Origin of the sequence: Streptomyces sp. NPDC099050 (assembly GCF_044759865.1) — a bacterium.
Lineage (GTDB): Bacteria > Actinomycetota > Actinomycetes > Streptomycetales > Streptomycetaceae > Streptomyces.
In genome coordinates this window covers 507,837-692,412 of record NZ_JBIWAE010000001.1, presented here as the reverse complement: position 1 = coordinate 692,412, position 184,576 = coordinate 507,837, and the positions used below count along the sequence as shown (strand labels likewise).

General features: G+C 73.1%; 154 protein-coding genes and 11 pseudogenes (1 of these 165 running past the window's edge). 87 read left to right on the top strand and 78 right to left on the bottom strand.

Features of this window, described 5'->3' with window-relative positions; translation table 11 throughout:
- Positions 1-90 precede the first annotated feature (90 nt).
- The gene (locus tag ACIQV3_RS03025; protein ID WP_403709096.1) at positions 91-1,620 is read right to left on the bottom strand and encodes a hypothetical protein; all 1,530 of its coding nucleotides are present in this window, start codon (positions 1,618-1,620) and stop codon (positions 91-93) included.
- Positions 1,621-1,886: 266 nt separating this feature from the next.
- Here ACIQV3_RS03025 and ACIQV3_RS03020 point away from each other — a divergent pair, with 266 nt between their 5' ends.
- Positions 1,887-3,587 carry a DUF6056 family protein gene (locus ACIQV3_RS03020; protein WP_403709094.1) on the top strand — a complete coding sequence of 567 codons (1,701 nt, stop codon included), beginning with the start codon at positions 1,887-1,889 and terminating at the stop codon, positions 3,585-3,587.
- A 382-nt stretch (positions 3,588-3,969) separates the two neighbouring features.
- A pseudogene (locus ACIQV3_RS03015) lies at positions 3,970-4,417 on the top strand (aspartate/glutamate racemase family protein); the annotation flags it as partial.
- On the opposite strand, the gene ACIQV3_RS03010 reads toward ACIQV3_RS03015, so the two are convergent.
- The 3 genes and pseudogenes from ACIQV3_RS03010 to ACIQV3_RS03000 all read right to left on the bottom strand — a co-directional run bounded on the left by ACIQV3_RS03010 (position 4,321) and on the right by ACIQV3_RS03000 (position 6,333).
- Positions 4,321-4,713, bottom strand: a complete 393-nt coding sequence (locus ACIQV3_RS03010) for a hypothetical protein (protein WP_403709092.1) — start codon at positions 4,711-4,713, stop codon at positions 4,321-4,323. The pseudogene ACIQV3_RS03015 and the gene ACIQV3_RS03010 sit on opposite strands and share 97 nt — an antisense overlap.
- Positions 4,714-4,764: 51 nt before the next feature.
- Positions 4,765-4,968: pseudogene (locus ACIQV3_RS03005) on the bottom strand (winged helix-turn-helix domain-containing protein); the annotation flags it as partial.
- Between the two features lie 3 nt (positions 4,969-4,971).
- The gene (locus ACIQV3_RS03000) at positions 4,972-6,333 is read right to left on the bottom strand and encodes a M64 family metallopeptidase (RefSeq protein WP_403709090.1); all 1,362 of its coding nucleotides are present in this window, start codon (positions 6,331-6,333) and stop codon (positions 4,972-4,974) included.
- 139 nt (positions 6,334-6,472) lie between these two features.
- On the opposite strand from ACIQV3_RS03000, the gene ACIQV3_RS02995 reads away from it, so the two are divergent.
- Both ACIQV3_RS02995 and ACIQV3_RS02990 read left to right on the top strand, forming a co-directional pair.
- Positions 6,473-7,834: a tetratricopeptide repeat protein gene (locus ACIQV3_RS02995; protein ID WP_403709088.1), complete on the top strand. Its 1,362-nt coding sequence runs from the start codon at positions 6,473-6,475 to the stop codon at positions 7,832-7,834.
- Between the two features lie 106 nt (positions 7,835-7,940).
- The gene (locus ACIQV3_RS02990; RefSeq protein WP_403709086.1) at positions 7,941-8,348 is read left to right on the top strand and encodes a RidA family protein; all 408 of its coding nucleotides are present in this window, start codon (positions 7,941-7,943) and stop codon (positions 8,346-8,348) included.
- Here the strand turns inward: ACIQV3_RS02990 and ACIQV3_RS02985 are convergent.
- Positions 8,345-8,869, bottom strand: a complete 525-nt coding sequence (locus ACIQV3_RS02985) for a GNAT family N-acetyltransferase (RefSeq protein ID WP_403709084.1) — start codon at positions 8,867-8,869, stop codon at positions 8,345-8,347. The genes ACIQV3_RS02990 and ACIQV3_RS02985 overlap by 4 nt on opposite strands.
- Positions 8,870-8,979: 110 nt before the next feature.
- Between ACIQV3_RS02985 and ACIQV3_RS02980 the strand changes: the two genes are divergently transcribed.
- Entirely contained in the window at positions 8,980-9,630 is a 651-nt protein-coding gene (locus ACIQV3_RS02980; protein ID WP_403709082.1) for a helix-turn-helix transcriptional regulator, read from the top strand.
- Positions 9,631-9,697: 67 nt separating this feature from the next.
- Here ACIQV3_RS02980 and ACIQV3_RS02975 read toward each other — a convergent pair whose 3' ends face one another.
- A complete protein-coding gene (locus ACIQV3_RS02975) occupies positions 9,698-9,910 on the bottom strand; it encodes a 4-oxalocrotonate tautomerase family protein (RefSeq protein WP_327308822.1) in 213 nt (70 codons plus the stop codon).
- 60 nt (positions 9,911-9,970) lie between these two features.
- Entirely contained in the window at positions 9,971-10,777 is an 807-nt protein-coding gene (locus ACIQV3_RS02970) for an SDR family NAD(P)-dependent oxidoreductase (protein WP_403709080.1), read from the bottom strand.
- 117 nt (positions 10,778-10,894) lie between these two features.
- On the opposite strand from ACIQV3_RS02970, the gene ACIQV3_RS02965 reads away from it, so the two are divergent.
- The 3 genes from ACIQV3_RS02965 to ACIQV3_RS02955 all read left to right on the top strand — a co-directional run bounded on the left by ACIQV3_RS02965 (position 10,895) and on the right by ACIQV3_RS02955 (position 15,472).
- Complete coding sequence (locus ACIQV3_RS02965) at positions 10,895-11,803, top strand: LysR family transcriptional regulator (protein WP_403709078.1); 909 nt, start codon at positions 10,895-10,897, stop codon at positions 11,801-11,803.
- Between the two features lie 287 nt (positions 11,804-12,090).
- Positions 12,091-13,656, top strand: coding sequence for a cellulase family glycosylhydrolase (locus ACIQV3_RS02960; RefSeq protein ID WP_403709076.1), 1,566 nt, complete (start codon positions 12,091-12,093; stop codon positions 13,654-13,656).
- 16 nt (positions 13,657-13,672) lie between these two features.
- Positions 13,673-15,472, top strand: coding sequence for a glycoside hydrolase family 6 protein (locus ACIQV3_RS02955; protein WP_403709074.1), 1,800 nt, complete (start codon positions 13,673-13,675; stop codon positions 15,470-15,472).
- A gap of 102 nt (positions 15,473-15,574) precedes the next feature.
- Here ACIQV3_RS02955 and ACIQV3_RS02950 read toward each other — a convergent pair.
- Positions 15,575-16,762, bottom strand: a pseudogene (locus ACIQV3_RS02950) (MFS transporter); the annotation flags it as partial.
- A 289-nt stretch (positions 16,763-17,051) separates the two neighbouring features.
- Positions 17,052-18,104 carry a LacI family DNA-binding transcriptional regulator gene (locus ACIQV3_RS02945; protein WP_403709072.1) on the bottom strand — a complete coding sequence of 351 codons (1,053 nt, stop codon included), beginning with the start codon at positions 18,102-18,104 and terminating at the stop codon, positions 17,052-17,054.
- 447 nt (positions 18,105-18,551) lie between these two features.
- Here ACIQV3_RS02945 and ACIQV3_RS02940 point away from each other — a divergent pair, with 447 nt between their 5' ends.
- From ACIQV3_RS02940 to ACIQV3_RS02925, 4 genes are all read left to right on the top strand, one after another.
- Entirely contained in the window at positions 18,552-19,919 is a 1,368-nt protein-coding gene (locus ACIQV3_RS02940; RefSeq protein WP_403709070.1) for an ABC transporter substrate-binding protein, read from the top strand.
- A 215-nt stretch (positions 19,920-20,134) separates the two neighbouring features.
- Positions 20,135-21,097, top strand: a complete 963-nt coding sequence (locus ACIQV3_RS02935) for a carbohydrate ABC transporter permease (RefSeq protein WP_403709068.1) — start codon at positions 20,135-20,137, stop codon at positions 21,095-21,097.
- A gap of 4 nt (positions 21,098-21,101) precedes the next feature.
- Positions 21,102-22,037, top strand: a complete 936-nt coding sequence (locus ACIQV3_RS02930; RefSeq protein ID WP_403709066.1) for a carbohydrate ABC transporter permease — start codon at positions 21,102-21,104, stop codon at positions 22,035-22,037.
- A gap of 36 nt (positions 22,038-22,073) precedes the next feature.
- The gene (locus ACIQV3_RS02925) at positions 22,074-23,510 is read left to right on the top strand and encodes a GH1 family beta-glucosidase (protein ID WP_403709064.1); all 1,437 of its coding nucleotides are present in this window, start codon (positions 22,074-22,076) and stop codon (positions 23,508-23,510) included.
- A 70-nt stretch (positions 23,511-23,580) separates the two neighbouring features.
- Here ACIQV3_RS02925 and ACIQV3_RS02920 read toward each other — a convergent pair.
- Positions 23,581-24,783: pseudogene (locus ACIQV3_RS02920) on the bottom strand (purine-cytosine permease family protein); the annotation flags it as partial.
- Between the two features lie 459 nt (positions 24,784-25,242).
- Between ACIQV3_RS02920 and ACIQV3_RS02915 the strand changes: the two are divergent.
- The 9 genes from ACIQV3_RS02915 (at position 25,243) to ACIQV3_RS02875 (ending at position 36,435) form a co-directional block, all read left to right on the top strand.
- Positions 25,243-26,301, top strand: coding sequence for an oxidoreductase (locus ACIQV3_RS02915; protein WP_403709062.1), 1,059 nt, complete (start codon positions 25,243-25,245; stop codon positions 26,299-26,301).
- A gap of 41 nt (positions 26,302-26,342) precedes the next feature.
- Positions 26,343-26,666, top strand: a complete 324-nt coding sequence (locus ACIQV3_RS02910; protein ID WP_403709060.1) for a putative quinol monooxygenase — start codon at positions 26,343-26,345, stop codon at positions 26,664-26,666.
- A gap of 431 nt (positions 26,667-27,097) precedes the next feature.
- On the top strand, positions 27,098-28,147 hold the full coding sequence (locus ACIQV3_RS02905; RefSeq protein WP_403709058.1) for a beta-ketoacyl-ACP synthase 3: 1,050 nt from the start codon (positions 27,098-27,100) through the stop codon (positions 28,145-28,147).
- A 301-nt stretch (positions 28,148-28,448) separates the two neighbouring features.
- Positions 28,449-28,697, top strand: coding sequence for a phosphopantetheine-binding protein (locus ACIQV3_RS02900; protein ID WP_403709056.1), 249 nt, complete (start codon positions 28,449-28,451; stop codon positions 28,695-28,697).
- Positions 28,694-29,956: a beta-ketoacyl-[acyl-carrier-protein] synthase family protein gene (locus ACIQV3_RS02895; protein WP_403709054.1), complete on the top strand. Its 1,263-nt coding sequence runs from the start codon at positions 28,694-28,696 to the stop codon at positions 29,954-29,956. The genes ACIQV3_RS02900 and ACIQV3_RS02895 overlap by 4 nt, the downstream gene beginning before the upstream one ends.
- Positions 29,957-29,993: 37 nt before the next feature.
- Entirely contained in the window at positions 29,994-30,989 is a 996-nt protein-coding gene (locus ACIQV3_RS02890; protein ID WP_403709052.1) for a 3-oxoacyl-ACP synthase III family protein, read from the top strand.
- A gap of 5 nt (positions 30,990-30,994) precedes the next feature.
- On the top strand, positions 30,995-31,561 hold the full coding sequence (locus ACIQV3_RS02885) for a carboxymuconolactone decarboxylase family protein (RefSeq protein ID WP_403709050.1): 567 nt from the start codon (positions 30,995-30,997) through the stop codon (positions 31,559-31,561).
- Positions 31,562-31,572: 11 nt separating this feature from the next.
- Positions 31,573-32,931: a cytochrome P450 gene (locus tag ACIQV3_RS02880; RefSeq protein ID WP_403709048.1), complete on the top strand. Its 1,359-nt coding sequence runs from the start codon at positions 31,573-31,575 to the stop codon at positions 32,929-32,931.
- Positions 32,932-33,069: 138 nt separating this feature from the next.
- Positions 33,070-36,435: a S8 family peptidase gene (locus ACIQV3_RS02875; RefSeq protein ID WP_403709046.1), complete on the top strand. Its 3,366-nt coding sequence runs from the start codon at positions 33,070-33,072 to the stop codon at positions 36,433-36,435.
- 104 nt (positions 36,436-36,539) lie between these two features.
- Here the strand turns inward: ACIQV3_RS02875 and ACIQV3_RS02870 are convergent, their stop codons facing one another.
- Positions 36,540-39,077: a discoidin domain-containing protein gene (locus tag ACIQV3_RS02870; RefSeq protein WP_403709044.1), complete on the bottom strand. Its 2,538-nt coding sequence runs from the start codon at positions 39,075-39,077 to the stop codon at positions 36,540-36,542.
- A gap of 123 nt (positions 39,078-39,200) precedes the next feature.
- Positions 39,201-39,854, bottom strand: coding sequence for an MBL fold metallo-hydrolase (locus tag ACIQV3_RS02865; protein WP_403709042.1), 654 nt, complete (start codon positions 39,852-39,854; stop codon positions 39,201-39,203).
- A 139-nt stretch (positions 39,855-39,993) separates the two neighbouring features.
- Here ACIQV3_RS02865 and ACIQV3_RS02860 point away from each other — a divergent pair, with 139 nt between their 5' ends.
- The 3 genes from ACIQV3_RS02860 (at position 39,994) to thpR (ending at position 42,153) form a co-directional block, all read left to right on the top strand.
- Positions 39,994-40,902 (top strand): GlxA family transcriptional regulator, encoded by a 909-nt coding sequence (locus tag ACIQV3_RS02860; protein ID WP_403709172.1) that lies wholly within the window; start codon positions 39,994-39,996, stop codon positions 40,900-40,902.
- Positions 40,903-40,996: 94 nt separating this feature from the next.
- On the top strand, positions 40,997-41,500 hold the full coding sequence (locus ACIQV3_RS02855; RefSeq protein ID WP_403709040.1) for an isochorismatase family protein: 504 nt from the start codon (positions 40,997-40,999) through the stop codon (positions 41,498-41,500).
- Positions 41,501-41,523: 23 nt separating this feature from the next.
- The gene (gene thpR / locus ACIQV3_RS02850) at positions 41,524-42,153 is read left to right on the top strand and encodes an RNA 2',3'-cyclic phosphodiesterase (protein WP_403709170.1); all 630 of its coding nucleotides are present in this window, start codon (positions 41,524-41,526) and stop codon (positions 42,151-42,153) included.
- Positions 42,154-42,169: 16 nt separating this feature from the next.
- On the opposite strand, the gene ACIQV3_RS02845 is transcribed toward thpR, so the two are convergent.
- The 3 genes from ACIQV3_RS02845 to ACIQV3_RS02835 form a co-directional block, all read right to left on the bottom strand.
- Entirely contained in the window at positions 42,170-42,523 is a 354-nt protein-coding gene (locus ACIQV3_RS02845) for a VOC family protein (RefSeq protein WP_403709038.1), read from the bottom strand.
- A gap of 234 nt (positions 42,524-42,757) precedes the next feature.
- Positions 42,758-44,206: an argininosuccinate synthase gene (gene argG, locus ACIQV3_RS02840; protein WP_403709036.1), complete on the bottom strand. Its 1,449-nt coding sequence runs from the start codon at positions 44,204-44,206 to the stop codon at positions 42,758-42,760.
- 194 nt (positions 44,207-44,400) lie between these two features.
- Entirely contained in the window at positions 44,401-44,970 is a 570-nt protein-coding gene (locus ACIQV3_RS02835; protein ID WP_403709168.1) for a TetR/AcrR family transcriptional regulator, read from the bottom strand.
- A 71-nt stretch (positions 44,971-45,041) separates the two neighbouring features.
- Here ACIQV3_RS02835 and ACIQV3_RS02830 point away from each other — a divergent pair, with 71 nt between their 5' ends.
- The 3 genes and pseudogenes from ACIQV3_RS02830 to ACIQV3_RS02820 form a co-directional block, all read left to right on the top strand.
- A complete protein-coding gene (locus ACIQV3_RS02830; RefSeq protein WP_403709034.1) occupies positions 45,042-45,563 on the top strand; it encodes an FBP domain-containing protein in 522 nt (173 codons plus the stop codon).
- Between the two features lie 222 nt (positions 45,564-45,785).
- Positions 45,786-47,186 carry an Ig-like domain-containing protein gene (locus tag ACIQV3_RS02825; RefSeq protein ID WP_403709032.1) on the top strand — a complete coding sequence of 467 codons (1,401 nt, stop codon included), beginning with the start codon at positions 45,786-45,788 and terminating at the stop codon, positions 47,184-47,186.
- An 86-nt stretch (positions 47,187-47,272) separates the two neighbouring features.
- Positions 47,273-47,377, top strand: a pseudogene (locus ACIQV3_RS02820) (glycosyltransferase family 2 protein); the annotation flags it as partial.
- Positions 47,378-47,418: 41 nt separating this feature from the next.
- Here the strand turns inward: ACIQV3_RS02820 and ACIQV3_RS02815 are convergent.
- Positions 47,419-47,946, bottom strand: coding sequence for a PucR family transcriptional regulator (locus tag ACIQV3_RS02815; protein WP_403709030.1), 528 nt, complete (start codon positions 47,944-47,946; stop codon positions 47,419-47,421).
- A gap of 54 nt (positions 47,947-48,000) precedes the next feature.
- Between ACIQV3_RS02815 and ACIQV3_RS02810 the strand changes: the two genes are divergently transcribed.
- Positions 48,001-48,891 carry an esterase/lipase family protein gene (locus tag ACIQV3_RS02810; RefSeq protein ID WP_403709028.1) on the top strand — a complete coding sequence of 297 codons (891 nt, stop codon included), beginning with the start codon at positions 48,001-48,003 and terminating at the stop codon, positions 48,889-48,891.
- Between the two features lie 26 nt (positions 48,892-48,917).
- Here ACIQV3_RS02810 and ACIQV3_RS02805 read toward each other — a convergent pair whose 3' ends face one another.
- From ACIQV3_RS02805 to ACIQV3_RS02795, 3 genes are all read right to left on the bottom strand, one after another.
- The gene (locus ACIQV3_RS02805; protein WP_403709026.1) at positions 48,918-49,877 is read right to left on the bottom strand and encodes an aldo/keto reductase family oxidoreductase; all 960 of its coding nucleotides are present in this window, start codon (positions 49,875-49,877) and stop codon (positions 48,918-48,920) included.
- 9 nt (positions 49,878-49,886) lie between these two features.
- The gene (locus ACIQV3_RS02800; RefSeq protein ID WP_403709024.1) at positions 49,887-51,896 is read right to left on the bottom strand and encodes a peroxidase; all 2,010 of its coding nucleotides are present in this window, start codon (positions 51,894-51,896) and stop codon (positions 49,887-49,889) included.
- Positions 51,897-52,752: 856 nt separating this feature from the next.
- On the bottom strand, positions 52,753-53,244 hold the full coding sequence (locus ACIQV3_RS02795) for a GNAT family N-acetyltransferase (protein ID WP_403709023.1): 492 nt from the start codon (positions 53,242-53,244) through the stop codon (positions 52,753-52,755).
- A 182-nt stretch (positions 53,245-53,426) separates the two neighbouring features.
- On the opposite strand from ACIQV3_RS02795, the gene ACIQV3_RS02790 reads away from it, so the two are divergent.
- Positions 53,427-54,248 (top strand): hypothetical protein, encoded by an 822-nt coding sequence (locus ACIQV3_RS02790; protein WP_403709021.1) that lies wholly within the window; start codon positions 53,427-53,429, stop codon positions 54,246-54,248.
- Between the two features lie 161 nt (positions 54,249-54,409).
- A complete protein-coding gene (locus ACIQV3_RS02785) occupies positions 54,410-55,081 on the top strand; it encodes a TetR/AcrR family transcriptional regulator (protein ID WP_403709019.1) in 672 nt (223 codons plus the stop codon).
- 49 nt (positions 55,082-55,130) lie between these two features.
- Here ACIQV3_RS02785 and ACIQV3_RS02780 read toward each other — a convergent pair whose 3' ends face one another.
- From ACIQV3_RS02780 to ACIQV3_RS02770, 3 genes are all read right to left on the bottom strand, one after another.
- Entirely contained in the window at positions 55,131-57,032 is a 1,902-nt protein-coding gene (locus tag ACIQV3_RS02780; protein ID WP_403709017.1) for an ATP-binding cassette domain-containing protein, read from the bottom strand.
- Between the two features lie 523 nt (positions 57,033-57,555).
- Entirely contained in the window at positions 57,556-59,007 is a 1,452-nt protein-coding gene (locus ACIQV3_RS02775; RefSeq protein ID WP_403709015.1) for a sensor histidine kinase, read from the bottom strand.
- A complete protein-coding gene (locus ACIQV3_RS02770) occupies positions 59,000-59,677 on the bottom strand; it encodes a response regulator transcription factor (RefSeq protein ID WP_403709013.1) in 678 nt (225 codons plus the stop codon). The genes ACIQV3_RS02775 and ACIQV3_RS02770 overlap by 8 nt, the downstream gene beginning before the upstream one ends.
- 134 nt (positions 59,678-59,811) lie before the next feature.
- Here ACIQV3_RS02770 and ACIQV3_RS02765 point away from each other — a divergent pair, with 134 nt between their 5' ends.
- Positions 59,812-60,540 (top strand): PepSY domain-containing protein, encoded by a 729-nt coding sequence (locus ACIQV3_RS02765; RefSeq protein WP_403709011.1) that lies wholly within the window; start codon positions 59,812-59,814, stop codon positions 60,538-60,540.
- Between the two features lie 117 nt (positions 60,541-60,657).
- On the opposite strand, the pseudogene ACIQV3_RS02760 reads toward ACIQV3_RS02765, so the two are convergent.
- The 3 genes and pseudogenes from ACIQV3_RS02760 to sigK all read right to left on the bottom strand — a co-directional run.
- Positions 60,658-60,873, bottom strand: a pseudogene (locus tag ACIQV3_RS02760) (hypothetical protein); the annotation flags it as partial.
- 52 nt (positions 60,874-60,925) lie between these two features.
- A complete protein-coding gene (locus tag ACIQV3_RS02755) occupies positions 60,926-61,672 on the bottom strand; it encodes an anti-sigma factor domain-containing protein (protein ID WP_403709009.1) in 747 nt (248 codons plus the stop codon).
- On the bottom strand, positions 61,669-62,193 hold the full coding sequence (gene sigK, locus ACIQV3_RS02750; RefSeq protein ID WP_403709166.1) for an ECF RNA polymerase sigma factor SigK: 525 nt from the start codon (positions 62,191-62,193) through the stop codon (positions 61,669-61,671). Before sigK ends, ACIQV3_RS02755 begins: the two co-directional genes overlap by 4 nt.
- 466 nt (positions 62,194-62,659) lie before the next feature.
- Here sigK and ACIQV3_RS02745 point away from each other — a divergent pair, with 466 nt between their 5' ends.
- The 3 genes from ACIQV3_RS02745 to ACIQV3_RS02735 all read left to right on the top strand — a co-directional run bounded on the left by ACIQV3_RS02745 (position 62,660) and on the right by ACIQV3_RS02735 (position 64,991).
- Positions 62,660-62,899 (top strand): chaplin, encoded by a 240-nt coding sequence (locus ACIQV3_RS02745; RefSeq protein WP_267815317.1) that lies wholly within the window; start codon positions 62,660-62,662, stop codon positions 62,897-62,899.
- A 537-nt stretch (positions 62,900-63,436) separates the two neighbouring features.
- Positions 63,437-64,090, top strand: coding sequence for a fasciclin domain-containing protein (locus ACIQV3_RS02740; RefSeq protein WP_403709007.1), 654 nt, complete (start codon positions 63,437-63,439; stop codon positions 64,088-64,090).
- 283 nt (positions 64,091-64,373) lie between these two features.
- Positions 64,374-64,991, top strand: a complete 618-nt coding sequence (locus ACIQV3_RS02735) for an RDD family protein (RefSeq protein ID WP_403709005.1) — start codon at positions 64,374-64,376, stop codon at positions 64,989-64,991.
- A 243-nt stretch (positions 64,992-65,234) separates the two neighbouring features.
- On the opposite strand, the gene ACIQV3_RS02730 is transcribed toward ACIQV3_RS02735, so the two are convergent.
- The 7 genes from ACIQV3_RS02730 to ACIQV3_RS02700 all read right to left on the bottom strand — a co-directional run bounded on the left by ACIQV3_RS02730 (position 65,235) and on the right by ACIQV3_RS02700 (position 70,558).
- The gene (locus ACIQV3_RS02730) at positions 65,235-65,576 is read right to left on the bottom strand and encodes a TcmI family type II polyketide cyclase (RefSeq protein WP_403709003.1); all 342 of its coding nucleotides are present in this window, start codon (positions 65,574-65,576) and stop codon (positions 65,235-65,237) included.
- Positions 65,577-65,596: 20 nt separating this feature from the next.
- A complete protein-coding gene (locus ACIQV3_RS02725; protein WP_403709001.1) occupies positions 65,597-66,076 on the bottom strand; it encodes an SRPBCC family protein in 480 nt (159 codons plus the stop codon).
- A gap of 1 nt (position 66,077) precedes the next feature.
- Entirely contained in the window at positions 66,078-66,335 is a 258-nt protein-coding gene (locus ACIQV3_RS02720) for a phosphopantetheine-binding protein (protein WP_403708999.1), read from the bottom strand.
- An 18-nt stretch (positions 66,336-66,353) separates the two neighbouring features.
- Positions 66,354-67,589, bottom strand: a complete 1,236-nt coding sequence (locus tag ACIQV3_RS02715; protein WP_403708997.1) for a ketosynthase chain-length factor — start codon at positions 67,587-67,589, stop codon at positions 66,354-66,356.
- The gene (locus ACIQV3_RS02710) at positions 67,586-68,869 is read right to left on the bottom strand and encodes a beta-ketoacyl-[acyl-carrier-protein] synthase family protein (protein ID WP_403708995.1); all 1,284 of its coding nucleotides are present in this window, start codon (positions 68,867-68,869) and stop codon (positions 67,586-67,588) included. Before ACIQV3_RS02710 ends, ACIQV3_RS02715 begins: the two co-directional genes overlap by 4 nt.
- Complete coding sequence (locus ACIQV3_RS02705) at positions 68,866-69,312, bottom strand: cupin domain-containing protein (RefSeq protein ID WP_243333070.1); 447 nt, start codon at positions 69,310-69,312, stop codon at positions 68,866-68,868. Before ACIQV3_RS02705 ends, ACIQV3_RS02710 begins: the two co-directional genes overlap by 4 nt.
- Before the next feature lie 124 nt (positions 69,313-69,436).
- Positions 69,437-70,558: a SchA/CurD-like domain-containing protein gene (locus ACIQV3_RS02700; RefSeq protein ID WP_403708993.1), complete on the bottom strand. Its 1,122-nt coding sequence runs from the start codon at positions 70,556-70,558 to the stop codon at positions 69,437-69,439.
- Positions 70,559-70,843: 285 nt separating this feature from the next.
- Here ACIQV3_RS02700 and ACIQV3_RS02695 point away from each other — a divergent pair, with 285 nt between their 5' ends.
- Positions 70,844-72,484, top strand: coding sequence for an FAD-dependent oxidoreductase (locus ACIQV3_RS02695; RefSeq protein ID WP_403708991.1), 1,641 nt, complete (start codon positions 70,844-70,846; stop codon positions 72,482-72,484).
- Positions 72,485-72,579: 95 nt separating this feature from the next.
- Here ACIQV3_RS02695 and ACIQV3_RS02690 read toward each other — a convergent pair whose 3' ends face one another.
- Both ACIQV3_RS02690 and ACIQV3_RS02685 read right to left on the bottom strand, forming a co-directional pair.
- Positions 72,580-72,837 carry an acyl-CoA carboxylase epsilon subunit gene (locus tag ACIQV3_RS02690; protein WP_403708989.1) on the bottom strand — a complete coding sequence of 86 codons (258 nt, stop codon included), beginning with the start codon at positions 72,835-72,837 and terminating at the stop codon, positions 72,580-72,582.
- Positions 72,838-73,159: 322 nt separating this feature from the next.
- Positions 73,160-73,831, bottom strand: a complete 672-nt coding sequence (locus ACIQV3_RS02685; protein WP_403708987.1) for a DUF4360 domain-containing protein — start codon at positions 73,829-73,831, stop codon at positions 73,160-73,162.
- Between the two features lie 215 nt (positions 73,832-74,046).
- On the opposite strand from ACIQV3_RS02685, the gene ACIQV3_RS02680 reads away from it, so the two are divergent.
- Complete coding sequence (locus ACIQV3_RS02680) at positions 74,047-75,879, top strand: galactose oxidase-like domain-containing protein (RefSeq protein ID WP_403708985.1); 1,833 nt, start codon at positions 74,047-74,049, stop codon at positions 75,877-75,879.
- Between the two features lie 12 nt (positions 75,880-75,891).
- Here ACIQV3_RS02680 and ACIQV3_RS02675 read toward each other — a convergent pair whose 3' ends face one another.
- Complete coding sequence (locus tag ACIQV3_RS02675) at positions 75,892-79,284, bottom strand: CARDB domain-containing protein (RefSeq protein WP_403708983.1); 3,393 nt, start codon at positions 79,282-79,284, stop codon at positions 75,892-75,894.
- Between the two features lie 347 nt (positions 79,285-79,631).
- Between ACIQV3_RS02675 and ACIQV3_RS02670 the strand changes: the two are divergent.
- Positions 79,632-80,267 (top strand): annotated as a pseudogene (locus tag ACIQV3_RS02670) (FAD-dependent oxidoreductase); the annotation flags it as partial.
- On the opposite strand, the gene ACIQV3_RS02665 reads toward ACIQV3_RS02670, so the two are convergent.
- Both ACIQV3_RS02665 and ACIQV3_RS02660 read right to left on the bottom strand, forming a co-directional pair.
- Entirely contained in the window at positions 80,255-80,857 is a 603-nt protein-coding gene (locus ACIQV3_RS02665; protein WP_403708981.1) for a HutD family protein, read from the bottom strand. The pseudogene ACIQV3_RS02670 and the gene ACIQV3_RS02665 sit on opposite strands and share 13 nt — an antisense overlap.
- 557 nt (positions 80,858-81,414) lie before the next feature.
- Positions 81,415-82,968: an MFS transporter gene (locus tag ACIQV3_RS02660; RefSeq protein ID WP_403708979.1), complete on the bottom strand. Its 1,554-nt coding sequence runs from the start codon at positions 82,966-82,968 to the stop codon at positions 81,415-81,417.
- A 143-nt stretch (positions 82,969-83,111) separates the two neighbouring features.
- On the opposite strand from ACIQV3_RS02660, the gene ACIQV3_RS02655 reads away from it, so the two are divergent.
- The 4 genes from ACIQV3_RS02655 to ACIQV3_RS02640 all read left to right on the top strand — a co-directional run bounded on the left by ACIQV3_RS02655 (position 83,112) and on the right by ACIQV3_RS02640 (position 85,690).
- Positions 83,112-83,555 carry a MarR family winged helix-turn-helix transcriptional regulator gene (locus ACIQV3_RS02655; RefSeq protein WP_403708977.1) on the top strand — a complete coding sequence of 148 codons (444 nt, stop codon included), beginning with the start codon at positions 83,112-83,114 and terminating at the stop codon, positions 83,553-83,555.
- A gap of 92 nt (positions 83,556-83,647) precedes the next feature.
- Positions 83,648-83,839, top strand: coding sequence for a DUF5302 domain-containing protein (locus tag ACIQV3_RS02650; RefSeq protein ID WP_243333056.1), 192 nt, complete (start codon positions 83,648-83,650; stop codon positions 83,837-83,839).
- Positions 83,840-84,178: 339 nt separating this feature from the next.
- Positions 84,179-84,589 (top strand): rodlin, encoded by a 411-nt coding sequence (locus ACIQV3_RS02645; protein ID WP_403708975.1) that lies wholly within the window; start codon positions 84,179-84,181, stop codon positions 84,587-84,589.
- 189 nt (positions 84,590-84,778) lie between these two features.
- Positions 84,779-85,690: a glycoside hydrolase family 19 protein gene (locus ACIQV3_RS02640; protein WP_403709164.1), complete on the top strand. Its 912-nt coding sequence runs from the start codon at positions 84,779-84,781 to the stop codon at positions 85,688-85,690.
- A 45-nt stretch (positions 85,691-85,735) separates the two neighbouring features.
- Here ACIQV3_RS02640 and ACIQV3_RS02635 read toward each other — a convergent pair whose 3' ends face one another.
- Both ACIQV3_RS02635 and ACIQV3_RS02630 read right to left on the bottom strand, forming a co-directional pair.
- Entirely contained in the window at positions 85,736-88,525 is a 2,790-nt protein-coding gene (locus tag ACIQV3_RS02635) for an AAA family ATPase (RefSeq protein ID WP_403708973.1), read from the bottom strand.
- A gap of 225 nt (positions 88,526-88,750) precedes the next feature.
- Complete coding sequence (locus ACIQV3_RS02630) at positions 88,751-90,517, bottom strand: S8 family peptidase (RefSeq protein WP_403709162.1); 1,767 nt, start codon at positions 90,515-90,517, stop codon at positions 88,751-88,753.
- A gap of 439 nt (positions 90,518-90,956) precedes the next feature.
- Here ACIQV3_RS02630 and pip point away from each other — a divergent pair, with 439 nt between their 5' ends.
- Positions 90,957-91,919: a prolyl aminopeptidase gene (gene pip / locus ACIQV3_RS02625; RefSeq protein ID WP_403708971.1), complete on the top strand. Its 963-nt coding sequence runs from the start codon at positions 90,957-90,959 to the stop codon at positions 91,917-91,919.
- An 85-nt stretch (positions 91,920-92,004) separates the two neighbouring features.
- Here pip and ACIQV3_RS02620 read toward each other — a convergent pair whose 3' ends face one another.
- Entirely contained in the window at positions 92,005-92,757 is a 753-nt protein-coding gene (locus ACIQV3_RS02620; RefSeq protein WP_403708969.1) for a DUF1838 family protein, read from the bottom strand.
- 171 nt (positions 92,758-92,928) lie between these two features.
- Here ACIQV3_RS02620 and ACIQV3_RS02615 point away from each other — a divergent pair, with 171 nt between their 5' ends.
- Positions 92,929-93,105, top strand: a complete 177-nt coding sequence (locus tag ACIQV3_RS02615; RefSeq protein WP_403708967.1) for a putative quinol monooxygenase — start codon at positions 92,929-92,931, stop codon at positions 93,103-93,105.
- A 243-nt stretch (positions 93,106-93,348) separates the two neighbouring features.
- Here the strand turns inward: ACIQV3_RS02615 and ACIQV3_RS02610 are convergent, their stop codons facing one another.
- Positions 93,349-94,767: a tetratricopeptide repeat protein gene (locus ACIQV3_RS02610; RefSeq protein WP_403708965.1), complete on the bottom strand. Its 1,419-nt coding sequence runs from the start codon at positions 94,765-94,767 to the stop codon at positions 93,349-93,351.
- Positions 94,768-94,980: 213 nt separating this feature from the next.
- Between ACIQV3_RS02610 and ACIQV3_RS02605 the strand changes: the two genes are divergently transcribed.
- The 3 genes from ACIQV3_RS02605 (at position 94,981) to ACIQV3_RS02595 (ending at position 97,388) form a co-directional block, all read left to right on the top strand.
- The gene (locus ACIQV3_RS02605) at positions 94,981-95,979 is read left to right on the top strand and encodes a DUF1996 domain-containing protein (RefSeq protein ID WP_403708964.1); all 999 of its coding nucleotides are present in this window, start codon (positions 94,981-94,983) and stop codon (positions 95,977-95,979) included.
- Positions 95,980-96,087: 108 nt separating this feature from the next.
- On the top strand, positions 96,088-96,669 hold the full coding sequence (locus ACIQV3_RS02600) for a sigma-70 family RNA polymerase sigma factor (protein ID WP_403708962.1): 582 nt from the start codon (positions 96,088-96,090) through the stop codon (positions 96,667-96,669).
- Positions 96,666-97,388, top strand: coding sequence for a zf-HC2 domain-containing protein (locus ACIQV3_RS02595; RefSeq protein ID WP_403708960.1), 723 nt, complete (start codon positions 96,666-96,668; stop codon positions 97,386-97,388). The genes ACIQV3_RS02600 and ACIQV3_RS02595 overlap by 4 nt, the downstream gene beginning before the upstream one ends.
- 303 nt (positions 97,389-97,691) lie before the next feature.
- On the opposite strand, the pseudogene ACIQV3_RS02590 reads toward ACIQV3_RS02595, so the two are convergent.
- From ACIQV3_RS02590 to ACIQV3_RS02555, 8 genes and pseudogenes are all read right to left on the bottom strand, one after another.
- Positions 97,692-97,779 (bottom strand): annotated as a pseudogene (locus ACIQV3_RS02590).
- Between the two features lie 25 nt (positions 97,780-97,804).
- Positions 97,805-98,536, bottom strand: coding sequence for a hypothetical protein (locus ACIQV3_RS02585; RefSeq protein WP_403708958.1), 732 nt, complete (start codon positions 98,534-98,536; stop codon positions 97,805-97,807).
- Positions 98,537-98,629: 93 nt separating this feature from the next.
- On the bottom strand, positions 98,630-99,865 hold the full coding sequence (locus ACIQV3_RS02580; RefSeq protein WP_403708956.1) for a cytochrome P450: 1,236 nt from the start codon (positions 99,863-99,865) through the stop codon (positions 98,630-98,632).
- Positions 99,862-101,100 carry a cytochrome P450 gene (locus tag ACIQV3_RS02575; RefSeq protein WP_403708954.1) on the bottom strand — a complete coding sequence of 413 codons (1,239 nt, stop codon included), beginning with the start codon at positions 101,098-101,100 and terminating at the stop codon, positions 99,862-99,864. Before ACIQV3_RS02575 ends, ACIQV3_RS02580 begins: the two co-directional genes overlap by 4 nt.
- Positions 101,097-101,822 carry a GTP-binding protein gene (locus ACIQV3_RS02570; protein WP_403708952.1) on the bottom strand — a complete coding sequence of 242 codons (726 nt, stop codon included), beginning with the start codon at positions 101,820-101,822 and terminating at the stop codon, positions 101,097-101,099. Before ACIQV3_RS02570 ends, ACIQV3_RS02575 begins: the two co-directional genes overlap by 4 nt.
- On the bottom strand, positions 101,803-102,165 hold the full coding sequence (locus tag ACIQV3_RS02565) for a DUF742 domain-containing protein (RefSeq protein ID WP_266875153.1): 363 nt from the start codon (positions 102,163-102,165) through the stop codon (positions 101,803-101,805). Before ACIQV3_RS02565 ends, ACIQV3_RS02570 begins: the two co-directional genes overlap by 20 nt.
- Positions 102,162-102,563 carry a roadblock/LC7 domain-containing protein gene (locus ACIQV3_RS02560; protein ID WP_112451677.1) on the bottom strand — a complete coding sequence of 134 codons (402 nt, stop codon included), beginning with the start codon at positions 102,561-102,563 and terminating at the stop codon, positions 102,162-102,164. Before ACIQV3_RS02560 ends, ACIQV3_RS02565 begins: the two co-directional genes overlap by 4 nt.
- Entirely contained in the window at positions 102,560-104,251 is a 1,692-nt protein-coding gene (locus ACIQV3_RS02555) for a sensor histidine kinase (protein ID WP_403708949.1), read from the bottom strand. Before ACIQV3_RS02555 ends, ACIQV3_RS02560 begins: the two co-directional genes overlap by 4 nt.
- Before the next feature lie 422 nt (positions 104,252-104,673).
- Between ACIQV3_RS02555 and ACIQV3_RS02550 the strand changes: the two genes are divergently transcribed.
- The 3 genes from ACIQV3_RS02550 to ACIQV3_RS02540 all read left to right on the top strand — a co-directional run bounded on the left by ACIQV3_RS02550 (position 104,674) and on the right by ACIQV3_RS02540 (position 107,770).
- Complete coding sequence (locus ACIQV3_RS02550) at positions 104,674-105,666, top strand: RimK family alpha-L-glutamate ligase (RefSeq protein ID WP_403708948.1); 993 nt, start codon at positions 104,674-104,676, stop codon at positions 105,664-105,666.
- The gene (locus tag ACIQV3_RS02545) at positions 105,663-106,451 is read left to right on the top strand and encodes a RimK family alpha-L-glutamate ligase (protein WP_403708946.1); all 789 of its coding nucleotides are present in this window, start codon (positions 105,663-105,665) and stop codon (positions 106,449-106,451) included. Before ACIQV3_RS02550 ends, ACIQV3_RS02545 begins: the two co-directional genes overlap by 4 nt.
- 77 nt (positions 106,452-106,528) lie before the next feature.
- A complete protein-coding gene (locus ACIQV3_RS02540) occupies positions 106,529-107,770 on the top strand; it encodes a hypothetical protein (RefSeq protein WP_403708944.1) in 1,242 nt (413 codons plus the stop codon).
- Positions 107,771-107,775: 5 nt separating this feature from the next.
- Here the strand turns inward: ACIQV3_RS02540 and ACIQV3_RS02535 are convergent, their stop codons facing one another.
- From ACIQV3_RS02535 to ACIQV3_RS02525, 3 genes are all read right to left on the bottom strand, one after another.
- Positions 107,776-107,988: a hypothetical protein gene (locus ACIQV3_RS02535; RefSeq protein WP_403708942.1), complete on the bottom strand. Its 213-nt coding sequence runs from the start codon at positions 107,986-107,988 to the stop codon at positions 107,776-107,778.
- A gap of 512 nt (positions 107,989-108,500) precedes the next feature.
- On the bottom strand, positions 108,501-109,223 hold the full coding sequence (locus tag ACIQV3_RS02530; protein WP_403708940.1) for a hypothetical protein: 723 nt from the start codon (positions 109,221-109,223) through the stop codon (positions 108,501-108,503).
- A gap of 322 nt (positions 109,224-109,545) precedes the next feature.
- On the bottom strand, positions 109,546-109,947 hold the full coding sequence (locus tag ACIQV3_RS02525) for a hypothetical protein (protein ID WP_403709160.1): 402 nt from the start codon (positions 109,945-109,947) through the stop codon (positions 109,546-109,548).
- Positions 109,948-110,199: 252 nt separating this feature from the next.
- Here ACIQV3_RS02525 and ACIQV3_RS02520 point away from each other — a divergent pair, with 252 nt between their 5' ends.
- Positions 110,200-110,913, top strand: a complete 714-nt coding sequence (locus ACIQV3_RS02520) for a DUF4232 domain-containing protein (RefSeq protein ID WP_403708938.1) — start codon at positions 110,200-110,202, stop codon at positions 110,911-110,913.
- Here the strand turns inward: ACIQV3_RS02520 and ACIQV3_RS02515 are convergent.
- The gene (locus ACIQV3_RS02515; protein ID WP_403708937.1) at positions 110,910-111,296 is read right to left on the bottom strand and encodes a VOC family protein; all 387 of its coding nucleotides are present in this window, start codon (positions 111,294-111,296) and stop codon (positions 110,910-110,912) included. The genes ACIQV3_RS02520 and ACIQV3_RS02515 overlap by 4 nt on opposite strands.
- A gap of 48 nt (positions 111,297-111,344) precedes the next feature.
- A complete protein-coding gene (locus ACIQV3_RS02510; protein WP_403708935.1) occupies positions 111,345-111,518 on the bottom strand; it encodes a hypothetical protein in 174 nt (57 codons plus the stop codon).
- A 108-nt stretch (positions 111,519-111,626) separates the two neighbouring features.
- Between ACIQV3_RS02510 and ACIQV3_RS02505 the strand changes: the two genes are divergently transcribed.
- Together ACIQV3_RS02505 and ACIQV3_RS02500 are read left to right on the top strand one after the other, a co-directional pair.
- Entirely contained in the window at positions 111,627-112,679 is a 1,053-nt protein-coding gene (locus ACIQV3_RS02505) for a zinc-dependent alcohol dehydrogenase family protein (protein ID WP_403708933.1), read from the top strand.
- A 261-nt stretch (positions 112,680-112,940) separates the two neighbouring features.
- Positions 112,941-113,660 (top strand): phosphatase PAP2 family protein, encoded by a 720-nt coding sequence (locus ACIQV3_RS02500; protein ID WP_403708931.1) that lies wholly within the window; start codon positions 112,941-112,943, stop codon positions 113,658-113,660.
- Here ACIQV3_RS02500 and ACIQV3_RS02495 read toward each other — a convergent pair.
- On the bottom strand, positions 113,657-114,169 hold the full coding sequence (locus ACIQV3_RS02495) for a hypothetical protein (protein WP_403708929.1): 513 nt from the start codon (positions 114,167-114,169) through the stop codon (positions 113,657-113,659). The two genes, ACIQV3_RS02500 and ACIQV3_RS02495, sit on opposite strands and share 4 nt — an antisense overlap.
- A 194-nt stretch (positions 114,170-114,363) precedes the next feature.
- Here ACIQV3_RS02495 and ACIQV3_RS02490 point away from each other — a divergent pair, with 194 nt between their 5' ends.
- Together ACIQV3_RS02490 and ACIQV3_RS02485 are read left to right on the top strand one after the other, a co-directional pair.
- A complete protein-coding gene (locus tag ACIQV3_RS02490) occupies positions 114,364-115,473 on the top strand; it encodes a TauD/TfdA family dioxygenase (RefSeq protein WP_403708927.1) in 1,110 nt (369 codons plus the stop codon).
- Complete coding sequence (locus ACIQV3_RS02485) at positions 115,470-116,042, top strand: phosphonate degradation HD-domain oxygenase (RefSeq protein ID WP_403708925.1); 573 nt, start codon at positions 115,470-115,472, stop codon at positions 116,040-116,042. Before ACIQV3_RS02490 ends, ACIQV3_RS02485 begins: the two co-directional genes overlap by 4 nt.
- Before the next feature lie 50 nt (positions 116,043-116,092).
- On the opposite strand, the gene ACIQV3_RS02480 is transcribed toward ACIQV3_RS02485, so the two are convergent.
- Entirely contained in the window at positions 116,093-116,869 is a 777-nt protein-coding gene (locus tag ACIQV3_RS02480; RefSeq protein ID WP_403708923.1) for a GntR family transcriptional regulator, read from the bottom strand.
- A 172-nt stretch (positions 116,870-117,041) separates the two neighbouring features.
- Between ACIQV3_RS02480 and ACIQV3_RS02475 the strand changes: the two genes are divergently transcribed.
- A complete protein-coding gene (locus tag ACIQV3_RS02475) occupies positions 117,042-117,428 on the top strand; it encodes a cupin domain-containing protein (protein WP_403708921.1) in 387 nt (128 codons plus the stop codon).
- Positions 117,429-117,493: 65 nt separating this feature from the next.
- Positions 117,494-117,976 (top strand): hypothetical protein, encoded by a 483-nt coding sequence (locus ACIQV3_RS02470; RefSeq protein ID WP_403708919.1) that lies wholly within the window; start codon positions 117,494-117,496, stop codon positions 117,974-117,976.
- Between the two features lie 157 nt (positions 117,977-118,133).
- On the opposite strand, the gene ACIQV3_RS02465 is transcribed toward ACIQV3_RS02470, so the two are convergent.
- Genes ACIQV3_RS02465 through ACIQV3_RS02445 form a run of 5 tightly spaced genes read right to left on the bottom strand, consistent with a single transcriptional unit; the run spans position 118,134 to position 123,067 of the window.
- Positions 118,134-118,799: an HAD family hydrolase gene (locus tag ACIQV3_RS02465; protein ID WP_403708917.1), complete on the bottom strand. Its 666-nt coding sequence runs from the start codon at positions 118,797-118,799 to the stop codon at positions 118,134-118,136.
- Positions 118,796-119,971 carry an ABC transporter ATP-binding protein gene (locus ACIQV3_RS02460; protein ID WP_403708915.1) on the bottom strand — a complete coding sequence of 392 codons (1,176 nt, stop codon included), beginning with the start codon at positions 119,969-119,971 and terminating at the stop codon, positions 118,796-118,798. Before ACIQV3_RS02460 ends, ACIQV3_RS02465 begins: the two co-directional genes overlap by 4 nt.
- 5 nt (positions 119,972-119,976) lie before the next feature.
- Positions 119,977-121,005 carry an ABC transporter permease gene (locus tag ACIQV3_RS02455; RefSeq protein WP_403708913.1) on the bottom strand — a complete coding sequence of 343 codons (1,029 nt, stop codon included), beginning with the start codon at positions 121,003-121,005 and terminating at the stop codon, positions 119,977-119,979.
- Complete coding sequence (locus ACIQV3_RS02450) at positions 120,993-121,901, bottom strand: ABC transporter permease subunit (protein WP_266875171.1); 909 nt, start codon at positions 121,899-121,901, stop codon at positions 120,993-120,995. The genes ACIQV3_RS02455 and ACIQV3_RS02450 overlap by 13 nt, the downstream gene beginning before the upstream one ends.
- Positions 121,901-123,067, bottom strand: a complete 1,167-nt coding sequence (locus tag ACIQV3_RS02445) for an ABC transporter substrate-binding protein (RefSeq protein ID WP_403708911.1) — start codon at positions 123,065-123,067, stop codon at positions 121,901-121,903. The genes ACIQV3_RS02450 and ACIQV3_RS02445 overlap by 1 nt, the downstream gene beginning before the upstream one ends.
- Before the next feature lie 266 nt (positions 123,068-123,333).
- Here ACIQV3_RS02445 and ACIQV3_RS02440 point away from each other — a divergent pair, with 266 nt between their 5' ends.
- Positions 123,334-124,080: a GntR family transcriptional regulator gene (locus ACIQV3_RS02440; RefSeq protein ID WP_403708909.1), complete on the top strand. Its 747-nt coding sequence runs from the start codon at positions 123,334-123,336 to the stop codon at positions 124,078-124,080.
- 526 nt (positions 124,081-124,606) lie between these two features.
- Here the strand turns inward: ACIQV3_RS02440 and ACIQV3_RS02435 are convergent.
- Both ACIQV3_RS02435 and ACIQV3_RS02430 read right to left on the bottom strand, forming a co-directional pair.
- Positions 124,607-125,072 (bottom strand): annotated as a pseudogene (locus tag ACIQV3_RS02435) (hypothetical protein).
- 144 nt (positions 125,073-125,216) lie between these two features.
- Positions 125,217-125,498 (bottom strand): putative T7SS-secreted protein, encoded by a 282-nt coding sequence (locus ACIQV3_RS02430; protein ID WP_403708907.1) that lies wholly within the window; start codon positions 125,496-125,498, stop codon positions 125,217-125,219.
- Between the two features lie 47 nt (positions 125,499-125,545).
- On the opposite strand from ACIQV3_RS02430, the gene ACIQV3_RS02425 reads away from it, so the two are divergent.
- Positions 125,546-128,806 carry a DEAD/DEAH box helicase gene (locus ACIQV3_RS02425; protein WP_403708905.1) on the top strand — a complete coding sequence of 1,087 codons (3,261 nt, stop codon included), beginning with the start codon at positions 125,546-125,548 and terminating at the stop codon, positions 128,804-128,806.
- A 92-nt stretch (positions 128,807-128,898) separates the two neighbouring features.
- Here the strand turns inward: ACIQV3_RS02425 and ACIQV3_RS02420 are convergent, their stop codons facing one another.
- Complete coding sequence (locus tag ACIQV3_RS02420) at positions 128,899-129,621, bottom strand: hypothetical protein (RefSeq protein WP_403708903.1); 723 nt, start codon at positions 129,619-129,621, stop codon at positions 128,899-128,901.
- 226 nt (positions 129,622-129,847) lie between these two features.
- Between ACIQV3_RS02420 and ACIQV3_RS02415 the strand changes: the two genes are divergently transcribed.
- From ACIQV3_RS02415 to ACIQV3_RS02385, 7 genes and pseudogenes are all read left to right on the top strand, one after another.
- Positions 129,848-130,645 carry a CoA transferase subunit A gene (locus ACIQV3_RS02415; protein WP_403708901.1) on the top strand — a complete coding sequence of 266 codons (798 nt, stop codon included), beginning with the start codon at positions 129,848-129,850 and terminating at the stop codon, positions 130,643-130,645.
- Between the two features lies 1 nt (position 130,646).
- A pseudogene (locus ACIQV3_RS02410) lies at positions 130,647-131,365 on the top strand (CoA transferase subunit B).
- Positions 131,366-131,571: 206 nt separating this feature from the next.
- Positions 131,572-132,918: an alpha/beta hydrolase family esterase gene (locus ACIQV3_RS02405; RefSeq protein WP_403708900.1), complete on the top strand. Its 1,347-nt coding sequence runs from the start codon at positions 131,572-131,574 to the stop codon at positions 132,916-132,918.
- Positions 132,919-132,996: 78 nt separating this feature from the next.
- Positions 132,997-134,415, top strand: coding sequence for a tannase/feruloyl esterase family alpha/beta hydrolase (locus ACIQV3_RS02400; RefSeq protein ID WP_403708898.1), 1,419 nt, complete (start codon positions 132,997-132,999; stop codon positions 134,413-134,415).
- A gap of 127 nt (positions 134,416-134,542) precedes the next feature.
- Positions 134,543-135,310: a 3-hydroxybutyrate dehydrogenase gene (locus ACIQV3_RS02395; protein ID WP_403708896.1), complete on the top strand. Its 768-nt coding sequence runs from the start codon at positions 134,543-134,545 to the stop codon at positions 135,308-135,310.
- A 212-nt stretch (positions 135,311-135,522) separates the two neighbouring features.
- Complete coding sequence (locus tag ACIQV3_RS02390; protein ID WP_403709158.1) at positions 135,523-136,182, top strand: NADPH-dependent FMN reductase; 660 nt, start codon at positions 135,523-135,525, stop codon at positions 136,180-136,182.
- A gap of 117 nt (positions 136,183-136,299) precedes the next feature.
- Positions 136,300-137,745, top strand: coding sequence for a glyceraldehyde-3-phosphate dehydrogenase (locus ACIQV3_RS02385; RefSeq protein ID WP_403708894.1), 1,446 nt, complete (start codon positions 136,300-136,302; stop codon positions 137,743-137,745).
- 55 nt (positions 137,746-137,800) lie between these two features.
- On the opposite strand, the gene ACIQV3_RS02380 is transcribed toward ACIQV3_RS02385, so the two are convergent.
- Positions 137,801-140,719, bottom strand: a complete 2,919-nt coding sequence (locus ACIQV3_RS02380; RefSeq protein WP_403708892.1) for a LuxR C-terminal-related transcriptional regulator — start codon at positions 140,717-140,719, stop codon at positions 137,801-137,803.
- A 598-nt stretch (positions 140,720-141,317) separates the two neighbouring features.
- Between ACIQV3_RS02380 and ACIQV3_RS02375 the strand changes: the two genes are divergently transcribed.
- On the top strand, positions 141,318-143,342 hold the full coding sequence (locus ACIQV3_RS02375) for a putative Ig domain-containing protein (protein ID WP_403708890.1): 2,025 nt from the start codon (positions 141,318-141,320) through the stop codon (positions 143,340-143,342).
- Positions 143,343-143,569: 227 nt separating this feature from the next.
- Here the strand turns inward: ACIQV3_RS02375 and ACIQV3_RS02370 are convergent, their stop codons facing one another.
- A complete protein-coding gene (locus tag ACIQV3_RS02370) occupies positions 143,570-144,895 on the bottom strand; it encodes a CoA transferase (protein WP_403708888.1) in 1,326 nt (441 codons plus the stop codon).
- 233 nt (positions 144,896-145,128) lie between these two features.
- Here ACIQV3_RS02370 and ACIQV3_RS02365 point away from each other — a divergent pair, with 233 nt between their 5' ends.
- Complete coding sequence (locus ACIQV3_RS02365; RefSeq protein ID WP_403708886.1) at positions 145,129-146,067, top strand: ion transporter; 939 nt, start codon at positions 145,129-145,131, stop codon at positions 146,065-146,067.
- A gap of 254 nt (positions 146,068-146,321) precedes the next feature.
- Here the strand turns inward: ACIQV3_RS02365 and ACIQV3_RS02360 are convergent, their stop codons facing one another.
- Positions 146,322-146,585 (bottom strand): acyl carrier protein, encoded by a 264-nt coding sequence (locus ACIQV3_RS02360; protein ID WP_403708884.1) that lies wholly within the window; start codon positions 146,583-146,585, stop codon positions 146,322-146,324.
- Between the two features lie 39 nt (positions 146,586-146,624).
- Here ACIQV3_RS02360 and ACIQV3_RS02355 point away from each other — a divergent pair, with 39 nt between their 5' ends.
- Positions 146,625-147,443: a lysophospholipid acyltransferase family protein gene (locus ACIQV3_RS02355; RefSeq protein WP_403708882.1), complete on the top strand. Its 819-nt coding sequence runs from the start codon at positions 146,625-146,627 to the stop codon at positions 147,441-147,443.
- 68 nt (positions 147,444-147,511) lie between these two features.
- On the opposite strand, the gene ACIQV3_RS02350 is transcribed toward ACIQV3_RS02355, so the two are convergent.
- From ACIQV3_RS02350 to ACIQV3_RS02330, 5 genes are all read right to left on the bottom strand, one after another.
- Positions 147,512-149,044 carry a hypothetical protein gene (locus ACIQV3_RS02350; RefSeq protein WP_403708880.1) on the bottom strand — a complete coding sequence of 511 codons (1,533 nt, stop codon included), beginning with the start codon at positions 149,042-149,044 and terminating at the stop codon, positions 147,512-147,514.
- Positions 149,045-149,061: 17 nt separating this feature from the next.
- Entirely contained in the window at positions 149,062-150,585 is a 1,524-nt protein-coding gene (locus tag ACIQV3_RS02345) for a hypothetical protein (protein ID WP_403708878.1), read from the bottom strand.
- A gap of 478 nt (positions 150,586-151,063) precedes the next feature.
- Positions 151,064-152,668 (bottom strand): carboxylesterase/lipase family protein, encoded by a 1,605-nt coding sequence (locus tag ACIQV3_RS02340; RefSeq protein WP_403708876.1) that lies wholly within the window; start codon positions 152,666-152,668, stop codon positions 151,064-151,066.
- A gap of 167 nt (positions 152,669-152,835) precedes the next feature.
- A complete protein-coding gene (gene surE, locus ACIQV3_RS02335; RefSeq protein ID WP_403708874.1) occupies positions 152,836-153,765 on the bottom strand; it encodes a 5'/3'-nucleotidase SurE in 930 nt (309 codons plus the stop codon).
- Between the two features lie 244 nt (positions 153,766-154,009).
- On the bottom strand, positions 154,010-155,269 hold the full coding sequence (locus tag ACIQV3_RS02330; protein WP_403708872.1) for an MFS transporter: 1,260 nt from the start codon (positions 155,267-155,269) through the stop codon (positions 154,010-154,012).
- Between the two features lie 1,305 nt (positions 155,270-156,574).
- Between ACIQV3_RS02330 and ACIQV3_RS02325 the strand changes: the two genes are divergently transcribed.
- From ACIQV3_RS02325 to ACIQV3_RS02315, 3 genes are all read left to right on the top strand, one after another.
- Entirely contained in the window at positions 156,575-157,297 is a 723-nt protein-coding gene (locus ACIQV3_RS02325) for a phosphatase PAP2 family protein (protein WP_403708870.1), read from the top strand.
- Between the two features lie 334 nt (positions 157,298-157,631).
- A complete protein-coding gene (locus tag ACIQV3_RS02320) occupies positions 157,632-159,182 on the top strand; it encodes a carboxylesterase/lipase family protein (RefSeq protein ID WP_403708868.1) in 1,551 nt (516 codons plus the stop codon).
- A gap of 101 nt (positions 159,183-159,283) precedes the next feature.
- Positions 159,284-160,291, top strand: a complete 1,008-nt coding sequence (locus ACIQV3_RS02315) for a LacI family DNA-binding transcriptional regulator (protein WP_403708866.1) — start codon at positions 159,284-159,286, stop codon at positions 160,289-160,291.
- Positions 160,292-160,390: 99 nt separating this feature from the next.
- On the opposite strand, the gene ACIQV3_RS02310 is transcribed toward ACIQV3_RS02315, so the two are convergent.
- The 3 genes from ACIQV3_RS02310 to ACIQV3_RS02300 form a co-directional block, all read right to left on the bottom strand.
- Positions 160,391-161,059: a hypothetical protein gene (locus ACIQV3_RS02310; RefSeq protein ID WP_403708864.1), complete on the bottom strand. Its 669-nt coding sequence runs from the start codon at positions 161,057-161,059 to the stop codon at positions 160,391-160,393.
- Between the two features lie 576 nt (positions 161,060-161,635).
- Positions 161,636-161,803 carry a hypothetical protein gene (locus ACIQV3_RS02305; protein ID WP_403708862.1) on the bottom strand — a complete coding sequence of 56 codons (168 nt, stop codon included), beginning with the start codon at positions 161,801-161,803 and terminating at the stop codon, positions 161,636-161,638.
- Positions 161,804-161,863: 60 nt separating this feature from the next.
- On the bottom strand, positions 161,864-162,646 hold the full coding sequence (locus ACIQV3_RS02300; RefSeq protein WP_403708860.1) for a hypothetical protein: 783 nt from the start codon (positions 162,644-162,646) through the stop codon (positions 161,864-161,866).
- 918 nt (positions 162,647-163,564) lie between these two features.
- On the opposite strand from ACIQV3_RS02300, the gene ACIQV3_RS02295 reads away from it, so the two are divergent.
- Positions 163,565-164,098, top strand: coding sequence for a hypothetical protein (locus ACIQV3_RS02295; protein WP_403708858.1), 534 nt, complete (start codon positions 163,565-163,567; stop codon positions 164,096-164,098).
- A gap of 77 nt (positions 164,099-164,175) precedes the next feature.
- Here ACIQV3_RS02295 and ACIQV3_RS02290 read toward each other — a convergent pair whose 3' ends face one another.
- The gene (locus tag ACIQV3_RS02290; protein WP_403708856.1) at positions 164,176-165,135 is read right to left on the bottom strand and encodes an alpha/beta hydrolase fold domain-containing protein; all 960 of its coding nucleotides are present in this window, start codon (positions 165,133-165,135) and stop codon (positions 164,176-164,178) included.
- Positions 165,136-165,410: 275 nt separating this feature from the next.
- Here ACIQV3_RS02290 and ACIQV3_RS02285 point away from each other — a divergent pair, with 275 nt between their 5' ends.
- From ACIQV3_RS02285 to ACIQV3_RS02245, 9 genes and pseudogenes are all read left to right on the top strand, one after another.
- A complete protein-coding gene (locus ACIQV3_RS02285; protein WP_403708855.1) occupies positions 165,411-165,923 on the top strand; it encodes an ATP-binding protein in 513 nt (170 codons plus the stop codon).
- Positions 165,924-166,092: 169 nt separating this feature from the next.
- Positions 166,093-167,760: pseudogene (locus ACIQV3_RS02280) on the top strand (AMP-binding protein); the annotation flags it as partial.
- Between the two features lie 60 nt (positions 167,761-167,820).
- Positions 167,821-168,270, top strand: coding sequence for an acyl-CoA thioesterase (locus ACIQV3_RS02275; protein WP_403709156.1), 450 nt, complete (start codon positions 167,821-167,823; stop codon positions 168,268-168,270).
- A gap of 159 nt (positions 168,271-168,429) precedes the next feature.
- Positions 168,430-169,506, top strand: a complete 1,077-nt coding sequence (locus tag ACIQV3_RS02270) for a hypothetical protein (protein WP_403708854.1) — start codon at positions 168,430-168,432, stop codon at positions 169,504-169,506.
- 18 nt (positions 169,507-169,524) lie between these two features.
- Positions 169,525-170,640, top strand: coding sequence for a carbon-nitrogen hydrolase family protein (locus ACIQV3_RS02265; RefSeq protein WP_403708852.1), 1,116 nt, complete (start codon positions 169,525-169,527; stop codon positions 170,638-170,640).
- Positions 170,637-171,749 (top strand): cupin domain-containing protein, encoded by a 1,113-nt coding sequence (locus ACIQV3_RS02260; RefSeq protein WP_403708850.1) that lies wholly within the window; start codon positions 170,637-170,639, stop codon positions 171,747-171,749. The genes ACIQV3_RS02265 and ACIQV3_RS02260 overlap by 4 nt, the downstream gene beginning before the upstream one ends.
- A 98-nt stretch (positions 171,750-171,847) precedes the next feature.
- Positions 171,848-172,762, top strand: a complete 915-nt coding sequence (locus tag ACIQV3_RS02255; RefSeq protein WP_403708848.1) for a fumarylacetoacetate hydrolase family protein — start codon at positions 171,848-171,850, stop codon at positions 172,760-172,762.
- A gap of 162 nt (positions 172,763-172,924) precedes the next feature.
- On the top strand, positions 172,925-173,668 hold the full coding sequence (locus ACIQV3_RS02250) for an Asp/Glu racemase (RefSeq protein WP_403709154.1): 744 nt from the start codon (positions 172,925-172,927) through the stop codon (positions 173,666-173,668).
- Positions 173,669-173,730: 62 nt separating this feature from the next.
- The gene (locus ACIQV3_RS02245) at positions 173,731-174,570 is read left to right on the top strand and encodes a PaaX family transcriptional regulator C-terminal domain-containing protein (protein ID WP_403708846.1); all 840 of its coding nucleotides are present in this window, start codon (positions 173,731-173,733) and stop codon (positions 174,568-174,570) included.
- Between the two features lie 35 nt (positions 174,571-174,605).
- Here ACIQV3_RS02245 and ACIQV3_RS02240 read toward each other — a convergent pair whose 3' ends face one another.
- Positions 174,606-175,598: a LacI family DNA-binding transcriptional regulator gene (locus ACIQV3_RS02240; protein WP_403708844.1), complete on the bottom strand. Its 993-nt coding sequence runs from the start codon at positions 175,596-175,598 to the stop codon at positions 174,606-174,608.
- A gap of 408 nt (positions 175,599-176,006) precedes the next feature.
- Here ACIQV3_RS02240 and ACIQV3_RS02235 point away from each other — a divergent pair, with 408 nt between their 5' ends.
- From ACIQV3_RS02235 to ACIQV3_RS02210, 6 genes are all read left to right on the top strand, one after another.
- Positions 176,007-177,725, top strand: a complete 1,719-nt coding sequence (locus ACIQV3_RS02235; RefSeq protein ID WP_403708843.1) for a discoidin domain-containing protein — start codon at positions 176,007-176,009, stop codon at positions 177,723-177,725.
- A gap of 94 nt (positions 177,726-177,819) precedes the next feature.
- Entirely contained in the window at positions 177,820-179,187 is a 1,368-nt protein-coding gene (locus ACIQV3_RS02230) for a DUF1996 domain-containing protein (protein WP_403708841.1), read from the top strand.
- Positions 179,163-179,729, top strand: coding sequence for a DUF305 domain-containing protein (locus ACIQV3_RS02225; RefSeq protein ID WP_403708839.1), 567 nt, complete (start codon positions 179,163-179,165; stop codon positions 179,727-179,729). The genes ACIQV3_RS02230 and ACIQV3_RS02225 overlap by 25 nt, the downstream gene beginning before the upstream one ends.
- A 79-nt stretch (positions 179,730-179,808) precedes the next feature.
- Entirely contained in the window at positions 179,809-181,215 is a 1,407-nt protein-coding gene (locus ACIQV3_RS02220) for a GH1 family beta-glucosidase (protein ID WP_403708837.1), read from the top strand.
- Positions 181,212-182,459, top strand: a complete 1,248-nt coding sequence (locus tag ACIQV3_RS02215; protein ID WP_403708835.1) for an MFS transporter — start codon at positions 181,212-181,214, stop codon at positions 182,457-182,459. The genes ACIQV3_RS02220 and ACIQV3_RS02215 overlap by 4 nt, the downstream gene beginning before the upstream one ends.
- 95 nt (positions 182,460-182,554) lie before the next feature.
- Entirely contained in the window at positions 182,555-183,646 is a 1,092-nt protein-coding gene (locus ACIQV3_RS02210) for a VanW family protein (protein ID WP_403708833.1), read from the top strand.
- Here ACIQV3_RS02210 and ACIQV3_RS02205 read toward each other — a convergent pair.
- Positions 183,636-184,576: the 3' portion of an NAD(P)-dependent alcohol dehydrogenase gene (locus ACIQV3_RS02205; RefSeq protein WP_403708831.1), read on the bottom strand. The gene runs 31 nt beyond the window's last position; 941 of the gene's 972 nt are visible here — the last part of the coding sequence; the start codon falls outside the window, past its right edge; the stop codon is at positions 183,636-183,638. The two genes, ACIQV3_RS02210 and ACIQV3_RS02205, sit on opposite strands and share 11 nt — an antisense overlap.

Sequence of the window (184,576 nt, the reverse complement as noted above, 5' to 3'; positions counted from 1 at the left end):
CTCCCCGACCCACTCCCCTTGAACCACAACAACCAGTCTGGCCCCGCCGCTGACGCGGCGGAGCCAGAACCCAACATCTTCATCAGTCTTCTAGGCGCGCAGGGGCGGGGTCGGGAGCCCCGGGCCGTCCAGTGCCACGAGGGCCAGGACGGCGAGGGAGCCCGTCCACGCGAGGGGGGCGACCGAGCAGGGCCGGCCGGACCCGTCCACCTTCTCCGGCAGTTCGCCGAGCGCGTTGCGCTTCGAGAGGACCCAGTCCATGACCCGTCCGGCCCTCTCGGGCCGGCCCGTCCCGGCCCACGCGAGCGCGAAGAAGGACGTACTGGGTGTCCAGGCGTACGCGCCCCAGCGCGCCCCGGGGTCGTTCCCTGGGGTCAGCCCGCCGTTGGGCAGCAGCAGTTCCCGGTACGTGGTGTCCAGCGCCCCGGCCAGACCGGCGGGGGCCTCGTTGAAGGGAGGCGCCATGAAGGCCACCGCACTGTCGTGCCCGTGGCGTCCGTCGACGGTCCGCCGGTACCCCAGGGGAAGGAAGCGTACGGAGATCCCGGCGGACAGCCGCCGCGCGGCCCGGGCCCAGCGGGCCGCGTCCCCGGGCCGGTTCGCCTCCCGGGCGAGGTCGGCGGAGGCGTTGAGCCCGGCGAGGAGCGGTGCGGCCGTACCGATGTTCGCGGTGGCCGTGGTCAGCTCCCAGTAGTCGGGGGACGCCGGGGGCAGTCCGTCCGCCCGCAGGGAGGCCGCCGCGTGATCGGCGGCCTTGCGGATCATCGGGTAGAGGGTGGCCAGCCTGGCCCGGCGGGTGGCCCGGGGAGCCGCCTGGTACCACTGCCAGGTGGCCCAGGGGACCCAGCCGTTGGCGTCGAGCTGCCGGGCCCTGGCGTCGGGCGGCCCGGATCCGTCGAGCTTCGTACGCGCTTCCCAGGCGCCGTCCGCGCGCTGGGTCGCGGCGCTGTAGCGCAGGATCCGGTGGGCCTCGGCGTCGTGTCCGGTGTGCGCGAAGGCCGCGGCGGCGAAGCTGGAGTCGCGCGGCCAGGAGTACTTCCAGCCGTGGCTCCAGCCCGCCGCCACCGCGCCGTTCGGCCGGAGCAGGGCGCGCATGGCCAGCAGGGCCCGCTCCGCCGCCGCGCGCCGCTCGGGCGAGGCGCCGGGGACCCGGCCGGAGGCCAGCCAGGCGCGGCTGGCCTCGATCTGCCGTAGGGCCGCCGGATGGCCGGCGGCGACCACGGCCGAGGCCGTCCTGGCGTCGGGGAGGTACATCCACCGGCCCGAGGCCAGCCGCAGGACGTGGCTCCCCCGGACGTAGCGCGCGTCCGCGGCGAGGGAAGGCGGAACGCCTTCGGCGGTGGTCGTGTTGGACAGGAGGCCCGCCGTGGGGACCGCGAGGGCCGCCAGGCGCGCGTGGCCGGGCTCCGCCTCACCCCGGCCCCGGTGACCCGTGAGCACGGCGAGCGGCGCCGGGCCGCTGTCGCGGGTGGGGTGCACGGCCTCATACCGGGTGGGGAGCGCGGGGTGCCGGGCGGTGGGGTGTCCCGGGGTGGGGTGTCCCGGGGTGCACACGGGCACGGCGACGCTCGCCAAGGCCGCCGTGACGACCGCCCAACGACCGGGCCGGACACCGGGCATCGCCGCTCCCTCCGCCGGGCCCGCGTGCGCGCGGACCCTGGCCCCCCATCCTGGGCGAGCCGTGCGGAGGCTGCCACGGAGCGCGCGCCGCGCGGGTGACCGGGGAGTACAGGGGCCCCGCGGCCGCGTAACCGGCCTGGCGCTCCCGGGATGCCGGGGGTCGCGGGCCGTGCACATCATGGGTGTCCGCGGGCCGGCCGGTCACCGTGGGGGGCGGGTGCGTCGGCCGCCCCTCCCGTCCGGGTTCCGCTGCGAAGGGCGGGTACATGAGCACTGCTGCGGGCGAAGGCGAGGGCAAGGGCGGCGGCGACGACGGCGCCGAACGCGCTCCGCACGAGCACGCCGGGCCCGGGGCCACCAGGCTCCATGGTGCGCGGCAGCAAGAGAGCGCACCGGAAGGCAGCGCACCGGAAGGCAGCGCACCGGAAGGCGGCGGACCGGAAGGCAGCGGACCAGATGCCGGCCGCCACGGGGGCGGCCGCCCCCGCACGCTCCTGCGCGGGGTGCTCCCCGGCGCCGGTGCCGTCCTCGTCGCCGCGGCCGGTGCGCTGATCGCCGTGGGCTGCTTCCTCGGCCTGTACGTGCGGCCCACGTCCGACGACTGGTGCGCCGGCTGGAAGGCCCGCGACATGGGCGTCTTCGGCATCACCTCCGACTTCTACATGACGCAGAACGGCCGGATCACCAACGCCTTCCTGAGCGGTCTCGTCTACGGCGACGGACTGGCCGGGGCCCAGATCCTGCCGACGGTCATCGCCGTCTGCTTCACCCTCGGACTGGTCCTGCTGGGGCGCGAGTTCGTGCGCTTCCTCGGCGGCGGGCCCCGGGTGCTGGTCCTGACCGCGTGCGCCCTGGTCGTCCAGGCGCTGGTCTATTTCGCGGGACCCCGCAGCTATCAGGTGCTGTTGTGGGCGCCCGCCTCGATCTCCCACACCGTGCCGAGCGCCGTCGGCGTGTGGGTGCTGTTGCTGGCCCTGCGGACCGCCGGCCATCCCCGTACCGCCGTCCGGGTGGCCGGACTGGCCGGCTCGTTCCTCGTCGGCTTCGCGATGGGCACCCTGAGCGAGCCGTTCACGCTCGTCAGTGGCCTCCTCGCGGCGCTCGTCGGGCTGCTCTGCCTGCCCCGGCTCGGACTGGCGCGGGACTGGCGGCCGTTCACCTGGTGCCTCGTCTGGTGCTCGGGCCTGGTCTGCGGTCTGGTCGTCCTCTACACCTCCCCGGGTGCCCGGTGGCGCCGGGCGCAGCAGCCGGCGAAGGAGTCGATGCTGTCCCCGGCCGAGCTCCGGGCCACCTTCGGGGACTGGCTGCGCATGTGGGACTTCGTCGCCGGCCGGCCGGCCTACCTCGGAGCCGCGGCCGTCGGCGTCCTGCTGGGGCTGGCGGCGGTCCTGGGGAGGGGCCGGCGGTGCGGGCCCGTGCCGGGGAGGCGGGAGGCGCGCAGGACCGTACCGCGCGGAACGCTCGTCGCCCTGCTCCTGCTCCCGGTGCCGGTGGTACTGCTGGGCTCGTTCGCCGTGGTGGTGGGCCTGCGCAGTGGTTACGGGCCGGACGGGTGGACGTACGCCCGGACCTGGACGAGCTACCTGGTTCCGATGGAGCTGGCCCTCTGCGGCTACGGCGCCCTGCTGGGGGCCTGGGGCGGGCGGCGGCTCCGGGCGCACCGGAGCGCCGGCACGGCGTTCCTTGCCTGCGTCGTGGCGGCGGGCTGCCTGGCGCTGGCCTCGGTGGCCGTACTGCTCCCCGAGCTCCGGCGGCTGACGACGGCCACGGTCACCCGCTCGGTGGCCTGGGACGCGCAGGACGCGCGCATCCGGGCCGAGATCGAGCGGGGCGCCACGGACGTGGCGTACCGGCCCCTGCACATCGGCGGTCTCGCCGAGCCCTTCTACACGCAGACCTACGAGCGGGACTGGGCCGCCGCCTGCGTGTCGAAGTGGTACGGCGTCGACCGGATCCATCCCGGCTGAGCGGGCCGAGTACGGATGACCGACCTCAGCGCCTCCACGGCGCACCGGGCCGGGCGGGCCCGGGAGCTCCTGCGCACCGAGGGTCCGGCCGCCGCCCGCATCGTGGTCACCGTGGCCGCCGCCTGGCAGGCCGCGCTGTGGCTGGGCGCCGACCAGCCGCCGGTGTTCACGGCGATGGTGCCCCTGGTGGCGCTGCGCGGTGATCCGATGACGGCCCTGGGCACCACGCTGCAGCGGATCCTGGGGGTCGTGGCGGGCGTGCTGCTCGCGATCGGCGTCCTCAACGTGTGGCAGCCCTCCACCCTCACCCTGGCCCTGGTCGTGGCCCTCGGCCTGGGCGCCGGCATGGTCCTGCGGGCCGGCGCCGCCCTCAACATCCAGGTCCGATGCCGCCCGGTCGCTGGAAGCGGCGGGCGCGGAGCTCCTGCTGATCTGCACCAACACCATGCACAAGGTCGCGGACCCGGTCCAGGCCGCCGTCTCCGTCCCGCTCCTGCACCTGGCGGACACCACGGCCGCCGCCGTCCGCGGCGCCGGACCGCGCGGGGTGGGGCTGCTGGGCACCGCGTTCACGATGGAACAGGACTTCTACCGGGGCCGCCTGGATCGTCCTGGGGTGCACGGAGATCGAGCTGCTCATCGGCCCCGCGGACAGCCCCGTACCGCTCTTCCCCACCGCCCGCCTGCACGCCGAGGCGGCGGTGGACGCGGCCCCTGGCCCCGTAAGGGCCCGTCAGGCGGGGTGGAAGACGTCCTCGCGCGCGTCGTCGAGGATGAATCCGTTGTCGAAGCGCACCCGGACGGTCACCCGCAGCGGGTCGGCCCGGTAGGCGGTCCATGCGGGCTCCAGCCCGGCGACCTTCTCCTCCAGCTGCTTCTTGCTCTCCGCCGGCATCCCCGCGCCGTAGGCGTCGAGGAGCGACTTCAGCCGTTCGTACTCGCGGGATTCCGCGGTCTGCCGGTCGTGCTCGACCACCCGTACGACGGTGCCCTCGGTGCCCGCCGCCAGGGACAGCGAACCGACGACGGCCCCCGCCGACCCCGAAGGGTCCTCCGTCATCGCGACCCAGTCGGTCAGCCGGGTGTCGGCGGCCAGCCTCACCCGCAGGCCCTCTTGCAGCGTCATCGTCTCTTCAACTCTCCGCTCGGTACGTGCCGTGCCATTATCCGCCCACCTCTACGCCATCCCGCCGGTCCCGGGCGCGGTGATGCGGTAGCCCACGCCGGGGGTCGTCGTGATGATCTGCGGGGCGCCCAGTTCGCGGCGCGGGCGGCCCATGGTGACCGCGACCGTGTCGGTGAACGGGTCGGCGTTCTGGTCACAGACCCGTTCGAGCAGGGCCTCGGCGCTCAGGACCGTCGCGCCGCCCGCCCCGGCCACCGCCTACCGGCGGACGTTCCAGTCGACGGTGGAGCGCAGCGTGCGGGCGATCTCCGGGTCGCGGACCGAGGGGGTCCGGTCCTCGGCGGTGACCGACAGGGTGTGGATGCGCGCGTCGGGGAGCCTCAGCTCCGCGACCGTGACCTCGGTCCGGCCCGCCAGTCGCCTGACCTCCCGCCCGTCCAGGTACCAGCGGACCAGGAGTTGCCGGCCGTCGGCGCCGGTGAGCCGGGGTACGGCCGCCTTCGCGGTGTGCCGCGTCCGCAGGGTGCGGTCCGTCGGAGTGAGCGGGGTGACGGTGCTCGCGTGCTGGTGGAAGCCGGCGATCATCGCCTCCACACCGGGCAGGTTGAAGGGTTTGCCCAGGACCCGCATCAGCGAGTTGTCGGTGGGCCGCCGGAGCCCGGTGACGAAGTAGCCGCCGCCCTCGTAGGCGCCGACGGCGCCGCCGTCCGGGGAGGGCTCGCCGAGCCAGCGGTGCCACTTGGTGCGCCGGGCGGCCATCTGGTCGGCGGACAGCGTGGAGCTGTTGGACTCGGCGGGCTCCGGCCCGGTGTACCTCTCGTAGTCCGGGACACCGGGGTAGAAGTACTCGTCCGCGAGCTTGCCGAGGGAGTGGCCCGTCTCGTGGATGGCGACCTGGCCGGACTTGGCGTTGTCCGCAGAGGCGGTGGAGATGCCCTCGTAGCCGAGGGTGGCGCTGGGCTCGTTGTAGCCGGCGCCGCCGTACTTGGCGCTGTTGGCTAGGACGAACACCAGGTCGGCCTCGGGCGCCTTGGCCACGTAGGAGTCCACCCTGAGCTGGTCTATGCACAGGAGCCGCTCGATCTCCTCGCACCAGAAGTACGCGCCGAGGGCCGTGTCCCGAACGGCCGCCCGGTCGGGGTCTCCGGAGACGCCCGACTCCCGGGACACGGCGTCGACCGTCCAGACGTTGAAGAGGTTCCGGTACGTGGCGTACGGCTCCACGGCACTGACCTCGGCCCACTTGGCCCGGGCGTCGGCGTGGAACTTCGCCAGCTCGTCCGCCGTGTAGCCGTCGCCGATGACGACCACGTCCAGCCGGTCGGCGGTGGGGCCGTTGTCGACGATCTTGGCCACCTCGCCGTCCGCCGCGCGCTCCGCTTCGGAGAGCCGGGCGCCCGTTCCGGTCGGTCGGTCGGCGCGTGCGGGGACACGAATGTGGCCCGATCCGGCGTCACCGCCCTGCTCCGGGCCCGGAATCTCCACCACCAGCCGGGGCGCGACCGGGGCGTCGGCGGCGCGGACGGGTCCGGCGGCCAGCAGCGCGGCGGTCGCGCAAGCCGCCGCGACGGCTGCCCGCAGGACCGCCCGGGCGGCGGCCGGGCGTCTGACGTGGTGCATGAAGTCCTCCTGCGATGAAGGGAGTTAAGCGGGTGTGTAAGTAGAGTGAATCGGTTGCTTAAATTAGGTGGCGCGTGACGGGTGCGCAATCCCCTGCTCCCCCTGAATACTGGGCAGTTCGAGCAACCAGGGGGATCCCATGGACGAACCGGCCCAGATCGGCCGCAGGGTTCAGCGCATGCGCACCGAACTCGGCCTGACCCAGCGCAAGTTGGCGGAACCCTCGTACACCCCGGCTTACGTCTCCACGCTGGAGTCGGGCAAGGTGCGCCCCTCCGAGGCCGCGCTGCGCTTCCTGGCCGAACGGCTCGGCACCTCCTACGAGGAACTGGCCACCGGGCGCCCCGCCGCCCTGGCCACCGAGCTACGCCTGGCGCTCATCGACGCCCAGCAGCTCCTGGCCTCGGGCGCGGCGGTCGAGGCCGCCGTCCACTACCGGCGGCTGCTCGCCGAGGCGGAGGAGCTCGGGCTCACCGAGGAACAGGCCGGGGCGCTGCTCGGACTGGGCGACTGCGCTCTCGAGACGGGCGAATTGCCCACCGCGATCGGCTACTTCGAGTCGGCCGAACGCCTCCTGGCCGACGAGCCGCTCCCCCGCCGCGCCCGCCCCATCCGGGGCCGCGCCGTGGCGCACCTGCTCGCCGGGGAACTGCGCTACGCCTGCTACCTGCTCGAATCGACCATCGACGAGCTGGGGGCGAGCGGGCTGGCCGACCCCGAGGCACTGCTCCTGCTCTACGCCGCGGTCATCGGACCGTACATCGACATGGGCGCCCACGCCCGGGCCGCCCACGCCGCCGAACTCGCCCTGGCCCTGGCCCCCCAGGTCACCGACCCGGCCCTGGTGGCGGGCATGCACCGGCAGGTCGCGCGGACGTTCCTGACCGAGGGGCGGGTGGCCGACGCCGACGCCTCCCTGGCCAAGGCCCAGGCGATCTACGGGCAGCTACAGCTGCGGACCGACCTCGCGCACTGCCACTGGATGCGCGGCTACGTACAGGCACAGAACGGCGACCTCACCTCCGCCGAGCGGGAACTGCGCACGGCCCGGGACATGCTCTCGGCCGGCCGGGCGGCCCTGTACACCGCGCAGGTCGAGGTCGAGCTGGCCGACGTACTGCGCCGGCTCGGCCGGTACGAGGAGGCCGCCGGGCTGCTCTCGGCGCTGCTGGCACTCGGAGACAGCCACGGAGCCGTCCACGCGGGCGGTGCCCACCGGCTCCTCGGCCTCATGGCCGAGGAACGGGGCGAACCCGAGTCGGCCGAGGAGCACTACGTACAGGCCCTGGCTCTGCTGGAACGCAGCGGGGCGACGGGCGACCTCGCGGACCTGTGCCGCCTCCTGGGCGATCTGCTGCGCCGGGCCGGCCGCACCGAGGCGGCACTGGACGCCTACCGCACGGGCCTGGGCCACCGCGCGGCCCCGGGCACCACCACCCTGGGCCCGGCACCCGCGGCTCCGGCGTTCCCGCCACACCCGCAGCGTCCGGCGTCGCGGTAGGCGGTACGCGCACCTGGCTTGTTCTTCAACCTGAGGTTGCCGCGGAGTGCTTGCCGGCGGGGAAATTGCGGTGCGCGTCGGCGCCACGCTGGGCAGACTCGCGGACATGACTGAGAAGATCACCCGCATCAACCCCGAGCAGCTGCACGCGACGCCCGGCTATCACCACATCACGGTGGTGGAGGCAGGGCGTACGGCCTACCTGGCGGGACAGTGCCCGCTCGATCGGAACGGTGACCTCGTCGGTGCCGGTTCCCTCGAGACGCAGGTCGACCAGGTGGTCGCGAACGCGCTCATCGCCCTGGCCGCGTCGAGTGCACAGCCGCGACACGTGGTTCGGTCAGTGATCTACGTGCGGAGCGACGAGAGGGACATGCTCGCAGTCGCATGGCGTCGGCTCACCGAGTCCGCCCTGGGGCCGGCGTTCACCACCGCCAGCACGCTCTTGGGCGTTGCCCAGCTGGGCTTTCCCGGACAGCTCGTCGAGGTGGATCTCACCGTGGCGCTGCCCTAGAGGTCGATCCAGTAACGCCGCTTGGGGCCGATGAGGGTCTCGCGGACGTCCTCCAGTACGCCGCCCTGGCCCTCGATCGTGCGGATCGAGGCCTGGTTCCCGGGGTCGCAGGTGAGGAGGACGCGATCGATCCCCAGCAGGCGTGCCTCGTACTTGACCTCGCCCAGGGCCCAGGTGGCCAGGCCGCGGCGGCGCGCCGAGGGGCGCACGCTGTAGCCGATGTGGCCTCCGGCGTCGAGCAGGAACCCGTTCAGGTGGTGGCGCAGGTCGATGGCGCCCAGGTACTCGTCCCCCTCGGCCATCCACCAGTAGGTGGCATGCACACGTCCGGACGCGGGCGGGATCGCATGGTCCCCGTACGCCCGCAGCCGCTCCGTCCACGCGGCGAAACCCTCCGGACTGTCCACGTCGTCGTCGGAGGAGAGCCCGGCGCCGTCCATGTGGGAGTCGGACCCCCATTCCTCCTGCGCGGCGAGCCAGGAGGCGTGCAGACGGGGGGTGGGCGTGATCAGTTCGGGCATGGACGGACGATAACAGCCCGCAGAAACCACCCCCGGGCGGGCACCGGAGAGGAGGCGGAGATCGCGGCTTCCTCCGCTTTTAAGCCATGGGCATCGTTTATATTGGGGCCATGCCCGACCAGCCCCGCGATGTGGATGTTCAGCGCGTCCACCACGCCTTGGCCGTACCGTCGCGTCGCCGACTGATGACACTGCTGCGGGAGGCGGACGGACTGCTGGGGGTGGCTGACATGGCCGCCGCCACGGGGCTCTCCGTCGCCACCGTCCGCCACCATCTGGCCGCCCTTGCCGAGGCTGGCCTGGTCACGGCCACCGCCTCGGCCGGGCCGGGCCGGGGCCGGCCCAGACTCCGGTACGCGGCCGCCCGGCCCGATCCTCAGGAGGAGCCGGCGGACGGCCCCTTCCGGGAGTTGGCCCGGGCCCTGGCCGAGGCGGTCGGGGGCGGTCCGGGCGCGTCCCGGGAGGCGGGCCTCGACTGGGGACGGCGGCTGGCCGGGAGCGGGCCCGCGGCGGAGCGGGTGTTCGCCGCGGCCGCCCGGATGGGCTTCGCACCCCGGGACGCGCCGGGACCCGACCCCGGCACCCGGCGGGTACTACTGGACGCGTGCCCGTACCGGGAGCTGGCCCGGGCCCGGCCCGAGGTCGTGTGCGCCGTCCACCAAGGCGTCCTGGACGGCCTCCTGGAGGCCGACGGGGCCAGGGTGCGGTTGCTGCCCTTCATCGGACCGGATCTGTGCGCGCTGGACCTGCGCAGCACCTGACCCGCACGCCGACCGCCCCCGCGCACCGCCTGGCGGGGGCAGGTCCGGCCTCCGCACGGGGCCGGCCTCAGTCGCGGGCGCGGTTGCGGCGGCGGTACTCGTCCGTCGGGACGCCACCCACGCCCCAGTCCTCCAGGGCGACCTCCTCGATGAGGACGAACGTGGTGGCCGGGTCCTTGTCGAGGACCTTGACCAGCAGGTCGGTGACTCCCGCGATGATCTCGGCCTTCTGCGACGCGGTGGCGCCTTCACGGGTGATCTTGACGTTGACGTACGGCACGGGGATTCCTCTTCTCGTGGCGGTGGCGGTGGCGGGGCGGTGGCGGCAGGGGCAGCGGTGTCAGATGCGGCGGCCGGTGACGTGGCCGCCGTCCACCCGCAGGGCGTGGCCGGTCACGAACCCGGCGCCCGCGAGGTAGAGCACGGCGTCGGAGATCTCGGCGACCTCGCCGACCCGGTCCTGGAGGGCGAGACCGCCGTAGGAGTCGACCTCGGAGGCCTCGTGAAGGGGCGTGCGGATGATGCCCGGCGCGACCAGGTTCACGCTGATCCCGTCGGCGGCGAGCTCCGCGGCGAGGCTCGTCGTCAGCGCGTGCACACCGGCCTTGCTGACCACGGGCGCGGTGGCCGGGAAGCCCGCCAGCGCGTGGTCCACCAGCACGGTCCCGATGTTGACGATGCTGCCGCCCCGTCCCTGGGCGCGCAGGGCCCGTACGACCGCCTGCGTGGTGAGGTAGGTGCCCTTGAGGTTGCCCGTCAGATAGCCGTCGAGCTCCTCCTCCGTCACCTCGGCGAAGGGCTTCGGCTCGAAGGTGCCGGCGTTGTTGACGAGGACGTCGATCCGCCCGAAGCGATCGAGTGCCGTGCGGACGAGGGCTTCGCCGGTCTCCCGGTCAGCGATGCTGCCCGCGACGCACGCGGTGCGCTCGGGGTGGCCCAGGCCGGCGGCGGCCTTGGCGAGGCGGCCGGCGTCCCTGCCGTTGAGTACGACGTTCGCGCCGGCCGCCAGGAAGGCGCGGGCGATGTCGCGGCCCATGCCGCTGGAGGATCCGGTGACGATGGCCGTGGTCGCGGTCACGGTCTCGGTCTCGGTCTCGGTCTCGGTAGTGGTCGTCGCAGTGGTCGCGGTGGTCTGGGTGGCCGTCATGTGGCTCGTGCCTTTCGTGGGTGGGGCCGGGGAGTCCCGGCGGCCGTCTCCAGAAAGCTAGGGGCCCTCAATCCATAACACCACGACGGAAATTGGAGCATGTGATAATCCAGCGTTATGGATGTGGATCTGCGTGACCTGGAACTCCTGGACGCCACCGCGGAAGCGGGCTCCCTGACCGCCGCCGCCGAGCGGCTCTACGTCAGCCAGCCGGCACTGAGCCAGCGGCTCACCCGGCTGGAGGCCCGTCTCGGCATGCAGCTCTTCGACCGCAAGGGCCGCCGCCTGATCCCCAACGCCGCCGGCCGGCGGCTCCTGGTCGCCGCCCGCCACGTCCTCGGCGAACTCGAATCGGCCTCGCGGGACCTGCGGGAGCTCCGCGACGGGCGGGACCGGCGCGTGCGGTTCGCCGCACAGTGCAGCACCACCTTCCCGTGGCTGCCGCCGGTCCTGCGCGCCTTCCGCGTGCGCGAGCCGGACATCGAGGTACGGATCGAGACCGTCGTCGACGATGCGCCGATTCCGGCGCTGCTGGCCGATCTGGTCGACGTGGCCCTGGTCACGAAGCCGGACCTGCAGATGGACCGGGTGTCCCTGACCAGGCTGTTCGACGACGAGATGATGGCGGTGGTGCCCGCCGGGCACCGGTGGGCATCCCGCGCACACCTGACCGCCCGCGACTTCGACGGCGCGGACCTGGTCCTCTACGACTTCTACGACCAGAAGCGCATCCCGTCGATGCCCCTGCCGATCCCCGCCGGCGCCCGTCCCGCCCGCATCACCACCATGCCGGTGGTGACCGACCTGGTGGTCGAGATGGTGGCGGGCGGCCAGGGCGTGACGGTGCTGCCGAACTGGGTCGCCGCCCCGTACGTCGCCTCGCACGGTCTCGCCCTGGTCAGGATCGGCGCGAAGCCGCTGACCCGTACCTGGTTCTGTGCGACACGGACCGGCCCGCGCCCGCCCCACCTGGAGGCGTTCGTCGAGGAACTCGTCGCCCGCCTCGAAACTCCCCGCGTGGACTGAGGGGGCGCGGCGCCGGACCGGCACGGCCATGGTTCTCCTTTCGGCTCGGTGATGACGGCTTACGGGGAGGGTGGGCACAAGCCCTGAACCAGTGGGAGCGCTCCCACTGTGCAGACGGGACTCAACGCCGTCAAGGTCCGTGAAGAGTCGAAGCCATTCCCACGGAAATTTCCTCAACTCCTCTGTTGCTTGGCTTCAGTTGCCGCTACGGTCTGGCCCCAACCAGTGGGAGCGAATCCGTCAGTCGGCGCGCCGTCACAGCGCGCCCTCGCTGCAAGGACTCGCTCATGCGACACCCCCCACGCACGTCCGCGCTGCTCACAGCGGCAGCGCTAGCGATGGTGAGCTGCGCGCTCGCCGTCACGGGTACGGCCGCAGGAGCCGCGGCCGCACCCTCGTGCACGGTGACGTACTCGGTCGTCGGCCAATGGGCCGGCGGGTTCCAGGGTTCGGTCACCGTCACCAACAACGCCTCCGCACTGAACGGCTGGAGCCTCGGCTTCGGCTTCCCGGCGGGCCAGGCCCTCAGTCAGGGCTGGGGCGCCAAGTGGTCCCAGGCCGGGTCGGCCGTCACGGCGGTCAACGAGAGCTGGAACGGCACGCTCGGCACCGGTGCGAGCGTGACCACCGGCTTCATCGCCTCGTGGTCGGGCGCCAATACGGCGCCCGGCGCGTTCACGCTCAACGGAGCCGCCTGCACCTCCGACTCCGGACCCGGACCCGGACCCGGACCGAATCCGACGCCCACACCCACACCCACGCCCACACCCACACCCACACCCACACCCACGCCCACTCCGACGGGCCCGACACCCACACCCACACCCACCGACCCGATCTCCGGGGCGCCCGAACTGAGCGTCACCGGCAATCGCCTCACCGACCGGTCCGGTGCCACCCGCCGCCTCCTCGGAGTCAACCGCTCCGGGGGCGAGTTCATGTGCGTCCAGGGCCACGGCATCTTCGACGGTCCCGTCGACGACGCCTCGGTGCGCGCCATCGCCGACTGGAAGGCCAACACCGTCCGCATTCCCCTCAACGAGGAGTGCTGGCTCGGCGTGGACACCATCAAGCCCGAGTACCGGGGCGCGAACTACGCCGACGCCGTCAAGGGACTGGTCGACCGCGTCCTGGCGCACGGCATGACCCCGGTCGTCGAACTGCACTGGACCTACGGCCAGTACACCGGCAACTCCTCGGGGTGCGCCGACGTGCACGCCTCCTGCCAGAAGCCGATGCCGGACGCCCGGTACGGCCCGGCGTTCTGGACCTCGGTGGCCAACACCTTCAAGAACGACCGGCGGGTCGTCTTCGACCTGTTCAACGAGCCCTATCCGGACCGGGCCACCCCCACCACCGCCCAGGCATGGACCTGCTGGCGCGACGGCGGCACGTGTCCGGGCATCGGCTACGAGGTCGCCGGCATGCAGGACCTCGTGGACGCCGTCCGCGCGACCGGCGCCCGCAATCTCGTCCTCGTCCCCGGCATCGCCTACTCCAACGACCTGAGCCAGTGGCTCGCCCACTCCCCCACCGACCCGACGGGCAATCTCGCCGCGGCATGGCACGTCTACAACTTCAACACCTGTTCCAACGAAGCCTGTTGGGACTCCACTCTCGCCCCGGTCGCCGCCCGGGTCCCGCTCGTGGCGGGAGAGATCGGCGAGAACACCTGCGCGCACGCGTTCGTCGACCGCGTCATGAAGTGGTTCGACGACCGCTCCCTCTCGTACCTCGGCTGGACCTGGAACACCTGGAGCTGCGGCTCCGGTCCGGCCCTGATCACCTCCTACGACGGCACCCCCACCGCATTCGGCATCGGGCTGCGCAACCACCTGCGCGCCCTGAACTGAAAGGCAATCCACGAAAATGAGCCGCACATCAGCACTCGGCACGACTCCCCGCACCACGTCCCGTACGACCAGGCGCACCGCCCTGCTGGCGGCCCTCAGCCTGGTCACCGCCGCCGGCGCGACCGCCACCGTGTTCGGCACCTCCGCCGGCGCAGCCGCCGCGGGCTGCAAGGTCGAGTACCAGATCACCAACCAGTGGAACACCGGGTTCGGTGCGAACGTGATCGTCACCAACACCGGTGACCCGGTGGCCTCCTGGACCCTGGAGTGGTCCTACGCGAACGGCCAGCAGGTCACGCAGGGCTGGAACGCCACGATCACCCAGTCGGGGGCGGCCGTGACGGCCAGGAGCCTCTCGTACAACGGGAGCCTGGCCACGGGCGGTTCGACCTCCTTCGGCTTCAACGGCGCGCACAGCGGTACCAACGCCGTTCCCGCGACCTTCAAGCTCAACGGCGTCACCTGCAACGGCGCGACGGACCCGACCCAGCCGCCGACCACTCCCCCGACGACACCGCCCACCACGCCGCCCACGACCCCGCCGACCACCCCGCCGCCGTCGGGCGGCAAGGCCGACAACCCGTACGCGGGCGCCAAGGTGTACGTGAACCCCGAGTGGTCCGCCAAGGCCGCCGCCGAGCCGGGCGGCACCAAGGTGTCGAACCAGCCCACCGGCGTCTGGCTGGACCGTACCGCCGCCATCGCGGGGGCGAGCGGCTCGATGGGGCTGCGCGCCCACCTGGACGCGGCGCTGGCGCAGAAGGGCAGCGGCGAGCTCGTCGTCCAGCTGGTGATCTACAACCTGCCCGGACGGGACTGCGCCGCGCTCGCCTCCAACGGCGAGCTGGGCCCGACGGAGATCGACAAGTACAAGACGCAGTACATCGACCCGATCGCCGCCATCCTCGCCGACGCCAAGTACGCGGGTCTGCGGATCGTCACCACCGTCGAGATCGACTCGCTGCCGAACCTGGTCACCAACGTCACCGGACGCCCGACGGCCACGGCCAACTGCGACGTGATGAAGGCCAACGGCAACTACGTCAAGGGGGTCGGCTACGCACTGAACAAGCTCGGCTCCATCGCCAACGTCTACAACTACGTGGACGCGGGCCACCACGGCTGGCTCGGCTGGGACGACAACTTCGGCGCCTCCGCGGAGATGTTCAAGCAGGCGGCGACCGCCGAGGGCTCCTCGCTCGCCAAGGTGCACGGCTTCATCGTGAACACGGCCAACTACAGCGCACTGAAGGAGGACCACTTCAAGATCGAGGACTCCGTCAACGGCACCTCCGTACGCCAGTCGAAGTGGGTCGACTGGAACCGGTACACGGACGAGCTCTCCTACGCCCAGGCCATGCGGACCAAGCTGGTGTCCCTGGGCTTCGACGCGAACCTCGGCATGCTGATCGACACCTCCCGCAACGGCTGGGGCGGCACGGCGCGGCCGACCGGACCCGGCGCGCTCACCAGCGTGGACACCTATGTCAACGGCGGCCGCTACGACCGCCGCATCCACCTCGGCAACTGGTGCAACCAGTCCGGCGCCGGCCTCGGCGAGCGGCCGCAGGCCGCCCCGGCCGCAGGCATCGACGCGTACGTGTGGATCAAGCCGCCGGGCGAGTCGGACGGGGCGAGCAAGGAGATCCCGAACGACGAGGGCAAGGGCTTCGACCGCATGTGCGACCCGACGTACACGGGCAACGCCCGCAACGGCAACAGCATGTCGGGGTCCCTCCCGAACGCGCCGCTGTCGGGCCGGTGGTTCTCGGCGCAGTTCCAGGAGCTCATGAAGAACGCCCACCCGGCGCTGTGACGCACCACCCGTAAGAAGTCCGGGGCGGTACGGAATCCGGTTTCCGTACCGCCCCGGGCTCGTCGGCCGGAGCCCGTCCGTCCCGGGTCTCACACGGTGAGGCCGCTCCGCGCCCGGGGCGCCGGCCACTGCCTCGGGGCTGACGCCGTGATGCTGCTGCTCCTCGGGGCGGCCCTTCTTGGGCAGCAGGAAGGTGATCGCGAGGAAGGCCACCAGCAGACCTGCCTGGACGATCAGCGCGTGGCGGAAACCGCCGGTGAAGTCACCGGTCTCGGCCCGGGCGAAGAACACCGAGCCGAAGACCGCGACGCCGATGGAGCCGCCGACGGCCTGGACCGCCGACAGCACACCGGAGGCGGAGCCGATCTCGTCGTCGTCGACCGCGGCGAGGATGAAGCTGAACAGGGCGGCGATCACCATGCCGGCGCCCACGCCCGCGACGGCCACGCCGGGAACGATGTCCCAGATCGAGAACGAGGCGGCGTCGAGGCCGTCGAGTTCGAACCACAGCAGGGCCGCGCCCGCCAACTGGACCAACGGTCCGATCTGCAGCACCTTGCGGCCGATCCTGTCCGCGAGGAACGCGCCGCTGACAGCGCCGCCGATCGCGGTTCCCACCGCGAGGGGCAGGTTGCCGAGTCCCGCCTCTCCGGCGGTGAAGTGCCGGCCGAGCTGGAGGAACAGGGTCAGTACGAGTTGCGTGCCGATCAGCCCGCCGAAGAACAGGGCGATGCCGCCGAGCCCGACGGTGAAGGCCGGCTTGCGCAGCAGGCCCGGGGTCACCAGCGGGTCACGGCCCGCGGCGGCCCTGCGGCGCTGCTGGACGGCGAACAGGGCGAAACCGGCCAGCGAGCCGGCCATGCACAGCCACGTCCACAGCGGCCAGCCGTCCTCCTGCCCCTGGTTCAGCGGCAGCACCAGCAGGGCGCACGCCGCCATCACCAGGACCGCGCCCGTCAGGTCCACCCGTACGGTGCGGTCACCCGCCTTCTTGGGCACGAACTTCGCCGCGACGATCAGCGCCGCGATCCCGATGGGCAGGTTGATCAGGAACACCGACCGCCAGCCCAGACCGAAGAAGTCGCCCTCGATGAGGAAGCCGCCCAGGACCGGGCCGATGATGCCGCCCAGGCCGAGGACGGGGCCGAAGATCGCGAAGACCTTGGTCAGCTCGGGGCCGGAGAAGTTCTCCCTCAGCAGGCCGAGACCCTGGGGCAGCAGGATCGCCCCGGCGGTTCCCTGCAACAGGCGGAACGCGATCAGCGATTCGATGGTGGGCGCGAGCCCGCACCCGCGAACACTCCGACCGGCGCGTCATCACCCTGCGCAGCGGTGCGCACATCCAGGAACGGGCGGACGAGTTCTTCGGCCCGCTCGCCCGCCGCCTCGACACCGCGATGTCGCACCACCCGCCCCGGCTTCTGGAACAGTTCGAAGCGTTCATGGCCGACCTGAACACCGCCATGGACACCCACCTCGCCGAACGAGACACGCCGGCATCGAACTCTCCCCACCCTCCTGGCGGCGGGACCGCCTGACCAGGGGGCTTCTCGGAGAGCCCGGCTTCACGGCGAACCGCTCAGGAGGAATCCCGCACGACCAGTTCCGTCGGGAGCACCCGGCGCGACCCCTCGCCCTCCCCCTGCCCCGTGGCCCCCTCGCCCGCGGGCCCTTCCGCGATCTTCCGGAGCAGCAGTCGGGTCATCGTGCGGCCCATCTCCTCGATGGGCTGGCGCACGCTCGTCAGGGGCGGATCCATCAGGCGGGCCACGGCGGAATCGTCGACCCCCACGAGGGCCACGTCCTCGGGGATGCGCCGTCCGGCCTCGCGCAGCACCCCGCGCGCACCGGCCGCCATCACGTCGGAGGCGGCGAAGACGGCGTCCAGGCGGGGAGCGCGCTCCAGGAGTTCGCGCATCGCCAGCCGGCCGCCCTCCTCGGTGAAGTCCGCGGTCGCCACCAGGGACTCGTCGGGCTGGATCCCGGCCTCGGCGAGCCCCGCGCGGTACCCGCCCAGACGCGCCCGGGCCACGTACATGTCCAGCGGCCCGCTGATGGTGGCGATCCGGCTCCGGCCGCGCCCCACCAGGTGGGCGACGGCCGCCCGTCCCGCGCCGATGTTGTCGGAGTCCACGTAGGCGACGGGTTCGGCCTCCGAGCGCCGCCCGTTCATGACGACCGGCAGCCCCAGCCGCGCGATCCGGTCCGGCAGCGGGTCGTCGCCGTGGACGGATGCCAGCAGTACGCCGTCGACCCGCTGGGCGGCCAGGTAGTCCTCGAACCGCCTACGCTCGGCCTCGGTCCGCACCAGGGTGAGCAGCAACTGCTTGTCGGCCTCGGCCAGTTCGGCGCTGACCCCGCGGATCAGGTCGAGGAAGTACGGTTCCGAGAACAGCCTGGCCTCGGTCTCCGGGATGACAAGGGCGACCGCGTCGGTCCTGCTCCCGGCCAGGGCCCTGGCCGCCTGGTTGGGTACGTACCCCAGCTCGGCCACGGCGCGGGCGACGGCGTCCTTGGCCTGCTCGCTCACCCGCGGCGAGCCGTTGATCACCCGGGAGACCGTGCCCCGGCCGACACCGGCCAGGGCCGCGACCTCTTCCAGGGTGGGCCTGCCGTTCTGCCGTCCGCTCACGGTGCTCGAACTCCCCTCGTGCGCTGTCGCGCTCCGGGCCGGTGCGTGCCGGCCGGGCGCGGCTGATCAGGTAAGAAGCGGATCCCGCCCCCAGTCTCGCGCGGAACACGTTACGCCGCTCCGGCGCAGGGCAGGCCCGAATGGGAGCGCTCCCACACTACTCATGATCCCGCCTTGGCGCCATGGCCGCATTCAGAACCCGACGAGGCCGCACCGGAAAGTGGGGCCCGGCGTGCACCGAACGCCCCTGCGCCACCAATTCGCGTTCATCTCTTGACACCCGCACCCGCCAAGCAGCAACCTTCCGGCAACGACGTGGGAGCGCTCCCATCCTTGGATGCGAGAGCGAGCTCCACATCAGGTCCCGGCAGGGCCCTCGCCGAGCCGCGAACAGCCCGCCGGACCTTCTGGCGCACAACGAGCACCACCTTGGACGAGGAGAGTGGAATGCGCACTTCCAGCAGCAGACACGGTCGCGGACGCCGCATCGCGGTCCACGCGGTCGCCGCGATCGCCGCCGTGGCGACCGGCACGGCCCTGCTCACCGGCTGCGGCAGCGACGGTGACGGCGACAGCGGCAAGGGCGACGGCGCGGCGGGCGGCGAGCAGATCACGCTGCGGATCGGAACCTTCGGCTCCTTCGGCTACGACGACGCGACCGGAGCCAAGCTCTACGCCGAGTACACGAAGACGCACCCGAACATCAAGATCGAAGAATCGAACGTCGCCGACGGCCAGAAGTACTGGGACACCCTCAAGCTGCGGCTCTCCCGCGACAGCGGTCTCGCGGACATCCAGGCCCTGGAGGTGGGCTACATCGCGGAGGCGACCGGTCCCGCCATGGCGGACAAGTGGACCGACCTCGGCAAGACGGGCGGCGCCGACCTCGGCGCGTTCCTCGACTGGAAGGTCAAGCAGGCCACCACGGGCGACGGCAAGGTCATCGGCCTCGGCACCGACATCGGCCCGATGGCCATCTGCTACAACAAGGACCTCTTCGCCCAGGCCAAGCTCCCGACGGACCGCACCGAGGTCGGCAAGCTCTGGGCGGGCGACTGGGCGAAGTTCATCGAGACCGGCGAGACGTTCAAGAAGAACGCCCCGGCCGGCACGGCCTTCCACGACTCCGCGAGCGGCCTGTTCAATGCGGTGATCTCCAGCCAGCCCGTGCAGTACGCCAACACCAAGGGCGAGCTGGACTACGAGAACAGCCCGGGCGTGAAGAAGGCGTGGGACACCGCCGTGGCGGCGACCAAGGGCGAACTGACGGGCAAGCTGCGCCAGTTCGACGAGAAGGGCACCTGGAACGCGGCCTTCAAGAACGCGAAGTTCGCCACCGTCGCCTGCCCCAGCTGGATGACGGGCATCATCAAGGACCAGGCGGGCCCGGAGAACCAGGGGAAGTGGGACATCGCCGCGCCGCCCGTGGCCGGCAACTGGGGCGGCTCGTTCCTCGCCGTGCCGAAGTCCGGCAAGCACGTCAAGGAGGCGGCCGAGCTCGCCGCCTGGCTCACCGCTCCGGCGCAGCACGCCAAGGTCTTCGGTGTGAACGGCAACATCCCCTCGACCAAGGACACGCTCACGTCCGCGACCGTCCAGGACGCCAAGCTGCCGTACTTCGGTGACACCCCGGTCGGCAAGATCTACTCGGAGGCCGCGGCCGGCATCACGCCCGCCCCGATCAGCCGCTGGGACGGTCAGGTGAAGACCTTCCTCACCGACAACGGCATCCTCGACATCGAGCAGCGCGGCACCGACCCGGCGAAGGCCTGGGAGAACGTCAGGAAGCTGGTCGCCGACAAGATCGATCAGTAGCGGGGCCGCCCGCGGCCCGTCGCCGCCCAGCGGGGGCGACGGGCCGCCACCGTCCGGGCCGCCACCACCCGGACCGCCGCCGTCCGGACCGCCGCCCGCCTTCCCGCCCGCACACCCGGTCCGCTCCCCCGTGGACGCCGACCCGTACGCATCTCCCGTACGCATCTCCCCGTACGCATCTCCTCCCGTACGCACCGACCCGGAAGGACGCCCCCGTGGCCACCTCCGTACGGGCGACGCGTGGCGGCTCCCCGCCGCCCGCCGGCCTGCGCAGCACGCTCTACCGCCTGGACCTGAAGGCCGTCCCCTACGTCTTCGTCGCCCCCTTCTTCCTCACCTTCGCCGCTTTCGGCCTCTTCCCCCTCATCTACACGGGCTGGCTCTCGCTCCACCGGGTCGAACTCGGCGGCAGCGCCCAGTGGAAGGGGCTGGAGAACTACAGCTCCTTGGCGACCAGCGAGTTCTTCTGGAACGCGCTCGCGAACACCTTCACCATCGGCGTGATCTCCACCGTTCCCCAGCTGCTGATGGCCCTCGGCCTCGCGCACCTGCTCAACTACAAGCTGCGTGGCCGCGGTTTCTTCCGAGTCGCGGTCCTGGCCCCGTACGCCACCTCCATCGCGGCGGCGACGCTCGTCTTCGCCCAGCTCTTCAACACCGACTACGGGCTGATCAACACGGTCCTGGGCTGGGCCGGCTTCGAGCCCGTCTCCTGGGAGTCCTCCAAGTGGCCCGCGCAGATAGCGATTTCCACGATCGTGACCTGGCGCTGGACGGGCTACAACGCGCTCATCTACCTGGCCGCGATGCAGGCCGTGCCGCAGGACCTCTACGAGGCGGCCGCGCTGGACGGGGCCTCGCGCCTGCGCCAGTTCCTCAGCGTCACCATCCCCTCCATCCGTCCGACGATCCTCTTCACCGTCATCGTCTCCACCATCGGTGCCACCCAGTTGTTCGGCGAGCCCATGCTCTTCGGCGGCAGCGTCGGCATCAGCGGGGGCAGCGGGAACCAGTTCCAGACGCTCAGCCTGCTCATGTACGAGAAGGGGTGGGTGACCGGCGCGCTGGGCCAGGCCTCCGCCATCGCCTGGGTCATGCTCCTGCTCCTGCTGCTCATCGGCGGCGTCCAGACGCTGATCACCCGCTCGCACCACAAGCGCAAGAAGTCGGGGAGCTGAGCTCATGGCGCGCACGCTCGACACGTCCACACCCACACCCACCCGTACGCCCGCACCAGCGGCCGCTCCCACCCCGGCGGCGCCCCGCCGCAGGCTGCTGCGCCAGTCGGCCGGCCGTCAGCACCACGCGGGACCGCTGACGTACGTCCTGCTCGGCCTGGCCGCCCTCGTCTCCCTCTTCCCGCTGTACTGGAACCTCGTGGCCGCCTCCCACACGGGCGAGCGCGTGGTCGAGGCCCCGGCCCCGCTCCTGCCCGGCCCCCGGCTCTTCGACAACCTCGCCTTCGCCTGGAACCAGGTGGACATGGGCGAGGCACTGGTCAACACGACCGTCGTGGCCGGGCTCGTGGCCCTGTCCACCGTCCTGTTCTCCACCCTGGCCGGCTTCGCCTTCGCCAAGCTGCCCTTCAGGGGCCGGGGCGCCCTGCTGGCCCTGGTGGTGGCGACCATGACGATTCCGCCGCAGCTCAGTGTGATCCCGCTCTATCAGATCATCACCGATCTCGGCTGGGTCGATCAGCTCCAGTCGGTCGTCCTGCCCTCGCTGGTCGCCGCCTTCGGCGTGTTCTTCATGCGCCAGTACCTCATCGAGGCGCTGCCGGTGGAGCTGGTGGAGGCGGCCAGGATGGACGGCGCGCACAGCCTGCGCATCATCTGGCACGTGGTGTTCCCCGTGGCCCGGCCCGCGATGGCGGTCCTCGGGATGCTCGTCTTCGTCCAGGCCTGGAACGACTTCTTCTGGCCGTTCATCGCGCTGACCCCGGACGGGAATCCGACCCTCCAGGTCGCCCTGGCCGGTCTCGGCGCGGGAGCCCATACGGTCGACCAGGCCGTCGTGCTGACCGGCGCGCTCATCTCCACGCTGCCGCTGCTGCTGGTCTTCGCCGTGCTCGGCAAGCACATCGTGGGCGGGATCACGTCCGGCGCCGTCAAGAACTGACCACTTCATCCACACTCGCGTTGGGAGCGCTCTCCTATGACCGCGTCCGAGACCCGGCCGCTCACCGCCGTCCGCTCTTTCCCGTCCGGCTTCCTCTGGGGCACGGCCACCGCCGCTTACCAGATCGAGGGCGCCGCCCGTGAAGGCGGCCGGACCCCGTCCATCTGGGACACCTTCTCGCACACCCCCGGCAAGGTCTTCGGGGGCCACACCGGTGACGTGGCGGTGGACCACTACCACCGCTTCCCCGAGGACGTCCGGCTGATGTCCGAACTCGGCCTGGGCGCCTACCGGTTCTCCGTCTCCTGGTCGCGCGTCCAGCCGACCGGACGCGGGCCGGCCGTCCAGAAGGGCCTGGACTTCTACCGCCGGCTCGTCGACGAGCTGCTCGCCGCCGGTGTCACCCCCGCCCTCACCCTCTATCACTGGGACCTCCCCCAGGAGCTGGAGGACGCGGGCGGCTGGCCGGAGCGCGCGACCGCCGAGCGCTTCGCCGAGTACGCGGGGCTCGTCGCCGATGCCCTCGGAGACCGGGTGAAGCACTGGATCACGCTCAACGAGCCCTGGTGCAGCGCGTTCCTCGGCTACGCCTCCGGCGTGCACGCCCCGGGCCGGACCGACCCGGTCGCCGCGCTCCGCGCGGCCCACCACCTCAACCTCGGTCACGGCCTCGCCGTCCAGGCCCTGCGGGCGGCGCTGCCCCGGGACGGTCAGGTCGCGGTCTCCCTGAACCTCCACGAGGTGCGCCCCCTGACGTCCTCGGCCGGTGACCGGGAGGCGGCCCGGCGCATCGACGCCGTCGGCAACCGGATCTGGCTGGGCCCGATGCTGGAGGGCGCCTATCCCGAGGATCTGCTCGCGGACACCGCGCGGCTGACCGACTGGTCCTTCGTCCGCGACGGAGACACCGCCACGGCGCACCAGCCCCTGGACCTGCTCGCCGTGAACTACTACACGCCGACGGTCGTCTCGCGGGCGGCGGAGGGCGAGAGCGTGCCGCAGGACGACGGCCACGGAAACAGCGAGCACTCGCCGTGGCCCGGCGCGCAGGACGTGGCGTTCCACCGGGCGCCGGGGGAACGTACGGCGATGGGCTGGCCGGTCGACGCGAGCGCCCTGTACGAGCTGCTGACCCGCACCGCCGCCAGGTACCCCGGGCTGCCGCTCGTGGTGAGCGAGAACGGAGCGGCGTACGAGGACGAGGTCGGTCCGGACGGGACGGTGCACGATCCGCTCCGCACCGCCTACATCCACGCCCACCTCGACGCCGTGCACCGGGCGATCGCCGACGGGGTGGACGTGCGCGGCTACTTCCTCTGGTCGCTGCTCGACAACTTCGAGTGGTCCTACGGGTACGCCAAGCGGTTCGGGGCGGTCCACGTCGACTACGAGACGCTGGAGCGCACGCCCAAATCGAGTGCGCGCTGGTACGCCCGCGTGGCGCGGACCGGGGAGCTGCACGCCCCGTCGTAGTCGTAGGGGAGTACGGGCCGTCCGGCGCCGGGTGCCGGGTGCCGGGTGCCGAGGTCAGGCGGTCAGGCGGTCAGGCGGGCGGCGCGGCGGGCCGGCCTCTCGGGGAGCGGCGCATCAAGAGCCCGTAGAGGGAGGCCGACACGATGATGCCGACGGGCAGGGAGAGGTCCACGCCTCCGAGGGCCCGGGCGACGGGGCCCGTGTACAGGGTGTCCACGCAGAGGGCGGAGGCCGCGATGCCCGCCGTCAGGGCCAGTGCGCCCGCCGGGTTGACGCCCCGGGTGTACCAGAAGGGGCTGTCCGGGGTCTCGTCGGTGAGCGCGGGGCCGTCGTAGCGGCAGCGGCGCAGCAGGATGTCGGTCGCGTAGACGGCCGTGCTCGGCCCGAGCACGACGACGGTCAGCTGGAGGAGGTTGCCGACCGTGTCGAGGAAGTTGGAGACGAGGAGCGCGTACAGGGTGAGCGCGACTCCGAGCGCCCCGTCGACGACGACCCCCAGGGAGCGGCGGACCCGGACGCCGGCGGCCTGGAGGGCGAGGCCCGAGCTGTAGGCGGTCATGGCGTTGTTGGCGATCGTGCCGAGCACGATCGCCAGCAGGAACACGGGCGAGAACCAGGCGGGCAGGATGCCCTCCAGTCCGGCCTGTGGTTCGGCCATGTCCACGACGGTCGCGGCGAGGGCGCCCAGCGAGGTGAGGAGGACGCCGGGCAGGAACCCGCCGAGCGCGGTCCAGCCCGCGACGGCCCGCGGGGAGGTCTCCCGCGACAGGTAGCGGGAGAAGTCCGCGCTGTTGGTGTAGGAGAGGGGGCCCGAGGCGACGAGGGTGAGGCCGGCCGCGAGGGTGGCCCACAGGGCGACCCCCGTCAGTGGTTCCGTGGGCTGGTGGCCGAGGTCGGCGCGGGTGCACACGAAGACCGCGACGACGGCGAAGGTGACCGTGAGGGCGATGGCGATCGGGGGGTAGACCTTCACCATGGTGGCGTGTCCGTAGACGCCGATGGCCAGGGTGAGGGCGGCGATGACGACCACGACGGCGACCTTGACGGCACTGTTCGTGTCGATGCCCGCCTTCTGCACGAGGACGAAGGCGGCGACCGCGGCGGCGGCGAGGTTGAGGGCGATGTAACAGATGCAGAGCGCCCAGCCGTTGACGGCGATGTTCACCCGGTTGCCGCGAATGCCGTACATCGCCCGCGCGATCACCTCGCTCGGCGTGCCCGAGGCGGGTCCCGAGACGGCCAGCAGGCCGATCGGCGCCCAGAACAGGCTGCCCGGTCGATGCCGTGTGCCTCGATACGGCCGGGCCGGTCCGTAGCCGTGCCCGTATCCGTGCCCCTACCGGTGCCCGTACCCCTGGATGCCATGGAGCCCTCCGTCCGCGGTCGTACCCACCTGCGATCTTCACGCACCCGGGGAGGGGCGGCGTGCGACGACATCAGCGCACTCGGTCGCGCAGGACCGCGGTACGTCATCGAGCGCGGGCTCGAGCCGTGGAGCGGCTCGATCCCGCGCTCGTGATCCCCCGAACGGGGACGCCGCTTGAGATGAGGAGCGTCCGACCGGGCGCCGGGGGGCCGTGGGGCCGTGGGGCCGGGCAGGGGTCCCCGGCGGGCGTTCTTCACGGGCGGGTTACCGTGTCCCTTCATTCGAGGGGGAACAGCCATGTCGCACCACGCTGGGTGGAATCCGCACCCGGACCGGCCCGTGCCGCCGCAGTGGGGAGGTGGCTGGATGCCGCCTCCCGCACCGCAGCCGGGCGTCATACCCCTGCGCCCGCTCACCACCGGCGAGGTGCTGAGCGGAGCCTTCGGCACCTTCGGGCGGTACTGGAAGCCCCTCATCGGGGTCATGGCCGCGGCACAGGGCATCGGGATCCTGATCGTCGCCGCAACGCTCGCGATCACCTTCGGGGCCACCTACGACCGGTTCTCCGCCCTCTTCGATCCCGCCCCGGGAGAACACCCCGACGGATCGGACGTGGCGGCCCTCTTCCTGTCCTTCGTACCGGCGGGCATGGTCCTGCTCGTCGTGATGACCCTGGGCGCCGCGATGTTCAGCGCGCTGTGCCCCGCGGTGGTCCAGGAGGCGGTGCTCGGCCGCACCGTGACCTTCGGCACGCTGTGGCGCCGCAGTTGGTCACGGCTGCCGGCGGTGCTCGGCACCCTGCTGCTCACCGCGCTCGCCGCGGGCGGGCCGGCGATCCTGCTGTACGCGATCTGCGTCCCGCTGATCATCAGGTCCGCGGACCTGGACGGCTCCGGCCCGCCCGCCGTCTTCCTCCTGCTCCTCCTGGGCACGCTCCTGTGCGCCCCCTTCTCGATCTGGCTCACGGCCCGGTTCAGCCTCGCTCCCGCCGCGGCGGTGTGCGAAGGGCTCGGCCCCGTCGCGGCCCTGCGGCGCTCTTCGCACCTGGTCCGTGACGGCTGGTGGAGGGTGTTCGGCACCTGGCTGCTCGGACACATCGTGGCGATGGCCGTGGGGTACGTCATCCAGCTGCCGTTCGGCTTCGTCGGCATGTTCGGCTTCTTCCCGAACATGTCGGGGCCCGACGATCCGTCGCTCGATCCCGGCACGCTGGTCTTCTCGTTCCTGTTCTACGCGGCGACCCTGACGCTCGGCGGCCTCATCAGCTCACTGTTCCAGTTCAGCTTCCCGCAACTGGTCATCGCCCTGATCTACGTCGACCAGCGGATGCGCAAGGAGAACCTCGCAGCGGCACTCATCGCCACTGCCTTCCCCGCGCCGGCGCCGGCGGCGGCGGCGGCGGCGCCGGCGCCCGAGCAGGGCTGAGGGCACCGAAGCCCGCGGGGGCTCGCGCCTACAATGCTCGAATGATCTTCATTGTGGTCAAATTCCCCGTCAAGCCCGAGTACGTCGAGCAGTGGCCCGAGCTGGTCGCGGAGTTCACGCGCGCCACTCGCGCCGAGCCGGGCAACCTGTGGTTCGAGTGGTCCCGCAGCCTGGAGGAGCCGGACACCTACGTACTGGTCGAGGCCTTCCGGGACGACGCCGCGGAAGCGCACGTCACCTCCGCGCACTTCCGCGCGGCCCTGGAGACCATGCGGCCCCTGGTCACCCGGACGCCGGAGATCGTCAGCACCACCATCGAGGGCGCGACCGGCTGGAGCCGGATGGGCGAACTCCAGGTCGACTGACGACCGTCCGGCCGGGAGGGGTGCGCGTGCAACACGTTCAACAGCCGCACCCCTCCCGCACCGTTGCCCCCGGCCGGTGGAGCCGGTTGATGGATCCGAGAGTGGCACCACCAGCACCACCCCGGCACACATCCCAGCTCCCGCCCCACCCCGGCACGCACCCGGCACCCGTCCCGGCGTCAGCAAGACGCCTGGACAGCCGTACCTGGTTCACCCTTTGGGGCGACACCCCGATGGCCCATCGGCCGTAACGTTTCTTCCTGCACGCCCCTGAGCTGCGGCGATGACGTCGCACCGGCCGTCCAGCACATCCGTTCCCCTTCGCCTCCGCACCCGCCGTGATCTTGACCCGCCCTACAGTCGTGCCGCTCCCCCGAGATCCCTCCTGAGAGACGTGCGTGACTTCCCTCCTGCCTTGCCCAGAAGACCAGTTGGCACCCCCCGCCACCCGCTCCGCCCCGCCCGCGGCGGTGCTGGAGGGGATCGCCGGATACGTTCCGCCCCGGGTGGTCGCCAACTCCGGACTCCCCTCGGCATGGGGCATCGACGACGCCTGGGTGCACCGCCGCACCGGAATCCGCGAGCGGCGCCGGGCCGGGGCCGGCGTGTCCACCAGCGAGCTCGCCCTCGAAGCCGGGCGCCGGGCGCTGGCCGTGGCGGGCGGCGCTCCGGTGGACACCGTACTCGTGGCCACCTCGACCCCTGACCGGCCCATGCCCGCGATGGCCCCGCAGCTGGCGACCCGTCTGGGCTTGGGCGGCGCGGCGGCCTGGGACGTGAACGCCGCCTGCAGCGGCTTCCTGTACGGGCTCGCCACCGCCGCCGGCGCCCTGCTCTCCGGCTGCGCCGACCGGGTCCTGCTCGTGGCGGCCGACCTGTACTCGACCCTCCTGGACCCCGAGGACCGTTCGGCCGGCATCGTCTTCGGCGACGGCGCGGGCGCCGTGGTGCTCCGCCGGGGCCGTTCCGGGGAACCGGGGAGCATCCTGGCCTTCGACCTCGGCAGCGACGGCTCGGGCGACGAGCTGATCGAGGTGCGCGGCGGCGGAGCCAGGGAACGGTCCGCCCCGGAGGCCTACGGCCCCGCCGACCGGCACTTCCGCATGCAGGGGCGCGAGGTGTTCCAGCACGCGGTGACCCGGATGACCCAGTCCTCGCAGACCGTACTGAAGCACGCGGGCTGGTCGCCCGAGGACGTGGACCGGTTCTGCGCCCACCAGGCCAACGCCCGCATCGTGAAGGCCGTCGGGGAGCGCCTGCCCGTGCCCGGTCCGCGCCGGGTGACCAACATCGAGCGGGTCGGCAACACCGGCGCCGCGTCCATCCCGCTCGCCCTGGCCGACGCGGCCTCGCGCGGCGAACTGCACGCCGGGGACAGGGTGTTGCTCACCGCCTTCGGCGCCGGGCTCACCTGGGGGTCGGCGGCCGTGCTCTGGCCCCGGCTGGAGCGTGCGGTGCCCGGGATCGAACCGGCGCCCTGAGGCCCGTCTCCGCACCACCGGGCCCGCCGGCACCCCGTTGCGACCAACCGCGCCGGCACCCTCCGCCGGTGGGGGGCCCGCGGGCTCCCACTGAGCTCCGGCCGGCCCTCGGCGCCCCCACCCCCACCACGTTCACCGGTCGCCTCTTCGGCCCGGTCGCGCCGGAACCCCGCCGCCGTCCGATCCGCGAGACCTGATCCCCCCGCTTCCCCTCACGAGCCCGGCTCCCGGCTGCCCGCAGGCCGCCGCCCCCTGCCCTCCTTCAGCTCACTCACCAACCGTCCCGGAAGGACACCTCGCCATGCCCCCGGTCCAGACCGTCCTCACCACCGTGCTCACCGAGAAGTTCGAAGTCTCCCCCGAGAGCGTCCTGCCCGACGCCACCCTGGAAAGCCTGGACCTCGATTCGCTCGCCCTCGCCGAACTGGCGCTCGCCCTCCAGGAGGAGCTCGGCGTGAAGGTCGAGGAGCACGAGGCCGCCCGGCGCACCACCATCGGCGAGCTCGTCGCCGTACTCCACTCCAAGCGCACCGAACGGGACGCCCGGTGACGGGCTCCCCGCTCCGCGGCGCCGTCGCCGTCACCGGCCTGGGGATGATCACTCCGGCCGGGTTCGGCCGCGAGGAGACCTGGGCCGGTGTGCTCCGGGGCCGTTCCACCGCGGAGACCGATCCCGAGCTGAAGGACTGCCCGGTCCCCTTCTCCTGCCGGATCCCCGCCATGACCCCCGAGCAGGGGCGCATCGGCGGCCGCAAGGCCTGGCGGATGGGCCGCTTCACGCAGCTCGCGGTCCTCGCGGCCCGCGAGGCCGTGGCGGACGCCGGGCTCGACCCCGCCTCCTGGGACGGGGCGCGCGTGGCCGTGGTGATCGGCTCCGGACTGGCCGGCGCCGCCGATCTGGAAACCCAGACCCTGCGCCTCCACCAGGGGGGACCCGACCTGGTCGCGCCCTCCCTCATCCCGATGCTCATCCCCAACATGGCCGCCGGCGAAGTGTCGGCGGACCTCGGCGCCCACGGCCCCTCCCTGGCCACCGAGACGGCCTGCTCCTCGGGGGCCACCGCCCTGGCCGTCGCCCGTGACCTGCTGCTCTCCGGCGCCTGCGACATCGCGATCGCCGGCGGCTCGGAGGCCGCCGTGACCCCGGTGATCACCACCGGGTTCGCCCGGATGGGCGCCCTGTCCGGGCGCTCGGACCAGCCGGCCATGGCCTCCCGGCCCTTCGCGGCGGACCGGGACGGCTTCGTCATCGCCGAGGGGGCCGCAGTGCTCGTACTGGAGCGGCCGCAGGACGCGGCGGCCCGCGGGCGGCGCGGGTACGCACACCTCGCCGGAGCCGGCCTCACCTCCGACGCGCACCATCCGACGGCGCCGTCCCCCGGCGGGGCGTACGCCGAGGCGGCCCTGCGGACGGCGCTCGCCGAAGCCGGGCTGTCCGCGACCGACGTCGACCACGTCAACGCCCACGGAACCTCCACCCCCCTCAACGACCGCACCGAGGCCGAACTCATCGCCCGCGTCCTGCCGCACGGCCCCAGCGTGACCGCCGCCAAGGGGGTGCTCGGCCACAGCCTCGGCGCCGCCGGCGCGGTGGAGGCCGCGCTGACCGCACTCACCATCCGGGACTCCCGGGTGGCGCCGATCGCCAACCTCGCTGCGGGCGGCGCCGGCCCGGGCTCCGGCTCCGGCTCTCCGTACGACATCGACTGCGTGACCGGCACGGCGCGTGAGCAACGGGTCGCCGCGGCCGTCAGCCACTCCTTCGGCTTCGGCGGGCACAACGTGGTGCTCCTCCTCACCGCGCCCTGACCGCCGCCGTCCCCCACCAGCAGAAGGCTTCGTACCCTTGGCCCTTCACAGTGCCGTCGTCCACGCCACCGTCCACGTACCGGAGGGGCGCCAGAGCGTGTCCGCGGTCGAGGACCGCTTCCGGGCCGGGAGCCCGGGGATCCCCATGTCCCGGGGCGTGCTCCAGCACATGTACGGGCTCTCCCAGCGCACGGTGGCCCCGCACGAGGAGCAGCCCTCGGACCTGGCCGTGCACGCCGCCCGCAGTCTCCTCGAGGAGAGCGGTACCCCGGCCCGGAAGGTGGACCTGCTGGTGTACGCCGGGATCCTCGCCGATATGGAGGAACCGGCCACCGCCCATGTGGTGGCCGCCAAACTCGGCCTGGACTGCCCGGTGTTCGACCTGAAGAACGCCTGCAACGGCGTACTGAACGCCCTGGAGGTGGCCGACTCCTTCATCCGGACCGGACAGTACCGGCGGGTGCTGATCTCCAGCGCCGAGGTCAGCACCCGGGAGAGCCGCTGGAGCGTCACCGACCCGGACGAGGTGATGGCCGCCCTGCCGAGCCTGAGCACCGGCGACATGGGCTCGGCGGTCCTGGTCTGCGCGAGCACCCGGCCCGGGATCCTCGGGAGCCGGTTCTTCGCCAACTCCTGGGGCTGGCAGGCGGCGACGCTGCCCAATCCGTACGCGAACCACCGCACGATGGGCCGCCTGGAGATCGACTCGGCCCGGCTCGTGGCCTCCTTCGACGGGATGCCCGCCAAGGTGCGCGGAGCCGTGCGCGAACTCGGTGTGGACGGCGAGGACTTCGACCTAGTCTGCGTGCACCAGCCGTCCGTGCCCTTCACCCGGGTGGCGTGCGGCTGGGTGGGCGTGGACCCGTCGCGGATCCTGTCCACCTTCCCCGCGCACGGCAACGTCGCGACCAACACCATCCCGCTACAGCTCGCCACCGCCCTGAACTCGGACCGGCTCCACCCGGGCGACCTGGTGGGCATGTTCGGGTTCGCGAGCGGCGCGAGCGCCGGCGTCGTCATCTGCCGGTGGTGAGCCCGATGAGCACCGAACCCCCCGGACGTCCCGTACGCATCCCCCCGCTGCCGCCCGAGCGGTGGACGCCCGCGCTGCGCGGCCTGCTGGCCGGATCCGCCCAGGACGGACCGGGCCGGGTGAACCTCTTCGGAACCCTCGCCCACCATCCGGCCCTCGCCCACGCCTGGCTCTCCCTGGCCCGGGTCCTGACCCACGAGGGGACCTTGTCCAGCCGTCAGCGGGAGCTGGTCGTCCTGCGCACCGCGCACCGCCGAGGCGGGTCCTTCGTGTTCGACCGTCACCGCGCGGTCGCCGCGGACGCCGGGCTGGACTCCCGGGAGGTGGCGGCCACGGCCGCACCGCTCGCCGAACACCCCTGGTGCGCAGCCGATCTGGCGCTGCTGGAGACGTCCGACGCGCTCGCGTCCGGTGAGCCGCTGCCGCAGCCGCTGTGGGACCGGCTGGCGGCCGGACTGCGCCCCGACCAGCTGATCGAACTGCTGATCCTCGCCGGGCAGTGCGCCACCATGTGCGCCACGCTCGGCGCCCTCCACACCCCGCCCGACGGCGGCCGACCCCCCTCCGGATGAGATCCGCCACCATGACCGTCACCACCACCGTCATCGCCGCCGCCGCCACCACCGCCACCGCCGCCACGCAGACCGCTGCCGCTCCCGGCACCGCCACCGCGAGCCCCCCGGTCACGGCCCCTCTCACCCTCCCCGCCCCCTACGGCTCCTGCCCCTACGACCCGCCGCCCGGCTACACGCAGGCCGCGGCCGGGGCTCCGGTCAGCCGTGCCGAGCTCCCCGACGGCACCCCCTGCTGGCTCGTGACGGGCCACCAGGAGGTGCGGGCGGTGCTCGCGGACGCCCGCTTCAGCGCCGACGCACGCACCCCCGGATTCCCCTTCCTGTCCCCCGGCCAGCGTCAACTGGCCACCGCTCAGCCCAGTTTCATCAGGATGGACGACCCGGAGCACGCCCGACTGCGCCGCATGGTCGCCAAGGACTTCCTGACCCGCCGGGTCCAGGAACTGCGCCCGGCCATCGCGGAGGTGGTGGAGGCCGCCGTCGAGGCCATGACCGCCGACGGCCGCCGGAGCGCCGACCTCGTAGCGGACTTCGCGCTGCCCGTCCCGTCCCTGGTCATCTGCCTGATGCTCGGGGTCCCGTACGAGGACCACGCACTGTTCCAGTCGCTGAGCCGGACCCTGCTCGACAACACCACCGACCCAGGCCGGGCCTCCGAGGCCCACCGCGAGCTGATGGGCTACCTGGCCGGGCTGGCCGAGCGGAAGCGGCGGGACCCCGGGGACGACATCCTCAGCCGCCTCGCCGTCCGGCCCGACCTGACCGCGCGGGAGACGGCCTCGCTCGGCTTCATGCTCCTGATCACCGGCCACGAGAGCACCAGCAACATGGCGGCGCTCAGTGTCCTGGCCCTGCTGCGCCACCCCGGGCAGGCCGCCCGGCTGCGGGCCGAACCGGCCCTGATCCCCGGGGCGGTGGAGGAACTGCTGCGCTACCTCACGATCATCCACCTCGGGCTCGGCCGTGCCGCCACCGAGGACGTCTCGGTCGGCGGGGCGCCGATCCGGGCCGGGGACGGGGTGATCTGCATGCTGTCCACCGCCAACCGGCAGCCGGAAGTCTTCGCCGCCCCGGACGCCCCCGCGGACACCGCCCCGGACACTGCCCCGGACGGTGTCCCGGACCGCCCCGCGGCCTGCCCCGCCGAGCTGGACGTGACCCGGGACGCCGCACGCCGGCACGTGGCCTTCGGCCACGGTCCGCACCAGTGTCTCGGCCACACCCTGGCGCGGGTCGAGCTCCAGATCATGCTGGAGGCCGTCCTGCGCAAGCTGCCGGGCCTGCGCCTGGCCGTACCCGAGGACCGGCTCGTGTTCCAGCGGGACACCATCGTCTACGGCGTGCGGGAGCTCCCCGTGACCTGGTGACGGATCGGGCCGGACCGCCCCGATCCGGCCAACTCCTCCCCCGGTCCGCAGATTTGCCGTGCCCCGGAGAACCGAACGGATCCATCACGCGTGGTAAGCGACACGCATGGGGATCCGCACGAACTCGGGGGAACACGGGTGGCATTCGCAGGACGAGCCAGAACGGCGGCGCTCGCCGCAGCGGTGGCCGGGGCACTGATCACGGGGGCGGCCAGCGTGCAGCCGGCCCAGGCCGCGGGCACCACCGCACAGGACGGAACGGAGGCCCCGGCCACGGCCAGGGCGAAGGCGAAGGCGGGCACGAAGCCGCCGGCGACCGTCACCCTGATCACCGGCGACCGGGTCGTCGTCAAGGGCGACGGCAGCGTCGAACAGCTCATCCGGGGCGCGGGCCGTGAGGGCATCGCCTTCTCGGTGCGGCGCGAGGCGGATCACACGTACGTGGTCCCGCAGGACGCCTTGCGCCTGGTCGGCGACGGGGTACTCGACCGGCGGCTGTTCGACGTCGCCCAGCTGGTCAGGGACGGGTACGACGACGCGCACCGTACGGCGCTGCCGCTGATCGCCGGCTACCGGCGGGACGCCTCGGGGGCCATGACCTTCGGTGCCTCCGGCGACACCCTCGCCGGGGTCGCGCGCGACCGCCGGCCGCTGCCGGCGGTGGCCGGCGAGGCGTTCAACGCGCCGAAGGCCGACGCCGCGGCCCTGTGGTCGGCGCTCACCGGCCGCAGGGACGCCCGCACCGCGGGCGCCGCCCCGGTACCGCCCGTGGCCCACCTGTGGCTGGACGCCAAGGTGAGCGCCAGCCTGGACAAGAGCGTGCCGCAGATAGGCGCGCCCGCCATGTGGAAGGCGGGCTACACCGGCAAGGGCGTCAAGGTGGCCGTGCTGGACACGGGGGTCGACGAGACGCACCCCGACCTCAAGGGCGTCGAGACGGCGCAGAAGAACTTCAGCACCTCGCCCGACTCCAAGGACCGGTACGGGCACGGCACGCACGTGGCGTCCACCCTCGCCGGGTCGGGCGCGAAATCGGGCGGCCTGTACAAGGGCGTGGCGCCGGGCGTGCAGCTCCTGGACGCCAAGGTCCTGGGCGATGACGGTTTCGGCGACTTCTCAGGCATCGTCAGCGGCATGCAGTGGGCCGTGGACCAGGGTGCGGCGGTGGTCAGCATGAGCCTGGGTTCCGCCGACACGCCCGGCGTCGACCCCATGGAGGAAGCGGTCGCCCAGCTCTCCGGCAAGGCGCTGTTCGTGGTGGCCGCGGGGAACGAGGGCCCCAAGGCCGGCACGCTGCGCACGCCCGGCAGCGCCCCCGCGGCGCTCACGGTCGGCGCGGTGGACAAGCAGGACGGGCTCGCGGAGTTCTCCAGCCGCGGCCCGAGCGCCGACGGGGTGGCCAAGCCGGACATCACCGCCCCGGGCGTGGACATCACCGCTGCCGCCAGCACTCAGGGCGAGTTCCCCTCGCCCGACGGATACGTCGGCATGTCGGGCACCTCGATGGCCACCCCGCACGTCGCGGGCGCCGCGGCCCTGGTGCGCCAGCAGCACCCGGACTGGAGCCCGGCCCGGATCAAGGCGCTGCTGACCGGATCGGCCAAGCCCAACCCGGCGAACAACGCCTATGAGCAGGGCGCCGGCCGCACCGACCTGGCCCGCGCGGTCAAGGCCGTCGTCACCGCCGCACCCGGGTCGCTGGCCTTCGGCACGCAGCTGTGGCCGCACGCCGACGACAAGCCGGTCTCCAAGACCCTCACGTACCGCAACAACGGCACCAAGCCCGTCACTCTGAAGCTGAGCACGGCGGGCACCGATTCCTCGGGCCGACCTGCCCCGGCCGGGATGTTCACGGTCAAGGACGCGCAGCTCACGATCCCGGCCGGCGGCACCGCGAAGACCACCGTGACCGCCGACACCCGCAAGGGCACGAAGGACGGCGCCTTCGGAGGCAGCGTGCTGGCCGCCGGTGACGGCCAGGAAGTGCGCACCGGCCTCATGGTCGAACGCGAGGTGGAGTCCTACGACGTCACCCTGCGGCACCTGGACGTCAACGGCGCGAACCCGTCGACCTACTACACCACCGTGACCAAGCTCGGCACGGGCCTGGAGGGCCGCTTCGAGGTCCCGTACGACCCGAGCGGCACGGTCGTCCAGCGGCTGCCCAAGGGCGACTACCTGCTGGAGGGCGTCGTCTGGGGCCCGAACGCCACCCTGGGCTTCTTCGTCCAGCCGGTGCTGAAGCTCACCGGGAAGACCACGGTCACCTTCGACTCCCGCAAGGCCAAGCCGTTCGCCGTGACCCCGCCGGATCCCGGCGCGAAGCTGACGAGCGCCTTCGCCGGGTTCCACGACGAGGCCGCGATGGTGTCCGACATGTGGGCCACCGACGGGATCACGAAGATCCTCACCCAGCACCTGGGCCCGGCCGCGCCCACCCTGCGGGCGCAGTACACCGGCCTGTGGAAGACGCCCGGGGCGGCGGGCAAGAACATCGACTACCGGCTGGCCTTCAACCGTACGGGCACCTTCTTCAGCGGGCTCGACCGCAAGCTGACCCGGGCCGACGTCGCCCAGGTCAAGCTCGGCTTCGGGGCCTCGGTCACCGGGGCGAAGGCCCAGATCTCGGCTATGCCGACGGACGACCACGGGTTCTCCCTCGGGGTGCAGGACCCGCCGGTGCAGAGTCTGCCGCTGGCGAGTACCCAGTACGTCAACACGGAGGGCGTGCGCTGGTCCTGGGTGGCCTCGCAGCTCGACTCCGGAGGGGAGGTGCGCATCATCTACACGCACAACCGGGTGTCGTACAAGCCGGGCAAGGACTACACGCTGAACTTCAACACCGGCGTGGTCGGACCCGATCTGGAGGCCGGCGACGAGCAGGGCGGTTGGCGCAGCGGCGACTACCTCGACGCCAACGTCGGGCTGTTCAACGACGGTAGCGGTCACGAGGGCTACTCCGCCTTCACCGGGGGCTTCACCCGGCTGGAGTCCGGCGGCCGGGTCATCGCCGAGACCGAGCCCAACGGCTGGATCAGCGCCGAGGTCCCGGCCGGCTCCGCCGTGTACCGCCTGACGAAGGAGGCGACCCGGTCCGCCAAGGACACCGCCACCAGCACGAAGGTGCGGGCGAGCTGGACGTTCACCTCGGCCCGCCCGTCCACGGACCAGCCGGTGAAGCTGCCGCTGTCCTCGGTACGGCTCTCGCCCAAGCTGAGCCTGAGCGGAACGGCGCCCGCGGGCGGCACGCTGAAGGTCCCGCTGCGGATCGGCGGGGCGGCCGCCGCGGAGGGGCAGGTCGCCGCGCTGACGGTCCGGGTCTCCTACAACGGGGGTGAGACCTGGAGCCTCCTCGCGGTGGCGACGGACCCGAGCGGCGCGCGGTCGGCGACCGTGCGGCACCCGGCTTCGGCCAAGGCCGTGTCATTCCGGGTGGACCTGAGGGACAAGGCCGGCAACACGGTGCGCGAGACGATCACGAACGCCTACCTGCTCGCCCCCTGAGCCGACCGTACGACCCTCCGGCCCGGCCCCGCATCCGCGGGTGCCGGGCCGGGGTGCGCCGTCCCCGCCGGGGAGGTGCGGGCGGCGGGGACGGCGGGGACGGGTCAGGAGATGGTCATGAAGCGGGCCGGGCTCGGTACTCCCTGGGTGTCCAGGGCGAAGAGCATGTAGGTCCCGGGCAGGACCACGCCGGGGTCGGCGGGTATCGACACCGTGTAGGTGCCGGTGCCGGTGCCCGTGGCCGTGGAGGTCAGGGGCACCCTTCGCTGGTCGTTGTCGGTGGAGTGGGTCGCGGCCGCCGTCCGCATCAGGACGAAGGATGCGGCCGGGGTGGAGGTGGACAGGGTGAGGGTGGTGCCGGGGGCCGTTCTGGAAGGGACGTTCCCCGTGATCTCGGGGCGCGGTTTCGGGGATCCGTCCGCGTTGAGCAGGTACGGCGGGGTGAAGACGGCCCCGTCGGCGTGGTTGGTGGCGCAGTCCCCGCACAGGCCCCCGCCGCCGGAGAAGACCCGGCCGTCCGGCAACAGATTGGCCACGCTGTGGTAGTTGCGCGGGACGGCCATGGTGGCGAGCGGGGTGAAGGCGCCGGTCGCCGGATCCCACAGCTCGGGCGTCAGGACCGAGGTGGCGTCGCTGAAGGGGACCGGGTGGCTCTGCCCGCCGAAGACGATGACCTTGCCGTCGGGCAGGACCACGCTGTTGGCGAAGGCCCTGGCGTACTCCATGTCCCCGGTCCGGGCGGTCTCGACCTGGCTGCCCGTGATGCCCACGGTGTAGGCGCGGCGCGTGGCGGGGGTGTCCTGGTAGGCGGGCGAGCCGCCCAGGGTGAGGAGTTTGCCGATGTCGTAGGCGACGGCGTTGCCCGTCATGGCGTCGGCGCTGTCGGCCCGGGGGCCGGCGGGGGTGATGCCGCCCGTGCCGGTGGTCGAGATCCAGTTCATCTGCCTGCTCGGGCCCAGTTGGAGCACCTTGCCGGCCGAAGTGGCGTGCAGCCACATGTGGTTGTCGGCGCGGTAGGGCCCGGCCGGGTCGGCCGTGGAGGCCTGGAGGGCGGGGACTCCCGGGAGCCCGCGCCAGGTCCGGGTGTCCGGCGACCAGACCTCGGCGGCCTTGTCGCCCGCGGGTCCGCTCCAGGATCCGCCCAGGACGAAGGCTTCTCCGGTGGAGAGCAGCGTCATGGACTGGTAACCGCGGGGGATGTTCATGCTGCCGGTGGCGGACCAGTCGTCGGTGGCGGGGTCGTAGATGCTGGCCTTCTCCGCGTTGCTGCCCCCGGTGACGAGCACGCGGCCGTCGGCCAGCATGGCTATGCCGGGGCAGAACATGTCGTGCCCGGTGTTGTCGATGCGGCGCTGGGTGACCTTGCCCGTCTTCAGGTCGAGGATCGCCGTCTGGGTGTAGCCGTTGCTGCCGCCGAAGCGGTCCACCGCGTACGCGGACCAGGCCAGGAGCTTGTCTCCCGGGAGGACGGCGGTGGCCACGGGGACCAGGGGGAATCCGGTGATCCGGCCCCAGGATCCGTGGACGGCGGGGGCGGCCGGCCCGCTCAGGCGGATCTCGGCGGCGGAGGTCCAGGGGCCCCGGGCGCCGGCCTCGGTGGTCACGGTCAGCCGTACGAACCGGGCTTGCGCGGTGCGGGTGAAGGTGGCGGTCTTGACGGTGTCGTCGTCGCGCCAGGTGCCCGCGGCCACCGGTGCGCCGAAGGCGGTCCCGTCGGTGCTGGTGGTGACGGTGTAGGCGCCCGCCCGGCCGTTGGGGCCGTTCGTGCGCGGGTGGTAGACGAGCGCGGAGACCGCGGCCGTGCGGTGCATGTCGAGGGTGATGCTGTGCGGGAGCGGGGCCGGGGTGCCGGACCACTTGCTGTGCCAGAGCGTGCCGGTGTCACCGTCGAGGACGTTGGCGGCGCGGCCGTTCTCGCCGGCCGTCTCCTGGTCGCTCGCGGCGGCCGTCCAGCCGGTCCGGGCCAGGTCCACGGTGGCTTCCGGGGTGCCGGGGTCGCCCAGCAGGTTGATCTCCGCGGCGGAGGTCCACGGACCGCGCCCGCCGGCCTCGGTGAGCGCCGTGAGTCGTACGAACCGGGCCCCCTGCGGGGCGAATCCGAGCGTCTTGGCGCTGCCGTCGTCCGCGAGGGTGCCGCTGGCGACCGGGGCCGGCCAGGTCACTCCGTCAGCGCTCACGCTGAGGGTGTACTCGCCGACGCGTCCGTTGGCCCCGTTGGTGCGGGGGGTGTAGACGAGCGCCGAGACGACCGCCGTGCGGTGCATGTCGAGGGTGATGCTGTGCGGGAGCGGGGCCGGGGTGCCGGACCACTTGCTGTGCCAGAGCGTGCCGGTGTCACCGTCGAGGACGTTGGCGGCGCGGCCGTTCTCGCCGGCCGTCTCCTGGTCGCTCGCCGCGGCCGTCCAGCCGGTCCGGTCGAGCACGGGGGCCGTCGGCTCCATGGCGTTCGCCGGTGCCACGCCGTGGTGCGGTGACTGCTGCGCCGCCTCCTCGCCGGGTGGCGCCGGGGTCGGGGTGGGCGTCGGGCTCGCGACCCCGAGCCACGGCGTGAAGCCGATCAGCAGCGCGCCGAGACTGAAGGCGATGAGCAGCCGGGATCTGCGGAGTGCGCGGGGTAAGGCGAGGAAGCGCCTGGACTGCAATCTGACCTCCTGGGACGAACCGGTATGCCCCATGGAAGATAGGTCAGCACGGCAGGAACTCACCCAAATGAGAGAGGAGTTGACGCAAAACCGCAGCCACCGGCGCGATCCGGCGGGGCGGGGTCAGACCGGCACCTCGCCGTCGGCGGCGAAGGGGCCGCCGTGGCCCGGGACGATCAGGTCCGCCGCGGCGAGCACCCGCAGCCGGGAGGCGCGCAGCACCTCGCGGTCCGGGGCAACCGGATCGTCGGCGGGGCCCTGCGCGTGCCACCACAGGTCGCCGGCGAACGCCACGACGCCCGTGTCCGTTCCGGCCAGCAGGGTGATGTCCTCGTGACTGTGTCCCGGCGTACGGATCAGGCGCAGGGAGGGGGTGAGTTCGTAGCCCTCGGCGTCACGGTTCGTCCACTGGTCGCCCCGGTACTCGACCTTGTGGTCGTGCACCCGCGCCCCGCCGAACAGGCCCACGTTCATGGTGTTGTCCGGGTGGTGGTGACTGAGCACCACGTCGGTGATGTCCTCGGGGCCGAGGCCCAGTTCCGCGAGCGGGCCCAGGATGTCGGCGTGGCTCGCCACCATGCCCGGGTCGAAGATGAAGTGCCGGCCGGCGTCCGACACGTAGGAGACGGTGGCGGCGACCCCGGGGCCGGTGGAGCCGACGTAGCCGGTGGTGAGGATCTTGTATACGGCGCTGCGGCCGAGCGGTGCGTCGGCGCGGAGGCCCTGTGCGGTGTCCGTCTTCGTGTTCGTCTGCGTGTCCGTCTTCGTGTTCGTCATGGCTGTCATCCTTCCGCGTCGGCGGGGAGCCTACGAGTGGCACACCTGCCAGTGATCGCAGGATTCGTGCCACGGGTGGCAGACTGCTCCCGTGCCCCCTTTCACGACCGTCGCCGCGTACGTCCCGCCCGGTGTCGGCATGCTCGCCGTCGGGATCGTCAGCGAGGTCTTCGGCCCGCACGGACAGGGACTGCCCGGCTTCGAGTTCGCCCTGTGCGCCGAGCGGCCCGGGCCGGTCCCCACCGACATCGGCGTGCCGCTCGCGATCGAGCACGGCCTCGACCGGCTGGCCGCCGCCGACCTGGTGATCGCCCTGCCGGGGGCCGGCTTCCGTACACCGCCCGGTCCGGCGGTGCTCGACGCGCTGGTCGCCGCGTACGGGGGCGGCTCGGTGCTCGCGGCCCACTGCGTCGGCACGTTCGCGCTCGCCGAGGCCGGGCTGCTCGACGGGCTACGGGCCACCACGCACTGGCGGTTCGCCGAGCTGCTGGCCCACCGCCATCCGGGCGTCGCCGTCGAACCGGACGCCCTGTACATCGACGAGGGCAGGATCGTCACGGGCGCCGGGGCAGCGGCCGGCTTCGATCTGTGCCTGCACCTGCTGAGGCGGGAGCACGGGGCGGCGATGGCCAACGGAGTCGCCCGGGACATGGTGCTGCCCTCCCACCGCGATGGCGGGCAGGCCCAGTACCTCGCCGCGCCCGTCCCCGAGGACTGCCTCGACGAGCGCCTCTCCGAAGTCCTCGCCTGGGCCCGCGAGCACCTCCACGAGCCGCTCCCCGTCGCGGAGCTGGCCCGTCGTGCCGTGATGAGCAAGCGCTCCTTCGCCCGCCGGTTCACCGCCGCGACCGGCACCACCCCGCACGCCTGGCTGCGGAACCTGCGGCTGAGCAGCGCGGAGGAACTCCTGGAGAGCACGGACCTGCCCGTCGAGGAGATCGCCCGCCGGGTCGGCTACGGCAGCGCGGCGGTCCTGCGCGAACAGTTCGTACGGCGCAGGGGAGTTCCGCCCCGGTCCTACCGCCGCTCCTTCACGAGCACACCGTAGCCTGCTTCGAGCCCGCTTCGAGCCCGCTTCGGACCCGCTTCGAGCCCGCTTCGGACCCGCTTCCGGTGCCCGGGCGCCGGTGCACCCCTGTCCTATGATCACTCCCGTGACCTCCGCGCTGATCCTCATCGACCTGATGCCCCGCATCATCGCCATGCCCGTCGCCCCGCACTCCGGTGAGGAGGTACTGGCCCGCTGCCTGCGGCTGGCCGAGGCCTTCAGGGCGGACGGGCGCCCGGTGGTGCTCGTCCGGGTGGACCGGCCGGGCGTCGCGGAGCAGCCTCCGGGCAGCGGCTTCGCCGACGGGCTGGTGCGGGCGGGCGACGTCCAGATCGTCAAGCGGACCGTCGGGGCCTTCCACGGCACCGAGCTGGACGAGCGGCTGCGCGCCCTGGGCGTGGACACGGTGGTGCTCGCCGGGCTGGTCACCACGATGGGGGTCGAGTCCACGGCGCGAGCCGCGAGCGACCACGGCTACGAGCTGGAGTTCGTGGCCGACGCGATGTCCGGTTTCACCGCCGACGAGCACGAGTTCACCGTGGAGCGGATCTTCCCCCGGTTCGGGGACGTGCACGACACGGCCGACTACACCTCCTGATCGCCGTGAACGACGTGAACGACATGGCCGACTCGAACGGCTCGAACGGCTCGAACCAAGGGTCCCGGCCCGCGACCGTCCGCGTGTTCATCGCCCTGGCCCCGCCCGACGACGCGAAGGAGGAACTCGCGCGCGAGCTGGGCCCCGCGTACGCCGCGTACCCGGACATGCGGTGGAACCGCATCGAGGACTGGCACATCACCCTGGCGTTCCTCGGCGAGCTGCCGGTCGAGGTCGTCCCGCCCCTGCGGCCGCGGCTCGCGGAGCTCGCGGCGGCGCGCGGTCCCGTACGCCTGGCCCTGCGCGGGGGCGGCCACTTCGGTGAGCGGGTGCTGTGGAGCGGGATCGACGGGGACCTCGACGGGCTGCACCGGCTCGCCGCCGGTGTCCGCGCCGCGGTCGAGGAGTGCGGCATCCCCTTCGAAGACCGGCCGCTGCGACCTCACCTGACGCTGGCCCGCGCCCGCCGCAACGACGCCTCGTCGGCGGTGGAGGCCGCCGCCGGACTCGCCGGGTTCGCCGGCCGGCGCTGGCGGACGGAGCGCCTGCACCTGGTCGGAAGCAACATCGGCCGCGGACCGGGGCCGATCCACTACCGCGACATCGAGGCGTGGAACCTCGGCGGCGGGCTCGTCGGTCAGCAGGGCAGCTGACGGTCTTGGGGTGTGATCAGGCGGGCTGCCACAGCTCGATCCGGTTGCCCTCCGGGTCGGTGACCCAGCCGAACCGGCCTACGCCGTCCATGTCCTGGGTTTCGGGCGCCACGTCCGCTCCCTTGGCGCGCAGCTGCGCGAGCATCGCGTTCAGGTCGCGGACCCGGAAGTTGAGCATGGTGCGCTGGGCGGGCGACCCGAAGTAGTCGGTATCCGACTCGAACGGTGCGAACACCGTGGGCCCGGCTCCCTGACGCCACAGGCCGTGCTCGTCCGAGTCCAGCCCCAGGCAGTCCCGGTACCACGCGCCCAGGGCCGCCGGATCCGCGGCCCGCATGAAGTAACCACCGATTCCCAGCACACGTTCCATGCCGCGATCCTGCCAGGACGCCGTCAGAATCCCTTGCCGAGCGCGCCCAGCAGCAGGTCGTAGGCGAGCTGCTCGATGTGCAGGACGGGCGCACCCTCGGGCAGGTCGAGCAGGGTCCGCGGCGGCGCGATCACCCCTGGCCGACCACGGCTTCGTGACCAGTACGGACGCCGCCCGCGGTCCCCACGGGGACCACGGGCGGCGCGTCACGTCACGTCCTGCCGCCGGCATCGACTAGTCGGTGCCGAACTCCATCGCGGCACGGTCCAGCAGCTCGTCGTCGCCGGAGACCTCGCCGCGCGAGGCGATGGCCTCGGCGCCACCCTCGGGCATGGCGCCGATCAGGCCGGAGCCGGGCGCCTCGACGGCGCCGATCAGCGCGGGGTGCGTGGTGCCGACGATGCCGAGGCCGGCGTACTGCTCCAGCTTCGCGCGGGAGTCGGCGATGTCGAGGTTGCGCATGGTGAGCTGGCCGATGCGGTCCACCGGGCCGAACGCCGAGTCCTCGGTGCGCTCCATGGACAGCTTGTCCGGGTGGTAGCTGAACGCCGGGCCCGTGGTGTTCATGATCGAGTAGTCCTCGCCGCGCCGCAGGCGCAGCGTCACCTCTCCGGTGATCGCCGTACCGACCCAGCGCTGCAGGGACTCGCGGATCATCAGCGCCTGCGGGTCGAGCCAGCGGCCCTCGTACATGAGGCGGCCGAGGCGCCGGCCCTCGTTGTGGTACTGGGCGACCGTGTCCTCGTTGTGGATCGCGTTGACGAGGCGCTCGTAAGCGGCGTGCAGCAGGGCCAGACCCGGAGCCTCGTAGATGCCGCGGCTCTTCGCCTCGATGATCCGGTTCTCGATCTGGTCCGACATGCCCAGGCCGTGGCGGCCGCCGATGGCGTTCGCCTCCATGACCAGGTCGACGGCGGAGGCGAACTCCTTGCCGTTGATCGTGACCGGGCGCCCCTGCACGAAGCCGATGGTCACGTCCTCGGTGGCGATCTCCACCGAGGGGTCCCAGAACCGGACGCCCATGATCGGGTCGACGCTCTCCACACCGGTGTCGAGGTGCTCCAGGGTCTTCGCCTCGTGGGTGGCGCCCCAGATGTTGGCGTCGGTGGAGTACGCCTTCTCGGTGCTGTCGCGGTAGGGCAGCTCGTGGGCGAGCAGCCACTCCGACATCTCCTTGCGGCCACCGAGCTCGGTGACGAAGTCGGCGTCGAGCCACGGCTTGTAGATGCGCAGGTGCGGGTTGGCGAGCAGGCCGTAGCGGTAGAACCGCTCGATGTCATTGCCCTTGAAGGTCGACCCGTCGCCCCAGATCTGGACGTCGTCCTCCAGCATCGCGCGGACCAGCAGCGTGCCGGTGACGGCGCGGCCTAGCGGCGTCGTGTTGAAGTAGGCGCGGCCGCCGGAGCGGATGTGGAACGCGCCGCAGGCGAGAGCCGCCAGGCCCTCCTCCACGAGCGCCGCGCGGCAGTCGACCAGGCGCGCGATCTCGGCGCCGTACGCCGTGGCGCGCGCGGGCACCGACTCGATGTCGGGCTCGTCGTACTGGCCGATGTCGGCGGTGTAGGTGCAGGGGACGGCACCCTTGTCGCGCATCCAGGCGACGGCGACGGAGGTGTCGAGGCCGCCGGAGAAGGCGATTCCGACGCGCTCGCCGGTGGGCAGGGAGGTGAGAACCTTTGACATGGGATGAGTATGCGCGATGATGCATTTTCATGCAAAATCCGGGCCGCGGAACTTTCGGCCACCGGACGGCGTGCCGTCATTCTGACGCCCGGCCGGGTCCACGGCGAGTCCGGCGGAGCCCCCTGGGGGCACCCCGTCGACCGTCGGAACGCGGTTACGCGGTTACGCGGTTACGCGGTTACGCGGTTACGCGGTTACGCGGTTACGCGGTTACGCAGCATCACGTCGAGGGAGTCCACCATCCAGTCCCAGGACTCCTGTGGGTCGACGGCGGTGTGACTGAAGCCGCCGCCCAGCTCCAGGCTGACGTAGCCGTGGAAGACGCTGCCGAGCATCCGGACCGCGTGGGTCTGGTCGGGTTCCGTCAGGTCGTAGCCGCGCAGGATCGCCCGGGTCATCTGGGCGTGCCGGACGCCCGCACTGCCGGCGGCCGTTTCCGGGTCGAGCCGGAGCCGGGCGGCGTCGTAGCGGCCGGGGTGCTCCCGGGCGTAGTCCCGGTAGGCGTCGGCGAAGGCCGCCAGGGCGTCCCTTCCGGCCCGCCCCGCCAGGGCGGCCGCGACCCGGTCGGCCAGTTCCTCCAGGGCGAACAGGGCGATCCGGGTCCTGAGGTCCTGGGAGTTCTTCAGGTGCGAGTAAAGGCTCGCGACCTTGACGTCGAACCGCCGGGCGAGCGCCGAGACGGTCACCTGCTCGAAGCCGACCTCGTCGGCGAGTTCCGCGCCGGCCCGGGTCAGCCGCTCGGCGGTCAGTCCTGCTCGAACCATCATGTGCCTCCTAGCTGGCGATAGACATTATGCGTTTGCCTAAAACCTTTAGGCAAATTAGCCTGCCGCTCATGAAGCCGTTGACCGAGCAAGAGATCCGTGCCGCCTTCGTGAACTGCACCAAGGGCGAGGCCAAGCGCCTGTCCGTCCCCCGCGATCTGGCCGAGCGCCCCTGGGACGACCTCGATTTCCTCGGCTGGTGGGACCCCAAGGCCCCCGAGCGCGCCTACCTCGCCACCGAACTGGACGGCCGCACGGTCGCCCTCGCGCTGCGCTCCTCCGGCGCCGGCCCCTCCCAGGCGCGGCGCAGCATGTGCTCGCTGTGCCTGACCACCCACACCGGAGGCGTCTCCCTGATGGTCGCGCCGAAGGCGGGCAAGGCCGGACAGCAGGGCAACTCCGTGGGCGCCTACATCTGCGCCGACCTCGCCTGCTCGCTCTACGTACGGGGCAAGAAGAACGCCGGCCCGGACGGACGGCTCCACGAGTCGCTCACCCTGGAGGAGAAGATCCAGCGGACGGTCGCGAACCTCGCCGGCTTCATCTCCAACGTCACAGCCGTCGACAGCCCCACCGCCACCGCCACCGCCTGAGCGCGACCGCCCGATACGCCCCTCCCCTACTCCGTACGAGCCCTCTTCGGTGCCCATTCGGCCCCACGAGCCGAGTTCATGATCATCATGCTGCCCGGAAATCGTTTTGATGCTGCCATCCGGCCGAAGGCGATCTGGGAGGGCTGCGTGGCGCGCATGCTGTCATCGACACACCGTAGGGGACTCGGGCGACGGGGCAGGACGTGGACCGCGGCAGGGGCGGTGGCCGGCCTGGTCTTCGTCGTCGCCGCCGCCCCGCAGTCCGCGTCACCGTCCGGGGAGACGCCACGGAACCCCGGCGCGCACGCCGGATCCGTCGAGCTGCTGGTCGGCCGGGTGCTGGAGGACGGAGGCCGGCGCTGCGCGATGGACGCCTTCCGCGCCGGGCGGTGCGGCGGGCTGGAACAGCAGCTGGTCCGGGCCACCGCCAGCGGGGCCGGTGCCGTGGTGCGCGATCCCTCGTCCCGCGGCGCGGCCCGGGCGGCGGCGCACACGGTCGTCCTGCCCACGGACGCGGCCAGCCCCCTGGAGATCACCCTCGCCGGCCCCGGGCTGCTCACCTACGTCACCGTCCACGACGGTCACGGCCGCTACGTGGGCGGCGCCCTGGGCGCCCGCGGACACCACTGGGGGAACACCGAACCGCTGCGGGCCGGGGAGACCTACACCGTCCGGGTCGGCGCCCAGGACGCGACGGGCACCCCCGTCGGCGTGACCATGGCGTTCCGGACCGCGGAGGCGGCGCAGGACGACCGGCTCACCGCGGAGTTCGGGCCGCGGCCGGGCACGTACGGGGCGGGGCAGATCGTGACGGCCTCCCTGAGCCGCCCCGTCCCCGCCGCCGATCCCGCCGCGCGGGTCCGGGTGGAGCGGGCCTTGCAGGTCACCTCGGAACCGGCGGTCGAGGGGGCCTGGCACTGGGTCGACGACTCGACCCTGCACTACCGCCCCCGTACCTACTGGCCCGCCCACGCCGTGGTGCACGCGGTCAGCGGTCTCGACGGGGTCGAGGTCGGGGACCGGGGGTACGGCGGCCCCTCGGAGCCCCTGCGGCTCACCATCGGCGACCGGATCGAAGCGGTCACCGACGCGGCCGCGCACGAGATGACCGTACGGCGCAACGGCCGGACCGTCCGGACCATCCCGGTGACCACCGGCAAGGCGGGGTTCCTGACGCGCAGCGGCATCAAGGTCGTGCTCGGCAAGGAGCGCAAGGTGCGGATGCGCGGGGACACGGTGGGCATCAAGCGCGGTACCAGCGAGTTCTACGACCTGCCCGTCTTCTACGCGACCCGGGTGACCTGGAGCGGGGAGTACGTGCACGCCGCGCCCTGGTCGGTGGACGCGCAGGGCGAGGAGAACGTCAGCCACGGCTGCACGGGCATGAGCACGGCCGACGCGGCCTGGTTCTTCGACACGGTGCGGGAGGGGGACGTGGTGTCGGTGGTGAACAGCGGCGGTGAGCCGATGGCCCCGTTCGCCAACGGCTTCGGGGACTGGAACCTCGACTGGAACGCCTGGCTGGCCGGCAGCGCGCTGGGCGCCGCCACCGACGCCCCGCTCGCCTCCGCCGCCGCGCTCGCGTCGGCGCACGGACCGTCCCGGCTGCTCCCCCTCACCTGAGCGGGCCCGCTTCCCGGCGGGGCGGGCACGGCGGTTCCGCTAGGACCTGTCGCCAAACCCCCGCCGTCGCCCGCAGCGCGCTCCAGGGGCTGCGCGAAGGGTGGGCGGCCCGGCACGGCCAGGTGCGGCGGCCCATGCGCTGGCGCACCGTGGTCCGCCTCACGGCCGCGGGCCGGCCGCCGGTGCTTTGAGCGAGCGGGCCGGTTACGGGGATCCGGGCCGCCGGGTCTTCTCAGGCACCGGTGCGGCGGGCCGCTCCGTACGCCGTCAGGGCGGCCGCGAGGTGGCGGGCGCCCGTGGGGTCGGTGGCGTCGTGGCCGGTGAGCAGGCGGATGCGGCCCAGGCGGTAGGTCAGCGTGTTGCGGTGGACGGTGAGGGCGTCGGCGGCATCGGCGCGCCGGTAGCCGGCCGCGATGAACTCCCGCAGCGTGGCGATCAGATGGGGCTGGTCTTCGAGGGGCGCCAGGACCCGGGCCAGCGCGTCGCGGGCGGGACCGGGCTGTACGAGCTGGTACTCGACGGCGAGGTCGGCCAGCCGGTAGAGACCCGCGGGGCGACCCAAGTCCTCTGCCAGAGACAGCACTTCGGAGGCCTCTGCCTGGGCCCGCGGGATCGATGCGTGGTCCTCGGCCACGGCGGCCGCCGCCGTGCACCGCAGTTCGGCCGCCGTGTCGAGGCGGGCGAGCAGGCGCCGGGTCGCGCCGCCGGGGCCGGCCCGGAAGCATTCTGCGCGTACCGCCAGGGGACAGGGGCCGCGCACCGGAGCATTCTGTGCAGTCCGCCCCGTGCATGACCCCCCGTCAGGAGATGTCGTATGGCCCGCCGTACCCGTGCGTCGCGCACCCGCACCCTGCTCGCCAGGGCCGCCCTCCCGCTGGCCCTCCTGCTCGGCGCCGCCTTCCCGGCGCACGCCGCCGGCGAGGGCGTCACGGGAGGCGGGGTCAACGACTTCTCCTGCCGGCCGAGCGCCGCGCACCCCGAGCCCGTGGTGCTGCTCCACGGCACCTTCGCCACCTGGTACGAGGACCTCAACTTCCTCCAGCTGGACCTCGCCGCCCGCGGCTACTGCACCTTCGCCCTGACCTACGGCGCCTACGACGGCTTCCCGCTGGTCGGAGGCCTCAAGCCGGTGGCCGTCTCCAACCTGGAGATCAAGGAGTACGTGGAGAAGGTGCGCGGCGCGACCGGCGCGGCCAAGGTCTCGGTCGTCGGCCACTCCGAGGGCGGGCTCCAGGCCCTCTACCTCGCCAAGATGCAGGGGATCCAGCCCCACATCAAGGCGGTCGTGGCCATCGCTCCCCCGACCCACGGCACGAACGCCGCCGGGCTGCTCGACCTGGGCGACAAGCTGATCGGCCGGGCGACCATGGAGAAGATCGTGACCACCATCGGCATCCCGGTGCTCGCCGACGAGGTGCCCGGCGGTCCCGCGATCCTGGCGCTGAACGACGGTCCGGTGGCCCAGCCCGGGATCGCGTACACCATCATCACCTCGCGCTACGACGAGCTGGTGACCCCGACCGACACGGCGTTCGTGCGCGAGCCGGGGGTCAAGAACCAGTACGTGCAGGACTTCTGCCCCTTCGACCCGGTGGGCCACATCGGCGAGGCCTACGACCTGAACGTCTGGCACCTGGTCCGCAACGCCCTCGACCCGCGCCGCGCCACCCCGATCCTGGTGTGCGCGGTCGGCTCGCCCGGCTAGGCCGAGAGGGCCCGGGCCGTCTCCGGTTAGGGGAGCGGCCCGCCCCGGGCCGTGAGCCACAGGGAGTACCACTCCTCGTGGCCCAGGTCCGGGGTCCGCAGCGCGGCGTCGCGGCAGGCCCGGATCCGCTCGGGGCGGCCGGTGCCGATGACGGGGGCGATCCGGGCCGGGTGGCGCTGCAGCCACCACAGCAGGATCGTCTCCGGTGTCGTGTCCTTCGCCTTGGCCAGGGCGCGCAGGTGCTCGGCGGTCGCGTGCTCCCCCACGCTCGACTCCCGTCCGGTGAAGCGTCCCTGGGCCAGAGGACCGTAGGCCTGGAGGCGGACTCCGTTCGCGGTGCAGTACTCGACGGTGCCGGCCGGGAAGCCGACGGCCGCCGCGGCCGGGGTGTTCACGAGGACCCCGTCCTCCAGCCAGTCCCGCCGGTCCAGGCTCATTTCCAGCTGGTTCGCGACGAGCGGGAGGTCCAGGTGCCGTTGCAGGTGCGCGATCTGCGCGGCGTTCATGTTGGAGACGCCGAACCGCTTCACGAGGCCCTGGCGGTGCAGGGAGGTGAGCGCCTCGGCGATCTCCGCCGGGTCCGCCAGGGGGTCGGGCCGGTGCAGGAGCAGGACGTCGATGACGTCGGTGCGCAGCCGCGTGAGGCTCTCCTCGACGCGGCTGACGATGCTCGCGCCCCGCAGGTCGTAGATGCCGGGGCGGTCGCCTTCGGCGAGCCGGATGCCGCACTTGGTCTGCAGCGTGATGCGCTCGCGCAGGCCGGGGGTGCGGGCCAGCACCTCGCCGAAGACGGCTTCCGCCTTTCCGTGCCGGTAGATGTCGGCGTGGTCGAACATCGTGATGCCGCTGTCGAGGGCGGCCTCGATCACCGCCTCGGCCTCGTCGATGTCCTCGGCCCGGTACGGGCCGCGCTCCCAGCTCCCGCCGAGAGCCATGCAGCCGTAGATCAACCGGGTGTCGTCCGTCACTGGTTCCGTGATCGCCATGCGGTCACCCTACGAGGCGGACGCCTTCCACAGAACCCGGGTCCCGTCCAGGATCACCAGCTCTCCGGACGGGCGCAGCAGGAGGCGCGCGCCGGGGTGACCGCCGGTCCCGCTGGACCAGACCGCGGCGCCTTCGGCGTCGCGCACGAGCAGTTCACCGTCCTGGGTGAGCAGGGCGTCGTGGCCGACGCCCCCCGTGTACGAGTGCCACGCGCGGGTGCCCCGGGCGTCGAGCAGGGCGAGGTCCCCCGAGGCGTCGAGGGTCAGCCGGGCCTTGCCCGCGTCGAGGACGTCGCCGGGGCGCAGGACCGAACCGGTGTGGAACTCGATGGAGACGTCGAGTTCGCCCTTGGCCAGGGCGCGCAGGACGGGGAGGGAGGGGCTGAAGGCGTAGACCGATCCCTCGGTGCGGACGAACCGGCCGAAGTGGAGGGTGTTGGCCCGGCTGCCGGTGCCGTCCGCCGATGGGGTTTCGAAGGCGATGGCCGAGTCTGGGCCGAGCACCGGGTCGCAGCCGGCGCGCGGGTTGCGGCCGGCCGGGAAGTCGGGTTCGTTGACCCACTTGCGCATCACCAGCTCGAACTGCCCCACCAGGTCCGACTGGTGGCAGACGAAAACCAGCCCGCGCGCGGCCTGCGGACCGTGCTCCTCGCCCCGTTCGGGCTGGTAGACGGAGCCGTACGGGATTCCGCGCCGCATCAGGCGCCGCGCGTCGAGCTCCGCCTGGGCGACGGGGGGACGGCCCGGGGTGAGGACGAGGCCGCCGCGCGGGTTCCCCTTGCGGATGTGCGCGAACAGCGGCATCCCCCAGCCCTGCGGGTCCTGGCCGTAGTCGAGTCCGGCGTCGGGGTGCTCGCCCGGCACGGGCAGTTGCTCCGCCGCGGGGCACAGGGAGACCGGCATGCCGCCCGGCCAGCGGCCCATCAGGCGGGCTCCGAGCCATTCGCGGCCGGCGTCGGCGGGCGCGGCGCCGGCGCGCTGGAGTTCGGCGAGGCGCAGGGCGACCTGGGTCCACCAGCCGGGCACGTCCTGCGCGAGGCGGCGCACCACCTGGAAGGCGCCGCCGGTGGCCCAGGCGGGCAGGCCCGTGGGACGCTTGTTCACCCGATCGGCGCCGACGACGAACTCGCCCGCGGGGATCAGCCGCGTTCCGGGCTTCCCGAGGACGCCGGAGGCGTCGGCCGGGTCCGGCTCGTCGAAGCCCCGTACGCCGGGCTGGCTGATGCAGTCGAGGAAGCCGAAGTGCTCGTGCCCGCGCAACTCCCCGGGGAGGGTGGCCCCGTCCTGGCGGAACAGGACCACCGCGCCGTCCGCGGCGGCACCCACGCTGTGTTCGGCGACCGCGGCGGCGAGGCGTTCGGGCTGGTCGGCGGCGAGGGTGAGGACCACGTGCACCGCGCGGTCGGGCTCCTCGGCGCCGAACAGCCAGGACTGCGGGGCGCTGGTTCCGGTGTCGCCGAGCTGCTGCGCGCGGGCGGCGGAGCCCTGGGTGAAGGCCTCGGCGCTGGAGCCGGCCGGGGCGGCGGGGAAGGGCTCCTTGCCCGACAGCAGGCGCAGCCCCGGATGGGTCAGTCCGATCCCCGTCCACAGGGTGGCCATGGATTCGGGGTCGACGCCGCCCCTGAGCCGGCGGGCCCGGCTGAAGGCCCGGTTGAAGCGGGCCACTTCCTCGGTGCTGGAGACCGACGGCAGCAGGCGGGTCAGCCAGCGCCGGGCCTTCGCGGCGTCACCGAAGTGGAGGAACAGGAAGCAGGCGTGGTCCTTGCGGAACCCGGCGAGGATGTCGCCCTGGGAGTCCCGGTCGGTGCGCAGCGGGAGGGGAGCGGGGGCGGTGTCCCGCCGCGCGGGCTCCGCGCCCGGGCCGGCCGCTGCCGGGAGCGCCGGGGGCCCGGCCGCCCACGCCGTGGGCGCGATGCCCGCGGTGAGACCGGCGGCGGCGAGGGCCGCCGCCTGGACCACGGTCCTGCGGGCGGGTCCGGTGTGGGGGCAGCCCGGGGGCGGCGACGGGGCGAGGACCATCGGCTGGCTCCAAGTGGCGTGGGGGCGGGAAGGGGGATCACGCCCGGGAGGGCGGGGAGGTACGAGCCCCGCGGGACACCGGGCCGGGCCGCGGCACGGTCACGGGTCACGGGTCACGGCGGCACGCACGGCACGGCACGGCACGGCACGGCACGGCACCGCACGGCACCCGACAGGACCGCACCGCACGGGGAGCGGGGCCGGTTCAGATGCCGCGCGCGGTCACGAACGCCGTCCGGCGCGGCTCGGCCCCGTGCGGGGGGACGGGTCCCCTTGCACGCGCGGGGCTTTGGCGCGGCTGAGCCGGAGGGGCCTCCGGCCTGCGCACCCGCGGGCGCCGCCGGGCCCGGCGGTGGCGAGGACCCGGCGCGGCGCCGGCGGCCGGCCGGCCGCGTTCCGCACGTCGACGACGGGCTTCGGCGGAGCCACGGCGTGGCCGGGCTTCGCGGCATCCCCCGAGATCGGGGCGGCGGACGAGACGGAGAGAACGGCGGCGACAGCCATGGGGCCGGGGACTCCTCAGTGCGGGGGCCGACGGACAGCACGCGCTGCCGGTGATCCACACACTCGGTGATCAACGCCGTGCGCGCGCCGGGGACCCCGATGGGGTGATGCGCCGCTGTCGGTCCGTCACCCGTACGCACCAGGACCGGGTCTGTCGCCCCGTCCGGGCGTGCCGGGGGCCGGGCGCGACGCCGGGTTGGGTCGGACGCGACGCCGCGTTGGGCGGGGACGGCGCCGCGTTGGGCGGGCGCGACGCCGGACCGGGCGGGCACGGCGCCGGGGTAGGCACGCCGCCGGACCGGTCCGGGACGGCGCCGGGCGGGCACGCCGCCGGACCGGGCACGGCGGCCGGTCAGCCCTCGGCCGTGAGCGCCCGCCGGTAGGTCAGCCCGGGGCAGCCGGCCAGGACGGTCTCCCCCACCACCGTGAATCCGGTCCGCCGGAGCACCGCCGCCGATGCCGGGTTGTCCAGGGCCGCGGACGCGGTGAGGGCGCCGAGCCCGTACTCCGTTACGGCCAGTCGGCAGACCTCGCGGACGGCCGCGGTGGCCGCGCCGCGGCCCGTCGCCCGTTCGCCGATCCGGTAGCCGAGGTCGGCGGCGCCGTCCGCGACGTCCACCAGGTTGACGCGCCCGATCAGCTCTCCGGAGGTGTCCAGCACCAGGTGGAACCGGCACGCGCCGGTGTCCTGTTCGGCGAGCAGGGCGCGGTGGCGGGCGGCGAACTCCGCGAAGTACGCGTCCCCTCGGTCCGGTACCGAGCGGGCGAAGTACGCCCGGTTGTCCCGCTCGAAGGCCAGCAGGGCAGCTTCGTGATCGGCCCGCAGGCGCTCGAGTCGCAGCATGCCGGGCAGGATATACAGGCTGCTCGGACGCGCGCCCGCGGATTTCCGGGGGCTCCTCGGGGAACGCCCCGGGGGTCGGCGGTGGAGCCCTGATCCTGCCTCCCCGTCGCCGAATTGTGCGAGCGTGTGACGATCGGGTCCTGTCCGGGGGCTGGGACGACAACCGACCAAAGGGTGGGGAAATGAAGGCAGGAACAGTCACCACGGTCATCGCGGCCGCCGTGATCGTGACGGCGGGCCTGAGCGGCTGTACGACCGGCGCCGCCGTGGGCAAGAAGGCGGCCGACTCGGCGGAGACGCTCGTCTCGACGCTCGCCAAGGCCTCCGACGAGGCCTCCAAGGCGGGCTCGGCCGAGGTCGAGATGAGCGTGACGATGCCCGACACGGGCGGCAAGCCGGTGCAGCTGAACGGCGTCTACTCCTGGGGCAACGGCCTCGCGATGGAGGCGGAGATGCCGGCCAAGGACATCCAGATGGAGAATCTGGTCGCCGACGGCACGGTCACCTACCGGATCGTCCAGGGCGCGTACTACTACGGCATCGACCCGGCGCCGAGCGGCCCCTTCGCGGGCAAGACCTGGCTGAAGATAGAGGCCTCCGCCGTGCTCGGCGAGAAGGGCGCCGCCGGGATGACCACGGGCAACAACGACCCGACGGCCGGACTGAAGTCGCTCAAGTGGGCCACCGACGTCACCGAAGTCGGCCGGGAGGACGTCAACGGGAAGAGTTCCGTCCACTACCGGGCCACGGTGCCGGCGGACAAGCTGGGCGACGCCCAAGCGGTGTTCGGCGCGGTGGGCGCAGGCGGCGCGACCGAGCTCGTCTCGGACATCTGGGTCGACGACAAGGGCATGCCCTCGCGGCTGAACCAGACCTTCGGGAACGTGGTCGTCGACATCGACTTCCTCTCCTTCGGCCTGGCGAAGGACATCGCGGTCCCGCCGGCCTCGGACACGGCTGACATCACCGAGGCCGTCAAGAACGGCCGCTCGGCACAGGGCTGACGCGCGCGGGACGAAGCAGACGAGGCAGAGGAGACAGACGAGGCAGGCGGCGCGTTCGGTACGTACGTACGTACCGAACGGTTCGGTTCCTACACTGGCCCCGGTACGCACCTCCCCCGCAGGCCGACCGCAGGCCACCCGCACGTACGAAGGACTCCCCCATGGAAGCCGAGACGGCGAACGCCACCGACGCGTACGGCATCCCGGTCGTCCCCGCTTCCTCCGACGCCGTCCGGCGCAAGCGCCGGGCGATCGTCGACGCGGCGGCCGCGGAGTTCCTCGCCGAGGGGTACGCGGCCGCCTCGATGGACGCGATCACCAGTCGATCCGGGGCCTCCAAGGCGACGGTGTACAAGCATTTCGGCACCAAGGAGCGACTGTTCCTCGCCGCCATCGGCGGCATCCTGCGCGAGACCTGTGCGGGTCGCGAACCGGGCGGATCCGCCCTCGTGGAAGCCCCGGATCTGCGCTCCGCCCTGATCGCCCTCACCGGTGACTGGGCCGCCCTCCTGCTCCGCCCCGACGTCATGACGCTGCGCCGCCTGGTGATCGGGGAGATCGGCCGTTTCCCCCAGCTGGGCCGACTCTGGTACCGGGTCACGTACGACATGTTCAACGGGCCCCTCGTCGAGGCCTTCGCCGAACTCGGCCGGCGCGGAAGGCTCGACGTCCCCGATCCCGTGCTCGCCGTCCGGCAGCTCGTCGCCGCCACCGTCGGCGTCCCTCAGCTGGAGCACACCTTCGCCCCCGGCACCGAGACCGACCCGGCGGAGCTGATCCGCCTCGTCACCTCGGGAGTCGACCTCTTCCTGGCCCGCTACGCGGCTCCGTAGCCGCCCGGGGACGCGCCCCGCTCCGTGCGCGCGGAGCGGGGCGCGCGGGTCAGCGGTCCTGCGAGAGCCCGTACAGCTCCGCGAAGGTGCCGCCGAGGGCGGTCAGTTCGGCGAAGGTGCCGGTCTCGGTGACCCGGCCCTTGTCCAGGACGATGATCCGGTCGGCCAGCCGGCAGTTCTCCATCCGGTGGGTGACGATCATGGTGATCCGGTCCTCCTTCATCTCCTGCAGGCCGGTGAAGATCCGGTGCTCCCCGCGGGCGTCCATCGCCGAGGTGGGCTCGTCCATGATCAGCAGCCGGGGCCTGCGGTGGAAGGCACGGGCGCACGCCAGGCGCTGCCACTGGCCCCCGGACAGTTCGTGGCCGCCCCACAGGGAGCGGGCCAGGAGCGTGTCCAGGGCCTGCGGGTAGCCCTGGACCGCCTGGCGCATGCCGACCGCGTCGAGCGCCTCCCACACCGCGTCGTCACCGCGGGCGTCGGGCTGGCCGAGGGTGACGTTGTCCCGCACCGTGAACGGCCACTGCGCGTAGGACTGGGCGACCAGCCCGACGTGGGTCCACAGCGTGCGCTGGTCGTGCGCGCGGGTCGGGGTGCCGTCCCAGTACGCTTCCCCGTCGCTGGGGACCGTAAGGCCGGTCAGCAGGCGGATCAGGGTGGACTTCCCGGCTCCGTTCTCGCCGACCACCGCGATGATCTCGCCCCGGGACAGGGACAGGCTGACCGGGCCGAGCGCCGGCGTGTCCTTGCCCGGGTAGGTGTACGAGGCGTTCTCCAGGCTGACCTTCTCCGGCGGCCCCGCCTCCACCGCGCCCCGGGTGACGGCCCGTTCACGGGCCTGCTCCAGGAAGAGGCGGTAGTCCTCCAGGTAGAGGGCGTGCTGGAACATGGCGGCGCCGTAGACCACCAGGCTGGAGAGGGCCGAGGCGGAGGTCCGCATGGCGACGATGGCGGTGCCCGCCGCCGCCAGGGCCATGGAGCCGGACAGGACCAGCGCGCCCAGCGCGGCCCAGGTACCGAGCTGGAAGAGGCCGCCGAGGGCCGCGGCGAGGAGCGAGACCCTGAGGTAGCGCGGTGCGGAGCCGACGAGTTTGGCGTCGATGCGGGCGCAGACGGCGGCGTACCAGGCGTGCGCGTGGGGGCGCATGGAGTTGCAGCGCAGCTCGTCGCCGAGCTTGTGCGTGGTGAGGTACCAGCGCATCATCCCGCGGATGTTGCGGGAGGCGATCGTCTCGTTGTGGAGGGCGTAGTCCAGGCGGGCGGCGATGACGGCGCCCACGCCGCGCGGGACGACGGAGAGCAGGAGGAGCGGCATCAGGACGGGGTGGACGACGGCGAGGACCCCGGCCACCGCCACGAGGTTGACCAGGCCGTTCAGGAAGGCCATCGCGTCCTTCACGAGCATGGAGGAACGGGCCGCGCCGATCTCGGCGGCCTCCGAACGGTCGGAGAACGCGGGCTCGTCGTAGGCGGACACCTCCACGTCCATGTGGGCGTCGACCATGTCGAGGTCGGCCGTGGTGGCCAGGCGCGGGGTGAGCCTGCGTGCCGCGCTCCCGGACACGATCTGGCCGGTCGTACCGGCTCCGGCCGCGACGGCGGCCACGGCCAGCGGCCAAGCGGCGTCGGCGAGGCGCTCATGGGCGCCACCGCCGGTCAGCAGCGGGCCCATCGCTTCGGCGACGGCCCCGAGGGAGACGGCCGTACAGACCCCGGCGAGGATCTGGCCCGCCAGCAGCCCGGCCGCGGAGGCGCGGTCGAGCCGCCAGGCCATCCGCGCGGTCTGCGCCAGGGCGGCGGGCAGCCGCGCGGCCATCGCGCGGAGCGAGAGCTGCTCCATGACCTTCTGGTGCGCACCGAAGGCGAACGTGAACTCGGGTGGGTCGGCGGGCGCCGGGGCGCTCGGCGCCGCCGGTCCGCCCTGGGCGCTGCGTGCCGTCTTCTCAGCCACGTGCGGCTCCTTCACGTCGTCGTCGAACAGCGGCGGTTCCCGCGGACCGGACCGGACCGGGCCTCGCCGGACCGTTGAGGGCACGGCGAAGCGGGGCCGCGATGCGTCCCGGGGAACCCCCCGCGTTCGGTCGGGGTGGTCGAGTGAGGGAGTACATCCGAGCCCGGAGCCCGGAGTAGCGAGAACCGGCCTTCGTCGCGGACCCGCGGGAACGGGCGCGCGAGGCACGCGGGGACGGGGGTCCGGAGCGGGCCCGGGAGCCAGAACGGCCTGTTCCTGACGGAGCGCGGGGGAAATGCCTTGCACGCCCCCGGCTCACGCCGGGAGGCTCTGCGGACGGGGTGCCCTCCGGCACATGATGCTCCCGGATCCCCAAGGGCGGCCGCGGCCCCTCGTCGCGGCCGGCTGCCGCGGGTGCCCGCGCCGGTAGCGGCGGAGGAGGAAGCCGCGCGGGACGCGGGACGCTGGCCGGTGTGCTGCCGGGCGCCTCGGGGAGCCGGGCGGCGTCACCGGCCGGACGTCGTCAGGGGCCGAGCGGGAGCGTGGCGACCAGGTGCGCACCCTTCTGGGAGTCCCGGACGGCCAGGGTGCCGCCGAGGCGCAGGGCGATGTCGCGGGCAATGGCGAGGCCCAGACCGGTGCCGCCCTCGTCACGGGCGCGGGCGTCGTCGAGGCGGGTGAAGCGTTCGAAGACCCGTTCGCGGTCGGCGGGCGCGATGCCCGCTCCGTCGTCGGTCACCTCGAGTACGGCCTCGCCCCGGGGTTCGTCCACGCGCAGGACGAGGGTGACGCGCCGCTCGGCGTGCCGGTGGGCGTTGTCCAGCAGGTTGGTGACGAGCCGCGACAGCCAGATCGTGCTGCCGCGGACCGCGATCCCGGAGGCGATGTCCGCCCGGACGGGGACGCGCTCCCGGGTGCGCGTACGGGCCGCTTCGCGGACCACCTCGGTGAGGTCGACGGCGGTGGCGGGCGGCGGCTCCGAGGTGTCGAGGCGGGCGAGCAGGAGCAGGTCGGCCGCCAGGTCCTGGAGCCGTACGGTGTCCTCCAGGGCGCCGCTGACCAGTTCGCCCCACAGCTCGGGGTCCGGGTGGGCCTGTGCGACCTCCAACTGGGTACGCAGCACCGTGATCGGGCTGCGCAGTTCGTGCGAGGCGTCGGCGATGAAGCGGCGCTGGCGGATGCCGGCGGCCTCCAGCCGGTCCAGGGTCGCGTTCATCGTGACGGCGAGCCGGGCCACCTCGTCGCGGGTGGAGGGAACGGGCACCCGGCGGTGGAGTTCGCGGTCGCCGATCTCGGCGACCTCGGCGCGGATCGCCTCGACGGGCCGCAGGGCCCATCCGGTCACCCGCCAGGTGATCATGGCCACGACCAGGACGAGCAGCGGGACCACGACGGCCAGCACCGCCATGATCGTCGCGTCGGCGGTGTCGGCGTCCCGGAGCGAGGTGCCGGCGTAGACCGTGACCAGGCCCTTCGCGGTGACGGTGGTGACCTGCACGACGCGCTGGCGGTGTTCCTGGCGGACCCTGCCGCCCTTCCAGGTGTCGCGGACCGTGCCGGGTGCGACGGGCGGTTCGGGGACCAGGGCGGGACGGCCGGAGAGGTTGGGGCTGGATGCGAGCACACGGCCCTGCCCGTCCACCACCTGGATGAAGTCCGATTCGTGCCCCGGGGCCGGTACGGGCTCCAGTTGCCCGGTGGCCGCCAGCGCGGCCACCTTGACGGCCCGCCGTTCGGCGTCGGCCTGGGCGCTCCTGGTCATGTTGGTCTCCAGGGCCCCGAGCAGGGCGACGGAGGCGACGCCGAGGGCCAGGGCCACCACGGCGGACGCGCCGAGGGTGGCCTGGGCGCGGACGGACCGCGGACGGAGCCGGGACGCGGCCCGGCGCAGCCGGGGCGTGAACGCGCGGGGGCGGTGGGCCCGGTCGGTCTCGTTGTCATGGCCGGTCTCGTGGGCCCGGCCGGTCTCAGCCACCGTCGGCCGCCAGCCGGTATCCCGCGCCGCGGACGGTTTCCACCGCGGACCGGCCGAAGGGCGCGTCTATCTTCCGGCGCAGGGCGCTGACGTGGACCTCGACGACATTGAGGTCCCCTTCGTAGGCGGCGTCCCAGACGTGGTCGAGGATGTCCCGCTTGGGTACGACCTCGCCGGCCCGGCGCGCCAGGTGCACGAGCACTGCGAACTCGCGCGCGGTCAGCCGGGCTTCGACGCCGCCGCGCGTGCAGCGCTGCCGGGCCGGGTCGACGAGGAGGTCGCCGAACTCCATGACCTGGGGGCTGCGGCGGCCGGTGCGCCGGATCAGGGCCCGCAGGCGGGCCACGAGGACCACATAGGAGAAGGGCTTGGAGAGGAAGTCGTCCGCTCCCGTGTCCAGCGCCTCGGCCTCGTCGTACTCGCCGTCCTTGGCGGTGAGCATGAGGATGCCGGACTCGCAGCCGGCCGCCCGCAGCCGGGCGCAGACCCGGTAGCCGTTGAGGCCGGGCAGCATGATGTCGAGCACGATCGCGTCGTAGTCGTGCTCGCCGGCCATCCACAGGCCTTGCGGGCCGTCGTGTGCCGTGTCCACAGTGAAGCCCTCGGCCCGCAGACCACGTTGCAGGGCGGCGGCCAGCCGCCGCTCGTCCTCGACCACCAGTACGCGCATGGTGCAAGGTTCTCAGGTCGCGCCGCGGGCTTGCTGAAGGGTTCTTCAGCTCGCTTCAGCGGGGCTTCAGCATCCTGCTCGCAGGATCGGCCGAGCCGGGCGAACTCCGCCCGGAGAACCCGAGGAGCATCCAGATGACCCAGTCCAGTCCGCAGCCGCCCGAGTTCCCACCGGCCGCTGTTCCCGCCGAGGGCGGCGGCGAGGGCGCCGGCGACCCGGCCGGCAAGGCGGCGGGGCGCGGCGCCCGGATAGCCCGTTTCACCCGGTTCGCCCGTCAGGGCCGGGGCCGCTGGGTGGCCCTCGGGCTCGTGGTGGTGGCGTCCGCCGGAGCGGGCGGCGCGGTGGTGGCCGTGGCGGACCACGAGCACGACGTCCGCCGCACGCGGGCGGAGCGGATGTGGGACCGGTTCGACGTAGAGCGGGAGGGCGGGGGGAGCATGGCGGCGCCGGTGCCCGGGCACCCCGTAAAGCCCGGCGTGCCCGGCGAACCCGGAAAGCCCGGCCTGCGGGGTCAGAAGGGCGAGCGGTTCGCCTTCCCGCCGGCCGGACCCGACGGAGTGCCCGGCGGGACGACCGACGGGATGCCCGACGGCAAGGAGAAGTTCCTCCGGGACGGGCCCGACCGGGCCCCCGTACCCCTGCCGGCGCTTCCGGCGGCCCAGGCCCTGGAGAAGGCGGAGGCCGCCGTGCCCGGCGGCAAGGCGGAGGCGCTGCGCGTGGTGGCCCAGGAGGGCGGCGGCAGTGCCTGGCGCGTGGTGGTCCTCGGCTCCGACGGGGTACGGCACGCCGTGACCCTGGCCGGCGCCGACGGCACGGTCACGAGCAACACGGTCGCGGGCAAGGGCGCCGGAGCGGCCCGCTGAGCGGACGCGAACACCCGCCCGGTGTCCCGTACGGCCGCGCCGGCGGTACGGAGCACCGGGCGGACGGCGTCGGGCCGCCGGCGAACCCCCGCCCTCGCCGTACGCGCGCACGGCCTCGGCGCCCAGCGGCTCGGCGCCCTCGCGCATCCGCACCCACGCCATGAGCTCCTCCCCGTACTTCGGGTCGGGTACCCCGATCACCTGGACGTCCATGACGTCGGGGTGGGCGTGCGGGAACTCCTCGACGGACGACACGAACGACGCAGACGGCACATGGACCCCCCAGGGCTCGGTGGCGGGCGCCGGAGCGCCGTCGCTCCGGTGCCCCCTCATGATCCACGCGGCCCGCGGCGGGGGCCGGACCCGCCCGGGCACTCCGTTCGGCCTACGCCGGCAGGGCGAGCAGGACCAGCGGGCTGGTCGTCGGCTGCGGGGATCCCCCGGCGGGCTCCAGCGTCAGGCCGACCGCCGTGGCCGCACCGAGGTCGCCCTCCAGCACGGCGGCCCCGTCGCCGGTGAGGAAGCCGGCCGGGCGCATCGTGTCGCCGTCGGCCAGCCAGAGCTGGTACCTACGGCCCTCCCCGGCGGCCGGCAGCCGGTCGGCGAGGAACACGGCCCGGTCCCGTGCGGCGGAGGTGATCACCGTGGCGGCGGCTCCGCCGCTGGTGCGGCCGTGGACGGTACGGGCGTCCGGGGCGGTGACCACGGCCCGCAGCTCCTGGCTGCGCGCCTCGGCCTGCCGGGCCTCGGTCCGGGCCCGGTCCGCCTGCACGCCCTCGTACAGTGCGGCGCCGCCGAAGAGCGCCGCCCCGACGAGGGAAGCGGCGACCACGAAGGCACCGGTCTTGCGCGGCAGCCGGTCCAGGAATCCGGCCGCCCGGCGGACGCCGACCCGCGGGGGCACCTGGCGGACCGTCTCGATACGGGCGAGCACCGCCGCCTTCAGCTGCGGCGGGGGCACGAGGGCCACGGCGGCGGCCAGCCGGCCGGCCGTGGCGGAGAATTCCGCGACGTCCCCGGAGCACGGCGCGCAGCGGGCCAAGTGCCGGGAGAAGGACTCCTGTTCGCCCGGGCCGAGCGCGTCCAGTACGTAGGCCGCGGTGAGGGTGTGCAGTTCTTCGTCGTGCTTCACGTGGTCACCCCCATGCAGTCGCGCAGGCGGATCAGTCCGTCGCGCATCCGGGTCTTGATCGTGGGAAGAGGAGTCTGGAGGGTCTCGGCGACCTCACGGTAGGTGAGCCCCTGGTAGTAGGCGAGGGTGACGGCCTGGCGCTGCAGCTCGGTCAGCCGGCGCAGGCAGCGTTTGACCTGATCCCGTTCCAGCCGGGTCTCCACCTGTTCGCTCACCTCGTCGAAGGGCCGTTCCTGGCCCCGTACGCCCATGTCGTGCTCGCGGTTGGCCGAGGCCTGGGCCGAGCGGACCCGGTCGACCGCCCGGCGGTGGGCGATCGTGGCCACCCAGGCCATGACGCTCCCCTGGTCGGGGCGGTAGCGGGCGGCCTGGCGCCACACGTCGATCATCACCTCCTGGGCGACCTCCTCCGACTGCGCGCGGTCGCGCACCACCTTGACCGCGATGCCGAAGACGGTTCCGGCCACGGCGTCGTACAGAGCGGAGAAGGCGTCCTGGTCGCCCTGCGCGACGCGCGCCATCAGCTCCGCGAGTTCGGCCGCGGCCGATCCGGGCCCGGCGGCCGGGCCCGGTCCGCTGCCCGGGCCCGGTCCGGGGAAGCGCATCCTCTCGGGGTTCACCTGAGCGGCCTCCGTGTACGGCCGGGCACGGGCGGGCACGCCGGTGCCGCGAGTGGTTCTCGCCGGTCCATCCATCGCATGAACGATCCTTCGTGGCAGGCGCACCTGTTTCCCCGTCCGCCGGGGCCGCGGTGCGCGCCGGGTCCTTGCTGTCTCACCCTGTCTTCGGAGCCGGTGCGCGAACGGATTGGCCGACATACACGCGAAAGGGCATCCATTCGGGGGAACCGTCCCCGCGGGACCAAACCGCGCCGTGGGTCCGGGCCGAAGGAGGGCTGCGGGCCCGGTTCAGGGGCCGCCGCGCGGCGGGTCACGGGGGGAAGAGACCCCGGAGTCCGCCGCCGCACAGCCAGCAAGGAGATCTGTCGTGTCGCGTGTCCTCAAGAGTGCCGTACTCGCCCTCGCTTCGGGCGCCCTTCTCGTGGGCGGGGCCTCGGCGGCCTCGGCCGACGCCGGAGCGCAGGGCGTCGCCGCCTACTCCCCGGGGGTCGGCTCGGGCAACCTGATCCAGATCCCGATCCACATCCCGATCAACGCGTGCGGCAACTCGATCAGCGTGATCGGGCTGCTCAACCCCGCGTTCGGCAACACCTGCGTCAACGCCTGACGCAGGACCCGGGCCGCAGTCTCCGGCCCGCCGCCGGCAACGGGGCGGCGGCGGGCCGGTGGTCGTGCGGACCGGCGGGGAGCGGGTCGCCGCTCCTGAGCGCCGCCGGGACCCGTAGGACCCGCGCGGGCGGCGGCCGTCGGCGCCGCCGCCCGCGTGCGGGGCCCTACGGGGTGGATCCGTAGGGAGCCGTGCCGGACGGAGCAGTGCCGTCCAGCGCGATGTCGTCAAGAGCGATGCCGTCGCATGCGATGCCGGACGACCCTCGCACAAAGGTCAACACACCAGCAGATCTTCACTTGATCGGATGACCGGCCCATCCGGAAGCGATCCCGCGCCGAAGGAGAGTCGTGAGCGTCAGCCGAAGGACAGTCGCCCGGATCACGGCCCGGGCCGTGACCCTCCGCCGGGGTCGCGCGCGCCCCAGCCGTGTCCGGCGCCCACCGGCCGACCGAACCGAGCCCGTTTCTTGACCACTTCACATACTTTCGCCCTTCCCTTCCGTGTGTACCGATTCCTTCTCTGGAGAACAACATCATGAGCACCCTGCGTTTCCGCCGCACCGCCCTCGCCGTCGCGACCGCGGCCGTCCTGCCCTTCGCGCTGGCCGCCTGCTCCGACGCCGACTCGGGCAAGGACTCGGCCGCCGGTGCGTCCGCCGCGGCGAGCGCCGACGCCTCTTCACCCGCCGCGGACGCCTCGGCGCCGATGACGGCGGACGGCCCCTTCGGCGCCGCGTGCGCCGGCGTCCCGAAGGAGGGCGCGGGCAGCTTCGACGGCATGGCCAAGGACCCGGTCGCGACCGCGGCGTCCAACAACCCGGCGCTGTCCACCCTGGTGGCGGCCGTCAAGCAGGCCGGGCTCGTCGACACGCTCAACAACGCCCAGGGCATCACGGTGTTCGCGCCGACCAACGACGCCTTCGCCAAGATCCCGAAGGCCGACCTCGACAAGGTCCTCGCCGACAAGGCCACCCTCACCAAGATCCTCACGTACCACGTCGTCGGCGAGAAGCTGACCCCGAAGCAGCTGGAGAACGGCTCCTTCTCCACCCTGGAGACCGGAAAGGTGACCACCGCCGGCTCCGGCGAGTCCTACAAGGTCAACGGCACGTCCAACGTGGTCTGCGGCAACGTCCCGACCGCGAACGCCACCGTGTACATCGTGGACACGGTCCTGATGCCGAAGTAGCGGTGGCGCCGAACCGGTGACCCGCGGGGCCGCCGGTCGTTGTAGAAGCGGTCAGCGAAGTGGCCCCATGGAGTCCCGGACCCGTCCTCAGGGTCCGGGACTCCATGCCGTGTCCACCGAAACGTCACTTGGTCGGCACATGGGGCGGCGGATTGGACAAGTGGCCGATGTTACTAACACCATGGCCCCCGCAAGTTCGCGGCTGCGCAGGGGGCAACCCGCTCGTCCCACGTCCCTCCGCACGTGCCGCTCGTCCCCGCCACACCCCTGGAGAGACTTCGCCATGAGCTTCGGCGACCCGAACAACCCCTACGGCCAGCAGCAGCCCCCGCAGGGTCAGCCCGGCTACCCGCAGCAGGCCCCGCAGGGTGTCCCCCCGCAGTACGGTTACCCGCAGCAGCCCATGGGTGTCCCCCCGCAGCAGCCGTACGGCGCGTACCCGCCGGCCGGCATGCCGCCCATGCCGGGCACCGGAATGCCGCCGCTGGCGCACTGGGGCCTGCGCGTCGGTGCGTTCTTGCTGGACTTCCTGATCACCGTCGTCCCGATGTACGCCATCGGCTTCATCGACCTCGCCCTGAGCGATGACGGGGGCGCCTCCGGGCCGGGCGTCTTCTTCCTGATCGGCTTGCTCTACACCATCGGCATGGGCATCTTCCAGCTCTACAAGGAAGGCACGACCGGCCAGTCGATCGGCAAGAAGGTCGTCGGGATCAGCGTGCGCCGCGAGGCCGACGGCAACGTCCTCGGCTTCGGCATGGCCTTCGTCCGCAAGCTCGCGCACTTCCTCGACAGCCTCGCCTGCTACGTCGGCTGGCTGTGGCCGCTGTGGGACGAGAAGAAGCAGACCTTCGCCGACAAGGTGTGCAGCACCGTCGTCATCGTGGTTCCCAAGGGCTGACCCGGCCCGACGTCGTCGGGGCCCGTCCGGATTCCGGGCGGGCCCCGACGCGTTCGCCACGGCTCGGGGAGCCTGCGGCCGGGGCGGCCCCGGTCGATGGGCGGGACGGCGGGCCGGTCATCGCCGGCGGTTCTCTCACGAGGACCGTCCGCGCTCACCCGTGCCGATACGCCCGGCGGGCCCCGCACCCTGGTGGGTGCGGGGCCCGAGGCCTGCCGTTCGCGCGCGGGGTGGTCCGTACGGTCAAGCCGTACGGGTGGCGCCGGGGCGCTCCCAGCGGTAGAACTCCTGGGCCATGGCGTCCTTCGGGCCGCGCCAGGTCTCCGGGTTGTGCGGGCTGACGTAGGCGGTGAGCCGGTCGCTGAGGTCCCTGAACTCCGGGTGGCCGGTGACTTCGGCGATGGCCGGACCGGGGGGCCGGTCCGATTCGATGAAGTGCATGTACACGTCGCCGAACTGGAAGAGGCTGCGGCGGGTGACCCCGACGAGGTGCGGCAGCTCGCCCGCGTCCGAGGCCGCGAAGAGCTCGGCGATGTCGGGTGCTGACTGCGGCGCCATGCGGGCCACGATGAGAGCGCGGTGCATCCGGTGTGCTGCCTTTCGTCTCAGACGCGGCTGGCCGCGGGCGTGCGGCTCTCGCGTTCGCGCTGTTCGATCTTCTCCCTGATCAGTTCGAGCTGGATCTTGGAGTTCCGGTTGATGTTCGCGGTCATCCAGGCATCGTCGACGGGTGCCTGCGGCTTCATCGCGAAGTCCTGGGTCCACACCATCCGGGTGCCGCCGGGGACCTCGAAGTACTGCCAGTGGATGTCCATGTGCTCGAACGGGCCGGTCTCGACCCGGCGGGCGCGCACGGTGCGGCTGACGGGGTCGGGGGTGCGCTCGGAGACCCAGCTCCACACGGTGCCGTTCTCGTCCGGGTGCATCGTCAGGCGGAAGCGGGTGGTGGGCCCGTCCTCCTCCAGGACCTCCAGCGAGGCGTACTCGCTGAACAGCTGAGGCCAGCTGGGGAGATGGTTGGTCATCTCCCAGACGGTGTCGATGGGCGCCTTGACGACGATCTCGTTCTCGGTGTGTCCTGCCATCTCAAGCTCCGTTCATCAGGCTGGTGTTGACGAGTTCGAGGAACTCCTTGGGGGTCTTGCAGCGGTCCGCGTCGGTGGGCAGGGCCCGGCCGCGCTGGTTCTCCAGCAGCCCGACGATGCCGAGCAGGCCCAGCGAGTCGAGGCCGTAGTCGTCGAACAGGGAGTCCGGGCGGTTCTTCATGTCGGCCGGGTCCACGGTGATGCCGGCCCCGGACTTCATCAGGGCGGCCAGCTCCTCGACGGTCAGTCGTTCGGACATGAGCGGCTCCTTCTGTCTCTAGGAGGGGATCTTGAGGACGAGCGCGGCGTTGGAGCCCATCAGGCCCCTGCTCAGCACGAGCGCGGTGCGCAGCTGCGCCGGGCGGGCGCTGCCGGTCACCACGTCGAGGTCGTGGCACACGTCGAACACGTTCGGCGTGGGCGGGACGATGCCGTGCTCCAGGGCGAGCACCGCGGCCGCGGTGTCCAGGGCGGGTGCCGCGCAGTAGGCGCGGCCCGTCCCGGTCTTGGGCGCCGTGACCGGCACCTTGCGCCCGTGGGCGCCGAGGGCGGAGAGTATCGCGGCGGCCTCGGCGCGGTCGGCTTCCGGGGTGCCGAGCGCGTCGGCGAAGACCACGTCGACCTCCTCGGGAGCGCAGCCCGCTTCCCGCAGGGCGCCCTTGATCGCGTGGGCCAGGCCCTCGGCGGAGGCCTCGGCCCGTTCGGGGTGGTGCGGGCCGGTGAAGGTCGCCGCGTGCCCGGCCAGCAGGGCCCGGACGGACGCGCCGCGGCGCAGGGCCGCCTGTTCCTCCTCGACGAGGAACATCGCGCCGCCCTCGGCGGGTACGAAGCCGCAGGCCTTCTCGGTGAAGGGCCGGTAGGCCCGCTCCGGGTCCTCGTGGGTGCTCAGTGCCTCGTAGCCGAGCTGGCAGACGATGGAGTACGGGGCCAGGGGCGCCTCGGTGGCTCCGACCAGCATGGCCTTGCTGCCCTGGTGGATGGCCCGGGCGGCGTGCGCGAAGGCGTCGAGCCCGCCCGCCTCGTCCGCCGCGACCACCCCGCAGGGGCCCTTGAGGCCCCGGCGGATGGAGATCTGGCCGGTGCTGGCCGCGTAGAACCAGGCGATCGACTGGTAGGGGCCGACGTAGCGCGGTCCCTGGCCCCACAGGTGCTGCAGCTCGCGCTGGCCGAACTCGCCGCCGCCCGATCCGGCGGCGGTGACCACGCCGACGGAGAAGGGGTCGTCCTCGTAGTCGGCCCGGCCGAGCCGGCCGTCCTCCAGGGCGAGGTCGGCCGCGGCGAGGGCGTGGTGGGTGTAGCGGTCGGTCTGGACGAGAAAGCGCTCCTCGACCATCGAGGCCGGGTCGAAGCCCCGTACCTCGCCCGCCACGCGCAGCGGGAGGTGTTCGCAGCCCTCCCGGGTGACCCGGCCCAGGACCGAGGCACCCGACTGGGTGGCCTTCCAGAAGGCCTCGGCGCCGATGCCGTTGGGTGCGACGACTCCGATGCCGGTGATGACCGTACGGACGCTCACGAGACCACCTCCTCCTTGCGCTCGTCGGGGCGGGTCATGACGACCGCGGACTGGAAGCCGCCGAAGCCGCTGCCGACGGAGAGCACGTTGCGCAGGGTGCGCTCCCGGGCGACGCGCGGGACGTAGTCCAGGTCGCATTCGGGGTCGGGGGTCTCGTAGTTGGCCGTGGGAGGGACGACCTGGTGGGTCATCGCCAGGACGCAGGCGGCCAGTTCGATCGCCCCGATGGCACCGAGGGAGTGCCCCACCATGGACTTGATGGAGGTCATCGGCGTCTTGTAGGCGTGGTCTCCCAGGACCTTCTTGACGGCCGCGGTCTCGTGGCGGTCGTTCTGCTTGGTCCCGGAGCCGTGCGCGTTGACGTAGTCGATCTCGCGGGCGTCGGTCCGTGCCTGGGCGAGGGCCGTTTCGATGGCGCGGGCCATCTCCAGGCCCTCGGTGGTGAGCCCCGTCATGTGGTGGGCGTTGCCGAAGGTGGCGTAGCCGCCGATCTCGCAGTAGACGGTCGCGCCGCGCGCCCGCGCGTGTTCCAGCTCTTCCAGGACGAGGACGGCTCCGCCTTCGCCCAGGACGAAGCCGTCGCGGTCGGCGTCGAAGGGCCGGGAGGCGTGGGCGGGGTCGTCGTTGTTGGGAGAGGTGGCCTTGATGGCGTCGAAGCAGGCCACGGTGATCGGCGAGACGGGCGAGTCGGAGGCGCCGGCGATGCAGACGTCCATCTTGCCCTCGGCGATGGAGTGGAAGGCGTAGCCGATGGCGTCGAGTCCGGAGGTGCAGCCGGTGGAGACCGTCTGGACCGGTCCGCGCGCCCCCGTCTTCTCCGCCACGGCGGAGGCCAGGGTGGCCGGGGTGAAGGCGCGGTGCAGGTGGGCCCCGGCGAGCCGGTGGTCCACGTCCCACCAGTCACCCGACTGGCTGACGGCCACGTAGTCGTTCTCCAGGCGGGTGGTGCCGCCCACGGCGGTGCCGAGGGAGACTCCGGTGCGCCAGGCCTGGTCCGTGGTGAGGTCGAGCCCGGCGTCGCGCACGGCTTCGGCGGCGGCGACGAGGGCGAACTGGATGTACCGGTCCGCGCGGGCCGCCTCCTCGGCGCCCAGGCCGTGTGCGGCGGGATCGAAGTCGACCTCCGCGGCTATCCGGGAGCGGAAGCCGGTCGGGTCGAAGAGGGTGATGCCGCGGGTCGCCGTACGGCCGTTGGAGAGCAGCTCCCAGAAGGCGGGGGCGCCGATCCCACCGGGGGCGACGACGCCGACCCCGGTGACGGCCACGCGTCGGCGGGTCACGAGACCGCTCCCGCGCGGTCCGGGGGCCGCTCCCAGGCGGAGCCCTCCGGGTGGACGGCCTCCTCCGTGTCCACGTGCCCGAGCTTCGGGTCGGGGGCGAGCGGTCCGAGGTGGAAGACCATGCGGGCCTCGGTGCCGCCCACGTTGCGGAACCGGTGGCGCACGTTCATCGGGACGAGGAGTCCCTGGTCGGTGAGGAGCGGGTGGGCCTCGCCGTCGAGGTCGACCTCCAGCTCGCCGGCGACCACGTACACGAACTCCTCGGAGTACGGGTGGTAGTGCTCGGCGATGTGCTCGCCCGGCGCCATGACGGCCAGCCCCATGAAGCCGCTGGTGCAGCCCACCGAGGTCGGTGTGAGGACGGCCCTCAGGTCGCCGCCGCGCCGCGTGTTGGGCTGCGTCTCGCTGAGGTCCACGATGTGCGGTGGGCGTTGTCTGGTCATGGCGGGGGTTCCTCCTGGCAGTGGGGAGCCTGGACGGGGCTGGTGGGTGGGGGCCGGGGATGTGTGGTCCGGGGATGTGCGGTCCGGGTGCCGGGGGGGGCCGGCTGCGGGATGCCGTCGCGCGTCAGCCTTCGGCGGGTGCCCGGCGGTCGGTGATCAGGCTCATGGTGTGGCGGACCGCGGACGCGGCGGCCCCGTCGGACCCGCCGGCGGGTCCGGCCATCAGGCGGGCGAGGACGGCCGCCTTGCGCGGTCCCCGGACGCCGAAGGCGGTTTCCACCCCGGCGCCGTGCGGGCTGCGCACGTCGATGAGGCGTACGACGATGTCGTCGCGCTGGAAGATGCTGCTGCTCACGGTCGGGGCGTCGGGCCGGTGGGCCGCGTCCTCGTCCTGCCGGGCGAGGAACCGGGCCAGTGCCGGTCCGCAGCCGGGCTTGGCCGGGTAGAACAGTGCGTGGCGCTGTACGTCGGGCCGGTCCGCGGCGCCGGCCTCGCGGGCGGCGACGTGGTGGACGGCCGGGAGCGCGGCCTTCATGAAGAACATCCGGGCGGACTCGGGGTTGCCGAGGTCGCGGTCCTGCTCGAGGTGGGGGTTGATGGCCTCCTCGACGGCCCGTACCTCGGGCTGCTCGGAGACGTGCCGGAGCGCGGACATCAGGTCCCCGCGGACCTCCACCGTACGCACGACCCGGTTGCCATGCATGAACAGGGTGGTGCGGCAGAGCCGGGTGTGGCCGTCGACGTCGGCCGCCGGGGAGGCGTAGCTGGAGAGGAGGGCGGCGACCTCCTTCTCGCTGCCGGGCTTGACCGTGAAGGTCAGGGCGTGGCGGACGATGTCGGCGCCGAGCCGGGGCGCTTCCTGCAGCCGGGCGCCCCTGGGCCGCTGGGCGTCCTGGTAGCCGCGGCCGGTCTCGCGCAGGACGGTGTACTTGAGCGGGCGCATGGCGCGGGCGCAGGCGCCGAGCGGGCGGACCTGCTCGGCGTGGTGCTCGCTGTTCACCCAGGCGAGGTACTGCGGCGCGCTCTCCCACTCGCTGGTGATGAGCCACTGCGAGGGGTTCTCGAAGGACTGGCAGAGCTGGTCGCTGATGTGGCCCGGTTCGGACGCGATGTCGTGGCGGAGTTGCTCGTACGCCTCGAAGAACCGCTGCTGGGCTCCTTCGTGGAGGTCCATCAGCAGGACGACCCGGAGCATGGATCCGTCGAAGGCGGACTGTGACACCCGTTCGGACAGGGTGGTCGTCATCTGCTCACTCCTTCGTGAGGGCCCTGGGGGAGGGCGGGGATGGTCATCGCGTACGGACCCTCGTCCGTCATCGGCGGTGGCCGCCCCGGGCCGGCGGCCGTCACGGGGACGGCAGGCCGGCGTGTCTTCGGGGGAACCGCTGTCGCTCATCGTCATCCGGGTGCGGACGTAGCGCTACATCTCCGGATCAAGCGGGTGACAACCGGCGTATCTCCTGGGCTTGGCCGGCGATCGGGGGCATAAGAGAGTGCACTCCCCCCACACAGATTCAGGAGCTCGCAGCTGATGGAAGACACGGCAGATGTTCGCGTACCGGTTCTCGTCGTGGGCGGCTCCCTCGTGGGTCTGTCCACCTCGCTGTTCCTGAGCCGTCACGGCATCAGGCACCTGGTAGTGGAGAAGCACGCCGGTACCTCCGACCACCCGCGCGGGCGCGGCATCAACGCCCGGACCATGGAGCTGTTCCGGGTGGCCGGGGCGGAGGGGGCCATCCGGCAGGCGGCGTCCGCCCTGGAGAACAACATGGGCATCCTCCAGACGGAGTCCCTGCTCGGCGGCGAGCACAAGTGGCTGGTCAAGGCCATCGACCCGGCCGGGGCGCTCAGCAAGTTCAGCCCGACCGGCTGGTGCGTGTGCAGCCAGAACAACATCGAGCCGATCCTCGCCGCGCAGAGCCGCTCGCAGGGTGCCGACGTACGGTTCTCGACCGAGCTGATGAGCTTCGATCAGGACGAGACCGGGGTGAACGCGCTGGTCAAGGACCGGGAGACCGGGGAGCACATCACCGTGCGCGCCGACTTCCTGATCGCGGCGGACGGCCCGCGCAGCCCCGTGCGCGAGCAGTTGCGCATCAGCCAGACGGGCAGCGGCGAGCTGTTCCACAACGTCAGCGTCACCTTCCGCTCGCGCCGGCTCGCCGAGGTGCTGGGCGACCTGCGCTTCATCGTCTGCTACCTGATGAAGCCGGGTGCGGACGGGGCGCTGCTGCCGGTGGACAACGACACCCAGTGGGTCTTCCACCTGCCGTGGCACCCGGACCGGGGGGAAACCCTGGAGGACTTCACCGAGGAGCGGTGCCGGGAGCAGATCCGGGCCGCGATCGGCGTGCCGGACCTGGACGTGGAGATCGGCGGCAAGGCCCCCTGGCACGCGGCGGAACGGATCGCCGAGCAGTACTCCTCCGGTCGGGTGTTCCTGGCCGGTGACGCGGCTCACGAGATGTCCCCCACCGGCGCCTTCGGTTCCAACACCGGCATCCAGGACGCGCACAACCTGGCCTGGAAGATCGCGGCGGTCCTGAACGGATCGGCGGGCCCGGGACTGCTGGAGACCTACGGGGAGGAGCGGCACCCGGTGGCCGTGGCGACCGCCCAGCGCGCCTCGGCCCGTTCGGCGGAGCACAGCCACCCCGGGTACGCGCCCCCGCCCACGATGGGCGGCGGACCGGGCAGCGGGGTCCTGACGACGGCGATGGCCTACGCGTACCCGAGCGGCGCCTTCGTCGGCGGAGCTCCGGACCGGCCCGTCATCCCGGAGGGGATGCGCATGAAGGGCGACCCCGGCACGCGGGCCCCGCACATGTGGCTGACGCGGGCCGACGGCGAGCGGGTCTCCACGGTGGACCTGTACGAGAGCGCGTTCGTGCTGCTCTGCGGCGCGGGCTCGCCGTGGCGGGCTGCGGCCGAACGGGTGGCCGAGCGGCTGTCGGTGAAGCTGGACGCCTACGCCATCGGGTCCGCGAGCGCTCCCGGCACGGATCTGGTGCAGGAGGAGGGCGCCGACTGGAGCGAGGTGCACGCCATGTCCCCGGAGGGCGCCGTACTGGTGCGCCCCGACGGGTTCGTCGCGTGGCGCTCGCAGGGTCCGGCGTCCGATGCGCGGGCCGCGCTGACCGAGGCGCTGTCCACGGTGCTGCGCCGGGCCTGAGCGGCCCGTACGCCCAGTGGTCCCCCTGCCGCCGGCCCGTAAGCGGGCCGGGGGCAGGGGCGTTCGTAGGGGCTGCGGATCCGCGCAGATCCGCGTCAGCCGCAGGCCCAGCAGCCCGCCCAGCAGCCGGAGTGGTGTGCGGGGCGCGGGCGGCGGGCGGCGGCCCGGGCGGGGGCCGTCCCGGAGCCGGCGCCCGCGCCGGCGGAGTTGCGGCGGGCGAAGCAGGCGACGACCACCGCGATCGCGGCGAGTTCCTCGGGGGCTGCCACGCCCTTCTCCACACGGAGCAGGCTGGCTATCGGGGCCATCTGGGCTATCGGAGCGTCCTTCAGCATCGGCTCGGCCTCTCGCACAGGCGGATAGCAGGACCCCCCTCGCGGAATCCAAGGACTCCGGACGCTGCCGACGCTAGCTGGGCGCGACACGCCCGGCACGCCGGGCAGTTGCGCGAAAGCCCAGGTCGCGGCCGCGCCGCCCGGGTGACACCGGGGTGCGCGCGGGCGCGCGGCGATTGGGCCGTCGGAGTGGCGGGCCCCGGAAATCCCGGTGCGGATCGCTCGGGGGCTGGACCTCACGCCGGCCCCCTTGAGCAAGCTGCGGCGGCAGGCGGCCGCGCGGGGGGACTCCTGAGCGCAGGTCCCGCGCGGACGCCCCAGGGGAGCGCTCAGGGCCGGCTCAGCGGGCCTGGCACTTCTTCCAGGCGAAGTGGTAGACGCTGTTGATGCTGCCGTCGGTGGAGTCGAGCGCCATGTAGCTGGTCGTCGCCGGGTCCGAGGTGCCGACCTCGGCGCGCAGCTCGGTGTTGATGTTGAAGTTGCGCTGTTCTCCGCAGGGAGCGAAGACCAGGGCCTCGATGCCCGTGCTGTCGGAGGCCTGCCAGTTGTCGTCGAGCTTGCCCAGGAACTTGTGGGTGCGGTAGTCGGTCTGCTTCATGCCCTGGAAGTAGTAGCTGGCCTTCTGGGTGCCGATCGCGCCCTTCTGAAGGCTGCCGAACCCGCGGTAGTCGACCTGGGCGACGGCGTAGGTGTACCCCTGCGGGACGTGGACGAGCAGGGAGAGCAGACAGTTCTTGCGGCCGTCGGTCGGGGCGCTGTTGCCGCCCGCCATGGCCAGGTACTCGCTGTAGGTGACGGTGAAGGCCGAGTTGTCCTCGGCCACGGCGACGGTGGCGCTGCCCGGGCGGCATCCCGAGCCGTTGACCGTGGCGACGTCGACGGTCACCCGGTCCTCCGGCGCGGCGGGCGCGCCGGGGCTGCCCGCCGCCCCGGCGGCTGAGGCGGGCAGGAGGGCGAGGAGGCCGCCGGTCGCGAGGACGGTGCCGAGCGCGGTGCGCAGTGTTGTGATCACCCGGCCATGGAAGCGCCCCGTAGCGAGCCGATCGGTGAACGGATGCGCGGCCTCACTCCGATGGCCGGGCCCTTTCACCGCAGAAACGTTCGGGCAGTGCTCCGGGGAGGGCCGAACGGCCCATCGGAGGGAGGTGGAACACGTCGGAGCACCCTGCTCCTCCCGATATTTCCTATGATGAGCGCCCTACGGAACCGCCCGCGCCGAGGAGCCCCATGCGCCGCCTGTACCGGTCCGCCCTGCTCTGCGCGACCTCGGTCGTCTCCGCCCTGGTCCTCGCGACCGCACCGCCCGCCGCGGGGGCGCCGGGCCATGGCGCGGACCGGGCGGACGGCGGGACCGACCCGGCCGAGGCCGCCGTGATCGGCCCCGGGCACGCGCGCGCCCACTCCGAGCTCCGCCGGGCGGCCAAGGGCGCCGTGGAGTACCCCCAGTCCCGGCGCAGCGCGAGCCTGGCCTCGCTCGCCGCCTCGCAGCGCGAGGCCAACTCCGGTTTCGAGGCCTCGGTTTCGGGCCGGTTCGCCGAGTACTTCCCCTCCCCCGACTTCGGCGTGCACCTCGCCCTGCTGCCCACCGGCAAGGTGCTGCTCTTCTCCTTCTCCCGGGTGGAGACCGACCCCACCAAGGAGACGGGTCCCACGGACCGGATCGGACCGGCGAACGCGGGTCGCGCTTACCTGTGGGATCCGGCGAAGGGCACCGGGGCGCGGGCGTTCAAGAAGGTCACCCCGCCCGTCGTGCTGATGCCCGACGGTACGCACGCCCCGCGCCCGGCGCCGTTCTTCTGCGCCGGGCACTCCTTCCTGCCCAACGGGATGCTGGGCGTGTTCGGCGGCAACACGGGCGGCAAGGGCGGCAGCGGAGCGAAGCTGTCGTTCGTCTTCGACCCGTGGACCGAGGGCTGGTACCGCAACCGCGATATGGCGGTCGGCCGGTGGTACCCGTCGGTGGTGACCGGCGCGGACGGCCGCCAGATCATCGTGTCGGGCCAGTCGGAGCGCGGCACGGGAACGCCCACCCCGGTGGTGGAGCGATTCCCCGCGCGCGGAGAGCCGGTGCCCTGGCGGCCGTACGACATTCCGCTGGACGTCCCCGTGGAGCGGATGCGCTTCGACGCGCCGTTCCGCAACGACTATCCGCACCTGTTCTCGCTGCGCGACGGCATGATCTACGGCCTGGGGCGCGACGCGGACCAGCAGTGGCTCTTCGACCCGCGCGCGCAGACCCGTACGGACCTGCCCAGGCGGCCCGCCGACTTCCGGGGGTACGGCTCCGCCGTACCGCTGCCGGCCGGGTTCCGCGGGCCCGACTCGGTCCTCGTCCTGGGCGGAGATCCGCTGGACCCGAACACCTACCGGCTGTCGGACGGCGCCTGGACCACGGAGGAACCGCGCGCCTTCGGCCGGACCCAGGACGACACGCTGATCCTGCCGGACGGCACGCTGCTGACGGTCAACGGGGCCAAGGACACCCGGGATTACGGGTTCGGGCCGTTCAACCCGAAGGCCGACCTGAAGTTCCGCCGGACCGAGCTGCGGGGCGCCGACGGCAGGTGGAGACTGGGGCCGGCCCAGCGGCTGCCGCGCGGCTACCACTCCAACGCCCTGGTGCTGCCGGACGGCCGGGTCATGGTCACCGGAGACGAGCTCCAGCAGATCGCCAACGACCCGGACATCAAGGACGGCATGGACGGCTCGATCGAGATCTACGAGCCCGCCTACCTGCACCGGGGCGCCCGGCCCGTACTGGACCGGGTCCCGGCGGGCGAGATCGCCCACGGCGCGGAGTTCTCGGTGGAGAGCTCGACGGCCGCCGGTGTACGGCGGGCCGTGCTGCTGGCGCCGACCACCGTCACCCATGCGGTGAACACCAGTCAGCGCCATCTCGAGCTGCGGATGACCGGAGTCCGCGGACACACCATCGGGCTGCGGGCGCCGGCCACTTCGGCCGACGCCCCGCCCGGGTACTACCTGCTGTTCCTCCTCGACGCGAAGGGTGTCCCCGGTACGGCGAGGTGGGTCAAGCTCGGGACGCTCGACGGGAGCTGAACCAGCCTGCGGTCAGCCGCCGTTGATCAGGAACTGCGATCCGGGTTCGATCAGGATGTTGCCCTGGGCGGATCCGGTGATGGTGACGTTGGACAGGGTGGCGTTGCCGCGCGCTCCGCCCATGGCCAGGATTCCGGACCCGTTGTTGGACTTGCTGATGGTGACATTCGTGATCTTGACGTCGGCCATCACCCCGCCACCGGTCTTGAACTGGATCCCGTCGTAGGTGGAGTCGTGGATGTCGGTGTCGCGGATGACGACACCCGGGATGGGCAGGTTCGACGGGAACAGGGTGATCGCGCCGAACTCCTGGTCCTCGTTCCAGAACGCGCCGCCGGTGCGGAAGAGCCCGTTGTTCGCGATCAGGGTCTGCCCGGAGAAGGGCAGCGGGTCGTGGTCGGTCGCCAGCATGATGGCGGGGTAGTTCATGGTGTCGTAGATGAGGTTGTTCTCGATGGTGTTGCCGTAACCGCCGTAGATGGCGATGCCGTTGGCGCGCCACGGCAGCTGGATGGTGTTGTTGCGGAAGTGGTTGTCGTGGCCGATGTCGACGGACTGGTCCTTCACGTACTTGCTGGACCACACCGCGAGGGCGTCGTCACCGGTCGTGCGGAAGGAGGAGTTGAAGACGGTGGAGTTGCGGGTGCCGTTGGCGAAGTTGATGCCGTCGGCGTAGGTGTCGCGGATCCGCATGCCGTTGAACTCGATGCCGTCGCCGGGACCCCACAGGGCCGGGATGTTGTCGTAGTCGCGGCCGACCCAGACACCGACGTTGGCGTGCTCGATCCACACGTTGGTGATCTTCGTGTTCTTGCCGAAGCGCCCGTTCAGGCCCACGCCGCCCTCGGCGTTGCCGTCGCCGCCTCGGATCCGGCCCGATCCGAAGATGGCGATGTCGGAGATCTGCGTGTTGTCGTCGATCTCGAAGCCGAAGTTGCCCTCGTGCGGGTGGTTGATGCCGCCCGCGTTCTGCGGCTCGGTCAGGGTGTAGAGCTGGGAGTGCCACATGCCCGCGCCGCGGATGGAGACGTTGCTGATGCCCACCTGGTTGAACTGGCCCCGGTTCAGCGGGTCGTCGGTGAGGATCTTCTGCTCCTGGCGCCACTGGCCCTGCGGAATCCAGACGCAGGCGATCTGCCCGTTCTGGTCCGCCGTCACGGCCTTCTGGATGGCGAGCGTGTCGTCGATGCCGTCGTTCGGGATCGCGCCGTAGTCGGTGATCGAGGTGCACTCGGCGGGCTTGGGCGCCGCCGGGGCCACCTGCTCCAGGTCGATCAGGTCGATGACGTAGTACGAGGCCGTGTCGCCCGCGTCGCGCTGGAGGCGGAAGGTGGTGCCGGGCGGGTAGCTCTGCGCGAGCAGGGCGTGGGACTCGTCGAAGAGCCTGCGGGCGTCGCCGCCGGGGGTGTTGGTCAGGCCCTCGGGGCTGTCGGTGCTGCCGTAGAGCCAGCTGTGCCGGGAGGAGAGGTTCAGCTTCTGGGCGAAGCTGCCGTTGACGTACAGGCTGATCGTGGCGTCCGCGCCGCCGCCGTTCGCGGCGTCCGGGATCGAGTTGCGCACGACGATGGAGTTGGCCTGGTTGGTGGAGGTGAACTGCACGTACTGGCCGGCCGAAGAGAGGCGTACGGACTCGCGGCCCGAGGACTCGGTGGCGAAGTTGGTGTGCCCGAAGGTGCGCTTGGCGTCGCTCTGCAGCAGGGTGCCGGTGTAACTGCCGGCCTCCGCCTCGTACTCGGTGTACGGGAGCGCCGCCCCGCGGCCGACGACCACGGCGCGGGAGGTGCTGTTGTTGTTCTCGTTGGTCTCGGCGACGAGGCCGGTCCCGTCGGCGGTGGCGGTGAGGGTGGCTCCGCCGCTGACCGCCGTCCAGGTGCCGTTGATCGGCACGTTGACGGTTGCGCCGGCGGCGATCGCCGGGGTGGGCCCGTTCAGCGTGGTGGAGCCCGCGACCAGCCGGGTGATGCTGCCCGCGCTCACCGCGTCGGTGCCGCGGTTGCGGACGGCCACGGTGAAGGAGACCGGGGCGCCCACGGCCGGGTTGGCCGGGTTGGTGGAGATGGAGAGGGCTTCCAGGTCGGGGCCCGGTGCCTGGCCGACGACGAGCTTCGCGGTGGCCGTGCGGCTGTTGTTGGCGTCGTTCTGCTCGGGGACGGTCCCGGCCGGGTCGACGACGGCGGAGACGGTGTAGCTGCCCATCGGGCGCTTGCCGACGGCGACCGGGACGGTGGCCGAGGCTCCGGCGGCGAGGGCGCCGACCGGGGCGCTGCCCGCGACCGCTCCTTCGAGGCTGACGTTGACGGTGGTGGCCGGGGCAGCGACCGTACCGGCGTTGCGGACGGTCGCGTTGACCGTGACGGCGTCGCTCTCGGAGGGGGCGGCCGGGGACCAGGCGAGGTCCGTGACCGTCAGGTCCGGATTCGGGGCGGCGGCCCCGATGACCTGGAACTCGGCGGCCTGGCCGCCTCCGGCCCCGGTGTTGCCGGAGAACTTCAGCTGGACGTCGGCGAGCCGGCCGGTGACGGGCACGGTCACGGTGTTCTGGTTGCCGGCCGGGCTGAACGCGTAGTCGGCGCGGGCCTTCAGGGTGGTGAACCCGCTCGCCGACTGCTCCCGGCCGAGGACCTCGAAACTCTGGGTGCGGTTGCCCCAGGCGGGGTCGGGATTGAGCTTGAGCACCACGCCGGTGACGTCGGCGTTGGAGCCGAGCTTCACGGTCAGCGTGGACTGCTGGCCGCCGGCCTCCCAGTAGCTGGCGACGCTGTCGTCGTTGGCGTTGGCCGCGACGTACGACTGGGTGGTCGAGGAGGCCTCGATGGGCTTGCCCTTGGCGAGGTTCACGCCGACGGGGGGCGTACCCGGGTCTCCCGGATCGCCGGGGTCACCGCTGCCGTCGGCGGAGTACACCTCCAGCTCGGATATCTGCGCGGCCTGCCAGCCCGTGTTGGCGGTGACGCTGACCCGCACGTAGCGGACCGTCGCCGCGGTGAACCCGACGGTCACCGTGTTGGACTGGGCGGGGTTGAACACCCGCCCCGCCGAGGCGGACAGGGTGGTGAAGGCGTTCCCGTCCGTGCTCCCCTGCACGGTCAGGGTCTCGGTGCGCGTCTCCCAGCCGGCCGGCAGCTTCAGCACCACCTGGTCGACGGCGACGCTGCTGCCGAGGTCCACCTGCACCCACGTCGGGAAGGTGCCCGAGGGCCCTTCCCAGTACGAGCCCTGGTTGCCGTCGGTGACTCCCGGCGCCCCGTATCCGCCGAGCGATCCGCTCGCGCTGACCGACTTGCCCAGCGCGAGGTTGGGTCCGCCGGCGGCGGCCGCGAAGGTGACGGGCAGGAGTCCGACCGACACCAGTCCCGCGACCACCGAGCCGGCCACCATCAGCCGGCCGCTTTGCTTCCATCTCATGCTGTCCTCTGTTCCATGAGGGGACCCCGGCCCGACGCAGCCGCGCCTGCCGCAAACTTGCGTAGCGTTATTAATTTTTTGAGTGATCTGATCGCAGTTATGCGGCCATGGCGCCACAGGTTTCTAGCAGATGACGACTTTGTCAACGCTTTGCGCACAGCGGGGAGTTCGGAGGTCGGGTCGGAGGGGGGTCGGAGGGGGGTCCGACGGATCCGGCAGCCCCGCCAGGGCCAGGGGTTCCTCCCGCTCGGCGCCGTCCTCCCGGATCAGCGCCTCCTTCCCTCCGGGAAAGGGTGCGAACAGGGTCGTCAGCGCCGTGTCGGCGACCTCGGCGGCCTTGAACGGGTCGACCCCTTCTCCTGGTCTCGGCCGCGCTCCCCCGGTACTGCGGCCTGCCCTTCGCCGAGGCGCACCTGTCCGACGCGAATGTCCGCCACCCCGCGAGCTCGGCCTGGTCGGCGGCGGGCTGATGTTCGCGCTCGACGAGGGCCCGGGGCTGCTCGCCCACCGGTAGCCGGGAGGCACTTTGCACGTGCACGCCGCCCTGCGGACGGCCGAGGAACGGGCCGCCGGCCGCGCGCCGGCGATGGAAACCGTCCTGGAGCGGTTCGCCGGATGGGACCCGGCTTCGCGCGCTCGTCGCCGCCCGCGATGTCCCGCTCGTGGGCCGGCCGATCCACGCGCTGCCGGTGGGACACCGCTGGGATCGCACCCCCGGGGTGACCCTGCTCGGTGACGCGGCGCACCTGATGTCCCCCTTAGCCGGGGAGGGCGCCGACCTGGCCGTGCTCGACGGCGCCGAGCTCGCCGCGGCCATGGCGGCCCGTCCCGGGGACCCGGAGGGCGCCCCGGCCGCCTACGAGGAGGCACTGTTCCCCCGCTCCGAGGCCGCCGCGGCCGAGTCCGCGGACAACCTCGAGCCGCGCTTCGGAGCCGGGGCGCCGAAGCCCCTGGTGGAGCGGACGGCCTCCTACACCGGCTGAGCCCGGTCCCGCGACGGCGGAGCCGGGGCCAGGCGGACCACTGCCGCACTCCCGGAGCTCCGTAGCACGACCTCCTGCGTGCCGGTCACCAAGACGGCGTCGTACGGGGCCAGTTCGGCGGTGCCGTCGACCTCGGCCGCCCCGTCCAGGACGACGACCAGGAGGCTCTCGCCGGGCCCGACGGCGAGCGCGAGCTCGCCCCGTACGACGGCGGTGTCGGCGCTCACCACGCCCCGGCGGTACATCACGTTGAAGTTCACCACCGGACCGCCCAGCAGACGGCAGTCGGTCGGCTCGTCCCCGGGGAACCGCTGGGGCTCGTACCGCCGGTCCACGAGGCGTCGTACGCCGCCGATCGCGAGGTCCATGCCGGCGCCCTCCGCGAGGGTGAGCGTGCGGTCCACTCCGGGGAACACCGAGAACGCACCGTCGGCGGTGACCTCGGCGAGGCTCACCCGCCAGCCGAAATCGTCCATCCCGGAGCCCTCGGGCCCGGCGGCGATCTCGCGGGTCACTCCCCCGCCGTTCTTCCACCGGGTGGCCGGACGGTCGGCCGCCCGCAGGATCCGGATCGTTTCTGCGCTGGTCATGACACCCTTCCGGCCCAGGGAGATCCTTTCCGGGCCCGGTCGAGCCTATCCATCCGGCGGCGGGGCGGAGGGGCGCAGGGGTCAGCCCACCGCGAGGCCGCCGCCGTAGACCGGGCCCTGGCCGTACCAGCCGTGCAGGTGGACGGTGGCCGTGCCGGAGGGGCCGGTGGTGAACGGGACCGTGAGCTCGGTCCGGCCGGTGGAGCCGGCCCAGGCGCTGCACCGCTCGCGTGGGCGCGAACGCCGAGGTAGGCGTAACTGCCCTCGACCCAGCCGCTCAGCATGTACGTGGCGTGCGGGGCGAGGGTGGCGGTCCAGGTGCATTCGCCGGACTGCCCGGGGGTGGGCGAGGGCCGCCGTTGGCCAGGCCGGCCCCGCCGGGGCCGGGGACGGTGAAGGTCGCGGAGCGGCTCAGCGCGCCGGCGGCTCCGGTGACGGCGAGCGGCCTCTTGAACGGGCAAAGCCGCCCCCGGGTCCTGCCGCGCGTGCGGCGGGGCCAGGGGGCGGCTCGGTGGTGGAGCCTCACCCGCGGTGCGGTGCGGTGCGGCGCGCAGTGATCAGGCTTCGGCCTTCTCGGCCGACGGCGCGGCCGCCTTCGCGGCGGACTCGGGGGCGGCCTGCGCCACCCGGCTTCCCGCGGCCACCGGCGCGGCGGCGTCCGTGGCGGCCGTGCGCGGGCCGTGTGCCCCGCGCAGGCCGATCCCGCTGATCACCGCGACCAGGCCGAAGGCCACGGCGCCGATGGCGAAGGTGAGGGTGAAACCGGATTCGGCCGGCAGCGGGGGCACTCCCGCCGGGAGGTGTTCGATCGTCTTCGAGGCCAGGATGGTGGTCACGATGGCGCTGCCGATCGCGCTGCCCGTGGAGCGGGAGATCGAGTTGATGCCGTTGGCGATGCCGCTCTGGTGGTGCGGCACGCTCGCCATGATCACGGCGGGCATGGCCGCGTAGCCGAAGCTGACCGCCGCGCCGACGACGAGGCCGGCGCCGATCACGGAGGCGGTGTGGCCGTGGTCCAGGGCCAGCCAGCCGAAGCCGGCGGCGCCGAGGGCCGCGGCCACGGCCAGTGCGGCGCGCGGCCCGCGGTGGCGGACCAGCTGTCCGCCGATCGGCGAGGCGAGGAGCGAGACGATCGCGCCGGGCAGCAGGAACTGCACGGAGGCGCGCAGGATGGACGCGTCGAAGCCGTAGCCGGTCAGGGCCTCGGGCATCTGGACGAGGTAGGAGACGCCCAGGAAGTTCGCGAACATGCCGAAGCCGACGAGGATGCCGGCCAGGTTGGCCATCAGGACCGGACGGTGGACGAACATCTTCATGTCGACGAGGGGCTCGCGGACCTTGAGCTCGGTGAACACCCAGACGGCGGTCATGACGACGGCGCCGGCGAAGCTGCCCAGCGTACGGCCGGAGGCCCAGCCCCACTCGTGGCCCTGCGAGATCGGCAGCAGGAGGAGCAGCAGGGCGATGCCCAGGGTGAGCGCGCCGAGGAAGTCCGTGCGTCCGCCGGTCTTGTGCTTGGTCGCCGGGACCAGGAACACGACGGCGAGCAGAGCGATCACGGCGAAGCCGGTGGCCATCCAGAAGGCGTTGCGGTAGTCGGCGTCGGCGCCGGAGGTCAGCAGGCCGGTGGCGACGAGCGCGAGGCCGCTGCCGAACGCGAGGGTGCCGCTGACCAGGGCCATCGCGCCGGGGAGCTTCTGCGGGCGGACCTCTTCGCGCAGGACGGAGAGGGCGAGCGGGAAGATCGCGGTGGCGGCGCCCTGCAGGACGCGGCCGAGGAGGAGCAGCGGCAGCGAGGACGCCAGCGCCGCGATGACGGAGCCCACGACCATGACGCCGAGTACGGCCACCAGCGTCGGCTTCTTGCCGTGCTGGTCGCCGAAGCGGCCGAGCAGCGGGGTGAAGACGGCGGCGGACAGCAGGGTGGCGGTGGTCACCCAGCTGACGTTGGCGGTGGTGGTGCCGAGATCGCTGCGGATCAGTCCCAGGATCGGGACCGGCAGCGTCTGCATCATCGACACGACCATGGCGGCCAGGCTCAGGGCGAAGACGATGACCGTCTCGTTCCGGTGGCCGCCGGCCTGGGTGGTGGCGGAGGGGGTGGGGCTCATGGCAGGGAGGACCTTCTCAGTGCTTCAGATCGCAGATGTTTGACGTCATCAAGTACTTCGACTCCAGCAGACGGTAGACCTCAATAGTTAAGGTGGTCAAGTAAAAGGTTGCCCATGTAAAGCACCTTGAGTACGCTCCGGTCATGAGCGTCACCACCCCCCACCCCGTCCCGGCCAAGCTGGAGCTGCTGGAGCTGCTCGCCGCGATCGGCACCGCCCAGTGGCGCGATTTCGCGGCGGCCGCCGCCCACCACGGCCTCACCTCCACCCAGGCGAAGGTCCTCGCCCAGCTGAACGGCCCGCTGCCGATGCGCGGCCTCGCCACCCTGCTGGTCTGCGACGCCTCGAACGTGACCGGCATCGTGGACCGGCTGGAGGCCCGCGAGCTGGTGCGCCGCGAGCCCGACCCCGCGGACCGGCGCGTGAAGAACGTCGTGGCCACGGACGCGGGCCGCGAGGTGATCCGCCGGGTGCGCGAGGAGATGCAGGCCACGCACGGCGCCCTCGACGTCCTGGACGACACCGAGCGCACGACGCTCCACGCCCTGCTGGAGCGGCTGCGCCCGACCTTGGAGAAGGACGCCTGAGGCCGGTCCGAAGCCGCCTCGCGCGAACGCGTTGGCCAGGGGAAACACCACCTGACAGACTGCAACGGCTTTAGAACATTCCAGGAGGACGCATGTCAGAAGAATCAGACACCCCGCAGAACGAATCGCCGGCCGAGGAGGCCAAGCGCAAGTTCAAGGAGGCCCTGGAGCGGAACGCCGCCAATGCCCAGTCGCAGCAGGCACACCAGAGCCGGGCGAAGATCCAGGGCGCCGGCGGAAACCCCGGGGGCAAGAACAAGAAGGTCCGCCGCAAGACCGGCTGACCGCCGCGGCGTCGCGTTGCCGCGCCGCCGCCCCGCCGTCCCCGACGGGGTCCGGGACCCGCACACGGTCCGGATCCGGTCGGGGCGGCACCCCCACCGGCGCACGGGGCGCGAACCCGGGGCGCACGCGCACGGCCGCACCCGGGGCAGGGGATCCGCCCGCCCGCCACACCTGTCGGCGTTGGGTCAATCAGCCGACGCCGGACCGCACCTGCGGAGTGCAAGGTTGGGCCACTCGGGTGATGGGTGATAACCCCCGGTGTCCACGGCAGTTGAGCAGCTCGTCCCGCCGAGGGCAGCTATCTCATGCGACAGTGCGACAGAAGAAGGATCCCCCACATGCTCAAGAAGTTCATGGCCACCGCAGCCGCCACCGCCGCCGTTCTGGGTGCCGGTGCCGCCGTAGCCTCCCCGGCGATGGCGATCGGCAACGACAACGGCGTCAACACGGTCAACGGCAACGGCTCCTCGCAGGTCTTCGGCAACCAGGAGACCAAGGGCGCCATGAGCCCGCAGCTGTCCGCCGTCCAGGGCTCCCTGAACAAGCTCTGCATCGGCCTGCCCGCGAAGGTCAACGCCCAGTCGATCCTGGCGCTGATCAACGTCGGCGTCCAGGACATCCCGATCGCGTCCAACCCGCAGAACCAGCAGTGTGCCGAGAACTCCACCCAGGCCAAGGGTGACGAGACGGCTTCGCACATCCTGGACAACATCCCGGTCCTCTCCGGCAACCTCTCCGCCGGCAGCTGACCCACACCCCCCGCGACACAGCGCCGGTGCACCGCCCTTCGGGGTGGCGCACCGGCGCTTCGTTTTGGTCTAGACCTTGACAGGTCCAGACCATCCTCGCTTCAGTGGGCGCAGTCGTCCGTTGCCCGTCGCCCCCCACGGCGACACGGCAACTCCCCCCACCGAAGGAGAACTTCCGTGATCCGCACCCTGCGCCGCCGCGCACTCTCGCTGGCCGCCACCGCTGCCGTCACCCTCGGCCTCGCGATCGCCCTCCCCTCCTCCCCCGCCGCCGCGGCTCCCGCCTGCGCCGGCGCGTGGGCGACCTCCGCCGTCTACACCGGCGGCGCGACCGCCTCGTACGGCGGCCACAACTGGCTGGCCAAGTGGTGGACCCAGGGCGAGACCCCCGGCACCACCGGCCAGTGGGGCGTCTGGTCGGACCAGGGCGTCTGCGGAGGGGGCGGGACCCCGAACCCGGACCCGACCACCCCCAACCCGTCCGGATTCGTGGTCAGCGAAGCCCAGTTCAAGCAGATGTTCCCGAACCGGAACCCCTTCTACACCTACAACGGGCTGGTCTCGGCCCTGTCGGCCTACCCGGCCTTCGCCACCACCGGTGACGACACCGTCAGGCGGCGCGAAGCGGCGGCGTTCCTGGCCAACGTCTCGCACGAGACCGGCGGGCTGGTGCACATCGTCGAGCAGAACACCGCCAACTACCCGCACTACTGCGACGCGAACCAGCCCTACGGCTGTCCCGCCGGGCAGGCCGCGTACTACGGCCGCGGGCCCATCCAGCTGAGCTGGAACTACAACTACAAGGCGGCCGGCGACGCCCTGGGCATCAACCTCCTGGCCAACCCGTACCTGGTGGAGCAGGACCCGGCCGTCGCGATGAAGACGGCCCTCTGGTACTGGAACACGCAGAACGGCCCGGGCACGATGACCGCCCACGCCGCCATGGTGAACGGCGCGGGCTTCGGCGAGACCATCCGCTCCATCAACGGCGCCCTGGAGTGCAACGGCGGCAACCCGGCGCAGGTCCAGAGCCGGATCAACTCCTACCAGGGCTTCGCCCAGATCCTCGGCGTGACCCCGGGGAACAACCTGAGCTGCTAGGGCCTGTCGTCGCGCGGCAGGCGGGAGTTCGACGACAGGCCCTGGTCAGCGCGGTCGCAGCGTGGTGGCCAGCTGGGCCCGGGAGCGGACGTCGAGCTTCTGGTAGATCCGGGTCAGCCGGGCCTCCACGGTCTTCACGCTGACGAAGAGCTTCGCGGCCGCCTCCTGGTTGCTGGCTCCCTGGGCCACCAGCACCGCGAGGCGGGTCTCCGCCTCCGTGAGGGCGGCCAGCGGCCGGGCCCCGCCGCCACCGCCCTCGTTCCCGGACGGGGAAGGCTCCCGCGCGAGCTCCGCCCACGGGGTCGCGCCGGCCCGGGCGAAGGCCTCGGCGGCCGCCGCCAGGGCGGCGCGGGCAGGCGCGCGCCGGCGGCGGCGGCGCTCCACTCGGGCCAGGGCGAGCAGCGTACGGGCCCGCTCCAGGGGCAGTTCGAGACCCGCGAAGCGCTCGGCGGTGTCCTCCAGGAGGGCGACGGCCGCCTCGGCCTCGCCGTGCGCGGACAGGCACAGCCCCCGGGCCCGGTCCAGGGCGGCGATCACGCTGGTGCGGCCGAGCCCGAGGGCAGTCGTACGGACCCGGGCCTGCAGTTCGGCGGCCTCGTCGGGCGCGTCCGCGGCGACCAGGGCTTCGGCCAGCTCTCCGTGCCAGCGCAGGATCGAGGGGTCGACCACCTGCTGGGCCGCCTCCAGTTCGGCCACCCGGCGCAGGGTGGCGACGGCCTTCGCGGCCTCGCCCGTGGCCAGCTCGACCAGGCCGAGCACGTACAGGCCGCGGGAGAGGAAGATCTGGTCGTGCTCCTCCTCCGAGGCCTGGATCCCGCGCCGGGCGTATCCGGCGGCGCGCGGGAAGCCGCCGCCCATGGCCTCGGCCATCGCGGCGACGTACCAGGCGGGGCCGGGCGAGAGCCCCGCCTCCACGGTCAGCCGCAGGGCGTCGCGGGCGTGCGCCGTGGCGGCCGCGCACCTGCCCCGGCGCAGTTCCACTTCGGTGAGGCTGCGCAGCACTTCGAAGACGTCCTCGGCGGATCCGGTGCGGCGCACGGCGGGCAGCAGGACGAGGAGCTGGCGTCCGGCGTCGGCGAGCCGGTCGTCGAAGAGGGCGTGGCGGACGGCGAGGTACTGCGGCGCGTTGCGCATGCCGAGCGGCACGTCGGGGGCGGGCAGGGCGAGGGCCTCGGCGAGGATCTCCTCGGCGTCCGGATCCCCGAGGATGCGGCCCATCCGGGCCCGTACGGTCAGCGCCATCGCCTCGGCGACCTGGTCGCCCCCGCTGCGGGCCAGTACGCCGGCCTGCGCGGCGGCGTCCCGGGACAGGACGGGGTCGCCATCACTGAGGTTGTGCTTCCAGGCGACCCTCAGCCGGATGGCGGCCTGCAGCGCGGGGTCGCCCTCGGCGTCGGCCGCGGCGTGCGCGAAGGTCTCGTCGAGGGAGCCCAGGGCCTGCCCCTCCGCGTCGATGACGGCGAGGCGCGCCCGCACCCGGTCCGCGGGCGAGGCGTCGCGGGCGAGCACGGCGCGGGTGGCGCGGCGGGCCAGGTCGGCGCGGCCGGCCCAGCCCGCGTCCTCGGCGGCGCCGACGAGCCGCGCGAGCTCCTCGGCGGGCAGGTGGCCCGGGGTCCGGTCGGCGGCGAGCAGCCCGAGTTCGGCGGCCTGGGCCCGCTGGCCCCGTCGTCTGCAGGAGGCTGCGGCCACGGTGATCTCGGCGGCGAGCGCCTCGTCGGGGGCGTCCACGGCCAGCGCGCGGTGGCGTACGGCCTGGACCGGGTCGTCGACGGCGGCGGCCAGCGCGGCGTGTGCGGCGGCGCGTTCGGGCCAGCCCGCGTCGGCGGCCAGCGCCGTCGGCAGGGCACCGGCGGTGAACCGGATGGTGCCGTCCTCCTCCACGGTGAGCAGCGCGGCCCGTTCGGCCACGGCGAGCTCGGCCTCCGCGTCGGGCCGGCCCGCCCGCCGCAGCAGCGCGGTGGTGGGACGGGCGGCGAGGGCGGCGAACAGCAGGGTGCGCCGGGCCTGGGCGGGGACGACGCCGAGCAGCCGGCGGGCCACCTCGCGGGCCTGGCCGGAGACGGGCAGCGGATCGGCGTGGTGGGCGCCGCCCTCGCGGGAGCCGGCGGCTTCGGCGAGGGAGTGGCCCAGCGCCAGGGCGAGGCGCGGGTTGCCTCCGCTGGCCTGGTGGATCCGGCCGGCGAGGCGGGCCGGGAGCCCGCGGCGCACCAGCAGTTCGGCGACCTCGTCGGTGCCGAGCGGGGGGACCCGTATCTGCGGGGTGTCCGGTCCGCAGAGGGGCTCGCAGAGCGGGGCTCCGCCCTGGACGCACTCGGCGGCGAGGACCCGGACCCGGGGCGGGGTCAGGCGCAGGGCGAAGCGGAGCAGGTCGGTGCTCTCCGCGTCGAGCCACTGGGCGTTGTCGAGGGCGAGCAGGACGGGTCCGCGGGCGGCGAGGGTGCGCAGCACCTCGACGACGGCGAGGCGCAGGGCGACGTGGTCCCGCCCGGCCCGTGGCGCGTCGGCCTCGCGGCGCAGGAGGGCGATGGCGGTGCGCTGCGGTCCGGAGAGGCTGTCCAGCGCGGTGGCGGGCACGGAGGCCAGGAGGGCGGCGGCGGAGGCTTCGGGTATCCACCGGTCGGTCGCTCCGGGGGCGAGGCCGAGCACGGTCTCGTGGCGCAGGGCGGCGGCTTCGGTGAGGGCGCGCAGCACCTCGGTCTTGCCGGAGCCCGCGGGTCCGGTGAGCAGGACGCGCCCGTGCGTGGTCAGCGCGCGGTCGACCGCCTTGATCAGTTCGCCGTGTCCGACGGGCGGGTGTCCGCCCGTCGTGTCAGCGTGCCCCGTCGCCACCGCCACGCACAGCCACCAGCCTCTCGCTCGCCCGCTCCTGTGGCCTTCCTGTGAGACGCGACAATACGAGGTCGGATGCCCGGCGGGCCCGGATTGTGACGCAGATTCCAGTCACGTGACAGGAAAACCCGCCGGACCTGCCGATACGTGGGGTATCGGCAGGTCCGGCGGGCTCGTTTGGTCCGTACTATCGCACCGTCAGGGGTGGTTCGGGTGCGGCCGGGACCGGGCTCAGAAGCCGAGGCTCCAGGAGTCGATCTTGCCGGTGTCGTTGGCGGCGTTGTCGTTGACGCGCAGCTTCCAGGCGCCGTTCGCGACCTCGGAGGAGGCGTTGACGGTGTAGGTCTGGTTGATGTTGTCGGCGCTGCCGCCGGTGCGGTTGTGGAGCGTGTACACGGTGCCGTCGGGGGCGATCAGATCGACCTTGAGGTCACCGATGTAGGTGTGCACGATGTTCACGCCGACCTTCAGGGCGGCCGGGGCGTTACCGGTGACCCCGCTGACGGTGATGGGGCTCTCCACCGTGGCGTTGTCGGCGATGGTGACGTCCGCGGTGTTCTCGAAGGACGGGGTGGTGGGCGTGGAGGTCACGGCCGTCACGGTCGCGGCCGCGTCGGCGAGACCGGTGCCGCAGCCGCCGGTGCAGGTGCCGGCGAGCGGACGGGCGTTCGTCTTGATGGCCGACTCGACCTGCGCCGGGGTGAGCGAGGGCTTGGCGGAGACGAGGAGCGCGGCGAGACCCGCGATGTGCGGGGCGGCCATGCTGGTGCCCTGGTACGGCTTGTAGATCTCGGCGCCGGGGGTGGTGGTGCCGTCGTTCAGGGTGGAGAGGATGCCGTTCTCCGGGGTGGTGACGGTGCCGGGCGTGTCGGTGGCGCGGCGGGTCTCACCGCCCGGGGCGGACACGTCGATGATCGTGCCGTAGTTGGAGTAGAAGGAGCGGTCTCCGGTGCGGTTGGTGGAGGCCACGTTGATCACGTTGTTGCAGCTGGCGGGCGAGAACCCGGACGCGTTCGCGTTGCTGTTGCCCGCGGCCACCACGACGGTGGAGCCACGGCCGACGGCGGCGTTGATCGCGTTCTGGTAGGTGGCGGTGCAGGCGCCCGAGCCGCCGAGCGACATGTTGATGACCTTGGCGGGGGTGGCGTTCGCCGGGATGCCCGATACGGAGCCCCCGGAGGCCCAGGTGATGGCGTCGACGATGTCCGAGGTGGCACCGCCGCACTTGCCGAGCACGCGGACGGGCTGGATCTTCGCACCGTACGCGATGCCCGCGACGCCCTTGGTGTTGCCGGTGGCGGCCGCGATGGTGCCCGCCACGTGGGTGCCGTGCCAGGAGGAGTTGCTGGCCGTGGAGCCGGTGCCGCATTCGCCGGCGGCGCTCCAGTCGCCCTGGTCGGCCGGGTTGTTGTCACGGCCGTTTCCGTCGCGGGCGGCGGTGGAGCTGGCGATGAAGTCGTAGCCGGCCACGACGTTCGGGGCCAGGTCGGAGTGGGCCACGTAGCCGGTGTCGATCACGGCGACCGTGACGCCGGAACCGGTGGTCTTGTCCCAGGCCGCCGGAACGTTCATGCCGGCGGTGGGCTCGAAGAGGTCCCACTGCTTGGCGTACTCGGTGTCATTGGGGGTGACGGCGAGGGCGTAGGCGCGGGAGTCGGGCTCGACGTAGGCGACGTCGGGGTCGGCGCGGAACTGGGCCATGACAGCGGCCGCGTCGGCCGGGGTACCGAGGGTGACGAGGGCGGCTCCGGTGCCGAGGCGGCGCTCGAACTTCGCCTTCTTCGAGGCCTTCTTGCCCTTGGCCGCCACGTCGGCGGCGGCGGCGGTGTTCGATCCGGCCTCGGCGGCCGTGCTCTTGTACCCGACGATGAGGTTCTCGGCGGGGGCCGCGGCGGTGGGGGCGCCGGCGGCGGGGAGGGTCCGCGCGGCGGGGGCGGGATCCGCGGCGGACAGCGCCAGGGAGGTGGTGGCGGTGCCGGCGAGCAGGGTGACGGACATCGCCACCACGGATATGAGCCTGCTTCGTCTGGATGCGTGCACGGTGTTCCCTTTCGCGGGCCGCCACAGAACGCGCCGGGACGGCCGGTTGGTGCAGTGTGGGAGGTTGACCGGCGGCGGCGGGGCCGGGACGGGCTGGTCAAACCCGCCCGGCCACCGCAGCTGCACACCACGTCGTCGCCCGCCGCGGCGTCGGGGCCGGGCAACGGTGGCACCGGCGAAGGACCGACCTCCAGCTTCACGCCATGTGGGGTGGGCGCGGGGGCTGTTCGGAGCGGGGAGGATCGCCGGTGGGCAGACAGTAGGCAAAGCGGCGGTGAACGCGATACGGGGAAAACCCTTGTCCGCACCCTGCGGGGGCCGTCGTAGGGTGGCCGGAGCTCCCGGCGGGCCGCCGGCGAACGGCTGTCCGGAGCGGGGAAATGAGGAGGTCAGAACCGTGGCAGAGCTCTATCCGCCGGCCGAGCCCTACGACAAGGGGATGCTCGATGTCGGCGACGGCAACGCCGTCTACTGGGAGGTCTGCGGCAATCCGGACGGGAAGCCCGCGCTCGTGGTCCACGGCGGTCCGGGGTCGGGGTGCACCGAGAACGCCCGCCGGCTCTTCGATCCGGCCCGCTACCGGGTGGTCCTGTTCGACCAGCGGGGCTGCGGCCGCAGCACCCCCCACGCGAGCGATCCGGCGACCGACATGCGGCACAACACCACCGGCCACCTGGTCGCCGACATGGAGCGGCTCCGCGAGCACCTCGGCATCGACCGCTGGCTGCTGTACGGCGGCTCGTGGGGCTCCACCCTGATCCTGGCCTACGCCGAGCGGCACCCGGAGCGAGTCTGCGAGATCGTCATCGCGGCCGTCACCACCACCCGGCGCGCGGAGATCGACTGGCTCTACCGCGGCGTCGGGCGGTACTTCCCCGAGGAGTGGGAGCGCTTCGTCGCCGGATCGGGCGGCGTCGCGCGCGACGGAGACCTCGTCGGGGCGTACGCGCGTCTGGCGGCCGATCCCGACGAGGAGGTGCGGGCGAAGGCCACGGCGGACTGGTGCGCCTGGGAGGACGCCGTGCTGTCCGGCGAGACGAAAGGCGCCTCCTCGCCGTACACCGGCCGGCCGCCCGCGGCCCGGATAGCCCTCGTCCGCATCTGCTCGCACTACTTCTCGCACGGTGCGTGGCTGGAGGAGGGCGAACTGCTGCGCGGGGCCCACCGGCTGGCCGGGATCCCGGGCGTCTTGATCCACGGCAGGCTCGACATGGGCAGCCCCCTCGACACGGCCTGGGAGCTGGCCCGTGCCTGGCCCGGCGCGGAGTTGACCGTGGTGGAGGAGGCGGGACACCTGGGCGGATCGGCCACCCTCGACCACGTGCTCGGCTCCCTCGACCGGTTCGCGGCCGGCGGCTGAGCGGTCGGGGGCTGAGCGGCCGGCGGCTGAGCGGTCGGGGGCCGAGCGGCCGGGGGCCGAGACGCGCCCCCCGGGGCCGGGTGCCTCAGGCGTCCGGGCGGTCCGCCGGCGGGTTGAGCCGCCGGAAGTACGTCCAGCTGGTCTCGTTCGGCTCCGTCCACTTCTCGGGGGCGTGGGCGAACTCCGGGTGGCGGGCCGCGATGTACGCGCGGGTCCGCTCCGGGACCTCCGCGTAGGAGGCGAGTTTGCGGCCGCGGCAGTGGAAGGCGAGACCGCCGGGACGCGGGCCCTGTTCCATCCAGGGCAGCCAGGGCGACATCCGGGTCCAGGACATGGTGGACGGCATGCTGGGCTCGTCGGTGGCGAGGACCGAGGCGGGAGCGAAGAACTGGAAGAGTTCCAAGGCCCGGTAGGTGTCGTCGCCCGAGTTCGCCGGGTACTGCGCCACGGGCAGCGGGGAGGGGTAGGCGAGCGGGATCTCCAGGCTGAAGCAGACCTGGTCGCCCAGTTCGGTCAGGGGGACCGGGAAGGGACGCCACTTCTGGTTCGCGGGGTCGTTCCAGACGTGGACCACCGGCTTGTCCTCCCAGGTCTCCAGGATCTCGCGGGTCAGCGGATCCAGGTAGAACGCGGCCTCGCGGGTGAGCAGCTGGTAGGTCCCCGGCGTCTCGTCCTCCACCAGCCGGGCCACGTTGAGGCCTTCGAATCCGAAGAGCCGCCGGTAGGGCTCGCCGGGAGCCCAGGCGTGGACGTCGCCGGTCCACCAGAAGGTGACCTCGGATCCGTCGAGGGAGGCGCGGGTACGGGCGAGGGCACGCAGGAGCTGTTCGGATGTCATACGGGACAACTCTGCGCGGTCGGCCCGGACCGGGCAAGAACCGCACCGGCCATGCGGGGCCGGGCGGTGGCCATGCGGGGGCCTGCCGGTTGCCCGGCGGTGGCCCGGCCGCGGCCCGGCCGCGGGAAATGCCTTTCCGCCGCCCGGTCCGGTCGATCTAGTCTTCGGCCCATGCCTTCGACAGTTCGACTCCTGATCCTCATCACCACCCTCCCGGGCCGCGGCCGGGAGCAGCGGGAGGCCTACGAGCGCCTCGCGCCGGTCGTCCGCGCCGAGGAGGGTTGCCTCCGCTACGACATGCACCCGGTGAGCGGCGATCCGGACCGGTTCGCGCTCCTCGAGGAGTAGTCCTCGCGAGCGGCTCTCGCCGCGCACGACGTCACCCCGCACATGATCGCGGCGGACGCGGCGAGTCCCGCGTTCCGCGCGGGACCCGCCGATGTGATCGAGCTCGACGCGGCGCTGCCGGCCTGAGCGGCGGCCCCGCCGGGGGCCTGCCGGCCTGAACGGGTTCCGGCCGGCCTGAACGCGGCTCCCGCCGGGCCGGGCCGGGGCCCCGCCGGAAGGTTTCGTCCCGTGCGGGCCCCGGTCTCAGCTGGGGTGTGCGCCCGCGCCCAGGAGCTGGATCTCGCGGGCGGCGCGCGGGGAATGGACGCCCCGGTTGAGGGCTTCGGCGTAGCGCAGTTCGGCCGCGGCCTCCCGCTCCCGGCCGCCGAGCCGGTACAGCCGGGCCCGTTCCACGTGGGTGAGCATGATCGCGCGTTCCTGCTGGACGGGGCGCGAGGCCAGCGAGGCGTCCAGGGCGGCGTGGGCCGCGGGATGGTCCCCGAGCAGGCCGAGGACCACCGCGCGCTTGAACTCCAGGGCGGCCGGGCGGTAGGTGTGGAAGGGGTCGGGCTCGCCCACGGCCGCTCCCTGCGCCCGGTCGGCGGCGTCGAGCCAGGCCAGGGCCTGCGCCCGGTCCCCCCGGGCCGCGTGCACTTGGGCCGCCTGGGCGGCGACGAAGACCCGTACGGCGTCGGGGGCGCGCGGGGCGATCTCCAGTGCCTGGCGCACGTAGGAGAGCGCGACGGCCGGCTGGTTCTGGTCGAGGGCGTCCTGGCTGAGCATGCGCAGGGCGATGGCCTGGGTGGAGGGCTCCTCCGCGAGCTCGGCGAGGGAGACGGCCCGGCTCAGGGTCCGCCGCGCCTCGGTGAAGGAGCACTGGTCGGCGTAGCTGCGGGCCAGGAGGAGCACCGTGCGCGCCGCGTGGCCGATCTCCAGGGCGGACAGGCGGCCTTCGTCCCCGGGGGCGGTCAGGGCCGTACGGAAGGTGCTCCGGAGGTACGCGAGGAGCACGGGCGCGGTGGCGTCCCCGCCGAGGGCGTCGACCTGGCCGGTGAAGAAGCTCTCGGCGGCCCGGCGCAGTTCGGTGTGGGACAGGGCGGGGATGGCGGGGACCTGTCCGGCGTCGGCCCCCGACGGGGCTCCGGCGCGCTCGCGCTGTCCGGGGACCCGGTGCACCTCGCCGCCCCCGCGGGGCCTGCGGTGCGGGTACAGACCGGGCACGGTGGCGAGGAGCTCCGCCGCCAGGGCGTGCGGTCCGGGAGCCGCATCGCGGCCGGCCGGATCGGTGTCCGCACGCTCCGGGGCGGTGCGGTCGGCGCCGTCGGTACCGGCTCCGTTGGCACCGGCGCCTTTGGTGCCGGTGCCGTTCGCGCCGGGGCGGCTCGTGGCGGTGCGGCTCGTGGCGGTGCGGCTCGTGGCGGTGTGGTGCAGACCCGCCTGGTGCATGCCGATGTCGGCCGGGCCCACGGGCCGGTCCAGCCGGGCGGCGAGGATCTCGCAGAGGAGACCGGGGACGGGATCGCGCGGGGTGCTGCCGCGCAGCCAGTGGGCGACCGAGGTCCGGTCGTACCCGGTGGTGAGCCCGGTCGCCCGCGCGCTCGTGTTGAGCCGCCGGGCCAGGGCTTCGTAAGTCCAGCCGGTTTCCCTGATCAGGCGGTGCAGGAGGTGGTTGGCAGCGGGCACGGCGGTGTTCCCTCCTTGCGATGCGGGTCGCGCGAGAAGGCTGCTTCGCCGTAGGAACGGCCAAACGGGGGCAAAGGTTGCGGCCCCCGGGCCGCGGGGCCCGCGCGTGCGACACCTTCAACGGATCCCGGCGCTCCGGCCCGGCGGCGGCGGCCGACCGCCCTGCGGACGCCCGGTTGACGGGGGCGGGGGTCGGCGGCAACCGTGACCCGCATGGGGAACGAACGCCGACTGCTCACGCTGCTGATCTGCCTGGTCCTGGGCGGCGGACTGACCGCCGCCGTCTTGGGCGCCGCGCGCGCGGGCGGTCCGCGCCCGCCGGCGGCCGGATCCGGTCCCGTGCCCGCCGACTTCGTGAACTTCCGGGAGGTTCCGCCCGGGCCCGCCGAGCCCCCCGCGGCCGGTCAGCAGGCCGCCGCGGGCCGGGTGTCGGTGGATTGCGGCCGCAACGCGGAGGGCCACTACAACGAGGACAACCTCGTCGTCTCCCCGGGCCTGCGCTCCGGCGCCCACCACACGCACGGCTACGTCGGCAACCTGTCCACCGACGCCTTCTCCACCGAGGCCTCCCTGGACGCGGCCGCCACCAGCTGCGCGGGCGGAGACCGTTCCACCTACTACTGGCCGGTGCTGCGCCGCACGGACCGGCCGGGCGAGCGGCCGCACGAGGGCACCGCGGGCCACGGAAACGCGGGCGCGATCCTGCCGGAGGCGGCGGTGTCCGTGGAGTTCCTCGGCAGTCCGGTGGGCAAAGTGGTGGCGATGCCCCGGTTCCTGCGCGCGCTGACCGGTGACGCGGTGGCCCTCACCGCCGACTCCGACGAGGACGTACGGGCGAGCTGGGGCTGTTCCGGCGCCCCCGACCGCTCCACCACCCGCTATCCGCGCTGCCCTCGGGGTGAGCGCCTCACCCGTACGCTCACCTTCCCGAGCTGCTGGAACGGCCTGGACACCGCCAGCCCCGGGCACCGCGCCCACCTGCGCTTCCCTGCCGCGAACGGGGTCTGCCCGCAGGACACCTTCCCCGTACCGCGCCTGCGGATCTCCCTCGCCTACGAGGTGCCCGCCGGTGCGCCCATCGCCCTGGACTCCTTCCCCGAGCAGCGGCACAGCCCCAAGACCGACCACGGGATGTTCGTGAACGTGATGACCGGCCCGCGGATGGACGAGATCGTGGACTGCCTCAACCAGGGCCGCACCTGCCGTACCTGACCGCTCCGCGCCCCACCGGCCCCGGGTGACGCAGGTCACGTGAACCCGGTGCCCGTGCGCGGCGTGTTGTGACCGCACCACGTAAGCGAGGAAGACGGAGAGGGTGAGATGGCCGGACCACTGTGGCCCCGCACTCGGCGGGGCTCGACCGACGAGGCATTGATCAAGTCCGTGTACGAGGAGCACGGCCACGCCCTGCTCGCGTACGCGACCCGGCTGACCGGGGACCGGGCCACGGCCGAGGACGTCGTACAGGAGACCCTGATCAGGGCCTGGCGCCACTCCGAGGTCCTGGTGAACGGGAAGGGTTCCGTACGCGGCTGGCTGCTCACGGTGGCCCGCAACATCATCACCGACCGGTACCGGGCCAAGGCGGCCCGGCCGCCGGAGGTGTCGGGGTCCCCGGCCCATCCACCGGTGGAGGCGGACCACGCCGACGCGGTCGTGGACACGATGACCGTACTGGGCGCCCTGGACCGGCTGTCGCCGGAACACCGCGACGTGCTGACGGAGTTGTACTACCGCCAGCAGAGCGTCGCCGAGGCGGCGGACACCCTCGGCATCCCGGCCGGCACGGTGAAATCGCGCTCGCACTACGCGCTCAAGGCGCTCAGAGAAGTCTTCGGGGACAGCACACGCACGGGCGGCCCGTCTCCGCGGCCCGGCGGACTGCAGGAGGTGGTGGCATGAACGGGCAGCGGCACGAGGAGGAACTGCTCGGCCCGTACGTACTCGGCGTCCTGGACGACGCGGAGGTGCGCCGGGTCGAGGAACACGTGGACGGCTGCGTGCAGTGCCGTCAGGAGGTGACGGCTTTGCGCGAGATGGAGGCGGCGCTGGGCGAGGTGCCCCCCGAGGCGTTCCTCGACGGTCCGCCACAGGGCGGGGACCTGCTGCTCCAGCGCACCCTGCGCCAGATGCGCCAGGAGGTCGACGGGGCGCGCCGGCGCCGGACGGCCCTCACGGGACTGGCCGTCGCGGCCTCACTGACGGCCGTCTTCTGGGCCGGTACGCAGCTGGGCGGGGAGAACGTCACGGTCGAGGCCCGGCCGCTGCCGACGGTCTCGGCCGAGCCCTCGCCGCCCGCGGCGGGGACCAAGGTGGCCTCCGCGACGGATGCGGGCACGGGCGCGCGGATGACCGTACGGGTGACGCCGGCGGCCAAGTGGGTAAGGGTCCACGCCGCGGTGACGGGGATCCCGGCGGGCGAGCGCTGCCGCATCGTCGTGGTCTCCCGGGACGGTACGCGCACCACGGCCGGCGGCTGGGTGGTGGGCTCCGCGGAGCACGGCGAGGGCAAGGGCGCGGCGCTGGACGGCTCGGCGGCGGTGGACCCGGCGGACGTCCGGGCGGTCCTGGTGGAGAACGAGTCGGGCACGTCGTTCGTCTCGGTACCGATGCCCGCGTAGCGGCGCGCACACAGGGCGCCGAACGTGACGGAACCCGGGAGCATGTCCAGCTCCCGGGCTCCAGCTTGCCACCCATTTGCGCACACCGGCGGCGTTTAAGAACCGCGGGTCATCTTGAGATCGACGTGTTCTGCCGTTGAACTACAGCGCCACGAGAGAGGCGCCGAAGGGACTTGAACCCCTATCCGTCGATGTTCGCCCGCGCTCGGTCGATCCGGTGTTCGGCGGCGAATACTGAGACTGGAGCGAGAATCTGAGTTTGACGGGGCCGCCTCTACCGGACTTGGGCCACCCCCGCACGTGTGCGGGGGGAGGGATTCGAACCCCCAACTGACACCCCTGGATCAGCTTCAACATCAGTTTCAGCTTGCGCTCATCGCGCACCCCCCGCTCGCGACGGGGGGCGAATGTGGGGGCTACCCGAAGAGGTAGCCGAATACCGCGTCACCGATCCGCTGGTCGGTGACCTCGGTGTTGTTCGCCTCCTCGCGGGCGAACTTGACGGACTGCTGGAGCCTCTCGACCCGGTCGAGGAGCTCGTTGACCCGCCGGGCGGGCAGCGCGCCGGAGAACTTCACGGTGGTCCAGTAGCCGACGGCCACGTCCTCGTAGTACACCTCGACCTGCGCCGGGTGCTTCTCCGTGGCCTCGGCCTTCACGTGGTTGCGCGGGACCTTCTTCGTGCGGATGGTCCGCACGGCGTCCGTCTTCCAGGCGTCCGTCGAAGGGTCCAGGTTCCAGGACTCGGAGGCGTCGAGCACCGGCAGCTTGCGCACGAAGGTGTGCAGGTCGGTGAGCTGCTTCTCCAGGAACAGCAGGTACGGGACGGGCACCTGCGCCAGCAGGACCGTGCCGTCGACCACCACGTCCGCGACCGCGGACCGGTTCGCCCAGTCCTTCGTCGCGGTCACGTCGAAGAGCCGGGTGAGCGTCGAGGCGGTCGCCCGCAGGGCGTCCTCCGCCTTGATCTGGACCCGGGTGGACTCGGGCGGGAGCTGCTCGCCCTCCTCGTCCTTGGGCTGGTAGGTCCGGGAGATGCCGGCCAGCAGGGCGGGCTTCTGCACGTCCTGGTGAGCCTGGGTGAGCTCCTGGAGGGCCTTGGACTTGACGCCCTTTTCGACTGCGATGATCTGATTCAGCTTCGGCACACGGTGAACCTAACAACCGTGCCCCGTCAGCACATCCGATTAAAACGACTGCCCCCGCCCCCTCCTGCACCGAGGGGGCGGGGCACCCGGCGGTCAGGCCAGGCGGACCGGGAGGTCGAAGAGGTCGTTCTGGGTGAGGATCGGCTTGTTGCGGAGCTCCGCCGGCGGGACGGCCAGGGTGAGGTCCGGGAAGCGGGCGTAGAGGGCCGGGAGGGCCACCAAGGCCTCCAGGCGGGAGAGGGCCGCGCCGGGGCAGACGTGCGGGCCGTGACCGAAGGAGATGTGCCGGTTCGGGGTGCGGGCGGCGTCGAACTCCCCCGCCGTCTCGCCGAACTGGGCCTCGTCGCGGCCGAGCGCGCCGAAGGAGACGATCAGGCCCTCGCCCTTGGGCAGGATCCGGTCGCCGACCTCCACGTCCTCGGTGGCGAAGCGGATCAGGACGTGCGAGGTGGGGCTGGACCAGCGCAGGGTCTCCTCGATCACGTTCTCCCAGGAGACCTCGCCCTTGAGGACCAGGTCGCGCTGGACCGGGTGGGTCTCCAGGGCGACGACCGCGTTGACGATCAGGCTGATGGTGGTCTCGTGACCGGCGGCGACGATCAGCTGGAGGGTGTTGGTGATCTCCTCGGTGGTGAGGTGGTCACCGTCCTCCGAGGCCTCGATGAGGGCGCTGGTGAGGTCGTCGCCCGGGTTCTCGCGCTTGGCCTCGACGATGCGGGAGAACAGCGCGCCGAGGTCCGCCATCATCTGCGGCACCTCCTCGGGCAGCGTCTGCGTCGAGAAGAACTTCTCGAACAGCGCCTTCAGCCGCGGGTGTTCCTCGGCGTCGACGCCCATCAGGTCGCTGATGACGTTCATCGGCAGCGGGTACGCGAACTGCGCCTTGAGGTCGACGGTCTCGCCGGCCGGCAGCGCGGCCAGCTTGTCCAGCATCCCGGTGGTGAGCGCCTCGATGCCGGCGCGCAGCTTCTCGACCCGGCGTACGGTCAGGGCCTGCGCGACCAGGGTGCGCAGCCGGCGGTGGTCCTCGCCGTCCACGGTGAGCATCGAGCGGCCGGGGTTGGCGAGGCCGATCAGCGGCCAGTCCATCGGGATCTCGCCGCGCTGCCAGGCGCCCCACACGTCGATGTCCTTGACGATCCGGGGATCGGTGAGCAGCTTGCGGGCCTCGGCGTGGTGCGTGACGGCGTACACCGACACGTCACCGGGGAGGACGACCTGGACCAGGGGACCCGCGGCGCGCAGTGCGGCGCTCTCGGCCTCGAGGTCGGCGACGAAGGGGTCCAGGACGATGGCCGCGGGGCCGGAGTGGTCGATCGGGCAGGTCATCGGGTGGCTCCAAGGGCGGGGGTCGGGGTGTAGGTCACGGGAAGCGTGGTGAGGCCGCGCAGCCAGGGCGAGGGGCGGCGGGACAGGTCCCCGGCGGGTACGGCGAGGTCCACGTCGGGCAGCCGGTCGAGGAGCACCTCGATGCCGGTGCGCGCGATGACCTCGGCGACCTCCTGCGCGGGGAAGGGGCAGCGGTGTTCGCCGTGCCCGAAGGAGAAGAAGGCGTTGTTGCCGCCGGTCAGTTCGCCGGCGTCGGTGCGTACGTGCGGGTCGGTGTTGGCGGCGCCGATGCCGAGCAGGACGAGGTCCCCGCCGGCGATGCGCTGTCCGCCCAGGTGGGTGTCGCGCGAGGTCCAGCGGCCGGCCACGTTCTGGGTGGGGGTGTCCTCCCACAGCACCTCGTTCATGGCCTCGCCGACGCTGTGCCGGCCACCCGCGAGGGAGGCGGCGAAGCGGTCGTCGGTGAGCATGAGGCGCAGGGAGTTGCCGATCCAGTCGGCGGTGGGCTGGTGGCCCGCGGCCATCATGACCATGAGGTCCTGGGCGACCTCCTCCACGGTGAAGCCGGACCGGTTGGCGAGCATCCGCGAGACCACGTCGGGGCCGGGCTCGGAGAGTTTGGCGGAGAGCAGGGCGAACATCGACTCGGCGAGGTGCTGCTGGCCTTCCAGGGCGCCCTCCCGCCCGTTGATCATGTCGTTCATGGCGCGCACGAGTCCGGGGCCCTGCGCGTCGGAGAACCCGTAGAGGCGGGCGAGGACGCGCAGCGGGAGCAGCATCGCGTACTCCCCCACGATGTCGCAGGAACCCTTGCCGCACAGTTCGTCGATCAGCTCGTCGGCGAACCGCTCGGCGTGCCCCTTGAGTTCGAAGGGGTCGACGGCTTCGAGGGCCTCGGAGATGACCGCGGCCCGCTCGCGGTGGCGTTCGCCGACGGTGTAGAGGATCGACGGCTGGCGCCGGCCGATCATCGGGAGCAGCGGCCAGTCGGCGGGGATGCGCTCCCACTGGTTCCACAGCTCGGAGTCCCGGGAGAACAGCACGGGGTCGCTGGTGACCTGGTGCAGTTCGCGGTAGCCGAGGACCAGCCAGGCCGGTACGTCCCCGTCGAGGACGACCGGGGCGACGGCGCCGTGGTCGCGCCGCATCTCGCGGTACAGCTCGGCGGGGTCGGTCTGGAACCGGGGGCCGCCGAGGTAGACGGGCTGGTGCTCGGGGGCGGCGGGGCAGGTCACGGGGTGGGCTCCGGGGTCTGGGACAGGGGGCTCTGCTGGAGACTCGGTCGGTTGCTCGACAGCGCGGCCGTCTGGAGGTGCTGGACGAGGGAGATCAGGACCTGCTTGCTGGACTCCCGGGAGCGGGCGTCGCAGAACACCAGCGGGATGGCGTCGGGCAGGTCCAGGGCGGCGCGGATCTGCTCCGGGGTGTGCTCGGGGCCGCCGAAGTCGTTGCAGGCCACGACGAAGGGCGTGCCGTGGTGTTCGAGCCGGTCGATGGCGTACCAGGAATCCGCCAGGCGCCGGGTGTCGACGAGGACGACCGCGCCGAGGGTGCCGGAGAAGAGCCGGTCCCACAGGAACCAGAACCGCTCCTGGCCGGGGGCGCCGAACAGGTAGAGCACGTTGCGGGCGTCGAGGGTGATGCGCCCGAAGTCGAAGGCCACGGTGGTGGCGCTCTTCCCGGCGATCCCGTGGGTGTCGTCCACGGCCTCGCCGGCCTTGGTCATGGTCTCTTCGGTGTTCAGCGGGCGGATCTCGCTGACCGAGCGGACCATCGTGGTCTTGCCGACGCCGAAACCGCCCACGATGACGATCTTCAGCCCGTTGTCGGCCGTGCTGCGCAGTGCCTGGCGGGGCCGGGCCGGTTCGGTGGCCCGGTACTCGGAGGCCCGGTACTCGCCGGCCGGGGTCGGCGACGCGGATTCGGGGATCGTCGCGTCAGAGATTGCGGAGTCCAACGAGCACCTGCTCCAGGATGTCGGGGTCGGTAAAGCTGTACGCCGAGTTCGCCGTACGCGGGTGCCGGGCGCGGATCCGTCCGGTGGCGAGCAGGTCGGCCAGCAGGATCCGTACGATCGACACCGGCAGTCCGAGCTCGGCCGCGATCTCCACGACGGCCGTCGGGAACTGGCACATGCGCAGGATCGCAGCGTGCTCGGACTGCATGCCGGGCACCGGATCGCTTTCGGCGACGACCAGGGTGACCAGGTCGAAGACATCGGATCCGGAGCGGCTGCGGCCACCGGTGAGGGTGTAGAGCCGGTCCGGCGAATCGTCCCGGCCCGGCCGGGTCCGGCTCATCCCCGGGGCCTGGCGATGAGGTGTTCGCCGAGCTGCTCGACCAGTTCGGACATGTTGTGGCCGACCAGTCCGGCGTCGGCGTCCTCGTTGGCCACGAGCGCCAGGTGCGCGCCCTCGCCGGCCTCGACGATGAACAGGATCCCGCCGTAGAACTCGGCCATGGCCGAGCGGACTCCGCCGGTGCCGTCGCCGAACTCGATGGACGCCCCGTGGGACAGGCTCTGGATGCCGGCGGCGATCGCGGCGAGCTGGTCGGCCTGGTCGACGGAGAGCTCGGGCGTGCGGCACAGCTTGAGGCCGTCGCGGGAGAGCACGAGGGCGTGGCGGGCGCCCGGTGTGCGCTCCAGGAGGCCTTCCAGGAGCCAGTTGAGCGTCTCGTCGGTGGTGAAGCCGGTCATGATCGCGTGTTGCCTTCCGGGTCTGTGGTGTGCGCGGGCTGCTGCTCTTCGCCGGGGCCGCCCGGGGCTCCGGCGTCTGCCGCGCCCGGTGTCCCGGTGCCCCGTACGGCCTGGCGGAAGCTGCCGAACCGCGCGGCCGACCGGGACGCGCCGCCGGGGGCGGAGCCGGTGGCCGGGGCCGTGCGGGGATCGGTGGCCGCGCCGTCGGCGCCCTCGGGGTGGGCGGCGGCCAGGGTCCGGCCGCGACGGCGCTGGGGCAGGCCGCTGTCGCCGAAGTGCGGGTGCTCGCCGGTGGATTCGGAGTCGGCGCCTTCTCCGGTGCCGGTGCCCGGGCCGGCCGCGCCGGGGACCGCGGTCCCGTCGTCCATCGCCGTACGGTCCTGCGCGCGGACGGTGTCTTCCTGACCGGCGGCGGTGTCGTGCACGGCCTCGGGCTCGGACCCGGCGGGAGCGGCGGACGCGGCGGGTGCCCGCGGCGCGGCCGGGGCGGACGGCTGCGCCGGGATGGCGAGCGGCGCGGCGGGGGTCTCGCCGGGCGTGCGGCTGATCAGCTCCTGCGGGAGCATCATCAGGGCGCCCGTACCGCCGCGGGCGGAGGGCCGGAAGGAGACGGTCAGTCCGTGCTTGCGGGCGAGCCGGCCGACGACGGCGAGGCCGAGCCGGGTCCCGGACAGTCCGGCCAGGTCCAGGGAGGCGGCGGTCACGGCCTGTTCGGCGCGGCGCAGCTGGACCTCGCTCATGACGAGGCCGCTGTCCTCGACGGTGATGACGATCCCCGACGGCACCTCCTCGACGTAGACGTGGACTTCGGCGGTGGGCGGGGAGAAGTTGGCCGCGTTGTCGAGGAGTTCGGCGAGTGCGTGCATGACACCCTCGGCCGCGTGCCCGGCGACGGCGGCGTCGCTGGTGGAGTGGAGCCTGACCCGCTGGTAGCCGCCGATGCGGCCCATCGCGCCGCGCAGGATCGACTCCATGACGATCGGCTTGGCCCAGCGGCGCCCCGAACGGGCCCCGGTCAGCACGGCGATGGAGTCGGCGAGGCGGCCGGCCTGGGCGGTGCGGTGGTCGAGGTGGAGCAGGTCGCCGAGGACGTTCTCGTCGGCGTGCCGGTGCTCCATGTCGCGCAGGTCGGCGAGCATCCCCGTGGCCAGGGCCTGCATCCGGCCGGCGGCGTTGGCGGCCGCGGCCATGGCGGCGGCCCGGCCCGACTCGGCTCGGCGCAGCTCCGCGCCGAGCCGTTCGCGGGAGGCGTTCTGGGCGGCGGCCAGTCCGTCGAGTTCGGCGGAGTGCGTGCCCGTCAGGTGCTCCAGCACGGCGGCGTGCTCGGCCGTCAGCCGGTCGAGTACGGCGGCGTGTTCGCCGGTGAGGCGGGAGCGTTCGGCGGTGTGCGCGGCCGCGTCACGGGTCGCGTCGGCGATCAGCCGGGCGATGTGCCCGTCACGGGCGGCCAGTTCGGCGGCCAGCGCGGTGATCCGGCCGCGCTGGACCCGGGAGGTGCGCATGCACCAGGTCACGGCGAAGGCCGATACCGCGAGCAACAGAACGCCCGCGCCGGCGAACCAGCCGAGGGCGGTGGCGATGGACGACGGGGCCGCGGCCACCGCCGCCGTGGTGAGCGCGCCGCCGGCGACTGCGGTGATCAGCAGGGCCAGCGCGGAGGGGCGAAGGGGGGAGGGCGACGCCGTCATCAATCAAAGCCTCATACCGGGCGTAAATGGAGGAGAAGGTTCCTGGCAACGAGGCCTCACTATAGGAGAGTTGTTGATCGCTTTGGGCAGCCCCTGACAAGTTTTCCACTCAACCGCGACCGGTAAGGGTCCTTCTGTAGCACTTTGGCCGGAAGGGAAATCGCGAGCTCGCGCCACCCGGTCCACCCGCGTCTCGGTGGTCGGACGGCGGGCGGACTGCGGACGGGCGGCGGACGGACGACCGGCGGGCCGCAACCGGACGACGACCGGACGACGACGGGACGCGAAACCCGCCCCCTCGCGGCGTCCTTGCGGGTTGCCGCGCACAGGGACCGATCATCACATTGCGGACCATGACATCCTGTGACGTCACAACTCGCCGGACGGGATCGGCGGACGTCCGGGGAATATGGGGAAGGTCCATGAGGCTCTGCTTCCTGGTGGAGGAGCACTATCGGCACGACGGCATGCCGAACGAGGTGGTCCGGCAACTGAAGGCCTGGGGCCACCGGGTGGACGTGCTGCGGCCCGGGGGTTCGCTGCTGAGGATGAGCGAGGCCGTGGATGCCGGAACCCATGACGCCTGGGTCCTCAAGACGGTGTCCGGCGGCCCCGGTCTGACCCTGCTCGAAGCCGCCGCCGCGGCCGGGGCGACCACCGTCAACGACGCCCGCGCGATCCGGGGCGTACGGGACAAGGCGCTGGCCGCCGCCATCGGGCGCGGCCGCGGACTGCCGCTGCCGCCGACCTACGCGGCGGCCCGGCCGGAGCTGCTGGCGCAGATCCCGGCGACGGAGTACCCGCTGGTCGTCAAACCCGCCGACGGCAGCTCCGGGCGCGCCGTCCACCTGGTCCCCTCGCCGGAGCGGCTGGCCGCGATGCTCCCCGAACTGGCCGGCGAGGGCATGCTCGTCGCCCAGCCGTACGTCCCGAACTCGGGCACCGACCTCAAGGTGTACGCCGTCGGCGGGGAGCTCTTCGCCACGGAACGCCGCTCTCCCCTGCATCCGGACACCTCCGTCCCGGAGCGCCTCGTCCCGCTGTCCGCGGAGATCGCGGAGATCGGCGCGCGGGTCGGGGAGGTCTACGGCCTCGACCTGTACGGGGTGGACGTGCTGCTGGGGCCCGACGGGCCGGTGGTCGTGGACGTGAACGACTTCCCGAGCTTCCGTCAGGTCCCCGACGCGGCGGCCCGGGTGGCCCGCGCGGTACTGGGCCTCGCGCGGGGCGCCGGTTCACGGCCCTGCCCCGAAGCCGGGTCCGCCCTCGCGCACTGGCCCGGTCGGACCATGTCGATCCCCGTCCAGGCCACGGCGGCCGTGGCTCCGGTGGCGGTGGCACCGGCGGCGGTGGCACCGGTGGCGGTGGCACCGGTGGCGGTGGCACCGGCGGCCCCCACGGGAGAGCCCGTATGAGGATCGGTGTGATCACGGACAACCCCGGGCACCCGCTGCTCTCGGCGACGGCCGGACTCCTCCGGGCCGCCGGGCACGGAGTGGAGCTGCTGGATCCCGGCGCACCGGACGCGGCCCCCGAAGCCCCGGCGGACGCGTACCTCCTCAAGGCACACACCCCGGCCGGCCTGGAACTGGCCCGGCGCCTGGAGCGGCTCGGGGCGCCGGTGGTGAACTCCGCCGCGGCGACCACGCTCTGCCAGGACCGCACCCTGATGGCGGAGCTGGCGGTCCGGGCCGGGCTGCCGTTCGCGGGAACCCGTACCGTCGGCGCGCTCGGGCCGTGGGCCGCCGGGGTCTCGCTGGGCTCCCCCGTCGTCGTCAAGAGCCGCCACAGCCGCCGCGAGGACCTCGTGGCGCGTGTCGACGACAGCGTCCGCCTCGGGGAGTTGGCGGAGTGCTGGCCCGACGAGCCGGTGGTGGTCCAGGACTTCGCCCCGAACAACGGCTGGGACCACAAACTCTGGGCGATCGGAGACCGTGTCTTCGCGGCCCTGCGCCGTTCGGAACTCTCCCCGGAAGGCCGCGGCCCGACCCTGACCCTGACCCGCCTCCCGGAGGGATGGGCCGATCTGACCCGCCGGGTCGGCGAGCTCTACGCACTGGACGTCTACGGCGTCGACATCATCGCCACGGCCGACGGTTCCCCCCTCATCGTGGACGTCAACGCCTTCCCCGGCATCCGCGACCAGCCGGGCGCGCCCGAGGCCCTGGCGGACCTGACCCTGAGCCGCGCCAAGGGCTGAAGGGCCAGAGGTGTTGTGAAGCTGGGCGGCGATATCGCGTGGACGGCCGCCTCCCTGGTCGGGCAGGGTGCGGGGTGATGAGCCATGACGACGAGACCCGTACACCGCTCCGTGCCGCCCCCGACTGCCTTGAAGGGCTGCTGCAGCGCGGCCGCGGCCTGGGCGCGGTACGCGCCGCGCAGACCCCGGCGGCCGCCGCACCGTTCGTGTACGACGGGATCCGGCGGGACTGGAAGTGGGACCAGTCGGACTCCCGCTCCCTTTACCAGGCCCGGCTGATCCGGGACTTGGGACTGTCGCCGACGCCGGTCGTCGATCAGCTCGCGGGGAGCGAGGAGGAGTGGTCGCGTGCCTCCTCGGTGCTCGAGCTGCTGGCCCTGGCCGGCTCGGAGGAAGCCCGTGAGGGGCTTCGGGCGTACGTCCGGGAGGGCGAGCACTGGGTCCGCGTACTGGAATCGGTTTCGACGGAGTGGCCGACCGAGTGGTGGGACGATCTGGGCGACGTCGCGCGGAGCCGGATCGGCGGGGAGGAACACCTTCCGTCGTCTTCCGAGGTCTGGACCCGGTTCGGAATCGAGGTGCGGGATTCCCCGTTCGCTCCGCGGCCGTCACTGGAGGCTCTGAGCGAAGAGGAACTGCTCGCCCTGCTGGCCGCCGACGGCACCGACGGCACCGACAGCCACACGAAGATCGACGCACTGCGGGCGCTCAACGTCCGGGAGCCCACCGAGGCCCTGATCCCCCTGGTTCCCTCACTCGGCACCGCGGACGGCCGCAGACCGCTCCCCCGGCTCCGGCGGGCCGTCGAACGCCTCGGACCCCGCGCGGTGCCGGCCGCCCGGGAGTGGGCATCGGACGAACGCGAGTGGTTGTCCTCGATGGGAAAGGACGTCCTGGCCGATCATCCCGGCCCCGAGGCACTGCCGGGGCTCCTGGCGGAACTCTCCGAGCAGTGGCGGAACGAGGATTGGTGCGGCCCCGACGTGACGGCGAACCGGCTGGCCCTCTTCGGCACCGCCGCCGCCGAAGCGGCCCCGGTGCTGCGCCGGCTGTGGCTGCACACCCCGCACTCCTACGAGCGGGCCGACTACCTGCGGGCGCTCGCCGCCATCGACCCCTCCAACCTGGACACCACCCGTACCGAGTCCCTCTGGGACTGCGAGGAACGGACCCGGCTGCTGGGCATCGCCCACGCACCGGACCACCCGGAGACCCGGGAGCGGATCGCGACACTGCGCGACGACCCGATGGAGACCACGGAGGTCAGGGCCGCCGCCCGCGCGAGACTGGCCGACGCCGCCACCTCTCGTTCGGCCTGAATCGATCAGGGCATCCGGTCCGACTCCGGGACGGCCGGCCGGGCCGCCGCCTCCTGCGGGGGCGGAGCAGCACCGGGCAGCGGTTCGAGACCGGTGAAGCCGAGCACGGCATCCGGAACCTTCGCCAGCCGACCCGCCGCCCATCGCGCGGCGAGGTCACCGTCGGCGAGGACCGCGTGGAGGATCTGCTCGACCTCGCGGAGCACGGGCTCGCTCACGGTCTGGCCGACCTCGGCGGCCAGGGAGCGCGGCTGTGGCCGCGAGGCCGCCGATCACCGCATGCTGATCGTGCGACAGTTTCCGCAGCTGTTCGCCGTCCAGCGTCCGATGCGCGCCGCGCAGTGCCTCGCCGAGCCGGAGGAACTGCTGGGCCTCCTCGGGCCGGAAGTGGGCCGGCAGCCCGGCGGTCCACACCGCGACGGTCGGCTTGCGCGGTCCGGAGATCGCGGCGGCGAGGTCCCGGTCACCGGCCTCGCGGGCCCGGGACACGTATGCGTTCCGTGCCGCGGTGAAATCCGCCGGGCGTACCGCGTTCAGCTCCGCCCTCACCGAGTCCAGGCCCATGGGCGGCAGTCTCCCGCTCACGGCCCCGGGGACAGGCTGCCAGCGGGCCGGACACCGCGCGTCGCCGACCCCGTGCGGCGCAGCGCGCGGTGCGACGAACGGGACGCGGCCGCGCGGGCCGTGCAGGACCGGCGGCGGCCGGCGCCGTCCTACCCTCACCCTCCAGTCACGGCCGGCGCCCAGAGCCCGGCACCGACGGACCTGCGGGCGGCTGGGTGAGGCGCAGCCAGGCCGTGAGCGCGGCCTGTAGTTCGAGTACGGCCGGACGGTCGAGGGATTCGGCCGTCCGGCCGGCGCGCAGGGTGACGCCCTGTGGTGTGACGCTCCAGCCCACGGGGAGGCGCTCGGGCGATGTGATCGCCGTGCCGTGGGCGAGGGTGCGCAGCATGGCGTCGGTCCGGAGCGGGACGGGGGCCCGGCGGGGCTGCCGGGTGGCGGTCCCCTGCCGGATGGGCAGGCCGAGTGCCGTACGGAACTCGTCGACGGCAGCGTCGAGGGTCCGTGGAGTTCCGGGCGCGGTCCCGACGAAGGCGTGGGTCAGCTCCGGGTGCGGCCGCCCCCGCGGGATGCCGGTCGGAGGCGGCGGGTGCTCCTCCACGTCGATGCGCACGCACGCGGGCGCGATGAGCACCTCGGTGTAGCCCCTGTCCGTGGCTGTTCCGTGGTGCTCCCGCAGAGCGCTGATCGGTCCGGCCAGGATGTGTTCGCCGTCCCTCCACGACTGGCCGGAACGCGGGCGACGCAGCGGTAGTTTCGGCGGTTCGAGCTCGGGCGGCTGCCCGTACGCGCCGTGGGAGCGGTGCAGCACACCGGACTCCGTGAGAAGAACCGTCACCTGCCGGCCGGTGACGGCACGGCCCAGGCGGAACCCCACCGCGATCATCGGCATCCGCCCCTCCCTCGACAGCCCCAGAACTGCGCTCCGACGGTATCCGGGAGGCCTGGTGCGGGATCGCTGAATCCACGAACGGACCACGAGCGCACGCCCGTCGGACTACGCTGGTGTGCTCTCCGCGAACCGTCGGCGCCACTCCACTCGCGGCCTCAGCCCGACGCCCGGATTGACGCACCACGCACATGAACGTGAATCAGCGCTCGTCGCCTCAGACCCTGCTCATCGGCGGCGGAGCCGGTTCGGGGAAGAGCGCCCTCTCGGGCGCCCTCGCCGATCTGGTGCCCGTAGAACGTCTGGGGTACGTCCCGGTGGCCGCTCAAGCCGGTTCGGCCGACCCTCGGTTGTCCTCGACGTGGACGACGCGGAGTTCGGTGCCGTCCCGATGGCGCTTGGAACGTCCGAAGAGCCCGACAGCGATCTCCGACGGATCTTGCGGCTCATCGGGGCCGACGTAGGTGAGGACGTCGTTGTGGTGCCCGGTGACGACCCAGCCCTCGGCGTCCTTGCGGTCGATCACCCCGAAGTCTCCTGCCGGAGATCCGGCACGCACCGGGCCGAACTCCTTCAGGATTTCGGTGGCCTGTCCGGCAAGCTCTCCCTCCGGAGCGGTCAGCACGACACAAGTGCCCTGTTCGAAAAGGACCCAGGACTTGCGAGGGTCGGCGAGGAGCCGCTTCCAGACGTCTATGAGCATCGTGGTGTTCACGGCGGTCATCATGCCGCAGAGGACTGACAGGGGGTGGTGGCCGACCACACGGTGCAGGGGGGCGGATACCCGGGGCGGCGACGCGGCGGAAGTCACGGGCGCACCGTGTGCGGCCTGTACGGCGGCGGGGTGATCTGACTTCGTCATGGGCGCGTCACGGAAGCGCCACAGCGGCGTGCGGCGGGAACCTGCTCGGGTCAGGGGCCCGTGTACGTGCACGTGAGTGCCGGTGTGGGACCGGTCGTGAACCTCGGGGAGCACCCAATGCAGCACACAGCAGGCATCGGCCGGACCGCGGCGGCCCTGGCGACGGTCCTGGCCGCCGCCGCTCTGATGACGGGCTGTACGCCGACCGGCGACGGCGGCGAGGCCGCGCCCGCCGCCCCGTCGGCGCCGGGCGCGGCCTCGCGGCCGGCCGAGGCCACACCCGGCGGCGGCGACAAGGGCGGCACGACCAGCGGGGGCGGGAGCGGGGGTTCCACGGCGGGTGGGTCGTCCTCGGGCGGGACCGGAGGGACCGGCGGCGGGACGCAGAAGCCCTGCGTGGTCGACGACATCAAGGTCTCCGAGGCGCACCAGGCCGACGTCCGCCCGTCGGGCACGGGAACCGGGGCGGCCGTCGTCTCCGTCACCAACACCTCCGCCGCCCCCTGCAAGGTGTACGGGTACCCGACGGTCGCGGCGGCCGGCAACGGCTCGCCGGAGAAGAACAAGCCGCTGGCCACCACCCAAACCGGCCCGGCCGCGGCCAGCGTGATGCTGGCCCCGGGCGCCCGCGCGTGGACGAAGCTCACCTTCGTCCAGGTCCAGGGCGAGGCGGACGGCTACTGCGCGTCCGGCGCGACTCCGGGCTCCTACCCGACGCTCGTCATCGGCGTGCTCGGCGCCGGAAAGCACCAGATCGCCATGGACGACGGCGTGTTCGCCTTCTGCGACGACAAGGTGACCGTCACCGCCTGGTCCTCCGTCAGGCCCTAGGGCAGGGGCTTCAGGCGGGTGCGCAGCAGGCAGAACTCGTTGCCTTCGGGGTCGGCCAGGGTGTGCCAGCTCTCGGCGCCGCTCTGGCCGACGTCCGCCGGACGGGCGCCCAGGGCGAGCAGGCGCTCCAACTCCGCGTCCTGGTCCCGGTCGACCGGGCTGACGTCGATGTGCAGGCGGAGCTTGCCCCTGCGCGGGTCGCTGCTCGGGCTGAGCACGAGGGTGGGCTGCGGACCGCCGAAGCCGGCGCCGGGCGGCCCGATCTCGATGCTCCCGTCGTCCTCCCGGGAGAGCTCCACGTAGCCGAGGGCCTCGCTCCAGAACACCGCGAGGCGCTCCGGTTCGGCGCAGTCGATGACCAGCTCACTGATGCGGCTTACCATGCCCGCCAGTGTACGAACCGCCCCGGAGCCGGACCGGACGCTCTCCCGCTACTTGATGACCTCGACCTTCTTGTCGCCCGCGGCCGCGTACGCCGACGCGCTCGCGCCGAGGGCCGTGACGGTGAGGGCGAGCAGGACGGATACGGCGGCGGCCGCGGCGCGCTTGCGGGTCGTCCTGCCGATCGTCCTACCGGTCGTCCCGCCGGTCGTCTTGCGGGTCACGGTGTCCCCCTGATGGTGTGTGGTGGTCGTCCCGGCAGCTTCGCATCCGTGCCCGGGGCCGACCAGTGAGGCAGGGTCGGACGGATCAGGCGAGTGGAGGCGGTCGGCGTGCGCGCGGTGGTGTTCGAGCGGTACGGGGAGCCCGGCGAGGTACGGAACGTGGCCGATCCGGTGCCGGCCGCCGGTGGCGTGGTCGTACGGGTCGAGGCGACGGGACTGTGCCGCAGCGACTGGCACGGGTGGATGGGACACGACCCCGACATCACGCTCCCGCACGTGCCCGGCCACGAACTGGCCGGTGTGGTCGCGGCCGTGGGGGCGGGGGTCGCCAACTGGCGTACCGGGGACCGGGTGACGGTGCCGTTCGTCTGCGCCTGCGGCAGTTGTCCCGAGTGCGCCGCCGGGCAGCACCAGGTGTGCGCCCGGCAGACGCAGCCGGGATTCACGCACTGGGGGTCCTTCGCCGAGTACGTGGCCCTGGACCATGCCGACGTCAACCTGGTGGAGGTGCCCGAGGGGCTCTCGTACGACACGGCGGCCGGGCTGGGCTGCCGGTTCGCGACGGCCTTCCGGGCCGTCGTCGCGCAGGGGCGGGTGGCGCCGGGCGAGTGGGTCGCCGTACACGGCTGCGGCGGGGTGGGGCTGTCGGCGGTGATGATCGCGGTGGCGGCGGGAGCCCGGGTGGTGGCCGTGGACACCGCGCCGGCGGCGCTGGAGCTGGCGCGGTCCTTCGGGGCGGCGCACTGCGTGGATCCCGGGCGGGTGGACGCGGCCGGGGCCGTACGGGAGGTCACGCGCGGCGGTGCGCACCTGTCGCTCGACGCGCTGGGTTCCCCTGCCACGGCGGCGGCGTCGGTGGCCGGGCTGCGCCGACGCGGACGGCACGTACAGGTCGGGCTGCTTCCGGCGGCGCAGGGGGCCGCGGCATTCCCGATGGACCGGGTCATCGGCTGGGAGCTGGAGATCCTCGGCAGCCACGGGATGGCCGCGCACGCGTACCCGCCGATGCTGGAACTGGTCCGCTCCGGGGCGCTGCGGCCGGACCTGCTGGTCACCTCCACGATCCCGCTGGACGGGGCACCGGCCGCGCTGGCGGAAATGGGGACGGCGCCGGGACGCGGAATCACGATCATCCGGCCGGGGGTCGACGCGCGGAACTGAGCCGCCCGAGCGCACGAACGCCCGATCACCTGAATGCCCGATCACCTGGATGCCTGCCTGAGTGCCCGAGCGGCCCGGTTACTGGTCGCGAGGGGCTTGTGGTGCGAGGAGGGCATGGCTACATTCCTTGATTACACGTGTAAGCACTAGATATAGCCACGTCGGCCGACCATTAGTGACACGTGTCAACGCTCCCGTTCCTCTGCACTTCTCATACCCCTCACCCCTCCCTTTCCACCCTCCGCGAGAGGCAGCACCACCATGTCCACGATCCCCGTCGGCCCACCCCTCGAAGCCGCCGCACCCGCACCCGCGACCGCGACCGACGGGGGCCGCAGGCGCACCGGCACCCTCGCCCTCGGAGTCGCACTGCTCGGATCCGCCACCGCGCTCGCGCTCGTCGTCCGCAGGGACGTGACGCGGCCGCCCTTCCAGGGGCTCGACGACCGCTGGCTCACCTGGATGGGCGGACCGCACGACGGGTTCCCCTCCGTGGTGGCCGCGCTGCTGAACTGGTTCGGGGGGCCGGCGGGCGCCGTCGTCCCGCTCGCCCTGCTGCTCTTCCTGCTCGTCCGACGGCGCTGGGTTTCGGCGGGATTCCTCCTCGTCGTCTACATGGCCGGAAACATGCTCGTCGTACAGGGCCTCAAGCACCTGGTGGACCGGCCGCGCCCGGAGAACCCGCTGGTCCGGGTCGACCACGGTTCCTTCCCCTCCGGCCACGTGGCCGGTGCGGCGCTCCTCGTCGTCATCGTCGGCGCGCTCCTCGTCCCCGCCGCCCGGCGCCGGGCGTGGTGGATCGGCGGCGCGGTCTTCATCGCGGCGATGATGTGGAGCCGCACCTGGCTGCACGCCCACTGGCTCAGCGACACCGCCGCCGGGGCGGTGGCCGGCGTCGGCGCCGGGCTGGTCGCCTGGTGGCTCTGCGCCCCCGCACTGGCCCGGGAGGCCGGTCGGCACGCGGAGCGCGGGATCCGTTAGGCCGCCTCGCCGTCGGGCCGGCCCCGCACGGCTGCCGTACGGCCGCGGCGCAGCCGCAGCCGCAGCCGCAGCCGCAGCCGGGCCAGGGTGGCCGCCTGAGCGGCGATCACCAGCACGCCCCCGAGCCTGAGGATCCAGACCGGGACGCCCCCGGCCGTGAGCAGCTCGTCGGTGTACTCGACCCGGCGGTACGGGGCGTCCCCGGCGGCGGCGCGCAGGTCGTGGTCGCCGTCGATCCGGGACGGGACGGGGAAGCCGCCTCGGGTGCGGTGCTCGGGTGCAGTGCTCAGGTCGGGCCGACCAGGGACCCCAACTGGGTCGCGAGCAGGGCGAACAGCAGGAGTCCGGCCCTCCCTCCGCCTGATCCACACGGCCGTCCGCGCCGTCAGCACCGCACGCTTGCCGCCCTCGCCCTTGCTCCCCTGGTCCTTGCCGCCCTCGTCCTCGCCGCCCTCACGCTTGCCATCGACACCGTCGCCCCCACGCTCCTCGCCCAGCCCCGCCCTCACAGTCGCCGTCGCAGGCAACCGCCCACGGGCCCGTCCCGCACGGCCCGTGCGGACCCGTCCGCCCGGTCTCGGACGGGCGGCGCCGCGATCCGGTTCCGGCCACCCGCGCGCCACCTACCGGCCACCTCACCCTGGCAGGCTGCGGGCACCCGAGAGTTGTATATACAACTTTTCCCAGGATGGCAGGAGCCACCATGTCCGTACCGGCGATCACCCGCCCGCCCGCGCTCTGGCTGCGCGACAACTGCCCCTGCGCCGAGTGCAGTGACCCGCGCACCGGCCAGAAGCTGTTCCAGATCACTGAACTGCCCGACGCTCTGGCCGTCGGCGCGGTGCGCCAGGCGCCGGCCCCCGACGGCGGGCCCGGCTGGGAGGTGACGTGGCAGCCGGACGGCCACCGCTCCGTGTACCCGGCCCGGTGGCTCGAAGCCCACGGCCCGGACGGGGCGGCGTACCGCGCGGCCGGGGACGGGCGGACCGAGGCGGACAAGGAGCTGTGGGCGGCGGCGAACCTGGACGGTCGGGTCCCGCAGGCCGGATGGGACGCGTACATCAGCTCCCGGGCGGTCCGCGAGCAGGTCCTCGACGGCGTGGTCCGGCTGGGCTTCGTCCTCCTGCGGGAGGTTCCGTGCCGGGACCGGATGGTGCTGGACGTGGCGCGCACCTTCGGCTTCGTCCGCGAGACCAACTACGGGGAGCTCTTCGAGGTCCGCGTGGAGGCCGATCCCAACAACCTGGCCTTCACAGGCGCGTTGATCACCCCGCACACCGACAACCCCTACCGGGATCCCGTCCCGACCCTCCAACTGCTGCACTGCCTGCGCAACGAGGCCGCGGGCGGGGACTCCGGGCTGGTCGACGGCTTCCACGCCGCCGCGCTGCTGCGCGAGCGGGACCCGGAGGCCTTCGAGGTGCTGACCCGCGTGCCGGTGGAGTTCGCGTTCGCCGACGCGCACTGCGAACTGCGGGCCCACCGGCCGCTGATCGGCGTGGACCCGCTCGGGCGTATCCGCGAGGTCCGCTTCAACAACCGCTCCATCTCCACACTGCACCAGCCCGCCACCGTGCTGGAGGAGTTCTACGCGGCCTACCGCCTCTTCGGTGAGCTGCTGGAAAGGCCGGAGCTCCGGCTCGACTTCAGGCTCGCGCCCGGCGACTGCGTGGTCTTCGACAACACCCGTCTGCTGCACGCCCGTACGGCCTTCGCCGAATCGGGGGAACGCCACCTCCAGGGGACGTACTCCGATCTCGACGGGCTGCTCTCCACCCTCGCCGTCCTGCGCCGCGAAGGAGCCGCCGCGTGAACGCCCGACACACCACTGGCGCCATCGACGCCCTCGCCCGGCTCTTCGAGGGCGAGGGCAGCGCCGAGTACTTCGGCGAGGCCGTCACCCAGGCCGGGCACATGCTCCAGGCCGGGGCCCTCGCCGAGGCTGCCGGGGCCCCCGCCCACCTGGTGGCGGCGGCGCTGCTGCACGACATCGGGCACTTCCACGGAACCGTGACCGGCCGCGATCTGATGGAGGGCGGGCAGGACAACCGGCACAGCCACACCGGGGCCGACTGGCTGGCCCGCTGGTTCGGGCCGGAGGTCACCGAGCCGGTCCGGCTGCACGTGGCCGCCAAGCGCTACCTGTGCACGGCCGAGCCGGGCTACTTCGACCTGCTCTCCGAGGCCTCGGTGCACACCCTGCGCGTCCAGGGCGGCCCGATGACCGCCGAGCAGGCGCGGGCGTTCGAGGCGCTCCCCGGGGCGGCCGACGCGGTGGCCGTGCGGCGCTGGGACGAGCAGGCGAAGGACCCCGAGCCGGCCACCCCGGACTTCGACCACTTCCGGCCGCTGCTGGAGGCCCTGCTGATCAAGAACGCCTGATCTGCGGAGCCTGATCAAAAACCTGATCGAAGACCTGATCAAACGCCTGATCAGGGAAGGCGCGGGCCCAGCAGGCGGCCCAGCGCGCTGGCGGCGGTGGTGTGCACGGTGAAGGCCACCGTCCCCGGCAGGTAGCGGTCCTGCGACCACTCCACCGGGACGCCGGCCGGGTCGGTGGACCGGCGCCGTTCGCGCAGCAGGGCCTCGCCCGCCGGGCAGCCGAGCAGCCGGGCGTCGTCCGCGTCGGCCGCCGCGATGTCGATGGTGTGGTGGGCGTCGGCGAACAGGACTCCGTGCCGGGCGAGCCGCTCGGAGTACGAGACCGTGTCCGGCGGCATGTCCGCGACCAGCGCGCCGACCGGCTCCGGGTACGTCGTGCGCTCCACCATCACCGGGGCGCCGGACAAGGTGCGCAGCCGCAGCACGCGGTACACGGGGGCGCCCGCTTCGAGCCGCAGGTGCTCCGTCTCCTCGGCGTCGGCCTCGCCCCGGTCCACGGCCACGGTCCGCCCTCCGGGTTCCTCCCCGAGCGAGCGGGCCCACCGGGTGAAGCTACGGAGCTCCGCGACTCCCCCGGCCTCCCCCGCGCCGCCGAGGACGACCCGGCGGGTGCCCCGGCGCGAGGTGATCAGGCCGTCGGTGCGCAGAGCGGTGAGGGCCTGGCGCACCGTACCCCTGGAGACTCCGTAGCGGCGGGCGAGCTCGTCCTCGGCGGGCAGGCGCGCGCCGGATCCGTACTCGCCGGCGGTGATGGCGGTCCGCAGGTCCCCGGCGACCTTCAGGTAGAGCGGTGTCCTGGGTGCTGGGTCACGCGGTGCCTCGTTCACGGGGCCAGCCTGCCATGGCCCGGGCGGGGCGAAAGGCCCGGGAGGTCGGGACGTTCCACCCGGCATTGAGCTGATGCCCGTCATCTGAATTCGAAGCGTGACCGGAATGACCGGTGGCCGTGGCCCGGCCCGCGCGGCGGGAGCCGCACACCAACGCGTAGAGGAACCACCCATGTTCGGCATGATCATCGACAGCACCCCCGACACGACGGCCTCCGGCCCGGCCCTGCGCCTCGACCCCGAGGGCGGTCCGTTCCGCGAGCTCGCGGCCGTCCGGATCCAGGTGCCGGCCGGCGGGACCATCCCGGCCCACGCGCACGGGTCGTCCGAACTGCTGCTCACGGGCGTCGTCGGGACGGTGGAGGCCTCGTGCGGGTGCGGCGCCAAGACGGTGGCGCCGGGCAGCTTCGCGATGCTGCCGGCGGGCAAGGAGATCACCCTGGTCAACCACGGCACGGAGCCGGCGACGGTCCTGGCGGTGCTCTCGCAGAGCGAGTACACGCGGGGGCTGCCGCGCGCCGCGGCGAAGGGCTGCGGCTGCCAGGGGCACGGCGGCTGACGCCCCCGGCCCACTTCGGGCGGGCCGCCCTTTACTGGCCACCGGCCTGATCCCATACTTCTGGCGTGAGAGCGACGGATAAGCAGCCCCGCACCAGTCCGCTGGTGCCCGACGTGGTGGCCCGGGAGATCGCCCGGCACGACTGGAACTCCATCGACTGCGGCTGCGGCCGCCCGGCGGGGCATCTCGTGGACACGTTGTGGGACGCGGCCGAGGGACACCCGGCCGCGTTCCGCGCCCTGGAGGGCCATGCCTTCCACACCGGCGTGCTGCGGCCGCCCGCCCCGGCGGTGTGCGGGGTCCTGATGGCCGTCTGGGCCGCCGGCCCGCCCCGCCGATTGACGCGCGAGGCCCTGCTGTGGGCGCTGCTCCGCCTGCTCGGCGCCGAGGACGACGGGTCCTCGTACGAGGCCGGGCTGTACGGCCAGTGCGCCGCGCACATCCGCGCCGGCGCGCCCGGGCTGCGCGAAACGGCGGCCCGGTGCCCGGGCTCCGAATCGGCCGCCTACGCGGAGGGAATCCTGAGCCTGCTCGACCTGGCGGTCTAGGGCGGGTCCTTCGGATCGGGCCCGGGGTTCCACGACGGGCCGGGTGGCCCCGGTGGCCAATGCGGCCCGGATGCCCGATGTGGCCCAGGAAGCCGATGTGGCCCAAGTGCCCGATGTGGCCCGGGTGGGCCGGGTAGCCCCGTGCGCCCGGGCTCCGTCAGACCCCGAGCGGCGTGATCAGACAGGCCCTCAGGGTGTCCGGGGTGACCTCGGTGAGGGAGGGCGCGAAGACGCGTACCGGCGACGCGGGGACCTCCAGCAGGGACGGGACCACCAGCACTGCGCAGCCGGCCGCCTCCGCCGAGGCCGCGCCGTCCGGGGAGTCCTCGACCGCCACGCAACTCCACGGCTCCGTGCCGAGGCGTGCGGCGGCGGCCCGGTAGGGGTCCGGGTGCGGCTTCGTCAGGGACGTGTCGTCCGCGGACAGGGTCAGGGCGAAGGGCACGTGGGCCAGCGAGCCGCCCACCACCGAGTCCACGACCACTCGCGGCGAGGCGCTGACCAGCGCGAACGGTATGCCTTCCGCCTCCAGGGCGGTGAGCAGCAGCTGCGCGCCCGGCCGCATCGGGGCACCCTCCTCGACCCGGCCGAAGAAGCTCTCGGTGAGGACCCGCGCCACCTCCCGCACGTCCCCGGCGCCGGCGACCCGTACGAGGTGCGCGGCGGTGTCCTCCACCGCCCGGCCGACCACCTCGGGCGCGTCGGCGTCGGTCAGTACGTGCCCCAGGTCCGCGGCGATCTCCACGGTGGTCTGCCACCACAGGACCTCGGTGTCGACGAGGGTTCCGTCCATGTCGAAGAGGACGGCGGCCAGTGCGGTCATGAGGCATCCTCTGGGGCCGAGGTCGGGTCCGAGGCCTTCGCGGCAGGGGCGGCGGCATCGGGCCCTGCCGTGCCGGTGGTCGCCGTGGCGACGACGAGGACGGGGCGTTCGGCCAGTCCCACGGTCGCCCGCGCGCCCGGTACGAGCGCTCCGGCCTCGCGCGAGGGCAGGTCGGCCTTGACCCGGATGCCGTCGGGCAGGTCCAGGTGGAGCCGGGTCACGGACCCGAAGAACGAGGCCGAGACGACGGTTGCCGTGCCCCGCGCGTCCGCCGTCACCGTGACGTTCTCGGGGCGTACGAGGACCTCGACGTCCGGGGTGGAGGGCACCGGGCCGTCCACCGGGAGCCGGGAACCGGCCACCTCCACGGTTCCGGAGCCGGCCAGCCGTCCGGGGAGCCGGTTCATGGTGCCGACGAACTCGGCGACGAAGGGGGTCGCCGGCCGCTCGTACAGCTCGGCCGGGGCGGCGCACTGCTCCAGGCGGCCCGCGTTGAGCACGGCGACCCGGTCGGCCATGGACAGCGCCTCCTCCTGGTCGTGCGTGACGAACACGGTGGTGATGCCGAGGGAGAGCTGGAGCCGGCGGATCTCCTCGCGCAGACCGGCCCGCACCTTCGCGTCGAGCGCGGAGAGCGGCTCGTCCAGCAGCAGGACGCGCGGGCGCAGGGCGAGGGCGCGGGCGAGCGCGACGCGCTGCTGCTGCCCGCCGGACATCTGGTGCGGGTACCGGTCGCCGTGGTCGGGCAGGCCGACCAGGTCGAGCAGTTCGGCGGCACGCTCGCGGCGGGCGGCCGCGGCGACCTTGCGGACGCGCAGGCCGAAGGCCACGTTGTCGCGGGCGCTGAGGTTGGGGAAGAGGCTGTACGACTGGAACACCATGCCGGCGTCACGGCGGTTGGCCGGGATCCGCGTGATGTCCTGCCCGTCGAGGAGGACTTCGCCGGAGTCGGGCTGCTCGAAGCCGGCGACGACGCGCAGCGCGGTGGTCTTTCCGCAGCCCGACGGGCCGAGCAGGGCGACGAGTTCGCCGGGCTCGATGGTGAGGTCGAGTCCGTCGAGGGCGACGGTGGAGCCGAACGCCCGGCGCAGGCCGATGAATTGGACGCGCGCTCCGCCGGGTGCCGCTTCGCTTTCCGCGGACTTCCTGGCCTCGGGAAGGGTGAGGGACATGCGGGTCAGGACTCCTTGCCGGAGGTGCGTGAGGTACGGGAGGTAAGGGGGTTTAGGGGGTTTCGGGGGCTTCGCGAGGGGCCGGGAGACACGGTAGCCGGGGCGGTCCCGGCCCGGGAGAGGAGGAGCAGCAGCAACCAGGTGATGAGGAGGCTGAGGACGGACACGGCCACCGACATCCGGGCGTGCGCCCCGGAGATGGACACGATCCACACGGCGAAGGGCTGGAAGCCGAGCAGCGAGGCGATCGTGAACTCGCCGAGGACCAGGGCCAGCGTGAGGAAGGCGGCTCCGGCGAGGGCCGTCCGCAGGTTCGGCAGGATCACGCGCAGGACCACGTAGAGCCAGCCCGCACCGCAGCTGCGGGCCGCCTCGACCAGGGTCGGGACGTCGACCGCACGCAGACCCGCGTCGAGGGAGCGGTACACGAAGGGCAGTGCGAGCACCGTGTACGCGAGGACCAGGACGACGGGGAAGTCCGGGTTCTGCACGGCCAGGAAGGTCTGGTAGAGCGGGGTCCTGGAGAGGTGTTCGGGACCCCAGCGCAGCACCGTGGTGATGCCCGTGACCAGGGCGATCGGCGGCACGACCAGCGGCATCATGCACATCACCTCGACGACCGGGCGCAGCCGCGGCGAGCCGATGCGTACCGCCACCAGGGCCGGCACGGCGAGGAGCAGCGACGCGGTGATGGTCGCGGCGGCGAGGCCCAGGGAGAGCAGCAGGCTCCGGGTGAATCCTTCGGCGCCGAGCAGCTGGGTGTACGCCTCGAAGCTGATGCCCTGGCCGGGGACGTGCACGGTGAACACGAAGGAGGCGAGGAGCGGGAGCAGGAAGTACGCGCCCGCGAGCGCGAGCACGGCTCCGCGCCAGACCCGGGGCCGGGAGCCGGACCGGAACCGGCGCGGCGCGCGGGCCGGGGCCTGCGCCCAGGTCTCCTGCCGGCCGCGCTGCCCGTCCCGGCCCGCCGGGGCCGGAGCGGCGGCCGTGGCCGCCCCGTCGTTCGGGGCGGGCGTCGGGGTCATCGCAGCCATCGGGCGCTCCGTCGCTGGAGGGGCAGGTAGACCGCCATGACCAGGCCGGCGATCACGATCATGTCGAGGCCGAGGGCCAGGGCCACGTTCTCCTGGCCGGTCAGCACGTTCCCGGACAGGGCGTCCGCGATCTTGAGCGTGACCAGCGGGACGGAGCCGCCGACGAGGGCGGCGGCCGTGGCGTGCGCGGCGAAGGCCGTGCCGAAGAGCAGCACGAACCCGCCGAGCAGGGAGGGTGCGAGGACGGGCAGGCCGACGTGGCGCCAGAACTGCCATCCGCTCGCCCCGTTGTTCTGGGCGGCCTCGCGCCACTGCGGGCGCAGTCCGTCCAGCGCGGGGACGGTCACCAGCACCATGAGCGGGGTCAGGAAGTAGAGGTAGACCACGGTGAGGCCGGTGAAGGAGTAGAGGTTCCAGCCGAGGCCGGTCAGGTCGGCGAGCTGGGTGACGACCCCGGAGATCCCGACGGTGGCGATGAACGCGAAGGCCAGCGGGACGCCGCCGAAGTTGGCGAGGACGCCCGAGGCGGTCAGCGTCGCTCCGCGCAGGGCGCGGGACGGGGAGGTGACGACGGCCTGCGCGATGAGGACGCCGAGTACGCCGGCCACGAGTGCGGTGAGGCCGGACAGCTGGACGCTGCCGATGAGGGAGCCGAGGTAGGGCCCCTGGAGGGAGCGGGCCAGGTGCTCGCCGGTCGCTTCGGTGGCGCCGCTCACCGGGTCCGTACGGGTGACCGCGCCGAAGGCGATGGCGCCCAGCGGGACGCCGAAGCACAGTCCGGTGAAGACGAGGAGCGGGAGGGCGGCGAGCCAGGTGCGCGGGCCGCGCCGCCGGCGGCGGGTGGTGCTGCCGCCGGCGGTCCCCGTCGTTGGGGGGATGGTGGTGGAGGCGGACATCAGCTGAGGGCCTTGTCCCACTTCTCGGCGAGGGTGGCCTTGGCCTTGTCCAGCTCCGTGGAGGCCGGGAAGGCCGGGGTGCCCTGGACCTGCGGAAGCTTGGTGACGGCTTCCTTGTCGACGGTGCCGGCCTGGGTCATGGCGGGCAGCAGCACGGGGCGGGCGAAGCCCTTCAGCCAGAGGTTCTGGCCCTCGGTGCTGTACAGGAACTCCATCCACAGGCGGGAGGCCGCCGGGTGGGGGGCGTCCTTGTTGATGGCCTGCGAGTAGTACTGGGCGTAGACGCCGTCGGTGGGGATGGCCACCTTCCAGTCGACGCCCTTGCCCTTGAACTGCTCGGCGTAGCCGGCGTTCAGGTAGTCCCAGTCGATCGAGATGGGGGTCTCGCCCTTCTCGACGGTGGCCGGGGTGGACTCGACGGGGATGAAGTTGCCGCTCTTCTTCAGCCGGCCGAAGAAGTCGATGCCGGGCTGGATGTCCGCGAAGGAGCCCTTGTTGGCGAGGGCCGCCGCGTAGACGCCGCCGAAGGCGGAGCCGGACTTGGTCGGGTTGCCGTTGAGGGCGACCTTGCCCTTGTACTCGGGCTTGGCCAGGTCGGCGAAGGACTGCGGGCAGTTCGGGATGCGGGCGGCGTCGCAGCCGATGGAGACGTAGCCGCCGTAGTCGTTGTACCAGCGGGCGTCCGCGTCCTTCTGGGCGGCGGGGATCTGGTCCCAGGCGGTGACCTTGTACGGGGCGAAGAGGTTCTCGGCGGCGCCGCTGCGGGCGAAGGCGATGCCGAGGTCCAGGACGTCGGGGGCGCGGGTCTGGCCCTTGCGGGACTTGACCGCGGCGATCTCGTCGGCACTGGAGGCGTCCGGGTTCTCGGCGTTGATCTTGACCTTGGGGTACTTGGCCGCGAACGCCTTCTGGATCTCGCCGTAGTTCGCCCAGTCGGCGGGCAGCGCGATGACGTTCAGCTCGCCCTCCTTCTCGGCGGCCGCGACGAGGCCCTCCAGGCCGCCGAAGTCGGCGATCGAGGTGGCGGCGCCGGGCTGGATCTTGTTCTTGCCGTCTGCGCCGGCGGTGGTCTTGTCGGGTGCGGCGCCGCACGCGCTGAGCACGGTGAGGACGGCGGCGCTGAGCAGGACGGCGGCCGTACCGCGACGGGCGGTGGAACTGAGCACGGTCTCTCCCGGAGACTGGGTCCAAGGCAGGGGTTCACTTGTCTGAACAAGTTGGCTCCAGTTCGCCCTGGATCCCTGTACGGCCGGTGAACGGCGGCTGTCTCGCGGTGCACGTCTCGACGAAGACCGGGAATGGCCGGATCCGAACGTGACGTACGACCCTCATGATGATCTTCACGCCCGGTGCCTAGGCTGACCGGGAAGCGGGCGGCCGGCGCACGGCGCGCCCGTCCACGGCACATCCACACGAGGGGGAACAGGACAGCATGGCTGCGGTGCGGTATCTGGAGATCGCCGAGGCACTGCGCCGGTCGATCCTCTCCGGCCAGTACCCGGTGGGCGCCCAACTGCCCTCGGAGAGCGATCTGGCGGCGCGCTGGTCGGCCTCCCGCGGCACCGTCCGCCAGGCCGTGGCGACGCTCGCCGCCGAGGGACTGATCGGCTCGCGGCAGGGGGCCCGCAGGATCGTCCTGCGCCACGAACGCAAGCACAGCTTCGGCGAACTCAACAGCTTCGCCCAGTGGGCCGAGGGAGTCGGCCACCAGGCCGCGAGCCGCTTCCTGTCGCGCACCCGCCGCCCGGCGACCGCCGAGGAGGCGGACCGGCTGGCCCTGCCGCCCGGCACGGAGATCCTCGCCGTCCTGCGGCTCCGACTGCTCGACGGGGAGCCGACGATGGTCGAACGCACCGCCTACGCCGACTGGGTGGCGGCGGCGGTCGAGCAGATGCCCGAGGACTGCCGCTCGGTGATGGACGGGCTGGCGAACGACTCCGGGATCGTCGCCCACTACGGCGAACACCTCATCGACGCGCTTCCCGCCGGCAGCGAGGACGCCAGGCTGCTGGAAATCCGCCGCGGGAGCCCGCTTTTGCGCCAGCGGCACGTCTCCGCGACCCGTACGGGCCGCCCCATCGAGTGGTCCGACGACCGTTACCGGGCGGGCAGCGTCACCTTCAGTGTGAACAACTCGGCAGTAGCAACACCCCTGGAGCGCCGGGCCGGGGACCGCTAGGAGGTGGGACCGATAGGAGGTGGGACCGCTAGGGTGTCCTCACCGCCGGGCGGCCGCGACGAGCACGGCCTCGGCGGTGGCCCGGACCGGGGTGCCGGTGGCGTCCACGACGAAGTCCTCGACCCCGGCCCGCTCCGACACGCGCCCAACCTGCCCCGAGCGGTTCGGGCCAGGCGGTTTCGCGGCGGCCGCGGGCCCAGGGGCCCGCCAGACGGGCGCGGTCCCGTAGTTGTAGAACGGACCGGCGAAAGGCTCCGCCCTCCGCGGGGCGAGCACCTCCGCGGCACTCGCCATGGTGCTCGTCCTCGGCCTCGGCCTCGGCGGCGCGGCCGGCGCCGCCCCCGCACCGCCCCAGGCGACGGCCGACATCGCGCAAGCCACAAGGCCGCCTCGGTGCGGTGGTACTACAGGGGCAACTACCAGTGGCACCTGTGCCACGCGTACCGCCTCCACTGGGTGAGGACCGGCCAGATACGCGGCTACCAGTGCGCCATGCACAAAGGGAGTCCGTCGCATGGCACCGCGCCTACTGGCTGGGGGCGCCGCCGATGAGGTAGTCCACCCGGCGCCGCAGGCCGTTCCAGCGCCGGTCGTGGTGGTAGGCCCGCTTGAGGGCCCGGGCGCGGGTCTTGGCCCGGCCGCCGTAGAGGCGGCGGGCCCACGGGGACGCCGGCCGGGCGAGCCGTACCGCGGCGACCATCGCGATGAGCGGAACGACCCCGCCGAGAACGGCCATCCGGGGCTTTCCCTTGAACAGAGCCACGACCGCGAACAGCAGGTTCGCCGCCGCCGACGGTCATCAGGATCACCCCCGGAACGGCGTGGTGGACGTGCAGCCCGCCCGGAGTGACGTTGCGGAACGGCCCCTTGCCCGCACGGATCATCCGGGTGATCACCCGGGTCACGGCAAAGGCTACGACGAACGCCGACAGTGCGAGGAGCAGCGGCAGCTTCCCCGGCTCCAGGACGTTGCGGTACCACCAGTGGCCCATGCCGTCACCCTCCCGGCCAGGGCCGCACCCCGCACGACGGGAACCGCCGTTCGGGGTGGGGTGGCGCCCGGGAACGGCCGTCGGGAACGGCCGTCGGGAATGGCCGCCGGGGACGGCCGTCGGGGATGGCCGCCTGCTCCGGCGTCAGCGCGGTGTGCGCGGCTCGGGCCGGGCGGGGCCCCGGCGCGGCCGGGCGGGGGCTGCCGTGAGGGCGCGCTCGTCGGAAGCGTGGAACCAGCCGGCCGGGTGCGTCGCGAACCTCTCTCGGAAGGCATCGGCCGCGGCCCCCCGCCCATGGCCGGGGTCCCAGACCGGCCGGGCGCCCGCGGAGACGCGTTCGGGCGCGCGGCCGCCTCCGTACGCAACAAGGACGGGCCACCGGCCACCGGCTGCCCGGGACCGGCCAACCGCCTGACCGGCCGTCATGATCCCCGTAAGGTGCGCAGTGGTGACCACCGACGACGGGAGCGGGCGTGACGCGGCTGGGGGACGAGCGTCGGCGGCGGAGCGGGGTCGTCGGGTACTGGCGGGCGGTCGAGTTGTTCAGCCCGCAGAAGGTGCCCGCCCTGTCCGTCCGGGACCGGGTCTACGCGGCCGGGCCGGACGGGCCCATGCCCTGGGAGAGCGGGCATCCGCTGCGGTCGGTCCCGGTCGAGCCCGGGTACGGCTGGCAGCACGTCGTCTACGGCGGTGCCTACGCGCTCGCCTCCGTACGCGACACGCTGCTCCGCGTCTTCGGGGGGAGCGGCGAGGACCACGACGGCCGGATGAACGGCGAGAGCGCGCTGTTCGCACTGACCGTCACCGACGAGGGCCGGCTGCTCCTGGACTCCCCCGTCTTCTCCTCGTGCGCCTGGGCCACCGGCCGGGCCGTGTCCCCCGGTCCCGGCGGCCGCGGCTGGCTCGACGGGTTCGAGGAGGAGGCCGACGCCTGGGTCGCCCGGGCAGCCGCGCTCGGTGAGCCCGCTTCCGTGCCCGTGGAGGGCGGGGGCGAGGACGCCTCCCCCGTCGGGTCCGGCGTCGTCACGGCCGGGCACCTGCTGGAGTTCACCGACGAGCTGGCCGAAGCCTGGGGCGTCTCCGTACCGCTGATACCCGCCGGGGTGCGCGTCCGCAGCGTCCCCGTACGGCTGGACCGCGCGGCCGAAGCCGCCGACCAGCAGGACTTCCTCAACAGCTTCATCGCCGCCGACCTCGACCTCGTGGCCCGCGAGCTCGCCTCGCGCGATCCCGGCCCGGGACTCGCCGCGTACCTCACCCCCGGCGCCGCCTTCGACAAGACCCGCCGCATCGACCTGCGCCGCGATCCCGCCGTCGCGCTCGCCGGAGTCGCCCCCACCCGTACCCCGCTCGGCCGTTGGCCGGCGGACCCGGCGCACGCGCTCGCGCTGAGCCAGCAGTTCGCCGTCAACGCCATCCACACCGAGCTGGCCCCCGGCGCCGGGATCTTCGCCGTCAACGGCCCGCCCGGCACCGGCAAGACCACCATGCTGCGCGACTGCTTCGCCGCTGCCGTCGTCGAGCGGGCCCGGCGCCTCGCCGCGCTGCGCCTGCCGTCGCAGGCCTTCGCCGAGCAGGCCCCGTACGTGTGGAAGAGCGGCGACTACACCCGTACGGTCACGCCGCTGCGCCCGGAGTTCACCGGCTTCGAGATGGTCGTCGCCTCCGCCAACAACGGGGCCGTGGAGAACATCTCCACCGAGATCCCCGCCCGCGAGGCGCTGGGCGATCCGTGGCGGGACGACGCCGACTACTTCGCCGAGCAGGCGACCCGGCTCCTCAAGGGCGAGCCGGCGTGGGGCGCGGTGGCCGCCCGCCTGGGCAGCAAGAAGAACCGCCTGGAGTTCGTCAACCGCTTCTGGCACGGCAAGTACCGCCAGACCGACACCGACGCTCCTCCCCCGCAGCCCGTTCCCCCGCAGCCGGACGGCCGCGGCCGCCGGCCGCGCAACGCCTGGATCGACAGCGGCAGCGGCCTCTCCCACCTCCTGCGCCAGTGGCGCGACACCCCGCAGGCGGGCGTGTGGCGCGAGGGAAGGCAGCGCTTCGAGGCCGCGCTGTCCGAGGTGGAGCGGCTGCGCTCCGAACGGGCCGTCGCCGCCGAGGCGTACGAGGGACTCACCACCGCGTACGAGGCCCTGCTCAGGGCGCAGCTCGCCGTACCGCGGCACGAGGCGGAACTGGCCCGCGTACGGGAGACCCTGCCGCCCGCCGAGGATGCGCTGGCCGGCTCCGAACAGGCCTTGGCCCGGGCCGAGCAGGCCCATCAGGCGCATCTGGCCCGCCGCCCGGGGTTCACGGTGAGCCTCTTCACCCTGGGCCGGGCGGCGCGCGCCTGGCACGCGGAGGAGGCCGGCGCGGCGGACCTGGTCGCCGACGCACGCCTGGCGCGCGACGCGGCCCAGGCCGAGCGGGACGGCGTACGGGGCGCCGTGGGCGCGGCGGCGGCCCGGCTGCGCGCCCGTGAGGCGGCGAGGGAGGCGGAGCGCACCCGTGTCGCCCGGGCGGAGCAGACCGTCGCGGCGGCCCGCGGACGCTGGGGCGAGGCCGTACCGCAGGACGCGTGGCTCACCGACGAGGACGCGGCGCGCGAGCTCGCCGCCCCCTGGTCCGACCCCGAGATCACGGCCGCCCGCACGGAGCTGTTCCTCGCGGCCCTCCACCTCCACCAGGCCTTCCTGCGGTGCACGGCCCGCACCATGTACGCCAACCTGATGGCCGGCATGGACGCCGTCGCCGGAGCGGTGCCGAAGACGGTGCCCGAGGCGCACCTGCGGGCCGCGTGGCAGAGCGTGTTCCTCGTGGTCCCGGTCGTCTCGACGACGTTCGCCTCGCTCGACCGGGTCTTCGGGCGACTCGGGCCGGAGGCGCTGGGCTGGCTGTTCGTCGACGAGGCCGGGCAGGCGACGCCCCAGATGGCGGTGGGCGGCATGTGGCGGGCCCGGCGCACCGTCGTGGTCGGCGATCCGCTGCAGCTCGAGCCGGTCGTGGTCCTGCCCTGGACGGCGCAGCGCGCCCTGCGCGACGACTTCGGCGCCGCCGAGGAATGGGCACCGAGCCGCACCTCGGTGCAGCAGCTCGCCGACCGTGCCAACCGCTACGGCACCCTGCTGCCGGCCGAACTGCCCGACGGCAGCCACGAGGTGTGGGTCGGTTCACCGCTGCGCGTGCACCGACGGTGCGACGACCCGATGTTCTCCATCAGCAACGCCGTCGCCTACGACGGCCTGATGGTCCAGGGGACGGCGGAGCGCGATCCGTACGTCTACCGGCCGGCGAGCAGCTGGGTGAACGTGGTCGGCGCGGAGGCCGACGGGCACTGGATCCCGGAGGAGGGGCGGGCGCTGCGGCGCGTGCTGGAGCGGCTGCGCGACGAGGGCGGCGTGGACCTGGCCCGGGACGTGTTCGTGATCAGCCCCTTCCGGCAGGTCGTGGCGGGCGCGAAGGGGGTGTGCCGGGACCTGATGCCGGCCGAGCGGGTGGGTACGGTCCACACGACGCAGGGCAAGGAGGCCGACGTCGTCGTCCTGATCCTGGGCACGGACCCGGGACGTCCGGGCGCCCGCGCCTGGGCCGCGTCCGCCCCGAACCTCCTCAACGTCGCGGTCAGCCGCGCCAAACGCCGCCTCTTCGTCATCGGCAACCTGGAGGCGTGGCGCGACCAGCGCTTCTTCTCGACGTTGGCGCAGTCCCTCCCGGCGCACACCTGGCAGGCGCCGGGCTTGCCCCAGTAGGGCCAGGCCGTCTCTTTCGGATCCGGCCCGGCACGGCACTCGGTACGGCACGACCCGCCCGGCGGGCCCGCCGGGCGGGCGGGGGCCGCCCGCTAGGGGGCGGCCGGCAGCAGGCCGTCCAGGGGGACGGGCTGGTCGCCCTTCGTGACGGCGACGGGTATGCCGCCGGTGGTCTTCTCCAGCCGCGCCTTGAACTCGGCCGAAGCGGCGCCCTCCGCGGTGGTGGTGACCTCCACCGCCGCTCCACGGCTGCTGGAGACGGTGTAGATCGGGAACTCCGCCTTCAGCCCGACGAGCTTCTCACCGGCGGCCTGGAGGACGCGGTGCGAGTACTTGCTCAGGTACAGGTCGGCCCGGGCCGGGTCCGCCCCGGGATCGGCCGCGTGCGCGGCCTCCACCAGGAGCCGGCCGCGGGCCAGGTCGGTGACGCACAGGGCGACCCGGCCCGCCGGGTGGTCGACGATCTGGGTGGCGTAGACGTCGGCGAAGGCGCCGTCACCCTGGTCCCCGATGGCCCGCGAGAGCCGCTCCCCCTCGGGGGTGTTGGCCGGGGTGCCGTCGATCAGCGCCGGCGGCGACTGCGACGCGGTGGGGTCCATCACGGGGCAGGTCCGGTCCGGGCGGGGTGAGGCGGCGGCCACCGCGCCGGGGGCGACCGGATCGGCCACGGCCGACTGGGCCGGCCCCTTTCCGCAGCCGGTGAGCAGCACGACTGCCGCGCCCACGGCCACTGCGGCCACCGCGCCGCCCTTCGCCGTCGCCGTCGCCTTCGCCCGCACCGCGCGCAGGTGTCTCCGGTTGGTTCGACGCACCATCAGCAGCTCTCCCTCGTTGTCCGTTGCCCGATCGGCACGGCTCTGACGTGCGCGGGGCTCCACCGGTTCCCCGGCGCGCCGGGCCACACAGCGGGGTGCCCCGGTGTGTGGACGGGCGCCATGGCCGGGGCGGCCCGGTGGTTCCTAGGGTCGGTCGGGCCGGCCCGGCCGCGCGCCGGCCCGTTCGGGTGGCGGCGGCCCGGGACCGGGCGGAGGAGGGCGTTCGATGGGACTGGACAAGGTGGTCGCGAGCGCGGCCGGGGCGGTGGCGAACATCCCCGCCGGAGCCTCGCTCGCGGTGGGCGGCTTCGGGTTGTGCGGAGTGCCGGGCGTGCTGATCGGCGCGCTGCTGGAGCGTGCGGAGGTGCGCGGTCTGGAGGTGGTGTCCAATAACTGCGGGGTGGACGACTGGGGGCTTGGGCTGCTGCTGCGCGAGGGCAGGATCGCCCGGATGACCAGCTCGTACGTGGGCGAGAACAAGGAGTTCGCCCGGCGGTACCTGAGCGGCGAGCTGGAGGTGGAGCTGGTCGCGCAGGGCACCCTCGCCGAGCGGCTGCGGGCCGGCGGCGCCGGCATCCCGGCGTTCTACACCCCGGCCGGGGTCGGTACGCAGGTCGCCGAGGGCGGGCTGCCCTGGCGCTACCGCGCCGACGGGGGCGTCGCCGTGGCCTCGCCGCCGAGGGAACTGCGGAGCTGGGGCGGCCGGGAGTACCTCCTGGAGGAGGGCATCACCACCGATTTCGCCCTCGTGCGGGCGGCGGCCGGGGACCGGCACGGCAACCTCGTCTTCCACTCCTCGGCCCGCAATTTCAATCCCCTCGCGGCGATGGCGGGGCGGATCACCATCGCCGAGGTGGAGGCGCTGGTCGAACCGGGCGAGCTCGGTCCGGACGCCGTCCACCTACCCGGCGTGTTCGTCCAGCGCGTGGTCCTGGTGGATCCCGGCGATCCGGCGGCTGAGCGGCGCGTGGAGCGGCGCACGGTCCGGCCGGCCCTCGTTCCCGAACAGCAAGGCGGAATGTGACATGGCTCTGACGCGTGAGCAGATGGCGGCCCGCGCCGCCCGGGAACTGTCCGACGGTACGTACGTGAACCTCGGGATCGGCCTGCCGACCCTCATCCCCAACCACCTGCCGCCGGGCGTCGAGGTGGTGCTCCAGTCGGAGAACGGCATCCTGGGCGTGGGCCCGTACCCGCCGGCCGACCAGGTGGACCCGGACCTGGTCAACGCGGGCAAGGAGACGGTGACCGTCCGGCCGGGGGCCGCGTTCTTCGACTCCGCGCTGTCCTTCGGCATGATCCGCGGCGGGCACGTGGACGCGGCGGTGCTGTGGGTGCCATGCAGGTATCGGCCTCGGGCGACCTGGCGAACTGGATGATCCCCGGGAAGATGGTCAAGGGGATGGGCGGCGCGATGGACCTGGTGCACGGTGCGCGCCGGGTGATCGTGCTCATGGAGCACACCGCCAAGGACGGCACGCCGAAGCTCGTGGAACGGTGCACGCTGCCGCTGACGGGGCGCGGCGTCGTCCACCGGGTGATCACCGACCTCGCGGTCCTCGACATCACCCCGGCGGGCTTCCTCCTGCGCGAACTGGCGCCCGGGGTCTCGCTGCACCAGGTCCGCGCGGCGACGGACGCGGAACTGGTGGTGGAGGCGGGGGCGGCGGCCGAGCCGGTGGAGGCGGCGGGTTCCTCATCCACCGCCCCTCGTGCGCTGCCAGCCGCCGTGCTCGTGCCATGAGTTCCCCGATGCTCATGTACCCCAGTAGATCAGGCCGTTAGCAGCGGACCGGAGCCGCCCGCAACCCTCGTGGCCCCCGCAAGCCGGGGCCACGTATGGCACTCCGCACCATGCCGTCGCGGGAGGGGCCGGTCCTACGGTGGCGGGCACCGCAGGCCGCCCCGGGTGACGGGGCCCCGCCCTGCCCGCCACCTCAGGGAGCCGCCATGCCCTCGCGCAGCAGACCGTCCGACACCCCGCCGTCCGGCCCTACGCCGCCCGGCCCGACGTACGGGCGCGCGCGCCGCGCTCTCGTGCGGCTGCTCGCGCTGGCGTTGCTGGCCGTGGGCGGGGTGCTGGCCGGACCCGTGTCCCCCGCCCGCGCCGCCGTCACGCTCCAGCGGGTCACCGCCTTCGGCGCCAACCCCGGGCAGTTGGGCATGTACGTGTACCGGCCGGCCTCCCTCCCGGCGGTTCCAGCCGTGGTGATAGCCCTGCACGGCTGCACGCAGAACGCCCAGACCTACGCGGACAACTCCGGCCTGCCCGAACTCGCCGACCGCGACGGCTTCCTGCTGGTGCTCGCGGAGACCAGCTCCGCGAACAACCCGAGCAAGTGCTTCAACTGGTTCCAGGCCGCGGACAATCGGCGCGGCCAGGGCGAGGCCGCGTCCATCCGGCAGATGGCCGCGCACGCCGCCTCTGCCTACGCCGCCGACCCCGCCCGGACCTTCGTCACCGGTCTGTCGGCCGGCGGCGCGATGACCTCGGTGATGCTCGCGGCCTACCCGGACGTGTTCGCGGCCGGTGCGGTGATCGCCGGGCTGCCCTACGACTGCGCCAAGGGCAGCAGCCCCTATACGTGCATGAACCCCGGTGTCGACAAGTCACCAGCGGCCTGGGCCCAGTTGGTGCGCGACGCGTATCCGGCGTGGACCGGACCGTGGCCCCGGGTGGCGATCTGGCAGGGAGACGCGGACACCACCGTCGTTCCCCGCAACGCCGATGAACTGCGCGACCAGTGGACGGCGTTGCACGGCCTCCCGCAGACCCCCGCCCGCACCTCCGTCATCGGGCCGGACGCGACCCGGCAGGAGGAGTACACGGCCGCCGACGGCTCGGTGTCCGTGGAGGTGGACCGGGTCCCGGGCATCGGGCACGGCACCCCGGTCGACCCCGGTTCCGGTCCCGGTCAGTGCGGGCACACGGGGGCGGCATACTTCCTCGCCTCGATCTGCTCCGCCCACTGGATCGCGAAGTTCTTCGGCCTGGACGCCTCCACGACCGACCCCGATCCAGATCCAGATCCCGATCCCGATCCCGATCCCGATCCCGATCCCGATCCCGATCCCGATCCAGACCCTGACCCCGACCCCGACCCCGGCGAACCCGCCGCGTGCTGGAAGGCGAACAACTACCAGCAGGTGCGGGCGGGCCGGGCCACGACCGACGGGAGCTACGCGTACGCCAGGGGTTCGGGGCAGAACCTCGGCCTCTACAACCTCTACGTCACGCACACCCTGAAGGAGTCGCCGGCCGGCTACTTCGTCATCGCCGACACCGGCTGCCCCTGAGCCGCCGGTCCGCCGGTCTCGCCCCAGCCCCTCGCCAGCCCCTCGCAACCTTCCCCGCACACCCTCTGGAGGCCCCCCGTGCCACCGCCCACCCGTGCCGTCGCCACCGCCGCCGCGGCCGTCGTCCTCCTGGCCTCGGCCCTGCCGGCCCTCCTCGCTCCCCCGGCCGCCGCCGGCGAGGCCGACGGCCACTGCGCCCGCCGGGCTCGCCTTCACGTCCCGGGAGCCGAACACCAGCAAACCTCCTGCCTGGCGGAGTTGACCACCGCGGGCACGGTGGCCTCCGGGCACACCGATCCGGCCGACTGGGCCGGACTCACCCCCAAGGACCTGGCCGTCCCGACCGGCGTGCCGGGGATCCAGATCGACGGCTACTTCCCCGACACCGCCGCCCCGGCCGCCGTCCCCAACACCAATCACGGCTGGAACCACGACGCGCAGTTCGTCATCCGGCTGCCCGACCGCTGGAACGGCGGACTGGTCGTCGCCGGCTCCCCGGGCGTGCGCGAGCAGTACGCCAACGACCGGGCCATCGGCGACTGGGTGCTGGCGCGCGGCTACGCCTTCGCCGCCACCGACAAGGGCAACACCGGGGCCGCCTTCCACCGCGACGGGCAGAGCCCCGGGGACGCCGTCGCCGAGTGGAACACCCGGGTCACGGAGCTGACCCGGGCCGCCCGTACGGTCGTCGCGCGGCGCTACCACCGGGCGCCGAGCCGCATCCTCGCCACCGGCATGTCCAACGGGGGCTACCTGGTGCGCTGGCAGCTGGAGAACCATCCGGAGCTCTACGACGGCGGGGTGGACTGGGAGGGCACCCTGTGGCGGGCCGACGGGCCGAACCTCCTCACGTTCCTGCCGCCGGCGCTGGCCGCGTACCCCGCCTACGCGGCGGGCGGCCCGCAGGCCGGGCGGGCGCACGAGGCGATGCTCGCCGCCGGTTTCCCGGCCGGTTCGGAGTTCCTGTGGCCGTTCCACCACCGCTATTACTGGGACCTCACCCAGCGGATCCACCGCGAGGAATTCGATCCGGGCTTCGATGGTGCGGCCGAGGCAGGGACCCCCTTCTGCGCGCCCGGCACACCGGCTTGTGACGCCGACTACGCCTACGCGGACCGGCCCGCGGAGGTCCGGGGCGCCGTCGCGAAGACGGCCCTCACCGGCCGGATCGGCAAACCGCTGATCACCCTGCACGGCACCCTCGACGTCCTGCTGCCCATCTCCCGGGACTCCGACGTCTACGCCGAGATGGTCCGCGGGGCCGGCCGCGGGGCGCTGCTGCGCTACTACCGCATCGAGGGCGGCACCCACGTGGACTCGCTCGTCGACGCCTTCCCCGACCGGCTGCGCCCCCTCACCCCCTGCCACCGGTCCGCCTTCACCGCACTGGAGGACTGGATCGGCCGCGGTGTGCGGCCGCCGCTCGGCCACACCGTCCGGCGCGATCCGGCGGCCACCCCGGCGGCCCTGCTCACCGGGTGCCCGCTCGACGCCTGAGGCCGAACCGGTCCGGGCCGCCCGGCCGGCAACCGGGCCCGCATGGTGATCGTCTCCATAAGGGCGCCGCCGAGTGTGGGGTGCGGCACCGTGGGCGGCGCCCGGGCCCCTCCCTACGCTTCCAGCCATGACGAGCGAACTTCCTTCCCCCACCCGGTTGCGGGGACGCGTGGCCCTGGTGACGGGCGGCGGCAGCGGCATCGGCCGGGCGTGCGCGGTGGCCCTGTCCGAGGCCGGGGCCCTCGTGCACGTGGCCGATGTCGACGCCGAGGCGGCGAAGGCCGTCGCCGGCCTCGTCGGCGGGTACGCCCACGCCGTCGACCTGGCCGATCCCGCCGCCATCGGGGAGCTGCCCGGCGCCGTCGACATCCTGGTCAACAGCGCCGGACTCCAGCACGTCGCCCCGATCACCGAGTTCCCGCCCGAGCGTTTCACCCTGATCCAGCAGGTGATGCTCACCGCGCCCTTCCTGCTGCTGCGCCACGTGCTGCCGCACATGTACGCCGCCCGCTGGGGCCGCGTGGTCAACATCTCCAGCGTCCACGGACTGCGCGCCAGCGCGTACAAATCGGCCTACGTGGCGGCCAAGCACGGACTGGAGGGGCTGAGCAAGGTCACAGCGATCGAGGGGGCCCCGTACGGGGTCACCAGCAACTGCATCAGCCCCGGCTACGTCCGCACCCCCCTGGTCGAGGGGCAGATCCTGGACCAGGCCGCCGCGCACGGCATAGCCGCCGGGGACGTGCTCTCGGAGGTGCTGCTGACCCGGTCGCCGATCAAGCGGCTCATCGAGCCCGAGGAGGTCGCGGCGGCCGCCCTGTGGCTGTGCGGTCCGCACACCGGGTACGTGACGGGCACCTCGCTCCCGCTGGACGGCGGCTGGAGCGCGGGCTGACCCCGCCCGGCTGCCCCGCCCGGCTTGCCCCCCGGCTTGCCCCGCCCGTCTGACCACGTCCGTCTGACCCCGCCCGGCCCGCCCCGTCCGGGTGACAGCCCGTGCGCCGCGCCGCGGGGAGCACCGGCCGGTCCCGTACGGTCCCGCACGTGACCGATGCGAACCAGCCCCAGAGCCCGAAGTTCCCGACGGATCCGGCCGCCCCGGATTCCCTGAACGTCACCACCGGACCCGACGCGCTACGGGTCCTCGTCCTCGCGGGATCCTCCCGCGAGGGCTCCGTGAACGCCCGGCTGGCCGCGCTCGTCGCCGGTCAGGTCGAGCGGTCGGGCGCGGTCGCGGACCTCGCCCGGATCGGGGACTTCGTGATGCCCACCTACGACGGCGACGCCGAGCAGGCGGACGGCCAGCCCGCCGGGGCGGCGGCCCTGCGCGAGCGGCTGCTCGCGGCGCAGGCCCTGGTGATCGCCTCGCCCGAGTACAACGCCTCCGTGCCCGGCGTCCTGAAGAACGCCGTCGACTGGGTGTCCCGGTTCCGGCCGCAGCCCTTCAAGGACAAGCAGACCCTGCTGGTGTCCGCCTCCCCGTCGATGATCGGCGGGAACCGCGGGCTCTGGGCGCTGCGGGTCCCGCTCGAACACCTCGGGGCCCGCGTGTACCCCGACATGTTCAGCCTCGCCATGGCGCACTCGGCTTTCGGCGAGGACGGCGAACTGACCGATCCGGGCCTGCGCGAGCGGCTGGCCGACACGGTCGATTCCTTCCTGGCGCTCGCCGAGGCGGACACCCGCTACCTGTGCCTCCAGCGCCGCTGGTACGAGTTCCTGGGCGACGAGAGCACCTCTCCCGTGACCCAGCGCGCCGAGGGCTGAGGGCTGAGGGCTGAGGGGATGATCAGGAGGTGTTCAGAAGGTGTTCAGGGGGTGCCTGGAGGAGCGGACCGCGCGCGGGTTAGCATATGAGCGCCGCCTAGCTCGAAAGATAATTCTGTGACTGTCAATGACGACTCGTTCACCAACTGGAAGAACCGCGAGAAGATCGCGGAGTCGATGATCCCGATCATCGGCAAGCTGCACCGGGAGCGGGACGTCACGATCCTCCTGCACAGCCGCTCCTTGGTGAACAAGTCCGTGGTGAGCATTCTCAAGACCCACCGTTTCGCGCGCCAGATCGACGGCGAGGAGCTCTCGGTCACCGAGACCCTCCCGTTCCTCCAGGCCCTCACCACCCTCGACCTCGGTCCCTCGCAGATCGACCTCGGCATGCTCGCCGCGGCGTACGCGACGGACGACCGCGGTCTGTCGGTGGAGGAGTTCACCGCTGGCGCCGTCTCCGGCGCCACCGGCGACAACAAGATCGAGCGCGGCGAGGGCCGCGACGTGGTCCTCTACGGCTTCGGCCGCATCGGCCGCCTCGTCGCCCGCCTGCTCATCGAGAAGACCGGTTCCGGCAACGGCCTGCGCCTGCGTGCCATCGTCGTCCGCGGCGGCGGTGAGGCGGACCTCGTCAAGCGCGCCTCGCTGCTGCGCCGCGACTCGATCCACGGCCAGTTCCAGGGCACGATCACCGTGGACGAGGCGACCAGCACGATCATCGCCAACGGCAACGAGATCAAGGTGATCTACGCCAACGACCCGTCCGAGGTCGACTACACGGCGTACGGCATCAAGAACGCCATCCTGATCGACAACACCGGCAAGTGGCGCGACCGCGAGGGCCTGTCCAAGCACCTGCGCCCCGGTATCGACAAGGTCGTCCTGACGGCTCCGGGCAAGGGCGACGTCCCGAACATCGTGCACGGGGTCAACCACGACACGATCAAGCCGGACGAGCAGATCCTGTCCTGCGCCTCCTGCACCACCAACGCGATCGTCCCGCCGCTGAAGGCGATGGCGGACGAGTACGGCGTTCTGCGCGGCCACGTGGAGACCGTCCACTCGTTCACCAACGACCAGAACCTGCTGGACAACTACCACAGCGCCGACCGCCGCGGCCGCTCCGCGCCGCTCAACATGGTCATGACGGAGACCGGCGCGGCCTCGGCCGTCGCCAAGGCGCTGCCCGACCTCAAGGCCCCGATCAGCGGCAGCTCGATCCGCGTCCCCGTCCCGGACGTCTCGATCGCGATCCTCAGCCTGCGCCTGGGCCGCGAGACCACCCGCGAGGAGGTGCTCGACTACCTCCGCGAGGTGTCGCTGACCTCGCCGCTGAAGCGCCAGATCGACTTCACCACGGCGCCCGACGCGGTCTCCAGCGACTTCATCGGCTCGCGTCACGCCTCGATCGTCGACGCGGGCGCCACCAAGGTCGACGGGGACAACGCGATCCTCTACCTCTGGTACGACAACGAGTTCGGCTACTCCTGCCAGGTCGTCCGGGTCGTCCAGTACGTCTCCGGAGTCGAGTACCCGACCTACCCGGCGCCGGCGGTCTGATCGCCCGAGGCCCCGTAGGACCGGTTCCACCGGACGCCCCCCGAATGACCCCAGGTCACTCGGGGGGCGTACGTGCGTCCTGGCCCGGGACCCCGGCGGCGCGGGCCGCGGCGAGCTGGGTGCGCGAGCGGACGCCGAGCTTGCGGTAGACGCGGCTCAGCATGCCCTCGACGGTCTTGACCGAGATGAACATGTGCTGGGCGGCCTGCTGGTTGGTGGCGCCCTGGCAGATGAGGTCCGCCCGGCGCGACTCGGACTCGGTCAGCCTGCTCCCGCCCGCCGCGGGTCCCGTGGCCTGGCCCGGTGCCGGAGCCGATCCGCCCGCCCGGTCGAGGAGCTCCCGGGTGAGCTCCTGCCAGGGACGGGCGCCGGTGTCGTCGAAGACGGCCCGGGCCGCCTCCCAGGCCGTACGGGCGGCCGCCTGGCGTCGGCGGGCCCGCTCGACCCGGCCCAGGGCGAGCAGCGTACGGGCCTGCTCCAGGGGCAGCCCCAGCCGTTCGAAGGCGGCGGACGTGCGGTGCAGCAGGCCGCTCGCCTCCTCCACCGCGCCGCCGCGGGCCAGCAGGATCCCGTGGGCCCGGTCCAGCGCCGCCCCCGGTCCCGAGTCGGCCCCGACCCCGGCCGCGCCGGCGACGGGCCGTGCGCGCTCCAGCAGTTCGCGGGCCAGGTCGAGGCGGCCCGCGCAGGTGAAGGCCTCCACGGCGTCCGGTTGCCAGCGGAACATGCCGGGATCGGCGGACGGGACCTGCCGCTCGGCCTCGGCGACGGCCGTCAGGGAGGCCACCGCGTCGGCGACGTCCCCGGTGTGCAGCTGGACCGCGCCCATGATCCAGAGGTTGCGCGACACGTACAGTCCGTCCCCCTCCTCCTGTGAGGCGCGGGCTCCGCACGAGGCGGTGCGCAGGGCGGCCGCGAAGGATCCGGCGGCGCTCTGCGTCAGCGCCGCGGTGTACCAGGCGGGGCCCATGGACAGCCCGGCCTCCGTGGAGAGCCGTACGGCCTGATCGGCCCACGCGAGCGCCGGGGCGCACGCGCCGAGGCGGGTGTCGACCTCGGCGAGGCTGCGCCAGATGTCGACCAGGTCCTCGGCGTCGCCCTCGTGCTCGGCGAGCGCGAGCAGGTCCACGAGCCGTTCGCGCGCTTCGGCCAGCCGGTCGTCGAAGACGGCGTGCCGGGCGGCGAGGTACTGGGCGCTGTTGCGGATGCCGGAGTGCTGGGCCGGGATCCCGAGCGCGAGGGCCTCGGCGAGGGTGCCCGGCGCGTCGGCGGTGCCGAGGACGCGCTCCATCCGGGCGCGCATGGTCAGGGCGGCCGCCTGCAGGGGGCGGTGACCTCCGGCGGCGGCGAGTTCGGCGGCCCGGCCGGCCGCGCGCAGGGCCCGCTCCGGGGCCGCGTGGGCGACGTTGGCGGCGATGGCCGCACGGAGCTCGACGGCGGCGAGCAGGTCGGGGTGGCCCGCCGCGAGTTCCCGGCAGCGCGCGAGCAGCGGCTCCAGATCGGAGACGGCCTGGCCGTGGGCGTCGACGACGGCGAGCAGCGCGGTGACCTGGTCGGTGGGCTCGGCCCTGCTGGCGGTCAGCGCGTCGGCCGCCTGCCGGGCGATGTCGACGGAGCCGGCGCAGGCCGCCTCCTGGGCGGCGTACGAGAGCCTGCGGATGCGCGTGGCGGAGCGGGCCGGCGGGGTGAGTTCGGCGGCCAGGAGGAACAACTCGGCGGCCAGGGAGCGTTCTCCCGCCTCGCGGGCGGTGGTCGCGGCGGCCTCGGTGTCCTCGGCCAGTCCCTGGTCGGGCAGGTCCGCGGCGAGGGCCCGGTGACGCACCTCGTGTACGGGGTCTCCGACGGCCCGCGCGAGCGTCAGGTGGGCGGCCGCGCGCAGCGGCCGGGCCCCGGAGCGGGCGGCGGCGCGGGCCAGGGCCGCCGCCGTGAAGTGGACGGCGCTCGCCGCGTCCACGCTCAGCACCCCGGCGGCCTGGGCCCGGGCCAGGTGTTCCTCGGCGTCGGAGCGGCCCGCCCGCAGGAGGAGCGGCAGCGAGGGCCGGCTCGTCAGGGCGGCGAGCATCAGGGTGTGCCGGGCGTCGTCGCCGAGCGTGGAGCGCAGCCAGGCACCGGCCGCGTCGACCGTCTGCCCGGCCATGGCGGGCCGGTGCCGCTGGGAGGCGGGCAGCCGCGCGAGCGCCGTACAGGACACGGAGGTCAGCAGGGGGTGCCCGCCGCAGTGGCTCTGCAGGGGGCCCGCCCAGCGGGTGGGCAGGCCGTGCGCGTCGAGCAGGGCGGCCGTCTCCTCCGCGTCGAGCGGATCCACGTCGACCTGGACGGGATGCCCGCCGAGCAGCCGGGCGGCGGACTGGGCCCGGCCGTGGACGCGTTCGGTGACGATCGCGGTGAGGCCGGGTGCGGCGAGGGTGCGCAGGGCGTAGCCGAGGACGTCGGCGCTGGCCGGATCGAGCCACTGGGCCCCGTCCACGGCCAGGATCCAGCGGCCCGAAGCCAGCAGCGCGGTCACCGCGAGGCGGGCGGGCAACTGCTCGGAGGCGGCGAGCGGTTCGTCGGCGCCCCGGTGCAGGATCCGGTCGACCACCTCGTTCTGCCGGCCGGAGAGCACCGCGAGGTGGGCGGGGCCGCAGTGGGACAGCATCTGGGCGAGCGCGCCGAAGACGTGGCCGCGGTCCTCTTCGACCGCGGTGACGCGCAGCACCGTACGCGCGGAGCCGGAGCCGAAACCCGAGGCGGCTGCGGCGCCGGAGCCGCCTCTGGCGCCGGGTCCAGCGCCGGAGCCGGAGGCCGGGGCCAGGATGCGCAGCGCCTCCTCCAGGGCGGTGGTCTTGCCCGCGCCCCAGGGGCCGGCGAGCGCCACCCGTCCCTCCCGCTCCAGCGCCGCGGCCGCGCGTGCGGCCGCCCCCGGGGCCGCGTACCGGCCCCCCGCGGCCGGCGCGGGGCTGTCCGCGGGGTCGTCCCATTCCGTGTCTGGCGTCACGAGGAGGCACCGTAGGCGGCGCCGCTGCCCGTGACAACGCCGGGTGCCGCCGGGCCGGGGGATCAAGGGTTTCCCCTGATGCCAAGGGGTCCCGCTCCCGGCGATGGTGGTGCGACGGCGGGCCGTTCTCGCTCCGGGTGCGGGGGTGGCAGACCCGGAGCACCGCACCCTTCACGGGAGGAGCGGGGCGCGGTCCGGACGGCCCGCCGTACAGCGTCCCGGGCCCGGCGCGACGGGCCCGGGACGCCGTTGCGCGCGCGTGAGCCCCGGCCCCGGCGCCCCGGCCGACGCGTGAGGGCAACGCGGGCCGGGGCCGGGTGGGTTGGGGACCGGGCGCGGAGTACCGGACGCCCCGGAGCTCGCGGATCGGCATCGGCAGCGGCAGCGGCAGCGGCAGCGGCAGCGGCAGCAAGGGATTCCTCCGATGCTCGCGGTACCGGCCCGGGATCACTCTGTTGGCCACCCCGGAGTGCGCAGACACCGCTCCCCGACCTCCGCGCTCCGCGCTCCGGGGACGTGAACGGGTCCCGTGCTCCCCCACGGGACGCCCATCCGTACCGGCCCACCCCTCCGGTCCGCCCCCCATGAAGGGATTTCCGTGCGAAATCTGCCAAACAGGCCCAAGTGGGCCTCTGTTGCGGCTGCCTCGGTCACGGCCGTCGTCGCCCTCGGCGGCCTCAGCGCCCTGCCCGCTCAGGCCACCCCGGCCGCGCGGCCCGGACCGTCCGTGTCCCCGCAGGTCCTCGAGGCCATGCAGCGCGATCTCCGCCTCTCCGCCGACGGGGCCCGGGACCGGATCGCCGATGAAGCGGCGGCCGGCAAGGCGGCCACCCTCATCCGGGGCCGGGTCGGCGACCGGGTGGCGGGCATGTGGTTCGACGCCTCCACCGGGCGGCTGAACGCGGCCGTCACCAGCGCCGCGGACGCCGCGCTGGTCCGGGACGCGGGCGCCGTCGCCCAACAGGCCCGCTACGGCCCGGCCGAACTGGCCGCCACCGCCCGGGCCGTGACGCGCGACATCGGGTCCGGGATCGCGGGCGTCGTCTCATGGGGCCCCGACGTCCGGAACAACCGGATCGACGTCACGGTGAACCGGACGGCGCGCAACGCGTCCACCGATGCCTTCGTGGCCCGCCTCGCGGCCATGGGCGGCATCGTCCACGTCACGGAGTCCTCCGACAGCCCGCGGCAGCAGGCCGACCTGACCGGCGGCGAGAAGTGGGTGCCGGGCACCGAGAGCCCGTGCTCCATCGGCTTCGTCGCCACCCGGGTATCCGGGGGCGCCAAGACCTTCCTGACGGCCGGTCACTGCACCAACGACGTCAACCAGCCCGCCTACGCGAAGGACGGGACCCGCGTGGGCACGTCCAACAAGGACGGGCAGAGCAGCGTCAACGCCCGCGAGGGCGACATGGGCGTCGTCGACGTGGACCAGGCGGGATGGACCCTCTCCCCGTACGTGGCGGGCGACGCGACCCACAACGCCATCGCCGTCACCGGCTCCGCCGATGCCGTGGTCGGCACCGCGATCTGCCGCTCCGGGCAGACCACGGGCATGCGGTGCGGGGAGGTCACCAAGGTCAACCAGAGCGTGGACTACGGCAGCGTGGTCATCGACGGCCTGTCGTACTCCAACGCCTGCTCCGCGGGCGGCGACTCGGGCGGTGCCTACATCACCGCGACCGGTGGAAAGGGCGTCGGCCTGCACTCCGGCGGCGGCAGTGCCACCTGCACCTCGGGCAGCGGTGAGAAGTTCACCATCTTCCAGCCCGTGGTCGAGGCCCTGTCCAGGTTCAACCTGGCCCTGGTCGTCACCACCCCGCAGCCCGGCAACGTAACCGTCGCCGCGATCTCGGCCCAGAGCGGCGTCATCGGCGCCCGTATACCGGAACTGAAGAACAGCGCCGAGGGCGGCACGGCCCCCTACACCTGGTCCGCGACGGGCCTGCCCGCCGGGCTGGCCATCGCCTCCGCGACCGGCACCATCACGGGCACTCCCACCACGGCCGGAACCTCCAACGTGACCGTCACCGCCACCGACAACGCCGGCAAGACCGGTTCCGCCTCCTTCTCGTGGACGATCACGACCGCGGGTACAACGCTGTCCGTCACCAACCCCGGCGGCCAGAGCTCCGCCGTCGGCGCCGCGGCCAACCTGACGGTCAGGGCCACCGGTGGCACCGCGCCCTACGCCTGGTCCGCGACGGGTCTGCCCGCCGGCCTGAGCATCGGCTCGGCCACCGGCACCATCACGGGCACCGCCACCACGGCCGGTACCTCCAACGTGACCGTCACCGCCACGGACAACGCGGGCAAGGCCGCCTCCGCGACCTTCTCCTGGACGGTCAGCACCGTCACGGGCACCAGCCCGGTCCTGACGAACCCGGGCAACCAGACCGTCTACATCGGCAAGCCCGTCAGCCTCGCCCTCAAGGCCACCGGCGGCGCCGCGCCCTACGCCTTCAAGGCCACGGGCCTGCCCGCGGGCCTCAGCGTCAACGCCGCCACGGGTGTCATCACCGGTGCCCCCACCACCTGGGGCTTCGGCGGCAGCACCCTCACCGTGACCGACGCGGCGGGCAAGTCCTCCTCGGTCAACGTCACCTGGAACGTCTACTTCTAGACCGGCTCCGGGGCGCGTGAGCCGTTGCCCTGACCAGCCGCCTCACGCGCTCCGCCCGATCCGCTCCGCCCGATCCGCTCCGCCCGATCCGCTCCACCCGTTCCAGCCGCTCCACCCGTTCCACGCATGCCGCCCCTCCACACCCCGGAGACAGTCGGCACCACCCGCGGGGCCCCGGCCGACACCCTGGCCGGGGCCCCGCCCCGGCGTGCGCCCCCGCATCCGGCTCAGAGCCAGACGGCCCGGTCGGTCCCCCAGCGGGAAGGGCCCCGCTCCCATCCCAGGCCCCCGAGCGGCGAAGCCGCGTACCGCAGCGGTCCGTACCCCGACTCGGTCTCCCGCAGCCACGGCTCCGGCGCGTACCCCGGTACGGCGGGGCCGGCCGCCGGGACCTCGCGGACCAGCCACGACGCCGTTCCCGCCAGGGAGAACCGCAGGACCTGCCCACCGCCCTCCGCGAGGGCCCGTAGGACTCCGGCCGCGGCCAGGTACCCCGTCCCGTGGTCCAGGGCCTGCGCGGGCAGCACCCCGGGGCCGCGCTCGTCCCCGCAGGCCGCGGAGATCCCGTACCCCGCCTGCACCAGCGAGTCGAACCCCCTGCGCCCCGCCCAGGGACCCCGCCGGCCCCACGCGCACAGCTCGGCCACCACCAGCCCCGGCCGCTGCGACAGCAGTTCCTCCGCGCCCAGCCCGTACCGCTCCAGCGCTCCCGGCCGGTATCCGGTCACCACCACGTCCGCCCCGGCCAGCAGGCCGTCGAAGACCGCCCGGTCCCCCGTCTCCCCCAGGTCGAGGAGCGCGGACCGCTTCCCGAATCCCGTGTCCGCGTACGCGTCGTCCGACTCCGGAAGTCGCGGAGGGTCGATCCGCAGCACGTCCGCACCGAGCAGCCCGAGCGTCCTGGTGGCCACCGGCCCCGCGATGACCCGGGTCAGGTCGAGCACCCGTACCCCCTCCAGCGGCCGTGCGGAGCCCGCGGCGAGCGCGCCGAGGGGCCGCCCGCGCCCGCCCGAGACCGTACGTTCCACGAGGGGTTGCGGCGCGCCGTACTCCCGCGTCACCGCCACCGCCAGCCCGCCCGCCGCGTAGACCTCCTCCTGGACGTCCACGGCCCGCCGCCCGGCGATCGCCCGGGCCACGCCGTCCCGGGTCCCGGCCGCCAGGACCCGTACCAACGCGGTTTCGTGGTGCGCGTAGTTGGCGTGCGTACGCACCCACCCGTCGGCGGCACGCCAGAAGCCCGACAGCGGCGCGAACGTCACGGGCGGCCTGCCGTCCACCAGCAGGTGGCGCTCGCTGACGAACGCCGTGGCCACGGCCCCTTCGTCGACCCGCAGCGGAGCCACGTCGTCCGCGGTGCCGCCGGCCCGTACGGCGGCCAGCTCCGCGGCGGCCAGCGCGCACACACCCACCGTGGCCCGCGCGAGTTCGCGTACGGGCAGCGGCCCGTCCCCCAGCCCGCCGGGCCCCCGGTAGCCGACCCTCCCCGCCGCCTCCCCGGGGCCGCCCAGGGCGGCCCATGCCTGTCCGGTCCCACCGTCACGACTCGTCATGGACCCATCCTGCCCGCCGCACCCCGGCCGCCGCGGCGGGGTGGGCCGGGTCCCTCGCGTGGCGGGCCGGGTCCCCGATCGGGCGATGTAGCGCTCCAGGGCGTCTCGATTTCCCCCGTACGGCGTTACACGACGCGGAACATGAACATCGCCTCGGCTGCCTCGTCTTCCGTCGCGGCGCAGCCGGCGCGTGCGGGGCCGGGGGCGGCCGGTGGCCCGTACGAGGGAGCACGATGACCGACCCGACCGCGGTGGACACCTGGCGTGGAAGGCTTGCCGCACACTGCCGTGACGTGTGCGAGGCGCCCGCGTTCTCGCTCACCGTTTTCGCGGTGATCCTCTTCAACGCCGCACTTCTGGGCGCCGAGACGTACAGCGGCCTGTCCGCCGAGTACAGCGGCCTCCTTGCGGCGACCGAGCGTTTCTGCGTGATCGCCTTCACCCTGGAGATGCTGATCCGCCTGGGCGCTCACGCCGACCGGCCGAAAGCTTTCTTCCAAGACCCCTGGAACGTCTTCGACTTGGTTGTGGTCTCCTCGGCCTTCATCCCGTTCCTCCGGGAGAACACCACGCTCCTGCGGCTGCTGCGGCTGGCGCGGGTGCTGCGGACCGCCCGGTTCATGCCCCAGCTGCGGGTCCTGCTGGTCGCGGTGGGCCGCAGCCTGCCGGGCACCGTCAGCTTCCTGTTCGTGGGCGCGCTGATCGTCTACGTGTACGCGATGATCGGCTGGATCTGCTTCGCCCAGCACGACCCGCAGCACTACGGGTCCATCGGCCGGGCGGCACTGACCCTGTTCCTGCTGATGACGCTCGAAGGGCTCGGGGACGCCGTCCACGCGGGGCTGGCCATCTCCCCGCTGAGCCTCCTCTACTACGCCTCCTACGTGCTCTTCGGATCCTTCGTACTGGTCAACGTGCTGATCGGGGTGGTCCTCAACGCCCTTGAGGAAGCAAGGGAGATGGAGGAGGAGGCCGAGAAGGAGGAGAAGCGGGCCGCACTCCTGGCGACACAGTCACCGCCGGACGCGGCCGACGAACTCCTGCTGCGGATCGCGGCGGTGCGCAGCGCGCTCGACGACATGGAGGCCCAGCTCGACACCGTGCACTCGACGTCGGCGGCGATGGCGGCGACCTCCGCGGCACCGGCCCACGCTTCGGCGGGCGCCCGCTAGGACCGGCTAGGCCGGCGGGGACCCTCGGAGCCGCCGGAAAGGCCTCCGGGGGGGCCGGCCTGAGTGATCCCCACGCCGCCCGGGGGCAGTTCCGCGGTCAACGGGCCGGCCTAGCGAGGGGCGGCGCCCAACGGGCCGTCCCCGCCCGGGCGCGGGGGGCCCGAGACGGGGCCGGGCCCGAAGCCGGGTCCGGGGACGCGGCCGTACCCGACTCCGAAGCCGGGTCCGGGGACGCGACCGTACCCGGAGTCGGGTCACCGCGCGTCGGGCGCGGCCTGGAGCCGGGCGTCGAGCACCGCGGCGAACTCGGCGAGGGTGAGGTCGCGGAGTTCCTCCTCGTCCACCTTGACGGCCAGTCTGTCGTGCAGGGCGATGGCCATTTCGACCACCATCAGCGAGTCGGTCAGCAGGTCCTGCATCCGGGCACCGGCATGCACGTCCTCGGAGGGGGATTCCCCCATCGCGATGATGATTTCAGTGATCAGATCGATCGTGGATTCGGGTGCGGAAGTGGTCATGGCAACTCCTGTTTGCGATATCGCGGCCCGTGCGCCAAGGTGGCGCCGAAGACCGGCGGGAAAAGGAGAATACGCGTGTCGGAAAGCGTGACCGATGTGATGGAGGCGGGAACCGCCGAGTTCCGTTACGCCAGGGAGCGGCTCGGCGAGGCCGGGGAGGCCACCTGGGACAGGCTGCTCGACTGGCTGATGGAGGACTACTTCCGGTTGGAAATCACGGGATGGGAGAACATTCCGGCGAAGGGGCCGGCCGTGATCGTGGCCAACCATTCGGGGGCTTGGGGGCTCGACGCGTTCGTCCTCGTCAAATCACTCACGCGGGCCGTGAACCGACCTTTGCACGTACCGGCCGCATCTCTTACTTTTCGATTTCCGGTGATCGGTTCGTACGCCCGGAAAATGGGCGCCTTCCCCCTCGATCCGACGCTCGGACTGGAACATCTGACCGCAGGGGAACTCGTGGGAGTGTTTCCCGAGGGAATTTCCGGGCTCGAAAAGCCTTTCCGGAGCCGCTACCGGCTGCGCCCGTTCAGCCCGGGGTTCGCGGCGACCGCCGTCCAGGCCGGAGCACCCGTCGTCCCGGTGTCGGTGGTCGGGGCCGAGGAGGCGTATCCCAAGTTCGGTGAGATCCCGGCCCTGGCCCGCCTGTTTGGCCTTCCCTATTTCCCGCTGACCACCCTCCTCCCGCTGCCCTCGAAGTGGCTCATCACCGTGGGCGAGCCGATCCCCGCACCGCCCCGGCCGCAGTCCTACTCGGCCCGCAAGGCCGCGGCCGGCCTGCTGTGCACCGAGGCCCAGGGGGCCGTGCAGTCCCTGGTGGACAGGGAGCGCGGCAGGCGCGCGACGCCCTTCTGGTAGCACTACCGGCCCTTCGGGCACCGGGACGACGGTCTGCCCGCCGCTCCGCCCGCCGGTCGGCCCGACCGTCAGTCCGCCAGCCGGTTAGCCGCCTTCCGTACGCCGTCGGCCGCCCGTGCGCACCGATCGGCGTGGTCCAGCAGGACCATGCGGAAGCCCTCCCCCGCCTCGTCCCGGTCCCAGCCGTCCGCTCCGGCGCAGACCGCCAGGCTCTCCGCGTGCGCCGCCAGCCGCTCGGCGCTGGCCTGCGCCAGGGCCCCGTAGGACGCGGGCGTGCAGCCGCGGACCGCGGCCGGCGCCGCCGCCGGCCTGCCGACCGTCACCCGCCGGTCGCCCCGGCCGCCGGGGAGTTCCCTCAGGGCCACGAGCAGCGAACGCGCGTCGAGCGTTGCCGGCAGCCGCCCCGCGGTCAGCTTCGGGTGGACCACCAAGGGCCGGGAGACCGCGGTGACGGCGCGTACGAGTTCCGCGGCGACGAGCACCGCGAACCGCGTCGCCGCGCACGTGCCGGGCCCACCGCACAGCGCGGAGGGCCAGACCCCCGGGCCGGCGCCGTCCTTGGCCTGCGACAGCCAGCCCGGCGCGCACAAGATCTGCGTACCGGAGCCGATCGCCAGGCCCTCCCAGACGAACGGGACCTTCACCCGGTGCACGGCGGCGGCCACCGGCGGGTAGTGCCGCAGCGCCCGGTCCACGGCCTCCTCAGGGGTGTCCGCCGTCTCGACCGCGTGCAGGGCCAGCGCCTGCAGGGTCGTGGTGGTGGCGGCCTCGGAGACCAGGGCCAGTACGTGGGCCACCGCCGCGACCACGGTGTCGGCGCTCGCTCCCGCCCCGACGAGCCGTCCGACCAGGGAGGCCGGGTCGGGGTTCTCCAGGTAGCGAGCCGTCCTGCGCCGCAGCGCGGCCGCCAGATCGTCACGGGCGCCCGGACCCCGCCCCGCTGCCGGGGTCCGGGCGACGATCTCGCTCAGCAGGGTGTCCTCGGCGGCCGGTTCACCCGCCACCAGGCGCCGGCCCAGCCGTGCCATCGCCTCGCCCCAAGCCTGCCACTCCAGGGTGCCGTCCCCGCGCCGGCCGGCCACGGCCTCGTCCACGTCGCGGGCAACGAGGGCGGCCAGCTCGTCGCCCGGCGCGATGACCTCCCATGTCAGCTCCGCGTGCGGCGACAGCGCGTAGCGGTGCCCGGCGTCCGTGAGCCCCGCGGCGGTCTCCAACGACCCTTCCTCGTCGCCCCGGAGCAGCAGGGCCTCGGACACGGCGGGGGCCAGCGGTACGAGGAAGTTCCCGAAGGGGGTGCGCAGTCGGACGGGCCGTCCGGAGCGGGTGCGCCGCAGGTGGTCCAGCAGGGAGCGCCGCACCCCTTCACGGGTCAGCGCGTCCAGGCCCAGCGCGCGGGCCGCGGTGTCGGTCCAGGGCAGTCGCTGGGCGAACATGGCCGCGCTGAACACGGCGTTCTCCAGGGCCCAGACGGTCTCGGGGGATCGCGGCGCGGTCTTCGTGGTGGCCACTCCGTGTTCGCCGTTGTTGTTGCCGTTGTTGTTGCCGTCGTTGTTGCCGTCGTTGTTGCCGTCGTTGCCGTCGTTGCAGTGCTCGGAGGTCATCTCAGGTTCTCCCGTGCTCACTTGTCGCGCAGCATGTAGGGCTGGTTGCCGACGATCCGGCCGTCGTAGGCGCCGATCAGCGCGTTGACCTTCTCCCTGTGGTGCGCCATAGGGCCGCGCAGGGTGTCCGAGTAGGCCTGCGGGGCGTGCGAGAGGGGGTAGTCGTACGACTCGTCCAGCCAGGCCAACTCGACCCAGCTGTCGGGGATGTCGTTGGGCGAGGCGGGGCCGCGGCCGTCGATCATCGGGATCACGTCGTGGTTGTTGACCAGGCTGATCACCTGTGTGGTGTGGTCGGCGGGGCGCTTGCCGTCGATGGGCGAGCCCACCGCGATCACGTGCGTGATCCGGTAGCGGGAGGCCACCTCCACGTCCGAGGCCAGGTTCATCGCGGTCATCCCGCCCAGGCTGTGCCCGACGAACATGACCTCCGCCCCGGCCGGCACCCCGGCCCGCAGCAGCAGCTTGCGCGCGGCCCGGGTGTACGTGGTGTCGGTGTGCAGCAGTCCGTCGAACGCTCCCACCAGGTCCTGGGGGGTGCTGTTGCTCAGGAGCGCGAAGCTCGTGCCGGGCAGCAGCAGGACGAAGCGCACGGCGCCGTCGGCGCATTCGACCCGGCGCAACAGCACCAGTCCGTGATTGCCCAGGGCGCCGATGTCGTTGACGTAACTGACGATGTCGTTGCCGGAAGTGGCCAGCACCTTCGCCAGGATGGAGTCCGCGTCCGCACGCTCGGCGCGGCCGGGACCGGGGTTGAGGTACTTCAGCAGGCTGCTCGGCAGACCGAGGAAGGGATCGGTCGACGGGACTCCGCCGGCGAGCGTCACCCAGGAGAAGCCGTCGTTCACCGGGTTCTCGTCCAACAGGCCCAGCAGGGCCGACAGCTCCATGATCACGGGGCTCAGGGTGGTCAGGGCCCGGGTGACCCCGAGGCGCTCGACGAGCGCGTACAGGGCGCGCAGCGCCTCCAGCCGGTTGCCCTCGACCATGGCGTCGGTCAGCCGCCTGGCGAGCGGCGAGTCCAGGTTGGGGTGGTCGGAGGCGATCGCCCTGATCCGCAGTGCGAAGGCGTCCACGGCCATCGCCACGGCGGCCGGACGGCGGTACGTCATGTTGCCCGCGATCCGGGCCAGTTCCCCGGCCAGTCCGCCGTTGGCCCCGAATCCGAGCCCCGTCGGGCTGGTCAGCGCCCGGGCGCAGGACACCACCACGCCGAATGCCCAGGCGGGTCGGCGCAACGCCTCCAGCCCCAGCTGCCGGCTGCTGAGCGCGCCCGTCAGCTCGGCGGCGGCCTGCTTCGCCGTGAGGGCGGCGTCCGCGAGCAGGACCGATGCCGCCAGCAGCAGTTCCGGATCCGTGCGGCACTGGGCCGGCCGGGCGGCTGCCGCGGGGTCGGAGGCCCCCTCGGGCCCTGGGCCCCGTACGGGCTCGGGGGTTCGCGCGGGCTCGGGGGCTCGAGCAGGCTCCGAGGCCCGTACGGGTGCGGCGGCCCTTGCCGTCTTCGGCGCGCCCGCGGGCTTCACCGGCGGCGCCGGCTTCACCGAACCTGGCGCCTGACCTACCTCGGGCCCTGTCGCCTGAGGTTCCTCGCGCCTTGTCGCCTGCCCTGCCTCGCGCCCTGTCGCCCGCCCTGGCTCGCGCTCTGCCTCCGTGCTCGCGGACCCGTGACCCGCGGGTGTCGAGCGAGCTGCCGTGTCCACCGCTGGTGCGGTCACGTTCCCACCTCCCGTGCCTGCGCAACGGCTTCGCCTGGTTCCGTTGCCCGAACGGGCATGCTGGCACCGTGCGCGGTCCGTTCCGCGCGGCGGTCTTCCGTCGCCGTACCGCCCGCGCCCGGGCCGTGGACGCGGTGGACCGCCGGATGCCCGGGAGGGCCCGTGGCCCTCGGGGCATCCGGCGGCTTGGCGGCACCCCCCGGGCCGCCGCCCATTCGGTGATCACCAAAGGATGAGCTCCGCGCTCACGCGTTGACGCGGGCGCGGATCACCCCCCGTACGGACCACCGGGTCTCGTCTCCCGTCAGAGCGGCCGGGAGGACTGGTCGCGCCAGAAGCCGCACTGGTGCTCGGCCGCGAACGCCCGGTCGACCCGGTCCCCCGCGGGCGCCAGGGTCAGTACCGTGCCGACCGGTCCGGTCGCCGGCCAGGGGGTCTGGCCCGGGACCGCGGGGACACCGTGGCGGGCGAAGGCGCCCCAGTAGCGCTTCATCCGTGTCGCCAGGGCGACTTGGACGGAGGTCAGGGGCCGCTCCCCCATGGTGAAGTCGTGCAGGTAGGCGAGCTCGGCGCTGTGCGCGTTCGACTCGTCCAGGCCCGGGACCTGGGCGCCCGCCAGGGTCGGCGAATCGGGGTCGTCGAACTCGTAGGTGAATGTGGGCACTTGCCGGGCGAACGACTGGGCCGTCCGGGCGGTTTCGCAGGCGAATGTCGCATCGGTCATGACCGCCGACAGCGCCAGGTACGGGGAGCCGTGCGCGGCCACCGGGTAGCGGGCGAGGATCTCCGGCCCGGCCGCGCCGTAGCCCGCGAGGACCTGCCGCGCGTACTGCTCGGCCGTCAGCGCGGGCTGGGTCAGTGCGACGAAGAAGCGCGCCTCGGAGCGGGTGCTCCCGATCAGGACCGGAACCTTGTTCCAGGATCCGGCGGCGATCGCCGTGGCCGGATCGCGCGGGAGCAGCCCGTCGCCCGACGCGGGGCCCGAAGTCGCCCGCGTACGGGCCGCGTCCACCAGCGCCCGCCCGGAAACGGCCCGCAGGCAGGCCGCGATCCCGGCCGGATCGGGGCAGCCCGCGCTCGCGGCGAAGTCCCGCGCCTCGGACTCGGCCCGTGCGCCGTCGGGGGTACGCAGCAGCGTGCACGGCCCGCTCTGCAGCACGGCCCGGTGGAACAGCCCGGCCGCGGACGGGGCGGCCAGCAGTCCGCACACCGAACCGCTGCCCGCGGACTGGCCGGAGACCGTGACGTTGCCCGGGTCCCCGCCGAAGGCCGCGATGTTCTCCCTCGTCCAGCGCAGCGCCTGGATCTGGTCCATCAGCCCGAAGGAGCCGGAGCGCAGCGCGTTCTCCCGTCCCAGTTCGGGCAGGCCCAGGTAACCCAGCTGACCGAGGCGGTAGTTGATGCTGATCACGAGGGAGCCGGTCAGCTCCGCCATCGTGCGTCCACCGAACTGCGTCCCGGTGCCCTGGCTGTACGCGCCCCCGTGGATCCAGAGGATCACCGGCAGCCGGGCCCCGGCCCGGGTCCTTCCGGGCCGGTACACGTCCAGGTACAGGCAGTCCTCACTGACGGCCGAGGGGTCACTGAGCCCGAACGGCGAGAACTGCAGGCAGGCGGGAGCCTGTTCGACGGCTTCGCGCACCCCGTGCCAGCGCCGGGGCGGCTGCGGGGCGCGCAGCCGGTTCTCCCCGACCGGCGCGGCGGCGTAGGGGACGCCCAGGAACTCCTGCGCCCCGTCGTGGGCGCGGCCTCGGAGCGCGCCCTGCGCGATGGAGACGACCGGGCGGGGCGGGGCGTCCGGAACTGTGTCGGACAACGCGCCGGGAGAGGCGGCCGCCGGGAGCGCGGCGGCCGGGAGCGCCGCGGCGATCGGCGCGGTGATCAGTGCGGCGATCAGTGCGGTGATCACCGCCGCGAGGCCGACTACTCTGCCGAATAAGGGTCTTGCCGGGGAAAGCCGGGTGATCCGGCGCGAGAGCCGTGGCATCCGTACTCCTGGGTTCGGGGTGATCCGGGGGCGGGGCGGGGCGCGGGACGCCCGCCCCGCCTCCGGAAGGCCGGCTGGTGCGGGGGGACCTACGGGCGCAGGCCGGTGAGCAGGGCCGCGGTGACGGCGAACTCCGCCGGTCCGGTGTTCCAGTCGGCGTTCATCGGGCTGACGGCGATCTTCCCGGCACTGACGGCTTCCACGTCGCTGCCCCGGGCCGGCGCCTTCAGGTCCACCTTCACTCCGACCTTCCACGTGCCGTCGCCGGCGTCGGTGTAGTCGGCCTTCAGGAGCGCCTGCGCGTCCTGGAAGGTGGTGGCCACCCCGGCCGGGGTCCCCTTGCCGTCGGCGCCGACCACGGGGTGGTTGACGTTGAGGCCGACGCCCTGGGGCAGCAGGGGGCCGCCGAAGCGGGCCCGCGAGCGGAGCCGGTCGATCAGCTTGACCGCGAAGTCGAGCGTCGGACCCATCGCGTTGACCGTGGTCACGGGGTCGGGGGCCGCGACGCCACCGGTGCTCAGGGCGATGGCGGGCACTCCGGCGTCCAGAGCGGCGACGGCGCCGCCGACCGTGCCGGAGTGGGTGGCGAGCGCGGCCACGTTCGGGCCGAAGTTGGTGCCCGACACGACGAGATCCGGCGCCCGCCCCTCGAACACCTCCGAGAGGCCGAAGTTCACCGAGTCGCCGGGGGATCCGTCGACCGCCCACACCTTCGGCTCGGGGTGGCGGACGGCGATGGACGGGGCGCTGGACGTCTTCGTGCCGGCGCCGCTCTGATTGGTCAGCGGGGCCACCATGGTGACGTCGTGCCCGGCGGCGGTCAGCCGCGCGAATGCCAGGCGGATACCGGGCGCGTTGTAGCCGTCGTCGTTGGTGAGCAGGATCCGCAGCGGGGCCGCGGGCACCGGTGCGGGCACCGGCCCGGCCTGCGGCTCGGCCGCGGCGGCGGGCACCGTACCGGCGAGGGCCGGCGCGCAGAACAGCAGGGCGGCCAACGGCAGAACTCGCTTGCGTTGCATGGAACGCTCCTTTGGAGAGGGAGGAGAAGAAGAAGAGGAGGAGAAGAGACTGGACGAGGGTGAGGGTCGGTCGGTCGGTCGGTCGGTCGGTCAGGGTGGGGCCCGGCGGGCTCGCGACCCTCGGCGCGAGCCCGCCGGAGTGCGGGCCGGGCCGCCGCCCGGGAGGGGCGGCCCGGAGGTTGGGGGTACGGGACCCGGCGGCGACCGGACCCGGCGGCGAAAGGGGCCGACGAGGCCGGCGGGGTCAGCGCACGCTGCGGATGGGGAGGATCGCCAGTGCGCCGATCAGCGAGAGCGCTCCCCCGACCAGGAACAGAGGGGTGTAGCCGCCCAGGGTGGTGACCACGGCGGAGGCGACGAACGGGGCGATGATCTGGGGCCCCGCGTTCGCGATGTTCAGTACGCCCATGTCGCGGGCGGCGTCCTCGGCCCGGGGCAGCACCAGGGTGACGAGCGCGGTGTCGACGGCCATGAAGCATCCGAAGGCGAGGCCGTTGAGCGCGCTGAAGACGATCATGCCCGTCCACGTCGGACTGACGACGGGGACCACCATGACCAGCCCGGCGAGGGCCGCCGAGACGCCGACGAACACCTTGCGGCGGTTCCAGCGGTCGGACAGCAGTCCCCCGACCACCGTGGAGACGGCCATGGCGACCATGGACACGGGGGTGAGGACCGCCATCGCGGCGGGCGGGGTGAGCCCGGCGGGGAGCGCGATGTGGTCGCCCAGGATGTAGAGCTGGTAGCCGACCACCGAGAAGTACCCGAGGACCATCAGGGCGCGCCCGATGAAGGCCCACCGGAAGTCGTGGTTGGCGAGCGCGGAGAGGAAGGCCTTGAGCTGGGCGCCCTTGGGAGCGGCGGGCGCGTCCGGATCGGGCTCGGACCTCGGTACGTCCCGGCAGAAGCTGGTGAGCAGGAGCGCGGCGCCGGCGATGACCCCGCCGAAGACGAGGTAGCCGGTGCGCAGGTGCTCCGAGGTCTGGGAGGCGATCAGCACGCCGACCGTGCCGCCGATGGGCAGGCCCAGTCCCACCAGCGCGGACGCGGTGCCGCGCCGGGCGGCGGGCACCCGGTCGGGCACGATCGCGGTGACGGCCGCCTGATAGATGTTCATGGTCGCCTGGACCAGGCACCAGCCGATCCCGACCAGCAGTGCGGTACTGACGCTCCCGAGGACGGCGAGGCCCACGAGCGAGCCGAGCGCGCCGCCCAGGACCCAGGGGTTGCGACGGCCGCTGCGGTCGGAGAGGGCGCCTGCGATCGGGTTGAACGCGGTGGCGAAGATCGCGCTGATGCCGCCGATCAGGCCCAGCACGGCCACCTTGTCGTCACCGGCGATCGCCTCGATCTGGGTGGGCAGGAGGACGGAGCCGACGCCCATGTAGACGGCCATCATCGCGGAGTTCGCGACCAGGAGGAGGAGCAGGAGTCCGCGTCCGCGGGAGGGTTCGGGTTCGGGATCCGCCGGGACGGGCGGGTCGATGATCTCGTTCGTAGCCATGACGACTCCTCGGGGGACGGAGCGGGGAGGTGGCGCGGGGGAACCGCCGGTGCGGTGCGCGGGGAGGGCGGCGACGCATGGGGCTGTCGCCCCGGAGGGCGTCGCCGGGAGGTGCCACGCCGAGCGCGGGGCGGCTGACGCGGTGCGATTGCTCGGCGCGGTGCGTGCGGTGCCCTGCGGGGCGGTGCGGTGCGGGTGCACTGCGGTGGGGGATGCAGTGCGGCGGGGCGGTGCGGTGCTGTGCTGTGCTGGGGGCGCCGGATGGCCGACACGATGTGATGTGTTGGGTGTTGTTACACGTGTCACTTGAAGTGCTTGGACACTGTGTAGCACCGGTTCCCTGGTCTCGCCAAGGGTTGGCGCAGGCCTCCGTTCAGATCGTGACCCATGGAGGAAGTTCAGGTGGATCACGTGTAACCAACCAAATGCAGCCTCCGGACAGGTCCGACCCGACCGAGAACCCTCTTGCCCTTGTGGTGGCGGTCACGCTTCCGCAATACTCCGCACCGACCCAGCTACCACCCCCGGCCGGAGCCCACCCACCCCTGCGGCTCGGCCACCACCCGGCCGGCGCGCCCGGGGCGGGGCGCCGGGCGGGGCACCGGGAACAGCTCGGGCCGCACCGGCCCTACGCCTACGGGCACCACCCGACGCTCGAACACACCGGATGGCTCGAGTGACTCAGGCGGCCAGGCCGCTCAGGGCTCCGAGGGACCGAGCCGTACGGGCACCACGGGACGCCCGGACACGCCGGGCGGCTCGAACGACCCGGGCGGCCGGGCGGCCGGGTGACCGGGTGACCGGGTGACCGGGTGACCGGGTGACCGGGTGACCGGGTGACCGGGTGACCGGGCCGCACACGGTCCCGAAGGCCGGGACACCCGGCCCCCTCCGCACACCCCCAGCTCGGCGCATCGACTTCAGCACGCCCGCCGCCCTGCACCCCGTTCGACGCGCACCGGCTTCGGCACGCCCGCCCACCTCCACGCACCCGCTTCGCCCAACCAAGCGCGTCCGCTTCGCCACGCCCGCCCCCCCACCGTCCCCCGCTCCGCGCCCGTCGGCTTGACCACGCCCGCCCCCCCACCGTCCCCCGCTCCGCGCCCGTCGGCTTGACCACGCCCGCTCCCCACCACCGTCCCCCGCTCCGCGCCCGTCGGCTTGACCACGCCCGCTCCCCACCACCCCCCGCTCCGAGCGCGTCCGCTTCGCCACGCCCGCTCCCTCCATCCGCGCGCTCCGCGCCCGTCCGACGCCTTTCCAGGTGCCCCACCACCCCGAGAGGCGGCAGCGAAAGGTTCCGCCATGTCCGCTTTCCCCGGCCACACCGTCACCCCGCCACCGTTCCCCGCCCGGCCACCCCGGCGTCCCGTCCCCGCGGCTCCACCCCGCCACGCCCTGGCCTGGGGCGCGACACTGACCTTGCTGTCCGCGCTGACGGGACTGCTGCTGCGCCTGGACGAACGACCCTTCTTCCAGGGGCTCGACGACGCGTGGGCCGCTTCGCTGAAGGGGTCGCCCGCCGACACCGCCAGCGGGTTCGCCACCGTGCTCGACCGCCTGGGCGGGCCCCTGGGCACGGTCGTTCCGCTCCTACTGATGGGCTGCCTGTGCATGTACGGGCGCTGGCGGTCGGCACTCTTCGTCTTCACCACGACCGTCGTGGCCAACATGCTCCTGGTGCTGCCGCTCAAACAGCTGGCCGACCGGCCGCGGCCGCCGCACACCTGGACCCTGGTCAACGACGGCTCGTACCCGTCCGGCCAGGTCTTCAGTGCGGTGGCCCTGGTGATCGCCGCCGCGGTGGTGCTGTTCCCGCCGGGCGGCCGGCGCTGGTGGTGGCTGTTCGGCGGGGCGTACACCGGCGCCATGATGTGGAGCCGCACGTGGCAGCACGCCCAGTGGCTGAGCGACACCTTCGCGGGCGCCCTGGCGGCCGTGGGAGCCTGCCTGCTCCTGTGGCGGGCGTTCGCGCCCCTGCTGGAGACGGAGGCGGAACGCATGGCGTCGGACACCCTCTGGATGTGACGCCCCACTCCCTCGAGGGAGTGGATTCCCCGCTCACTTCGCCACGGGCGCAGCCGACAACGGCCCGACTCCCACCTGACGCCCGGCCGATCGCCCTAGGGCCTGTCGTCACACTCCCGCCTACCGCGCGACGCCCGGCACGCCGAGAGCACGCAACGGACGCCGCGCGGCCGCCCTTCGGGCGACGGCGGGAGTGTGACGACAGGCCCTCGCAGGACTCACGGGGCCCGTCCGACCAGCCCGATTATCGCGAAACATTGACGGTCGCCGAATTTTCGCCATATCCTCGACGAGCCGGCACGCGTTCGGCGCGCGGACCAGGAAGGATCGACTCATGACACCCACCCCAGGACCCGGTCACCCCATGGCGCACCCGCCCGCGGGCTCGCTCCTCGGCGCGGTCGAGGACGGGCTGACCGTCTTCCGGGCCGTGCCCTACGCCGCACCCCCGGTCGGCGAACTGCGCTGGCGGCCCGCGCAGCCCCATCCAGGGTGGAGCGGCACCCGGGACGCGACCGCCGACGGGCCCAGCGCCCCGCAGATGTACGCGGAGGGCGGCGACCCCGTCCTCGGCGGGCACGGTGCGCCGCCCTTCGACGAGGACTGCCTGACGCTCGACATCTGGACCCCCGCGGTCGACGAAGCCCGCCGACCGGTGCTGGTCTGGATCCACGGCGGCGGCTTCGTCTCGGGCTCCGGGTCACTGCCGAACTACTCCGGCGCGGCCTTTTCCCGCGACGGGGACCTGGTCGTCGTCAGCATCAACTACCGCATTGGCCCGCTCGGTTACCTCTACACGGACTCCACGGAGCAGCCCGACGGCTCCGGCGCCAACCACTGGCTGAGCGACCAGCTCGCCGCCCTGCGCTGGGTACGGGACAACATCTCCGCCTTCGGCGGCGACCCCGACTCGATCACCGTCGCGGGCCAGTCGGGCGGCGCGGTGTCCACGGCCGCCCTCGCAGGGCTGCCCGAGGCCCTCGGACTGATCCGCCGGGTGATCCTGATGAGCCCGCCGTTCGGGCTGGACCTCCCCGCACCCGACGCCTACCGGGAGCGCACCACCGCGTACCTGGAGCTCGCCGGGGTCAAGACCCTCGCCGAGCTGCGCACCCTGCCGTGGCCCGAGCTGATCGGTGCCATGGGCGGACTCTTCGCCCTGACGACGCGGTGGGGCTACTGGCCCACGCCGTTCCTGCCCGTGATCGACGGCGTCACCCTGCCCCGCCACCCGGCCCGGGCCCTGCTGCAGAGCGCTGCCGCGGACATCGAGGTCATGATCGGCTGGACGCGGGAGGAGGCCAACTTCGGATTCGCCCTGAACGAGACCTACGGCGCGGCCGACCGGGAGCAGGTGACCGCCCGGATCGCGGATGCCTTCGGCCCCGAAGCCGCCCCCGGCGTGTACGCGGCGTACGAGCGCGCCCGCCCGGGGGCCGGGCCGGCCGGCGTCCTGATGGACCTCATCACCGATGAGCTCTTCCGCGTGCCCGCCCTCCGGCTGGCCGAAGCGCGGGCCGCGGCCGGGCATCCGGTGTGGGCTTATCAGTTCGACCTCCCGTCTGCCGCCTACGACGGCCGGCTCGGAGCCGCCCACTGCCTCGAACTTCCCTTCGTCTTCGCCAACTTCGACCAGTGGGCCCACGCTCCCCTGACGGCCGGGCTCGACCCCGCCGTCCGGGACGGGCTCAGGCACACCATGCACGAGGCGTGGATCGCCTTCGTCCGCACCGGCGACCCGAACCATCCGGACATGCCGACCTGGGACCCGTACGAGATGGAGACCCGCACCACCATGCGTTTCGACACCGTGGTCGGCGCGCTGGACGACCTCGCCGGGGACTCCCTGCGCCTGCACGAGGGAGCGCTCTCGCGGCCCGAATAGCCCGCCCGCCCATCCGGGCGGGCCTCCGCTCCCTTGATCTAACTCGTGTAACCTTCGAAGGGAAGGCATCGAGCCGATCAAAAGGAGCGTCGATCGACGTCATGGCCAAAGACACTCCTGTTCCGGCGTCCCCGACCAGCGCCGACGTGGCCCGCCTCGCCGGGGTGTCCCGCGCCACGGTCTCCTTCGTCCTCAACGACACCCAGGGCCACCGCGTCGGCGAAGCCGCCCGCGCCCGCGTGCTCGACGCCGCCCGGCAGCTGGGCTACGTACCGCACGCCGCGGCCCGGTCCCTGCGGGCCGGCCGCAGCAATCTCGTCCTGATGCCCTCGTCGATCTCCGCGGTCGGCCGCCTCGTCAGCGACTGGGTCGATGACCTGCACAGCGAGCTGGACCGGCACGGCTACACCGCGGTCCTGCACGCCGGACGCTTCAACGATTCCCTCGACGCCGCCCGCGCCTGGGCCGAACTGCGTCCGGCGGCCGTCATCGCCCTCGACGGCGACCGCCTCACCGCGCAGGCCGCCGATCTGCTCCGGCGCGCCGGGGTACGGGGGCTGATCGCCTTCGCCGCCCGCCCCGTGCCGGGCGTGCACACCATCGGCTTCGACCACGCCCTCATCGGCAGCACCGCCGCCGAGCACCTGATCGCCCGCGGCCGGACCCGTATCGGCGTGGTCATGCCCCAGGAACGCGGCCTCGGCCTGTTCGCCGAGCCGAGGCTCACCGGCGCCGAATCGGTCGCCGCCCGCCACATGGCCACGGTCACCCCGCTGGAACTCTCCTACACCCGGGAGTCCGCGACCGCGCTGGCCCGGCGCTGGCGGAGCCTCGGGCTGGACTCCGTGTTCGCGTACAACGACGAGTACGCGGCCCTGCTCCTCCACGCCCTACGGGCCGAGGGGATCTCCGTACCTCAGGACGTGGCGGTCATGGGCTCCGACGACCTGCTCGTCTCCGCGCTCCAGGACCCCCCGCTGACCTCGATCCGCCTCCAACTGGCCTCCCCGGCCATGGTCGCCGACGCCGTGCACGACCTGATCGAAACGGGCACCACGGCGCCCGTACCGGACATAGAGGCGATCCTGATCCAACGCGAAACCACCTGAGACCCCCCGGACGCCCCGGGACCAACCGGAAGTACCGCGTCCCGGCCGGTCAGTCCCGTCACATCCCCCACATGTGAAGGCGGGTCACCGCCGGTGTAGTCAGGCGCGAATGATCTTGGGGAAGGCCTTGGTGGTGTCGACGTAGTACTTGCGGGCCAGCGGGCCCAAGCCGCCCTCCGCGCTGCCGAGCATCATCGACTTGATGACCTCCAGGCTCTTCGCGGCAGTGAAGTCCTGCGGCTTCGTCTCGGTGACGCCGGCGACCAACGCCTTCCACGCCTCCCGAGACCCGGTCGTGGCACTGACGTCCGGGTCGAAGCCCAGGTAATAGCCTCGCCCGTCGGCCTCCTGCCCGACGGCCAGGAAGACGATCACGTGGAATCCGGTGTTGCCCTTGTTGTTGAACTTGCTCTGGGCCCCGCCCACATGTCCGGTCGAACCGTTGACGTACACGGCACGCTCGGCCTTCAAGGCCGTGTCGATGGCGGTCCACTTGGCCGGGACGCCGAGCGCCACCGAGAGGTCGCTGGGCTCGCTCAGCCCGCCTTTCCCAGGGCTCAGCAGGCCGCCGACCCTCTTGGCGCGCACCTGACAGTCGCTGTCCAGCATCTTCGGGAACGTGGAATCGGCCGGCATCTGCAACCAGCACTGGAGGCGTTCGAGGCCGGTGCCCGTCGTCGCGTCCACCGCCGTCGAGATCCGCGCCCTGATGTCCTTGACCGCCGGTGTGGTCTTGTCGTCGGCTTGGGCATACGCCTGCTCGATCACGAAACATCCCCCGCGTTCGGCTCCCCTTGGCTCCACTATGGCGCACGGAGCGTGCCCACGATAGAGCGGAGAGTGAAGCCCGGAGGTCGGATCCCCTTCAGGCCGAGACGTCTGGGCTGCCGTGGCTGCGGGCTGTCACGGATCTGGAGCCGCCGTCTCGTCGCGCTCTCCCGCGGCACGGCTCAACCAGCGACGGATCCGTACGCCGGCATGCCGTGGTGGTTCCAGGTGGAGACCCGGCACGGGTGGTTGTGGGTGTACAACCTGGACCATCTCGACCTGATCCGCCGTTTCGTGGAACCACCGCTGCGAGAACGAGCGCCCTGGTGCGACACCGGGCGAAAGATGACCTTGGTGGCCCGCCTTCCGGCATGGATCAAGCGAGCGCAGAACCGAGACGAGATCCTGCGCGCCGTCGCCCGGATCCACGCCTCACCCGGCCGGCGCCCCACCGGCCGGCCTCTGACCGGCTTGGCGGCGCCCGAACGTGCTGGAGGCGCTGCCCCGGTGGAGGCCCTCGGGCGGATCCTCACGGACCGCAGCCCCCGGGCTGTAACCGCCCGAAGCTTCGCACCCTCACGCGTCGGGGTTCTTCCCGCCCCTCACCGTGTCTATGCGGTCGAGCTGCATGTCCACCACCTTCTGCACTTTGGCGGGGTCTTGGGTTCCTCCCATAGCAAACTCGACGAACACCGCCCCGGTTCGAACGAAGAACCGGTAGCTGTAGTCCTCCCTGAAAACCATCGACTGATCGGAGGCATTTTTTGTTTTTAGGGGCATAAATTCCTCCTGCCCTTTCTCTTCTTATTTCAAGACTGCCGAATCCATGACCGCTTTCGCACTGTCCGGATTGACGAAAGAGTAGACATGTATGATTCCGATGGCAACCATAGACATTCCGCTGGAAGCGTCGAATTCGGGTGCGCTCTCCATGGATATCCGGCCGAGCGCCGCCAGATCGGCGCAGTTGGAGCCCGTATTGCTCGCGCAGTACTGCCTGGAACTTTCCCCCTCCAGCAAACGAGGGTTTTCGATGGACCAGCCCTCCGCGGCCGATTTTTGACTGATTAGCGCTTTGACGACCATGGCATCATCGAGGACGACTCCGTCCGATTTCGCCTCCTCGAAACCGAGGAGGTTCGAGGCTCCATAGATACCGAGCGCAACCAGTACCAGGATCAGTGCCATCAACACGCCGATGACGACTCGCCCACTTGTCGTCGATTTATTTATGGTCAGCGGGCCCATCGAAATCTGACTGCCGGACAATTTACCGCCCGAGATGGTGATATTGCCGCTCCCGTGCATCGAACTCTGCAGCAGGTGCACCGAAAGCTGCCGCTTCAGTTCCGGGTCTCTGTGGATCTCTCCCGACAGCACGTCCTGCGTTTCCTCCTGTACCGCCACCGCGCCTGGAGCGGCGTCGAGCCGCTCCAAGGCCACTCGCCCCCTCTCGGAGGTTTGCAGCCGGCCGCGGACCATCTCGGCCACGGCAGCGCCGACCCCCTCGCCGACACCCGTCGCCGCCCCCGTGACCGTAGCGACGACCACAGCAACAGCCGCTACAGCAAGCTCAGTTGAGTCCACTTATCCCCCGGTTCCCCTCAATGACTGCCGACCAGTCTGCCGCCAGAACCACGGCAAGGGAGCCCCTGAGACGCGCCATCCTTGATCGGGCACGATGATCCGAGAAACACCCAGGAGGCGAGGTCTCCGGCCGGCCCCTCCGAGGGAGAATCCGCGCGCGCCGCCGCGGTGCGAAGCGCGGCGAGGGATCGGGGCGTCATCTCATCGTTCGTACGTTCTCCTGCTCCGTCCGGGGTGTCCGCCCGCCTGTATGGATCAAGCCGGGCAGCCGGCCACGGTCACGCGTGGGTCGGCTGGGCTCGGTCGGCCGCGGTGCCCTGACGGCCGGTCCCACAACGCAGAAGGAGGGTCCCCCGATCTCTCGTCGGCAAGTCCCGGCCGTCCTCGGCCTCGTGGCGGGCGCGTTGGCGGCGGCCCCCGCCTCGGCCGCCCACGCCGCCACGGTGGAGGTTCCCTTCTCGGTTCCCGGTCTGGCCGCCGCGATCAACACCGCGAAAGCCTCGCCCGGACCGGACACCCTCCAGCTGGCGCACACGTGCACGTACAGGCTGACGGCTCCGGACCCGGTGAATCCCGGCAACCGGCTGCCGGCGATCACCAGTGAGATCACCATCGACGGGCGCGGGCCCACGATCAAGCGGGACGAGCGAGGGCACAAGGTGCCGAGTTTCCGGATCCTGCTCATCGGCCCGGCGGGGAACCTCACGCTCGACCGCACGACGCTCAGCGGCGGCTTCGCCACGGACCGCCCCGGTTTCCCCGACCCGCCGGGCCTGGCCTGCGGCGGCGGCATTTCCAACACCGGAAGGATGAGCGTGATCCGCAGCAAGATCACCGGGAACACCTCCCGCTCCGACGCGTTCGCCCGGGGCGGGTTCACGCGCCGCCGTATCCGACGGCCTCCCGGAGCCGGGCAGGATGACCATCACCGGCGGCGGCATCACGGACAACACCTCGGACAGCCCGCACGGCGTCGCCCAGGGCGGCGGCATCACCAACAACGCCCTGATGACCGTGAGCGGCGTGAAGATCAGCGGCAACCGGGCCGTCCCGGAGAACGGGACCGCGCGCGGCGGCGGGGTCCGCGTGGGGCCCTTCGGGACACTCGACCTGACCGACAGCCAGATCACCGGCAACACCGCCGACGCACCGGGTGGCACGGCTCAGGGCGGCGGCCTCGACAACCCCGACGACGGCAGCCTGACGGCCAAGCGCAACAAGGCCATCGCGAAGGGCGGCACCGCGCAGGGCGGCGGCCTCTACCCCACCGGAGGGCCCGAGGGCCTGGGCAGCACGACGCTGGAGGAGAACACCCTCGCGCGCAACCGGGCGGGTGAGGGCGGCGGCGCCTTCAAGGCGTCCGGCGTCCTCGCGCTGAACGGTGACGAGGTCCGCACCGATCGGCCGAAGAACTGCGGTCCGGCCGGGGACGGCCCCGGCTGCACCGACTGACGGCGCCTCCCGCAGCAGGGCTGCGGGAGGCGCCGCGATGCCCGCCGCCGGGGCCGTCCCCTCTCCTGCTACGAGCTTCAGGCGCCCAGGTGGCGGGCAAGGAAGGCCACGCTGTCGGCGACGATGCGGCCGATGTCGGGCGAGCCGAGGAAGATGTGGTCCGCGCCTTCCACCGGGGTCAGGAGCACCTCGCCCCCGGCCTTCGCGAGGGCCGCGGCGAGTTCCTCGCTCTGGCTGTACGGGACCAGGCCGTCGAGGGTTCCGTGGACCAGGAGGAACGGCGGCGGGTCTGAGCCCTCGACGGCATACGTGACCGGGCTCGCGGCCCGCGCCAGGTCAGGGCTCTCGGCGACGGACGCGCCGAGCAGGGCTTCGTACGGGTCGGGGAACTCGGCTCCGCCGGGCAGCGGCGGGAACGCCGGCATGGGGTGCTCGGAGAGGGTGACCAGGTCGGAGACCCCGTACCAGTCGACGACGGCCCGGACGGCCGTGTCGCCGGCGCCCACTCCGTGGGCGCCCTCCAGCGCCGCGGCGTCCGGGGTGTCCGCGCCGACGACCCCGGCGAGGGCAGCCAGGTGGCCACCGGCGGACTCGCCCCAGACACCGATCCGGTCCGGGTCGAGGCCCAGGGTGGTGGCGAACTTCCGGACGTAGCGGATCGCGGCCTTCACGTCGTGCAGCTGGGCCGGGAAGGGGGCCTCCAGGCTGTGCCGGTAGTCGATCGAGACGAGGGCCAGCCCCGCCCCCAGCACCGACCCGTGCAGCAGCTCGACGGGCACGGTCGGCGGCGGGTAGCGCCGGTCGCCGTCCAGCCAGCCGCCGCCGTGGATCCACACCACCACCGGGAAGGGGCCCTCGCCGGCGGGTACGTGGACGTCGAGCAGCCGGGGACGGTAGCCGGGCGAGGTCGCGTAGGTGATCCCGTCGAAGCGGCGGACCCCGTCCGCGTCCACGACGGGGGACACGGGGGTGCGGAACGGCGGCGGAGGCCAGGTCATGTCCGCCGCATCGATCACGGCGGGGGGCGATTGCGTCATTGCGGCCCTTCCAATCTGCTCGGCCCGGGGGGCCGATGGGTCCAGGTGCGGGTCGGCGGATCCGGCCCCGGCCTCGCGAACGGTACGGACAAGGCTTCGTAACGTATGTCCGAAATGCTTGCGCGCGCCGGGGAGGAGGCTTAGCGTGTTACACGTGTAATCACGACTCTAGCGACGCGTTTCCGCAGACCACAAGAGCACGGGCAGTCTCAGTTCCCCGGCAGTTACACGAGCCACCGCGCGAATGTCGTCGCCTTCCCCTCCGGGAGCACGCCATGCTCACCTCCACACCCCCCGCCACCCGGCCCACCACCCGGCCCACGACCCGGCCCTCCACCGGCCCGGACGCCCCCGCCCCCACCCCCGCCCCCGCCTCCCGGGCCCGCGGCTTCGGCCGCTGGGCCGCCGAGCCCACCGCGGCGACCGTCCCCCTGATCCGCTCCCGCGTCCGGTCGGTGCTCGACGGCTGGGAGGTCTCCGCCGAGATCGCGGACGTCCTGCTGCTGGCCGCGAGCGAGCTGGTCGGGAACGTCGTCCTGCACGCCGGCGGCGCGGGCCGCCTGCGCGTCGAGGTCTCCCTGCGAGGGGGCTGGCTCCAGCTGGAGGTCGCCGACGGCTCCCCCTCGCCGCCCCGGCTGCCGCACTCGCGGAGCGAGGTGGACCAGGACTCCGAGGGCGGACGCGGCCTGCTGATCGTGTACCTGATGACCACCGAGGCCGGGGGCCGACTCAGCTTCCAGGCAGACGAGTTCGGCAAGTCCGTACGCGTGCGCGTGCCGGCCGCCTGAGGCTCGCGGCCGCCCGGCGCACCCACCGGGGAGGCCCGGGAGGCGAGCCGGGGAGACCGGCCGAGGGGGACGATTGACCCACATGGATATGGCGGGGAATTGACGGTCGCCAATTTATCGAGATACTTGCCCCATCTCCCCCGCTGCTCCCTGAATGAGGTGCCGCCCCATGGAGCTCTCCCCTTCGGCGCACGCCGATACCTTCTGCCGCGACCGGCTCCCGCCGTTCGACCTCTGGCCCGAACTCCACTTCGATCTACCGGAGTTGGACTACCCGGACCGGCTCAATTGCGCCCGCAGCCTCCTCGACGACGCCGTCGAGCGCTGGGGCCCCGACCGCCCCTGTCTGCTGACCGCCCAGGAGCGCTGGACCTACGGCGAACTGCGGCAGCGCGCCGACCAGGTCGCCCAGGTGCTCACCGAGGACCTGGGCATCGTCTCCGGCAACCGCGTACTGCTGCGCGGCCCGAACACCCCCTGGCTCGTCGCCGCCTGGTTCGGCGTGCTCAAGGCCGGCGGCGTGGCCGTCACCACGGTGCCGCTGCTCCGCGCCACCGAGCTCGCCGCGCTGTGCGGGATCAGCCGCCCCGCCGTCGCCCTGTGCGACCACCGCTACCTCGAGGAAATCGAGGCGGCGGTCGGCTTGACCCCCGATGCCGCAGCGGGCGCCGCCGAGTACACCGCCCCGCGGGTGCTCGCGTACGGCGGCTCCGGCGAGGACGACCTCACCGTCCGCTGCTCGTCCAAGGCCGGTGTCTTCACCACCGTGGACACCGCCGCGGACGACGTGGCCCTGATCGCCTTCACCTCCGGCACCACCGGGCGCCCCAAGGCGACCCTGCACTTCCACCGGGACGTGCTCGCCAACGCCGACACCTTCTCCCGGCACGTCCTGCGCCCGCGGCCCGACGACGTGTTCACCGGCACCCCGCCGCTCGCGTTCACCTTCGGGCTCGGTGGGCTGGTGGTCTTCCCGCTGCGCGTCGGGGCCGCCACCCTGCTCGTGGAGTCGGCGACGCCGGGGCAGTTGGCCGACCTCGTGGCCGCGCACGGGGTGACCGTCCTGTTCACGGCGCCCACCGCCTACCGCGCGATCCTGGCCGCGGGTGCGGCGGGCCGGCTCGCCGGGCTGCGCCGCTGCGTCTCGGCGGGCGAACCCCTGCCCGCCGCCGTGTGGGAGGAGTTCCGCGCCGCCACCGGGCTGCGCATCATCGACGGCATCGGCGCCACCGAGATGCTCCACGTGTTCATCTCCGCGGCCGACGAGGACATCCGGCCCGGCTCCACGGGCCGGCCCGTCCCGGGCTACCGGGCCGCCGTGGTGGACGCGGACGGGGTACCCGTTCCCGACGGGCAGCCCGGTCTGCTGGCCGTCACCGGACCCACCGGCTGCCGCTACCTGGACGACCCGCGCCAGTCCTCGTACGTCCGGGGCGGCTGGAACATCACGGGCGACACCTACGTCCGCGACGCCGAGGGCTACTTCTGGTACGTGGCCCGCAGCGACGACATGATCGTCTCCTCGGGCTACAACATCGCCGGTCCCGAGGTCGAGAAGGCGCTCGCCGACCACCCGTACGTGGCGGACTGCGGTGTGGTCGGGGTCCCCGACGAGCGGCGCGGCATGCTCGTCAAGGCGTACGTGGTGCTGAGCGCGGGCGTACCGGCCGTCCCGGAGACGGTCCGCGAGCTCCAGGAGCACGTCAAGGCGGCCATCGCCCCGTTCAAGTACCCGCGTGCGGTGGAGTTCGTCACCGAGCTCCCCCGGACGGAGACCGGCAAGCTCCGGCGCGGCGAGCTCCGTGCCCGGGGAGAGGAACCGGCCGAAGCCGCTCCCGCCCCAGCCGCCGCGGCCCCCGACGACGGCGGGTGCGCGGCCGGGTGTCCCGAAGCGCGGGTGCCGGACCTGCCCAGCGTCGTCGTCGAGCGCCGGGTCGAGTGGACCGACACCGACGCCGCGGGCCACTACCACCACTCCACCGTGATCCGCTGGGTCGAGGCGGCCGAGGCCGTGCTGCTGCGCCGCCTGGGCCTGTCGCACCTCTTCGGCAGCACGCCCCGCGTCCACTTCGAGGCCGACTACCGGGCCCGGCTCTGGTTCGGCGAGGCCGTACGGACCGAGCTGCGGGTCACCAAGGTCGGCGCGAGCTCCCTCCACTACGCCTTCGCCGTCCACGGGGAGCAAGGCGCGCGGGCCGCCACCGGCCGCATGGTCATCGCCCACTCCGCCGCCCGCGCGACCGGGACCACCCCCTGGCCCGCCGAGGTCCGCGACGTGCTCACGAAGGCGGGCCGGCAGGCCCCCGAACTGATCGAGAACCACCGAGGAGGCGCCCCGTGCGCATAGCAGTCATCGGAGGCGGGCCGGGCGGCCTGTACTTCGCCGCGCTGGCCAAGCAGATCTCCCCGCACTGGGAGGTGACCGTGTGGGAGCGCAACGCTCCCGACGACACCTTCGGCTTCGGGGTGGTCTTCTCGCCTGCGCAACCGGATCGTCGTACCTCCCATGGCCCTGTCCGCGGCCGTCGACGGAGTTCCGGGCGACTTCGACGTCGTCCACCTGGGCACCCAGTCCCTCGGTGGCGCGGCCCTGGTCCTCGCCGGCATGACGGCGGTCAGCGCCGACGCCCGCACCGACGCGGGCTGCCCCGGCCTGTGGACCGACGAGCAGGAGGCCGCCTGGCGGCGGATCACCGCCTTCGCGCACGGCCAGTCCGACACCTGCCTCGGCATCCAGCTCACCCACGCCGGCCGCCGGGCCGGCGGCGGAGCGCCGCTCGCCGCCTCCCCGCTGCCCTGGGCCGAGGGCGGCCGGGTGCCGGTGCCCCGAGAGGCGAACCGCGCCGATATGGACCTGGTCGTACGGGACTTCGTGCGCGCGGCCGAGCGCGCCGACCGGGCCGGCTTCGACGTCCTGGAACTCCAGTACGGGCACGGCCATTTGATGTCCGGGTTCCTCTCCCCGCTGACCAACCGGCGCACCGACGAGTACGGCGGACCGGTCGCGAACCGGCTGCGCTTCCCGCTCGAAGTGCTGCTGGCCGTACGGGCGGTGTGGCCGACCGGGAAGGCCCTCCTGGTCCGGGTCTCGGCCGCCGACTGGGCCGAGGGCGGCCTCGACGAGGCGGACGCCGTGCACATCGCGCGCGCCCTGGCCGCGGCGGGCGCCGACGCCATCGACGTCTCGACCGGCGAGGTCGTCCCCCACGAGCGGCCGCCCTTCGGCCGCAGTTACCAGACCCCGTACGCGGACCTGATCCGCAACACCACCGGGGTGGCGACCATCGCCGTCGGTGCGATCTCCACCTACGACGACGTCAACTCGGTGATCCTGGCGGGCCGCGCCGACCTGTGTGCGGTGGGCCGTGCCCAGCTCCACGACCCCCTGTGGACCCTGCACGCGGCCGCGGCCCAGGGGTACCGCGGCCCGGCCGCGCCGTGGGCCCGGTCCTGGCGGGCCGGCAGCGCCCGGCCGCCTGCGGCGCGCACCGACCGGGTGCCGCCCCGCCTCGAACTGCTGCGGCGGCCCGCCGCACCGGTGCACCAGCGATGGCTGCCGCGCGTCGCCGCGCCGGCCCTCTGAACGGAACGGCCGAAGCCCATGGACATCCGCGATACCCGCGAGACCCGTCACACCCGTCAGACCCGTCACACCCGTCAGACCCGTCAGACCCGTCTTCCGAACGGCCTGCCCCGCTTCACCGCGGCCGCCGTTCAGGCCGCTCCCGTCTACCTCGATCCCGCCGCCACCGTCGACAAGGCCGTCGCCCTGATCGCGGAGGCCGCCGGCAAGGGCGCCGAACTCGTCGTCTTCCCCGAGGCGTTCGTCCCCGGATACCCGTACTGGAACTGGACGATGAACCCGGTCCAGGGCTCGCCCTGGTTCGAGCGCCTGCAGCGCGCCTCCGTCGACGTCCCCGGCCCGCACGTCGACACCCTGCGCGCGGCGGCCCGCCAGTACGGAGTCGTCCTGGTCATCGGCGTCAACGAACGCGCCCCGCACAGCCTGGGCGTGCTCTACAACACGCTGCTGACCATCGGCCCCGACGGCGAACTGCTCGGCGTGCACCGCAAACTGGTGCCCACCTGGGCGGAGAAGCTCACCTGGACCGGCGGCGACGGCAGTTCCCTGCGCGTCCACCAGACGCCCGTCGGCCCGGTCGGCGCCCTCGCGTGCGGGGAGAACACCAACACCCTGGCCCGTTTCACGCTCCTGGCCCAGGGCGAGCTGGTGCACGCGGCCTGTTACATCGCCCTCCCCGTGGCCCCCACCGACTACGACATGGCCGAGGCCATCGCGGTCCGCACCGCGGCCCACAGCTTCGAGGGCAAGGTCTTCTCCGTCGTCGCCTGCTCGACCGTCTCCCCCGAGATCGTCGACGCGGTCGCCGGCGAGGACGAGGCGGTCCGGGCCCTGTTCGCCCGGCCGCGCAGCGCCCTGTCGGGCGTCTTCGGCCCCGACGGCCGCCCGGTCACGGAGCCGCTCGTCGACGTCGAGGGCATCGTCTACGCCGAGATCGACCTGAACCGGTGCATCCAGCCCAAGCAGATGCACGACATCACCGGGCACTACAACCGCTTCGACGTCTTCCGCCTCGAAGTGGACAACCGGCCCCGGCAGCCGGTCACTTTCACGGTCCCGCACACCGCGCCGCCACCCGCCGTGCTGCCGCCCACCGCCCTGCCGCACACCGCCACCCCCGAGGAGGACGCATGACCACCGACCAGGACGACACCGCGCTCGGCCGCGCCAGGGTCGCCGACACCCCCGAACTCACCGCCTACTACGGCGAGCTCGAAGCCCTGGAGGCGGGTGCGCTGTGGACGGTGGCCAACGACATCGAGCCCTGGTACCCGCAGCCCAAGTCCGTTCCCGTGCTGTGGCGTTACGAGGAGCTGCGGCCGCTGGTCCACAAGGCTCTCGGCCTGGTCCGGGCCGACGACGCGGGCCGCCGCGTCGTGATGCTGGTCAACCCCGGCCGCCGGGACGTCAGCGCCGCCGCCGGACTGCTCTACACCGGGCTGCAGATCATGGGTCCCGGCGAGGCCATGACCGCCCACCGCCACCAGGCGGCGGCGCTGCGCTTCGTGCACGAGGGCACCGGGGCATGGACGATCGTGGACGGCCAGAGGCTGAAGGTCGGCCCCCGCGACTTCGCGATCACCCCGAACGGCACCTGGCACGAGCACGGCAACGACGCCGCCGACGCCCCGGTGATCTGGCAGGACGGTCTCGACATCCCGCTGGTCAACGCCTTGGACGCCGGGTTCTACGAGGTCCACCCCGAGCTGTACCAGCGGCCGGGGAAGGTGGTGAACTCCTCGGTCCTGACCTACGCCGCGAACCTGCTCCCGTACGGCTCGCAGAAGTGGACCCGCCCCTACTCCCCGCTGCTGGCCTACCCCTGGGAGCAGACCTACGAGGCCCTGCGCGGCCTGGCCTCGGCCACCGGCGGCTCCCCGTACGACGGTGTCATCGCGGAGTACACCAACCCGGTGACCGGCGGCTCGGTGATGCCCACCATGAGCGCCCACATGCAGCTGCTGCGCCCGGACGAGGCCACCAAGGCCCACCGCCACACCGGGTCGGTGATCTATACGGCGGCCAAGGGCCACGGGGTGTCGGTGATCGCCGGGCAGCGCTTCGAGTGGAGGCAGGGCGACGTGTTCTGCGTGCCGTCCTGGGCCTGGCACGAGCACCGCAACCTCGATCCGTCCGAGGACGCCTGCCTGTTCTCCTTCAACGATTTCCCCGTGATGCGCTCCCTCGGCTTCCACCGCGAAGAGGCGTACCCGGACAACGGCGGGCACCAGCCCGCCTCCTGAGCCGCGTCGCCGCACCGGACGGCCGGCCCTGACACCGGTCCCGGTGCGGCGGCGCACCCCGCCGTACCCCGCAACCCCTTCTCTTCTAGGAGCCACCGATGCGACTGGTGACCTACACGACCGCGCCGATGACCGGCACCGCCGACCGCCTGGGCGCCCAGGCCGACGGCCTGGTGTACGACCTCGTGGCGCTCGCCCTGCACGCGGGCGTCGAACTGCCCGGCGACCTGCTCTCCTTCGTCCGGGCCGGCGCCCCCGCCCGCGAGACGGCCGCCCGCCTGCTGGCCGGCGACCCCTCGGACCGGCCCGCCGGGGCCGTCCACCGGCTGGAGGACGTCACCCTGCGCGCCCCGCTGCGCCCCGGCAAGATCATCGGTGTCGGGCTGAACTACGTGGAGCACGTGGAGGAGTCCAGCCGGAGCCTGGACACCGACAAGGACCTGCCGCCGCGTCCGGTGCTGTTCAGCAAGCCCGCCACCGCCGTCACCGGCCCGGGGGCGCCGATCCTGCACAACGCCGACCTCACGACGCAGCTCGACTGGGAGTGCGAGCTCGCGGTGGTCATCGGTACGACCGCCTTCCGGGTCACCGAGGAGGAGGCGTACGGCCACGTCTTCGGCTACAGCGTCGTCAACGACATCAGCGCCCGCGACCAGCGGCGCTCGGGGCAGTGGTTCTTCTCCAAGGGCCAGGACTCCTACGCCCCCTTCGGCCCGGCCGTGGTCACCGCCGACGAGGTGCCGGACCCGATGGACCTCGACCTCGAACTGCGGGTCAACGGGGTCACCAAGCAGAAGTCCAACACCCGGCACATGCTGTTCCCCATCGCGCGGCTCATCGCCGACATCAGCTCGGGCGTGACCCTGGAACCCGGTGACGTCATCGCGACCGGCTCCCCCTCCGGTGTCGGGGCCGGCATGGTCCCGCCCGAGTTCCTCGTGCCGGGCGACACCGTCGAGGCCACCGTCGAGATCATCGGAACGCTCGCCAACCCCGTCGTCGACGCCCGCTGATCCGGCCCCACCACGGCCCGCCACCCACGGCCCTCGCCGCGGCCCACCAACGGCCCCAGCCCACCCCCGGACACGCCCGACACCCCGCCACAGCACCGAGGAGCACCCGTGCCGCCCCGTACCTACCGCATCGGCCAGATCGTCCCGAGTTCCAACGTCACCATGGAAACCGAGGTGCCCGCGATCCTGCGGGCCCGCAGGGAGATCGCGCCCGACGAACGCTTCACCTTCCACTCCAGCCGCATGCGCATGACGCACGTGACGCCGGAGCAGCTCAAGGCCATGGACGCCGATTCCGACCGCTGCGCCGTCGAACTCTCCGACGCGCGGGTCGACGTACTCGGATACGCCTGTCTGGTCGCCATCATGAGCATGGGGCTCGGCTACCACCGCGCCTCCGAGGAACGCCTGCACACGCGCACCGTGGAGAACGGGGCCCCCGCCCCCGTGGTCACCAGCGCCGGCGCCCTGGTCCACGGGCTGCACACGATGGGCGCCAGGAAGGTGGCCCTGCTGGCGCCGTACATGCGCCCGCTCACGCAGACCGTCGTCGACTACCTCACCCACGAGGGCATCGAGGTCATCGACCACCAGGCCCTGGAGATCCCGAACAACCTGGACGTCGCCGCCCACGACCCGGCCAGGCTCCCCGGCCTGGCCCGCGCCCTGGACTACGCCGACGCGGACGCGGTCGTCCTGTCGGCCTGCGTGCAGATGCCCTCGCTGGGCGCCATCGAGGAGGCCGAGCAACTGCTGGGCAAGCCGGTGGTCTCCGCGGCCGTGTGCACCGCTCACCAGATGCTGCGCTCCCTCGGCCTGCCGGCCGTGTCCCCCGGCGCCGGCCACCTCCTGTCCGGCGCGTACGCGCAGGCTCCCCTGCACCCGGGGGCGGGGGCCGAGGGGTGACCGGAGGCGTCCCGGCCGCCGCCCCTCGATAGGATCACCACCCACCCCACGGGAAGGTGATCATGCCGGACAGCCCCCTCAGGCCCAGCTCGTTGATCAGTACGGTCTACGGGGCCTTCGTGCGCGGGAGCGGCGGCTGGATCTCCGTCGCCGACCTGATCACGCTCATGTCGGAGCTCGGCGTGGAAAGCCAGGCCGTGCGCTCGGCCATCTCCCGTCTCAAGAAGAAGGGCGTGCTCGAACCGGAGCGCCGCGGCGCCACCGGGTACCGGCTCAGCCCGGCCGTCCACCCCGTCTTCGACGCCGGTGACCGGCGCATCTTCGCCAGCCTCGAACCGGCGGACCTGGCGGACGGCTGGGCCATGGCGGTCTTCTCCGTTCCGGAGTCGGAGCGTTCCCACCGCTACCAGCTGCGCACCCGGCTGACCTGGCTCGGCTTCGGCAACATCGCCCCCGGCGTGTGGCTGGCGCCGGGCCGGCTCCTGGAGGACGCGCGCGACATGCTCGTGCGGCTCGGGCTCAGCGAGTACGTCCACCTGTTCGCCGCCGCCGACTACGCCGCGTTCAGCGACCTGCCGGAGGCGGTGAGCTCCTGGTGGGACTTCCCCGCGATCCAGGCCCAGTACGCCACCTTCACCGGGTCGTACGCGCCGGTCGCGGCCAGGCTCGCCCGGCAGGACGGCATCGACGCCGCCGAGGCCTTCCGCCACTACGTGCCGATGCTCACCGAGTGGCGCCGGCTGCCCTATCTCGATCCGGGGCTGCCCGCCGAGCTGCTCCCCGCGGACTGGAACGCCGTGGGCGCCCGGCAGGTCTTCCAGCAGCTCCACGAGGTCCTGGCGGGGCCGGGCCTGCGCCATGTCCAGGACGTGACGGGTCCCGCGGCCGGCGGGGAGTCCTAGCCTCCCCGCCGGACGGGACATCCGGGAGCGCTCCCTCAGGACGATTCGCGGATCACGAGGTCGTTCGGCATGACCACCCGCTCCCGTGAGCCGCCCTCGATCAGGCCCAAGAGCAGCCGCACGGTGGCCCTGGCCTGGTCGGCCATGGGGCTGCGCACGGAGGTGAGGGCGGGGACGGTGTAGGAGGCGGCCTCTATGTCGTCGAAGCCGACGACGGCCACGTCCTCGGGAACCCGCAGGCCCACCTGCCGCAGGGTGCGCAGGGCGCCGATGGCCATCAGGTCGTTGGCCGCGAACACCGCGTCCAGCTCCGGGTCGTCCTCCAGCAGCTGCCGCATCGCCTCCGCTCCGGAGGCCCGGGTGAAATCGCCCAGGGCCACGATGGACCGGCGTCCGGTGTCGCGCAGGGCGGCGCGGTAGCCGTCGAGGCGCTCGCGGGCCTCGAAGAGGTCCAGCGGTCCGGTGATGGTGGCGATCCGACGCCGGCCCCGTTCCAGAAGGTGGCGTACGGCGAGCGCGGCGCCGGCGGCGTTGTCCAGTTCCACGTACGGCACGTCCGCGGCGCAGGTGCGGTTGAACGAGGCGACCGGCAGGCCCGTCCTGGCCAGGGCGGCGGGCAGGGGGTCCGTACCGTGCAGGGCGACGAGCATGACGCCGTCCACGTGTCCTCCGGCCACGTACTCCTCGACGCGGGCCCGGCTCCGGTCGGATTCGGCGAGCATGAGCACCACCTGCTTTCCGGCGGCCTCCAGTTCCCGGCTGACGGCGCGGACCACGGTGGAGAAGAGGGGGTCGTCGGAGACGACGCCCTGGGGCGGATCGGAGACGACCACGGCGACCGCGTCGGTCCGGCGGGTGACCAGGTTGCGGGCGGCGGCGTTGGGCACGTAGCCCAGTTCGCGCACGGCCCGCATGACGACCTCGCGGATCTCGGGCGCGACCGTGGCCTCCCCGTTGACGACACGGGAGACGCTCGACCGGGACACGCCCGCCCGGGCGGCGACCACTTCCAGCGTGGGTCTTCTCATTGCGGCCCGTTCCGTTCGGCGAGCGCGCCGCCGGGTCGGACGGACGGTCCGCGGGGAGCGTTCTCCGGCGATGGTGGACCGGAGCCTGATCGACTGTCAACAGTCCCTCTTTCCCTGTGGGTTACCCGCGGCGGAAGGCAGGTGGCCGCTCCGTCGGGATCCTCCCTGGTCAGCACGGATCACCTCGGGGTGCGCGGGTCCTGAGAGAGCGCTCCATCAGCGGACGAACCGAAGTCGTCCGTGTGTCCGGCTCATGACGGGACACCTTGACAGTCCTGAGGGGCCGCCCCATCCTCACCCCTCAGGGAGCGCTCCCCCGCTCCTCTTCGCCGCCCCCCCCTCCCCCTGCCTCCCCCCTCCCCCCTCCCCCCTCCCCCCCTCGTTGGCCTCTCGTTTCCAGGAGCCGCCGTGCCTCCGTCGCTGCGCCGCCTCGGCTTACTCTTCGCCGTCGCGTTCACCCTGCTCACCTTCAGCACCCTCCCCGCCTCCCCCGCCCGAGCCGCCGAATCCCTGCTGTCGCAGGGCCGGTCCGTCACCGTCTCCGGCAGCGAGCCCGGCTACAGCCCCGCGAGCGCCGTCGACGGGAACGGCGGCACCCGCTGGTCCAGCGCCTTCGCGGACCCGCAGTGGATCCAGGTGGACCTGGGGTCCGCGGCCACGATCAGCCGGGTCTCCCTCGTCTGGGAGGCCGCGTACGCCAAGGCCTTCCAGATCCAGGTCTCGGACGACGCCGCGAACTGGACCACGCTCTACGGCACGACCACCGGCCCCGGCGGCACCCAGAACCTGACCGTCTCCGGAACCGGCCGCTACGTCCGGATGTACGGGACCCAGCGCGCCACCGGATACGGCTACTCCCTCTGGGAGTTCCAGGTCTACGGCACCCCCGGCACCGGTGGCGGCGGCGGTGACGCGCTCCTCTCGTACGGCAGGACGGGCGCGGCCTCCTCCTCGCAGGCCGACGGGAACTGCTGGGAGTGCGTCCCGGCCAGGGCCTTCGACCGCGACCCCGCCTCCCGCTGGGCGACCAGCCCCACCACCGGCTGGACCGATCCCGGCTGGATATCCGTGGACCTCGGCGCACCCGCGCAGATCAGCAAGGTGGTCCTCCAGTGGGACCCGGCCTACGCGAAGTCCTTCCAGATCCAGGTCTCGCCGGACGGAAACATCTGGACCCCGGTCTACTCCACGACGGCGGGCACGGGCTTCAAGCAGACCCTGACCGTCTCGGGCTCCGGGCGGTACGTGCGGATGTACGGCACCGAGCGAGCGACCCCGTACGGATACTCCCTGTGGGAGTTCCAGGTGTACGGCACCGGCGGCGCACCGGTGACTCCCCCGCCGCTCCCACCGGACCCCGCGAACCCGCCGAGGCTGGTGTGGAGCGACGAGTTCGACGGTCCGGCGGCCGGCAAGCCCGACCCGGCCAAGTGGCGGGCGGATCCGGGCACCGGGCAGAACGGCGAGCTGCAGTACTACACCGACCACCGGAACGCCGCGACGGACGGTGCGGGCCACCTCGTCATGGAGGCCCGCAAGGAGGCCACCCCCGGCACGGGCTGCCCGCCCGACCCGCTGACCGGCAGCACCACCTGCCAGTACACCTCGGCGCGGATGAACACCGGGGCCACGTTCCAGTTCACGTACGGGCGCGTCGAGGCGCGGATCAAGGTGCCCAAGGGCAACGGGCTGTGGCCGGCGTTCTGGATGATGGGCGGCGACTTCCTGACCGGGCGGCCGTGGCCGTACAACGGCGAGATCGACATCATGGAGGTCCTCGGCAAGGACGTGAAGACCTCGTACTCCACCGTCCACGCCCCCGCCTACAACGGCGGCGGCGGTATCGGCGGCCCGTACAAGCTGCCCGGTGACGCCGACTTCTCCGACGACTACCACGTCTGGGCCGCCGACTGGAACAGCAAGGGCATCGTCTACAGCCTGGACGGGCGGACCGTCTTCACCCTCGACAAGGAGCAGGTGGAGCGCACCCGCGGGCCGTGGGTCTTCGACCACCCCTCGTACATGATCCTCAACCTCGCGGTGGGCGGTGACTGGCCCGGTCCGACGGACGGCGGCACGCCGTTCCCGGCCCGGATGCTCGTCGACTACGTGCGCGTCTACCAGTGACCGGCAGGGGGCTGCCCGGCCCTCCGCCGGGCAGCCCCCTTCCCCTCCCTCCGTTCCTCCCTTCCCCCACCCCATCGGCAGGCAAGGAATCGTCATGCGAAAACCCCGGTTCACGCTCCACGCCCTCCTCGCGGGCGCCCTGGCCACCGTCCTGGCCGCGAGCCTCGGCGCCACGGTGACCAGCGCGCCGGCCCGGGCCGCGGACACCGTGCTCCTCCAGGCCGAGTCGTACGCGGCCCAGTCCGGCGTTCAGCTCGAAACGACCGGCGACACCGGCGGCGGCCAGAACGCCGCGTACCTGGCCAACGGCGACTGGATGCGCTTCGACAACGTCGACCTGGGCGCCTCCGGTCCGCTGAGCGTCTCCGCCCGGGTGGCCTCGGCGGTCGGCGGACCCGGCGCCGTCGAGCTGCGCACCGGGTCCGTGACGGGCCCGCTGCTCGCTCAGTTCGAGATCACCGCCACCGGTGGCTGGCAGAGCTGGTCGACCCGCACGGCCGACGTGGCCGCCCATCCGGCGGGCCCGCAAACGGTCTTCGCGGTCCTGCGCGGCGGGGCCGGGGACTTCGTCAACATCAACTGGTTCTCGTTCGCGGCCGGTTCCTCGCCGGGGTGGGTGAAGGTCGACCAGGCGAAGTGGGACGCCCAACTGGCCGGGTTCCGCGCGATGACCCCGGCTCCGGTGCCCGCGAGCACCGTCCGGGTGCCGGAGTTCAACGCCACCTGCGTCTACAGCCATTCGAAGCCCGACGACCCGATCGTGGCTCCGGGCCTGCCGGGGGCGTCCCACATGCACAGTTTCTTCGGCAACCGCAGCACGGACGCCTTCAGCACGGCGGAGTCCCTGGCTGCGCACACCGCGACGAGCTGCTCCCCCGCCAAGGACCTGTCCAGCTACTGGATTCCGACCCTCTACGACCACGGCCGGGCCGTGGAGCCCGAGGGCATGATCGTCTACTACGGTTCCCGGCTGCCCGACCCCTCCGCGACGGTGCCGTTCCCGCAGGGGTTCCGGATGATCGCGGGCAACGCCAAGTCCCAGGTACCCACTCCGGCCGGCTCCGTGAACCAGTTCTGGTGCGCGGGCGAGGGCGGCGAGACCGGCCGCAGCGCCGACGGCAACTGGCCGGTCTGCGCACCGACGGCGAAGCTCGTGTACCAGCTCGTCTTCCCGGACTGCTGGGACGGCAAGCACCTCGACAGCCCCGACCACAAGTCGCACGTCTCCTTCACCACCGTCGGCGGCAAGTGCTCCGGCGCCTACCCCGTGGCCATCTCCTCGGTCTCCTTCGTGATCGGCTATCCGACCAGCGGGAGCCCGGACGGACTCTCGCTGTCCTCGGGCATGGCCTCCTCCATCCACGGCGACTTCTTCAACGCCTGGGAGGACGCGGCCCTGGGGCAGCGCGTGAAGGACTGCGTCGTACAGAGCGCCAAGTGCAACTCCGCCGGTACGTTCTGACCCGGCGGCCCGCGTGGGCCCTGCTCGTGGTGCTCCTGGTCACCGGCTGCACCGCGCAGCCGGTGACCGGGGCGCCGCGGGCGGCGGCCTTCAACCCCACCGACATCGCCTGGATCCAGCTCATGATCCCCATGGACGAGCGGGCCCGCCTGCTCACGGACCTGGCGCCGGGACGGGCCGGGGATCCGGCGCTGGCCCGGTTCGCGCGGCGGGCGGCGGACCGGCAGCGGGACGAACTGACGCGGCTGCGCGAGCTCCTGGCCCGGTCCGGGGCGCCCGACACCCGTCCGCACGAGGGGCACGACATGCCGGGCATGGTGTCCGCCGACACCCTGCGCAGGGCGGGAGCGCTCTCGGGGGAGGAGTTCGACCGGGTCTTCGCCGCCGCCCTGCGCGCCCACCTCGCCCAGTCCCTGGTGCTCTGCGGGGGTGAGCGCGCCTCGGGCGGAGCAGTGGAGGCGCGGGAGCTCGCCGGGGAGCTGGAGAAGGACGGCTCACAGGAGCTGGCCCGGCTCGACGCGGCACGCTCCGGCAAAAGTTGAGAATTGTTCACTTTCCATTGACAGGGCGGGTCCGGGGACCCGAAAGTGCCGTGAACGTCCCCGACCGAAGCGAGTCCGCATGCCCGCGCCCGTACCGCCGCCCGCGTCACCCGCGCCTTCGGCGGCGCCCACGCCCCGCTTCCCGCCCGGGTTCCGCTGGGGGGTCTCCGCCTCCGCCTTCCAGATCGAGGGCTCCCCGACCGCCGACGGCCGGGGGCCCTCCTCCTGGGACGCCTTCACCCGGGAGGAGGGCCGCGTCAAGGACGGCTCGCACGCGGAGGTGGCCACCGACCACTACCGCCGCTACCGCGAGGACGTGGCCCTGATGGGCGGTCTGGGCGTGGACGCCTACCGGTTCTCCGTCTCCTGGTCCCGGGTCCTGCCCGAGGGCCACGGGGCCGTCAACCGGGCCGGGCTGGACTTCTACGACCGGCTCGTCGACGAGTTGTGCGCCGCCGGGATCGATCCGGTGCCCACCCTCTTCCACTGGGACACCCCGCTCGCCCTGGAGGAGCGGGGAGGCTGGCTGGAGCGCGACACGGCCGACCGGTTCGCGGCGTACGCCTCGGTGGTCGCGGAGCGGCTCGCCGACCGCGTGCCCATGTGGATCACCATCAACGAGCCCGCCGAGGTGACCCTCCTCGGCTACGGCCTCGGCGAACACGCCCCGGGCAAGCAGCTCGTCTTCGACGCCCTGCCCGCCGCCCACCACCAGCTCCTGGCCCACGGTCTGGGCGTACAGGCCCTGCGCGCGGCCGGTGCCCGCCACATCGGCATAGCCGCCTCGCACAGCCCGGTGTGGGCCGCGGGCGAGAGCGAGGAGGACCGGGCCGCCGCCGCGTTGTACGACACCCTGACCAACCGCCTCTTCGCGGACCCGATCCTGACCGGCTCCTACCCGGACGGCCTGGAGTCCCTGCTGCCCGGACCGGTGGCCGATGACCTCAAGGCGATCTCGGCGCCGCTGGACTGGTACGGGGTCAACTACTACAACCCGATGCTCGTCGGCGCCCCCACCCCGGCCGCCGCCTCCGCCTTCGGCGGGATCGAGATCCCCTCCGGCCTCCCCTTCGGCTTCCGGGAGATCGAGGGGTACGAGCGCACCGACTTCGACTGGCCGGTGGTCCCGGACGGCCTGCGCGAACTGCTCGCCACCCTGCGCGAGCGCTACGGCGACCGGCTGCCGCCGCTGTACATCACGGAGAACGGCTGCTCGTACGGGGACGGACCGGACCCGGGCACGGGCCGGATCGAGGACGCGCGCAGGATCTCCTACCACGAGGGCCACGTGCGCGCCCTGCACGAGGCGATCGCCGAAGGGGCCGACGTCCGCGGCTACTTCATCTGGTCGATCCTCGACAACTTCGAATGGGCGGAGGGCTACCGGCAGCGGTTCGGCCTGGTCCACGTCGATTACGAGACCCTCGCCCGGACCCCCAAGGAGTCGTACGCCTGGTACCGCGACCTGATCAAGAGCGGCAGGTGACCGCCGGTCCGAAGGCCGCCGCCGCGAAGGAGAGCGCCACGCCGCCGGGCGGGCGGTGGGTGAGCGCGCTGTCCCTCGCCAACCTCGGGGTGTGGGTCGGCTGGTTCGGCCCGCTCCAGCTGCTGCTGGCCCGCCAGGCCGAGCAGCTCACTCCGGACCACAAGGCGTCCACCCTCGCCCTGGTGACGGGACTGGGAGCGGCCGTCTCGATGGTCGCCAACCCCGTCTTCGGAGCGCTGTCCGACCGTACGACGGCGCGCGCGGGCCGCCGCATCCCCTGGGTGGTCGCCGGGGTGACGGGCGGGGCGGCCGGCCTGGTGGTCCTCGGGCTCGCGCAGAGCCTGACGGTGGTGATCGCCGGCTGGTGCCTGGTGCAGCTCGCCCTCAACGCCGCCTTCGCCGCACTCACCGCGGCCGTCCCCGACCAGGTCCCGGCCCGGCAGCGCGGGCTGGTGGGCGGCTGGCTCGGCGTCTCCCAGGTGATCGGGATCCTGGTGGGCACGGCGCTGGCCACGGTCGCGGGCGGGATCACCGCCGGCTACCTGGCCTGCGCGGCTTTCTCGGTGCTCGCGGCGGTGCCGTACGTCCTGATGCGGCGGGACTCGGTGCTCGCCCCCGCCGACCGGCCGGTCTTCCGGTGGCGCGGCTTCCTGACCGGGTTCTGGATCGACCCGCGCCGCCATCCGGACTTCGGCTGGGCCTGGCTGACCCGCTTCCTGATGAACCTCTCGTACTCGATCAGCACGATGTACCTGCTCTACTACCTCACCGACGCCGTGCGCTACCGCGGCGACGCGGACACCGGCGTCCTGATCCTCACGGCGCTCAACGCCCTCACCCTGCTCTCCACCGTGGTGATCAGCGGCATCCGGTCCGACCGCAGCGGTCGCCGGAAGTCCTACGTCATCCGGTCGGGGCTCGTCATCGCCGCGGCCACGCTGCTGCTCGCCGTCTGGCAGACCTGGACCGGAGCGGTCGTCGCCTCGCTCGTCCTGGGCCTCGGCTTCGGCGTGTACACGGCGGTGGACTTCGCCCTGCTCACGGACGTGCTGCCGGCCGCCGAGGACCGGGGCAAGGACCTGGGCGTCATCAACATCGCCAACGCGCTGCCGCAGGTGCTGGCCCCCGTGATCGCGGCCCCGGTCGTCACCCACCTCGGCGGGTACACGGCCCTGTACGCGCTGGCGGGAGCACTGGCCCTGGTGGGATCGCTGCTGGTCAGGCGGATCCGCTCGGTCCTGTAGGCATCCATTTCGTGAGACCCGGCACATTTCTCACCCTTTTGGTCCGATTTAGACCAAACTTGTGTAGTTCGGTTTCCGAAGCGACAGGGAGAGACATGCGACGCGCCCACGGCCGTACCGCCACCACGCGGATCGCCCTGATATCGGCCGGTACGGCCGCCGTGCTCGGTCTGGGCGGCCTCACCGCCGGCCCAGCGGCCGCAGCGGGCACGCCCGCCCCCGACCGGACCGCCGAGCCCACGGCGACCGCACCCGCGACCGCCCCGCCAGCCGTCGGGCAGCAGGTCCTCTCCACCTTCACCGTCGCCTATCCCGCCGCGCCGTACCGCACCCACAACATCGCGCGCGCCGTGGAGCTGATCGACGGGGCCGTCGTCGAGCCCGGTGACATCTGGAGCTTCAACCAGGCGGTGGGCGAGCGGACCAAGGAGAACGGCTTCGTCGACGGCATCATGATCAACGACGGCCGTTACGTGAAATCCCCCGGCGGCGGGGTCTCCGCGGTCGCGACGACCATGTACAACGCCATGTTCTTCGCGGGCCTGAAGCCGGTGGAACACGGGGCGCACTCCTTCTACATCGAGCGGTACCCGGAAGGCCGCGAGGCCACCGTCGCCTGGGGCACGCTCGACCTGCGCTGGCAGAACGACTCGGGGCACCCCGTGACCGTCCGGGCCTCGTCCACGCCCAAGTCGGTGACCGTCACCCTGCTCGGAACGAAGCAGTACGACGACGTACGCGCGACCACGGGCCCCCGCACCCACGTCACGCCGCCGGTGAAGCGCACCGTCACCGGCCCCACCTGTGAGCCGCAGACCCCGCTGGAGGGGTTCGACGTCTCGGTGGACCGCGTTTTCGTCCGGGGCGGCCACGAGGTCGGCCGCGAGACCTTCCGTACGCACTACACCCCGCGCGACGAGATCGTCTGCGCCCCGGAATCCCCCACGGCCACGCCGGGCACGACCCCGTCGGGCTCCCCCGGGACCCCGTCCGGCTCCCCCGGGACCCCGGTGACCCCCGCGGCGCCCGCAGCGCCCGCAGCGCCCACGACGCCCGCAGCGCCTACGACGCCCGCGGCGCCCGCTGCGCCCGGCGCGAGCGCAGCGTCCGGCACGCCCACCGCGCCCGGTACGACCGCCGCCACCACCCCCTCCGGCACCGGAACGGCGCCCACGCCTACGGGGTGATCAGGATCTTTCCGCGCGCTTCGCCCCGGTGGAGCCGGTCGATGGCCTCGGGAGCCTCGGCGAGCCGGCAGGTGAGGTGGACGGCCGGGGAGAGGGTGCCGTCCTCGACGTACCCCCGCAGGACCTCCAGGTCGGCCTGACGTTCGGCGGAGATGAAGCCCTTCAGGCCGTGGCGCACGAAGGGGTTCAGCAGCGCCGCCCACAGGACCCGGCCCATGCCGCCCAGCCAGGGGCCGCCGCCCTCGCCGCCGACGATCACGAGCGTTCCGCGCGGGGTCAGGGCGCGGCGGAGGCGGGCCAGGGAGCGGTTTCCCGCCATGTCCAGGATGAGGTCGTAGCGGCGCACGCCGTCCGCGAACTCCTCGCGGGTGTAGTCGATGACCTCGTCCGCGCCGAGCCCGCGCACCAGCTCCGTCTTCGTGGTGCTGCACACTCCGGTGACGTGCGCCCCGTACGCCTTGGCCAGCTGTACCGCGAAGGTGCCGACCCCGCCCGCGGCACCGATGACCAGGACCCGCTGTCCCGGCCGTACGCGCCCCGCGTCGCGCAGCGCCTGGAGGGCGGTGAGTCCGGAGATCGGGAGGGCGGCCGCCTCGGCCAGGGGCAGCCCCGGGGGCCTGCGCGCCAGCTTGTCCTGCCGGGCCGTCGCGTACTGCGCGAAGGAGCCTTCACAGATGCCGAACACCTCGTCGCCCACCCCGAAGCGGGTCACCCCCTCGCCGACCGCTTCGATCCGTCCGGAGACCTCCCGGCCGCGTACGGGAACCTTCGGCGCGCGCAGCCCGTATCCGAGGAGCCGCAGCAGGTAGGGCTTGCCGCTCATGAGGTGCCAGACCCCCGCGTCCAGGGCGGCGGCCCGGACCGCTACGAGCACCTCCCCCTTGCCCGGTCTCGGCGCTTCGATGTCCCTGAGCTCCAGCACTTCACTGG

Bases quoted from the DNA above. Each gene is read 5' to 3' on its own strand.
- ACIQV3_RS02500 (WP_403708931.1), top strand. From the start codon at position 112,941: ATGTCCACGATCCCCGTCGGCCCACCCCTCGAAGCCGCCGCACCCGCA.
- ACIQV3_RS02555 (WP_403708949.1), bottom strand. From the start codon at position 104,251: ATGACGGCGTCGCCCTCCCCCCTTCGCCCCTCCGCGCTGGCCCTGCTG.
- ACIQV3_RS02705 (WP_243333070.1), bottom strand. From the start codon at position 69,312: ATGACCAGACAACGCCCACCGCACATCGTGGACCTCAGCGAGACGCAG.
- thpR (WP_403709170.1), top strand. From the start codon at position 41,524: ATGGCCGACTCGAACGGCTCGAACGGCTCGAACCAAGGGTCCCGGCCC.
- ACIQV3_RS02620 (WP_403708969.1), bottom strand. From the start codon at position 92,757: ATGACATCCGAACAGCTCCTGCGTGCCCTCGCCCGTACCCGCGCCTCC.
- ACIQV3_RS02860 (WP_403709172.1), top strand. From the start codon at position 39,994: ATGCTCGCCGTCGGGATCGTCAGCGAGGTCTTCGGCCCGCACGGACAG.
- ACIQV3_RS03025 (WP_403709096.1), bottom strand. From the start codon at position 1,620: ATGCCCGGTGTCCGGCCCGGTCGTTGGGCGGTCGTCACGGCGGCCTTG.
- ACIQV3_RS02220 (WP_403708837.1), top strand. From the start codon at position 179,809: ATGCCCGCGCCCGTACCGCCGCCCGCGTCACCCGCGCCTTCGGCGGCG.
- ACIQV3_RS02350 (WP_403708880.1), bottom strand. From the start codon at position 149,044: ATGACCTCCGAGCACTGCAACGACGGCAACGACGGCAACAACGACGGC.
- ACIQV3_RS02450 (WP_266875171.1), bottom strand. From the start codon at position 121,901: ATGTCCGCCTCCACCACCATCCCCCCAACGACGGGGACCGCCGGCGGC.
- ACIQV3_RS02830 (WP_403709034.1), top strand. From the start codon at position 45,042: ATGAAGCCGTTGACCGAGCAAGAGATCCGTGCCGCCTTCGTGAACTGC.
- ACIQV3_RS02210 (WP_403708833.1), top strand. From the start codon at position 182,555: ATGCGACGCGCCCACGGCCGTACCGCCACCACGCGGATCGCCCTGATA.
- surE (WP_403708874.1), bottom strand. From the start codon at position 153,765: ATGCAACGCAAGCGAGTTCTGCCGTTGGCCGCCCTGCTGTTCTGCGCG.
- ACIQV3_RS02770 (WP_403709013.1), bottom strand. From the start codon at position 59,677: ATGCGCGTACTGGTGGTCGAGGACGAGCGGCGGCTGGCCGCCGCCCTG.
- ACIQV3_RS02290 (WP_403708856.1), bottom strand. From the start codon at position 165,135: ATGACGCAATCGCCCCCCGCCGTGATCGATGCGGCGGACATGACCTGG.
- ACIQV3_RS02325 (WP_403708870.1), top strand. From the start codon at position 156,575: ATGTCCGCTTTCCCCGGCCACACCGTCACCCCGCCACCGTTCCCCGCC.
- ACIQV3_RS02810 (WP_403709028.1), top strand. From the start codon at position 48,001: ATGGCCCGCCGTACCCGTGCGTCGCGCACCCGCACCCTGCTCGCCAGG.
- ACIQV3_RS02395 (WP_403708896.1), top strand. From the start codon at position 134,543: ATGACGAGCGAACTTCCTTCCCCCACCCGGTTGCGGGGACGCGTGGCC.
- ACIQV3_RS02865 (WP_403709042.1), bottom strand. From the start codon at position 39,854: ATGACGAACACGAAGACGGACACGCAGACGAACACGAAGACGGACACC.
- ACIQV3_RS02405 (WP_403708900.1), top strand. From the start codon at position 131,572: ATGCCCTCGCGCAGCAGACCGTCCGACACCCCGCCGTCCGGCCCTACG.
- ACIQV3_RS02230 (WP_403708841.1), top strand. From the start codon at position 177,820: ATGCGAAAACCCCGGTTCACGCTCCACGCCCTCCTCGCGGGCGCCCTG.
- ACIQV3_RS02320 (WP_403708868.1), top strand. From the start codon at position 157,632: ATGACACCCACCCCAGGACCCGGTCACCCCATGGCGCACCCGCCCGCG.
- ACIQV3_RS02965 (WP_403709078.1), top strand. From the start codon at position 10,895: ATGGATGTGGATCTGCGTGACCTGGAACTCCTGGACGCCACCGCGGAA.
- ACIQV3_RS02630 (WP_403709162.1), bottom strand. From the start codon at position 90,517: ATGTCCGTCACCCTGCTCGCCGGCACCGCCACCACCTCCCTGGCGCTG.
- ACIQV3_RS02725 (WP_403709001.1), bottom strand. From the start codon at position 66,076: ATGGCAGGACACACCGAGAACGAGATCGTCGTCAAGGCGCCCATCGAC.
- ACIQV3_RS02370 (WP_403708888.1), bottom strand. From the start codon at position 144,895: ATGACGAGTCGTGACGGTGGGACCGGACAGGCATGGGCCGCCCTGGGC.
- ACIQV3_RS02675 (WP_403708983.1), bottom strand. From the start codon at position 79,284: ATGAGATGGAAGCAAAGCGGCCGGCTGATGGTGGCCGGCTCGGTGGTC.
- ACIQV3_RS02970 (WP_403709080.1), bottom strand. From the start codon at position 10,777: ATGACGGCCACCCAGACCACCGCGACCACTGCGACGACCACTACCGAG.
- ACIQV3_RS02465 (WP_403708917.1), bottom strand. From the start codon at position 118,799: ATGACCGCACTGGCCGCCGTCCTCTTCGACATGGACGGAACCCTCGTC.
- ACIQV3_RS02915 (WP_403709062.1), top strand. From the start codon at position 25,243: ATGCCGCCTCCCGCACCGCAGCCGGGCGTCATACCCCTGCGCCCGCTC.
- ACIQV3_RS02910 (WP_403709060.1), top strand. From the start codon at position 26,343: ATGATCTTCATTGTGGTCAAATTCCCCGTCAAGCCCGAGTACGTCGAG.
- sigK (WP_403709166.1), bottom strand. From the start codon at position 62,193: ATGGCGCGCGTCGCGCAGGGCGACCAGGACGCCTTCTCCGCTCTGTAC.
- ACIQV3_RS02455 (WP_403708913.1), bottom strand. From the start codon at position 121,005: ATGGCTGCGATGACCCCGACGCCCGCCCCGAACGACGGGGCGGCCACG.
- ACIQV3_RS02845 (WP_403709038.1), bottom strand. From the start codon at position 42,523: ATGGAACGTGTGCTGGGAATCGGTGGTTACTTCATGCGGGCCGCGGAT.
- ACIQV3_RS02245 (WP_403708846.1), top strand. From the start codon at position 173,731: ATGCCGGACAGCCCCCTCAGGCCCAGCTCGTTGATCAGTACGGTCTAC.
- ACIQV3_RS02365 (WP_403708886.1), top strand. From the start codon at position 145,129: ATGACCGACCCGACCGCGGTGGACACCTGGCGTGGAAGGCTTGCCGCA.
- ACIQV3_RS02260 (WP_403708850.1), top strand. From the start codon at position 170,637: ATGACCACCGACCAGGACGACACCGCGCTCGGCCGCGCCAGGGTCGCC.
- ACIQV3_RS02595 (WP_403708960.1), top strand. From the start codon at position 96,666: ATGAACGGGCAGCGGCACGAGGAGGAACTGCTCGGCCCGTACGTACTC.
- ACIQV3_RS02650 (WP_243333056.1), top strand. From the start codon at position 83,648: ATGTCAGAAGAATCAGACACCCCGCAGAACGAATCGCCGGCCGAGGAG.
- ACIQV3_RS02250 (WP_403709154.1), top strand. From the start codon at position 172,925: ATGGAAACCGAGGTGCCCGCGATCCTGCGGGCCCGCAGGGAGATCGCG.
- ACIQV3_RS02880 (WP_403709048.1), top strand. From the start codon at position 31,573: ATGACCGTCACCACCACCGTCATCGCCGCCGCCGCCACCACCGCCACC.
- ACIQV3_RS02960 (WP_403709076.1), top strand. From the start codon at position 12,091: ATGCGACACCCCCCACGCACGTCCGCGCTGCTCACAGCGGCAGCGCTA.
- ACIQV3_RS02995 (WP_403709088.1), top strand. From the start codon at position 6,473: ATGGACGAACCGGCCCAGATCGGCCGCAGGGTTCAGCGCATGCGCACC.
- ACIQV3_RS02805 (WP_403709026.1), bottom strand. From the start codon at position 49,877: ATGGCGATCACGGAACCAGTGACGGACGACACCCGGTTGATCTACGGC.
- ACIQV3_RS02985 (WP_403709084.1), bottom strand. From the start codon at position 8,869: ATGCCCGAACTGATCACGCCCACCCCCCGTCTGCACGCCTCCTGGCTC.
- ACIQV3_RS02315 (WP_403708866.1), top strand. From the start codon at position 159,284: ATGGCCAAAGACACTCCTGTTCCGGCGTCCCCGACCAGCGCCGACGTG.
- ACIQV3_RS02525 (WP_403709160.1), bottom strand. From the start codon at position 109,947: ATGATGACCGCCGTGAACACCACGATGCTCATAGACGTCTGGAAGCGG.
- ACIQV3_RS02695 (WP_403708991.1), top strand. From the start codon at position 70,844: ATGGAAGACACGGCAGATGTTCGCGTACCGGTTCTCGTCGTGGGCGGC.
- ACIQV3_RS02565 (WP_266875153.1), bottom strand. From the start codon at position 102,165: ATGAGCCGGACCCGGCCGGGCCGGGACGATTCGCCGGACCGGCTCTAC.
- ACIQV3_RS03010 (WP_403709092.1), bottom strand. From the start codon at position 4,713: ATGACGCTGCAAGAGGGCCTGCGGGTGAGGCTGGCCGCCGACACCCGG.
- ACIQV3_RS02545 (WP_403708946.1), top strand. From the start codon at position 105,663: ATGAGGATCGGTGTGATCACGGACAACCCCGGGCACCCGCTGCTCTCG.
- ACIQV3_RS02475 (WP_403708921.1), top strand. From the start codon at position 117,042: ATGTTCGGCATGATCATCGACAGCACCCCCGACACGACGGCCTCCGGC.
- ACIQV3_RS02615 (WP_403708967.1), top strand. From the start codon at position 92,929: ATGCCTTCGACAGTTCGACTCCTGATCCTCATCACCACCCTCCCGGGC.
- ACIQV3_RS02885 (WP_403709050.1), top strand. From the start codon at position 30,995: ATGAGCACCGAACCCCCCGGACGTCCCGTACGCATCCCCCCGCTGCCG.
- ACIQV3_RS02980 (WP_403709082.1), top strand. From the start codon at position 8,980: ATGCCCGACCAGCCCCGCGATGTGGATGTTCAGCGCGTCCACCACGCC.
- ACIQV3_RS02430 (WP_403708907.1), bottom strand. From the start codon at position 125,498: ATGACGGCCGGTCAGGCGGTTGGCCGGTCCCGGGCAGCCGGTGGCCGG.
- ACIQV3_RS02600 (WP_403708962.1), top strand. From the start codon at position 96,088: ATGGCCGGACCACTGTGGCCCCGCACTCGGCGGGGCTCGACCGACGAG.
- ACIQV3_RS02255 (WP_403708848.1), top strand. From the start codon at position 171,848: ATGCGACTGGTGACCTACACGACCGCGCCGATGACCGGCACCGCCGAC.
- ACIQV3_RS02955 (WP_403709074.1), top strand. From the start codon at position 13,673: ATGAGCCGCACATCAGCACTCGGCACGACTCCCCGCACCACGTCCCGT.
- ACIQV3_RS02285 (WP_403708855.1), top strand. From the start codon at position 165,411: ATGCTCACCTCCACACCCCCCGCCACCCGGCCCACCACCCGGCCCACG.
- ACIQV3_RS02990 (WP_403709086.1), top strand. From the start codon at position 7,941: ATGACTGAGAAGATCACCCGCATCAACCCCGAGCAGCTGCACGCGACG.
- ACIQV3_RS02940 (WP_403709070.1), top strand. From the start codon at position 18,552: ATGCGCACTTCCAGCAGCAGACACGGTCGCGGACGCCGCATCGCGGTC.
- ACIQV3_RS02835 (WP_403709168.1), bottom strand. From the start codon at position 44,970: ATGGTTCGAGCAGGACTGACCGCCGAGCGGCTGACCCGGGCCGGCGCG.
- ACIQV3_RS02740 (WP_403709007.1), top strand. From the start codon at position 63,437: ATGAGCACCCTGCGTTTCCGCCGCACCGCCCTCGCCGTCGCGACCGCG.
- ACIQV3_RS03000 (WP_403709090.1), bottom strand. From the start codon at position 6,333: ATGCACCACGTCAGACGCCCGGCCGCCGCCCGGGCGGTCCTGCGGGCA.
- ACIQV3_RS02655 (WP_403708977.1), top strand. From the start codon at position 83,112: ATGAGCGTCACCACCCCCCACCCCGTCCCGGCCAAGCTGGAGCTGCTG.
- ACIQV3_RS02680 (WP_403708985.1), top strand. From the start codon at position 74,047: ATGCGCCGCCTGTACCGGTCCGCCCTGCTCTGCGCGACCTCGGTCGTC.
- ACIQV3_RS02330 (WP_403708872.1), bottom strand. From the start codon at position 155,269: ATGGCTACGAACGAGATCATCGACCCGCCCGTCCCGGCGGATCCCGAA.
- ACIQV3_RS02530 (WP_403708940.1), bottom strand. From the start codon at position 109,223: ATGCCGATGATCGCGGTGGGGTTCCGCCTGGGCCGTGCCGTCACCGGC.
- ACIQV3_RS02790 (WP_403709021.1), top strand. From the start codon at position 53,427: ATGAAGGCAGGAACAGTCACCACGGTCATCGCGGCCGCCGTGATCGTG.
- ACIQV3_RS02735 (WP_403709005.1), top strand. From the start codon at position 64,374: ATGAGCTTCGGCGACCCGAACAACCCCTACGGCCAGCAGCAGCCCCCG.
- ACIQV3_RS02730 (WP_403709003.1), bottom strand. From the start codon at position 65,576: ATGCACCGCGCTCTCATCGTGGCCCGCATGGCGCCGCAGTCAGCACCC.
- ACIQV3_RS02925 (WP_403709064.1), top strand. From the start codon at position 22,074: ATGACCGCGTCCGAGACCCGGCCGCTCACCGCCGTCCGCTCTTTCCCG.
- ACIQV3_RS02785 (WP_403709019.1), top strand. From the start codon at position 54,410: ATGGAAGCCGAGACGGCGAACGCCACCGACGCGTACGGCATCCCGGTC.
- ACIQV3_RS02800 (WP_403709024.1), bottom strand. From the start codon at position 51,896: ATGGTCCTCGCCCCGTCGCCGCCCCCGGGCTGCCCCCACACCGGACCC.
- ACIQV3_RS02460 (WP_403708915.1), bottom strand. From the start codon at position 119,971: ATGTCCCTCACCCTTCCCGAGGCCAGGAAGTCCGCGGAAAGCGAAGCG.
- ACIQV3_RS02440 (WP_403708909.1), top strand. From the start codon at position 123,334: ATGGCTGCGGTGCGGTATCTGGAGATCGCCGAGGCACTGCGCCGGTCG.
- ACIQV3_RS02520 (WP_403708938.1), top strand. From the start codon at position 110,200: ATGCAGCACACAGCAGGCATCGGCCGGACCGCGGCGGCCCTGGCGACG.
- ACIQV3_RS02720 (WP_403708999.1), bottom strand. From the start codon at position 66,335: ATGTCCGAACGACTGACCGTCGAGGAGCTGGCCGCCCTGATGAAGTCC.
- ACIQV3_RS02560 (WP_112451677.1), bottom strand. From the start codon at position 102,563: ATGACCGGCTTCACCACCGACGAGACGCTCAACTGGCTCCTGGAAGGC.
- ACIQV3_RS02550 (WP_403708948.1), top strand. From the start codon at position 104,674: ATGAGGCTCTGCTTCCTGGTGGAGGAGCACTATCGGCACGACGGCATG.
- ACIQV3_RS02765 (WP_403709011.1), top strand. From the start codon at position 59,812: ATGACCCAGTCCAGTCCGCAGCCGCCCGAGTTCCCACCGGCCGCTGTT.
- ACIQV3_RS02265 (WP_403708852.1), top strand. From the start codon at position 169,525: ATGGACATCCGCGATACCCGCGAGACCCGTCACACCCGTCAGACCCGT.
- ACIQV3_RS02900 (WP_403709056.1), top strand. From the start codon at position 28,449: ATGCCCCCGGTCCAGACCGTCCTCACCACCGTGCTCACCGAGAAGTTC.
- ACIQV3_RS02700 (WP_403708993.1), bottom strand. From the start codon at position 70,558: ATGACGACCACCCTGTCCGAACGGGTGTCACAGTCCGCCTTCGACGGA.
- ACIQV3_RS02490 (WP_403708927.1), top strand. From the start codon at position 114,364: ATGTCCGTACCGGCGATCACCCGCCCGCCCGCGCTCTGGCTGCGCGAC.
- ACIQV3_RS02305 (WP_403708862.1), bottom strand. From the start codon at position 161,803: ATGGTTTTCAGGGAGGACTACAGCTACCGGTTCTTCGTTCGAACCGGG.
- ACIQV3_RS02605 (WP_403708964.1), top strand. From the start codon at position 94,981: ATGGGGAACGAACGCCGACTGCTCACGCTGCTGATCTGCCTGGTCCTG.
- ACIQV3_RS02415 (WP_403708901.1), top strand. From the start codon at position 129,848: ATGGGACTGGACAAGGTGGTCGCGAGCGCGGCCGGGGCGGTGGCGAAC.
- ACIQV3_RS02420 (WP_403708903.1), bottom strand. From the start codon at position 129,621: ATGGTGCGTCGAACCAACCGGAGACACCTGCGCGCGGTGCGGGCGAAG.
- ACIQV3_RS02665 (WP_403708981.1), bottom strand. From the start codon at position 80,857: ATGACCAGCGCAGAAACGATCCGGATCCTGCGGGCGGCCGACCGTCCG.
- ACIQV3_RS02580 (WP_403708956.1), bottom strand. From the start codon at position 99,865: ATGACCTGCCCGATCGACCACTCCGGCCCCGCGGCCATCGTCCTGGAC.
- ACIQV3_RS02855 (WP_403709040.1), top strand. From the start codon at position 40,997: ATGATCACTCCCGTGACCTCCGCGCTGATCCTCATCGACCTGATGCCC.
- ACIQV3_RS02930 (WP_403709066.1), top strand. From the start codon at position 21,102: ATGGCGCGCACGCTCGACACGTCCACACCCACACCCACCCGTACGCCC.
- ACIQV3_RS02360 (WP_403708884.1), bottom strand. From the start codon at position 146,585: ATGACCACTTCCGCACCCGAATCCACGATCGATCTGATCACTGAAATC.
- ACIQV3_RS02660 (WP_403708979.1), bottom strand. From the start codon at position 82,968: ATGAGCCCCACCCCCTCCGCCACCACCCAGGCCGGCGGCCACCGGAAC.
- argG (WP_403709036.1), bottom strand. From the start codon at position 44,206: ATGTCAAAGGTTCTCACCTCCCTGCCCACCGGCGAGCGCGTCGGAATC.
- ACIQV3_RS02240 (WP_403708844.1), bottom strand. From the start codon at position 175,598: ATGAGAAGACCCACGCTGGAAGTGGTCGCCGCCCGGGCGGGCGTGTCC.
- ACIQV3_RS03020 (WP_403709094.1), top strand. From the start codon at position 1,887: ATGAGCACTGCTGCGGGCGAAGGCGAGGGCAAGGGCGGCGGCGACGAC.
- ACIQV3_RS02515 (WP_403708937.1), bottom strand. From the start codon at position 111,296: ATGGTAAGCCGCATCAGTGAGCTGGTCATCGACTGCGCCGAACCGGAG.
- ACIQV3_RS02295 (WP_403708858.1), top strand. From the start codon at position 163,565: ATGACCATCACCGGCGGCGGCATCACGGACAACACCTCGGACAGCCCG.
- ACIQV3_RS02795 (WP_403709023.1), bottom strand. From the start codon at position 53,244: ATGCTGCGACTCGAGCGCCTGCGGGCCGATCACGAAGCTGCCCTGCTG.
- ACIQV3_RS02645 (WP_403708975.1), top strand. From the start codon at position 84,179: ATGCTCAAGAAGTTCATGGCCACCGCAGCCGCCACCGCCGCCGTTCTG.
- ACIQV3_RS02270 (WP_403708854.1), top strand. From the start codon at position 168,430: ATGGCCCTGTCCGCGGCCGTCGACGGAGTTCCGGGCGACTTCGACGTC.
- ACIQV3_RS02540 (WP_403708944.1), top strand. From the start codon at position 106,529: ATGAGCCATGACGACGAGACCCGTACACCGCTCCGTGCCGCCCCCGAC.